Source organism: Algihabitans albus (genome assembly GCF_003572205.1).
Lineage (GTDB): Bacteria > Pseudomonadota > Alphaproteobacteria > Kiloniellales > DSM-21159 > Algihabitans > Algihabitans albus.
The window spans coordinates 280689-508673 of record NZ_QXNY01000002.1 but is presented as its reverse complement, the minus strand read 5'-3'; the positions used below and the strand labels follow the sequence as shown (position 1 = coordinate 508673).

At 64.9% G+C, this 227985-nt stretch carries 209 protein-coding genes, 10 tRNA genes, 2 pseudogenes and 1 riboswitch (2 of these 222 running past the window's edge); of the genes and pseudogenes, 139 read left to right on the top strand and 82 right to left on the bottom strand.

What is annotated here, in order from left to right:
* On the bottom strand, positions 1-177 hold the 5' portion of the coding sequence (locus tag DBZ32_RS03985; protein WP_162906546.1) for an adenylate/guanylate cyclase domain-containing protein. It extends 1008 nt beyond the left edge of the window; only the first 177 of its 1185 coding nucleotides appear in the window; the start codon lies at positions 175-177; the stop codon falls past the left edge of the window.
* Positions 178-239: 62 nt separating this feature from the next.
* The gene (uvrA, locus tag DBZ32_RS03980; protein ID WP_119165797.1) at positions 240-3143 is read right to left on the bottom strand and encodes an excinuclease ABC subunit UvrA; all 2904 of its coding nucleotides are present in this window, start codon (positions 3141-3143) and stop codon (positions 240-242) included.
* Between the two features lie 213 nt (positions 3144-3356).
* Between uvrA and ssb the strand changes: the two genes are divergently transcribed.
* Positions 3357-3881, top strand: a complete 525-nt coding sequence (ssb, locus tag DBZ32_RS03975; RefSeq protein ID WP_119165796.1) for a single-stranded DNA-binding protein — start codon at positions 3357-3359, stop codon at positions 3879-3881.
* A gap of 428 nt (positions 3882-4309) precedes the next feature.
* Here the strand turns inward: ssb and DBZ32_RS03970 are convergent, their stop codons facing one another.
* Positions 4310-5284 carry a hypothetical protein gene (locus DBZ32_RS03970; protein WP_119165795.1) on the bottom strand — a complete coding sequence of 325 codons (975 nt, stop codon included), beginning with the start codon at positions 5282-5284 and terminating at the stop codon, positions 4310-4312.
* Between the two features lie 471 nt (positions 5285-5755).
* Between DBZ32_RS03970 and gyrA the strand changes: the two genes are divergently transcribed.
* The 4 genes from gyrA to DBZ32_RS03950 all read left to right on the top strand — a co-directional run bounded on the left by gyrA (position 5756) and on the right by DBZ32_RS03950 (position 9824).
* Positions 5756-8656 (top strand): DNA gyrase subunit A, encoded by a 2901-nt coding sequence (gene gyrA, locus DBZ32_RS03965; RefSeq protein WP_119165794.1) that lies wholly within the window; start codon positions 5756-5758, stop codon positions 8654-8656.
* A gap of 50 nt (positions 8657-8706) precedes the next feature.
* On the top strand, positions 8707-9273 hold the full coding sequence (gene coaD / locus DBZ32_RS03960) for a pantetheine-phosphate adenylyltransferase (RefSeq protein WP_119165793.1): 567 nt from the start codon (positions 8707-8709) through the stop codon (positions 9271-9273).
* A 133-nt stretch (positions 9274-9406) separates the two neighbouring features.
* Positions 9407-9482: transfer RNA gene (locus tag DBZ32_RS03955), tRNA-Lys, on the top strand.
* Positions 9483-9644: 162 nt separating this feature from the next.
* Positions 9645-9824, top strand: a complete 180-nt coding sequence (locus DBZ32_RS03950) for a PLDc N-terminal domain-containing protein (protein WP_119165792.1) — start codon at positions 9645-9647, stop codon at positions 9822-9824.
* A 101-nt stretch (positions 9825-9925) separates the two neighbouring features.
* Here DBZ32_RS03950 and DBZ32_RS03945 read toward each other — a convergent pair whose 3' ends face one another.
* The 3 genes from DBZ32_RS03945 to DBZ32_RS03935 form a co-directional block, all read right to left on the bottom strand.
* The gene (locus DBZ32_RS03945; RefSeq protein WP_119165791.1) at positions 9926-10126 is read right to left on the bottom strand and encodes a hypothetical protein; all 201 of its coding nucleotides are present in this window, start codon (positions 10124-10126) and stop codon (positions 9926-9928) included.
* A gap of 91 nt (positions 10127-10217) precedes the next feature.
* Positions 10218-11288, bottom strand: a complete 1071-nt coding sequence (locus DBZ32_RS03940) for a glycosyltransferase (protein WP_235830039.1) — start codon at positions 11286-11288, stop codon at positions 10218-10220.
* Positions 11285-11620: a hypothetical protein gene (locus DBZ32_RS03935; RefSeq protein WP_119165790.1), complete on the bottom strand. Its 336-nt coding sequence runs from the start codon at positions 11618-11620 to the stop codon at positions 11285-11287. The genes DBZ32_RS03940 and DBZ32_RS03935 overlap by 4 nt, the downstream gene beginning before the upstream one ends.
* Before the next feature lie 283 nt (positions 11621-11903).
* Between DBZ32_RS03935 and DBZ32_RS03930 the strand changes: the two genes are divergently transcribed.
* The 4 genes from DBZ32_RS03930 to DBZ32_RS22390 all read left to right on the top strand — a co-directional run bounded on the left by DBZ32_RS03930 (position 11904) and on the right by DBZ32_RS22390 (position 14746).
* Positions 11904-11990: transfer RNA gene (locus tag DBZ32_RS03930), tRNA-Leu, on the top strand.
* Between the two features lie 62 nt (positions 11991-12052).
* Positions 12053-12139: transfer RNA gene (locus DBZ32_RS03925), tRNA-Leu, on the top strand.
* A 236-nt stretch (positions 12140-12375) separates the two neighbouring features.
* The gene (locus DBZ32_RS03920; protein ID WP_235830038.1) at positions 12376-13254 is read left to right on the top strand and encodes an alpha/beta fold hydrolase; all 879 of its coding nucleotides are present in this window, start codon (positions 12376-12378) and stop codon (positions 13252-13254) included.
* 49 nt (positions 13255-13303) lie between these two features.
* Positions 13304-14746 carry a DUF502 domain-containing protein gene (locus DBZ32_RS22390; protein WP_235830037.1) on the top strand — a complete coding sequence of 481 codons (1443 nt, stop codon included), beginning with the start codon at positions 13304-13306 and terminating at the stop codon, positions 14744-14746.
* Here the strand turns inward: DBZ32_RS22390 and DBZ32_RS03910 are convergent.
* Both DBZ32_RS03910 and DBZ32_RS03905 read right to left on the bottom strand, forming a co-directional pair.
* Positions 14732-15376 (bottom strand): DUF1353 domain-containing protein, encoded by a 645-nt coding sequence (locus DBZ32_RS03910; protein WP_119165788.1) that lies wholly within the window; start codon positions 15374-15376, stop codon positions 14732-14734. The genes DBZ32_RS22390 and DBZ32_RS03910 overlap by 15 nt on opposite strands.
* Before the next feature lie 120 nt (positions 15377-15496).
* A complete protein-coding gene (locus tag DBZ32_RS03905) occupies positions 15497-16333 on the bottom strand; it encodes a helix-turn-helix domain-containing protein (RefSeq protein WP_119165787.1) in 837 nt (278 codons plus the stop codon).
* Positions 16334-16428: 95 nt separating this feature from the next.
* Here DBZ32_RS03905 and DBZ32_RS03900 point away from each other — a divergent pair, with 95 nt between their 5' ends.
* The 3 genes from DBZ32_RS03900 to DBZ32_RS03890 all read left to right on the top strand — a co-directional run bounded on the left by DBZ32_RS03900 (position 16429) and on the right by DBZ32_RS03890 (position 21025).
* The gene (locus tag DBZ32_RS03900; protein WP_162906545.1) at positions 16429-18288 is read left to right on the top strand and encodes a TRAP transporter permease; all 1860 of its coding nucleotides are present in this window, start codon (positions 16429-16431) and stop codon (positions 18286-18288) included.
* On the top strand, positions 18285-19304 hold the full coding sequence (locus tag DBZ32_RS03895; RefSeq protein WP_119165785.1) for a TAXI family TRAP transporter solute-binding subunit: 1020 nt from the start codon (positions 18285-18287) through the stop codon (positions 19302-19304). The genes DBZ32_RS03900 and DBZ32_RS03895 overlap by 4 nt, the downstream gene beginning before the upstream one ends.
* Positions 19305-19378: 74 nt before the next feature.
* Positions 19379-21025, top strand: coding sequence for an alkaline phosphatase family protein (locus tag DBZ32_RS03890; protein WP_119165784.1), 1647 nt, complete (start codon positions 19379-19381; stop codon positions 21023-21025).
* A gap of 42 nt (positions 21026-21067) precedes the next feature.
* Here DBZ32_RS03890 and recG read toward each other — a convergent pair whose 3' ends face one another.
* On the bottom strand, positions 21068-23149 hold the full coding sequence (gene recG / locus DBZ32_RS03885; protein WP_119165783.1) for an ATP-dependent DNA helicase RecG: 2082 nt from the start codon (positions 23147-23149) through the stop codon (positions 21068-21070).
* A gap of 114 nt (positions 23150-23263) precedes the next feature.
* Here recG and DBZ32_RS03880 point away from each other — a divergent pair, with 114 nt between their 5' ends.
* Positions 23264-23554 (top strand): FAD assembly factor SdhE, encoded by a 291-nt coding sequence (locus tag DBZ32_RS03880; protein WP_119165782.1) that lies wholly within the window; start codon positions 23264-23266, stop codon positions 23552-23554.
* 174 nt (positions 23555-23728) lie between these two features.
* Positions 23729-27085 carry a transcription-repair coupling factor gene (gene mfd, locus DBZ32_RS03875; RefSeq protein ID WP_235830081.1) on the top strand — a complete coding sequence of 1119 codons (3357 nt, stop codon included), beginning with the start codon at positions 23729-23731 and terminating at the stop codon, positions 27083-27085.
* Between the two features lie 28 nt (positions 27086-27113).
* Here mfd and DBZ32_RS03870 read toward each other — a convergent pair whose 3' ends face one another.
* The 4 genes from DBZ32_RS03870 to DBZ32_RS03855 all read right to left on the bottom strand — a co-directional run bounded on the left by DBZ32_RS03870 (position 27114) and on the right by DBZ32_RS03855 (position 30877).
* Positions 27114-27602, bottom strand: a complete 489-nt coding sequence (locus DBZ32_RS03870) for an NfeD family protein (protein WP_119165781.1) — start codon at positions 27600-27602, stop codon at positions 27114-27116.
* 90 nt (positions 27603-27692) lie between these two features.
* Positions 27693-28652 carry an SPFH domain-containing protein gene (locus DBZ32_RS03865; protein WP_208539091.1) on the bottom strand — a complete coding sequence of 320 codons (960 nt, stop codon included), beginning with the start codon at positions 28650-28652 and terminating at the stop codon, positions 27693-27695.
* Between the two features lie 239 nt (positions 28653-28891).
* Positions 28892-29134, bottom strand: a complete 243-nt coding sequence (locus DBZ32_RS03860; RefSeq protein WP_119165780.1) for an Lrp/AsnC ligand binding domain-containing protein — start codon at positions 29132-29134, stop codon at positions 28892-28894.
* Between the two features lie 102 nt (positions 29135-29236).
* Entirely contained in the window at positions 29237-30877 is a 1641-nt protein-coding gene (locus DBZ32_RS03855) for a DEAD/DEAH box helicase (protein ID WP_119165779.1), read from the bottom strand.
* Between the two features lie 284 nt (positions 30878-31161).
* On the opposite strand from DBZ32_RS03855, the gene DBZ32_RS03850 reads away from it, so the two are divergent.
* Positions 31162-31761 carry a hydrolase gene (locus tag DBZ32_RS03850; protein WP_162906544.1) on the top strand — a complete coding sequence of 200 codons (600 nt, stop codon included), beginning with the start codon at positions 31162-31164 and terminating at the stop codon, positions 31759-31761.
* 67 nt (positions 31762-31828) lie between these two features.
* Positions 31829-32530 (top strand): alpha/beta fold hydrolase, encoded by a 702-nt coding sequence (locus DBZ32_RS03845; protein WP_119165777.1) that lies wholly within the window; start codon positions 31829-31831, stop codon positions 32528-32530.
* A 58-nt stretch (positions 32531-32588) separates the two neighbouring features.
* Here the strand turns inward: DBZ32_RS03845 and DBZ32_RS03840 are convergent, their stop codons facing one another.
* On the bottom strand, positions 32589-33191 hold the full coding sequence (locus tag DBZ32_RS03840) for a hypothetical protein (RefSeq protein ID WP_119165776.1): 603 nt from the start codon (positions 33189-33191) through the stop codon (positions 32589-32591).
* A 121-nt stretch (positions 33192-33312) separates the two neighbouring features.
* The gene (gene parE, locus DBZ32_RS03835) at positions 33313-35304 is read right to left on the bottom strand and encodes a DNA topoisomerase IV subunit B (RefSeq protein ID WP_119165775.1); all 1992 of its coding nucleotides are present in this window, start codon (positions 35302-35304) and stop codon (positions 33313-33315) included.
* Positions 35305-35401: 97 nt separating this feature from the next.
* On the opposite strand from parE, the gene DBZ32_RS03830 reads away from it, so the two are divergent.
* The 4 genes from DBZ32_RS03830 (at position 35402) to DBZ32_RS03815 (ending at position 38127) form a co-directional block, all read left to right on the top strand.
* Entirely contained in the window at positions 35402-35797 is a 396-nt protein-coding gene (locus DBZ32_RS03830) for an acyl-CoA thioesterase (protein WP_119165774.1), read from the top strand.
* 229 nt (positions 35798-36026) lie between these two features.
* Positions 36027-36899 (top strand): flagellar motor stator protein MotA, encoded by an 873-nt coding sequence (gene motA, locus DBZ32_RS03825; RefSeq protein ID WP_119165773.1) that lies wholly within the window; start codon positions 36027-36029, stop codon positions 36897-36899.
* 90 nt (positions 36900-36989) lie between these two features.
* Positions 36990-37373 carry a hypothetical protein gene (locus tag DBZ32_RS03820; protein WP_119165772.1) on the top strand — a complete coding sequence of 128 codons (384 nt, stop codon included), beginning with the start codon at positions 36990-36992 and terminating at the stop codon, positions 37371-37373.
* A gap of 133 nt (positions 37374-37506) precedes the next feature.
* Complete coding sequence (locus DBZ32_RS03815) at positions 37507-38127, top strand: PAS domain-containing protein (protein WP_119165771.1); 621 nt, start codon at positions 37507-37509, stop codon at positions 38125-38127.
* Positions 38128-38197: 70 nt separating this feature from the next.
* Here the strand turns inward: DBZ32_RS03815 and DBZ32_RS03810 are convergent, their stop codons facing one another.
* The 7 genes from DBZ32_RS03810 to DBZ32_RS03780 all read right to left on the bottom strand — a co-directional run bounded on the left by DBZ32_RS03810 (position 38198) and on the right by DBZ32_RS03780 (position 44568).
* Positions 38198-38866 (bottom strand): thiamine phosphate synthase, encoded by a 669-nt coding sequence (locus DBZ32_RS03810; protein WP_119165770.1) that lies wholly within the window; start codon positions 38864-38866, stop codon positions 38198-38200.
* A complete protein-coding gene (locus DBZ32_RS03805; RefSeq protein ID WP_119165769.1) occupies positions 38863-39636 on the bottom strand; it encodes a thiazole synthase in 774 nt (257 codons plus the stop codon). Before DBZ32_RS03805 ends, DBZ32_RS03810 begins: the two co-directional genes overlap by 4 nt.
* A gap of 3 nt (positions 39637-39639) precedes the next feature.
* Positions 39640-39837, bottom strand: coding sequence for a sulfur carrier protein ThiS (gene thiS / locus DBZ32_RS03800; RefSeq protein WP_119165768.1), 198 nt, complete (start codon positions 39835-39837; stop codon positions 39640-39642).
* Complete coding sequence (gene thiO, locus DBZ32_RS03795) at positions 39821-40816, bottom strand: glycine oxidase ThiO (RefSeq protein WP_119165767.1); 996 nt, start codon at positions 40814-40816, stop codon at positions 39821-39823. The genes thiS and thiO overlap by 17 nt, the downstream gene beginning before the upstream one ends.
* 81 nt (positions 40817-40897) lie before the next feature.
* Positions 40898-40999, bottom strand: a riboswitch (TPP riboswitch).
* Positions 41000-41149: 150 nt separating this feature from the next.
* Positions 41150-42559 (bottom strand): type I glutamate--ammonia ligase, encoded by a 1410-nt coding sequence (glnA, locus tag DBZ32_RS03790; RefSeq protein ID WP_119165766.1) that lies wholly within the window; start codon positions 42557-42559, stop codon positions 41150-41152.
* Positions 42560-42758: 199 nt separating this feature from the next.
* Positions 42759-43097: a P-II family nitrogen regulator gene (locus DBZ32_RS03785; RefSeq protein WP_119165765.1), complete on the bottom strand. Its 339-nt coding sequence runs from the start codon at positions 43095-43097 to the stop codon at positions 42759-42761.
* A gap of 229 nt (positions 43098-43326) precedes the next feature.
* The gene (locus DBZ32_RS03780) at positions 43327-44568 is read right to left on the bottom strand and encodes a pyridoxal phosphate-dependent aminotransferase (protein WP_119165764.1); all 1242 of its coding nucleotides are present in this window, start codon (positions 44566-44568) and stop codon (positions 43327-43329) included.
* Positions 44569-44813: 245 nt separating this feature from the next.
* Between DBZ32_RS03780 and DBZ32_RS03775 the strand changes: the two genes are divergently transcribed.
* Positions 44814-44890 (top strand) — tRNA-His (locus DBZ32_RS03775).
* A 16-nt stretch (positions 44891-44906) separates the two neighbouring features.
* Here the strand turns inward: DBZ32_RS03775 and DBZ32_RS03770 are convergent.
* Positions 44907-45749 carry a hypothetical protein gene (locus DBZ32_RS03770; protein WP_119165763.1) on the bottom strand — a complete coding sequence of 281 codons (843 nt, stop codon included), beginning with the start codon at positions 45747-45749 and terminating at the stop codon, positions 44907-44909.
* Between the two features lie 325 nt (positions 45750-46074).
* Between DBZ32_RS03770 and DBZ32_RS22625 the strand changes: the two genes are divergently transcribed.
* Together DBZ32_RS22625 and DBZ32_RS03760 are read left to right on the top strand one after the other, a co-directional pair.
* Positions 46075-47241: an SPOR domain-containing protein gene (locus tag DBZ32_RS22625; RefSeq protein ID WP_162906543.1), complete on the top strand. Its 1167-nt coding sequence runs from the start codon at positions 46075-46077 to the stop codon at positions 47239-47241.
* 9 nt (positions 47242-47250) lie between these two features.
* A complete protein-coding gene (locus DBZ32_RS03760) occupies positions 47251-48036 on the top strand; it encodes an HpcH/HpaI aldolase family protein (RefSeq protein WP_119165761.1) in 786 nt (261 codons plus the stop codon).
* A 109-nt stretch (positions 48037-48145) separates the two neighbouring features.
* Here DBZ32_RS03760 and DBZ32_RS03755 read toward each other — a convergent pair whose 3' ends face one another.
* A complete protein-coding gene (locus DBZ32_RS03755; protein WP_119165760.1) occupies positions 48146-48460 on the bottom strand; it encodes an aldehyde dehydrogenase in 315 nt (104 codons plus the stop codon).
* 8 nt (positions 48461-48468) lie between these two features.
* Entirely contained in the window at positions 48469-49788 is a 1320-nt protein-coding gene (locus DBZ32_RS03750) for a sulfite oxidase (RefSeq protein WP_119165759.1), read from the bottom strand.
* 227 nt (positions 49789-50015) lie between these two features.
* On the opposite strand from DBZ32_RS03750, the gene DBZ32_RS03745 reads away from it, so the two are divergent.
* Together DBZ32_RS03745 and DBZ32_RS03740 are read left to right on the top strand one after the other, a co-directional pair.
* Complete coding sequence (locus tag DBZ32_RS03745) at positions 50016-51518, top strand: NAD(P)H-hydrate dehydratase (RefSeq protein WP_119165758.1); 1503 nt, start codon at positions 50016-50018, stop codon at positions 51516-51518.
* Positions 51519-51654: 136 nt separating this feature from the next.
* Positions 51655-51894, top strand: a complete 240-nt coding sequence (locus tag DBZ32_RS03740) for a hypothetical protein (protein WP_119165757.1) — start codon at positions 51655-51657, stop codon at positions 51892-51894.
* Between the two features lie 64 nt (positions 51895-51958).
* On the opposite strand, the gene DBZ32_RS03735 is transcribed toward DBZ32_RS03740, so the two are convergent.
* Positions 51959-52825: a LysR substrate-binding domain-containing protein gene (locus tag DBZ32_RS03735; RefSeq protein WP_119165756.1), complete on the bottom strand. Its 867-nt coding sequence runs from the start codon at positions 52823-52825 to the stop codon at positions 51959-51961.
* Positions 52826-53081: 256 nt separating this feature from the next.
* Here DBZ32_RS03735 and DBZ32_RS03730 point away from each other — a divergent pair, with 256 nt between their 5' ends.
* The 8 genes from DBZ32_RS03730 to DBZ32_RS03695 all read left to right on the top strand — a co-directional run bounded on the left by DBZ32_RS03730 (position 53082) and on the right by DBZ32_RS03695 (position 63258).
* Positions 53082-55574 carry a transketolase family protein gene (locus DBZ32_RS03730; protein ID WP_119165755.1) on the top strand — a complete coding sequence of 831 codons (2493 nt, stop codon included), beginning with the start codon at positions 53082-53084 and terminating at the stop codon, positions 55572-55574.
* Between the two features lie 138 nt (positions 55575-55712).
* Positions 55713-55797, top strand: a tRNA-Leu gene (locus DBZ32_RS03725).
* Positions 55798-55911: 114 nt separating this feature from the next.
* Positions 55912-57384: a trigger factor gene (tig, locus tag DBZ32_RS03720; protein WP_119165754.1), complete on the top strand. Its 1473-nt coding sequence runs from the start codon at positions 55912-55914 to the stop codon at positions 57382-57384.
* Positions 57385-57551: 167 nt separating this feature from the next.
* On the top strand, positions 57552-58217 hold the full coding sequence (locus tag DBZ32_RS03715) for an ATP-dependent Clp protease proteolytic subunit (protein ID WP_119165753.1): 666 nt from the start codon (positions 57552-57554) through the stop codon (positions 58215-58217).
* 230 nt (positions 58218-58447) lie between these two features.
* Entirely contained in the window at positions 58448-59716 is a 1269-nt protein-coding gene (gene clpX, locus DBZ32_RS03710) for an ATP-dependent Clp protease ATP-binding subunit ClpX (RefSeq protein ID WP_119165752.1), read from the top strand.
* Between the two features lie 247 nt (positions 59717-59963).
* Positions 59964-62372: an endopeptidase La gene (gene lon / locus DBZ32_RS03705; RefSeq protein ID WP_119165751.1), complete on the top strand. Its 2409-nt coding sequence runs from the start codon at positions 59964-59966 to the stop codon at positions 62370-62372.
* Positions 62373-62662: 290 nt separating this feature from the next.
* A complete protein-coding gene (locus DBZ32_RS03700) occupies positions 62663-62935 on the top strand; it encodes an HU family DNA-binding protein (protein WP_119165750.1) in 273 nt (90 codons plus the stop codon).
* Between the two features lie 247 nt (positions 62936-63182).
* A tRNA-Val gene (locus tag DBZ32_RS03695) sits at positions 63183-63258 on the top strand.
* Between the two features lie 36 nt (positions 63259-63294).
* On the opposite strand, the gene DBZ32_RS03690 is transcribed toward DBZ32_RS03695, so the two are convergent.
* The gene (locus DBZ32_RS03690) at positions 63295-63930 is read right to left on the bottom strand and encodes a flavin reductase family protein (RefSeq protein ID WP_119165749.1); all 636 of its coding nucleotides are present in this window, start codon (positions 63928-63930) and stop codon (positions 63295-63297) included.
* A gap of 149 nt (positions 63931-64079) precedes the next feature.
* Between DBZ32_RS03690 and DBZ32_RS03685 the strand changes: the two genes are divergently transcribed.
* From DBZ32_RS03685 to DBZ32_RS03585, 21 genes are all read left to right on the top strand, one after another.
* Complete coding sequence (locus tag DBZ32_RS03685) at positions 64080-64958, top strand: AEC family transporter (RefSeq protein WP_119165748.1); 879 nt, start codon at positions 64080-64082, stop codon at positions 64956-64958.
* A 64-nt stretch (positions 64959-65022) separates the two neighbouring features.
* A tRNA-Asp gene (locus DBZ32_RS03680) sits at positions 65023-65099 on the top strand.
* Between the two features lie 384 nt (positions 65100-65483).
* A complete protein-coding gene (locus DBZ32_RS03675) occupies positions 65484-65849 on the top strand; it encodes an NADH-quinone oxidoreductase subunit A (RefSeq protein ID WP_119165747.1) in 366 nt (121 codons plus the stop codon).
* Positions 65840-66379: a NuoB/complex I 20 kDa subunit family protein gene (locus tag DBZ32_RS03670; protein ID WP_119165746.1), complete on the top strand. Its 540-nt coding sequence runs from the start codon at positions 65840-65842 to the stop codon at positions 66377-66379. Before DBZ32_RS03675 ends, DBZ32_RS03670 begins: the two co-directional genes overlap by 10 nt.
* 40 nt (positions 66380-66419) lie before the next feature.
* Positions 66420-67067: an NADH-quinone oxidoreductase subunit C gene (locus DBZ32_RS03665; protein WP_119165745.1), complete on the top strand. Its 648-nt coding sequence runs from the start codon at positions 66420-66422 to the stop codon at positions 67065-67067.
* Positions 67064-68248: an NADH-quinone oxidoreductase subunit D gene (locus tag DBZ32_RS03660; protein WP_119165744.1), complete on the top strand. Its 1185-nt coding sequence runs from the start codon at positions 67064-67066 to the stop codon at positions 68246-68248. The genes DBZ32_RS03665 and DBZ32_RS03660 overlap by 4 nt, the downstream gene beginning before the upstream one ends.
* On the top strand, positions 68245-68859 hold the full coding sequence (locus tag DBZ32_RS03655) for an NADH-quinone oxidoreductase subunit NuoE family protein (protein WP_119165743.1): 615 nt from the start codon (positions 68245-68247) through the stop codon (positions 68857-68859). Before DBZ32_RS03660 ends, DBZ32_RS03655 begins: the two co-directional genes overlap by 4 nt.
* Positions 68860-68868: 9 nt before the next feature.
* Complete coding sequence (gene nuoF / locus DBZ32_RS03650) at positions 68869-70164, top strand: NADH-quinone oxidoreductase subunit NuoF (RefSeq protein ID WP_119165742.1); 1296 nt, start codon at positions 68869-68871, stop codon at positions 70162-70164.
* A gap of 34 nt (positions 70165-70198) precedes the next feature.
* The gene (gene nuoG, locus DBZ32_RS03645) at positions 70199-72265 is read left to right on the top strand and encodes an NADH-quinone oxidoreductase subunit NuoG (RefSeq protein ID WP_119165741.1); all 2067 of its coding nucleotides are present in this window, start codon (positions 70199-70201) and stop codon (positions 72263-72265) included.
* 53 nt (positions 72266-72318) lie between these two features.
* Positions 72319-73329 carry an NADH-quinone oxidoreductase subunit NuoH gene (gene nuoH, locus DBZ32_RS03640; RefSeq protein WP_119165740.1) on the top strand — a complete coding sequence of 337 codons (1011 nt, stop codon included), beginning with the start codon at positions 72319-72321 and terminating at the stop codon, positions 73327-73329.
* Between the two features lie 34 nt (positions 73330-73363).
* Positions 73364-73852, top strand: a complete 489-nt coding sequence (gene nuoI, locus DBZ32_RS03635; RefSeq protein WP_119165739.1) for an NADH-quinone oxidoreductase subunit NuoI — start codon at positions 73364-73366, stop codon at positions 73850-73852.
* Between the two features lie 157 nt (positions 73853-74009).
* Complete coding sequence (locus tag DBZ32_RS03630) at positions 74010-74627, top strand: NADH-quinone oxidoreductase subunit J (RefSeq protein ID WP_119165738.1); 618 nt, start codon at positions 74010-74012, stop codon at positions 74625-74627.
* Positions 74628-74630: 3 nt separating this feature from the next.
* Positions 74631-74942, top strand: coding sequence for an NADH-quinone oxidoreductase subunit NuoK (nuoK, locus tag DBZ32_RS03625; RefSeq protein ID WP_119165737.1), 312 nt, complete (start codon positions 74631-74633; stop codon positions 74940-74942).
* 7 nt (positions 74943-74949) lie between these two features.
* Positions 74950-76896, top strand: a complete 1947-nt coding sequence (gene nuoL / locus DBZ32_RS03620; protein ID WP_119165736.1) for an NADH-quinone oxidoreductase subunit L — start codon at positions 74950-74952, stop codon at positions 76894-76896.
* 4 nt (positions 76897-76900) lie between these two features.
* The gene (locus tag DBZ32_RS03615; RefSeq protein WP_119165735.1) at positions 76901-78427 is read left to right on the top strand and encodes an NADH-quinone oxidoreductase subunit M; all 1527 of its coding nucleotides are present in this window, start codon (positions 76901-76903) and stop codon (positions 78425-78427) included.
* A gap of 11 nt (positions 78428-78438) precedes the next feature.
* Positions 78439-79911 carry an NADH-quinone oxidoreductase subunit NuoN gene (gene nuoN, locus DBZ32_RS03610; RefSeq protein WP_119165734.1) on the top strand — a complete coding sequence of 491 codons (1473 nt, stop codon included), beginning with the start codon at positions 78439-78441 and terminating at the stop codon, positions 79909-79911.
* Positions 79908-80687 carry a biotin--[acetyl-CoA-carboxylase] ligase gene (locus tag DBZ32_RS03605; protein WP_119165733.1) on the top strand — a complete coding sequence of 260 codons (780 nt, stop codon included), beginning with the start codon at positions 79908-79910 and terminating at the stop codon, positions 80685-80687. The genes nuoN and DBZ32_RS03605 overlap by 4 nt, the downstream gene beginning before the upstream one ends.
* Before the next feature lie 5 nt (positions 80688-80692).
* Positions 80693-81469 carry a type III pantothenate kinase gene (locus DBZ32_RS03600; RefSeq protein WP_119165732.1) on the top strand — a complete coding sequence of 259 codons (777 nt, stop codon included), beginning with the start codon at positions 80693-80695 and terminating at the stop codon, positions 81467-81469.
* Positions 81466-83139: a ribonuclease J gene (locus DBZ32_RS03595; protein ID WP_119165731.1), complete on the top strand. Its 1674-nt coding sequence runs from the start codon at positions 81466-81468 to the stop codon at positions 83137-83139. Before DBZ32_RS03600 ends, DBZ32_RS03595 begins: the two co-directional genes overlap by 4 nt.
* A 57-nt stretch (positions 83140-83196) precedes the next feature.
* The gene (gene mce / locus DBZ32_RS03590) at positions 83197-83601 is read left to right on the top strand and encodes a methylmalonyl-CoA epimerase (protein WP_119165730.1); all 405 of its coding nucleotides are present in this window, start codon (positions 83197-83199) and stop codon (positions 83599-83601) included.
* A 180-nt stretch (positions 83602-83781) separates the two neighbouring features.
* Positions 83782-84054 (top strand): DUF1467 family protein, encoded by a 273-nt coding sequence (locus DBZ32_RS03585; protein ID WP_119165729.1) that lies wholly within the window; start codon positions 83782-83784, stop codon positions 84052-84054.
* A gap of 8 nt (positions 84055-84062) precedes the next feature.
* Here the strand turns inward: DBZ32_RS03585 and DBZ32_RS03580 are convergent, their stop codons facing one another.
* From DBZ32_RS03580 to DBZ32_RS03570, 3 genes are all read right to left on the bottom strand, one after another.
* Positions 84063-84704, bottom strand: coding sequence for a DUF7002 family protein (locus DBZ32_RS03580; protein WP_119165728.1), 642 nt, complete (start codon positions 84702-84704; stop codon positions 84063-84065).
* Between the two features lie 16 nt (positions 84705-84720).
* Positions 84721-85341, bottom strand: coding sequence for a glutathione S-transferase family protein (locus tag DBZ32_RS03575; protein ID WP_119165727.1), 621 nt, complete (start codon positions 85339-85341; stop codon positions 84721-84723).
* Positions 85342-85681: 340 nt separating this feature from the next.
* Complete coding sequence (locus tag DBZ32_RS03570; protein WP_119165726.1) at positions 85682-86971, bottom strand: NCS2 family permease; 1290 nt, start codon at positions 86969-86971, stop codon at positions 85682-85684.
* A 165-nt stretch (positions 86972-87136) separates the two neighbouring features.
* Here DBZ32_RS03570 and DBZ32_RS03565 point away from each other — a divergent pair, with 165 nt between their 5' ends.
* The 19 genes from DBZ32_RS03565 (at position 87137) to lpxB (ending at position 109527) form a co-directional block, all read left to right on the top strand.
* Complete coding sequence (locus DBZ32_RS03565; RefSeq protein ID WP_119165725.1) at positions 87137-87676, top strand: hypothetical protein; 540 nt, start codon at positions 87137-87139, stop codon at positions 87674-87676.
* A gap of 173 nt (positions 87677-87849) precedes the next feature.
* The gene (gene proS, locus DBZ32_RS03560; RefSeq protein ID WP_119165724.1) at positions 87850-89178 is read left to right on the top strand and encodes a proline--tRNA ligase; all 1329 of its coding nucleotides are present in this window, start codon (positions 87850-87852) and stop codon (positions 89176-89178) included.
* 18 nt (positions 89179-89196) lie between these two features.
* A complete protein-coding gene (locus DBZ32_RS03555; RefSeq protein WP_119165723.1) occupies positions 89197-90447 on the top strand; it encodes a lipoprotein-releasing ABC transporter permease subunit in 1251 nt (416 codons plus the stop codon).
* Positions 90440-91132, top strand: coding sequence for an ABC transporter ATP-binding protein (locus DBZ32_RS03550; protein WP_119165722.1), 693 nt, complete (start codon positions 90440-90442; stop codon positions 91130-91132). Before DBZ32_RS03555 ends, DBZ32_RS03550 begins: the two co-directional genes overlap by 8 nt.
* Before the next feature lie 61 nt (positions 91133-91193).
* Positions 91194-94688: a DNA polymerase III subunit alpha gene (gene dnaE / locus DBZ32_RS03545; protein WP_119165721.1), complete on the top strand. Its 3495-nt coding sequence runs from the start codon at positions 91194-91196 to the stop codon at positions 94686-94688.
* A 361-nt stretch (positions 94689-95049) separates the two neighbouring features.
* Positions 95050-95943 carry a 30S ribosomal protein S2 gene (gene rpsB, locus DBZ32_RS03540; RefSeq protein WP_119165720.1) on the top strand — a complete coding sequence of 298 codons (894 nt, stop codon included), beginning with the start codon at positions 95050-95052 and terminating at the stop codon, positions 95941-95943.
* A 143-nt stretch (positions 95944-96086) separates the two neighbouring features.
* Positions 96087-97013 carry a translation elongation factor Ts gene (gene tsf, locus DBZ32_RS03535; RefSeq protein ID WP_119165719.1) on the top strand — a complete coding sequence of 309 codons (927 nt, stop codon included), beginning with the start codon at positions 96087-96089 and terminating at the stop codon, positions 97011-97013.
* 91 nt (positions 97014-97104) lie between these two features.
* Positions 97105-97830 (top strand): UMP kinase, encoded by a 726-nt coding sequence (pyrH, locus tag DBZ32_RS03530; protein ID WP_119165718.1) that lies wholly within the window; start codon positions 97105-97107, stop codon positions 97828-97830.
* Positions 97831-97876: 46 nt separating this feature from the next.
* Positions 97877-98434, top strand: coding sequence for a ribosome recycling factor (gene frr / locus DBZ32_RS03525; protein WP_119165717.1), 558 nt, complete (start codon positions 97877-97879; stop codon positions 98432-98434).
* A gap of 128 nt (positions 98435-98562) precedes the next feature.
* Positions 98563-99243, top strand: coding sequence for an isoprenyl transferase (locus DBZ32_RS03520; RefSeq protein WP_235830079.1), 681 nt, complete (start codon positions 98563-98565; stop codon positions 99241-99243).
* Positions 99188-100054, top strand: a complete 867-nt coding sequence (locus DBZ32_RS03515) for a phosphatidate cytidylyltransferase (protein WP_119165716.1) — start codon at positions 99188-99190, stop codon at positions 100052-100054. Before DBZ32_RS03520 ends, DBZ32_RS03515 begins: the two co-directional genes overlap by 56 nt.
* Complete coding sequence (locus tag DBZ32_RS03510) at positions 100051-101214, top strand: 1-deoxy-D-xylulose-5-phosphate reductoisomerase (RefSeq protein ID WP_119165715.1); 1164 nt, start codon at positions 100051-100053, stop codon at positions 101212-101214. The genes DBZ32_RS03515 and DBZ32_RS03510 overlap by 4 nt, the downstream gene beginning before the upstream one ends.
* 119 nt (positions 101215-101333) lie before the next feature.
* Positions 101334-102503 carry an RIP metalloprotease RseP gene (gene rseP, locus DBZ32_RS03505; RefSeq protein WP_119165714.1) on the top strand — a complete coding sequence of 390 codons (1170 nt, stop codon included), beginning with the start codon at positions 101334-101336 and terminating at the stop codon, positions 102501-102503.
* Between the two features lie 128 nt (positions 102504-102631).
* Positions 102632-104926, top strand: a complete 2295-nt coding sequence (gene bamA, locus DBZ32_RS03500; RefSeq protein WP_235830034.1) for an outer membrane protein assembly factor BamA — start codon at positions 102632-102634, stop codon at positions 104924-104926.
* 213 nt (positions 104927-105139) lie between these two features.
* Positions 105140-106165 carry a UDP-3-O-(3-hydroxymyristoyl)glucosamine N-acyltransferase gene (gene lpxD / locus DBZ32_RS03495; RefSeq protein WP_119165713.1) on the top strand — a complete coding sequence of 342 codons (1026 nt, stop codon included), beginning with the start codon at positions 105140-105142 and terminating at the stop codon, positions 106163-106165.
* Positions 106166-106167: 2 nt separating this feature from the next.
* A complete protein-coding gene (gene fabZ, locus DBZ32_RS03490) occupies positions 106168-106641 on the top strand; it encodes a 3-hydroxyacyl-ACP dehydratase FabZ (protein ID WP_119165712.1) in 474 nt (157 codons plus the stop codon).
* Positions 106641-107456 carry an acyl-ACP--UDP-N-acetylglucosamine O-acyltransferase gene (gene lpxA, locus DBZ32_RS03485; protein ID WP_119165711.1) on the top strand — a complete coding sequence of 272 codons (816 nt, stop codon included), beginning with the start codon at positions 106641-106643 and terminating at the stop codon, positions 107454-107456. Before fabZ ends, lpxA begins: the two co-directional genes overlap by 1 nt.
* Positions 107446-108321: an LpxI family protein gene (locus tag DBZ32_RS03480; protein WP_119165710.1), complete on the top strand. Its 876-nt coding sequence runs from the start codon at positions 107446-107448 to the stop codon at positions 108319-108321. The genes lpxA and DBZ32_RS03480 overlap by 11 nt, the downstream gene beginning before the upstream one ends.
* A gap of 12 nt (positions 108322-108333) precedes the next feature.
* Positions 108334-109527 (top strand): lipid-A-disaccharide synthase, encoded by a 1194-nt coding sequence (gene lpxB / locus DBZ32_RS03475; protein WP_119165709.1) that lies wholly within the window; start codon positions 108334-108336, stop codon positions 109525-109527.
* On the opposite strand, the gene DBZ32_RS03470 is transcribed toward lpxB, so the two are convergent.
* The 3 genes from DBZ32_RS03470 to gltX all read right to left on the bottom strand — a co-directional run bounded on the left by DBZ32_RS03470 (position 109524) and on the right by gltX (position 112857).
* Entirely contained in the window at positions 109524-109871 is a 348-nt protein-coding gene (locus DBZ32_RS03470; RefSeq protein ID WP_119165708.1) for a TraR/DksA family transcriptional regulator, read from the bottom strand. The two genes, lpxB and DBZ32_RS03470, sit on opposite strands and share 4 nt — an antisense overlap.
* Positions 109872-110001: 130 nt before the next feature.
* Positions 110002-111330 (bottom strand): citrate synthase, encoded by a 1329-nt coding sequence (gene gltA / locus DBZ32_RS03465; protein WP_119165707.1) that lies wholly within the window; start codon positions 111328-111330, stop codon positions 110002-110004.
* A 141-nt stretch (positions 111331-111471) separates the two neighbouring features.
* A complete protein-coding gene (gene gltX, locus DBZ32_RS03460) occupies positions 111472-112857 on the bottom strand; it encodes a glutamate--tRNA ligase (protein WP_119165706.1) in 1386 nt (461 codons plus the stop codon).
* Between the two features lie 239 nt (positions 112858-113096).
* On the opposite strand from gltX, the gene DBZ32_RS03455 reads away from it, so the two are divergent.
* Positions 113097-115274, top strand: a complete 2178-nt coding sequence (locus DBZ32_RS03455; RefSeq protein ID WP_119165705.1) for a ComEC/Rec2 family competence protein — start codon at positions 113097-113099, stop codon at positions 115272-115274.
* A gap of 33 nt (positions 115275-115307) precedes the next feature.
* On the opposite strand, the gene lexA is transcribed toward DBZ32_RS03455, so the two are convergent.
* The 6 genes from lexA to DBZ32_RS03425 all read right to left on the bottom strand — a co-directional run bounded on the left by lexA (position 115308) and on the right by DBZ32_RS03425 (position 120330).
* Complete coding sequence (gene lexA, locus DBZ32_RS03450; protein ID WP_119165704.1) at positions 115308-115994, bottom strand: transcriptional repressor LexA; 687 nt, start codon at positions 115992-115994, stop codon at positions 115308-115310.
* 194 nt (positions 115995-116188) lie between these two features.
* On the bottom strand, positions 116189-117403 hold the full coding sequence (locus tag DBZ32_RS03445; protein WP_119165703.1) for a molybdopterin molybdotransferase MoeA: 1215 nt from the start codon (positions 117401-117403) through the stop codon (positions 116189-116191).
* A gap of 10 nt (positions 117404-117413) precedes the next feature.
* Entirely contained in the window at positions 117414-117890 is a 477-nt protein-coding gene (moaC, locus tag DBZ32_RS03440) for a cyclic pyranopterin monophosphate synthase MoaC (RefSeq protein WP_119165702.1), read from the bottom strand.
* Positions 117887-118696, bottom strand: a complete 810-nt coding sequence (gene trpC, locus DBZ32_RS03435; RefSeq protein ID WP_119165701.1) for an indole-3-glycerol phosphate synthase TrpC — start codon at positions 118694-118696, stop codon at positions 117887-117889. Before trpC ends, moaC begins: the two co-directional genes overlap by 4 nt.
* On the bottom strand, positions 118693-119742 hold the full coding sequence (trpD, locus tag DBZ32_RS03430) for an anthranilate phosphoribosyltransferase (protein ID WP_119165700.1): 1050 nt from the start codon (positions 119740-119742) through the stop codon (positions 118693-118695). The genes trpC and trpD overlap by 4 nt, the downstream gene beginning before the upstream one ends.
* A gap of 9 nt (positions 119743-119751) precedes the next feature.
* Positions 119752-120330 (bottom strand): anthranilate synthase component II, encoded by a 579-nt coding sequence (locus DBZ32_RS03425; protein WP_119165699.1) that lies wholly within the window; start codon positions 120328-120330, stop codon positions 119752-119754.
* 140 nt (positions 120331-120470) lie between these two features.
* On the opposite strand from DBZ32_RS03425, the gene DBZ32_RS03420 reads away from it, so the two are divergent.
* The 3 genes from DBZ32_RS03420 (at position 120471) to DBZ32_RS03410 (ending at position 124810) form a co-directional block, all read left to right on the top strand.
* Positions 120471-122996, top strand: coding sequence for a heavy metal translocating P-type ATPase (locus tag DBZ32_RS03420; RefSeq protein ID WP_119165698.1), 2526 nt, complete (start codon positions 120471-120473; stop codon positions 122994-122996).
* A 24-nt stretch (positions 122997-123020) separates the two neighbouring features.
* Positions 123021-123428 (top strand): Cu(I)-responsive transcriptional regulator, encoded by a 408-nt coding sequence (gene cueR, locus DBZ32_RS03415; RefSeq protein ID WP_119165697.1) that lies wholly within the window; start codon positions 123021-123023, stop codon positions 123426-123428.
* A gap of 116 nt (positions 123429-123544) precedes the next feature.
* Positions 123545-124810: a divergent polysaccharide deacetylase family protein gene (locus DBZ32_RS03410; protein ID WP_162906541.1), complete on the top strand. Its 1266-nt coding sequence runs from the start codon at positions 123545-123547 to the stop codon at positions 124808-124810.
* 140 nt (positions 124811-124950) lie between these two features.
* Here DBZ32_RS03410 and DBZ32_RS03405 read toward each other — a convergent pair whose 3' ends face one another.
* The 5 genes from DBZ32_RS03405 to DBZ32_RS03385 all read right to left on the bottom strand — a co-directional run bounded on the left by DBZ32_RS03405 (position 124951) and on the right by DBZ32_RS03385 (position 129357).
* Positions 124951-125964 (bottom strand): GNAT family N-acetyltransferase, encoded by a 1014-nt coding sequence (locus tag DBZ32_RS03405; RefSeq protein ID WP_162906540.1) that lies wholly within the window; start codon positions 125962-125964, stop codon positions 124951-124953.
* Positions 125961-126848, bottom strand: coding sequence for a 3-mercaptopyruvate sulfurtransferase (gene sseA, locus DBZ32_RS03400; RefSeq protein WP_119165694.1), 888 nt, complete (start codon positions 126846-126848; stop codon positions 125961-125963). The genes DBZ32_RS03405 and sseA overlap by 4 nt, the downstream gene beginning before the upstream one ends.
* Positions 126849-126904: 56 nt before the next feature.
* Complete coding sequence (locus DBZ32_RS03395; RefSeq protein WP_119165693.1) at positions 126905-127612, bottom strand: alanyl-tRNA editing protein; 708 nt, start codon at positions 127610-127612, stop codon at positions 126905-126907.
* Positions 127613-127635: 23 nt separating this feature from the next.
* The gene (locus tag DBZ32_RS03390; RefSeq protein WP_119165692.1) at positions 127636-128640 is read right to left on the bottom strand and encodes a cysteine synthase A; all 1005 of its coding nucleotides are present in this window, start codon (positions 128638-128640) and stop codon (positions 127636-127638) included.
* Positions 128641-128739: 99 nt separating this feature from the next.
* A complete protein-coding gene (locus DBZ32_RS03385; protein WP_119165691.1) occupies positions 128740-129357 on the bottom strand; it encodes an NUDIX domain-containing protein in 618 nt (205 codons plus the stop codon).
* Between the two features lie 170 nt (positions 129358-129527).
* Here DBZ32_RS03385 and DBZ32_RS03380 point away from each other — a divergent pair, with 170 nt between their 5' ends.
* The 7 genes from DBZ32_RS03380 to pyrC all read left to right on the top strand — a co-directional run bounded on the left by DBZ32_RS03380 (position 129528) and on the right by pyrC (position 139178).
* The gene (locus DBZ32_RS03380; RefSeq protein ID WP_119165690.1) at positions 129528-130778 is read left to right on the top strand and encodes a bifunctional alpha/beta hydrolase/OsmC family protein; all 1251 of its coding nucleotides are present in this window, start codon (positions 129528-129530) and stop codon (positions 130776-130778) included.
* A gap of 419 nt (positions 130779-131197) precedes the next feature.
* A complete protein-coding gene (locus DBZ32_RS03375; protein ID WP_119165689.1) occupies positions 131198-132883 on the top strand; it encodes an ABC transporter substrate-binding protein in 1686 nt (561 codons plus the stop codon).
* Between the two features lie 76 nt (positions 132884-132959).
* Positions 132960-133892, top strand: coding sequence for an ABC transporter permease (locus DBZ32_RS03370; protein ID WP_119165688.1), 933 nt, complete (start codon positions 132960-132962; stop codon positions 133890-133892).
* 18 nt (positions 133893-133910) lie between these two features.
* Entirely contained in the window at positions 133911-134936 is a 1026-nt protein-coding gene (locus DBZ32_RS03365; RefSeq protein WP_235830028.1) for an ABC transporter permease, read from the top strand.
* Positions 134937-134964: 28 nt separating this feature from the next.
* Positions 134965-137076, top strand: a complete 2112-nt coding sequence (locus DBZ32_RS03360) for a dipeptide ABC transporter ATP-binding protein (protein WP_235830020.1) — start codon at positions 134965-134967, stop codon at positions 137074-137076.
* A 149-nt stretch (positions 137077-137225) separates the two neighbouring features.
* A complete protein-coding gene (locus DBZ32_RS03355; RefSeq protein ID WP_119165687.1) occupies positions 137226-137750 on the top strand; it encodes a PAS domain-containing protein in 525 nt (174 codons plus the stop codon).
* Positions 137751-138086: 336 nt separating this feature from the next.
* The gene (pyrC, locus tag DBZ32_RS03350) at positions 138087-139178 is read left to right on the top strand and encodes a dihydroorotase (protein WP_268877932.1); all 1092 of its coding nucleotides are present in this window, start codon (positions 138087-138089) and stop codon (positions 139176-139178) included.
* A 194-nt stretch (positions 139179-139372) separates the two neighbouring features.
* Here the strand turns inward: pyrC and DBZ32_RS03345 are convergent, their stop codons facing one another.
* From DBZ32_RS03345 to DBZ32_RS03335, 3 genes are all read right to left on the bottom strand, one after another.
* Positions 139373-140149 (bottom strand): isocitrate lyase/PEP mutase family protein, encoded by a 777-nt coding sequence (locus DBZ32_RS03345; protein WP_119165686.1) that lies wholly within the window; start codon positions 140147-140149, stop codon positions 139373-139375.
* The gene (locus tag DBZ32_RS03340) at positions 140146-140847 is read right to left on the bottom strand and encodes a bifunctional transcriptional activator/DNA repair enzyme AdaA (RefSeq protein ID WP_119165685.1); all 702 of its coding nucleotides are present in this window, start codon (positions 140845-140847) and stop codon (positions 140146-140148) included. Before DBZ32_RS03340 ends, DBZ32_RS03345 begins: the two co-directional genes overlap by 4 nt.
* A gap of 357 nt (positions 140848-141204) precedes the next feature.
* Positions 141205-141280 (bottom strand) — tRNA-Asn (locus tag DBZ32_RS03335).
* Between the two features lie 240 nt (positions 141281-141520).
* On the opposite strand from DBZ32_RS03335, the gene DBZ32_RS03330 reads away from it, so the two are divergent.
* Positions 141521-142015: a PAS domain-containing protein gene (locus DBZ32_RS03330; RefSeq protein ID WP_162906539.1), complete on the top strand. Its 495-nt coding sequence runs from the start codon at positions 141521-141523 to the stop codon at positions 142013-142015.
* 48 nt (positions 142016-142063) lie between these two features.
* Here the strand turns inward: DBZ32_RS03330 and DBZ32_RS03325 are convergent, their stop codons facing one another.
* Both DBZ32_RS03325 and DBZ32_RS03320 read right to left on the bottom strand, forming a co-directional pair.
* On the bottom strand, positions 142064-142279 hold the full coding sequence (locus tag DBZ32_RS03325) for a hypothetical protein (RefSeq protein WP_119165683.1): 216 nt from the start codon (positions 142277-142279) through the stop codon (positions 142064-142066).
* A 100-nt stretch (positions 142280-142379) separates the two neighbouring features.
* Positions 142380-142453: transfer RNA gene (locus DBZ32_RS03320), tRNA-Cys, on the bottom strand.
* 156 nt (positions 142454-142609) lie between these two features.
* Here DBZ32_RS03320 and DBZ32_RS03315 point away from each other — a divergent pair.
* The 5 genes from DBZ32_RS03315 (at position 142610) to ilvD (ending at position 150802) form a co-directional block, all read left to right on the top strand.
* Entirely contained in the window at positions 142610-143266 is a 657-nt protein-coding gene (locus tag DBZ32_RS03315) for a protein-L-isoaspartate O-methyltransferase family protein (protein WP_119165682.1), read from the top strand.
* A 176-nt stretch (positions 143267-143442) separates the two neighbouring features.
* The gene (locus tag DBZ32_RS03310; RefSeq protein WP_119165681.1) at positions 143443-144873 is read left to right on the top strand and encodes a TolC family outer membrane protein; all 1431 of its coding nucleotides are present in this window, start codon (positions 143443-143445) and stop codon (positions 144871-144873) included.
* A 43-nt stretch (positions 144874-144916) separates the two neighbouring features.
* On the top strand, positions 144917-145891 hold the full coding sequence (locus tag DBZ32_RS03305) for a DUF2497 domain-containing protein (protein ID WP_119165680.1): 975 nt from the start codon (positions 144917-144919) through the stop codon (positions 145889-145891).
* Positions 145892-146182: 291 nt separating this feature from the next.
* Positions 146183-148834 carry a valine--tRNA ligase gene (locus DBZ32_RS03300; protein WP_119165679.1) on the top strand — a complete coding sequence of 884 codons (2652 nt, stop codon included), beginning with the start codon at positions 146183-146185 and terminating at the stop codon, positions 148832-148834.
* 231 nt (positions 148835-149065) lie between these two features.
* A complete protein-coding gene (gene ilvD / locus DBZ32_RS03295) occupies positions 149066-150802 on the top strand; it encodes a dihydroxy-acid dehydratase (RefSeq protein WP_119165678.1) in 1737 nt (578 codons plus the stop codon).
* Positions 150803-150874: 72 nt separating this feature from the next.
* On the opposite strand, the gene DBZ32_RS03290 is transcribed toward ilvD, so the two are convergent.
* Positions 150875-151441 carry a TetR/AcrR family transcriptional regulator gene (locus tag DBZ32_RS03290; protein WP_162906538.1) on the bottom strand — a complete coding sequence of 189 codons (567 nt, stop codon included), beginning with the start codon at positions 151439-151441 and terminating at the stop codon, positions 150875-150877.
* 186 nt (positions 151442-151627) lie between these two features.
* Here DBZ32_RS03290 and DBZ32_RS22250 point away from each other — a divergent pair, with 186 nt between their 5' ends.
* From DBZ32_RS22250 to DBZ32_RS03270, 4 genes are all read left to right on the top strand, one after another.
* A complete protein-coding gene (locus DBZ32_RS22250; RefSeq protein ID WP_208539090.1) occupies positions 151628-152233 on the top strand; it encodes a hypothetical protein in 606 nt (201 codons plus the stop codon).
* 426 nt (positions 152234-152659) lie between these two features.
* Positions 152660-153451 (top strand): glycosyltransferase family 2 protein, encoded by a 792-nt coding sequence (locus DBZ32_RS03280; RefSeq protein ID WP_119165676.1) that lies wholly within the window; start codon positions 152660-152662, stop codon positions 153449-153451.
* A 64-nt stretch (positions 153452-153515) separates the two neighbouring features.
* Positions 153516-153890 carry a lipid-A-disaccharide synthase N-terminal domain-containing protein gene (locus DBZ32_RS03275; protein ID WP_235830013.1) on the top strand — a complete coding sequence of 125 codons (375 nt, stop codon included), beginning with the start codon at positions 153516-153518 and terminating at the stop codon, positions 153888-153890.
* Positions 153891-154005: 115 nt separating this feature from the next.
* Positions 154006-155520, top strand: a complete 1515-nt coding sequence (locus DBZ32_RS03270; RefSeq protein WP_119165675.1) for a M81 family metallopeptidase — start codon at positions 154006-154008, stop codon at positions 155518-155520.
* A gap of 13 nt (positions 155521-155533) precedes the next feature.
* On the opposite strand, the gene DBZ32_RS03265 is transcribed toward DBZ32_RS03270, so the two are convergent.
* The 3 genes from DBZ32_RS03265 to erpA form a co-directional block, all read right to left on the bottom strand.
* Positions 155534-156424 (bottom strand): rhomboid family intramembrane serine protease, encoded by an 891-nt coding sequence (locus DBZ32_RS03265; protein WP_119165674.1) that lies wholly within the window; start codon positions 156422-156424, stop codon positions 155534-155536.
* A gap of 10 nt (positions 156425-156434) precedes the next feature.
* A complete protein-coding gene (gene xth / locus DBZ32_RS03260; protein WP_119165673.1) occupies positions 156435-157211 on the bottom strand; it encodes an exodeoxyribonuclease III in 777 nt (258 codons plus the stop codon).
* Positions 157212-157330: 119 nt separating this feature from the next.
* Complete coding sequence (gene erpA / locus DBZ32_RS03255) at positions 157331-157681, bottom strand: iron-sulfur cluster insertion protein ErpA (RefSeq protein WP_119165672.1); 351 nt, start codon at positions 157679-157681, stop codon at positions 157331-157333.
* Positions 157682-157866: 185 nt separating this feature from the next.
* Here erpA and DBZ32_RS03250 point away from each other — a divergent pair, with 185 nt between their 5' ends.
* The 14 genes from DBZ32_RS03250 to DBZ32_RS03185 all read left to right on the top strand — a co-directional run bounded on the left by DBZ32_RS03250 (position 157867) and on the right by DBZ32_RS03185 (position 172225).
* Positions 157867-159036: a deoxyguanosinetriphosphate triphosphohydrolase gene (locus tag DBZ32_RS03250; protein WP_119165671.1), complete on the top strand. Its 1170-nt coding sequence runs from the start codon at positions 157867-157869 to the stop codon at positions 159034-159036.
* A gap of 19 nt (positions 159037-159055) precedes the next feature.
* On the top strand, positions 159056-160810 hold the full coding sequence (gene argS, locus DBZ32_RS03245) for an arginine--tRNA ligase (RefSeq protein ID WP_119165670.1): 1755 nt from the start codon (positions 159056-159058) through the stop codon (positions 160808-160810).
* 290 nt (positions 160811-161100) lie between these two features.
* A complete protein-coding gene (locus tag DBZ32_RS03240) occupies positions 161101-162261 on the top strand; it encodes an SPOR domain-containing protein (protein WP_119165669.1) in 1161 nt (386 codons plus the stop codon).
* Between the two features lie 33 nt (positions 162262-162294).
* Complete coding sequence (gene nagZ / locus DBZ32_RS03235) at positions 162295-163320, top strand: beta-N-acetylhexosaminidase (protein ID WP_119165668.1); 1026 nt, start codon at positions 162295-162297, stop codon at positions 163318-163320.
* A 109-nt stretch (positions 163321-163429) separates the two neighbouring features.
* Positions 163430-164302, top strand: a complete 873-nt coding sequence (locus tag DBZ32_RS03230) for a segregation and condensation protein A (protein ID WP_235830006.1) — start codon at positions 163430-163432, stop codon at positions 164300-164302.
* The gene (gene scpB / locus DBZ32_RS22715) at positions 164299-165162 is read left to right on the top strand and encodes an SMC-Scp complex subunit ScpB (protein ID WP_119165667.1); all 864 of its coding nucleotides are present in this window, start codon (positions 164299-164301) and stop codon (positions 165160-165162) included. The genes DBZ32_RS03230 and scpB overlap by 4 nt, the downstream gene beginning before the upstream one ends.
* Positions 165143-166255 carry an ABC transporter ATP-binding protein gene (locus DBZ32_RS03220; RefSeq protein WP_119165666.1) on the top strand — a complete coding sequence of 371 codons (1113 nt, stop codon included), beginning with the start codon at positions 165143-165145 and terminating at the stop codon, positions 166253-166255. Before scpB ends, DBZ32_RS03220 begins: the two co-directional genes overlap by 20 nt.
* A gap of 127 nt (positions 166256-166382) precedes the next feature.
* On the top strand, positions 166383-166652 hold the full coding sequence (locus DBZ32_RS03215; protein WP_119165665.1) for a Sec-independent protein translocase subunit TatA/TatB: 270 nt from the start codon (positions 166383-166385) through the stop codon (positions 166650-166652).
* A gap of 81 nt (positions 166653-166733) precedes the next feature.
* Entirely contained in the window at positions 166734-167324 is a 591-nt protein-coding gene (gene tatB, locus DBZ32_RS03210; protein WP_119165664.1) for a Sec-independent protein translocase protein TatB, read from the top strand.
* Between the two features lie 33 nt (positions 167325-167357).
* Positions 167358-168173, top strand: coding sequence for a twin-arginine translocase subunit TatC (gene tatC, locus DBZ32_RS03205; protein WP_119165663.1), 816 nt, complete (start codon positions 167358-167360; stop codon positions 168171-168173).
* 143 nt (positions 168174-168316) lie between these two features.
* Positions 168317-169591 (top strand): serine--tRNA ligase, encoded by a 1275-nt coding sequence (gene serS, locus DBZ32_RS03200; protein WP_119165662.1) that lies wholly within the window; start codon positions 168317-168319, stop codon positions 169589-169591.
* Entirely contained in the window at positions 169588-170358 is a 771-nt protein-coding gene (gene surE, locus DBZ32_RS03195) for a 5'/3'-nucleotidase SurE (protein ID WP_119165661.1), read from the top strand. The genes serS and surE overlap by 4 nt, the downstream gene beginning before the upstream one ends.
* Positions 170355-171011 carry a protein-L-isoaspartate(D-aspartate) O-methyltransferase gene (locus tag DBZ32_RS03190; protein WP_119165660.1) on the top strand — a complete coding sequence of 219 codons (657 nt, stop codon included), beginning with the start codon at positions 170355-170357 and terminating at the stop codon, positions 171009-171011. Before surE ends, DBZ32_RS03190 begins: the two co-directional genes overlap by 4 nt.
* A gap of 23 nt (positions 171012-171034) precedes the next feature.
* Entirely contained in the window at positions 171035-172225 is a 1191-nt protein-coding gene (locus DBZ32_RS03185) for a LysM peptidoglycan-binding domain-containing M23 family metallopeptidase (protein ID WP_119165659.1), read from the top strand.
* Between the two features lie 35 nt (positions 172226-172260).
* On the opposite strand, the gene DBZ32_RS03180 is transcribed toward DBZ32_RS03185, so the two are convergent.
* Positions 172261-173037, bottom strand: coding sequence for an SDR family oxidoreductase (locus DBZ32_RS03180; protein ID WP_162906537.1), 777 nt, complete (start codon positions 173035-173037; stop codon positions 172261-172263).
* Entirely contained in the window at positions 173034-173912 is an 879-nt protein-coding gene (mazG, locus tag DBZ32_RS03175) for a nucleoside triphosphate pyrophosphohydrolase (RefSeq protein WP_208539089.1), read from the bottom strand. Before mazG ends, DBZ32_RS03180 begins: the two co-directional genes overlap by 4 nt.
* Before the next feature lie 181 nt (positions 173913-174093).
* Here mazG and DBZ32_RS03170 point away from each other — a divergent pair, with 181 nt between their 5' ends.
* A complete protein-coding gene (locus DBZ32_RS03170; RefSeq protein ID WP_119165657.1) occupies positions 174094-175803 on the top strand; it encodes an FAD-dependent oxidoreductase in 1710 nt (569 codons plus the stop codon).
* Between the two features lie 40 nt (positions 175804-175843).
* Here the strand turns inward: DBZ32_RS03170 and DBZ32_RS03165 are convergent, their stop codons facing one another.
* A complete protein-coding gene (locus DBZ32_RS03165; protein ID WP_208539088.1) occupies positions 175844-176716 on the bottom strand; it encodes a CmcJ/NvfI family oxidoreductase in 873 nt (290 codons plus the stop codon).
* 276 nt (positions 176717-176992) lie between these two features.
* Between DBZ32_RS03165 and DBZ32_RS03160 the strand changes: the two genes are divergently transcribed.
* Genes DBZ32_RS03160 through DBZ32_RS03150 form a run of 3 tightly spaced genes read left to right on the top strand, consistent with a single transcriptional unit; the run spans position 176993 to position 180449 of the window.
* The gene (locus DBZ32_RS03160) at positions 176993-177952 is read left to right on the top strand and encodes a TAXI family TRAP transporter solute-binding subunit (RefSeq protein WP_208539087.1); all 960 of its coding nucleotides are present in this window, start codon (positions 176993-176995) and stop codon (positions 177950-177952) included.
* Positions 177949-178437: a DUF1850 domain-containing protein gene (locus DBZ32_RS03155; RefSeq protein WP_208539086.1), complete on the top strand. Its 489-nt coding sequence runs from the start codon at positions 177949-177951 to the stop codon at positions 178435-178437. The genes DBZ32_RS03160 and DBZ32_RS03155 overlap by 4 nt, the downstream gene beginning before the upstream one ends.
* A gap of 11 nt (positions 178438-178448) precedes the next feature.
* Positions 178449-180449 carry a TRAP transporter permease gene (locus DBZ32_RS03150; protein WP_119165656.1) on the top strand — a complete coding sequence of 667 codons (2001 nt, stop codon included), beginning with the start codon at positions 178449-178451 and terminating at the stop codon, positions 180447-180449.
* A 372-nt stretch (positions 180450-180821) separates the two neighbouring features.
* Here DBZ32_RS03150 and DBZ32_RS03145 read toward each other — a convergent pair whose 3' ends face one another.
* On the bottom strand, positions 180822-181160 hold the full coding sequence (locus DBZ32_RS03145) for a hypothetical protein (RefSeq protein ID WP_162906536.1): 339 nt from the start codon (positions 181158-181160) through the stop codon (positions 180822-180824).
* Between the two features lie 31 nt (positions 181161-181191).
* On the opposite strand from DBZ32_RS03145, the gene DBZ32_RS03140 reads away from it, so the two are divergent.
* Positions 181192-182412, top strand: coding sequence for an MBL fold metallo-hydrolase RNA specificity domain-containing protein (locus DBZ32_RS03140; RefSeq protein ID WP_162906535.1), 1221 nt, complete (start codon positions 181192-181194; stop codon positions 182410-182412).
* A gap of 117 nt (positions 182413-182529) precedes the next feature.
* On the opposite strand, the gene DBZ32_RS03135 is transcribed toward DBZ32_RS03140, so the two are convergent.
* The gene (locus tag DBZ32_RS03135; protein ID WP_119165653.1) at positions 182530-183708 is read right to left on the bottom strand and encodes a PQQ-dependent sugar dehydrogenase; all 1179 of its coding nucleotides are present in this window, start codon (positions 183706-183708) and stop codon (positions 182530-182532) included.
* Between the two features lie 160 nt (positions 183709-183868).
* Positions 183869-184525 (bottom strand): 5,6-dimethylbenzimidazole synthase, encoded by a 657-nt coding sequence (bluB, locus tag DBZ32_RS03130; RefSeq protein ID WP_328587473.1) that lies wholly within the window; start codon positions 184523-184525, stop codon positions 183869-183871.
* A 312-nt stretch (positions 184526-184837) separates the two neighbouring features.
* On the opposite strand from bluB, the gene DBZ32_RS03120 reads away from it, so the two are divergent.
* The 3 genes from DBZ32_RS03120 (at position 184838) to DBZ32_RS03110 (ending at position 188280) form a co-directional block, all read left to right on the top strand.
* On the top strand, positions 184838-185704 hold the full coding sequence (locus tag DBZ32_RS03120) for an O-methyltransferase (RefSeq protein ID WP_119165650.1): 867 nt from the start codon (positions 184838-184840) through the stop codon (positions 185702-185704).
* A gap of 69 nt (positions 185705-185773) precedes the next feature.
* A complete protein-coding gene (locus tag DBZ32_RS03115) occupies positions 185774-187750 on the top strand; it encodes an ABC transporter substrate-binding protein (protein ID WP_119165649.1) in 1977 nt (658 codons plus the stop codon).
* A complete protein-coding gene (locus tag DBZ32_RS03110; RefSeq protein WP_162906534.1) occupies positions 187747-188280 on the top strand; it encodes a GNAT family N-acetyltransferase in 534 nt (177 codons plus the stop codon). Before DBZ32_RS03115 ends, DBZ32_RS03110 begins: the two co-directional genes overlap by 4 nt.
* A gap of 91 nt (positions 188281-188371) precedes the next feature.
* Here DBZ32_RS03110 and DBZ32_RS22800 read toward each other — a convergent pair whose 3' ends face one another.
* The 16 genes from DBZ32_RS22800 to DBZ32_RS03030 form a co-directional block, all read right to left on the bottom strand.
* Positions 188372-188578 (bottom strand): DUF6434 domain-containing protein, encoded by a 207-nt coding sequence (locus DBZ32_RS22800; protein ID WP_119165647.1) that lies wholly within the window; start codon positions 188576-188578, stop codon positions 188372-188374.
* 117 nt (positions 188579-188695) lie between these two features.
* Positions 188696-189082, bottom strand: a complete 387-nt coding sequence (locus tag DBZ32_RS03100) for a DoxX family protein (protein ID WP_119165646.1) — start codon at positions 189080-189082, stop codon at positions 188696-188698.
* Positions 189083-189446: 364 nt separating this feature from the next.
* Complete coding sequence (locus DBZ32_RS03095; protein ID WP_162906533.1) at positions 189447-189833, bottom strand: DUF1499 domain-containing protein; 387 nt, start codon at positions 189831-189833, stop codon at positions 189447-189449.
* Between the two features lie 17 nt (positions 189834-189850).
* Positions 189851-190642: an MBL fold metallo-hydrolase gene (locus tag DBZ32_RS03090; protein WP_119165644.1), complete on the bottom strand. Its 792-nt coding sequence runs from the start codon at positions 190640-190642 to the stop codon at positions 189851-189853.
* Positions 190639-191430, bottom strand: coding sequence for a TatD family hydrolase (locus DBZ32_RS03085; RefSeq protein WP_119165643.1), 792 nt, complete (start codon positions 191428-191430; stop codon positions 190639-190641). Before DBZ32_RS03085 ends, DBZ32_RS03090 begins: the two co-directional genes overlap by 4 nt.
* Positions 191430-192998: a methionine--tRNA ligase gene (gene metG, locus DBZ32_RS03080; protein ID WP_119165642.1), complete on the bottom strand. Its 1569-nt coding sequence runs from the start codon at positions 192996-192998 to the stop codon at positions 191430-191432. Before metG ends, DBZ32_RS03085 begins: the two co-directional genes overlap by 1 nt.
* A gap of 39 nt (positions 192999-193037) precedes the next feature.
* Complete coding sequence (locus DBZ32_RS03075; protein WP_119165641.1) at positions 193038-194180, bottom strand: DNA polymerase III subunit delta'; 1143 nt, start codon at positions 194178-194180, stop codon at positions 193038-193040.
* Positions 194177-194848 carry a dTMP kinase gene (tmk, locus tag DBZ32_RS03070; protein WP_119165640.1) on the bottom strand — a complete coding sequence of 224 codons (672 nt, stop codon included), beginning with the start codon at positions 194846-194848 and terminating at the stop codon, positions 194177-194179. Before tmk ends, DBZ32_RS03075 begins: the two co-directional genes overlap by 4 nt.
* A gap of 14 nt (positions 194849-194862) precedes the next feature.
* Positions 194863-195984 (bottom strand): D-alanyl-D-alanine carboxypeptidase family protein, encoded by a 1122-nt coding sequence (locus DBZ32_RS03065; RefSeq protein ID WP_119165639.1) that lies wholly within the window; start codon positions 195982-195984, stop codon positions 194863-194865.
* Positions 195985-196252: 268 nt separating this feature from the next.
* Positions 196253-197209, bottom strand: coding sequence for a septal ring lytic transglycosylase RlpA family protein (locus DBZ32_RS03060; RefSeq protein ID WP_119165638.1), 957 nt, complete (start codon positions 197207-197209; stop codon positions 196253-196255).
* A 114-nt stretch (positions 197210-197323) separates the two neighbouring features.
* Complete coding sequence (locus DBZ32_RS03055) at positions 197324-198538, bottom strand: lytic murein transglycosylase (protein ID WP_119165637.1); 1215 nt, start codon at positions 198536-198538, stop codon at positions 197324-197326.
* Positions 198539-198613: 75 nt separating this feature from the next.
* Complete coding sequence (locus DBZ32_RS03050; RefSeq protein WP_119165636.1) at positions 198614-199417, bottom strand: YdcF family protein; 804 nt, start codon at positions 199415-199417, stop codon at positions 198614-198616.
* A 136-nt stretch (positions 199418-199553) separates the two neighbouring features.
* Complete coding sequence (locus DBZ32_RS03045; RefSeq protein WP_119165635.1) at positions 199554-200636, bottom strand: isocitrate/isopropylmalate dehydrogenase family protein; 1083 nt, start codon at positions 200634-200636, stop codon at positions 199554-199556.
* Positions 200637-200648: 12 nt separating this feature from the next.
* Entirely contained in the window at positions 200649-201923 is a 1275-nt protein-coding gene (locus DBZ32_RS03040; RefSeq protein ID WP_119165634.1) for a TRAP transporter large permease, read from the bottom strand.
* Entirely contained in the window at positions 201923-202438 is a 516-nt protein-coding gene (locus DBZ32_RS03035) for a TRAP transporter small permease (protein WP_119165633.1), read from the bottom strand. Before DBZ32_RS03035 ends, DBZ32_RS03040 begins: the two co-directional genes overlap by 1 nt.
* 51 nt (positions 202439-202489) lie before the next feature.
* A complete protein-coding gene (locus DBZ32_RS03030; protein ID WP_119165632.1) occupies positions 202490-203476 on the bottom strand; it encodes a TRAP transporter substrate-binding protein in 987 nt (328 codons plus the stop codon).
* 300 nt (positions 203477-203776) lie between these two features.
* On the opposite strand from DBZ32_RS03030, the gene DBZ32_RS03025 reads away from it, so the two are divergent.
* Positions 203777-203866 (top strand) — tRNA-Ser (locus tag DBZ32_RS03025).
* A 141-nt stretch (positions 203867-204007) separates the two neighbouring features.
* Positions 204008-204244: a hypothetical protein gene (locus DBZ32_RS22370; protein ID WP_235829988.1), complete on the top strand. Its 237-nt coding sequence runs from the start codon at positions 204008-204010 to the stop codon at positions 204242-204244.
* Positions 204245-204439: 195 nt separating this feature from the next.
* Here the strand turns inward: DBZ32_RS22370 and DBZ32_RS03020 are convergent.
* From DBZ32_RS03020 to DBZ32_RS03005, 4 genes and pseudogenes are all read right to left on the bottom strand, one after another.
* Positions 204440-205483: pseudogene (locus tag DBZ32_RS03020) on the bottom strand (recombinase family protein); the annotation flags it as partial.
* Positions 205480-205875: an HVO_A0114 family putative DNA-binding protein gene (locus tag DBZ32_RS03015; protein ID WP_119165631.1), complete on the bottom strand. Its 396-nt coding sequence runs from the start codon at positions 205873-205875 to the stop codon at positions 205480-205482. The gene DBZ32_RS03015 and the pseudogene DBZ32_RS03020, both read right to left, overlap by 4 nt.
* Entirely contained in the window at positions 205872-206231 is a 360-nt protein-coding gene (locus tag DBZ32_RS03010; protein ID WP_119165630.1) for a toxin-antitoxin system TumE family protein, read from the bottom strand. Before DBZ32_RS03010 ends, DBZ32_RS03015 begins: the two co-directional genes overlap by 4 nt.
* Positions 206232-206259: 28 nt before the next feature.
* Entirely contained in the window at positions 206260-206598 is a 339-nt protein-coding gene (locus tag DBZ32_RS03005) for a hypothetical protein (protein WP_235829986.1), read from the bottom strand.
* 134 nt (positions 206599-206732) lie between these two features.
* Here DBZ32_RS03005 and DBZ32_RS03000 point away from each other — a divergent pair, with 134 nt between their 5' ends.
* The 5 genes from DBZ32_RS03000 to DBZ32_RS02980 all read left to right on the top strand — a co-directional run bounded on the left by DBZ32_RS03000 (position 206733) and on the right by DBZ32_RS02980 (position 213180).
* Complete coding sequence (locus DBZ32_RS03000) at positions 206733-207929, top strand: DUF932 domain-containing protein (RefSeq protein ID WP_119165629.1); 1197 nt, start codon at positions 206733-206735, stop codon at positions 207927-207929.
* Between the two features lie 135 nt (positions 207930-208064).
* On the top strand, positions 208065-210170 hold the full coding sequence (locus tag DBZ32_RS02995; RefSeq protein ID WP_119165628.1) for a ParB/RepB/Spo0J family partition protein: 2106 nt from the start codon (positions 208065-208067) through the stop codon (positions 210168-210170).
* An 84-nt stretch (positions 210171-210254) separates the two neighbouring features.
* Positions 210255-211340 (top strand): DUF7146 domain-containing protein, encoded by a 1086-nt coding sequence (locus DBZ32_RS02990; protein WP_119165627.1) that lies wholly within the window; start codon positions 210255-210257, stop codon positions 211338-211340.
* 297 nt (positions 211341-211637) lie between these two features.
* Positions 211638-212579, top strand: a complete 942-nt coding sequence (locus DBZ32_RS02985) for a DUF2493 domain-containing protein (RefSeq protein WP_119165626.1) — start codon at positions 211638-211640, stop codon at positions 212577-212579.
* Positions 212580-212706: 127 nt separating this feature from the next.
* On the top strand, positions 212707-213180 hold the full coding sequence (locus tag DBZ32_RS02980) for a hypothetical protein (RefSeq protein ID WP_208539085.1): 474 nt from the start codon (positions 212707-212709) through the stop codon (positions 213178-213180).
* A 35-nt stretch (positions 213181-213215) separates the two neighbouring features.
* Here DBZ32_RS02980 and DBZ32_RS02975 read toward each other — a convergent pair whose 3' ends face one another.
* Entirely contained in the window at positions 213216-214163 is a 948-nt protein-coding gene (locus DBZ32_RS02975; RefSeq protein ID WP_119165625.1) for an AraC family transcriptional regulator, read from the bottom strand.
* Positions 214164-214366: 203 nt separating this feature from the next.
* On the opposite strand from DBZ32_RS02975, the gene DBZ32_RS02970 reads away from it, so the two are divergent.
* The 4 genes from DBZ32_RS02970 (at position 214367) to DBZ32_RS02955 (ending at position 216752) form a co-directional block, all read left to right on the top strand.
* Positions 214367-215221: an oxidoreductase gene (locus DBZ32_RS02970; protein WP_119165624.1), complete on the top strand. Its 855-nt coding sequence runs from the start codon at positions 214367-214369 to the stop codon at positions 215219-215221.
* Between the two features lie 76 nt (positions 215222-215297).
* Positions 215298-215795: a carboxymuconolactone decarboxylase family protein gene (locus DBZ32_RS02965; protein ID WP_208539084.1), complete on the top strand. Its 498-nt coding sequence runs from the start codon at positions 215298-215300 to the stop codon at positions 215793-215795.
* A 56-nt stretch (positions 215796-215851) separates the two neighbouring features.
* Positions 215852-216169, top strand: coding sequence for an Atu4866 domain-containing protein (locus DBZ32_RS02960; protein WP_119165623.1), 318 nt, complete (start codon positions 215852-215854; stop codon positions 216167-216169).
* Positions 216170-216221: 52 nt separating this feature from the next.
* The gene (locus tag DBZ32_RS02955; protein ID WP_162906531.1) at positions 216222-216752 is read left to right on the top strand and encodes a nuclear transport factor 2 family protein; all 531 of its coding nucleotides are present in this window, start codon (positions 216222-216224) and stop codon (positions 216750-216752) included.
* A gap of 157 nt (positions 216753-216909) precedes the next feature.
* Here DBZ32_RS02955 and DBZ32_RS02950 read toward each other — a convergent pair whose 3' ends face one another.
* Positions 216910-217365, bottom strand: a complete 456-nt coding sequence (locus DBZ32_RS02950; RefSeq protein ID WP_119165621.1) for an RrF2 family transcriptional regulator — start codon at positions 217363-217365, stop codon at positions 216910-216912.
* 81 nt (positions 217366-217446) lie between these two features.
* Here DBZ32_RS02950 and DBZ32_RS02945 point away from each other — a divergent pair, with 81 nt between their 5' ends.
* From DBZ32_RS02945 to DBZ32_RS02935, 3 genes are all read left to right on the top strand, one after another.
* Positions 217447-218910: an MFS transporter gene (locus DBZ32_RS02945; protein WP_119165620.1), complete on the top strand. Its 1464-nt coding sequence runs from the start codon at positions 217447-217449 to the stop codon at positions 218908-218910.
* Entirely contained in the window at positions 218907-219539 is a 633-nt protein-coding gene (locus DBZ32_RS02940; protein ID WP_119165619.1) for a class I SAM-dependent methyltransferase, read from the top strand. Before DBZ32_RS02945 ends, DBZ32_RS02940 begins: the two co-directional genes overlap by 4 nt.
* Before the next feature lie 601 nt (positions 219540-220140).
* On the top strand, positions 220141-220464 hold the full coding sequence (locus DBZ32_RS02935; RefSeq protein ID WP_119165618.1) for a DUF736 domain-containing protein: 324 nt from the start codon (positions 220141-220143) through the stop codon (positions 220462-220464).
* Between the two features lie 81 nt (positions 220465-220545).
* Here DBZ32_RS02935 and DBZ32_RS02930 read toward each other — a convergent pair whose 3' ends face one another.
* Positions 220546-220818, bottom strand: a complete 273-nt coding sequence (locus tag DBZ32_RS02930; RefSeq protein ID WP_328587472.1) for a helix-turn-helix domain-containing protein — start codon at positions 220816-220818, stop codon at positions 220546-220548.
* A 156-nt stretch (positions 220819-220974) separates the two neighbouring features.
* Here DBZ32_RS02930 and DBZ32_RS02925 point away from each other — a divergent pair, with 156 nt between their 5' ends.
* The 9 genes and pseudogenes from DBZ32_RS02925 to DBZ32_RS02890 form a co-directional block, all read left to right on the top strand.
* Positions 220975-221244 (top strand): DNA -binding domain-containing protein, encoded by a 270-nt coding sequence (locus DBZ32_RS02925; protein ID WP_119165617.1) that lies wholly within the window; start codon positions 220975-220977, stop codon positions 221242-221244.
* 134 nt (positions 221245-221378) lie between these two features.
* Positions 221379-221513: pseudogene (locus DBZ32_RS22795) on the top strand (transcriptional regulator domain-containing protein); the annotation flags it as partial.
* A gap of 19 nt (positions 221514-221532) precedes the next feature.
* The gene (locus DBZ32_RS02920; RefSeq protein WP_119165616.1) at positions 221533-222153 is read left to right on the top strand and encodes a DUF2285 domain-containing protein; all 621 of its coding nucleotides are present in this window, start codon (positions 221533-221535) and stop codon (positions 222151-222153) included.
* A gap of 176 nt (positions 222154-222329) precedes the next feature.
* Positions 222330-222614: a helix-turn-helix transcriptional regulator gene (locus DBZ32_RS02915; RefSeq protein WP_119165615.1), complete on the top strand. Its 285-nt coding sequence runs from the start codon at positions 222330-222332 to the stop codon at positions 222612-222614.
* Positions 222611-223075 carry a DUF2840 domain-containing protein gene (locus tag DBZ32_RS02910; protein WP_119165614.1) on the top strand — a complete coding sequence of 155 codons (465 nt, stop codon included), beginning with the start codon at positions 222611-222613 and terminating at the stop codon, positions 223073-223075. The genes DBZ32_RS02915 and DBZ32_RS02910 overlap by 4 nt, the downstream gene beginning before the upstream one ends.
* Positions 223045-223584: a S26 family signal peptidase gene (locus DBZ32_RS02905; protein WP_235829984.1), complete on the top strand. Its 540-nt coding sequence runs from the start codon at positions 223045-223047 to the stop codon at positions 223582-223584. The genes DBZ32_RS02910 and DBZ32_RS02905 overlap by 31 nt, the downstream gene beginning before the upstream one ends.
* 4 nt (positions 223585-223588) lie before the next feature.
* Positions 223589-224347: a lytic transglycosylase domain-containing protein gene (locus tag DBZ32_RS02900; RefSeq protein WP_235829982.1), complete on the top strand. Its 759-nt coding sequence runs from the start codon at positions 223589-223591 to the stop codon at positions 224345-224347.
* A gap of 247 nt (positions 224348-224594) precedes the next feature.
* Complete coding sequence (locus DBZ32_RS02895; protein ID WP_119165612.1) at positions 224595-226355, top strand: relaxase/mobilization nuclease domain-containing protein; 1761 nt, start codon at positions 224595-224597, stop codon at positions 226353-226355.
* A gap of 22 nt (positions 226356-226377) precedes the next feature.
* Positions 226378-227985: the 5' portion of a conjugal transfer protein TraG gene (locus tag DBZ32_RS02890; RefSeq protein WP_119165611.1), read on the top strand. Its footprint extends 399 nt past the window's final position; 1608 of the gene's 2007 nt are visible here — the first part of the coding sequence; the start codon lies at positions 226378-226380; its stop codon lies beyond the right edge, outside the window.

Genomic DNA, 227985 nt, shown 5'->3' with positions numbered 1-227985 from the left:
CTGAAGAATATGCAGGCTGGCGCGGTCGATCGGCAGACCGCCTTCGCGGAGCCGCTGGCAGGTCCCGGCCAGCAGGAAGCTGGCGCGCCGTACCTCCTGCATGGCCCGTGTGGTCAGCCACTCGAGGGTTTCCCGCAGATCCGGGCGCGGAGCCGTCATGGATAGGTTGTCAGGCATTGTCATTCGTCTTTCCGGGCCAGATCGCGGTGGCCTGCGGTGCTACGGTCCGGCTGTCACGTCTAGGCGCGCTTGCGGCCGCCGGAGCGTGCGGGCTTCGGCAGGTAGGGTGCGAGGAAGGCGCCGGTATAGCTGCCGTCGCTGCGGGCCACCTCTTCGGGCGTTCCCTGGGCCACGATCCGGCCTCCGCCGTCGCCGCCCTCGGGCCCGAGATCGAGAATCCAGTCGGCGACCTTGATGACCTCCAGATTGTGTTCGATCACAACGACGGTGTTCCCGGCCTCTACCAGAGCCTGCAGCACTTCCAGCAGCCGCCGCACATCCTCGAAGTGCAAGCCGGTCGTCGGTTCGTCCAGAATGTAGATGGTCTTGCCGGTCGAACGTTTCGAGAGCTCCTTGGCCAGTTTGACGCGTTGCGCCTCGCCGCCCGACAGGGTGGTGGCGGGCTGCCCGAGCTTCACGTAGTCGAGGCCGACCCGCTGCAGCGTCTCCATCTTGTTGCGGATCACCGGAACGGCTTTGAAGAAGTCTTGTGCTTCCTCAATCGTCATATCAAGAACGTCGGCGATAGACTTGCCACGGAACGTAACTTCCAGAGTTTCCCGGTTGTAGCGCTTCCCCTTGCAGACGTCGCAGGTGACATAGACATCGGGCAGGAAGTGCATCTCGATCTTGATGACGCCGTCGCCCTGGCAGGCCTCGCAGCGCCCGCCCTTGACGTTGAAGGAGAAGCGTCCGGGGGCGTAGCCGCGGGCGTTGGCCTCCGGCAGGCCGGCGAACCAGTCGCGGATCGGCGTGAAGGCGCCGGTATAGGTCGCCGGGTTCGAGCGTGGGGTGCGGCCGATCGGCGACTGGTCGATGTCGATGATCTTGTCGAGGAACTCCAGCCCCTCGACCGCCTCGTGCGGTGCCGGCACCTCGCGCGCGCCGTTCAGCTTGCGGGCCAGCGCCTTGTAGAGGGTTTCGATCGTCAGGGTCGATTTGCCGGAGCCGGAAACGCCCGTGACGCAGGTTAGCGTTCCGAGCGGGATCTCGGCGCTGATGCCTTGTAGATTGTGGCCGGTCGCGCCGATCACCTTGATCCTCTGCCCCCTGTGTCCCTTACGCCGCAGTTCGGGTATCGGGATCTGTCGCAGACCTGTCAGATATTGGCCGGTCAGGCTCTCCGGAGATTGCTCGATTTTCGCCGGCACGCCTTCGGCCACCACCTGGCCGCCGTGCTGGCCGGCGCCGGGGCCCATGTCGACCACCCAGTCGGCGGTCCGGATCGCGTCCTCGTCGTGTTCGACGACGATCACGGTGTTGCCGAGGTCGCGCAGCCGCCGCAAGGTCTCCAGCAGCCGGGCGTTGTCGCGCTGATGCAGTCCGATCGAGGGTTCGTCCAGGACGTAGAGCACGCCGGTCAGGCCCGAGCCGATCTGCGAGGCCAAGCGGATGCGCTGGCTTTCGCCGCCGGACAGAGTGGCCGAGGCGCGGCCGAGTGTCAGGTAGGTCAGTCCGACGTCGTTCAGGAAGCCGAGCCGCTCGTTGATCTCCTTCAGGATGCGGCGGGCGATTTCGCGGTGCTGCGGGCGCAGCCGCGCTTCCAACTCGGCGAACCAGTCGGCCGCCTCGGCCACGGACTTGGCGGAGACCTGGCCGACATGCAGTCCGTCCACCTTGACCGCCAAGGCCTCCGGCTTCAGCCGGTGCCCATCGCAGGCGCCGCAGGGTTTGGCGGCCTGGTACTTGCCGATCTCGTCGCGCACCCAGTCGCTGTCCGTCTCGCGCCAGCGCCGTTCCAGGTTGGGGATGACGCCCTCGAAAGCCTTCTCGGTCTGGTAGCTGCGCAGACCGTCATCGTACTGCATGGCGACGGCCTCGCCGTCGGTGCCGTAGAGGATCGCGCTGCGCGCCGCTTCCGGGAGGTCTTCCCAGGCATCGCGCAGGGACACGCCGTAGTGCTTCGCCAGGCTCTCGAGCGTCTGTGCGTAGTAGGGCGAGGAGGAGTTGGCCCAGGGCGCGATGGCACCCTTGAGCAGGCTGCGGTTCGGTTCGGGCACCACCAGATCGGGATCGACGTAGGTGGTCTGCCCCAGGCCGTCGCAAGAGGGACAGGCGCCGAAGGGATTGTTGAAGGAGAACAGCCGCGGTTCGATCTCGTCGATGGTGAAGCCGGAGACCGGGCAGGCGAAGCGGGCGGAAAAGGTGCTGCGGGCGCCGCCGTCGGCCTCCTCCGTGAAGGCCAGGCCGTCGGCCAGCGCCAGGGCCGTCTCGAAGGAATCGGCCAGTCGGCTTTCCAGCCCGGACCGCACCACCACCCGGTCCACCACCACCTCGATGTCGTGCTTGCGCTTTTTGTCGAGCTTCGGCGACTCGTCGATTTCATAGAGTTCGCCATCGATCTTGACCCGCTGGAAGCCGCGCTTCTGCAGTTCCGCCAACTCCTTGCGGTACTCTCCTTTTCGGCCGCGCACGACAGGCGCCAGCAGGTAGAGCCGCGTGCCCTCGGACATCTCCATGACCTTGTCGACCATCTGGCTGATGGTCTGGCTTTCGATCGGCAGGCCGGTTGCCGGCGAGTAGGGGATGCCGACTCGGGCATAGAGCAGACGCAGGTAATCGTAGATCTCGGTGACGGTGCCGACGGTCGAGCGCGGATTCTTTGAGGTGGTCTTCTGCTCGATGGAAATGGCCGGCGACAGACCCTCGATGGAGTCCACGTCGGGTTTCTGCATCAGCTCCAGGAACTGCCGCGCGTAGGCCGACAGGCTCTCCACGTAGCGACGCTGGCCCTCGGCGTAGATGGTGTCGAAGGCGAGGGACGACTTGCCGGAGCCGGACAGGCCGGTCAGCACCACGAGGCGGTTGCGCGGCAGGACCACATCGACGTTTTTGAGATTGTGTTCGCGCGCGCCGCGCACCTCGATCACGGGCGCATCGACCGCGGATGCCTTCGCGGCACGCTTTGCCTTTCGCTCGGCCATGGCCTCTCGTCTACTCGCGGTTTTGGGGCAGGGCGAGTCGGACTGTCGGGGACTCGCCAGACGCCAATATGGACGCCGCCGGGGCGTTTGGCGACTCCCCGGCGGTGCCTTTTCCACAAGGCAGCGTTGCTTGCTTGTTTCCCTTGGGCAAGCTGTTCGTTAGGCTCCCGCGCCGGTGGCACGTCGCGTGAGATCAAGAAGGGGTTTCGTTTCATGTCCGGTAGCGTCAACAAGGTCATTCTGGTCGGCAACCTGGGGCGGGATCCCGAGATTCGCTCGATGCAGAATGGCGGCAAGGTCGCCAATCTCTCGGTCGCCACCAGCGAGAACTGGCGCGACCGTCAGACCGGCGAGCGGCGCGAAAAGACCGAATGGCATCGAGTCGTCGTCTTCGACGACAAGCTGATCGACGTCATCGAGCGCTTTTTGAAGAAGGGCGCCAAGCTCTATCTGGAAGGTCAGCTCCAGACCCGCAAATGGACCGACCAAGGCGGTCAGGAGCGCTACTCCACCGAAGTGGTGCTGCAGCGCTATCGCGGTGAGATGACCATGCTCGACGGCCGGAGTGGCGGTGGCGGCGAGGACTTCGCCGGCGGCGGTGGCGGCTACGAGCGCGACTATGGTGCGGCGCCCTCAGGTGGCGGTTCGCCGGGTGGCGGGTCCTCGAGTGGCGGTGGTTACGGCGGCGGCGCTCCAGCCCCGGGCCCCGGCGACCTGGACGACGATATTCCCTTCTAGAGCATGATGTGATCGTACGGGACCGCTTCGCGGTTCCGCAGATCAACAACATGCTCTAACACTCTGAATCGAGACTGGATTTAACGGAATCGCCGGACCTAATACGTGGGTCCGACTGATCACTATCTGGTCTCGCGCGGGGCCTGGGTCGCCGGCCGGCATGGGTCCGCCCCTGCCAAGAACGAAGCGGACACTATGGCCGCCGAGATCCGCCGCAGAGTTCCGGATTCCATAAGCTGGAGCAAGCCAGCCTGCTGCCGTCGCCATCTAGGTCGAGGGGCTGCTGCTGCTGGCGTTTCGCAAGAACTCGATCCATCGCCTGACACTCCCGTCACGGTTGTCGACTGCGAGCAGGTATAGAGGAAAGAGTGTTGCGGCGAGGTTAGCGGCCGGGGCCATCTCCGGCGGTCCGTTGGCGACACCGCAGCTCAGCGTGTCACGTTCAGGGCAAGCAGATGCAGAATGAAGACCAGGCCCAGAATAAGCGCAGCCGTCTTGCCCAGGTCGTCCGCTGGCCGAATGGAGGGAAGGGCGTCCAAGGCGCGGGCCAGAAGCACACCGAAGGCGACGGCCAGAAGCGGCAGCAGCGGAAGGTAGAGAGCCTGAGCTGACTCCAGCCGCAGCGGGCTCAGGGGTGCGCTCCAGAGGGTCATTCCGGCGAAGATCAACAGCGGGACGAATAGCAGCGCCGCCGGGCGCCAGGCGCGCTTGCCGAGCAGGGCCAGGGCCGACAGTCCGGCCGTTGCGGCAACGGCGTTGACCTGCAGAAAATGGGCCAACGGAGCAAGGGTGCCCGGCTGCCAGAGGCTGTCCAGGCCGAAAACCAGCCAGCGCAAAGCCAGCCCGGCGGCCGTTGAGAGAACTGCGGCCACGACGAACAAGGCGAGGCTGGACCCGGGGCGGAGCGTTTCGCCGGCCAGCCAGAGCGCCAAAGCCGCCAGCGGCAGCGTCAGAGCCGGCAGGTCGGGGCGCACGAGCGCCGACAGGCCGACCAGGAATCCCAGGAAGACCGAGGCGCGCCAGTCCTGCCGGCGTCGCTCCCCCGCGACGCCGAGCGCAATCCACAGGGTCAAAGCCACGACGGCGACGGCCAGTGCGGTCAGGGGGCGGCGCGTCGCTTCCTCGGCCAGCCAGGGATGCAGGCCCAAATGGGCGCAGACCGTGGCGCCCACCCAGCGCCACCCCTTCGGCGCCCCGGCCAGCACCGCCAGGCCCGTGAAGAGGAGCGCGGCGGCAGCGGCGGCAAGACCCGGCCAGTCCGCTCGCGTCGCGCCGAATTCCGCCGCTGCCAGGGCGATCAGGGCGGTCGCGGCCGCGACCGCCGAGCCCAGGACGATGGCCGTCTCGGGAAGGTTGGGCGTTCCTGGAACCTTGGGGGCGGCGGAGGACTCGGGGCCCGCCATCGATCAGGCCGGTGTCCGGTCCGGCGCGGCCTGAATCGTGGTTCCGGATCCGAACGCTCCGAAGTCCGTCAAGACCGACGCCAAAGGTCGCGGCCGTCGGTGCTCCGGTGGCCTCTTATCAAGTGACCCGACAGAGAGAATTTTCTTGCTCCTGCAACGAATTAGAGAAGCTGTATAGTGCATTGATTTGGAAAAGATTATTTTCTTTAAAACCAATCCGCGATCCTCAGTGGTTTTCCGGCCTGCCGTTCTTTCCCCCAGTTCGCTGCCTGCAAGGCTGTTACGCGGGTTCGCCGGTTTGTTCGCGGGTGCGGTATCTGCTAGATTTCGGACATCTCACGAGGCGACTCGCGAGGGCGCGATGGCCCACCCCAGGAGCTTAGCGCAGGTTCTGGTCGCCTCCAGCCTCTCGATACAAAAGATCGACAACATCAGGGAAGACACTTGAGCGACTTTGACAGCCCGCAAGGCATGGGCGACGCCGATCTTTCGGACGACGAGATTCAGAACGGCGGCGGGAGCGATCTGCCGCCAAGCGGCGGTGGTCCGACCGACGACGGGGAGCGCGGCTTCACCTCGGTGACGATCGAGGAGGAGATGAAGCGCTCCTACCTCGACTACGCCATGTCGGTGATCGTCAGCCGTGCGCTGCCTGACGTGCGCGACGGCTTGAAGCCGGTCCATCGGCGCATCCTCTACGCGGCCAAGACCGAGGGCTACGACTGGAACCGTGCCTACCGCAAGTCGGCGCGCATCGTCGGTGACGTCATGGGGCAGTATCACCCGCACGGCGACCAGGCGATCTATGACGCCATGGTTCGTATGGCGCAGGACTTCTCCATGCGGGAGGAGCTGATCGACGGCCAGGGCAACTTCGGCTCGATGGACGGCGATCCCGCGGCGGCCATGCGCTACACCGAGGCGCGGCTGACCCGTTTGGCCAGCGATGCCCTGCTGGAGGACATCGACAAGGATACCGTCGATTTCCAGCCGAACTACGACGAGAGCACCAGCGAGCCGACGGTTCTTCCCGCGCGCTTTCCCAATCTGCTCGTCAACGGCGCCGGCGGCATCGCAGTCGGCATGGCGACCAACATTCCGCCGCACAACCTCGGCGATGTGCTGGAGGCCTGCTGCGCCTATGTCGACAACCCCGAAATCTCGCTGACCGAGCTGATCGAGATCGTCAAGGCGCCGGACTTTCCGACCGGAGGCCTGATCGTCGGGCGCAGCGGCATCCTGAAGGCCTATACCGAGGGGCGCGGCTCGATCCTGATGCGCGGGCGCACCTCGATGGAGCCGAGCGATGAGGACCCGCAGCGCATCGTCATCGAGGACGTGCCTTATCAGGTCAACAAGGCGCGCATGATCGAACGCATCGCCGAGGTGGTGCGGGAGAAGCAGGTCGAAGGCATCTCGGCCCTGCGCGACGAGTCGGACCGCCACGGTCTGCGCGTGGTGGTCGAGCTGAAGCGCGACGCCGATGCGCCGGTGGTGCTCAACCAGCTCTATCGCTTCACCTCGCTGCAGACCTCCTTCGGCGTGAACATGCTGGCGATCCAGGGCGGCCGCCCGCGCCAGATGACCCTGAAGGACGTGATCTCGGCCTTCGTCGAGTTCCGCGAGGAGGTGATCCGCCGACGCACCGCCTACGAGCTGGGCAAGGCGCGCGAGCGCATGATCGTTCTGGCCGGTCTGATCGTGGCCGTCGACAATATCGACGAGATGATCGTCCTGATCCGGGCCGCCCCCGACCCGGTCACCGCACGCACGCAGATGATGGCGCGCGATTGGCCGGCCCAGCGGGCCGAACCTTACATCCGGCTGATCGAGGACCCGCGGATCAGCATCCCGCAGGAGGGCGAGCGGGCCGGAACCACCCGCCTGACCGAGGAACAGGCCAGGGCGATTCTGGAGCTGCGCCTGCAGCGCCTGACGGCCCTGGAGCGCGACAAGATCGGCGAAGAGCTGGAAGCTCTCGCCGGCAAGGTGCGCGAGTACCTGCAGATCCTGGAATCCCGTCCGCACCTGCTGGAGCTGCTGCGCGGCGAGCTGGTCGACATCAAGGAGCGCTTCGGCCAGGAGGCGAGACGCACCGGGATCGTCGACTCCGAGTTCGAACACGATATCGAGGACCTGATCCCGCGCGAGGAGATGGTCGTGACCGTCACCCACGCCGGCTACGTCAAGCGCGTCCGGCTCTCGACCTATCGGGCGCAGAAGCGCGGCGGCAAGGGCCGCGCCGGCATGGCGACGCGGGAGGAGGATTTCGTCTCCCGTCTCTTCGTCTGCGACACCCATACGCCCGTGCTGTTCTTCTCCTCGCGCGGCATGGCCTACAAGCAGAAGGTTTATCGTCTGCCGCTCGGCACGCCCCAGGCGCGCGGCAAGCCCTTCGTCAACCTGCTGCCGTTGGAGGAGGGCGAAACCATCAGCGCCTACCTGCCGCTGCCGGAGGACGAGGAGACCTGGGATCAGCTCTTCGCGGTCTTCGTCACCTCGGCCGGCACGGTGCGGCGTAATCGCCTGTCAGACTTCACCAGCGTCAAGGCCAACGGCAAGATCGCCATGAAGCTCGACGAGGGAACCCGGCTGATCGGCGTGCAGGTCTGCAGCGAGGACGACGACGTGTTGCTGGCGACCGCCGCCGGCAAGGCGATCCGCTTCCCGGTGACCGACGTGCGGGTCTTCGCCGGACGCGATTCCGTCGGCGTGCGCGGGATCAGGCTGCTCGGCGGCGACGAGGTGATCTCCCTCTCCATTCTCCGCCATCAGGAGATCGCGATGGAGGAGCGTGTCGCCTACCTGCGCTGGGCGGCGGCGCAGCGCCGTGCGGTGGACGAGGGGACCGACGAGGAAACTGTGTCCGAGGGCGAGCCCGAAACCGACGGCGAGGTTGCGGTGGAGCTCAACGAGGCACGTCTGGCCGAACTGGCCGAGGGCGAAGAGTTCGTCCTGACCACGGCGACCGACGGCTTCGGCAAGCGGACCAGCGCCTACGAGTACCGGATCGCCGGGCGCGGCGGGCAGGGCATCGCCAACATCGATCTTGCGCGGCCGAAAGGCAGCGAGCCGGCGCGCGTTGTCGCCACTTTCCCGGTGGAGCCGGACGACCAGATCATGTTGGTCACGGACGCCGGACAGCTGATCCGCTCGCCGATCCACGATGTCCGCATTGCCAGCCGCTCGACCCGTGGCGTGCGGCTGTTCCGTGTCGCCGAAGACGAGCACGTCGTGTCGGTCGCGCGGGTGGCGGATCTGGAAAACGGCGAGGATGCCGACGCCATCGAAGAGGACCAGGAGGGTCAGCAGGACCAGGACGGTCAAGACGAAGCACGAGGCCAGGGCGGCGAGGCCTCGGACGAGACCTAGGATGCCAGGAGGCGGATGAGACCGCTTCGTTCGGGGGAAGGGCTGAGCAGATGGTTGAACAGGGACACAAGCCGCGGATCGCGGTCTATCCCGGCACCTTCGATCCCATCACCCTGGGCCATCTGGACATCATCCGGCGCGGGGCGCGGCTGGTCGACCGGCTGATCGTCGCCGTGGCCCGCAACGCGGGCAAGGGGCCGCTGTTCGATATCGACGAACGGCTGGCCATGGTGCGCGCGGAAATCGCCACGCTCGACACCAACTCGACCGTGATCGAAGCGCAGGCCTTCGACAACCTCCTGATGCACTTCTGCGAGGAGGTCGGCGCCGGCGCCATTCTCCGCGGCCTCCGCGCCGTCTCGGATTTCGAGTACGAGTTCCAGATGGCCGGCATGAATTCCCGTCTGAACGGCCGGATCGAAACGATCTTCCTGATGGCCAGCGAGCGCCAGCAGTTCATCTCTTCGCGCTTCGTCAAGGAAATCGGTCGTCTCGGCGGCGATGTTTCCAGCTTCGTGCCGCCCAAGGTGACGGAGCGTCTGGCCGAGCGTTTCCATCTCGAGTCGCGCAGCGGCGACGGCGACGGCAAAAAGATCCAGACCCTGCGCGAGACCTAAGATCGCAGAGCGCAAGCCGAGCCGTCGGATAACATCCGGAACGGCTTGACCCTCGGCGCGCCGTCACTATGGTGGCGTCGGTCGATGCCAGAGCAGCGCCGAAACGCGCTGCAGCCCCGACCGTCGTGCTCGGGGGCCCGTAGCTCAGCTGGTAGAGCAACTGACTTTTAATCAGTAGGTCGCTGGTTCGAACCCAGCCGGGCTCACCAATCTCCAAGAGGCCTCGAGATTCTGCCGCCTGGACCGGACTCCTGCATCCACGTCTTGCTGCGCTTTGGAGGATTTCGATGACTCCCCCTTCAACTTCTGGCCGCAGCAGGGCGACTCTGCGATAGTCGCAATTCGTCGAACCACATAGGGGAACTGCGGAAATGGGAATCGAAGTCGCCGGAATTCTCGGGCTGATCGGCCTGATCTTGATCGTCTACGCCATCGTCAAGACGGTGCAGAGCGGCGCTTCGACAGGAGCGAAGGTGGTCTGGGTCGTCGTGCTTCTGATTTTCCCCTTCGTCGGCTTCATCGCTTGGCTGCTGTTCGGGCCCAAGGGCTGAACCACAGGAAGTCCGAGCTGCAGGTAACTGCGAGATTGAATGAGAAAAGCGATCTAGTGCATTGTTTTAATGCACTAAGATCGTTTTTTGCGGTGCCAGATTCAGGTTCCGCTGAAGCTCTTGATGAAGAGAACGATGCCGAGCGCCGTTAGGCCGACCATGGAAATCACCAAGCCATTGGCGAGGACCAATGACGTTGGCCAGACCCCGGTGGCGGCCTTCTTGCGGCCGATGACGAATACCAGAATCAAGCCGGCGAGCAGCAGCGTTCCACCAGACTCGAGAAAATAGATCAGATCCACGGACGCAGCCCCCGAACGGTTTCTTTTTTGTGCCGCCGGATGATGCGGCCTCGAGGCCGGCTGTGCAACGCCTCAGCTTCGTCCCGTGGCTTCAGGCGGGATGTTCCAGAAGGTCCCGGAAAAGGCGAAGGCAGCGACTCACCACGGCTTGTTCGGTAAAGTCCGCTTCGTAGCGTACCTGCCCGGCGGCCACCAGGCGGGCGGCCAGCGCCGGGTCCGTGACGACCCGTTCGATGGCTTCCGCCAGTTCGTCCACCGAATCGATTGCGACGAGCAAGCCGTCCTCACCGGACCGGACGAAACCGGCCGGGCCGTCTGCGGCCGCGGCGACCAGCGGTTTGCCGTGGGCCCAGGCCTCCAGCGTTACGCTGCCGAAGGGCTCCTGCCTGGAGGGAAAGACGACGATGTCGCAGGCCGCCAACAGGGCGCTGCGATCCTGACGCCAGCCCAGAAAGCGTACACGCTCGCTCAGACCGGCGGTTGCGGCTTGTGCCTCCAGCACGGCACGCTCCGGGCCTTCTCCAGCCAGCCAAAGATAGGCGCCGGGCAGGCGCGCCAGCGCACGGAGCAGGACATCCAAGGCCTTGTTGGTATGAAGGCGGGAAAGGGCGAGCAGCAGCGGGACGTCCTCGGGCGTGTCGAAATCGGCGCGCGAGACCGGCGGCAGTGGCTCCACCTTGGAGAAGTTGGGCAGAAAGTGTACCCGTTCGGCTGGCCAGTTCTGCCCGATCATCCGTTCGACCAGCTTCGGCGTGATGCAGGCCAGGTGATCGCAGCGCGTGAAGTACTTGGCTTTGTAGTAGCCACCGATCCGCCCGATCGTCAGATAACGGCCTCGGGGCATCCTGGCGCTCGCCCGTTCCATCCAGGTCATGCAGATATCGGGCCGAAAACGCGCGGTCAGGGCCTTCAGCCGCCAGGGCGAAACCAGGTCGAGCGGACCGCCCAAGCGCAGTTCGGTGACGGGAACACCGGCATCGCTCAAAGCTGCGCGGCGCTCGCCGTGCCGTCGGATCGCCGCGGCCTGTGTCACGCCGGCGCGCTGCAGGGCCAAGGTCAGCGTCATGAAGTAGGTCTCGGCGCCACCCTGGGCCGCCCCGGCCATGACCTGCAGGACCCGCAGCGGCCGGTCTTCATGGGGGTGGGCGACCAGATCCGTCACGCGTCGTCGTTCTTTCGGCGGTTATCTCGCCCGCGCTCGGATTTCGGGTCCGAGATCGGGTCCGGATCGGGCTCGGGTTCGTTTTCGACGGAACTGAGCCGAAAGACCCCCTGATCGTGGTGGGCGTCGTCGTGGCCGCGGCGTGCCGAGTAAAAGACCAGCGCCATCAGGCCCCCGCCGAGGCCGAGGGCCATCAGGGATCCCACGATCATGGTCAGCCAACCGAACCATCCCAGCGAAACCTCGCCCAGGTCGATCCAGGTAACCACGGCGAAGTAGAGGGACAGAGCGAGGATCCCGAACAGACCGCCGCCGATCAGAAAGTATCTCATGGCGTGCGGACTATAGGCAGCGTCGAGGGCGCGCTCCAGGGTCCTTGCGCGGCCTGCGTCACAAAAGACCGGATCGGAGGCGTAAAATCTCCGTTCAGGCTCGATGGGCCGGGTCGAGCCGCGCAGGGGCGGTTTACCTGCCCTTCGAAAAACGCTCTAGGCCTCTTGTGTGGTCGGGGTGAACGCGCTAGATACGCCGTCTCGTTCGGCTGGGGCCAGGTCTTGACCTTGGTTTTGCCGGACGCCTCGGCAGTCCGTGGTTGGGGCTGTTCGCGGGACCCGCGCGGCTGTGGCGGAATCGGTAGACGCGCAGCGTTGAGGGCGCTGTGGGGGAAACCCCGTGGAGGTTCAAGTCCTCTCAGCCGCACCACCGCCTTGTCGGAACGGGTCTTGCTTTCGGGCTCCAAACGGGGGCTGCCGACGCGACGTGATGCGGCTGTGGCGGAATTGGTAGACGCGCAGGTTTCAGGTATCTGTGGCCGCGAGGCCGTGGTGGTTCGAGTCCACTCAGCCGCACCATTCCCGTCTCCCGGCTTCGGGACGACGGGCTCGAGACTGCGAAAGACGGCGTCCCGCGGGGCGCCGTTTCGCGTTTCGGTGCGGCGCGCTTCCGAGTTTCACGTTTCTGGGGGCATGGTCTTGCCGCCGCGTCGAAGCCGTCTTATTCGCCTTCCCCTGGACGCCGGATGCTCTAGGCTAGGCCGCAAGGTGGCGGGCGACCCCACCGAATGGGTTTCAGTCGGGGGAAGGTCGGGGTGTCAGCAGGCTTCTTCGAAGGCTTCGAACAGCGCCGCGTGGCGACACGCGATGCTGAGATCAATCTGCGCATCGGCGGCAGCGGCGACCCCCTCGTGCTTCTGCACGGTTATCCCCAAACCCATGCGATGTGGCACGACTTGGCGCCGAAGTTGGCCGAGCGCCATACCGTGATCTGCCCGGATCTGCGCGGCTACGGCGACAGTGCCAAGCCGCCCGGCGGCGGCAACCACGCGCTCTATTCCAAGCGGGCCATGGCGGCAGACGTCGTTCAGGTAATGGACGACCTGGGTTTTCGGCGATTCGGCCTCGTCGGTCACGACCGCGGTGCGCGTGTCACCCACCGGCTCTGCCTGGATCATCCGGAGCGTGTGCGGCGGGCCTGCGTGATCGATATCGCGCCGACGCTCACCATGTACCGTCAAACAGACATGGCCTTCGCGGCCGCCTACTTCCATTGGTTTTATCTGATCCAGCCCTATGACCTGCCGGAGCGCATGATCGCCGCCGATCCATCGGCCTGGCTGCGTCACTGCCTGGGCGCCTGGGGGAAGAGCGGCCTGAAGGTCTTCGCATCCGAGGCCTTGGCGGAATACGAGCGCTGCTTCGATCCGGCTGGCATCCACGCCACCTGCGAGGACTACCGGGCGTCCGCCACCATCGATCTGGAGCATGACGAGGCCGACGCCGGTGAGCGGATCGACTGCCCGTTGCTGGTGCTTTGGGGCGAAAAAGGGGTCGTTCAGCGCACTTACGACGTGCTGGCCGTCTGGCGCGCCAAGGCGGAGAAGGTGGAAGGGCAGGCGTTGCCCTGCGGCCACTTCGTGCCAGAGGAAGCGCCGGCGGAAACGCTGGCTGCGCTCGAGGCCTTCTTCTAGCCCTCTCGCCGGCCTATTTATCGCCGTCGATTTCCCTTTCAGAGTTCGTATGACCGCTTTCCGTAAATCGCCAAAGCCCGACAGCTCCGGTCGGCGTCCGCCACGGCCCCGGCCTGCCGCGCGTCCCGGCCTGGCTGTTCGTCTGCGCAACTACTTCTTCGCCGGCGTGCTGATCGCCGCACCGCTGGGGATCACGATCTGGCTCACCTGGGGGGTGGTCTCCTTCGTCGATGCGCGCGTGACACCGCTGGTTCCGGCCCGCTGGAACCCGGAGACCTATCTGCCCTTCGGACTGCCCGGCTTGGGGCTGATCGTCGTTCTGATCTTTCTGGTTCTGGTCGGGATGCTCTTTACCGGGATTGCCGGACGCATGGTCATGCGTCAGTTCGAACGGCTGCTCGACCAGGTGCCGGTGGTCCGCTCTATATACGGGGCGGTCAAGCAGATCTTCGAGACGGTGCTGGCGCAGCGCAGCCAGGCCTTCCGCGAGGTCGCGCTGGTGCAGTATCCGCAGGAAGGCTGCTGGGCCATCGGCTTCGTCACTGGCGTCACGAAGGGAGAGGTGCAACGCCTGACCGACGAGACCCTGGTCAGCGTCTTCGTTCCCGCCACGCCCAACCCGACGACCGGCTTCCTGCTGTTTCTGCCGAGCGACGAGGTCAATATCCTCGACATGACGGTGGAGCAGGGGCTGAAGCTGGTCGTCTCCGGCGGAATCGTCGTGCCGCCGGCCGACGCGCGGCCAAGTCAGAACGATGCGATTCAACGCCTGCTGGACGAGCAAGCCGAAGCGAAGTCGATCCGTCCCGGCCTGCCGCAGCGCCTGCGCAACTACCTGCTGGCCGGCATTCTGGTCACGGCTCCGGCGGCCATCACCTTCTGGTTGGCGTGGCAGTTCATCGCCTTCGTGGATGCGCGCGTCACGCCGTGGCTGCCGGCTCAATGGCGGCCGGACGACGTGTTGCCTTTCGGCCTGCCCGGACTTGGGTTGCTGATCGTCTTCGTCGGTCTGACGGTGATCGGCATGTTCGCCGCCGGGATCGTCGGCCGCTGGCTCATGCGCACCAGCGAGTGGATCTTGGGCCGGGTCCCGGTCGTGCGCAGCCTCTACAGCGCGGTCAAACAGATCTTCGAGACGGTGCTGGCGGCGCGCTCCGACGCCTTCCGCGACTGCGTGCTGATCCAGTATCCGCGCCCCGGAAGCTGGGCGATCGGCTTCATCACGGGCAAGACCGAAGGCCACATCCAGGAAATCACCGACGAGGAAGTGGTCAATGTTTTCCTGCCGACCACGCCCAATCCGACCTCCGGCTTCCTGCTGTTCCTGCCGCGCGACGAGATTACCGATCTGGTCATGAGCGTGGAGGAGGGGCTGAAGATGGTGGTATCGGCCGGCATCGTCACGCCGCCGGATCGCACCAACGGCGAGAAGGGTAAGATGCTGGGCGACGATCTGTCCGATCCGTTGGAGACGGTGTCAGGAAACCGCTGACGACAAAGCCGGCCGCGGCACGAGCCCCGCGGTCAGTAGGCTTCTGGGCGGGCCGGTAGCGTCGTCGTCGGCGACCGTCCGGTTGATCTGCCTGAAGAGACAGTCCCGCTCTGGATCGAGAAACAGCCTCTCCCGGTCGGGCTCGGCTTCGCGGAAGACGCGCCAGGAAAAGCCGTTGAGCGCGCGGCGGACCGCCCACTGCTTCCAGGCGGCCATCGCCGTTTGCCGGAGCGCCGCATACATCACCTCGTTGGCGAAGCGCCAGTCGCTCGGCCGGGCGACCCCGGTTGGAAGCAGTTGCCAAGCCACGAAGAGGAAGTCGTGAACGATCGAGGCTTCCAGATGCGGTCCGACGCGGCCGATGGCGGGGCGCGCGAAGGCGGGGACCGAGGCCAGGTCGGTCATCATTCCTGCCGGCACGGTCAGTCGCTGTCTTCGGCCGTCGACCGTGAAGGTCACGCTGTAATCGCGGAGAACCACATAGCTGACCTCGGACTCCCGGTATCGGACGATTTTCTTGTTTTTGCGGCCGATCCGCAGGTGAGAGCTGTATTCGAAATTCTCGATCAACTCGAAGGTCTTGGGGTAGGGGGACACTATCTCGGGAGTATAGAAGCGATCGCTCGTCATGGTCTTGTCCGCGCCCGGTTATCAAGACCCCTGTCATGAACGAAATCATACCTCACCTGCCCGGACTTGGCGCGCGCAAGACGGCGAAGAGGGCGCCGACTGGGAGTCGCCCGAACCCGACTAGCGGACCTCCTCCCGCGGCTCTTCAAGCCAATGCCTGTCGATCCGCCGGCTGGTGTCCAAGGCCCGATTGATCGCCTCCGCGGCGGCCCGCAGCGCCGGCAGGTGTTCCGACGCGAAGAGCTCGGTCGAGCTGAAGGCGCGCGGCCAGACCAAGGTGAGCGCCCCGAGACCCAGTCCCCGTGGCCCGATCGTCACCGCAATGGCCGCAAGGGATCCGTCGAGCGGCCGTTCCCCGTGATAGCTCGGAAGCCGTGTGCCGAAGCCGCGCCGTCGCGCCTCGTCCAAAATCGGAAGGTAATCGTCGAGGTCCATGCCGAAGCGGGCGAGACCCCAGGTCCGATCTCCTTTGGTGGCTTCGTGCAGGGCAGCGACCTGGGCTTCGTTTCGCAGCGAGAGGCAGGCCATTCCGCTGGCCGCACCGAAAATGTTGACCCGCCGGTCGATTTGCTCGCGATTGAATTGAAACGGGCTGAACACGCGGGTCGAATCGATGATCTGCATCGCCGTGCCGTCGAGAATATGCAGATCTGAGGGCCAGCCCACTGCGCGGGTCAGCGCCAGCGTATCCGGCAGGGCGACGTCCGCGAGCAGACTGAGCCCTCGCGGAATCGGCTCGGGCGAAATACTGGGCAAGGTCACGTTCAGTCTGTAGCGGCCGTCCGCGAGCGACCGCCGGGCAATGGAGCGCGCCACGAGCGTCGCCATGAGGCGGCGGATCGTGGACTTTGGGAGACCCGTCGTCTTGTGAAGCTCGGCCAAGGACATGGAGTCGCGCCGGGCCAGCGCCTCCATCAAGGAAATACCTCGGTCCAGCGAACGGCTCTCTTTGAGCATGACGCGAAACGTGCCACTCAGTGGCACGTTTTGGAATAGCGTTTTGCGGCACGGGCAGGCCGACGCATCCTACGGATACAAAATGGGGTGGAGACGTGAGGGACCTGATCGCGCGTGGGTCCGCAGGGCTGACCGCGGGCCTTTCCCTGATACTGTCGGGATTGGCGGTTCACGCCGCGGGCTTCGGCGTGTTCGACACCACGCTCTACTCCGGCCTGACGGTCGGCCTGGGGCTTTCGATCCTGCTCCTGTCCCAGCCCGGCGGGATCCGGCGTCTCTCGTTCCATGGCGGCCTCGCGGTCGGCTTTGCAGGTATGATCTGGCTCTGGGTCTCGATCATGCATGCGCAGGAGACCTTCTTCATCGACATCTCGGATGGGGAACTCGCGCTGGCCTGGGGGGCGCTGGCGCTGATCTTCTACGCTACTTACCGTGGCTTCGGCTGGCCGATGCTGCTCGTCTGTCTCGCCTTGGCGGTCTACGTCCTGGCACCCTTCGGGGCCGACGAGCGCTGGAGCCGTGTCGCCGAGAATCTCTGGTACTCCACAGACGGCGTTTTCGGCCGCCCCGTCGAGGTGGTCGGACGCGTCGTCCTGGTATTCATCGTTTTCGGGGCGGTCTTGCAAACCTCCGGAGCGGGACGCGTTCTGCTCAAGATGGCACTGGCCGCCACGGCCCGGGTTACCGGCGGTCCCGCGCATGCGGCCATCGTGGCCTCCGGCGCCTTCGGCACGCTCTCCGGGTCGCCCATCGCCAATGTGGTTTCCACCGGCGTCTTCACCATTCCGATCATCAAGCGGGCGGGCTTTCGCCCGACCTTCGCTGGGGCCGTGGAGGCGGCCGCCTCCACCGGAGGTCAGATCATGCCGCCCGTCATGGGCGTGGTGGCCTTTCTGATGGCCGACGTGACCGGAATCCCGTACCTGCAGATCGTCATTGCCGCCTTGATTCCGGCGCTGTTCTACTACCTCTCCCTCTTCGCCATGGTTTTGATCGAGGCGCGCAAGCAAGGCCTCGCGCCACGGCCGGCGCCCGAAGTCGAATCGGTCACCTCGCGCGATTGGCTCCAAAGCCTGTCCTTCTTTCTGCCACTCGGCATGATCGTCTTCGTTCTTCTCCAGGGTCGGACGGCGCAATACGCGGGCTTCACCGCGCTGATCGCGGCGACCCTGCTTTGTCTCCTCCTATTCCCCGCGTTCCGTCATCCGAAGGCTTGGATCTCGGCCTTGATCGCGGCCGGGCATACGGCGGCGACGCTGATGGTCATCGTCGCCGCCATCGGTTTCGTCATCGGCGTGATCAACATGTCCGGCGTCGGCCTGCAGTTCGCGCAGGCCATCCTGTCGGTGTCCGGCACCTCTCTCTTCCTGGCGCTGCTTCTCGTCATGCTCGGATCTCTGGTCATGGGCATGGGGGTTCCCTCGGCGCCCGCCTATCTGATCGTCGCCATCGTGATGGGGCCGGCTCTGGAACAGTTGGGTCTGCCGACGATCGCCGCGCATCTCTTCATGCTTTACTTCGCCGTCCTGTCCGTCGTGACACCGCCCGTGGCGCTCGCCGCCTTCGCCGCCGCGCCGATCGCGGGCGCCCGGCCAATGGCGACGGGTCTCGAGGCGTTTCGGCTGGCGCTCGCGGGATTCGTCATACCCTTTCTCTTCGTCTGGCATCCGGACATCCTTTTGATCGAGGGCGTCAGCCCGCTCGGTCTCGCCTGGGCCTTCGCGATCTTCGGCTGTTCGACCTGGATGGTTGCGACGGCGCTGCCGCGCTTCGACCTGCGGCGTCTCTCGCGGGGCGAATCCGGCTTGCGCTTGCTGGCGGGGCTTCTGGCCCTGGTTCCCTACCTGCCGGTCAGCCTCGCCGGTCTCGCTCTGTCAGCCGCGCTGATCGCGTTTCACCGGCGCTCCGCCTTCAAAATCAAAACCGCGAAAATCGAAATGGGAGGAAAGACATGAGACACTGGAAAGCCTGCTTCACCGCCTTCGCGATCCTGGGAACCGCCGCGACAGCGGTGGCGGAGGATCTCAAGATGGCCACCATCGCGCCCGGCTCGTCGGCCTATCTGACCATGTCCACGATGGCGACCATCGTGAACCGCGGTCAGGATGAGCACGACATCACCGTCGATGCCACCGGCGCGGCTACGCGTCATATGATCAGTCTCGCCGAAGGCGACCTGGATTTCGCGATGACGTCGCCCACGATCTACCGCTTCCTGTCCGAGGGGACGCGGATGTACCAACAGTTGGAACGCGCCCCCGAACTGGCCGAGGAACTTCGCCTGGTCTTCTGGTTTCCCTACGGCGCCTACCACGTGCTGACCTACGCCGATTCCGGCATCGCCTCCCTGGAGGATCTGCGCGGCAAGACCGTCTTTCTCGGCCCGCCGGGCGGCGGTGCCTGGGCGACCGCGCAGAAGTGGGTCGAGGCCCAGACCGGGATGAAGCCCGACGAGGATTTCGAGAGCTTCAACGGCTCCTGGTCTTCCGCCTTTCAGGCGTTTCAGGACCGGCAGATCGACGTCTACATCAACGGCGGGATCGCGCCCTTTCCGCAAGTGGAGCAGCTGACCGCGACCGCGCAGCTCACCCTCCTCGGACCGACCAAAGCGGAGGTCGAGACGATGGACGAGGCGAAGCTCGCGCCCGCGCGCGTCCCGGGCCGCAAGCTCGATCCGATCCCGGTCGCGGTCTATGGCGAGGGCGTGACCAACAGCGAGGATGTCTACACGATCAACTCGATCGTCGGCGTGGCGACGCGCGCGTCCCTCGATGAGGAGACCGTCTATCGTGTGACCAAGGCCTTCTGGGAGGGAACCGCCGCCATGCGGGACAGCGCGCCCTGGCTGGAGGACATCACGCTCGACTACGCCGTGCAGGACGGCGGGCTCGGGCTGCACCCCGGGGCCGAGCGATACTATCGCGAGATCGGCGTGACCATCCCGGAAGGCAGTGCGGCGCCCGCGCAGTAGACCGCTTTCCCGCCCCGAAACTGCCGGCCGGTTCCCCGGAGCCGGCCGGCCTCGCGATGGACCGAACGCCTGCCATGAACATTCTCTTCATCATGTTCGACCAGCTTCGTTTCGACTACCTGAGCTGCGCCGGACATCCCCACCTTCATACGCCCAATATCGACGCGCTCGCGGCCAAGGGCGTTCGCTTCACACGCGCCTATGCCCAATCGCCGATCTGCGGCGCGTCCCGCATGAGCTTCTACACCGGGCGCTATACCTCCTCCCACGGCGCGCAGTGGAACGGCTTTCCGCTCAGGGTCGGAGAGGTCACCTTGGGCGATCATCTGCGCAGGCTCGGCATGGACTGCTGGCTTGTCGGCAAGACCCACATGAAGGCCGATGCGGAGGGGATGGAGCGGCTCGGGCTGTCGCCCGACAGTCTGATCGGCGCCCGTCAGGCGGAATGCGGCTTCGATGCCTGGGTGCGCGACGACGGGCTTTGGGCGGAAGGTCCGGACGGCTTCTACGACGCGAAACGCAGCCCCTACAACGAGTACCTCAAGGCCCGGGGCTACGACGGAGAGAATCCCTGGGCCGACTACGCAAATGCCGGGGTCGAAGGCGAGGAGATCGCGACCGGCTGGTTCTTCGAAAACGCCGACAAGCCGGCCAACGTCCGCGAGGAGGACAGCGAGACGCCCTGGCTGACCGGCGAAGCGCTGCGGTTTCTGGAACAGGCCGCGACGCCCTTCTGCTGCCATCTCAGCTACATCAAACCGCATTGGCCCTACATCGTGCCGGCGCCTTACCACGCGCTCTATGGCGCGAACCACGTGCCGGCGGCCGTCCGCAGCGAGATCGAACGGGAGTCGCCCCACCCCATCTATGCCGCCTTCATGGGCAACCGGATCGGCCAGGCCTTCCAGAGAGACGAGGTGCGGCGAAAGGTGATCCCCGCCTACATGGGGCTCGTCAAGCAGGCCGACGATCAAATGGGCCGTCTCTTCGCCTATCTCGAGGCGGCCGGGCGGATGCGGGACACCATGATCGTCCTGACCTCCGATCATGGCGATTACCTGGGCGATCACTGGCTCGGCGAGAAGGATCTGTTCCACGATCCTTCCGTGAAGATCCCCCTGATCGTCTACGACCCCCGGCCGGAGGCGGATGCGACCCGCGGTACGACCTGCGACGCGCTGGTGGAGAGCATCGACCTGGCCGCGACTTTCGTCGAGGTCGCCGGCGGAGAGGTCCCCGACCACATCATCGAGGGGCGCTCGCTGATGCCCTTCCTGCGCGGAGAAGCTCCATCGGTTTGGCGCGATTTCGTGATCAGTGAATACGACTACTCCGTCACGCCGATGCGCGAGACGCTCGGGGTCAGCGCGCGGGACGCGCGGCTCTTCATGGTTGCCGACCGCCGCTGGAAGCTGATCCATGCCGAGGGCGGTTTCCGCCCGATGCTGTTCGATCTGGAACGCGATCCGGAGGAGTTCCGCGATCTCGGCGACAGTCCGGATCACGCCGAGGTGCGGGTGAAGCTCTATGACGATCTCGCGCTCTGGGGACGGCGGATGGCGCAGCGCGTCACGCGCTCCGAGGCCGATATCGACGCGATGCGCGGCCGCTCGCTCAGGCGCGGCATCCTGCCGTTCCTCCAGGATGGAACCGAGGTCCCGGAAGACCTCACTTCGAAGTACAGGGGGCCGGTTCGCCAAAGGCATCTGGCCGAGGACTAGAGGGCGATCCTGCCCTCGGACAGCGCGCCCTCTGCGCTTCCGTCAACCGGAGCGCAGATAGCGGATGCCCTCGTCCCGTTCGAAGAGGTAGAGCAGCACCCGCAGGGCCTGGCCGCGCGGGTTTTGTAGCTCGGGATCGCGCTCCAGGATCAGGCGGGCGTCGTCGCGGGCGACGGCCAGCAGGTCGGCTTGCCGGTCCAGATCGGCGAGGCGAAACTGAGGCAGGCCGGACTGCCGGGTTCCCAGAAGCTCGCCGGCGCCGCGCAGCTCCAGGTCGGTTTCGGCGATGCGGAAGCCGTCGTCGGTCTCGCGCAGCACCTTCAGGCGTTCGCGCGCGACCTGCCCGAGGGGCGAGGCGTAGAGCAGCAGGCAGATGGATTTCTCGGACCCGCGTCCGATGCGGCCGCGCAGTTGATGTAGTTGGGCGAGGCCGAAGCGCTCGGCCTGCTCGACCACCATGACCGTCGCGCTGGGCACGTTGACTCCGACTTCGATCACGGTGGTGGCGACCAGCAACTGCAGCGGTCCTCCGGCGAAGCCGGCCATGACGGCATCCTTGTCGGCTGCCTTCATGCGCCCGTGCAGCAGGCCGGCCTTGCCGGGGAAGCGCTCGGCCAGCAGCGCGTAGCGTTCCTCGGCCGCGGCGAGATCGCCGGTCTCGCTCTCCTCGACCAGAGGACAGACCCAGTAGACCTTGCCGCCCTCGGCGATCTTGCGGCCGACGGCCTCCACCACCTCTTCCAGACGCTCCAGCGGCAGAGTACGCGTGTCGACCGGCTGGCGGCCCGGCGGCTTGCCGGTGATCCGCGAGGACTCCATGTCGCCGTAGGCCGTCAGCACCAGGGTGCGCGGGATCGGCGTCGCCGTCATGACCAGCACGTCGACGGCCCGCCCCTTGGCCGCCAGCGAGAGGCGCTGATGGACGCCGAAGCGGTGCTGTTCGTCGATCACGGCAAGCCCCAGGTCGGCAAAGGCGACCTCCTGCTGAAACAGCGCGTGGGTCCCGATCGCCAGTTTGGCGGATCCGTCGGCCAGCCGCGCCAAGGCCGCCTGGCGGGTCTTGCCCTTGTCGCGGCCGGTCAGCACCAGCACCTCGATGCCGGCGGCCTCGGCCAGCGGCGCGATCGTTTCGTAGTGTTGGCGCGCCAACAGTTCGGTCGGCGCCATCAAGGCCGCCTGATGCCCGGCCTCCACGGCGGTCAGCATAGCCAGCAGCGCGACTACGGTCTTTCCGCTGCCGACGTCGCCTTGCAGCAGCCGGAGCATGCGGGTCTCGGTCGCCAGATCGGCTGCGATCTCCGTCCAGGCCTCCTGTTGCGCCGCCGTCAACGCGAAGGGCAGGGCGGCCAGCGCCTTGGCGGTCAGACCACCATCGCCGCGCAGCGCGCGCCCGCGCGCCTTGCGTTGGTTGAGGCGCACGATCGCGAGCGCCAACTGGTTCGCCAGCAGCTCGTCGTAGGCCAGGCGTTGACGTGCCGTCGCGGCGGGCTCGAGGTCGCCCGCGCCCTCCGGGTGGTGAACCGCCCGCAGGGCCGCCTGCCAGCCGGGCCAGCCGCGCTGACGTTGCAGCGCCGGGTCCAGCCACTCGGGCAGCTCCGGAGCCCGCGCCACGGCGGCGCGCACGGCCTTCGCCACGGTCTTCGGCGTCAGTCCGGCGGTCAAGGGATAGACGGGCTCGACGCCGGCGAGGCTGTCCTTTTCCTCGGGCGAAGCAATGTAGTCCGGATGGACCATCTGCAGATGACTGCCGAAGGCCTCGACCTTGCCGCTCACGACCCGCGTGGCGCCGAGCGGGAGCTGTTTGGCGATCCAGTCGGACTTTGCGTGAAAGAAGACGAGATCGAGCGTCGAGGTCGCGTCCTCGCAGCGGACCCGCAGCGGCTGCCGCGTCGTGCGTCCCGGCTCGATGGCGATCACGGTGACCGTGACGGTGGCCACCCGCCCGATTTCGGCCTCGGCCAGCCGCGGCTGATAGGAGCGGTCGATCAAGCCCGTCGGCAGATGCCAACAGAGGTCCACGGCGCGCGCCCCCGCCAGCTTGGCGAAGAGTTTGGCAAACCGGGGCCCGACGCCCGGCAGGGCGGTGATCTCGGCGAAGAGAGGATTGAGGATCGTCGGCCGCACGAGCGTTTCTTGACGGAACAAAGCCTGGAAGGAAAGGGCGCTGCCGCGACACCGGCCCGGCTGACAGGCGGCGCGCGACGGTCTATATCCTAGCGCCAGGAGAACGGAGACGACATGCAGGACGAATCGCCAGGCGGCGAATCACTGGAAACACGGCGGAAACGCTTGCGGTTTCGCGCGTGGCATCGGGGAACCCGGGAGATGGATCTGCTGGTCGGCAGCTTCGCCGACGCCTATCTCGCGGGCTTCGAGTCGCAGCAGCTCGACAGGTTCGAGGGGCTGCTGCTGGAGTCGGATCCCGATCTTTACGCCTGGATGATCGGGCGTAGCGATCCTCCGACCGACCTCGACCACGATGTGATGCGTTTGATGCGCGCCTTCGAGTACAAGCCCGTTACCAGCTGACCTCAACCATCTAAGCTTTCCGGTACAAAACACGTGTTGCACCAGGTTTTGAGTGCTCCCGGGCGACGACGGATCGTCAACGCGCCCGAGGGATTGGATGCGCTGCTGATTGCGCAGGCGCTGGCCGTCGCGCCGGTACAGGCCCACCTGCATGTCGCCCGCGACGACCAGCGGATGACCCGTCTGGCCGAGGCGGTGGCCTTTTTCGCGCCGAAGGCCGAGGTCCTGCTTTTCCCGGCGTGGGACTGTCTGCCCTACGACCGGGTCAGTCCGCACCGGGATATCGTGGCCCGCCGGCTGGCGACCTTGACCCGTTTGCGCAGCGACCAGGCGGGTCCCGGCGGGCTGCTCGTCGTGACGACCGTCAGCGCGCTGATGCAGCGGGTCCTGCCGCGCGAGGCCCTGGCCGGACGCTCGCTGGATGCGAAGCCGGGCGACCGGCTCGCGGTCGAAAGCCTGACGGCCTTCTTCGCGGATAACGGATACCTGCGCGTCGAGACGGTGGGGGAGCCGGGCGAATACGCCTTGCGCGGCGGCCTGCTCGACGTGTTTCCGCCGGGGGCGGAGCAGCCGCTGCGTCTGGACTTTTTCGGCGACGAGCTGGAATCGATCCGCAGTTTCGACCCGTTGACGCAGATCTCCAGCGGCAAGGCCGAACGCCTAAGCCTGAAACCGGTCAGTGAAGTGTTGCTGGAGTCGGAAAGTATCGAGCGGTTCCGCAGCGGCTACCGCAAGGCTTTCGGGGCGCAGACGGGCGGCGATCCGCTCTATGAATCCGTAAGTGCGGCCCGGCCGCATCCCGGCATGGAGCATTGGCTGCCTCTGTTCTACGAGCGGCTCGATACGCTCTTCGACTATCTGCCGGCGGCGCGGATCACGCTCGATCATCAGGCGGAGGAAATCAAGGACACGCGGCTGGAGACCGTCGCCGACTTCTACGATGCGCGTCAGACACTGGGCCGGGCCGAAGCGGCCACCGCCGGTGTCTACAATCCCTTGCGGCCCGAGGCGCTCTACCTCACCGCGCAGGAATGGAAGGAGCGGCTGGAGGCACGGGCGACGGGGGACCTCTCGCCCTTTGCCGGACCCGACGACATGGCCGGGATCGTCGATGCCGGCGGCAGGCGTGGGCCCGACTTCGCGGCGGAGCGCCTGGCCGGGGAGTCTCAGCTCTACGACGCGGTCAAGGACTACGTCGCCGCCGAGCAAGCGGCCGGACGCAGAGTCCTGCTGGTCGGCTACTCGCGCGGCAGCCGCGACCGTCTGGCCCATGTTCTGGCCGACCACGGCCTGACGCCGCAGACGTCCGTCGAGAGCTGGGGGGCCGCGCAGCAGTTGCCGGCCGGGACCCTGGGGGTGGTCGCGCTGAGCCTGGAGCGCGGTTTCGGAACCGCCGACCTGACGGTGCTGACCGAAACCGACGTTCTGGGCGAGCGCATCGCCCGCGCACAGGTACGGCGCCGGCGGCCGGAGAACTTCCTGACCGAAGTCTCGACTCTGGCCGAAGGCGATCACGTGGTGCATGTCGAATTCGGCATCGGCCGATACGACAGCCTGGAAACGCTCGACATCGGCGGAGCCGCGCACGATTGCCTGCGCGTCATCTACCACGGCGGCGACAAGCTCTACGTCCCGGTGGAAAACATCGAGGTGCTGTCCCGCTTCGGCGGCGAGGAGGCCTCGGTCGAGCTGGACCGGCTGGGGCAGGGCGGATGGCAGGCCCGCAAGGCCAAGGTCAAGGAGCGCATCCGCGAAATCGCCAACGAGTTGATCAAGATCGCGGCCGAACGGGAACTCCGCCAGGCCGAGGCGGTGCCGCGGCCCGAGGGCCTCTACGACGAGTTCGCCGCGCGGTTCCCCTATCCGGAAACGGACGACCAGTTGCGCGCGATTGAGGAGACCCTGACCGATCTCAACTCCGGCAAGCCGATGGACCGTCTGGTCTGCGGCGATGTCGGTTTCGGAAAGACCGAGATTGCGCTGCGCGCCGCCTTCGTCTCCGCCTTGAACGGCCACCAGGTCGCCATTGCCGTGCCGACCACCCTCTTGGCGCGGCAACACTACGCGACCGTGAAGGACCGCTTCGCCGGCTTGCCCGTGCGCGTCGGGCAACTCAGTCGCCTGGTGACGGCCAAGGATACGGCCAAGGTGAAGAAGGAGCTGGAGGCCGGCACGATCGACATTGTCGTCGGCACTCACGCGCTGCTGTCCAACTCGGTGAAATTCAAAGACCTCGGTCTGATGATCGTCGACGAAGAACAGCACTTCGGCGTCAAGCAGAAGGAGCGCCTGAAACAGCTCCGCGCCGAGGTGCACGTGCTGACGCTGACGGCGACGCCCATCCCGCGAACGCTGCAGTTGGCCTTGTCCGGCGTGAAGGAGATGAGTCTGATCGCCACGCCGCCGGTGGACCGCCTGGCGGTGCGGACCTTCGTGCTGCCCTACGACCCGGTGGTGGTGCGCGAGGCCATCTTGCGCGAGTACCATCGCGGCGGCCAGACCTTCTACGTCTGCCCGCGGATCGAGGATCTGGAGGAGTTGCGCGAGCGGCTGACGAAGCTGGTGCCGGAGGTCAAGGTCGCGGTGGCGCACGGCCGTATGGCGCCGAGCCGCCTGGAAGAGACCATGACGGACTTCGTCGACCGCAAGTTCGACGTGCTGCTTTCGACCAACATCGTCGAATCCGGTCTCGACATTCCGACCGCCAACACCATGGTCATCCACCGGGCCGACATGTTCGGTCTATCGCAGCTCTATCAGCTTCGCGGACGTATCGGTCGCGGCAAGCAGCGCGGCTACGCCTACCTCACCTTGCCGCCGGGACGCATTCTCTCAAGCGCCGCCGAGAAGCGCCTGCACGTCATGCAGACCCTCGACACGCTGGGCGCCGGCTTCACGCTGGCCAGCCACGATCTCGACATTCGCGGCGCCGGCAACCTCTTGGGGGAGGAGCAATCGGGCCACATCCGGGAAGTCGGCATCGAGCTTTACCAACAGATGCTCGAGGAGGCCGTGGCGGCGGTCCGGGAGCGTGGGGGCGAAGCCCAGGGCCCGGCCGGCGGGACAGGGGAGACCTGGGCGCCGCAGATCAACCTCGGGACGGCCGTGCTGATCCCCGAAGTCTACGTCCCCGACCTGCATGTGCGACTGGGCCTCTATCGGCGGCTCTCGCAACTGGTCGACAAGATCGAGATCGACGCCTTCGCAGCCGAACTTGTGGATCGGTTCGGACCGCTGCCCGACGAGGTGCAGAACCTGCTCGACGTCATCGCGATCAAGCGGCTTTGCCGCGATGCCGGTGTCGAGAAGGTCGATGCCGGGCCGAAAGGTGCGGTGATCGCTTTCCGCGGCGATCTCTTCGCCAATCCGCAAGGCCTCGTGCAGTTCATTCAGGCTCAGGCCGGCACGGTGAAGCTGCGGCCCGATCACAAGCTCGTCTACAAGCGGGACTGGGACGGGCCGAACCAGCGCATGCGCGGTGTCCGCCGTTTGTTGGAGCAGCTTGGAAAGGCGGCGGCGCTAGCGGCGTAAAGCCGCCACGGCGGGGTTTGCAAAGGGGCTAAGGCGTCCCGTCGGATAGGCCGGTCTTGGATTGCGTCGGCGTCTCCGTCACGGCCGGCTCAACCGTCAAAGCCGCCGCCACCTTGTCCCAAGCGACGACACGGACCTTCTTGCCGGCCGGTAGATCGGGCCCGACAATTCGCCAGCGGACATCGCCGATCCAAAGGTGGCCGGAGCCGAACTCGATCGGGGCGTCCAGCCGGAACACGCGTCCGGCCAAGCCTTCGTCGGGCCGATTCAGGCTTGGCGCTCCGCCGCTGCCGCCGAAGCGGCGCAACCAGAGGCGCGAGAGCAAAGTCGCCAGAACCGAGGTCGCCGCGAAGATCGCGATCTGCCAGCTCAGAGCCAGTTCGGGAGCGAGCGTCAAGAGCACGCCGACGAGCAGAGCGCCGATACCGAACCAGAGCAGGACCAACCCGGGCAGTGCCAGTTCGGCACCGATCAAGATCACTCCGAGCGCCACCCAATGCCACCAGACGAAGGTCATGCTGTCACCTCCTTTGCGAGGAGCCTGCGAAATCGTCTGGCAAGAGCCGTGGGGCCGTTACAGACGGACCGGGCGGACGCGGAGCGGCGCTCAAGCCTGGCCGGAAGGGTCGCCGGAGGTCGGAAGAGCGCTGCGGCCGCGGCGGCGCGGCGCTCCCGACTCGTCCGCCGTCAGGCTGTCGCGCAGCAACTCGGCGACACCGGCCAAGCTGCCGAGCACACCGGTGGTCTCGAGCGGCATGAGCAGAACCTTCTGGTTCGGCGAGCCGGCGAAGGCCTTCAGGGCCTCGACGTACTGCTGGCCGACAAAGTACTGCAAAGCCTGGGCATCGCCGGCCTGGATCGCATCCGAGACCAACTGCGTCGACTTCGCCTCGGCTTCGGCTGAACGCTCGCGCGCCTCGGCGTCGCGGAAGGCCGCTTCCCGCCGGCCTTCGGCCTCCAGAATGGCCGCAGCCTTCTTGCCCTCGGCGAGCGTGACCTCCGCACGGCGGTGACGCTCCGCCTCCATCTGTCGCGACATCGCGGCAACGAGGTTCTGGGGCGGCGAGATGTCCCGGATCTCGACCCGGCGCACCTGTACGCCCCAGGTGCTCGTCGCTTCGTCGATAACGGACAGCAGCTTGCGGTTCATCGCCTCCCGCTCCGACAGCGCCTGGTCCATCTCCAGGGAGCCGAGCACGGTGCGAATGTTGGTCATGGCCAGGTTCTCGATCGCCGCTTCCAACTTGTCGACCTGATAGGCGGCCTTAGCCGAATCCACGACCCGGTAGAAGACCACGGCATCGACTTCGACCTCGGCGTTGTCGCGTGTGATCACGGACTGAGACGGAATATTCAAAACAGTCTCCATCACACTGATATTGCGACCGATCGTATCGACGACAGGGACGATGAAATGAAGGCCTGGCTGCAGGGTGCCGCGCCAGCGGCCGAAGCGCTCGACGGTGTACTCGAACCCCTGGGGAACGACCCGGGCACTGAGCAGAACCAGACCGACCACCAGGATCGTGGCGACGATGACGAAGATCAAGAAACCGTCGATGACCATTCTTCCTCCTGCAGTCGCAAACGCGGCGCTTGCTCTGCCGCGCTGCCGTAAAGGGATTCACTATCCTACCAGAAACCCTTGAGTCCTAAGGATTTTAGAACAAACGCCAAACGGTTATGGAGGAAGCCTCCTGCCAACACAAGTTAAGAGTGCGCTCGATGAAGGCACTCACAGGCCATGCGGGCAGGGGGCTCCGCAGGCCGCAGTCGCGCTCACTATGAGAGTGCCGGAGTGACGCTTCAGGCGAAGGCTTTGAAGGCGATCAGGGTGAAGGTGTCTTTGATGCCGGGCAGGCGCTGAACCGACTCATTGACGAAATGACCGATGTCCAGATCGCTGGGCAGGTAGCATTTGACCAGCAGGTCGTATTGGCCGGAGGTCGAGTGAACCTCGGAGACCTGCTCGACGCCCTGCACCAGGGCGTCCGCGACTTCGTACGCGCGCCCGAGCTCGCATTTGATTTGAATGAAGATCGTCTGCATCGCGGCAGCCTAAAGCAGGATGTGAGCGTGTGGAATCGCGATTGCACGTCTGTGCTCGGCTCCAGGGCCGCCATGGCCGAGGAACGGAGCCGCCGTCCGTTCTCAGCTGCTGGCGGTCAGCGGAACGCGCTTGAGCAGGAAGGCCGGTATGTCGGCACCAAAGGCCGTGTCTCTGGCCTCGGGCGGTAAAGTTCGTGTTTCCGGACGTGCCGTCTCGGCCCTGTTCTCCGTCGCCGGCTCGGGCCGGCGGGGAGACTCGCCTTGGCGTCCCTGACCTGCTTCGTCGCTAGGGGCGGCGTCGCCGCGACGGCGGCGTGCCCGTTGAGCGCCGGCTTCGGCCGAGCGCTGAGCGGCGGCATTGAGCGCGCCGGAATTGGCCTGATCCCCGGACGCTGCCTCCACGGCCTCAATGGTCTCCGCCGCTACGCTTGGCGCATCGGCGCTGCCGGTCTTACGGCGTCCGCGTCCGCCGCGGCGGCGTCCGCTCCGGCGGCTGCTGCGTTCTTCGGCGGGAGCGGCATCGACCGTCGTTTCCTCGGCGGCGCCCGTCTCGGCCGGGCCTGTTTCCGCAACAGGCGTCTCGCTTTCGCGCGCGGCTACTTGGCCAGGTTCTGCCTCGCCCGCCTCTTCATCCAAAATCTTGCTCCCGATCAGTTTTTCGATCGCGGATAGAAGTTTGAAGTCAAGACGGGTTACGAGGGTAAAGGCTTCGCCGCTGCGGCCTGCGCGGCCCGTGCGGCCGATCCGGTGAACGTAGTCCTCCGCATTGCTGGGCACGTCGAAGTTGAAGACATGGCTGACCTTGGGAATGTCCAGGCCGCGCGCCGCCACGTCGGAGCAGACCAGCAAGCGAATTTCGCCCTTCTTGAAGCGATCCAGGGTCTCCATGCGCGCCGGCTGCGCCATGTCGCCGTGAAGCTCGGCCGCGTCGTAGCCGTGGCGCTGAAGCGAACGGTAGACGATACCGACGTCGCGCTTGCGGTTGCAGAAGATCAGACCGCTACCCAAGCCGTCGCCGGCCCGGTCGATCAGATCGCGCAGGGCGGCCCGCTTGTGCTTGGGCTCTGAACCGCATCGCACCAGGCGTTGCGTCACGTTGGCTGCCGGCGAAGCCGGCGGAGCCACCCTGATCTCCTTCGGGTTCATCAGGAAGGCTTCGGTCAGCTTGCGGATCTCGGGCGCCATGGTGGCGGAGAAGAAGAGCGTCTGCCGGAGCGGCGGCAAGAGCTTCACGATGCGCTCGACGTCCGGGATGAAGCCCATATCGAGCATCCGGTCCGCTTCGTCGATCACCAGCGTCTTGGTGTCGGCCAGCAGGATGTTGCCGCGCTCGAAGAGGTCGAGCAGGCGGCCGGGCGTGGCGATCAGAACATCAACGCCGCGCTCCAGCAGAGCCTGTTGATCCTTGAAAGATCCGCCGCCGATCAGCAAGGCGTGAGTCAGGCGCGTGTACTTTCCGTACTTCTCGAAATTCTCGCCCACCTGGGCGGCCAGCTCACGTGTCGGCTCCAGGATGAGCGAGCGCGGCATCCGCGCCTTGGCACGGCCGCTCGCCAGGATATCGATCATCGGTAAGGTGAAGGAGGCGGTCTTGCCGGTTCCGGTCTGCGCGACGCCCATGACGTCACGGCCCATCAGCACGTAAGGAATCGCGGTTTCTTGAATAGGCGTAGGCGTCTCGTAGCCGGCCTCGGCAACGGCGCGCAACACCTCTGGGCTCAGTCCGAGCTCTTCGAAGGTCATGCGTGAAATCGTTTCTTCTTCGTAAGATGTAAGGGAGCTGTGGATCGGCGTCTGGCCTAGGCCAAGTTTTCCGCGATCTCAGAACCAAAGCGGCTCTTTGACCCCCAGATGGCCACCGTTGTCTCGGATTCAATGACAAAAGTCAACATAACCTGCATGAAACCGCCCCAACGATGGCTCACTCTTACCGCTCTTCGACATAGTGTTGCGCGTCTTGGCCGCTGCTGGAACGATCGTTATTGTCGCGGTTACTCGTAGCCTTACGCTGTAATACATTGATCAGCATGCCCTCATCGAGACCCGCCGCTCAGCCGTCGTCCCCGTCAACTTCGCTTCTGGCTGCCGAGTCCTCGGCGCTGCTGGTGGTCGACGTGCAGGAAAAGCTTGCTCCCGCCATCGCCGGAGGCGCGGCCGCACTCGAGCGCATCGGTTTGGTTCTGGAGGCCGCCCTGGCGCTGCAGGTGCCCGTTCTCGCCAGCGAGCAATATCCCCAGGGTCTTGGGCCCACGGTTCCGGACCTGTCGGCACGGCTGCCCGAGAGCTTGCGCATCGCAAAGACTCATTTCTCCTGCCTGCGCGAAGCGCGTTTTGCCGAGCGCTGGTTCGCACTGGGCCGCCGCCAGGTGCTGATCTGCGGCATGGAAGCTCATGTCTGTGTCCTACAGACCGCCCTCGACTTCGCCGCAGCCGGAATTGAAACCTTTATCCTGGCAGATGGCATCGGCAGCCGACGGGACGCCAATCGCCAGCTTGCGCTCCAGCGCCTGGCCATGGCGGGCGTCATGCCCCTGCCGGCGGAATCGGCGGTCTTCGAGTGGCTGGGGGACTCCGACAACTCAGCCTTCCGGTCCTTGATCGCCCGTATCAGGGATAGCGGCCACTAAGGCAGCACCTGCTTGAACCCAGCGTACTCCAACTCCTCGTAAGGTCATCCGGAGGAAAACCAACGACGTGAGCGACAGGCCCGTTCTCGCACTGCTGCCCGGATTGCTTTGCGACGCCGCACTCTGGAGACCGCAAATCGAAGGTTTGGCCGATTTCGCCGAACCCAGGGTCGCGGACCTGACCCGAGACGACTCTATTGCGGCCATGGCCCGACGTTGCCTCGCTGACCTGCCGGAGCGCTTCGCTCTGGCCGGCCTCTCGATGGGCGGCTACGTGGCGCTTGAGATGTTCCGGACCGCACCCGAGCGGGTGACTCGCCTGGCGCTGCTGAACACGCGGGCGACCGCCGATACGGCGGAGGACCGGCAGCGTCGCGGGGATCTCCTGGCGTTGGCCGACCGCGGCCAGTTCAAGGGCGTGACACGACAGCTTTTGCCACGCCTGATCCACCAGGACAGGCTGCAAGACGAGGCCCTGACCTCCGTCATCTACGCGATGGCCGAAACCGTCGGCCGTGCCGGCTTCATCCGCCAGCAAAGGGCGATCATGCGGCGCGACGACATGCGGCCGCTTCTGCCAACGATCCGCGTGCCGACGCTCGTGGCGGTCGGCCGGCAAGACGCGCTGACGCCTCCGGCCATGGCCATGGAATTGGCCGCGGGTATTCCGGACGCGCGTCTGGATGTCCTGGAGCACTGCGGTCATCTCACGACCCTGGAGCGACCGGACGAAACCACCGCCGCCCTGCGCCGTTGGCTCGGGAGCTAGAGCAGATCCAACGTAATCGTCGGATTCTTAAGGCAAGTCCGACCGATCCCACTCCGGTCTAGCCGCCCGGCCGGGAATCGCCGCTGCGGCGCAGTTCGTCGTTGGCCCCGGCGGGCGGGAAAAGGGCAAGCCCCAGGGCGCGGATCGTGGCGGTGAAGGCGGGATCGTCCACCCCCGTTACGGGACCGACGTTGGCGACGGCGGAGGTCACGCGGTCGCTGCCGACGCAATAGGCGGCCATGATCCGCAGCCCATCGGCACCGTTTGCCTCTACGGCCGGCGGTTCGCCGCTGCGGCAGAGCTGCGGCGCCGAGGTCGCGCCGGGCGCGTCGAACACGGTCACCACGCGGTAGGAGCTCCGGAAATCCTCGGGCGGTGCGACGATGAAATCCACCGGCGGTCCGAAGTGGCTCCCTTCGAAGAGCGTGCCGACCTGCTCGGCGAACTCGGTCCTGTCTCCCGCAAAAGGCTGACCGCCGAGTTGCAACAGGACACCGCCGCGGCTCTGGGCAAACCCGAGGTCGGAGGGGTCGTAGCTCGATCCCACGTACTGTTGGTTGATAACGACACCGCCGGGACCGATCGCACCGCCTGGCGCGCAGGCCGCCAAGAGCCCTCCGAGCGATGCCGCCAAAAGGCTGCCGAGTGCTGTTTTCTTCATCGACTTTCTCCGACTCCTGCGGCGTTCACGCCAAGTAGTACGCAGCTATCGTCGGATCTTAACCACGCTCAGGCTATGAGCGTCGTCACATCGATGGGCGAACGCTCTGCGGCGTTGCAGGTCAGACGTCCAATTCGTCCGCCGTCACGAAGCGCGCGTTCTCCTGAATGAAGGCGAAACGCAGTTCCGGCTTGCGGCCCATCAAATGGTCGACCCGCTCGCGCGCCAGTCGTTCTTCGCCAAGCGGATCGGGGTCGGTGGCGTCGTTCACCACCACGCGCAGCAGCGTGCGGGTTTTGGGGCTCATCGTCGTCTCGCGCAACTGCACCGCCGGCATTTCGCCGAGGCCCTTGAAGCGACTGACCTCCACCTTCGACTTGCCCTTGAAGTCGCTGGCCAGCAGTTCCTCCCGATGGGCGTCGTCGCGGGCGTAGCGGGTCACTCCGCCGGCTGTCAGACGGTAGAGCGGCGGCTGTGCCAGGTAGAGCCGTCCGGCCGCGACCAGGTCCGGCATTTCCTGAAAGAAGAAGGTGATGAGCAGGCTTGCGATATGGGCGCCGTCGACATCGGCGTCGGTCATGATAACGACCCGCTCGTAGCGCAGCTTGTCGAGATCGAAGTGGGCGCGCGTGCCGCAACCGAGCGCCAACTGAATGTCGTTGATTTCCTGATTGGCTTTCAACTTGTCGGCCGAGGCGCTGGCGACGTTGAGAATCTTACCGCGCAAAGGCAGCACGGCTTGAGTCTCGCGCGCACGCGCCTGCTTGGCCGATCCCCCGGCCGAATCGCCCTCCACCAGGAAGACTTCGGTGCCTTCCGCCGTGGTGCGGCTGCAGTCCGTCAACTTACCGGGCAGGCGCAGTTTGCGGGTCGCCGTCTGGCGCTTCAGCTCGCGTTCCTGCCGTCGGCGCAGACGCTCCTCGGCGCGCTCGACGAAACGCTCGAGCAGCCGCCGCGCTTCGTCCGGCCGGGCCGAGAGCCAATGCTCGAAATGATCCTTAACCACGTTCTCGACCAGGCGTGTGGCCTCGGCCGTGGCGAGCTTCTCCTTGGTCTGACCTTGGAACTGCGGCTCGCGGATGAAGAGCGAGAGCAGTTGGAAGGCGCCGCCCAAGACGTCCTCGGCGGTGAGTTGGCCGGTTTTCTTTATGCCGATCAGCTCGCCGTAAGCCTTGGCGCCGCGCAGCAGAGCGGATCGCAGCCCCTGTTCGTGGGTGCCGCCTTCCGGCGTCGGGACGGTGTTGCAGTAGCTGGAAGCGAAACCCTCTTCGTCGGCCGGCCAGGCGACGGCCCATTCGACTCGTCCCTGACCGTCCGGGAACTGCGCTTCGCCTGCGAAGGGCTCCGGAACGAAAGTCTTGCGCTTACCGAGACTGGCGGTCAGGAAATCCTTTAGACCGTCCGGAAAGTGAAGGGTGGCCTCCGTCGGTGTGCTGTCGCCCTCGGCGATCAGGTCCGCTGCGCATTTCCAGCGGATTTCCACACCGCGGTAGAGGTAGGCCTTGGACCGCGCCATTTTGTAGAGGCGTGCCGGCGAGAACTGCGCGTTCGCCCCGAAGATCGTCGGATCCGGCAGAAAGCTGATGGTCGTGCCTCGACGATTCGGCGCGCCGCCGACGTTCTCGAGCCGGGTCTGCGGGGTGCCCTTCCGGAAGACCTGGCGCCAGAGCTTTCGGTCGCGGGCGACCTCGACCTGCAACTCCTCGGCCAGAGCATTGACGACCGACAGGCCGACGCCGTGCAGTCCGCCCGAAGTCTCGTAGGCCTTCTGGCTGAACTTGGCGCCAGAATGCAGAGTCGTGAGAATGACCTCCAACGCCGACTTGTCTTTGAACTTCGGATGCGGGTCGATCGGAATGCCACGGCCGTTGTCGCTCACCGTGACCTGGTTGCCGCCCCCCAGTTCGAGTTCGATGCGGCTGGCATGCCCGGCGACGGCCTCGTCCATCGAATTGTCGAGCAGTTCGGCCACCAGGTGATGCAGCGCGCGCTCGTCGGTGCCGCCCACGTACATGCCGGGCCGGCGGCGTACCGGTTCCAGACCCTCCAGGACCTCGATATCGGCGGCGGTGTAGCTGTCTTGCGTCTGGGCGGTTTGGAAGAGATCGGCCATGGCTTGCAGTATAGGAATCGGAGGGCGACGCATTCAAGCAGATGCGGTAGCTTCCAGCCCGAGAGCCACGATATCTTGTGGATGATTGAGGAGCGAGATGAAGAACAGAGGCGATGGTGGCCCGCCCGATGGCGAGCCGGCGCTGAAAACCGTCGCCATGCCGGGCGATGCCAATCCGAACGGTGACATCTTCGGCGGATGGGTGATGGCGCAGATGGACCTGGCCGGCGCCGTGCCGGCGGTGCGCCGCGCTCAGGGTCGCGTCGCGACCGTGGCCGTGGAAGCCATGCGGTTCCACAAGCCGGTGTTCGTGGGCGACCTGGTCAGCTGCTATGCCGACTTGGTCACGGTCGGACGCACCTCCATGACGGTGCGCGTTGAGACCTGGGCCGAGCGTCGGATCGTGCAGGAGCGGGTCAAGGTTACGGAAGGGATCTTCGTCTATGTCGCGATCGACGAAACGGGCGGAAAGCGGTCGATTCCGGAGGTCTAGCCGGCGCTGCCGGTCTTCTTTTCACCCGCCACAGCCGTTCTGTGAAAGCACGCTGCCCGGATAGGCGGTATGAGAAGCAGACCGCTGATTTCACTAGACAATCCCAGGTTGTTCGGGACGTCGATTAAGCCCTCTTTAAACCCAGTGCCGCATTCTGACACGCGCTGTGCAGGTTTTGCGGAAGCCGCAATACCCTGACGGTGTCGGCTATCTACTGGGTGAGGCATCCATGCTTTCGATTGGCGGTGTGGCCATAGTTTTCATCATGGTGTTCGGCGGCTACACGCTCGCCGGCGGCAAGATGGGCATCATTATCTACGCCTTGCCCTTCGAGATGATGATGATCGGCGGCGCCGCGGTCGGCGCTTTCCTGATCGCCAACTCCGCCGAAACCCTGAAGAAGTCGCTCGGCGGCTTGGGGCGCGTCTTCAAGGGACCGCGCTGGTCTCGCGACGACTACCGCGATCTTCTGTGCCTGATGTACGGCTTGATCAAGGTGATAAAAACCAAGGGCGCTGTCGGTCTGGAGCCACATATCGAGGCGCCGAACGAGAGCCCCATTTTCTCGTCCTATCCCAAGATTGTGGCCGACAAGATCACCTGTGCCATGATCTGCGATACGCTACGTATGGTCACCATGAACCTCGACGATCCGCATCAGATCGAAGAGTACATGGAGAAGCAGATCGAGAAGCTTCATCACGAAGCCGGCAAACCTGCCCATGCGCTGCAGACCATGGCAGACGGCCTGCCTGCGCTCGGGATCGTCGCGGCCGTTCTCGGCGTCATCAAGACCATGGCCTCGATCGACCAGCCGGTGGAGGTTCTCGGTAAGATGATCGGCGGCGCACTGGTCGGCACCTTCCTGGGCGTCTTCCTGTCCTACGGCCTGGTCGCACCGATGGCCGGACGACTGCAGCAGATCATCGACGAGGATATGCAGTTCTACATGATCATTCGCGACACCATTACGGCCAACCTACATGGTCATGCCGCCCAGGTTGCAGTCGAAATCGGTCGCGGCAACGTGCCGACAAAGATCCAGCCGAGCTTCTACGATCTGGAAGAGGCACTCAACAACGCGCCGGCCGAAGCGGCTTAGGCAGAATCTCGTCAGGTCCGATCGCGTTATAGTCGGCAAGCCATCTTTTACACTCTAGCCTGGAGCGGCGATCTTCGGCACTCTCAGGCCATGGCTATCAAAGCTTCGGCGATTGTTGCGACACTTACGGTTTTGCTTGGCACAGGCGGTCTTTCGCCCGTTTGGGCGGGGGAAGCCGATGTCGTTGCCGCTCGGCTGTCGCTTCAGGGCGATGGCCGTTATACGGCCGAAGTCACCGTCCGCCACGCCGATACCGGATGGGATCACTACGCCGACCTCTGGGAGGTCCTGAGCCCCAATGGCGACTTGCTGGGCGCGCGTACGCTGCACCACCCTCACGTTGAAGAGCAGCCCTTCACCCGATCTCTCCGAGATTTGGAGATCCCGGTCGGGATCGATCGGGTCATCGTTCGGGCACGGGATTCCGAGCACGGGTTTGGGGGTGCGGAACTGACCATCGATGTGCCGCGCTGACCGTCGTGTCGCTGTTTGGCGTTTACGAATCTCTTGGTGCCGGCACCGGAGGCCAGCAGGTGCCGATGTTTAAGAGCGGGCCGGGTCGCTCGTTTTCGCAGGGTGGCTTGTTTCCAATGCAGGTCCCGACCAGGTGAGTTCAACAGGCTGGACCCGGCGGTACGGCTTGGAAACCGGCCGCTCGACCCTGCTTCGGGTCGGGCAGGTGCCGAGTCCGCCGGTCCAACGCCTCTACGGCTACTGGTCGCATCAAACCGGAAAGGACGGTCTGATGCCGCGTCACGCCTTCGATCCCGCCGATCTCGGGGCGCTCCTGGCCAACGTTCTCTTCATCGAGGTGCTTTCGAACCCCTGCGATTTGAAGATCCGCGTCGCGGGACAGGAAATCGAAGAACGCTACGGCCGGTCCCTGCGCGGTCTGTCGATCTTCGAGACCTTTCCGCTCGTACGCCGCAAGGACACGTCGCACCAGTGGTCCGAAATCTTGATCGATCGCCAGCCGAAGTATCGGCGTGGTGCGATGGTCTTTCCCAACGACCGGGTTTTCGAGGCCGAGCGGATCATGCTGCCGCTATCGGCCACCGCCAGCGGTTCGCCGGTCGACGGTTCATCCGCCACACGTTCTTCAGCCACGTCTTCTCCGGCCGGCGAACCGCCCTGCGGGGTCGCTTACATTCTGGCAGCCGTCTTCTATCAGCCCCTCAGCCTTGAAGACCTCGAGATGACGGCGATCTCCGCGACCTTGATCCCCTAGGCTCCGGACCTGTTGGTCCGGAAGGGTATCGCGGCCACTTCCAGGATCAGTTTGTCCAGGGTGAGATCGGTCACCGCCTGGTGCGGACGGGGGCGTCCGCCCGACCCGGGTTCGGGCACGGCGAACTGACGGGCATGGCGGCTCGTCGCGTCGCCGCCAACCAGGCGCGCATCCGGGCGTCGGGGTCGTCGTGCAGGGTGATGTCCGTGACGGCCGAAACGATGTCGGCACCCGCCGCGAAGGCACCGGCCGCGCGCTCGACACTCATCCCGCCGATCGCAACGAGCGGGATATCGCCGACCAGCCGTTTCCATTCCGTCACTCGGTCCAGCCCTTGCCGGTCCCATTTCATCTTCTTCAGGATCGTCGGGTAGATAGGCCCGAGCGCCACATAGTCCGGCGTGAAGGACAGCGCGCGTTGGAGTTCGGCGTGGTCATGCGTGCTGATCCCCAGCTTGAGGCCCGATCGGCGGATCGCTGACACATCCGCGTCGTCCAAGTCCTCCTGACCGAGATGCACCCAGTCGCAGCCCGCATCGATCGCCGTGCGCCAGTGGTCGTTGACCACCAGAATCGCGCCATGTGCCCGAGCGAGTGCTTGGGCTTTGGTCACGACCCCGCGCAGTGCCGTTTCCTGCATGTCCTTGATACGCAACTGAACGAGCTTTACGCCCAGCGGCAGCGCCCGCTGCAACCAGTTCAGGCCATCGAAGACGGGGTAGAATCGGTCGAGCGTCATGCGAGGAAAGCCTTGCCGATGACCGGTGTCGAGGGTGTCGCCATGTCGCGGGGCTCCATCGGATCGGCGAGATAGGCGAGCCGGCCCGCTTCGACCCCACGCGCGAAGCCTTCGGCCATTGCAGCCGGATCGCCTGCCTTCGCCACGGCGGTGTTCAGGAGCACCGCATCGACCCCCATCTCCATCGCCATTGCGGCCTGGCTAGGCAGGCCCAGGCCCGCATCTACGATCATCGGCACCTCGGGAAACTGCGCCCGCAGGGTGCGGAGGCCGTAGACGTTGGTCAGTCCGAGGCCCGTGCCGATGGGCGCCCCCCAGGGCATCAGCACCTCGCAACCCGCTTGGAGCAGCCGGTCGGCCAGTACTGCGTCCTCCGTGGTGTAGGGAAACACCTGGAAGCCGTCGTCGCTCAAAATGCGCGCCGCCTCCAGGAGGCCGAAGGGGTCGGGTTGGAGGGTATCGGCATGGCCGATGACTTCGAGCTTGATCCACGGCGTGTCGAAGAGTTCGCGAGCCATCTCGGCGGTCGTCACCGCCTCGCACACCGAATGGCATCCAGCGGTGTTGGGCAATACGCGAACCCCGAGTTGCCGCACGAGCGCCCAGAAGTCCGCACCCGCCTGGCCGCCGTCCGCTTCGCGCCGCAGCGAGACGGTCGCGATACCGGCACCGGAGCGACGGAAGGCGTCGGCAAGGATCGCGGGGGAGGGATAGTGTGCCGTGCCCAGCATCAGACGCGAAGGAACCTCGACGCCGTAGAAGCGTGGCATGGCTCAGCCCCCCTGGCGCGGCGTGACGATCTCAAGCCGATCACCAGGTTGCAGCGTGACGCGGTCACGCGCGGCAGCCGGCACGAAATCCTCGTTCACGGCCGTCGCAACCTTCTTGTCGGCATAGCCGAGATCCTCCAGCACCGCCGGTAGCGCGTCGTTCCGTATCTCAACGGCAACGCCGTTAACCGTGATCTTCATCCATCACCTCCGGAAGCCTGCCATCACAGACCAAGTCCGCCGCCATTCGCGCTAGCGCCGGCGCGAGCAGGAATCCATGACGGAACAAGCCGTTGACATGGATTGTCTTACCCCGTCGTCGCAGGCGCGGCAGGTTGTCGGGAAAGGCCGGTCGGGCATCGACGCCGATCTCGATCAGTTCGGCCTCCCCGAAGGCCGGATGCAGAGCGTAGGCGGCGCTCAACAGTTCCAGCACGGAGCGGACGGTGGCACGCCGGCCTTCGCCGCTTTCGATCTGCGTCGCACCCAGCATGAACACACCGTCCCCGCGCGGCACGATGTAGAGTGGGTAGCGCGGATGCAGCAGACGCACGGGTCGGGTCAGGGTGACGTCGGGCGCGCGCAGCAAAGCCATTTCGCCCTTTACCCCGCGCAGGTCGGGGAGACTGTCGCGAGCCGACAGCCCCCGACAGTCGAAGGTCAACCTCTGCGGCTCTTCGCCGGCCCGCCCTTCGGCCTCGACGAAGGTGACACCGCCAATCGCCAGACGTGCACGGAGATGCTCGAGCGCCATGCGCGGATCGAGATGCGCCTCGTCGGCAAAATGCAAGGCGCGGTCGAAGCGATCTTCCAACTGCGGTTCCAGCGCGGCCAATTCGGACCGATCGATTGTCCGATGGCCGCGCGTGCGGCGCGCGAAGCGGTCGAGTTCACGCCTGTCGCGCCCTAGCGCTACGACAAGTGATCCGCGGCGCTGCACCGCTACGCCCTGGCGCAGCCACCAGCAGGCCGCCTCCTGCCCAAGCCGGACGACGGGTTCCTCGGCTGTCTCGCCTTCGCAGAACGGGGCCAGCATACCACCCGCCCACCAGGAGCAGGCATGCGGGCCAGGGCGGGAGCTGCGGTCGATGACGGTGACAGCCAATCCACGCCTGGCCAGTTCGGCGGCGACGCAAAGCCCGGCTACGCCGGATCCGATGACCGTCGCGTCACCCGTCATGTACGGGCCTCGCGGATGCGCCGCGCGCAGTCGTTTTCCGCTCCCGTAGGACAGCAGAACGGCGGAGGGTGAGGAGATGCTGTCTATTCATGCTCCGTTTCCTACGCCGGTATTACCCGGATCAGGTGTGATGGGTTGGCATGAAGCCTCTCAGCCCCTCGCGGAGCACCCCAACGGATTCAACCTATGCTTAACCGTGTCGAGACATGAGAGCAAGGGCGAGCGGTGGCGGTCCGAGAGGTTTGCCCGGAACGAAAACGGCGCGAAAGCGGATGTCCGCCTTCGCGCCAAGTCTTCAATCCGGCCCGCCCTCAACCGAGCGCGCTGGTCGGATCAGGCCGAGTAGTACATCGAGAATTCGACCGGGTGCGGTGTGTGCTCGAAGGTGTAGACCTCCTCCCACTTCAGTTCGAGATAGCCTTCGATCTGATCCTTGTCGAAGACGTCGCCCTGACAGAGGAAGTCCATGTCGTTGGCCAAGGCGTTGAGCGATTCGCGCAGGGAGCCGCAAACGGTCGGAATGTCCTTCAGCTCCTCGGGCGGCAGGTCGTAGAGGTTCTTGTCCATCGGGTCGCCCGGATGGATCTTGTTCTTGATCCCGTCCAGCCCGGCCATCAGCATTGCCGAGAAAGCCAGGTAGGGATTGGAGAGAGCGTCGGGGAAGCGCACTTCCACGCGCTTGGCCTTCTCGCCGGCTCCGAAGGGAATGCGGCAGGAGGCAGAGCGGTTGCGCGAGGAATAGGCCAGCAGAACCGGCGCCTCGAAGCCCGGGATCAGGCGCTTGTAGCTGTTGGTCGTGGAGTTGGTGAAGGCGTTGATCGCCCGCGCGTGCTTGATGATGCCGCCGATGTAGTAGAGCGCCGTTTCCGACAGGCCCGCATAGCCGTCGCCCGCGAACAGCGGCTTGCCATCCTTCCAGATCGACTGGTGGCAATGCATGCCGGACCCATTGTCGCCCATGACCGGCTTCGGCATGAAGGTCGCCGACTTGCCATAGGTATGGGCCACCATGTGAACCACGTACTTGTAGATCTGCATGGCATCGGCCTGGCGCAGCAGCGTATCGAACTTGATGCCCAACTCGTGCTGCGACGGCGCCACCTCATGGTGATGCTTCTCGACCTCCAGGCCCATCTCCTTCATCACCGAGACCATCTCGGCGCGTAGGTCGGTGCCGCTGTCGATCGGAGGAACCGGGAAGTAGCCGCCCTTGATGCCCGGGCGGTGGCCGAGGTTGCCTTCCTCGAGCGCCTCACCGGACATGTAAGGTCCTTCCTCGCTCTCGAAGCGGAAGAAGGTGTGGTTCATGTTGACGCCGAAGCGCACGTCGTCGAACACGAAGAACTCTGCCTCGGGCCCGAAGAAGGCGGTATCTCCGATGCCGCTTGCCTCCATGTAGGCGAGAGCCTTGCGCGCGGTCGAACGCGGGTCGCGGTTGTAGGGTTGGCCGGTCGTGGGGTCGGTCACGTCGCAAACCAGAACGAGCTGCGGCTGTGCCGTGAAGGGATCCATGACGGCTGAGCCGAGATCCGGCTTCAGGTTCATGTCGGACTCGTTGATCGCCTTCCAGCCGGCGATCGACGACCCGTCGAACATAATGCCGTCGTTCAGCATGTCCTCGTCGACGGTGTCGACGTGCTGCGCGACGTGCTGCCACTTGCCGCGCGGGTCGGTAAAGCGGAAATCGACGTACTGAACGCCGTTCTCCTCGATCATCTTCAAAACACTCTCGACGTCGGACATTGCTCTCAAGCCTTTCCTTGTTGTCCTCTCGTGGATCCTGAAGGGCATTGGTTTCTTGCTTCGTTTATCCGAACCGGGGCGCCCTCAACCCGAAGTTCGGATCCTGACTGTTTCTGGAAACACGTCTCGCCAGTCGCCTGTCCCAGGCCGGTTTCTTGGTCAAACCGTGTCCTTGGCCAGGTCGGTTCCGGGAGAAGCGTCAGACCGCTTCCACGCCGCGCTCGCCGGTCCGGATCCGGATCGCTTCGTCGACGCTGGACACGAAGATCTTGCCGTCGCCGATACGGCCGGTGTGGGCGGCCTGTTGAATGGCCTCCACGGCACGTTCCACCAAGCTGTCGTCGAGCACGACCTCGACCTTCACCTTGGGCAGGAAATCGACGACGTATTCGGCGCCGCGGTAGAGTTCGGTATGGCCTTTCTGCCTGCCGAATCCTTTGGCTTCGATCACTGTGATGCCCTTGATGCCCACCTCATGGAGGGATTCCTTCACCTCGTCGAGCTTGAAGGGCTTAATGATGGCTTCGATTTTTTTCATGGCCTCTTTTGGATCGTTCGTTGTGCCGCGGGGACTGGTGCTTTGGAAGGACGCCCGCCAAGCTGCGGCGGCGCGATGGAATGACCGCACGCAAAGTTGCATTAAGCACGGATCGTGCCAACTGATACCTTGAGCCGAAGGGGCCTGATTTGCCTGCGAAAAGGGCAGGAACCGACCAGGCGCGTTGCCTAAAAAGCGTGCAACCTGCCGCCGGCCTAATCACGCGGCGTCAAGCGACACCGCGGTCGGCCAGGAAAGCCCCGATCCGTTGGAGGCCCTCTTTGAGGTTCTCGGAAGAGTTGGCATAGGAAATGCGGAGATACCCCTCGCCGAACAGTCCGAAGGAGGTGCCCGCGATGGTCGCGACGCCGGCTGTCTCCAGCAGTGCCGTCTCGAGCTGTTTCGCCGTCAGCCCGGTGCCGGTGACGTTGGGAAAGGCGTAGAAAGCGCCGCCCGGCTCCACGCAACCGACACCCGGCAGATCGTTCAGGCCGTCGACGACCTGCCGGCGGCGGGCGTCGAAAGCCGCATGCATCTCGACCACCGCGTCTTGCGGGCCGGTCAGGGCGGCCAGCCCGGCGAACTGCGCCGCCGCGTTGACGCAGGAAAAGGAGTTGATCGCCATTCGAACCGCCGGTTCGACGAGGCTCTGCGGCCAGTAGGAGTAACCCAGCCGCCACCCCGTCATGGCGAAGGTCTTCGACCAGCCGTCCAGCAAGATCAGCCGCTCGTCCAGGCTCTCGTAAGCCAGCAGGCTCGCATGCTTGCGGCCGTCGTAGAGCAGCCGGGCATAGATTTCATCGGACAGCACGGCCACATGCGGATGATCGGCCAGCCCCGCGACCAGTCGCGCCACCTCGGCCTCCGGCGTGACGCCGCCGGTCGGATTGGCGGGGCTGTTCAGAATGATCAGCCGGGTCTGTGGTCCGATCAAGGACAGCGCTTCCTCCGCGGAAAAGGCGAAGCCCTTCGCCTCGCGCAGCGGCAGAGGAACCGGTGTCGCCCCGCTGTAGTCGATCAGCGAGCGATAGATCGGGAAGCCGGGATCGGGATAGACGATCTCCACGCCGGGTTGGCCGAACATCAGAATCGCCAGAAACATGGTGACCTTGCCGCCGGGAACGATCAGCACGCGGCCGGGATCGAGTCTCCGGCCCGCCCGCGGTTCAAGCTCCGCCGCCACGGCCTCGCGGAGCTCCGGCAGTCCGGCCGCCGGCGTGTAGCCGTGATGACCTTCGTGCAGGGCCTTGATCGCAGCTTCGACGATATGCGGCGCAGGGGCGAAGTCGGGCTGGCCGATTCCCAGATTGACGATGCTGCGACCGTCGGCCTCCAGGGCCTTTGCGCGGGCCAGCACCTCGAAGGCGCTTTCCGTTCCCAGCCGCGCGAGAGCGGGAGTCGGCTGCAGACCCTTCGGTGGGTCGAAGGCCGAGGTCGAAGTCGGGAAGGGGGAAGGTCGCGGCGCAGTCATAACGCAAAGAGCTCGCTCTCGGTCGCTTGCAAGGAAGCGCGAGCCTAGAGCAGGAGAGCTTTCGGTGGAAACGCTCAGTCGAACTGCGCCCGGTCGAAACGCGCCCCGTGGCCGTCCAGTGAGAGCGCGGGCGACGGCCGCGCTTGACGCCCGGCAGTCGGCCCGCTTATTTACCGCGCCTGCGTCGATGGACCTTTGTCCTGGGCATTTGCCTGGGTCCGGTCTGTCGCGACGCCGTCTCGGTGGTGGCTGTAGTTCAGTTGGTTAGAACGCCTGGTTGTGATCCAGGAGGTCGCCGGTTCAAGTCCGGTCAGCCACCCCATTTCCCCAGATCGCCCCTAAAACTTCATGCTCCATTCGGCGCGGGCCGCGTAAGTCGCGACCTCCGGGGTGGTTTCGCTGCGCAGGAGCAATCGCCCAGGGCCGAGAGGGGCTGCGTACCCGAACGACAAGCGTTCCACGCCCTCCGGGTTGCGGGTCAGCCGCGCGCGGAGGCGATCGCCGGAGGTGAACGCGCCGTCGCCGCCTAGGGCCAGTTCGGAAGTGAGGCGGGTGTGCCGGTCGGCGGCGGCCATGTTGGTTTCCACCTTGCCGCCCAGTTCGAAACGCAGCCATGGCCGCAGGGCAAAGCTGGAGCTCGCCCCCAGAACACGCTGTCCGGCCGCGCTGGCGCCGAGCTGCAGGACGAGATCGGCAAACGCCTCCGTTACCTGCAGTTCACCGGCGAAAATTTCCCCGGCGTCCTGATCGGTACCGGCGGCGAGTGCCAGACGCGCGGCGCCCAAAGCCGTACTCAGTCCGAGAGAGCGGCTCTCCGCAAAGAGGTTGACCAGGGCATCCCTTGCGGATGCGGTCATGGCGCCGGGTGCGCCGAACAGTCCGGAAAGCTGGCCGTCGTAGGCCGCCTTGAGAGCGAAGGACCCGAAATCGAAGCCGGTAGAGACCCCCATCAAGTCCGCGTTTTCCGCTTCCGTCAGCCTAAGCCGCGCTTCGAGCGGTCCCACTGCGGACGACAGCGCGGCCCCGTGATCCAGCGGCTGCAGGATCAGCGGTGCGACCTTGGGGTCGGCGGAAGCCGCGGAGCTTGTGGCGATGGTCGTGGCAGTCGCTGTGGCCAGCAGCAGAGCGTTTACGCCGAAGATCAGGCGCAAGGCACCGCTGATAAACGTGCGGATAAACACGGCCTGACTCCGGGCGAGATGAAAATTACATCGCTTCCTAAGTTATATGAAAATGGTTAATGCTTGATTGATACAAGTCACAGCTTGGCCTCAAAATTACCCTAACTCTCTAGAAATCGTATTCGCTCGGCCTGTGGTTCTCGGCGTCAGGTCGAAAGAGAGGGGGAACCGCAAACCGGGGCCGTGCTCATGGCCGTGTTGGGGCTGGCTTGCCGCGACGCGTGGCGTAAGGCTAGCTTTGAGCAGGGAGAGGGATTACGAGGCGGCGGACCGGGATATGAGGAGACGCGAAGGGCGTCGGATTTGGCGACCGAGATTGGCGAAGGTGCTTCTTGTGCTCTTCGCCGGGCTTGCCGCGTGGCCGTCCGGATCTTGGGCGCAGACTCTGGATCCGAATGAAGCTCCGGTGTTCCGCGACGGCTTGGCGGCCTTCGAAGCGGGAGACCCGCAGGCGGCCTACGATATCTGGGCGCCGGCCGCCGAGGCGGGCGAGCCCTTGGCGCAATACGGTCTCGGCAAGCTTTACGAGACCGGCGGCCCCGGTTTCGAGCCCGATCTCGAGCAATCCGTAAGCTGGTACGAGAAATCGGCCGGGCAGGGCGTTCCGGCTGCACTCAACAATCTCGCGCGGTTCTACGCGGAAGGTCGCGGGGTGAGACGGGATACGGATCAGGCAGTGCTGCTTTGGTCCCAGGCGGCTCGGCTCGGCCACCCCCACGCGCAGTACAATCTCGGCTTGGCCCTGTTCCGCGGCGAATGGGTCGAACAGGATCAGGCGGGCGCCGTCGAATGGTTCCTGCAATCGGCGGCCGCCGGCTTGCCGGAAGCGCAGTTCGCCGCCGGACAGATCTTCGAACGTGGAATCTACCGGGAGACTGATCTGCCGCGTGCCGCCCAGTGGTACGGGCGGGCCGCGGACCAGGGGCACGTGGCGTCGCAGCAGAGTGCCGAACGCCTGGCTCCGGTTATCGGTGCCGAAGCCGCCCCTCGGGCCGGTCCGCCCCCACCCCTGTCATCGCCTGCCGTGGCACCGCCGCCGCCGAGTGCCGCCGAAAGCCCGGCGCCAGCAGCCGTCCCCTCGACCGTTTTCGAAGTTTCACCGCCGGTTCCGCCCCGGCGCCCGCTTACCGGCTCACCTCCAGCGCCCGCTGCGGAAGCCCCTGCAGAGGCTCCCGCTCGGACCGCGCCACCGTCAACGGCCCAAACCGCCGAACGGCCGGCGCCGAGCGCCTCCGAGGGGGGCGCGACTGGAGGCGGTCGTTGGCGGGTTTGGCTTGGATCGGCAGCCGATGAGGCGGAAGCCGAACGGCTGGCCGCGCAGCTTGTCGACGCGGGTCCGGCCCTGACCGCGGGACAGATCGAGACGGCGTCCGGAGACGGGCGCTTGCGCCTGCTGGCCGGAGGATTCGCGGATCGCGACGCGGCTCAGACGCTTTGCGACCGTTTGCGCGGTCAAGTTCCCGCGGCTTTCTGCATTCCCGTCGAGGAGTAGGCGATCAGCATGCCTCCCTACGGCGATCTCAAGGCCCGCTTGATCGCTGGCGAGCCCTGTTTCGGTGTCTGGTGCGAGCTTTACGCCTCCATGGCGACCGAGATTTTGGCGGAGGCCGGCTTCGACTGCCTGCTGGTCGATCTGGAGCATGGGTCCGGTTCCTACCGCGATGCCGTTTCTCAGCTTCAGGCGATCAAGGGGACCGGCTGCACGCCTTTGATTCGTGTGCCCTGGAACGACCCGGTCGCGATCAAACGCACTTTGGACATCGGTGCGGCCGGGGTCATGATTCCGGCGATCTCCAGTCCCGAGGAGGCCGAAGCCGCCGTGGCCGCCTGCAAGTACCCGCCGGAGGGTTTCCGTGGGGCCGCGCCCGGTATCGTGCGCGCCACGGCCTTCGGGCTGAAGGCGGACGACTACCTGGCCGGCATCAACGACAAGCTACTGATCGTCGCGCAGATCGAAACGCAGCGCGGCGTCGAGGCGGTAGAGGAAATCGCGTCGGTCGAGGGCCTCGATCTCCTGTTCATCGGCCCGATGGATCTCTCGGCCGATATCGGATTGTTGGGCCAGACGGAGCATCCCAAGGTGCAGGCTCTGATCGAGCGCGTCGAGACCGCGACCCTGGAGGCGGGGCGGGCGCTCGGTTCGATCGTCTTTCCCGGACGCTCGGCAAGCGATCTGCTTGCGCGTGGCCATCGGCTGATCGTCGGACAGAGCGATGTCGACTTTATCCGTAACGGCGCTCTGGCCGCGCTTGCGGAAGCGCGCAAGCTATCGTCCGGCCTGCCGTAGGGGCGACGCATAAACGGAGCCCCAGGGCGGCTCATCACCATCCTGGGGCTCGAAAGCTTCGGTTTCCAGAGTTCGATCCCGCCAGCTGCTTTGGGCTAACGGCTCTGGGCTAGTTGTTTGTGCGGTCCTCATCGTAGTGGTCTGCGAGGTAGTCCAGGATTTCGTTTCGCGTGGCCTCGTCCAGTTCGGCCATGCCCTGGTCCTCGACCATCCAGTCCAGAACATCGTCCCAACGCTTTCGCGACAGGCCTTGCTGCGTGACGATCGCCATCGAGTGGCAGGCCGAGCACATGTAGAAAACGGTTTCGCGGCCTTCGCCCGGCGGCATGTCCTCCGGGTCGTTGACGATGGCAGCCATGCTGCTGCCGGCCGCCAGGAAAATCCCGGCGGCCAGGGACGTGCGGATGAGTTTCGACAGGGTCATCTGACCTCTCAGCTCGGGACGCGCAGGGACACGCGGTGCATGGCGTTGTTGCCGTAGCCGCGCGGGTTCCAGCCGACCGTGAAGGGTTGTTGGGTCCCGGCTTCGTCGGTCGCCCGGGACCAGACCTCGTAGTAGCCCTGGGATGGCAGGCGGATCACCTGACGCCAGGTTTGCCAGGCGTACTTGTTGGCCGGCGGCGCGAGTTCCGTCGAGATCCAGGTCGCCCCGAAATCGATCGAGAGCTCGACCTGCGCGACGGAACGCTCGCCGGCCCAGGCATGTCCGCGGACCTCGACGCTGCGGTTGTCCAGGGGCAGGGTCGAGTCGCTGCGCGGCGAGGTGATGATGGACTTTACCGGCATGGATTCCATGATCCGCATGTCTTCGTTCTCCACCTCGTCGCCCGGGGCGACGGGGAAGGCCGGCATGCGATAGCTCTGGCCGCCCATTTTCGGGCCGTCGTGCACGTCGGCCCGGACCTGGATGCGGTTGAGCCACTTCTGGGAGGCCGACCCCGGCCAACCCGAGCAGACCGTGCGAACCGGAAAGCCGTGCAGGGCCGGAATGGCTTCGCCGTTCATCTCGAAGGCGATCAGGCTATGCGGCTCCATCGCCTTCCAGAGCGGCACTCCACGCGAGAGCGGCAGTTTCTCCGGATCTCCCGAGAGGTGCGGGTCGAGGCCGTAGTGGCCGGTGTAGATGGCCGTGTCCTTCACGCCGGCGGCGCGCAACACATCGGCGTAGCGCACGCCGGTCCAGACCGCGTTGCCGATCGCGCCGACCGTCCACTGGTTGCCGCGCGCCGGGGGATTGAAGGCGCTGCGTCCGTTTCCTCCGCACTCGAGCTGAAGCTCATAACTAACTGTTTCAAAATTATTTTTAAGATCGTCGAGGGACATCTCGAGAGGATTGTCGACCTCTCCGTCGACGGTGAGTGTCCAACCGCTGGCGTCGCCATCGATGGCAAACTGCGGCACCAAGCCGTTGTTGCGGACGAAGAAGCGGTGGTTCGGGGTGATGGCATCGTCGAGCAGGTGGGCCGGGGTCTCGGCATTGATCGGCCGGTCGTTCAGAAGCGTCAGGCCGTCCTTCGTCTCGAACAGCATAGTTTCATCGCTCTGCGCCAAGGCTTCGGGGATCAGGCCGAGCGGCATGTTGCGATGGAAGGGGATGGCGGCACCCAGAACGGCCCCCATGGTGGCAAGACCGGCCCCCTTGAGAAAGCCGCGACGGTCGCTGTGCGCGACGCGGCCGAAGACCAAGCGGTCGGCACGTTCAGGGTCCTGCTGATAGAGCTCGAACAGCCCGCGTTCTTTCTTGCCGGTCATGTCGTCACTTCTCCTCCCGTTTATCTCCCGGTCCGTCGGTTTGCCAATCGGCGCCCGATAGCCGGCTTTTCATATACGTAAAAAGTGATGGGTCGCTGCCGCCTTGGCAAGCCCAATTCTTCACCCTAAGCCTTTGGAATGGTGTGATTTTGGAAGCTACGCTGTTGCTGCGGCGCACAACGGCGGCAACCTGCTAGGGTCGCACCGAACGCCAGGGGAGCGACAGGATGAAGGCGCACGAGCAGGCACTCTTGACCAGCGAGCAGATGGGGCAGGCGGACCAAGCCGCGATGACCGGCGGTGTCCCCGGTGCCGAACTTATGGCGGCCGCCGGCCTGGCCGTGGCGCGCTGCCTTGAACGTCGGTGGAAACCCTGCCGGACGCTGGTGCTCTGCGGGCCTGGCAACAACGGGGGAGACGGCTTCGTTGCGGCTCGGTTGCTGGCGGCGGCCGGCTGGCCCGTGCGCTTGATGCTGCTCGGCGACAAGGAGCGGCTGCGCGGCGATGCGGCCCATCACGCGGCCCTCTGGGAGGGCGAGGTCGAACCGCTGACCGAGGCCGCGGGCTTGACCGCCGTCGGAGACTGGGCCGAGCTCGCGGTGGACGCCTTGTTCGGCGCCGGCCTTTGCCGTCCGCTCGAGGGTATCGCCGCATCGGTGGTCCAGGCGATCAACCGGAGAGGTTTGCCGAGTGTCGCCGTCGACATGCCCAGCGGGCTGTCGGGCAACAGCGGCTTGCCGCTCGGCGAGGTCTGTCTCCAGGCGACGGCCACGGTCACCTTCTTCCGCAAGAAACCCGGACACCTGTTGCTGCCGGGCCGACGGCTCTGCGGTGCCTTGGAACTGGCTCAGATCGGCATAGCGGCCGAGGTGTTGCAGGAAATCTCGCCAGCCGTCTGGGAAAATGCGCCGTCGCTTTGGCAGGAGCGCCTGCGTTGGCGCGAGCCCCAGTCGCACAAATACGACTTCGGGCACCTTTTGATCGCCGGCGGCTCGATGATGACAGGCGCCAGCCGGCTGGCGGCCCGCGCCGCGCTGCGCTGCGGAGCCGGGCTGGTTTCACTGGCCGTGCCGGAGGCCACACGCGCGATCTATCAGCAAGGTCTCGACAGCCTGATCGTTTTGCCCGTCGACACCGCCGAAGCCTTTGCGGATCTGCTCGCCGACCGGCGCAAGACCGCCCTGCTGCTGGGACCGGGGCTAGGCACGGACAGACAGGCGCGAGAGCGGGTGGAGGCGGCGCTCGACAGCGGCCGGCCGACGCTGCTGGACGCTGACGCGCTGACGTGTTTCGCCGCAGCCCCGCAAGACCTGGCGGCGCTGCGGCGTGGCCCTCTCGTCATCACGCCGCACGAGGGCGAGTTCGTCCGGCTGTTCGGGGAGCGCTCCGGCGACCGGTTGGAGCGGGCACGGCGCGCCTCCGCGGAAATCGGCGCTACAGTGGTGATAAAAGGCTACGACAGTGTGATCGCGACGCCGGACGGGCGTGCCGCGATCAACGCCAATGCCCCGCCGAACCTGGCAACAGCCGGGGCCGGCGATGTTTTGAGCGGCATCGTCTCGGCATTGCTTGCGCAGGGACTGCCCCCCTTCGAAGCCGCGGCTGCCGGCGTCTGGATGCATGGCGGTACGGCGGAGGGGTTCGGCCCGGGTTTGATCGCCGACGATCTGCCGGAGCGTCTCCCTGCTGTCCTTTCGATTTTACAGAACAACGACAAGGTGTGGGATTGAAAACCCTTGTCTGCCTTGTTAACCAATAATTTAGAAGCGCTTTCGTACAAACAGTATTGGTGGATTGGTGGGCTGAACGCAACCTGAGCAAGAAAGGGGAAAAAGCGTGAGCCTGATAGAATTTGTCGGAGGCCTTATGGGACGCGGAGCTCGTTGGCAGTACGAGGTCCGTGAAGGGGCGGTCTTTCGCCGACAGAGCTCCAGTGGGGTCGTCGAGACGGCACGCGTGATCGAAGTCGCGCCGGATACTCAGGGAATCGCCCATGTTCATTACGATTTCCTGGTGGCGAAGAACGATCATCGCTTCATCGACGAACGCCGGACGCTCAACCTGGTGACCTTCCAGCAGGCCTTCGGTCAGCCGGTCGAGAGTTGATGTCGCTGCTTCGCATCGACGCTCCCAAGGCAGTGGCCAGATCGGCGCAGCGAACGTCAGTTCGTCAACGCGGCACTTCGAGCGCTTGTACGATGTGGTCGGCAAGGCGCTGCGCGGCGGGCGACAGGCTGGACGCCCTGAGCAGGGCGATTTCGGTATCGGCCAGGTTCGGCAGGCCGCCTTCGCCGTCCAGCACCCGCAGGCCGCTCGAAACCATGTCTTTCGGTAGCACGGTCACGCCCAGTCCGGCTTCCACGACCGCGAGCGTTCCTGCCAAGGACGTGCTGGTGTAGGCAATCCGCCAGGGCCGTCCATTGGCGTCCAATGCGGACAGCGCACGTTTCCGATAGACGCAGGGCTGGGGCGACAACACCAGCGGGAGAGGGCTGCCGCTTTCGGCCGAGCCGTAATCGAAACCGGCTCCCCCGGTCCAGACCAGCGGTTCGCGCCAGACCCGTTCGCCGGCGCTCGGGCCCTCGAGATCGCGCTTCACCAGCACCAGATCGTAGTCCCCGCGCTCGAAGCCCTCGTTCAGCAAAACCGTAAGCTGACAGTGAACTTCCAGAGCGACGCGGGGGTGACCGCGTGCGAAATCGGCCAGCACGCGCGGCAGACGGTGCGTGGCGAAGTCCTCCGGCGTGCCGAGGCGGACGACGCCCTCGACCTCCGGCTCGCTGACCGCCTCGCGGGCCTCCTCGGTCAGTTGCAGGATCCGACGCGCGTAGCCGAGCAGACGTTCGCCCTCCGTGGTCAGGGCGATCTGGCGACTGTTGCGGTCGAGCAGTCGCTTGCCAAGAGTTTCCTCTAAGCGCTTGATCTGGAGGGAGATGGTCGACTGGGTGCGACCGAGCCGCTCGGCCGCGCGGGTGAAACCGCCCAGCTCGACGATGGCAACGAAGCTGCGCAGAATATCCAGGTCAAGCGGGGCCATATGATCTGTTCATGCAATCCTTGAGCGGTCATCCATTTAGGGCCCCAATGTTCCGAGGTGAAGGTGACTTATGAGGTGAAAGCGGTTTTTGCACGTTCCGCCGCGGCCAGCCCGGACCGGACCGTCGGCTCCGCGAGGAAGCTTCGGCCCTCGGGCCGAGCATAAATTCCGATCCCAAGTTGGCACTATCGCTTTCGGGGGCTCCATGGTGGCGGTATAACCGCAATTCCGACCTAGACATGCGAGACGCGCCGCCATGACGCCACCCCCCGCCGCACAGACCGCCGCGCAAACTGCCGCGCTCCTGGACCGGGCCGAGGCCGGGCGGCGGCTAAGCGGGCCGGTCGCCGACAGCGAAACCCTCGAGCTGTTGCGAGCCTTGGAGCAGAAGATCCTTTGGCTCTCGAGTTGGACGATCCACAACGCCAACCATCTGCGAGAGTCGCGCGACGGTCTGAAGGTTGGCGGCCATCAGGCCTCCTGCGCGTCGCTCGTCACCCTGATGACGGCGCTCTACTTCGAGATCCTGCGACCGGAAGATCGCGTCGCCGTGAAACCGCATGCCAGTCCGGTATTTCACGCGATTCAGTATCTGCTCGGCCATCAGGAGGTCGAGAAGCTCCAGCTGTTCCGTGCCTTCGGCGGGGCCCAGTCCTATCCCTCGCGAACCAAGGACTCCGACGACGTCGACTTTTCGACCGGTTCCGTCGGGCTGGGCGTCGCCATGACCTCCTTTGCCAGTCTGGTACAGGATTACGTCGCTCTGAAGGGACTGTTGCCCGCGAATAAGAAGCCGGGGCGCATGGTGGCTTTGGTCGGCGATGCCGAACTGGACGAGGGCAATATCTACGAGGCGCTTCTGGAAGGTTGGAAGCACGACGTTCGCAACGTTTGGTGGATCATCGACTACAACCGGCAGAGTCTGGACTCCGTCGTCACCGACAGGCTGTTCGGCCAGATCGATCAGCTTTTCCACACGATGGGCTGGCGGGTCGTCACGGTGAAGTACGGCAAGCGCTTGCAGAGCGCTTTCGAACGACCCGGCGGAGACGTTCTGCAGCGTTGGATCGACGACTGTCCGAACTCGCTCTATTCGGCGCTCGTCTATAAGGGCGGGGCGGCCTGGCGCGCGCACTTGCTGCGGGATTTGGGCGATGAGCCCGGCCTGCGCGCTCTGCTCGCCGACCATGACGACAGCGATCTCCAGGCCCTCATGACCAATCTCGGAGGTCACGACATGGTGGCCGTGCTCGAGGCTTTCCGAAACGTCGAGGCTGAAACGCTGGCCGGCGACGACCGACCGACCTGCTTCCTGGCCTACACCATCAAGGGCCGGGGACTTCCTTTCGCGGGGCACAAGGACAACCACGCCGGGCTGATGAATCCCGAACAGATGGCCGAGTTCCAGACCGCCAACGCGGTCCCGAAGGGTCAGGAGTGGGAGCGTTTCGCCGGCCTGGGCCTGCCGGCCGAGCGTCTGCAGGGTTTTCTCGATCGAACCCCGTTCAATGCCGAGGGCCGCCGCCGTCATGCCGCGCCTCTGATCGAGGTGCCCGCCTTGCCGGAGCCCAAGGCAGATCGCATGTCGACTCAGGAAGGGTTCGGTCGCATTCTCGCCGACCTCGCGCGCCAGGACAGTCAGCTGGCGGAGCGGCTGGTGACCACCTCGCCGGACGTGACCGTTTCGACCAATCTCGGGGGATGGGTCAACCGCCGTGGCATCTTCGACCGCCACCCGCGCGAGGACGTCTTCAAGTCGGAGAAGGTCGTCTCGGCCCAGCGCTGGGGCATGTCGCCCGAGGGTCAGCATCTGGAGCTCGGCATCGCCGAGAACAATCTCTTCATCCTCTTGGCCGCCCTAGGGCTCAGCCACTCCCTGTTCGGTACGCGGCTGCTGCCGATCGGGACGCTCTACGATCCCTTCATCGCCCGCGGTCTCGATGCGCTCAACTACGCCTGCTACCAGGATGCCCGCTTTATCGTCGTCGCCACGCCGTCGGGCATTACGCTGGCGCCGGAAGGCGGCGCGCATCAGTCGGTCGGCACCCCTCTGATCGGCATGGCGCAGGACGGATTGGCGAGCTTCGAGCCAGCCTACGTCGACGAACTGACGGCCTTGCTGCAGTGGTCCTTCGACTACCTGCAGCGCGACGCCGAGCACCCGGGCCAGGACGCTCTGCCGGGAACCGACTGGCTGCGCGACTCCAGCGGCGGTTCGGTCTATCTCCGTCTATCGACCCGCAGTCTGGTCCAGCCGGAGCGGGTCATGACGCCGGCTCTGGCGCGAGACGTCGTCACGGGCGGTTACTGGGTGAAGCCGCCGGCCGCGGGCGCGGAGCTGGCGATCGCCTACAGCGGGGCCCTTGCGCCGGAAGCCTTGGCGGCCTGGGAGCAGGTGAGCGACGAGGTACCGGGCGCCGGACTGCTGGCCGTGACCTCCGCCGACCGTCTGAATGCCGAGTGGTCGGCGGCGGAGCAGGCACGCCAGCAAGGCCTGCAGACGGCTTCGAGTCATGTCGAGGAGTTGCTGCGACCCTTGGCCTCCGACGCGGCCCTGGTGACGGTGCTCGACGGACATCCGGGGACGCTCGGTTGGCTCGGCTCCGTGCGCGGTCACAAGGTCCAGGCGCTGGGAGTCGAGCACTTCGGCCAATCGGGCGATATTCCCGACCTCTATGCCAAATACCGCATCGACAGCGATGCGATCCTCGATGCTTGTGCCGCCGGCCTGGTCGCTCGCTTCCGTTAGCCGCTTCGACGGTTGCGGCCTCGCTTGTCGCGCGGAAAGAGCGCGTGCTATAGGTCCGCGCCCTTTCGTGAGGAGGGGTGCGAGACTAACTTTCGAGGCGGCAGGCGGCGACGGTCGCGGAGCCGCTGCCGGCGCGGCGCGGGCGTGGCGGAATTGGTAGACGCGCCAGGTTTAGGTCCTGGTGGCTTCGGCCGTGGGAGTTCAAGTCTCTCCGCCCGCACCATCGCCGGATACCCACCCCGGTCTTGCAGCAGGATACGACCCGACGTCAGCGCGACCGTGCGTTGCCGAACGAGACCCATAGCAGAGTTCGCCAGACGAGAAGGCCGAAGAGCAGATGCAGGTTACCGAGACGAGCAGCGAGGGGCTGAAGCGCGAGTTCACCATCACGCTCAGCGCTCAAGATATCGACGGCAAGGTCGACGACCGCCTTGCCGAGCTGGCGAAGACCGCGCGCATTCCGGGTTTTCGCCCCGGCAAGGTACCCGCGGCGCTCATGAAGCAGCGCTACGGCCAGGCTGTTCTGGGCGAGGTGCTGGAAAAGGCACTGCAGGACTCCAGCCAGCAGGCGCTGACCGAGCGCAACATCACGCCGGCGCTGCAGCCGAAGGTCGAGGTGACCAAGTACGAGCAGGGCGAAGACCTCGAGTACAAGATCGAGGTCGAGGTCATGCCCGAGGTCGAGCCGATGGACTTCTCCGGCATCGAGGTCGAGCGGATCGAAGTCGCGGTGCCCGATCAGGAAGTTGCGGAAACGCTGGAGCGGCTGGCCGGTCAGCAGAAGAAGACCGAGCCGCTGACGGAGCCTCGGGCGTCCCAATCGGGCGATGTCGTGGTGATCGACTTCAAGGGCTCCGTCGACGGCGAGACCAAGCCGGGCATGGAAGGCGAGGATCACCATCTGGAGCTTGGGTCGAATTCCTTCATCGCCGGCTTCGAGGATCAACTGATCGGGCTCAACAAGGATGACGAGACGACCGTCGAAGTCACCTTCCCGCAGGAGTACGTGAACGACGAGCTGGCTGGCCGGGAGGCCAAATTCGAAGTCAAGGTGAAGGACATTCTCGCGGCGCAGCCGATCGCGATCGATGACGAGATGGCGAAGGCCTACGGTTCAGACAGTCTGGAGGAGTTGAAGGCCAAGGTTCGCGACAGCCTCGGCCAACAGTACCAGGAACTGACGCGCAACCGCGTGAAGCGCCTGCTGCTCGATCAACTGGCGGACGGACATGACTTCACCGTACCGGCAGGTATGGTCGATCTGGAGTTCGAGCAGATCTGGAAGCAGGTCGAGCAGGATCGCGAACAGGGCAAGGAAGACCCCGACGACGACGGCAAGGACGAGGACACGCTGAAGCAGGAGTACCGCGAAATCGCCGAGCGCCGCGTGCGCCTCGGACTGCTTTTGAGCGAGGTCGGTCGCCGCAACGAGATCGACGTTAGCCAGGAAGACCTCAACCGGGCCTTGATCCAGGAGGCGCAACGCCACCCCGGTCAGGAGCGCGAGGTGATCGAGTTCTTTCAGAACAATCCGCAGGCCCTGGCCAACCTTCGCGCGCCTCTCTTCGAGGACAAGGTGGTCGACTTCATCCTCGACCTGGCGCAGGTGACTGTCCGCAGCCTCTCCCCGGAAGAGTTGAAGACGGAACTTGAGGCGGAAAGCGGCGAGGGCGAGTCAGCCGAGGAGAAGCCGAAAAAGAAGGCCGCACCCAAGAAAAAGGCGGCGCCGAAGAAGGCGGCTCCCAAGAAAGCGGCCTCCAAGACCAAGGCCGCCAAAGAGGCCGAAGACCCGGACGCCACGGAGAAGTGAGGCTGAACTGGGACCGTCGGCTTGAGCGGTCCCGCCGACTGGCCTATATCGCGGGTTCCGAAGCGGGGCGGGGCAGTGGAGTCGCCGTCGCCCCGCATCTCCCGAAGCGAAGACATCACGCGCCTGATCGGGCCTAAACGGCCGGTAGGGGCGAGGCAGGAGCGACCATGGGCGAACGCGATCCTCTCGATCTCTATATGAATACCCTGGTGCCGATGGTGGTCGAGCAGACCAACCGCGGTGAGCGCGCGTACGACATCTACTCGCGGCTGTTGAAGGAGCGGATCATCTTCGTCACCGGTCCGATTCACGACGTGGTGGCCAGCTTGGTTTGCGCTCAGCTCCTGCATCTGGAGTCCGAGAATCCGAAGAAGGATGTGGCCATTTACGTCAATTCGCCCGGCGGCGTGGTCACCTCCGGTCTGGCGATGTACGACACCATGCAATATATCCGCCCGGAAGTTTCGACTGTCTGCATGGGGCAGGCGGCATCGGCCGGCTCTCTGCTGCTTTGCGCCGGCACGGCGGGCAAGCGTTTCGCCCTGCCCAACTCGAAGATCATGGTTCATCAGCCCTCCGGCGGCTTCCAGGGGCAGGCCACGGATATCGAGATCCATGCCCGCGAGATTCTGGCGACGCGCCAGCGGTTGAACGAGATCTACGTTCACCACACCGGTCAGGAGATCAGCGTGATCGAGGATGCCATGGAGCGCGACCGCTTCATGACGCCGCAGGAAGCCAAGGACTTCGGACTGATTGACGAGGTTGTGAACAAGCGCCCCTCAGCCCTGGAAAACCTGGCGAAGGACAACAACGGCAACGGCGATGGCTGAGCAATCGCCTGACCACGACGGTCCTGCGGCGATTTTAACCCTTGCGCAAGGCCATGGCGTCAAACTGCAGCTTCTGTTTCAGTGAGACCCTTGGCTGGTCGGAACTTATGCCCCACGTCAGTTGGAGACTGTCATCGTCTTGCCATTGAGGCGGCAGTTTGACGTTGTGCCCCCACGGCGCGTCTGTCTAACATGATCGACGCGGAACCAAGGACGCGTAAGCGAGCATCATGAGCAAGTCGAGCGGCTCCGATTCGAAGAACACCCTGTACTGCTCCTTCTGCGGCAAGAGCCAGCATGAGGTGCGGAAGCTCATTGCCGGGCCAACCGTGTTCATCTGCGATGAATGCGTCGAACTCTGCATGGACATCATCCGCGAGGAGCACAAGACGACGCTTGTGAAGTCGCGCGAAGGCGTGCCGACGCCACGCGACATCTGCGGGGTGCTGGATGACTACGTGATCGGCCAGCAGCATGCCAAGCGCGTGCTCTCGGTCGCGGTCCACAATCACTACAAGCGACTTGGGCACGGCTCGAAGGGCAACGAAGTCGAGCTGGCGAAGTCGAATATTTTGCTGGTGGGCCCGACGGGCTGCGGCAAGACCCTGCTGGCGCAGACCCTTGCCCGCATTCTCGACGTACCCTTCACGATGGCCGACGCGACCACGCTGACCGAGGCTGGCTATGTCGGCGAGGACGTGGAAAATATCATCCTGAAGCTGCTGCAGTCTGCCGACTACAATGTCGAGCGTGCACAGCGCGGGATCGTCTATATCGACGAAGTCGACAAGATCAGCCGGAAGTCCGACAACCCCTCGATCACGCGCGACGTCTCGGGCGAGGGTGTGCAGCAGGCTCTGTTGAAGATCATGGAGGGCACGGTCGCCTCGGTTCCTCCTCAGGGCGGGCGCAAGCATCCCCAGCAAGAGTTCCTGCAGGTCGATACCACCAACATCCTGTTCATCTGCGGCGGCGCCTTCGCCGGTTTGGATCGGATCATCGCACAGCGCGGCAAGGGCTCCGCGATCGGCTTCGGTGCCGACGTGCGCGGTCCGGACGAGCGCTCCACCGGCGCGATCCTCCGTGAGGTGGAGCCCGAGGATCTGTTGAAGTTCGGTCTGATTCCTGAGTTCGTCGGCCGTTTGCCGGTCGTCGCTACCTTGGAAGACCTGGACGAGGACGCTCTCGTCGAGATCCTCACCACGCCGAAGAACGCCTTGGTCAAGCAGTACGAGCGCTTGTTCGAGATGGAGAATGTCCATCTCAAGTTCACGGACGACGCGTTGCGCGCCGTGGCCAACAAGGCGATCGCTCGCAAGACCGGCGCACGCGGTCTGCGCTCGATCATGGAGGGCATCCTGCTCGACTCCATGTTCGATCTGCCCGGATATGAAGGGGTCGAAGAAGTGGTGATCAACCGCGACGTGGCGGAAGGCCGCGCGTCGCCGCTTCAGATCTATGCCGACCGGCGCGAGGACGCCAGCGGCACCGGCGCCTAGGTCTGCGGCTGGCTTCGCTTCGCAAAACGGCGGCGAAGCCTACAAGGTATTGGGGCACGCGGCCTTTATCGCACTATCAATAGGGTCGTCTTGTCGGATTGGGACTGAGCGCGGTCTTGAAACGGCGCCTTTCCGCGGACACTTTATCGAGTGAACCGATCGGCCGGCATCGCCGCTCGCTAACTGGGAGCCGGTCGCCACCAGACGGTGCCCGAATTGGGGCCGTCCGCAACATTCGCGAGGTCACATGCTCGAGCTTGCCCAAGGCAACCTCTATCCCGTCCTGCCCCTGCGCGACATCGTCGTCTTCCCGCACATGATCGTGCCGCTCTTCGTCGGGCGCGAGAAGTCGGTCAAGGCGCTCGAAGACGTGATGAAGGACGACAAGCAGATCCTGCTCGTCACTCAGAAGAACGCTGCGCAGGACGACCCCAGTCCGTCCGACATCTATCAGGTCGGAACGGTGGGCACCGTGCTGCAGCTTTTGAAACTCCCCGACGGCACCGTCAAGGTGTTGGTCGAGGGTGGGCAGCGCGCCCGTATCGCCCGCTTCGGCGACAACGAGGAGTTCTTTCAGGCTTACGCGGAGGTTCTGGAAGACGACCGTGGCGACGAGCGCGAACTCGATGCGCTGGGACGGACGGTGGTGTCCCAGTTCGAGCAGTACATCAAGCTGAACAAGAAGATTCCGCCCGAGGTGCTGGTTTCGATCAATCAGATCGACGAACCCAGCAAGCTGGCCGACACCATCGCGAGCCATCTCACCCTGAAGATCCCCGAGAAGCAGGAGCTTCTGGAGGCCGGGACGGTCACCGAGCGTCTGGAGAAGGTCTACGGCTTCATGGAGTCGGAGATCGGCGTTCTGCAGGTGGAGAAGCGAATCCGCAACCGCGTTAAGCGCCAGATGGAGAAGACGCAGCGCGAATACTACCTGAATGAGCAATTGAAGGCGATTCAGAAAGAACTCGGCGAGAGCGAGGACGGCAAGGACGAGATCGCCGAGATCGAAGAGAAGATCGGCAAGACCAAACTGACGAAAGAAGCGCGCGAGAAGGCGCTGGCCGAGATCAAGAAGCTCCGTTCCATGAGCCCCATGTCGGCCGAAGCGACGGTGGTGCGAAACTACCTCGACTGGATGCTGTCGATTCCCTGGAAGAAGCGCAGCAAGGTCAAGAAGGACCTGCGCCTGGCGCAGGAGATTCTGGACCGGGATCACTACGGTCTGGAAAAGGTGAAGGACCGCATCGTCGAGTATCTCGCCGTTCAGCAGCGCATGGCGAAGGTGAAGGGCCCGATCCTCTGTCTCGTCGGACCGCCGGGTGTCGGCAAGACATCGCTCGGAAAGTCGATCGCCAAGTCGACCGGCCGCAACTTCGTCCGCATGTCCTTGGGCGGCGTGCGCGACGAGGCGGAAGTCCGCGGGCACCGGCGCACCTATATCGGTTCGATGCCGGGCAAGGTGATCCAGGGGATGAAGAAGGCCAAGACCTCCAATCCTCTCTTCCTGCTCGACGAGATCGACAAGCTCGGCGCCGACTGGCGGGGCGATCCGTCTTCGGCCTTGCTCGAAGTGCTGGATCCTGAACAGAACGGGACGTTCCAGGATCACTATCTGGAAGTCGATTACGACCTTTCGGACGTGATGTTCGTCACGACGGCCAACACGCTGCGCATGCCGCAGCCGCTGCTGGACCGGATGGAGGTGATTCGAATCCCCGGTTATACCGAGGATGAGAAGGTGGAGATCGCCAAGCGGCATCTGTTGCCGAAGGTGGTCGAAAGCCACGGCCTCAAGGACGGCGAATGGTCGATCACCGACGACGCCCTCCGGGATGTCATCCGCTACTACACCCGGGAAGCCGGGGTGCGAAATCTGGAGCGCGAACTTACGGGACTGATCCGGAAGGCCGTGAAGGAAATCGCGATGGAGGCGGAGGTGAGTTCGGTCGAGGTCACGCCGGAAACGCTCGACAAGTACGCCGGCGTTCGGCGCTACCGGTACGGCGAGGCCGAGACGGAAAATGCGGTCGGTGTCTCCACCGGTCTCGCCTGGACGGAAGTTGGCGGCGAACTGCTGTCGATCGAGGCGGTCACCGTACGCGGCAAGGGTCGTGTCGTGACGACCGGCACCTTGGGCGATGTCATGAAGGAGTCGATTCAGGCCGCCGAGTCTCTCGTGAAGAGCCGGGCGCCCGAGTACGGCATCAAGCCGACGATCTTCGAGCGCAAGGACATCCACGTTCACGTACCGGAGGGAGCGACGCCGAAGGACGGTCCATCGGCCGGTGTGGCCATGGTCACGGCCATCGTCTCTGTCCTCTCCGGTATTCCGGTCCGCTCGGACTTGGCCATGACGGGCGAGATCACCTTGCGGGGCCGGGTCTTGCCGATCGGCGGTCTCAAGGAGAAACTCCTTGCGGCCCTGCGCGGCAATATCAAGACGGTCCTGATACCGGGCGAGAACGAGAAGGACCTGGCTGACATCCCCGATAATGTGAAGACGAAACTCGAAATCATTCCCTGTACCGTGATCGATCAAGTCCTCGAAGCGGCTTTGACCGAAAAGCCGGCTCCGATCGAATGGGACGAGAAAGACGAGGAGCCCTTGCGCAAGCAAGGCGACGGCGATGATCGCGATGCGGTGCTCACCCATTAGTCGTGCTGTCAGGTAACTGATTGTTTTGCAAGGGGCTGCTTCGGCAGCCTCTTGCGGTTTTGGCGCCGATTCGCTGCGTCGCCCGAGTCGCGGGCGATTTATGGTCCTCTACGGCGCCAAGACCTCCACAGGCGAATTTTTGCCCTCCAAAACACCCGAAAAACCGCTCGATTCCTAGTATTCTGGGGCCTTTCCACATTGACGCCCGAAACAGCCCGTGTTTATTGTCGCTGCCTCACGAACGACCCGTTCGAGAAGAGAGCTTTCCAGAACACTGAGGGGGGTTCAGCGTGAACAAGAACGAACTCATTGCTGCTGTTGCTGACGATGCCGGTCTGTCCAAGGCCGATAGCGAGAAGGCGGTGAACGCCGTTTTCGATTCCATTACCGGTGCTCTTAAAACAGGCGACGAAGTCCGCCTGATGGGCTTCGGCAACTTTTCTGTTGCGCAGCGCGCGGCCAGCGAGGGTCGCAACCCCCGCACCGGCGAGAAGATCAAAATTCCTGCGTCGAAGCAGGTGAAGTTCAAGGCCGGCAAAGGCCTCAAAGACTCCGTGAACTAAAGCGAGACTCGGTCCGTTCGGCGCGCGGCTTCGTGGACGGGTCGCCCAGGGTTTGCAGCGCCGAAGTAGACGGGACGACAGCGGCGAGTTTCGCATCAGGCGGCTCGCCGCTTTTTTTTGGTTTTCTCTCTGTTTGGCTGTCTCTCTGGGCGGCGAGCCGAGGCTGACGTGACCCGAGACTGATGGCTTCGGCGATCAGGTTTCAGTCGCGCCTCCATCTCTCGCGGCTATAGTAGACGCGATCGGCGGGCGGTTAGCTCAGCTGGAAGAGCATCCGGTTTACACCCGGAAGGTCGGCAGTTCGAACCTGTCACCGCCCACCAGATCGCGCCGCCGCACCCGACGTCGGCTACCGGCATCTAGGGCTTCTGTGCGTCCTTCGGTCGTTCGATCGAGAAGAGCCGTTCCACGACCGTGTAGTCCATGTAGCCGAGGCGCGCGATCGGTTTGTAGCGCGTCGGATCGACGAGGCCATCTTCGGTGATCGCCCAGTCGGGAAGATGAATGCCGACAACCTGCCCGAAGACGACGAAGTTGCCTCGCATGGCTCCTTCAGCCGGAAACTCGACCGTCTGCAGATAGCGACACTCCAGAGAGACAGGGGCGTCGGCCAAGCGTGGCGGCTTTACCCGTTCGCAGGGAGCCATCTTCAGTCCGGCCACCTCGGCCTCGCTGATGTCGGCGGGCAGAGGGGCCGAGGTCTCGTTCATCTTGTCGCGAAGATCCCAGGTCGGAACGTTGACGACGAATTCTCCCGTTTCCTCCGCGTTGCGTTGGGAGTCTTTGACGCCGTCCTCCCGGCTGGGACCTGTCGGCGCAAAGAATACGATCGGCGGCTGGTCGGCGACGGCGTTGTAGAAGCTGTAGGGCGCGACGTTCACGACCCCCTCGGCCGAAAGGCTGCTCACCCAGGCGATCGGCCGCGGCGCGACCAAGGCCTTGAAGGGGTTGTAGGGCAGCCCGTGGGCCTTGTGCTGGTTCGGCTCGATGAACACGGGCGTGTCTCTCCTCAGACGACAGGAACAACGGATGGTGAGGCTGGATTGAACCCCCGCAACCGGCACGGCCACAAGCGTAGCGGACGCAACAGATCTGTGCCGCCTGCGCTGGTCACGGTTCCACGCTTCGCCTAAGAGACTCTCCCATGATCCTGGTGCAACTCCTCGATATCGTTCTGCCCGTCTTCCTCTGCATCGCGGCCGGCTTTGCCTGGGCGCGTTCACGTCTGGCCTTCGACAACGCCTTCGTCACCCAGTTGGTCATGTACATCGGTACGCCCTGCCTGCTGGTCGCGACCTTCGACAAGGTGCGTCCCGAACCGGAGGCCTTCGCTCAGATCGCGCTGGCGAGTCTTACGGCCTTCGTCGCGATGGGACTTCTCGCTTGGGCGGCGTTGCGCCTCCTGCGTCTGGATCCACGCGATTTTCTGCCGGCGCTCACCTTTCCCAATACGGGAAACATGGGTCTGCCCCTGGTGCTGTTCGCCTTCGGGCCCGAGGGTCTGGCCTTCGCCATCGTGGTCTTCGCTTTCTCGGCGGTCGGACACTTCACGGTCGGCATCAGCGTGTCGCGCGGCGCCTTCAAGCCGCGCGAGTTGCTGACCTTGCCGATTCTGCCGGCCCTCGCGGTGGGTATTCTCCTGGTCGTGCTCGATCTGCGGTTGCCGCTCGTCGTAGGGCGCGCGGTAGAGCTTCTGGGCAACCTGACGATTCCGCTGATGCTGCTGGCCCTCGGGGTTTCCCTGGCGCGCCTGCCGCTGCGCCGACTCGGCCGGGCGACTCTCTTGAGCGTGCTTCGCATCTCTATCGGCGCGGCGAGCGGCGGTGCGGTTGCCTGGGCCTTCGAGCTCGGGCCGGTGGCGAGCGGTGCGCTGGTGCTGCAATGCGCCATGCCGATCGCGGTTTACAGCTATCTCTTCGCCGAGCGCTTCGGGCGGGCGTCGGGAGATGTGGCCGGCGGCGTGATCGTCTCGACGCTCATGACCTTAGCCATGGCACCGACCTTGCTGCTGGTTCTGCAGTAAACCTCGGACAGGACCGCCTTGACAGCCTTGGGGGCGCAGCGTAAATACCCGGCCTCCAACGCCTGGGGGTGTAGCTCAGTTGGTTAGAGCGCTGGCCTGTCACGCCAGAGGCCGCGGGTTCAAGTCCCGTCACTCCCGCCACGTTGGTTCGAGCAAGACCTGAGAGCGAAAAAGGCCGCGATTCCAGCGGTCTTTTTTCTGGCCGGCGGCCGACCGGGCCAAGGTCGGCCGACGACGGCTCGACGCAGTCCTTCGCCGCCTTGCGCGGACCGCTTTATCGAGTCTTTAACGGCAGCGTGATCAACTCCTCCGTCGAGTCGGGAAGAATCCTTCTATCAAAGGCACTTGCTCTGATGCCGCGCTGCGACATTGCGTCCTTTTCCTAAGCCTGCGGCGTCTCTATATTGCGCCCTCAAACAAGATCGCTTCTCCAGGGCTGCCGGCCGCCGGCCACTAGCAGCGGAATACAGGTGCAAAGCGATCCCAACAGGCTCGACGACGAGCGTCGTCAGCGGTGAGAGATCAATGGAAGACCTGCTGATCGAATATCTGCCGATCCTGCTGTTTATCGGGATTGCGCTGGGTTTGGCCGCGATCATGGTCCTGGCCTCCTACATCGTGGCGCGCCAGAGGCCGGACAGCGAGAAGGTCTCCGCCTACGAATGCGGATTCGAGGCCTTCGACGATGCGCGCAGCAAGTTCGATGTGCGCTTCTACCTCGTCGCCATCCTCTTCATCATTTTCGACCTCGAAGTCGCCTTCCTGTTTCCCTGGGCTATCTCTCTTGGGGAGATCGGACTGTTCGGCTTCTGGTCGATGGTTGTGTTCCTGGGCCTGCTGACCGTCGGATTTCTCTACGAATGGAAAAAGGGAGCGTTGGAATGGGAGTGATCGGTGTCGACCAACCGCTTCCGCGCGGCTTCGAGCAGGATCTGGTTCTGAAGCAGGCGACCGACGACCTGCAGGACAAAGGCTTTCTCGTCGCCAATCTGGACAAGCTCGCCGCCTGGGCTCAGTCCGGATCGCTCTGGCCAATGAGTTTCGGTTTGGCCTGTTGCGCCGTCGAGATGATGCACACGGCCTGCAGCCGCTACGATCTGGATCGCTTCGGCGCGGTTTTCCGGCCGAGTCCGCGCCAGTCGGACGTGATGATCGTCGCCGGCACGCTCTGCAACAAGATGGCCCCCGCCTTGCGTAAGGTGTACGACCAGATGCCGGAGCCGCGCTGGGTCATCTCCATGGGCTCCTGCGCCAACGGCGGCGGCTACTACCACTACAGCTACTCGGTGGTGCGGGGCTGCGACCGCATCGTGCCGGTGGATGTTTACGTCCCTGGCTGTCCGCCGACCGCCGAAGCGCTGCTTTACGGCGTCCTGCAGTTGCAGAAGAAGATCAAGCGTGAGGCGGCGATCGCCCGATAGGCGGGCACGCAAACGGCCTCCGAAGGTCAAAGGAGAGATAATGACCGCAGCGCTCCCGCCGGCGCTTCAGGATGTCGCCGACTACGTCTCCATGGCTGTCGGTGAGAGCGTCACGGATACAGAGTCCATTCGTGGCGAGCTGATCGTCTGGACCCAGCCGGAACGGTTGCTGGACCTGCTGATGCAGTTGCGCGACGACCAGAATCTTCTGTTCAAGCAGCTATTGGACGTCACCGCCGTCGACTATCCCGACCGGCAACAGCGCTTCGAGGTCGTCTACAACCTGCTTTCGCTCAAGCACAACCAGCGCATCCGCGTGAAGCTGGCCGCCGACGAGGAAACCACCATTCCGTCCGCGGCTCGTGTCTTCAACTCCGCGATTTGGCTGGAACGCGAGGTCTGGGACCTCTTCGGGATCTTCTTCGGCGACCATCCGGATCTGCGCCGGATCCTGACCGACTACGGCTTCGAGGGGCATCCTCTGCGCAAGGACTTCCCGCTGACCGGCTACGTCGAGGTTCGCTACGACGAAGACCAGAAGCGGGTCGTCTACGAGCCCGTGAAGCTGACCCAGGAATTCCGCACCTTCGACTTCGCGTCACCCTGGGAAGGCATGCAGGGAATTCTTCCGGGCGACGAGAAGGCGGCGGCCGAAACGGACACCGCAGCCGAGGAGAGCAAGGCATGACCGCGACGGATGTCCAGATCAAGCCGATGACCCTCAACTTCGGCCCACAGCATCCGGCGGCGCACGGTGTGCTGCGTCTGGTGTTGGAGATGGACGGCGAGGTGGTCGAACGCGCGGACCCGCATGTCGGCCTGCTCCATCGCGGCACCGAGAAGCTGATTGAGTACAAGACCTACCTGCAGGCGATTCCCTACTTCGACCGTCTCGATTACGTCAGCCCGATGAATCAGGAGCACGCCTTCGCCCTGGCGACGGAGAAGCTCCTCGGGATCGAGGCACCCCGGCGCGGGCAGTACGTCCGTGTGATGTTCTGCGAGCTTACCCGGATCGCCAATCATCTTCTCAACATCGCCACTTTCGCCCTCGACGTCGGCGCAATGACTCCCATCCTCTGGGCCTTCGAAGAGCGCGAACGAGTGATGGAGTTCTACGAACGGGTCTGCGGCGCCCGACTGCATGCGGCCTACTTCCGGCCGGGCGGGGTACACCAGGATCTACCCGCCGGCCTGACCGGAGACATCAAGGCCTTCTGTGAGCGCTTCCCGAAGCACATCGACCACCTGGAAGAGCTGCTGACCGATAATCGGATCTTCCGTCAGCGGACGGTCGATATCGGCATCGTTTCGGCGGAACAGGCCCTGGACTGGGGCTTTTCCGGCGCCATGCTGCGCGGTTCCGGTGTCGCCTGGGATCTGCGCAAGGCGCAGCCCTACGACGTCTACGACGAGTTGGATTTTCAGATCCCGGTAGGTAAGACCGGCGACTGCTTCGCGCGCTACCTCGTGCGCGTCGAGGAGATGCGTCAGTCGATCGCAATCATCGAGCAGTGCCTGGAGAAGATGCCGGCGGGTCCGGTGATGATCGAAAGCACCAAGGTCAGTCCCCCCAACCGCGCCGATATGAAGCGCTCCATGGAGGCTCTGATCCATCACTTCAAGCTCTATACCGAGGGCTATCACGTCCCGCCTGGCGAGACCTACACCGCGGTGGAAGCCCCCAAGGGCGAGTTCGCGGTCTTCCTGGTGTCGGACGGGACCAACAAGCCTTACCGCTGTAAGATCCGGGCGCCCGGCTTCTCTCATCTCGCCGCCATGGACGAGCTCTGCCGTGGCCATATGCTCGCGGACTCGGTGGCCATCCTCGGCTCCATGGATATCGTTTTCGGCGAGGTCGATCGATGAAGGTAACCAGCTACCGCAAGCCGGACAGCGGCGGATTCGCGTTCACGGCCGAGAACGAGGCGCAGGCCGACGCCTACATCGCGCGCTATCCCGAAGGACGCCAGGCCTCGGCCGTGCTCTGGCTGCTCTACCTGGCGCAGGATCAGAACGGCGGTTCGATCGGGCAGGAGCAGATCGACTACGTCGCCGCCTACCTCGGGATGGCGCCGATCCGCGTCCATGAGGTCGCCAGCTTCTTTACGATGATCAACGAGCGGGCGCTCGGCCGGCACCACATCCAGGTCTGCCGCACGACCTCCTGCTGGTTGCGGGGCTCCGATGAGATCGGCAAGGCCTGTCTGGAGGAAGCCGGGATCGAGACGTTCGGCGGGACCAGCGGAGACGGGCTGTTCACCGTCAGCGAGGTCGAGTGTCTCGGCGCTTGCGCCAATGCACCGATGTTTCAGGTGAACGACCGGGACTACCACGAAGACCTGACGCCGGAGACGGCGCGCGCCGTGATCCGCGCCCTCCGCGAAGGCGGGACGGTCGAATCGGGCTCCAAGAGCGGTCGGGTTTCCAGCGAGCCGCCGGCAGACAGCCGCCGCACGCTGCTGGCCGACGCGGGGTAGGGACAGGTCATGCTGCAAGACAAGGACCGTATTTTCCTCAATCTCTACGGCGAGTTGGACTGGGGCCTGAAGGGCGCTCAGGCCCGCGGTATCTGGGACAACACCAAGGCCCTGATCGAACGCGGCCGCGAGAAGATCGTGGAGCAGGTCAAGGAATCGGACTTGCGCGGCCGTGGCGGCGCAGGTTTCCCGACCGGCCTCAAGTGGTCCTTCATGCCGAAGGAAAACGACGGACGGCCCCATTACCTGGTGGTCAACGCCGACGAGTCGGAGCCGGGAAGCTGCAAGGATCGCGAGATTCTGCGCAGCGATCCGCACCTGCTTCTCGAGGGCTGTCTGATCGCCGGCGTCGCGATGGGGGCCAATGCTGCCTATATCTACATCCGAGGCGAGTATTGGGAGCCTCTGCAGAGACTCGAGGCTGCAGTTCTGCAGGCACGCGAAGCCGGTCTGCTGGGGAAGAACGCTTGCGGCGCCGGCTGGGATTTCGACGTCTTCGTGACCCGTGGCGCCGGCGCCTACATCTGCGGTGAAGAGACCGCGATGCTGGAGTCGCTCGAGGGCAAGAAGGGTCAGCCGCGCCTGAAACCGCCCTTTCCGGCCGCCGTCGGCCTCTACGGCTGTCCGACCACTGTCAACAACGTCGAGACCATTGCCGTCGTCCCGACGATCCTGCGGCGCGGGCCGGCCTGGTTCGCCGGTCTCGGTCGACCGAAAAACGCCGGCACCAAGATCTTCTCGCTCTCAGGGCATGTGAACACGCCTTGCAACGTCGAAGAGGAGATGGGCATTCCGCTGAAGGACCTGATCGAAAAGCACGGCGGTGGGGTGCATGGCGGTTGGGACAACCTGCAGGCCGTCGTGCCGGGCGGATCCTCGGTTCCCTGCCTGCCGAAATCGATCTGCGACGATATCCTGATGGACTTCGACTCGCTGCGGGAGGCCAAGTCGGGTCTCGGTACGGCGGCCGTCATCGTAATGGACAAGTCGACGGATATCGTCGAGGCGATTGCCCGCTTCAGCCACTTCTACATGCATGAGTCCTGCGGCCAGTGTACGCCCTGCCGCGAGGGGACCGGCTGGATGTTCCGGGTTATGACGCGCATGGTGCGCGGCCAGGCCGAGTTGGAAGAGATCGACCTGCTGCTCGACGTGTCCTATCAGGTCGAGGGGCACACGATCTGCGCGCTCGGCGACGCGGCGGCTTGGCCGATTCAAGGGCTGATCCGCCACTTCCGGCCCGAGCTGGAGCGCCGGATCGCGGACTACAAGGCCAGCAGGCAACCCGCAGCAGCGGCCGAGTGAACAGCCGAAAGCAGAGGTTTAGGAGCTTTTCTTCATGCCAACGCTGACCATCAACGGCAAGGAAATCGAGGTTCCGGCCGGCCTTACCGTGCTGCAGGCCTGCGAGCTTGCCGGCTTCGAGATTCCGCGGTTCTGCTATCACGAGCGCCTCTCGGTCGCCGGCAACTGCCGCATGTGCCTGGTCGAGATGGAGCGCGCACCGAAGCCGATTGCGAGCTGCGCGATGCCGGTCGGCGACGGGATGGTGATCCGCACAGACACCGAGACGGTGAAGAAAGCGCGCAACGGCGTGATGGAGTTTCTGCTGATCAACCATCCGCTCGATTGCCCGATCTGCGATCAGGGCGGCGAGTGCGATCTGCAGGACCAGGCGATGGCCTACGGCTACGATTCGAGCCGTTATGACGAGAACAAGCGCGCGGTGTCCGAGAAGTACATGGGCCCGCTGATCAAAACGATCATGACGCGCTGCATCCATTGCACCCGCTGCGTCCGTTTTGCGACGGAAATCGGCGGTGTCGAGGAGATCGGGCTGGTCGGGCGCGGCGAGCACGCCGAGATCACGACCTTGGAGAAGGCGATCGACTCCGAACTCTCCGGCAATCTGGTCGACGTCTGTCCGGTCGGTGCGCTGACCAACGCGCCCTACGCCTTCTCGGCCCGACCCTGGGAGCTGCGCAAGACGCTGTCGGTCGACGTCCTGGATGCCGTCGGCTCCAACATCCGGGTGGATGCGCGCGGGCGCGAGGTGATGCGCGTGCTGCCGCGTCTGCATGAAGACGTGAACGAAGAGTGGATCAACGACAAGACGCGCCAGGCCGTCGACGGTTTGCATTACCGGCGGCTGGACAAGCCCTTCGTCCGGGCGGCGGACGGCAAGCTGAAGCCGGCGAGTTGGACGGAGGCTTTCGAGGCCATCGCCGCGCGGTTCAAGGGGCTTGCCGGGGAGAAGATCGCGGCCATCGCCGGCGATCTCTGCGATGCCGAATCGATGCTGGCCCTGAAGGACCTGATGACCGCGCTGGGTTCGCCCAACCTGGAGTGCCGCCAGGACGGCGCCAAACTGGGCGGCGGGCCGCGCGCCGAGTATCTCTTCAACACGGGTATCGCCGGGATCGAGCAAGCCGATGCCATCCTGCTGATCGGCAGCAATCCCCGTTGGGAAGCGGCGATGGTCAACGCCCGCATCCGCAAGCGCTTTCTTCAGACCGGCCTGCCGATCGCTCTGATCGGTCCGCGCGTGGAACTGACCTACGACTACGACCATCTGGGCGAGGGGCCTGACGTCCTGGAGGCGCTGACCAGGGGCGAGGGCGACTTTTTCCGGACTCTCGAGGCGGCCGAACGGCCCCTGATCGTGCTCGGCTCCGGCGCGGTGGCGCGACCGGACGGGGCGGCCATCGTGGCGCTTGCACGCCAACTTGCGGACTCCGTCGGTGCCGCCGGCGCGAAGGCACCCGACCGTTGGAACGGCTACAATGTTCTTCAGCGTGCCGCCTCGCGGGTCGGCGGCCTCGATCTCGGGTTTCTGCCGGGCGAGGGCGGCCGCGATCTCGAAGGCATCCTGGCCGGCGCCGGCTCCGGGGAGATCGAGGCGGTCTGGTTGCTGGGCGCAGACGAGATCGATACGCAGCGGCTCGGCAAAGCCTTCGTCATCTATCAGGGGCATCACGGCGACCGCGGCGCGCACCGCGCCGACGTCATTCTGCCGGGCGCCGCCTACACCGAGAAGAACGGGACCTACGTCAACACCGAGGGCCGCGTTCAACTCGGACGCCTGGCCGCCTTCCCGCCGGGCGAGGCACGCGAAGACTGGACCATTCTGCGCGCTCTTTCCGAGCGACTCGGCGTGAAGCTGCCTTATGACAGCCTGGGCGATTTGCGTGCGCGCCTGGTGCAACTGCACCCGGTCTTCGCGGCGATCGACACCTTGGAGCCGGCAGCCTGGGAGGCCTTCGGAGCCAAGACGGATCTGCAGGCGACGCCGTTTGACCTGCCGGTCGAGAACTTTTACATGACCTGCCCGATCAGCCGCGCCTCCAAAACCATGGCCGCCTGTACGGAGGCCTTCGTCGCAGCGCCGTCCCAGGCGGCGGAGTAGGGGCGGACAGTGACGGCGGCGAGGTTTGCAGCAGGGTTTAAGGACGGGACAGCGTGAACGGTTTCTTCGACAGCTACCTTCTGCCGACGGCCATCATCGTGGCGCAGATCGTTGCCGTGCTGGTGCCGCTGCTGGTGGCGGTCGCCTACCTGACTTACGCCGAGCGCAAGGTCATCGCGGCGATGCAGCTTCGCCGGGGTCCCAATGTGGTCGGCCCCTTCGGCTTGCTGCAGCCCGTCGCGGACGGCGTAAAGCTGCTGTTCAAGGAGACGATCCTGCCGGCCGGCGCCAACCGGATCGTCTTCATCCTGGCCCCGATGATTACCTTTTCCCTGGCGATGATGGCCTGGGCGGTGATCCCGGTGGCGGAGGGCTGGGCGATCGCCGACATCAACGTCGGCGTGCTGTTCCTTTTTGCCGTGTCCTCGCTCGGCGTCTACGGCGTGATCATGGCCGGCTGGGCCTCCAACTCCAAATATCCTTTCCTCGGCGCTCTGCGCTCGGCGGCGCAGATGGTCTCCTACGAAGTCTCGATGGGCTTCGTGCTGATAACCGTCGTGCTCTGCGCCGGTTCGTTGAACCTCACCGACATCGTCAATGCTCAGCAGGGTCTCTGGTACGCGATCCCGCTGCTGCCGATGTTCGTGATCTTCTTCATCTCGGTTTTGGCCGAGACCAACCGTGCGCCCTTCGATCTGCCGGAAGGCGAGTCGGAGCTGGTGGCCGGGTACTTCGTCGAATACTCCTCGATGACCTTCGCGCTCTTCTTCCTCGGCGAATACGCCAACATGATTCTGATGAGCGCGATGGTGACGATCTTCTTCCTCGGCGGCTGGCTGCCGATCATGGATATCGCGCCTTTCACCTGGATTCCCGGACCGGTCTGGTTCGCGGCGAAGGTGGCGCTGGTGCTTTTCTTCTTCCTGTGGATACGCGCGACCTTTCCGCGCTACCGCTACGACCAACTGATGCGCCTGGGCTGGAAAGTCTTTCTGCCGATTTCCCTGGCCTGGGTGATTTTGACGGCTGGCGTACTGATCTACTTCGACTGGCTGCCGGCCTGATCGGAACCCGGGCTCAAAGGAGGCCGAAATCGCCATGGCGATGCTGGACCGAACCGCGCGTAGCCTGCTGCTCAGCGAACTGCTGGGCGGTATGGCCCTTACCTTTCGCTACATGTTCCGCCCCAAGGTCACGCTGAACTATCCCTACGAGAAGGGGGCGCTCAGTCCCCGTTTTCGCGGCGAGCACGCCCTGCGGCGCTATCCCAACGGGGAGGAGCGTTGCATCGCCTGCAAGCTGTGCGAGGCGATCTGCCCGGCCCTGGCCATCACCATCGAAGCCGAACCGCGGGCCGACGGCAGCCGCCGGACGACGCGCTACGACATCGATATGACCAAGTGCATCTACTGCGGCCTCTGTCAGGAGGCCTGCCCGGTCGACGCCATCGTCGAGGGGCCGAACTTCGAGTTTGCGGCCGAGACGCGCGAGGAGCTGTTCTACAACAAGGACAAGCTGCTCGAGAATGGCGACCGCTGGGAGCAGGAGATCGCACAGAACATCGCCCTCGACGCACCCTATCGCTAGGGCGTATGAGAGGGCGCCGTTGCCGCGGCGCAACAAAAGTGACGCTCGCCGCTTGGGGACCTAGGGCTGCGGTTCGGGCGGCGAGGGGAGGCCGCCGGTTTATGATTGCGGCAGGCGCGCGGCGAAGCGCGGAAGATCGGGTGTCGGGGAAGATCGAATGATCGTGCAGGTTCTCTGCTTCTATCTGTTCAGCGCCATCATGGTCGCCTCGGCCGTGATGGTGATTTCGTCGCGCAACCCGGTCCATTCGGTGCTGTTCTTGATTCTCGCCTTCTTCAATGCGGCGGGCCTCTTCGTGCTGATCGGTGCCGAGTTCCTGGCGATGATCCTGGTGGTCGTCTATGTCGGCGCGGTCGCCGTGCTGTTCCTCTTCGTCGTGATGATGCTCGACGTGAACATTGCCGAGCTGCGCCAGGGCTTCCTGCAGTACCTGCCGATCGGCGCCCTGATCGGTCTGATCCTGATGGTCGAACTGGTGATGGTCGCCGGCTTCTACTTCGGCGCCCCGGAAGCGGCCGGGACGGTGGCGCGCGTTCCGATCCCGCCCAGCGAGCAGGTGACCAATACGGAGGCCTTGGGCCGCGTTCTCTATACCGACTACGTCTACCTGTTTCAGGCCTCCGGTCTGATCCTCCTGGTCGCGATGATCGGGGCGATCGTGCTCACCCTGCGCCAGCGCGAGGGTGTCAAGCGCCAGTCGATCGCGCGTCAGATCGCGCTCCAGCGCAGCGAGGCGGTCGAGGTCAAGGACGTGCCGAGCGGAAGCGGGATCTGAGCGATGTGGGAACTGACGCTCGGACACTACCTGACGGTCGCGGCCATCCTCTTCACGCTCGGCATGTTCGGGATCTTCCTGAACCGCAAGAACGTGATCATCATCCTGATGTCGATCGAGCTGATGCTGTTGGCCGTCAACATCAACCTGGTCGCCTTCTCCTGGCATCTCGGCGATTTGGTCGGCCAGGTTTTCGCCATGCTGATTCTGACTGTGGCGGCAGCCGAGGCCGCCATCGGTCTCGCCATCCTCGTGGTGTACTTCCGCAACCGCGGTTCGATCGCGGTGGAAGACATCAACATGATGAAGGGCTGAGGCCGATATGATCGACGCCATTATCGTCTTCCTGCCGCTGATCGGCGCGCTTCTGGCCGGCCTGTTCGGACGTGCGCTCGGCGACCGCGGCGCACAGGTGGTGACCTGCAGCCTGCTGATTCTCGCCGCCCTGCTGTCGATCACGGTCTTTATCGACGTCGCCCTGGGCGGCAACACCCGCACCACGGAACTCTTCACCTGGATCGACTCCGGCCGGTTCGAGCTGAGTTGGGCTCTCAGGGTCGATACCCTGACCGCCATCATGTTCTGCGTGGTGACCATCGTCTCCGCGATCGTCCATCTCTACTCGGTCGGCTACATGGCCGAGGACAAGTCGATCCCGCGTTTCATGGCCTATCTGTCGCTCTTCACCTTCTTCATGCTGATGCTGGTGAGCGCCGACAATCTGGTGCAGATGTTCTTCGGGTGGGAAGGGGTCGGTCTTGCGTCCTACCTGCTGATCGGCTTCTGGTACGACCGGCCCAGCGCCAATGCCGCCGCCATGAAGGCCTTTCTGGTCAATCGCGTCGGCGACATCGCCTATGCCCTCGGCATCGCCGCGATCTTCCTGCTGTTCGGATCGGTCGAGTTCGATCAGATCTTCGGCCGCGCCGCCGAATATCAGGATGTGGTGGTCACGGCCTTCGGCATCGAATGGCATGCCCTGACGGTGATCTGCCTGCTGCTGTTCATCGGCGCGATGGGCAAGTCGGCGCAGCTCGGACTGCACACCTGGCTGCCGGATGCCATGGAGGGGCCGACCCCGGTTTCGGCGCTGATCCACGCGGCCACCATGGTCACGGCCGGCGTGTTCCTGGTCTGCCGCATGTCGCCTGTCTTTGAGTTCGCCCCCGACGCGCTCACGGTGGTGACCATCGTCGGCGGCGCGACCGCCTTCTTCGCGGCGACCGTCGGCCTGACCCAGACCGACATCAAGCGGGTGATCGCCTATTCGACTTGCTCGCAGCTCGGCTACATGTTCTTCGCCGCCGGCGTGTCGGCCTACGGCGCGGCCATGTTCCACCTGATGACCCATGCCTTCTTCAAGGCGCTGCTGTTCCTGGGCGCCGGCGCGGTCATCCATGCCATGCATCATGAACAGGACATGTTCAAGATGGGCGGGCTCTATAAGAAGATCCCGGTGACCTACGGTCTGATGTGGGTCGGCACCTTGGCCCTGGTCGGCTTCGGCATTCCCGGGCTGGGAATCGGCTTCGCCGGTTTTTATTCCAAGGACATCGTTCTGGAGGCGGCCTACGCGGCGCACAGCGGTGCCGGCGGCTTCGCCTTCTGGCTCGGCATCGCGGCGGCGCTGATGACGGCCTTCTACTCCTTCCGCTTGCTGTTCCTGACCTTCCACGGCGAGACACGGGCCGACGCTCATACCTACGAGCATGCCCACGAGGCACCGCGGGTGATGATCTGGCCGCTCTACGTCCTTGCGGCCGGGGCGCTCGGCGCCGGCGCGCTGTTCTACGGACCCTTCGTCGGCGACGGGCGGGAGGCGTTCTGGAACGGCGCCATCTTCGCCCTGAACGACATCATCGAGGAGGCGCATCACGTCCCCTTCTGGGTGAAGGCCTTGCCGATGGTCATGACCCTTGCCGGTATTGCGCTGGCCTGGGTGATGTACGTGCGGCGGCCGGACTTGCCGGGCCTCGTCGCGCAGCGGTTCAGGCCGCTCTACCTCTTCTCACTGCGCAAGTGGTACTTCGACGAACTCTACGACGCCGCCTTCGTGCGTCCCGCCTGGTATCTGGGCAACGGTCTCTGGAAGGCTGGAGACGGCGCCTTGATCGACGGGGTGGGGCCGGACGGCGTCGCCGCGCTGACGCGCGATCTGGCGCGACGCGCCAGCCGTCTGCAGAGCGGCTACGTCTACCACTATGCCTTTGCCATGCTGATCGGGGTCGTCGCGCTGATCACCTGGTACATCGTGACGACGGCTGGGTGAACCGATGGGCGAGTGGCCGCTTCTTTCTCTGGTAACGTTTCTGCCGCTGCTGGGTGCGGCTTTCATTCTCTTCATCCGTGGCGAGGAAGAGGTGGTGGCGCGCAACGCCCGCTACGTGGCGCTCTGGACCAGCCTGATCACCTTCGCGCTCAGCCTGCTGATCTGGTTCGGCTTCGAGCGCGGGACGGCGGAGTTCCAGTTCGTCGAGCGGGTCGACTGGCTGCCCGACTTCAACATCAGCTATCACATGGGCGTGGACGGCATTTCGATGCCCTTCGTGCTGCTCTCGACCCTGCTGACGCCGCTCTGCGTGCTGGCGAGCTGGGATGCCATCAAGACCCGCGTCAAGGAGTACATGATCGCCTTCCTGGTCCTCGAGACCCTGATGGTCGGCATGTTCTGCGCTCTCGATTTCGTTCTCTTCTACATGTTCTTCGAGGGCGTGCTGATTCCGATGTTCCTGATCATCGGGATCTGGGGCGGGGCGCGGCGCGTCTACGCGGCCTTCAAGTTCTTCCTCTACACCCTGGCCGGCTCGGTGCTGATGCTGCTGGCCATGCTGACCATGTACTTCGACGCCGGGACTACCGACATCCCGACGCTGATGACGCAGAACTTCCCCTTCCAGATGCAGATCTGGCTCTGGTTGGCCTTCTTCGCCTCCTTCGCCGTCAAGGTGCCGATGTGGCCGGTCCATACCTGGTTGCCCGACGCCCACGTCGAGGCGCCGACCGCCGGCTCCGTGATCCTGGCCGGCGTGTTGCTGAAGATGGGGGCCTACGGCTTCCTGCGCTTCTCGCTGCCGATGCTGCCCGAGGCGTCCGAGTTCTTCACGCCCCTGGTCTTCACCCTTTCGGTGGTGGCGATCATCTACACCTCGCTGGTCGCCCTGGCGCAGAAGGACATGAAGAAGCTGATCGCCTACAGCTCAGTGGCGCACATGGGTTTCGTGACGATCGGTATCTTCACGGTCAATCAGCAGGGCTTGGAGGGCGCGATCTTCCAGATGCTGAGTCACGGCGTGGTCTCGGCCGCTCTCTTCCTGTGTGTCGGAGTCATCTACGACCGGCTGCATACGCGCGAAATCGCGCGCTACGGCGGTCTCGCCGAGAACATGCCAAGCTACGCCCTGGTCTTCATGGTCTTCATGCTGGCGAGCGTCGGTCTGCCGGGCACCAGTGGTTTCGTCGGCGAATTCCTGGTCATCATGGGCGCGTTCCAGGCGAACACCTGGGTCGCCCTGCTGACCGCCAGCGGCATGGTTCTGGGCGCCGCCTACATGCTCTGGCTCTACCGCAGCGTCATCTTCGGGGCTCTGACCAAGAAGGACCTGCTGTCGCTACAGGACATGTCCTGGCGGGAGAAGGCGGTCTTCGCACCACTGCTGGCGGCCGCGCTGATCTTCGGCGTCTATCCGCTGCCTCTGCTCGAAGTCATGGATGCCTCCGTCGCCAACCTCATCGAGAACTACGAGTTGGCACTGGCAACGTCCGAAGGGACGTCTCTCGCCCGCCTCTGGCCTCTGAATTGAGTCGTTAACCCATGGACGTCGCAAGCCTGACCCTCTCCCTGATCGCCGCGCTGCCGGAAGTGTTTCTGGCCTGCGCCGGCATCGCCATTCTTCTGGTCGGCGTCTACTCGCGGGCGCAGGCGACGCAGACAGCGATGATCCTAGCCGTGGCGGCTCTGATCGGAACCCTGGCATTGCTGCTGTTGGGGCCGGAGCGGGCGACCTTCGCCTTCAACGACCTTTTCATCAACGACGGTTTCGGCGACTTCATGAAGGTGCTGATCCTCGTCGCGGCCGCGCTAACCCTGGTCATTTCCTTCGGCTACATCCGCCGCGAGCAGATGGACCATTTCGAGTATCCGGTCCTGATCGTCTTTGCCGTCGTCGGCATGCTGATGATGGTTTCGGCCAACGACCTGATCTCGCTCTACATCGGTCTCGAATTGCAATCCCTGGCACTCTACGTGATCGCCGCCTTCCGGCGCGACACGCTGCGGTCCAGCGAGGCGGGGCTGAAGTACTTCGTTCTCGGTGCGCTATCCTCCGGCATGTTGCTCTACGGCATGTCGATGGTCTACGGCTTCACCGGAACCACGTCCTTCACCACTCTGGCGGATATCTTTACCGCGCAGGCCGCGGCGGGCGAGGGGGTGACGCTCGGCGCCCTGATCGGCATCGTCTTCGTCACGGCCGGCTTGGCCTTCAAGATCTCGGCGGTGCCGTTCCATATGTGGACGCCCGACGTCTACGAGGGTTCGCCCACCGCGGTCACCGCCTTCTTCGCCGCCGCGCCCAAGGTCGCCGCCATGGCACTGATCGTGCGGGTCCTGATGGGCCCCTTCGGGGAACTGGCGGACCAGTGGCAGCAGATCGTAGTGTTCATCGCCATTGCCTCGATGATCCTGGGGGCGCTGGCCGCAATTCAGCAGACCAATATCAAGCGGCTGATGGCCTACTCCTCGATCGGGCACATGGGCTACGCGCTGGTCGGACTCTCGGCGGGCACGCCCGAGGGCATTCGCGGCGTCGCCATCTACATGGCCATCTACGTCCTGATGAACATCGGAACCTTCGCCTGCATCCTCTGTATGCGCCAGAAGGAGCGGATGGTCGAAGACATCGAGGACCTGAAGGGACTATCCAAGACCCATCCCCTGATGGCCTTGGCGCTCGCCATCTTCATGTTCTCGATGGCAGGGATGCCGCCGCTCGCCGGCTTCTTCGGCAAGCTCTACGTCTTCCTCGCGGCCATCGAGGCCGGACTCTACGTGCTGGCCGTGATCGGCGTCCTGACCTCGGTGATCGGCGCCTACTACTACCTGCGCATCGTCAAGCTGATGTATTTCGACGAGCCGGTGGAAGGCTTCGACCGGCCGATCGGCCGCGAACTCAGCCTGGTGATCGGCGGTACGGCGGTGGCGGTTCTCTTCTTCTTCGTCGTGCCGGGTCCCGTGGTCGACAGCGCGGCGTCAGCGGCACGCGCCTTCTTCGCGGTTTCGGGATGATTCCTCCCAAAGACGCCTCCCGCAGTCCCAAGCTTCCGACCGCCTATCGACTGGTGTCCCTGGACAGCGTCGCCTCCACGATGGAGGAGGCCCGCCGTTTGGCTGAGGCGGGAGCCGAAGACGGTACCCTGGTCTGGGCCCGCGAACAGACCGCCGGACGCGGGCGCCAGAGCCGGGAGTGGGACAGTCCCAGGGGCAACCTCTATCTGACCCTGATCCTGCGGCCCGAATGCAGTCCGGCCGATGCGGCACAGCTCGGATTTACGGCCGCCGTCGGCATGGGCGACGCGATCGGCAGCGTCTGTCCGCCGCTGGATGTTACCTATAAGTGGCCGAACGACGTCCTGCTTAACGGTCGCAAGGTGACGGGTATCTTGTTGGAATCGAAGTCGCTGGCCGACGGTACGCTGGACTGGCTTCTGCTCGGTCTCGGCACCAATGTCGCGTCCTTTCCGAAGGATACCGCCTATCCGGCCACGTCGCTCCGGTTCGAGGGGACGCCCCCGGAGATCACCGAGGTGGATTTGCTGGAGGCTTTCGGCCGCCATTTGCTGGGTTGGGTCAACCGCTGGCTGGACGAAGGCTTCGCACCCGTGCGCGCTGCGTGGCTGCGCCATGCCGCGAGTAAGGGCGAGGAGATCCAGGTTCGCTTACCGCAGGAGACGCTCGGCGGGGTCTTTCGCGACCTCGATCCGGACGGCCGTCTGCTGCTGGAGCTGGCCGACGGCGGCGTCCGGACCATCGCCGCCGGCGATGTCTTTCCGGCCGAGAGGTAGGAACCGTGCTGCTCACCATTGACAGCGGCAATACGAACTGCGTCGCAGGGCTTTACGAAGGCAGCGAGCTGCGCGCCAAGTGGCGGATCGCCACCGACCCACGCCGCACCTCCGACGAGTATGTCGTTTGGCTCACCTCCCTGATGACCTTGGAGGGGATCGAACGTTCCGCGATTCAGGGTGCCATCGTGTCCAACGTGGTGCCGGCGGCTCAACGCGCCTTCGACCGGCTCTGCCGGCATCATCTCGGGATCGAACCGCTTGCGGTGGAGGAGGCGATCCGGAGCAGCGACGTGCCTCTGCGTGTGGCGCGGCCGGAGCAGGTCGGTGCCGACCGCATCGCCAATGCGGTGGCCGCCCATGCGACCTACGAGGGCGCCCTGGTCGTCATCGACTTCGGCACGGCCACGACCTTCGACGTGATCGATCCGGACGGCGGCCTGGAGGGCGTGATCATCGCCCCCGGCATCAACCTTTCGATGGAAGCGCTCTATCAGGCAGCGGCGCGCCTGCCGCGCGTGCCCTTGGCCAAACCGGACCGGATCGTCGGCACGGACACGGTTTCGGCCATGCAGTCGGGCGTGTATTGGGGTTACGTCGGACTGATCGAAGGTCTGATCGCGCGCATCAAGGCTGAACGAGGACAAGATTTGACCACTGTCGCAACGGGCGGACTGGCGCCGCTGTTCGAACAGTCGAGCGCGGAGATCCAACACGACGATCCGGATCTGACCCTGCGCGGCTTGCGGTTGCTCTATGAGGCCGATCGGATGCGCCGATGAGCGATATTCCCGCACCGGGGTCCGACGAACTTCTGTTCCTGCCGCTCGGCGGAACGGGCGAGATCGGCATGAACCTCAACCTCTACGGCCACGCTGGCAAATGGCTGATGATCGATTGCGGCGTTGCGTTCGGCGAGCATGATCTGCCGGGGATCGAGGTGGTGATGCCCGACCCCGACTTCATCGTGGAGCGGGCGGAAGAGCTGGCCGGCCTGGTGCTGACCCATGCGCACGAGGATCACCTGGGCGCCGTGCCCTGGCTTTGGTCGGAGCTGCGTTGCCCGATCTACGCGACGCCCTTCACCGCGGCGCTCCTGCGTCGCAAGCTGGCGGACGAGGGCCTCGAGGAAACGCCGGAGATCACCGAAATTCCCCTCGGGAGCCGTCTCGACATCGGGCCTTTCGACATCGAGCTCGTGACGCTGACCCATTCGATCCCGGAACCGAATGCGGTGGTTCTGCGCACGGGTGCCGGCATGGTGGTTCACACCGGGGACTGGAAGCTCGATCCCGATCCGCTGATCGGCGACGACTACGACGACAAGCGTCTGCGCGAGGTGGCGGAGGAGGGCGTGCTGGCCCTGGTCTGCGACTCGACCAACGCCCTGGTGCCCGGTCAGTCGGGCTCCGAGCTGGAGGTTCGCAGCGAGCTGGAGGAGCTGATCGGGCGCTTCGAAAACAAGGTCGCGGTCGCCTGTTTCGCCAGCAACGTCGCGCGGTTGGAAACGGTGATCAGGGCGGCGGAGAAGAACGGCCGCAAGGTCGCGCTGGTCGGCCGCTCGATGCACCGCATCTGGGCGGCTGCGCGCGAAACCGGCTACCTCGACGACTTGCCGCCGCTCCTCGACGTGCGCGACATCGGTTACCTGCCGGACTCCGAGATTCTGCTGCTGGTGACCGGCAGCCAGGGCGAGCCGCGCGCTGCCCTATGGCGCATCGCCAACGACGATCATCCGCAGATTTCGCTCGGCAAGGGCGATGCCGTCGTCTTCTCCTCCAGGGTCATTCCCGGAAACGAGAAGTCGATCCACGGGCTCTACAATCTCCTGACGGCCAGAGGCATCGAGATCGTCGGCGCGGACGAGCGGCCGGTTCATGTCTCGGGACATCCCTGCCGGGACGAGCTGGCCCAGATGTACCAGTGGACGCGCCCGCGGATTGCCGTGCCGGTGCATGGCGAGCGACGCCATCTGGAGGCTCACGCCAAGCTCGCCGGCGAATGTCAGGTGCCGGAAAGCATCGTCGGCGCGAACGGAGCGCTCGTGCGCCTCGCACCCGGCCCGGCACAGATCGTCGATCACGTTCATTCCGGGCGCCTGGCGCTCGACGGCGACATTCTGCGGCCGGTCGACAGTCCGGTGATTCGCACGCGCCGGCGGATGGTGATCAATGGATCCGCCGTGGTTACATTGGTGCTGGACGGCAAGGGCGCGCCGGTCGTCTCGCCGCGGATCGCCGCCGGCGGTCTCTACGACCTCAAGGAAGAGGCCGAGGTAACGGAAGCGCTCGAGCAGGCGATCGCCACCGCGCTGCATACCCTGAGCCGCCACGACCGCCACGACGACCGGGCCACCGCAGAAGCCGTGCGGATTGCGGTGCGCCGCACGTTGCAAAGGGAACTGGGCAAGAAGCCGGTGGTCGAGGTACAGGTCATCCGGGTCCAATGCTAGGCCGGATAGATAGTTAGAGTATATTTCCTGTGATCGGCGGGAGAGGAGAGAGGTGCGATGATCGGACGCTTGAATCATGTGGCGATCGCGGTGCCGGACCTGCAGACGGCCGTCGCCAGCTACGCCGGCACCCTGGGGGCGAAAGTCTCGGACCCGCAAGACGAACCCGATCACGGGGTGACGGTCGTCTTCGTCGAACTGCCCAACACGAAGATCGAGCTGCTCCATCCGCTCGGCGAGAACTCCCCCATCGCCGGATTTCTGGCCAAGAACCCCTCCGGCGGCATTCATCATGTCTGCTACGAGGTGGACGACATCCTGGCCGCGCGCGACAAGCTGAAGACGGAGGGGGCAAGGGTGCTGGGCGACGGCGAGCCGAAGATCGGGGCGCATGGAAAGCCGGTGCTCTTCCTGCACCCGAAGGACTTTTCCGGAACCCTGGTCGAGCTCGAGCAGGTCTAGACCGGACAGTGATCAGTCGGACCCACGTATTGGGTCCGGCGATTACATTAAATCTGGTCTAGATTCAAAGTGTTAGAGTATGTTTCTTGTGATCGGCGGAACCGCGAAGCGAGTCCATACGATCACAACAGGCTCTAGTCACGCCCCTTTCGCATTGATCGTCAGGAAAAACGGCCCACCATGAGCTGGTTCACCGGCATCATCGTCTTCGTCATCGTCTGGTGGGTGGTGATCTTCATGGTCTTGCCTTGGGGCGCCCGCCCGCCGGAAACGCCGGAGCCGGGCCATGCGCCCAGTGCCCCCGAGCACCCGCGGCTGCTCCGCAAGGTCATCGTCACCACAGTCATTTCAAGTGTCGTCTGGCTCGCGATCTACGCCGCCGTCGAGAGCGAACTGGTCTCGTTCCGAGAGTTTGTCGGCGGCGATCCCTTCCAGGTCGAAACCGAGCGGTAAATCGCCGCTCATCCAGACGGCGCGGTCTGCCGACGCTCGACGAGATGATCTGCGATATCCCGGGCGCCGCCCTTGAGCGTGACCTCCAGGATTCGATCCCGCCCTCCGCGTCTTCGCGACCAGTCCCGGTAAGACATCTCGTCGATTGGCGTGAAAGTGCCGAGACCCCGGCGGGCAGGGCGCCGGATAGTGGCGCCGGAATTGATCGGGCAGACTTCCATAGCCGGGCCGTGGACACGCGCCAGGCTGAGCGTGTCGAAGACGAGAACATCGCGCGGGCGTCCCCGGTTCATGCGGGCGCCGAGCATGCGCGCAAGCCCATCCTCGTCGGACCAGAAGAAGACCCGGGCATTCAACATCGCCAGCCAATCCGCTGGAGTGAGGTCGTCGTCCAGGCAAGCTTCCAGCGCCGTTTCGCGAAGCGGCATCTGGTCGTTAAGGACCACGCTCCCCCATCGAGGATGCGTCAGCGGAACCGCCTCCGGTCGCCGACGGCGCTCCAAGCGCACTCGCTCTGGGCCCTCGATCTCGAAGAGGTCGAGGATCCGGCTCGTGCTGAGAAGGCCGAGATCGCGGATCCGCGTCCAGGCACCCGGTTCGGTGACGTGGTAGAGGCGTGGGTGGCGCGAGCCGAGCTCCTCGGGTGTCACGTTAGCCGACCCGGATCTAGCTGAGCGGAAGCATGACCCGCGACGGGTAGGCCGGGCGATCGCGCAGACGCGCGTACCAAGCCTCCAGATGCGGCAGACTCTGGCGCGGCACCTCCAGGGCATGCCAGCGATAGACGGCACAGCCAAGGGGAATGTCCGCCATCGTAAGGGTTTCACCGAGCAGGTAGTCGCGCCCCTCCAGCTTTGCGTCCAGCAAGCCGAAGGCCGCCTGACAGGCTGCGATCCCCTTGTCGATGGCGGCCGTATCGCGCTGTTCCGGCGGTGTCCGGACCAGCCCCCAGAAGACGGGGGTCATGGCCGCCACGACCGTCGTGGTGGCCCAGTCCATCCACTGCCTGGCCTCGGCGCGCTGTCGCTCGTCGCTAGGGCAAAGTCGGCCTTTGCCGTACTGTGCGGCGAGATAGCCAACGATCGCATTGGACTCCCAGAGCACGAAACCATCGTCGTCGATCACGGGGACAAGGCGGTTCGGATTGAGGTCTGCGAACCAGGCTTCGTCGAGCTTGCCGTGTTCGCGCCCGGCGGGAGTATGCGCATAGTCGAGACCGAGCTCGTCGAGGGTCCAGAGGACCTTCTGCACGTTGATCGAGTTGGTGCGCCCCCAAATCCGCAGCATGCATTCCCTATCAGCCGTTCGGCATGGTCGGTCAGAAATTCAGGATTTGTCAAAAATTAAGGCAAGCCTCCGTTCGGAAGGCTTGCCTCAATTAACCCGTTCGGATCCACCTTTGTGTGCCGGTTTCGAAAACCTGCCTGGCGGTTTCTCGAACGACGTTCCTCCGTAAACTTGGGCCGTGATCAGGCCTTTTCCGGTGTTGAGTCACCGATAAACTTTTCTTGTTGTGTTGATAGCCGATCCGACTCAGAGAGTCACCAATTTTTTGCCACTTTTTTGCGCAACCTGCCTCGCGCCTGAAATATTCCTTCTGTGATTGCCCGTCCGCTTTCCACTTTGCTCACAGAAAAGCAAACTTGAGCACGAAAGCTGCGGCAATAATCAATACGGCAACCGAACACTCGGAAATACGGCCGGTCAGGATCTTCACTAAGGCGTAGGCGATGAAGCCCAAACCGATCCCATGAGCGATCGAAAAGGTGAGCGGCATGGCCAGGGCCGTTAGCACCGCCGGCGCGTACTCCGTGACGTCTTCCCAGTCGATCTCCGCCAAACCCCGGGTCATCAGGCAGGCGACGAACAGAAGTGCCGGTGCCGTCGCGAAGGCCGGAACCGTTCCTGCCAGCGGTGCGAAGAAAAGCGTCAACAGGAAGAGCAGGGCGACCACCACCGCCGTCAGGCCCGTCCGCCCGCCGGCCTTTATGCCCGCGGCGGACTCGATGTAACTCGTGGTTGTGGACGTGCCGACTACAGAGCCGATCACCGACGACGAGGAATCGGCCATTAGAGCCTGCCGCAGCCGCGGCAGCTTGCCTTCGGCGTCGAGCAGCCCGGCCCGGTGAGCGACGCCGATCAGCGTCCCGGCCGTGTCGAACAGATCGACGAAGAGAAAGGTGAAGACGACCGACAGCAGCGCGATCTTGAAGGCCCCGGCAAGGTCGAGTTGCAGGAAGGTCGGGGAGGGGTCGGGCGGCAGGGCGACGACGCCCTTGAACTCGCTGACGCCCAAGAGAACGCCGATGGCCGTAATGGCCAGGATGCCGATGATGACCGCGCCGGGCACGCGCAGACGGTCGAGGGCGACCATGATCGTGAAGCCGAACAGCGCGAGCAGCGCCGGCCAGGCCGTCAGGTCGCCGATGGTCACCAAGGTCGCCGGATGATCGACGACGATCCCGGCGTTCTTGAGCGCGATGATACCGAGAAACAAGCCGATTCCGGCGGAGATCGCCATCTTCAGGCCCTTGGGGATGGCGTTGATGATCCACTCGCGCACCGGCAGGATCGACAGGATGACGAAAAGGATACCCGAGAGGAACACGGCCCCCAGTGCCACCTGCCAGGTGTGCCCCATGCCGAGCACGACGCCGTAGGTGAAGAAGGCGTTGAGGCCCATGCCCGGCGCCAGCGCGATCGGGTAGTTCGCGTAGAGCCCCATGATCAGGGTACCGACGGCCGCCGCGATACAGGTCGCCACGAAGACCGCCCCGAAATCCATCCCCGCATCGGAGAGGATGGCCGGGTTGACGAAGGCGATATAGGCCATCGTCAGGAAGGTTGTGATCCCGGCGATCACCTCGGTTTTCACCGTGGTCCCGTGACCGCGCAGATCGAAGAATTTCTCCAACATGTCTATCCGACCCCCCAACAACATCGTCCTGGAGCGGCGCGCCTGCCGCCGCCCGCGTTGGTCCGAACGCCTCCTGGAATTTGCTTCCCCCGTTGCCCTCGCGCGTGCAGCCTGTTCCAGACCTGCTTAGTCTTTTGGCAACTTCACCGAGATTACCCTCAGCCGATGCGTGAAAGCTACGGTTTGATTGCAGCCTTCTGCGCCTTCTGCTCCATCTCGGCAGCCGCTCAGCCGCTCGAGGTGACGATCACGCGCGCCGACTGCTCGCAGCTCGTGCGTCATCTGCCCGATGCCGATGTGTCCGCCGATTATCAGCCCGGTGTCGACGCGCGGGGCAAGCCCGTCGCGCCGGCCGACCTCTATGGCGCCAACCCGATCGAATTGCCGGAGACCTTCACGTTCCTTATTGAGGTGAATCCGCTGAGCACGTCCGAACGCCGGACCTTGGAGAGCGAACGACGGATCCTGGCCGCGCGGGTTGCCGCCGCGCCGGACAACGCGGACCTGCGGGCGCAGCTGGATGCGCTCGATGCGGAAGCGGCACGCCTGGACGGCCGGCCCGAGTCGGCGACGACTCTGGCCGTCGGCGAGGTCACCGTCAATCGGGACGGCCGGGTCACCTTCAATGGTCAACCTCTCCAGAACGACAAGGCCTGGGAGCTGTCCGAGCGCTGTCGCGAGATCCTGGCCGCCCCAACCCAGTGACACAGCCCAGTAACGACCTCCAATAAAGCTCGCGGTGACGCCTCAATCGCGCCCATTTTTCGCCGCGGCGCCGGGCGAGGGTGACGTAATGGACAAGTCCAAGGCCATTGCGTAGGGTCCCGGCGCCTTTTGCCGGGACTGTCCGGCGCCCCATCACCTAAAAGAGCTCTGGAATGCGCCGCTCCCGTTTCTTTCTGCCGACCCTGCGCGAGACCCCCAAGGAAGCCGAGATCGTCTCTCACCGTCTGATGCTGCGGGCCGGTATGGTGCGCCAGGCCTCGGCTGGCATCTACTCCTGGCTGCCGCTCGGTTTCCGGGTGCTGAAGAAGATCGAGCAGATCGTGCGGGAGGAGGAGAACCGGGCCGGCGCTCAGGAAGTGCTGATGCCGACGATCCAGTCGGCCGACCTCTGGCGCCAGTCGGGCCGCTACGAGGCTTACGGGCCGGAGATGCTCCGCATCAAGGACAGGCACGAGCGCGACATGCTCTATGGCCCCACCAACGAAGAGCTGATCACCGACATCTTCGCCAACTCGGTGAAGAGCTATCGCGACCTGCCGCAGCTGCTCTATCACATCCAATGGAAATTCCGCGACGAGGTGCGGCCTCGCTTCGGCGTGATGCGCGGGCGCGAGTTCCTGATGAAGGACGCCTACTCCTTCGACATCGACTACGAAAGTGCCCGCCGGTCCTATTACAAGTTCTTCGTGGCCTACCTGCGGACCTTCGCGCGCATGGGCCTGAAGGCGATCCCGATGGAGGCCGACAGCGGTCCGATCGGCGGCAATCTAAGCCACGAGTTCATTATCCTGGCGGAGACCGGCGAGAGCGACGTCTTCTGCGACCGCGAGTTCCTGGAGGCCGACGTTCTGGCCAGCGACGTGGACTACGGCGATGACGCGGCGGTCGCCGGCGTGGTCGAGCGTTTCACCAGTCTCTATGCCCGGACCGATGAGAAGCACGAGCCCGAGGCCTTCACCGCGCAGGTGCCGGAGGATCGGCGCTATGAGGGACGCGGGATCGAAGTCGGGCATATCTTCTACTTCGGAACCAAGTACTCGGGACCGCTGGGCGCCAAGGTGGCGCTGCCGGAGGGCGGCGAAACGGACGTCCATATGGGCTCCTACGGGGTCGGGGTCTCGCGGCTCGCCGGTGCGGTCATCGAGGCCAGTCACGACGAGGCCGGCATCGTCTGGCCGGACGCGGTGGCCCCCTTCGACGTCGCGCTCATCAATCTGAAGGCGTCGGACGCCGCCTGTACCTCAGCCTGCGACGAGGCCTATGCCAAGTTCCAGTCGGCAGGGCTCGATCCGCTCTACGAAGACAGGGACGAGCGGGCCGGCGCCAAGTTCGCCGAGATGGATCTGATCGGCCTGCCCTGGCAGGTGATCGTCGGTCCTCGCGGGTTAGAACGCGGCATTGTCGAGCTGAAGCGCCGTGCGACCGGCGAGCGCGAGGAGGTGTCCTTGGACTCGGCGCTGTCGCGCCTCACCGGGGCTTAGGAGGGAGTAAAGGGCGGCATGCTGTTCGGAGCCGTCGAACGCCTGATGGCGCTGCGCTACCTGCGCTCGCGCCGGCAGGAAGGTTTCATCTCGGTGATCGCCGTCTTCTCGCTGCTGGGCATCGCGCTGGGCGTCGCGACCCTGATCATCGTCATGGCCGTGATGAACGGCTTTCGGGTCGAATTGCTGGATCGCATCCTTGGGGTGAACGGTCATCTGACGCTCCATTCGACCGGCGATCAAAGCATCACCGACTATCCGAGCCTCGCGGAGCGACTGCGCCAACTCCCCCACGTTCAAGCGGTCACGCCGCAGGTCCAGGGTCAGGTCATGGTGATGTCCGACGGCCGCGCCAATGGCGCTTTGGTTCGTGGTGTCTCGGGCGAGGCCCTGGCCGACAGGCCGAAGATGATCGGCGATCTGAGGCAAACCTCGCTCGAGGAGTTCGCCGAAGGCGAGGGCGTGCTGATCGGAATCGGCATGTCGCGGTCGCTGGGTCTGAACAAGGGTGACCGCATCACCCTGGTCAGCCCGCAGATGAGCCGAACGGCCGTCGGGTCGATCCCGCGCATGAAAGCCTATCCGATCCTCGGTTTCTTCGAGGTCGGGATGCACGAGTACGATAACTCCTTCATCTACATGCCGCTGACGCAGGCGCAGGTCTTCTTCCGCCATCCGGAAGGGGTCAATGCGATTGAGATCATGGTCGACAATCCGGACCAGGTCGCCGGAGTCCGCGGGGCGCTGAACGAGCAGGTGACCCAGGCCCTGCGCATCACGGACTGGCAAAGCGCCAACTCCAGCTTCTTCAATGCGGTGCAGGTCGAGCGGAACGTCATGTTCCTGATCCTCTCGCTGATCATCCTGGTGGCTGCCTTCAACATCCTGTCCGGCCAGTACATGCTGGTGAAGGGCAAGGGACGCGACATCGCGATCCTGCGCACCATGGGCGCGCCGCGTGGCCTGATCCTTCGGGTCTTCTTCATGTCGGGCGCGGCGATCGGACTGTTCGGTACGCTTGCCGGGCTGGGGCTCGGCCTGCTGTTCATCGAGAACATCCAGACCCTGCAGGGCTGGGTCGAAAGGCTGTCCGGCACCCAGGTCTTCAACCCTCAGGTCTATTTTCTGACCCGGCTGCCCGCCGTCGTCGACTGGAACGAAGTCTGGCAGGTCATCGCGATGGCCTTGGGGATCTCCTTCCTCGCGCCCTTGCTGCCGGCCTGGCAGGCGGCCCGCCTCGATCCCGTGGAAGCCCTCCGCTATGAGTAGCGCGGCCCTGCAGCTCGACGGCATCGGCAAGACGTTCCGCCAGGCGGGACGGGAACTGCCGGTGCTGCGCGGGCTGGATCTCGATCTGCAGCCGGGCGAGATGGTGGCGCTGCTCGGGCCCTCGGGATCCGGTAAATCGACCTTGTTGCACATCTGCGGCTTGCTGGAGCGCCCGGACCAGGGCGTCATCAGAATCGCCGGAACGGAGGCTCAGCGCCTGGGCGACCGCGAACGGACGCGGCTGCGACGTGAGCAGATCGGCTTCGTCTACCAGTACCATCATCTCCTGCCGGAGTTCTCCGCCCTGGAGAACCTGGTGGTGCCGCAGATGATCGCCGGGCTGTCCCGGCGTGAGGCGACCACTCGCGCGCTCGAGCTGCTGGAGATGGTCGGACTGACCGAACGGACGACGCATCGCCCCGCCAGCCTCTCGGGTGGCGAACAGCAACGTGTCGCCATCGCACGCGCCCTGGTCAACGCGCCCAAGCTGCTGCTGGCGGACGAGCCGACCGGCAACCTGGATCCCCATACGGCGGACACCGTCTTCGCCCTACTGGTCAAGCTGGTGCGCGGCGCCGGTCTGGCGGCCCTGCTGGCGACCCACAACTACGAGCTGGCCGCCCGCATGGACCGCATCGTTCGCCTGGAGGAAGGGCATCTGGTCGGAGGGCTGCCGGCTGAGTAATCCACAGATTACGAAGGCCCGCCGGTTCCGCTGAGACCACGAATCGCGGCACCATGGGGCCATGCCCGACGTGAATTTCATCCATCTCCGGACCCATTCCGCCTATTCGCTCTCCGAAGGGGCGATCAAGGTCAAGGAATTGGTCAAGCTCTGCGTAGAGCAGGGCATGCCGGCGGTCGGTCTGACCGACAGCGACAACCTGTTCGGCGCCATGGAGTTCTCGCTCGAAGCCGTGAATGCCGGGGTGCAGCCGATCATCGGGTGCCAACTGGGCGTGGCGCGGGTCGATGCGCAGGCCAACTCCAACGGCATGAGCGCAACCGCCCCGGCACCCGATCAGATCGTTCTGCTCGCCGCCACGGAGGAGGGCTACCGAAACCTCCTCAAGCTGGTCAGCAAGGCCTACCTCGAGACGGAAGCGGGCGGCGAACCTCACGTTCTTCTCGATGACCTGGAGCTGCGCGGTACGGGTCTCATCGCGCTGACCGGCGGTCCGAAAGGAACCGTCGGACGGCTGCTGGAGGAACAGCAGGACAAGTTGGCGGAAGAAGTCTTATCGCGCCTTTCCAAATGTTTTCCCGGCAATCTTTACGTTGAACTTCAGCGTCACGGGCTGACCGTCGAGACCGCGATCGAAGAGCGGTTGATTGCGCTGGCCTACGCGCACGATCTGCCGCTCGTCGCAACCAACGAACCCTTCTTCGCGACGGCCGATCTTTACGAGGCCCACGACGCGCTGCTCTGCATCGCCGAGGGCGTGACCGTGAACCATGAGCAGCGGCGCAGGGTGACGCCCGAGCATCGCTTCAAGTCTGCCGAGGAGATGGCTGCGCTCTTCGCCGATCTGCCGGAAGCCCTGCAGAACACGGTCGTGATCGCGCAGCGCTGCAGCTTCTATCCGAAAACGATTGCTCCAATCCTGCCGGCTTACGAGACCGCCGCCGGGCGCTCCGAAAGCGACGAGTTGCGCGCTCAAGCCGAGAGCGGCTTGGCGGAGTACCTGGAGACGCGGGTTCTCCCCCTCTTCGAGAGCGAGGACGAGAAGAGACGGGCCGAGATTCAGTACAAGGAACGGCTGGCACACGAACTGGGCACCATCACCCAGATGGGGTTCCCCGGATACTTCCTGATCGTGGCCGACTTCATCCAGTGGGCCAAGAACCGGGAGATCCCGGTCGGTCCGGGCCGCGGTTCCGGCGCCGGTTCGCTGGTCGCCTGGTCGCTGAAGATCACCGACCTCGACCCGATCCGCTGGAACCTGCTGTTCGAGCGCTTTCTCAATCCCGAGCGCGTGTCGATGCCGGACTTCGACATCGACTTCTGTCAGGACCGCCGGGACGAGGTCATCCAGTATGTGCAGGAGAAATACGGTCGGGACCGGGTCGCCCAGATCATCACTTTCGGAAAGCTTCAGGCACGCGCGGTCCTGAGAGACGTCGGGCGCGTCTTGCAGATGCCCTACGGCCAGGTCGACCGCATCTGCAAGCTGGTGCCCAACAATCCAGCCAACCCGGTGACGCTGGGACAGGCAATCGCGGGCGAACCGGAGTTGCAGTTCCAACGCGACAACGACCAGACCGTCGGCCGTCTGATCGACATCGCGCTCAAACTGGAGGGCCTCTACCGTCACGCCTCGACACACGCCGCCGGCGTGGTGATCGGCGATCGGCCCCTCGACGAACTGGTGCCGCTTTACCGCGACCCGCGCTCGGACATGCCGGTCACTCAGTTCAACATGAAGTACGTCGAGCAGGCCGGCCTGGTGAAGTTCGACTTCCTGGGGCTGAAGACTCTGACTGTTTTGACCCGCGCGGTTGCCTTGGTGCGCGAACGCGAAGCGGACTTCAATCTGGAGACCGTGCCGCTCGACGATGCGGAGGCCTACCGGGTGATGGCGCGCGGCGACACGGTGGGCGTGTTCCAGCTTGAAAGCTCGGGCATGCGCGATGCGCTGCGGAAGCTCAAGCCGGACCGCTTCGAGGATGTGGTCGCCATGGTGTCGCTCTATCGGCCGGGCCCGATGGAGAACATTCCCAGCTACATCAAACGCAAGGCCGGGGACGAGACGCCCGACTATCTCTATCCAACCCTGGAGCCGATCCTGGTCGAGACCTACGGGATCATGATCTATCAGGAGCAGGTGATGCAGATCGCCCAGGAGCTGGCCGGCTACAGCCTCGGCGGCGCCGATCTGCTGCGCCGGGCCATGGGTAAGAAGATCGCGTCCGAGATGGATGCCCAGCGCGAGATTTTCGTCTCCGGCGCCGGAGCCAAGGGCGTGCCCAAGGGAACGGCTTCGGCGATCTTCGACCTGGTCGCCAAGTTCGCCGGCTACGGCTTCAACAAGTCCCATGCCGCCGCCTATGCGCTGGTCGCTTATCAAACCGCCTACATGAAGGCGAACCACCCGGTCGAGTTCCTGGCCGCGTCGATGACCTACGACATGACCAACACGGACAAGCTCGGCGGCTACCGTCAGGAGCTGGACCGCCTGAGAATCCGCCTGCTGCCGCCTGACGTGAACCGGTCCGACCCGGACTTCGCCGTCGAGGAGGACGAGGAGGGCAAGGCCATCCGCTACGCTCTGGCAGCCCTCAAGAACGTCGGCCGTGGCGCCATGACGGAGCTGTCGGTCGAGCGGCGGGAGAGGGGCGTTTTCACCTCTCTGTCCGATTTCGCGCAGCGGCTCGATCCGCGTCAGATCAACAAGCGGACCATCGAAAATCTGGCGACCTCCGGAGCCTTCGATAGCCTCGAACCCAATCGCCATGCCGTCTTCCAGGCGGCCGAAACCGTCATGCGCCACGCGGCGACAGCGGCCGACGAACGCATCAGCGATCAGGTCAGCCTGTTCGGCGGCGGCGAGGACAGCCAGGCCGGCGAGCTGAAACTGCCGAAGGTGATCGACTGGTCCGGCATGGAGCGCCTGCAGCGCGAGTTCGACGCCATCGGCTTCTATCTCTCCGCCCATCCGCTCGATGGCTACGAGGCGCTGCTGGCTCGCAAGCAGGTGATCGCTTACGCCGATCTCAGAAAGACACCTTTCAAGGGCGAGCCGCGCAAGCGGCTGGCAGGTATCGTCGTCGGCAAGCAGGAGCGGACTTCGAAGAAGGGGAGCCGTTTCGCCTTCGTGCAGATGTCGGACAGTTCCGGACAGTTCGAAGTGATGGTCTTCGCCGAGGTCCTGGCTCAGAGCCGGGAGCTGCTGGACAGCGGGCGTCCGCTTCTGGTCGAGGCGGCCCTCGACGACCGCGGCGGCGGCGGCGGTGCGGAGGAGAGCGACCTGCGCCTGCTGGCTCAGCGGTTCGAGGACCTTGAAGCGTCCCTGGCCAAAACCGCCGCAGGCCTGCGGATCTATGCCGATACCCCGGAACCGCTGCCGCAGCTCCAGAAGCTTCTGGAGCGCGAGGGGCAGGGCCAGAGCCCGGTTTGCCTGGTCCTATCCTTGACCCGCGGGGAGGAGGCGGAGATCGACCTGCCGCAGACCTACAATCTGCCGCAAGCGGCCCGCCAGGCGATCAAAGCGATTCCCGGCCTGCATGTAACCGATCTCTAGAGCGCGATCCTCCCAGGTGGGACGTGAATCGCTTTCCAGATTTCTGAAAGTGTAGGATTCACGCCTCGGATGGACTCGCCTGAGCGATTCCATCCGAGGCGATCCTGTTCCCGAGGACGGGCGAAGCGATGCCCTACCCCTCTTGAAAGCGGTACGCGCGCTTGCAATTTGCGGCATTGGCGGGTATCACCCGCGCCATATCCAAACCCCACACGCGGGCTTCATCGGTCGTTCGGCGGTCCCTTGCACTTCCGTACGACCTCTCCGGTGTCCGAGTTCCGGTGGCTTTTGCCAGATGACCGGGATCGGATCGGCGGCTCGCGGAGGTACGAACCGGACAAAAGAAGGACACAGTCGAGCCATGGCTCTTCCCGATCTCTCTATGCGCCAGCTGCTTGAAGCCGGCGTTCACTTCGGACACACGACGCGCCGCTGGAACCCGAAGATGTCGCCCTACATCTTCGGGGTGCGCAACAACGTGCACATCCTCGATCTGCAGCAGACCGTTCCCCTGTTTCACCAGGCCCTGGTCTTTCTGCGTCAGGTGGCGGCCGGCGGCGGACGCGTCCTGTTCGTCGGCACCAAGCGCCAGGCCAGTGAAGTAGTGGCCGCCGCGGCTCAGCGCAGCGGTCAGTACTACGTCAATCACCGTTGGTTGGGCGGCATGCTGACCAACTGGAAGACGATCTCCCACTCGATCAGGCGCCTGAAGGAGCTCGACACGCGTCTGGCCGACGAAGACAGCGGCCTGACGAAAAAGGAGCTGCTGATCATGACGCGCGACCGCGACAAGCTCGAGCGCGCGCTGGGCGGGATCCGGGACATGGGCGGTCTGCCGGATGCGATCTTCGTAATCGACACCAACAAGGAGCACTTGGCGATCAACGAGGCCAACGTGCTCAACATCCCGGTGATCGCGGTGCTCGACTCCAACTCCGATCCGAGCGGGGTCGCCCATCCGATTCCGGGCAACGACGACGCGATCCGCGCCATCCAGACCTACTGCGATCTTGCGGTCGAGGCGATCCTCGACGGCCTGCAGCAGGAAGTCATGGCGTCGGGCGGCGATATCGGCGCCTCGGCGGACGTTCCGCATGAGCCGGCCGTTGTTGCCGAACCTCCCGCTGAGACCCCCGCCGAAACGCCGCAGGCGGACGTGCCGAATGAAAGCAGCAGCGCAGCGAGCGCTGCCGAGGTTAAGGGACCGGCAAGCGAAACGCCGGCCGCCGAAGAGACGAAGCCCGCCGAAGCCTGAGGCCGGGACGGGCGCCTGGGGAACGAGAAGCGGCGGCTCCGAACGGCCGCCGTTCTCACGTTGACGCCGGGTCATGACGAATTTCTATTGAGGCCTGCCGGCCGCCTGGCCGTAGCGCTGAGACGCAAGAGGGTAGAAAAAAGATGGCCGAGATCACTGCCGCCCTGGTGAAGGAGCTGCGCGACAAGACCGGCGCCGGCATGATGGACTGCAAGAAGGCGCTGACCGAATCGAACGGCGACTTGGAAGCCGGCGTCGACTGGTTGCGTAAAAAGGGCCTATCGGCGGCCGCGAAGAAAGCCGGCCGCACCGCGGCGGAAGGCTTGGTGTCGGTCGCTGTTTCCGGAACCGCCGGCGCCGTCGCCGAAGTCAACGCCGAGACCGACTTCGTGGCTCGGAACGAGCAGTTCCAAGCCTTCGCCGCCAAGGTCGCCGAGCTGGCGCTGCAGGCCAAGGGGGACCTGCAAGTGCTGCAAGGGCTCGACTACCCCGGCACTGGCCGCAGCGTTTCGGAAGAACTGACCAACCTGATCGCGACGATCGGCGAGAACATGAATCTGCGCCGCACCGCGCAGCTTCAGGTCGGCGACGGCGTCGTTTGCTCCTACATCCATGCGGGTGTGGCCGACGGGCTCGGCAAGATCGCGGTTTTGATCGCCCTAGAGTCGACGGCCGACAAAGACAAGCTGACGGAACTCGGCCGCCAGTTGGCCATGCACGTGGCGGCCGCCAGCCCCCAGGCGCTGGACGTCGGCGACGTCGATCAGACGGCCCTCGACCGCGAGCGCGAGATTCTGAGCGACCAGGCCCGCGCCTCCGGCAAGCCCGAAGACATCATCGCCAAGATGGTGGAGGGCCGGCTGCGCAAGTACTACGAAGAAGTGGTGCTGCTCGAGCAGGTCTACGTCATCGACCAGGAAAACAAGGTCAAGAAGGTGGTCGAGCAGGCAGCCAAGGATCTCGGCGCTCCGGTCACGCTCGCCGGATTCGCCCGGTTTCAGCTCGGCGAGGGAATCGAGAAGGAAGAATCGGACTTCGCCGCCGAAGTGGCCGCGGCGCGGGGAGCCTAATCCGGATCTTTACGTCCTGGGAGGCGTGGCGCGCGGGACTCGTCACCTTTGCTGCTAGGCTAGAACCAACAGCGAATCGGGCAACAACGGAATGAACGGTCAGCCGACCTACAAGCGGGTTCTTCTCAAGGTCTCCGGCGAGGCTCTGATGGGGCAACGCGACTACGGGCTGGAGCCCGAAACGGTCGACCGTCTGGCCGAGGAGATCGAAGCCGTTCATGGGATGGGCATTGAACTCTGCCTGGTGATCGGCGGCGGCAATATCTTTCGCGGTGTATCCGGGGCGGCCCGGGGCATGGATCGCGGGGCGGCCGATCACATGGGCATGCTCGCCACTGTGATGAATTCCCTGGCGGTTCAGAACGCTCTGGAGAAACGCCAGGTGCCGACCCGTGTACAGTCGGCGATCCCGATGGCGGCGGTCTGCGAACCCTACATCCGCCGCCGCGCCATTCGGCACATGGAAAAGGGGCGGGTGGTCATCTTGGCGGCCGGCACGGGCAACCCCTTCTTCACGACCGATACCGCCGCCGCCCTGCGCGCCTGCGAGATCCGCTGCGACGCCTTGCTGAAGGGCACCAAGGTGGACGGAGTCTATGACGCCGATCCGATGAAGTACCCCGATGCGAAGCGCTACGAACGCCTGAGCTATCACGAGGTCCTGTCGCGCGACCTCGGCGTCATGGACCATTCCGCCATTTCTCTAGCGCGGGAAAACCACATTCCGATACTAGTATTCTCCATCGCCCAGCCCGGCGCTTTCGCCAAGGTCGTCTGCGGCGACGGGCTGTTCACGATCGTCGAAGACGACGCCTGATCACGAAGAAGACCCGACGTAGTGTTTCTCCAAGGGGGCAACGACAATGGCCGCGGACGATATAAGCGATCTTAGCAAACGCATGGATGGCGCGCTGCAGGCCCTGAAGCGCGAATTCGCGGGGCTGCGCACCGGCCGCGCCTCCACGGGTCTGCTCGAGCCGATCATGGTCGAAGCCTACGGTCAGCAGATGCCGCTGAACCAAGTCGGAACCGTTTCCGTCCCGGAACCACGGATGCTGACGGTTCAGGTCTGGGACAAGGGGATGGTGTCGAAGGCCGAGAAGGCTATCCGGGAAGCCGGTCTCGGCCTCAACCCCTCCAACGACGGCAATATGGTCCGGATCCCGATTCCACCGCTGTCCGAAGAGCGCCGCCAGGAGTTGACGAAGGTCGCCGGCCGCTATGCCGAACAGGCGCGGGTTGCAGTTCGCAACGTACGCCGCGATGGCATGGAGGCTCTGAAGCATCAGCAGAAGGACGGTGAGATTTCCGAGGACGAGCAGCGGCGCATCTCCGACGACATCCAGAAGCTGACGGACGAGCACGTAAAGGCGATCGACGAGACTCTTTCCGCCAAAGAAGCCGAGATCATGCAGGTGTGAGCGCCGAGGCAATGCCCGAAGCCCCAATCAGCGCGCAACAGCCGATGCAGGACCGTCTTCCCGAACGTGCCGTTTCCCCCGGCACCGGAGGCGGCGATCCTGCGGTCCCTCGACACGTCGCCGTCATCATGGACGGCAACGGACGCTGGGCCGCGTCCCGCAGCCTTCCGCGCACCGCCGGTCACAGGCGCGGGGCCGATGCGGTCCGCCGCTGCATGGAGGCGGCTGGAGAGCTGGGTGTCGAATACCTGACGCTCTTCGGGTTTTCGTCGGAGAACTGGGGCAGGCCGGAGAACGAAGTCAGCGATCTCATGGGCTTGCTGCGCCGCTATCTGCGCAGCGAGATCGCGGAAATGCATGAAAAGGGCGTGCGCCTGCGCGTGATCGGCGACCGCAGCAAGCTCGACTCCGATATCGTGTCGCTGATCGAAGATGCCGAGCAGCGCACGGCCGGCAACGACCGTCTGCATATGACAGTGGCGCTGAGTTACAGCGGGCGTGAAGAGATCGCCCATGCCGCGCGCGAGATTGCGCGCGAGGCTGCCGCCGGTCGCCTGAATCCCGAGACCGTCGATACCCAAGCCGTTGCTGCGCGCTTGCTGACGGCGGATATCCCGGACCCCGATCTTCTGATCCGCACGAGCGGGGAGCAGCGGCTCAGCAACTTCCTGCTTTGGCAGCTCGCCTACGCCGAACTGGTATTCATCGACTGCCTTTGGCCGGACTTCGGGCACGCGGAACTGAAGACCGCCGTTGCGGAGTTCCAGCGCCGCGATCGGCGCTACGGTCTTGCGGTCGGCTCTCGGTGAGGCAGTGGCGCGCACCCTGACCGTGCGGGTGCTCTCGGCGCTTGTTCTTGCCCCCCCTGTTCTTGTCCTCCTTTGGCTGGGGCCGCCCTGGACGGACCTGCTGTTGTTCATGGCGGCAGGTATCATGGTCTGGGAATGGGCACGCATGTGCGGCGCTCGCTCGGTTGGCTGGCTCGAAGCCGTCTCGATCCTCGCCGTCACCGCCGCGGTGGCCGTGGGAGCAACTCTGGGCATCGCTTCTGCCTTCGCCGTGGTCGTCTTGGGTGCACTGGCTGCTGGCGCCGTCGCGGCTCTGCGGCGCAGGCGGGAGGCCGACGACGGCAGTTTCGGCTGGTTTGGCCTGGGGGTGGTCTATGTCGCCGTGCCCTTGCTCGCCTTTCAGTGGCTGCGCGGTCTCGAGACCGGACAGGCCCTGATCGTATGGCTCGTGCTGGTCGTCTGGGCCACGGACATCGGGGCCTTTGCCGTAGGCCGTACCGTGAGAGGCCCGAAACTCTGGCCGGCTGTCAGTCCGAGCAAGACCTGGGCCGGGGGGGTTGGAGGGGTGATCGCCGCAGGGGCGGTCGGCGCGGCTCTGGTCAGATTTTCGGGAGCGGAGCACTTGGTCGCGGCGACGCTTTTCGCGATTGTGACCTCGATCGCCGCGCAGATTGGCGACTTCTTCGAGTCCTTCGTAAAACGACGGTTCCATCGTAAGGACAGCTCGGGCCTAATCCCAGGTCACGGCGGACTGCTGGATCGGGTCGACGGGCTGATCGGCGGTACACTGGCGGTGGCGTCCGTCATCGCCCTCAAGGAGGTTGTGTTATGATCCAAGACGCGCCGCGCAGTCTGACGGTGTTGGGCGCGACCGGCTCGATCGGCGCGAGTACGCTGGACTTGGTCCGCCGCGCGCCCGAGAGCTTTCAGGTGGAAGCGCTGACGGCCCATCGCTCGGCGGAACAACTGGCCGAAGCGGCCAAAGCGGTTGGGGCCAAACTTGCCGTCGTTGCGGACCCCGCCGCATACGATACCCTCAAGCAGGCCCTGTCTGGCAGCGGTGTCGAAGCCGCCGCCGGCGTCGAGGCGGTCGTCGAGGCGGCCGAACGCCCGGCGGATTTCGTGATGTCCGCGATCGTGGGAGCCGCTGGGCTGGCACCGACGCTGGCGGCCGTTCGGCGAGGCGCGGTAATCGGCCTAGCCAACAAGGAGACTTTGGTTTGCGCCGGAGCCTTGTTCAAGCGCGAGGTGGAGCGCGCGGGCGCCACGCTCTTGCCGGTCGACTCCGAGCACAACGCGATTTTCCAGGTGCTGGACCGCGACCGTCCCGAGGGTGTGGAGAAGATCATCCTGACGGCCTCGGGAGGACCGTTCCGCAGTTGGGAGCGTGACGCCATGTCACGCGTCACCCCGGAACAGGCGGTTGCCCATCCCAACTGGTCCATGGGTGCGAAGATCTCCGTCGATTCCGCGACCATGATGAACAAGGGTCTCGAGGTCATCGAGGCGGCCTATCTGTTCGACCAACCCCGCGACAGGATCGAGGTTTTGGTCCATCCGCAATCGGTGGTTCACTCCATGGTCGCCTATGTCGACGGCTCGGTGTTGGCTCAGCTCGGCGCCCCCGACATGCGTACCCCGATCGCCTATAGTTTGGCGTGGCCGGCGCGGATGCACGCACCGGTCGAGCGCCTCGACCTTGGGAAGATCGGTCAGCTCACTTTCGAAGCCCCGGACGAAGTGCGCTTTCCGGCCTTGCGGCTGGCGCGCGAAGCGCTGGCGACGGGGGCGGGGGCTCCCTCCGTGCTCAATGCGGCGAACGAGATCGCGGTGGCGGCCTTCCTGAACCGGGAGCTCGATTTCCTCGGTATTGCCGACGTGGTCGAGTCGACCCTGGAGCGCCTGGCGGGACGCAGCATTCCCGATCTCGACAGCGTCCTGGCCCTGGACCACGAGGCGCGCCGTTTGGCGCAAGAGGCGCAGGCTCGATAGGCCGTCGGTCTCTAGAGCAAGTTTTATAGGGTTAGCTTGAAATTCACGGCGCGCGGCGACAGGTGCTATAACGTGCGCGCCGGATCTTGGCGTAGCAGCGCAGACGAGACGATACGATCATGGATATCATTGGTTTCATAACTAGTTACGCTATTCCTTTCATAGTGATTCTGAGCATTCTGGTCTTCGTGCACGAGCTGGGGCACTACTGGGTCGCACGGCGCTGCGGGGTGCGGGTCGAGGCTTTTGCCATCGGTTTCGGACCGGAGCTTTTCGGCTGGACGGCAAAGTCAGGCACGCGTTGGAAAGTCTGCGCTCTGCCGCTCGGCGGCTATGTGAAGATGTTCGGCGATGCCGATGTAACGTCGCGTCCGCCCAGCAGTGCTGCAGCGGGCGGCGAGCTGGAGACTGGTGAGGAAACCGGCGACTGGGCGAGCGGTCAGGCCAGACCCCTGACGCCCGAGGAGCGCGCCGTCTCCTTCCATCACAAGTCCTTGAGGCAGCGCACGGCGATCGTGGCGGCCGGCCCGGCCGCGAACTTCCTCTTCGCCATCGTCGCCCTGGCCCTGCTTTTCGCGACGGAAGGGCAACGCACCACGCCGCCGGTGGTTGGCGAAGTGGTGGAGAACAGCGCGGCGGCGGAGGCGGGAATCCAGCCCGGTGACCGCTTCCTGGCCATAAACGGCACCGGCATCGAGCGATTCGAGCAGATTCAGCGCGTGGTTCAGTTGAATCTGGCGGAACCGCTGCAGGTTACCTTGCAACGCGACGGCGCGGAGCAAGTGCTGACGGTTGCGCCGCGCATCGTCGAGACCACGGACAACTTCGGCAACACGATGGAACGCGCTCTGCTGGGGATCGCGGCGAGCGGAACGGAGATGGTGCGCCACGACCCGGTAACCGCGGTCTGGCGCGCGGCCGAGGAAACCGGCTCCCTGACCTGGGGTACCTTGCGTTACGTCGGTCAGATGATCACCGGCAATCGCAGTGCGGATGAACTCGGCGGCCCGATCATGATCGGGGAGATGTCGGGCCGAGTCGCCGAGTTCGGACTGGTCGCCGTGATCTCCTTCATGGCGGTGCTGTCCATCAATCTCGGCCTGATCAATCTCTTCCCGGTGCCGATGCTCGATGGCGGGCATCTGCTGTTTTACGCCATCGAAGGACTGCGTGGACGGCCACTTGGTGAGCGGGCTCAGGAATACGGTTTCCGCATCGGCCTGGCTCTGGTATTGACCCTGATGCTCTTCGTAACCTTTAACGATCTCAGCCGCTTAAACGTGTTCTGATTGATGGGGTGCGGGGATCGTGGCCCGAGCATGCCCGCGCGTTCGCCGTGCTCAAGCATGCCTGCCGAGCGAGCCAGGGACGCACAGTCGTGGAAACGCGCTGTCCGGGAAGAGTTAGGGGAGTTCTTTTGCGCGCTTTGAGACCGGTTTTTTGCGGCCTGTTCCTGGCAATCGCGGCCTTTTCGCTGAATCCCCTGGCGAGTTCACCGGCGATGGCCCAGTCGATCATGCAGGGCGGCTTGATCGAGGAGATCCGGATCGAGGGCGCACAGCGAATCGACCCGCAAACCGTGCGGTCCTACATGCTGGTCGACCCCGGCGATCAGTTTGATCCCTTGCGGCTCGACGAGTCGTTGAAAGCCATCTTCGACACGGGCCTGTTTGCCGACGTCACGCTGCGGCGCGAAGGCAATACCCTGGTTGTCGACGTCGTCGAGAATCCGATCATCAACCGGATCGCTTTCGAGGGGAACGACGCGATCGAAGACGGCGAACTGGAGGGCGAGGTCGAACTCCGCCCCCGCGTCGTCTACACGCGCACCCGCGTCCAGAACGATGTCCAACGCATGTTGGACCTCTATCGCAGGAACGGCCGCTTCGCCGCGCGGGTCGAACCGAAGATCATCGAGCTGCCGCAAAACCGCGTCGACCTGGTGTTCGAGATCAACGAAGGGGAGGTGACGGGCATCAAATCCGTCAACTTCATCGGCAACCGCGCCTTCTCCGACGGCAGCCTGCGCAGCGAGATCTCCACGACGGAGTCGGCCTGGTACCGGTTTCTCTCCACCGACGACACCTATGACCCGGATCGTCTGAACTTCGACCGGGAGCTGCTGCGCCGCTTCTATCTTTCGGAAGGCTACGCGGACTTCCGCGTCCTCTCAGTGGTCGCCGAACTGGACGACGACCGCAGCGGCTTCATCGTCACCTTCACCATGGACGAAGGCCCGCGTTACGACTTCGGCGAGGTCGACCTCACCACCACGCTGAAAGATCTGAATGTCGAGCAGCTTCGCGGCGAACTGCAGGCCGAACCGGGCGACGTCTATGACGCGACGGCGGTCGAGGCGGACGTCGACACTCTGACCGACGTCGTCGGCAACCTCGGCTATGCCTTCGTCGATATTCGCCCCCGTACCCGTCGGGACCGCGAGAACCTGACCATCGGAATCACCTACGATATTCAGGAAGGCCCAAAGGTCTTCGTTGAACGCATCGATATCCAGGGCAATACGCGCACCCTGGACAGGGTGATCCGGCGTGAGTTCCGTCTGGTCGAGGGCGACGCCTTCAATGCATCGAAGCTGCGCCGGTCCCGTCAGCGCATCGAGAACCTCGGTTTCTTCCGCTCGGTCAATGTCCAGCAGGAGCCCGGCAGCGCCCCCGACCGCAGCGTCATGAAGGTCGAGGTGGAGGAGCAGTCGACGGGTGAAATAACCATCGGTGCCGGTATCTCGACCTCTGCGGGGCCGCTCGGCAACATCCAGCTCCGCGAACGCAATCTGCTCGGGCGAGGCCAGGATCTTCGCCTGGGCTTCACCTTGTCCGGTTCCTCATCCCAGATCGATCTGAGCTTTACCGAACCGTACTTTCTCGATCGCCCGATCGCCGCCGGCTTCGACGTGTTTCGCGTCACTCGAGAGTTCGAAGAGAGCGATTTCGACCAGCAGCGAATCGGCTTCGGTCTGCGCGCGGGTTACGATCTGACCGAACACACGCGCCACGTCGTGCGCTACCGGCTGGAGCGCCAGGAAATCTCCGATGTGGACGATGATGCCTCGATCCTGATCCGGTCGGAGGAAGGCGATACCCTGCGCTCCATCGTCGGCCAGGACCTGACATGGGATCGGCGGGATAACCGCTTCGACACCCGCGAAGGCTACCGTCTCCGGCTGTCGAACGAGGTCGCGGGCCTCGGCGGCGACGTCTCCTTTCTGCGCAACACGCTTGAAGGCGATTACTACGTCCCGGTTCTGGAGAGCATGACACTCAGGTTCGGCGGCGAGTTCGGCTACATGTTCGGCATCGGCGAAGACACAAGGATCGCGGATCGCTTTTTCATTGGCGGCGAAACCTTCCGCGGGTTCGAGCCGGGCGGTGCCGGTCCGCGCGACGTCGAGGCCGACGACGCACTCGGCGGTAACACCTACTACAAGGGAACCGTCGAGCTTTCCTTCCCGCTGGGGCTGCCGGAGGAATTCGAAATCCGCGGACGCCTGTTCACCGATATCGGTGCCAGCTTCGACGCGGACAGCGACGAGGACTTCGTCGAAAACTCAGCCGCCCCGCGTGTCAGTGTCGGGCCAGGTATTTCTTGGCGCTCTCCTTTCGGGCCGCTGCGCCTCGATATCGGCTTTCCAATCGTCAAGGAAGACTTCGACGAGGAGCAGCTCCTGAGCTTCAGCTTCGGGACTCAGTTCTAACCCTGGCGGATTGGCTCGGGGGTGTTCCTTGGCTTCCTATACGCTTGGCTTCGTATTCTCTTTGGCTTGCGCGGCTGTCGGCGTGCCGAGGCGCCACAGTCCGCGGACCTCATGAGCCGCGCACCGATTCCCTTGAGCCAAGATCTGCTCTAGGCTCCATCTACCTCCGAAGTGCAGGCGAGTCGCCGCACCAACCTCACCGAGACATGATTTATGGCCGATCCGCGCTTTTTCACGAACGTCGGACCCTTTCGTATGGATCGTCTGGCCGAGATCGCGGACGCCGAGCTCGGCGGCGCAGCCGATCCAGCCCTCGAAGTCAGCGACGTGGCCCCACTCGATACGGCCGGGCCGGAGGACCTCTCTTTCCTCGACAACCGCCGCTACGTGAAGGTCTTCGAGGCGTCGCGGGCCGGCGCCTGCATCGTGCATCCCGATTTCGCTGCACGAGCGCCTCAAGGCATGGCTCTGCTTATCACGCCACAGCCCTACAAGGCTTACGCGCGGGTCGCCGGTGCCTTCTATCCCAGGCCCACGCGCGAAGGCGGAGTTCATTCCACGGCGATCGTCGATGACACGGCGACCCTCGGTGCCGATGTCCGGATCGGCCCCTATGCCATCGTCGGGCCGAATGTCGATCTCGGCGCCGGCGTCTGTCTGCATGCACAGGTCGTTGTCGACTCCGGCGTGTCCATCGGTGCCGGGACCGAGGTGATGCACGGCGCCAGCCTTTCGCACTGTTCGATTGGCCGGAACTGCCTGATCCATGCCGGCGCGCGGATCGGAAACCGCGGCTTCGGTTTCGCCATCGACCCGAACGGCTACGTAGACGTGCCTCAACTCGGCTGCGTACAGGTCGGGGACGGCGTGGAGATCGGGGCTAATGCCACGATCGACCGCGGCGCCGGGCCGGACACGGTCATTGGCGACGGCTGCAAGATTGATAATCTGGTGCAATTGGGGCACAACGTGCGCCTCGGTCGGGGCTGCGTTCTCGTTGCGCAGTCGGGGATCGCCGGCTCTTCGAAGCTGGATGATTTCGTCATGATCGCCGCGCAAGGCGGCGTGGGGGGGCATCTGACCCTTCACGCCAAGGCACAGTTGGCCGCCAAGTCCGGTTTGATGCACGACATTCCGCCGGGTGAGACTTACGGTGGCCTGCCGGCAATGCCGTTGAAGGATTTTTTCCGGCTGGTCACGCTTTGGAAGCGCCAATTGAAGAACATGGAAAAGAAATAGGGATGGCCGAAGACGCAGCGACCCTCGCCAGGGAGGCCGGTGCCGCCGATATCATGGCGGTGATGCAGATGATCCCGCATCGCTACCCCTTCCTGATGATCGACCGCGTGGTCGATATTCACCTCGATCACAGTGCAGTCGGTATCAAGAACGTCTCGATCAACGAGCCGCACTTTCAGGGCCATTTCCCACGGCAGCCGGTCATGCCCGGCGTTCTGATCGTCGAGTCCATGGCGCAGACCGCTGCCGTGCTGGTGGTCGAGACCCTGGAAGGGGCGGCTGCCGGGAAACTGGTCTATTTCATGACCGTCGACAGCGCTCGCTTCCGCAAGCCGGTCGTACCCGGGGACCAGCTGCTGGTACATGTGACCAAGCTGAAAAACCGGGGACCGGTCTGGAAGTTCTCCGGCGAAGCCAAGGTCGAGGGAACGCTGGTGGCCGAGGCGACCTTCACCGCCATGATCATGGACGATTGATGTCCTCGGTAGAGACGTCCGGCGTTCACGCGACTGCCATCGTCGATCCCTCCGCGCGGCTAGGGTCAGGGGTCCGCATCGGCCCCTACTGCGTGGTCGGCGGCGAAGTGACCCTGGACGACGAGGTCGTCCTACACAGTCATGTGGTTGTCGAGGGACGCACGACCGTCGGGCCGCGCACTCAGATCTTTCCCTTCGCCTCCATCGGCCACCGGCCGCAAGACCTGAAGTACGACGGCGAGACCTCCGCGCTCTCGATCGGCAGCGACTGCATGATCCGCGAACATGTCACCATGAACCCCGGCACCGAGGGTGGGGGCATGCTGACGCAAGTCGGGAGCGGCTGCCTCTTCATGGTCGGCGCGCACGTCGCCCACGACTGCAAGATCGGCGACAGGGTCATTCTGGCCAACAACGCGACACTGGCCGGGCACGTCCACGTCGGAGATCACGCCACCATCGGAGGACTTTCGGCGGTCCACCAGTTCGTGAGGATCGGCGCTCACGCGATGATCGGCGGCATGTCGGGCATCGAACACGACGTCATCCCCTACGGACTGGCGATGGGCGAGCGCGCGCGCCTGTCGGGAGTGAATATCATCGGGATGAGGCGCCGGGGCTTCGACAAAACTGCGATCCAGGGTTTGATGGCGGCTTATCAGCAGCTTTTTGCAAGCGAAGGAACTTTGGCAGAGCGGATCGGGCAGGTGGCCGAGGAACACGACACCAACGACGTGGTCCAGGCAATCGTCGAGTTCGTGCGCCAGGACTCGTCGCGGCCCCTTTGTCGACCGAAGCCGGGCCATGGGCATTGACGTTCGCAAGCTCGACGATGCAGCCGCGACTACCGAACTGCCGAAGCTTGGCGTGCTCGCCGGCGGAGGCGCGCTTCCGCGCCGCCTGATCGCAGCAGCCCGCGCCCAGGGCCGCGAAGTCTTCGTGATCGCCTTTCACGGTCAGACCGATACGGCGACGGCGGAGGCGGCGCCTTCGCTCTGGACACATCTCGGCCATGCCGGCGAAGCCCTCGAGCGATTGCGCGGCGAGAAGGTCGAGGAACTGGTTCTGGCGGGTCCCATTCGGCGCCCGAGCCTGCTCAAGCTGCGCCTCGATGCGCGCGCAGCGAAGTTCGTCGCGCAGGTCGGGCGTCGCGCCTTCGGTGACGATGGCCTGCTGGGCGCCGTCGTTCGCGCGCTGGAGGAAGAGGAGGGCTTTCGGGTGATCGCCGTGCAGGACATCCTCGGCGACCTGCTGATCGCGGCGGGCGTCTACGGACGACATCGACCCGATGCCCAAGCGGACGCCGATATCGCGCGAGGCCTGGAGATCGTCCAGGCGCTCGGCCGGCTGGACGTCGGCCAGGCGGCCGTGGTCCAGCAAGGCCTCGTTCTCGGAGTCGAAGCGATCGAAGGCACCGACGCGCTGCTGCGTAGAGCCGCAGAGCTGCGCCGCGACGGACCCGGCGGGGTCTTGATCAAGACTGCGAAGCCGGGCCAGGAAACGCGGGTCGATCTGCCCACCATCGGCCTCGAAACGGTCGAACGCGCCAAGTCCGCCGGTCTGCGGGGGCTTGCGGTTCAAGCCGGAGCTACCTTGGTGGTCGAACGACAAGGGGTTGTCGCGGCCTGCGACGAGGCGGCCCTCTTCCTGATCGGCCTCGACCTCGATCACAGGCAGTGAGAGGTATGGGCCGTGACGGAACTGGACGGTGACGGACCGCTGGTCTTTCTGATCGCCGGTGAGCCATCCGGCGACCAGCTTGGTGCGGGCCTGATGGCAGCCCTGAAAGCCGAAACGACCGCGCCGATTCGCTTCGCCGGTGTCGGCGGCCCCCGCATGGAATCCGAAGGCCTCACGAGCCTCTTTCCCATGAGCGACCTGGCTGTCATGGGACTGGTCGAGATCCTGCCGCATCTCTTCCGCATCCTGAGGCGCCTGTCCGAGACCGAGGCGGCCGCGCGCCGGCTCCGGCCAGACGTCCTGATCACCATTGACTCCCCGGCCTTTTCCCTGCGCGTCGCCAAACGCCTGAAGGAGGAGGGCTTTCCGCTGGTGCACTACGTCGCCCCCTCGGTCTGGGCCTGGAAACCCTGGCGCGCGCGACGGATCGCCGCCTTCCTCGATCATCTCCTGGCGTTACTGCCATTCGAACCGCCCTACTTCGAGCGCCATGGGCTGGCCACGACCGTGGTGGGACATCCGGCCGTCGAGGGCGCGGCTTCTCTGGCCGACGGACTCGCCTTTCGTGCGGCGCACGGTGTCGGGGTTGGTGGCGATACGCCCCTTCTGGCCGTATTGCCGGGAAGCCGTCAGAGCGAAGTCGGCCGCCTCTGCGGGATTTTCGGCGAGACCCTGGGCGGCCTGAAGCGCGACTTTCCGAACCTGCGCGCGGTCGTCCCGACCGTTCCCAACGTGGCCGACTTCGTCCGTTCGGCGATCGCGGACTGGCCGGTCGAAACGCTGCTGCTGGAACGTCCGGAGCAGAAGTATGGCGCCTTCGCGGCCGCCGACGCGGCCCTGGCAGCCTCGGGAACAGTGGCGGTCGAACTGGCGGCGGCCAGGGTGCCCACGGTGATTGCCTATCGGGTCAGTCCGGTTTCGGCGGCCATTGCGCGGCGCCTGCTGACAGTCCGCTATGCCTCGATCCCCAACCTGGTCCTCGATCGGCAGATCCAGCCGGAGTTCCTGCAGGAGAACTGCCGACCTGACCGCCTGGCCGCTGCCCTGTCGGAGTTGCTCGCCGACAAGGCCCTGCGAGACCGGCAGTCCGCCGAGCTAGACCTTGTCGTCCAGGCTCTCTCGGGCGCCGGCGAGGGGCGGCCAAGCCAGCAGGCGGCGCAAGCGGTTCTCAGGGTGATGGCGGGCCGGCACACGCCGCGAGACTAACCGGCCGCGCAGTCCACGCAGCTCGGCGTGGCTGGGTCCAACCCAAGGCGCTTCGGCGCGATTTCCTCCCCGCAGACTGTGCAGGCACCGTATTCGCCATCTGCAAGACGCTGCAGGGCCGCCTCCAGACGCCGGATCTCCTGCTGCCGTCTGGCCTCGGTGGCCTGCGCCATAGCCTGACCTTGCAAGGCGTCCATGCGGCTCAGCCGTCCGACCCGGGTCTGGTCCAACTCCACGGCCGCCCGCGACTCGCCGCTATCTTGGCTGAGACGTTCCAGTTCCCACAGGCGCGACCGGAGACGGCGCTCGATTTCGGTGTCGTCGGCAAGCCAATCCTGCGTCATGGAAGCAGCCTAAATCAGATCGCGATCTGGCTGAATCGCTTTGCGATCGGGCCTCGATCGATCCGCTCCCGAACGCGAAAGGGGCGCGTGGACAACCGCACGCCCCTTCAGAGCTAAAAACCGCTCGTCTCTAGCGCTGATCGCAGGGAACGAATTCCCGCTCCGTGTAGCCGGTGTAGAGCTGCCGCGGCCGGCTGATGCGATGGCCCGGGTCCTCGATCATCTCGGTCCATTGGGCAACCCACCCGACCGTGCGCGCCAGGGCGAACAGAACCGTGAACATGCTGGTCGGGAAGCCCATCGCCTGGAGAATGATGCCCGAATAGAAGTCGACGTTCGGGAAGAGTTTCTTCTCCGCGAAGTAGGGATCTTCCAGTGCGATCCGCTCCAGTTCCATGGCCAGAGCGAGCAACGGCTCGTCGCGTTTGCCCAGTTCGTCCAGCACTTCGTGGCAGGACTGCTGCATGACCTTCGCGCGAGGATCGTAGTTCTTGTAAACGCGATGGCCGAAGCCCATCAGGCGGAAAGGATCGTTTTTGTCCTTGGCGCGCGCGAGGAATTCGGGAATGCGGTCCTTGGTCCCGATCTCCTGCAGCATCTGCAAAACCGCCTCATTGGCGCCGCCGTGGGCCGGCCCCCAGAGACTGGCGATCCCGGCGGCGATGCAGGCGAAGGGATTGGCGCCCGAAGAGCCGGCAATACGGACCGTCGAGGTCGACGCATTCTGCTCGTGATCGGCATGCAGGATGAAGATGCGGTCCATGGCCCGAGCCAGAACCGGGTTGACCTTGTAGGGCTCCGCCGGAACCGCGAAGGCCATCTGAAGAAAATTCTCCGAGTACTTCAGATCGTTGCGCGGATAGACGAAGGGCTGCCCAATCGAATACTTGTAGGCCCAGGCCGCAATCGTCGGCATCTTCGCGATCAGCCGATGCTGCGCCACCATCCGCTGGTACGGATCGGTGATATCGGTCGAGTCGTGATAGAAGGCGGAAAGAGCGCCCACGACCCCGACCATGATCGCCATCGGGTGCGAATCCCGCCGGAAACCGCGATAGAAGTTGACCATCTGCTCGTGCAGCATGGTGTGATAGGTGATGTCGTGATCGAACTTGGCGAGCTGCTCCGCAGTCGGCAGTTCGCCGTGCAGCAGCAGATAGCAGACCTCCATAAAGGTACAGTTGGAGGCGAGATCCTCGATCCGGTAGCCGCGGTGCATCAGCACGCCTTCGTCACCGTCGATGAAGGTGATCGCCGAATCGCAGGAGGCCGTCGAGGTGAATCCCGGATCGTAGGTAAACATGCCCGTATCCGCGTAGTACTTGCGAATGTCGACGACATCGGGCCCCGTGGTGCCCTTGATCACTGGGAGCTCCCAGGACTTTCCGGTCGCATTGTCTGTGAGCGTTACCGTCTGGGTGTCGGCGCTCTTGGCAGCCGTCGCGGAGCCATTGGTCATTCGCTTGATCCTCGCGCTGAGGCCTGGCGGCACTTTAATGAGGCCGCGCCCGGCTCGTTCGTTGCGACGCAGCATAAGGGCAAGCCCCGAGCAAGGCAAACACGGTAAGCTTTTCTTTTTAATTAGGAGGTTAGCGCAGGTTTATGCGGCTCTATCGGCAATCCGATCGAGGCTTTCCTGACGGCCCAGAACCTGCATGACCTCGAAGACCGGCGGCGAAACATTCGATCCCGTCAGAGCGGCGCGAAGCGGCTGAGCCGCGGCACCGAGTTTCACGCCCTGAGCCTCCGCGAATTGCCGCACCAGGCTCTCCAGGGCCTCTGCCGTCCAGTCGTTGCAGCTCTGCAGCTCCGCATGCAGCTTCGACAGAATGGCCGGCGCATCCCCAGCAAGCAGCTTTGCCGCCTTGTCGTTCAGAGCCAAAGGGCGATCTCGCAGATAAAATTCAGCCATTTCAGAGAGCTCGGCAACTGTCTTCACGCGCGCTTTCAGGCCTTGCATGCCGGCGACCAGTCTGTGCCGCCCCGTTTCGGAGACCGCCTGGAATCGGGACGCGACCAGATCGGCCAGGCGTTCGTCGTCCGCCTCGCGAAGATAGTGGCCGTTGAGATGATCCAGCTTCTGCAGATCGAAGCGGGCGGGCGAGCGGCCGACGCCATCCAGGTCGAACCAATCGATGGCCTGTGCGGTCGGGATGATCTCGTCATCGCCATGTCCCCAACCGAGCCGCAGCAGATAGTTGCGCAGCGCCTCGGGCAGGTAGCCTAGCTCGCGATAGGCCTCGACGCCGAGGGCGCCGTGACGCTTCGACAGCTTGGCGCCGTCGGGACCGTGAATCAGCGGGATGTGGGCGAAAACGGGCGGCTCCCAGCCAAGCAGCCGATAGAGCTGGGTCTGCCGGAAGGCGTTGGTCAGGTGATCGTCGCCGCGGATCGCATGGGTCACGCCCATGTCGTGATCGTCGACGACCACCGAGAGCATGTAGGTCGGCGTGCCGTCCGCCCGAAGCAGTACCATATCGTCCAACTGACCGTTGGCGACCGTGACGGTCCCCTGGACGAGGTCGTCGATGCTGGTCTCGCCGGTCTGCGGCGCCTTCATGCGGACGGCCGGCGCGACACCCGCCGGGGCCTCGGCGGGATCGCGATCTCTCCAGGTGCCGTCGTAACGCATCGGCCGGCCTTCGGCCTTAGCGGCCTCGCGCATGGCTGTCAGTTCGTCCGGGCTGCAGTAGCAACGATAGGCCTTGCCCTCAGCCAGCAGGCGATGTGCCGCCGCCTGGTGTTGCTCGGCACGCTTCGACTGATAGACCTCGGGTTCATCCCACTGCAGCTCAAGCCAGCTCAGCCCGTCCAGAATGGCGTCGATCGCCTCCTGCGTGGAGCGCTTGCGGTCGGTGTCTTCGATGCGCAACAGGAACTTACCGCCGTGATGGCGGGCGAAGAGCCAGTTGAACAGGGCGGTGCGCGCGCCGCCGATGTGGAGGAAGCCGGTTGGCGACGGCGCGAAGCGGGTGACGACGGTCATCGGTTTTTGGCGCTGCTCTTTGATGGTGGCGGAAGCGAAAAGGCGGCGCTCCTCTAACACAGCCGGTCACGGCCTGCCCAGCACCCACGACCGCGGCACAGGCGTCAGGGCCTCGGCAAACGCGTGAACAGTTGGCATCGCAAGGCCGAAGGCTCGCAGCTAGGGCACAGCTTGCGGTAGTCTTCGCGAGAGACCTCGGCAATTAGGGTTTAGACCTTGCCACGGCGAGTCCAAGCATCATGACGGCGCAGCAGCGCGCGGCAGGTCCGGTCGGGGTCCGGGCCGATCCGCGCAAGGCCTTGCGTTCGCTGGGCCGGCTTCAAGAGACAGCGCTGGAAGAGCGTGATCGCTGGGCCCTCTGGCTCCCCGTGATCCTGGCATCGGGCATTGGCGTCTACTTCGCCCTACCGACCGAGCCGCCCGGTTGGCTCGGGGCGGCGGCTGCGACGCTGGCAGCTGTCATAGCCCTGCTCGGTCTGCGACGGCCGGCGCTGTTTCTTCTCGGAATCGGGGGACTGAGCCTCTCGGTCGGTTTCGCGGCCGCTCAGTGGCGGACAGCGGCCGTGGCGGCGCCGGTGCTGCAGCGAGACCTCGGACCGGTCGGACTGAGCGGTCGGGTCGTCAAGTTGGAGCGGGGCCAGGGCCGGGTGCGGCTGACCCTGGAGCAGCTCGATGTCGACCGGCTGGAAACCGCGGCGACCCCTGCACGGGTTCGGATCAGTTCTTCCGGCACCGCCGCCGCCGATCTCGCGCCCGGGGACTGGGTCCGTGGACTCGCGGTGTTGCAGCCGCCCCCGGAACCGGCCGCGCCCGGCGGATACGACTTCGCGCGGCGGGCCTGGTTCGAACGGCTCGGCGCGGTCGGCTACAGCTTGGGTGCGCCCCAACCTATCGCGCAGCCGCCGGACCAGCTGGCGGAGTCCCGCAGGTTCGAGGGCTGGCGCCTCTTCTGGGAAGGCCTGCGTCAAAGGATTGCCGAGCGGATCCTTGCTGTCCTGCCCCGGGAACGCGGCGCCCTGGCCGTCGCCCTGACGGTCGGCAAGCGCGACGCCATCGCGCCCGATTTGCTCGACGCCATGCGGGACTCGGGGCTCGCCCACCTGCTGGCGATCTCCGGACTGCATATCGGCCTGGTCGCCGGCAGCATGTATCTCGGCCTGCGCCGTTTGCTGGCCTGCTGGCCCTTCGTGGCCCTGCGCTATCCGATCAAGAAGTGGGCTGCTGTCGCGGGGTTGGCGACCGCTTTCGTCTATCTCTTCCTGGCCGGCGCCACCATCCCGACTCAGCGCGCCTTCCTGATGGTCGGTCTCATCTTCCTCGGCGTCCTGCTCGACCGCTCGGCCGTGTCGCTGCGGCTGGTGGCCTGGGCGGCGGCGGTGGTCTTGCTGATCGCTCCCGAGAGCCTGCTGTCGGCGTCGTTCCAGATGTCCTTCGCAGCCGTCGTCGCGCTGGTATCAGGCTACGAGGCCTATGCCGAGCGTCGCGCCCGCCGGGATGTCGCGCGCTTGCGCGAGGGCGCCGATCCCGTCTGGCGTAAGCCGGCAGCCTACTTCGGCAGTCTCCTTCTCTCCTCGGGGATCGCGGTCGCGGCCACCACGACCTACGCCTGGTATCACTTCAACCGCTTTGCCTGGGCCGGCCTCGCCGCCAATCTGGCCGCCGTTCCCCTGACCGCCTTCGTCGTGATGCCGGCGGCGCTACTGGCCTTTCTCGCGATGCCCTTCGGGCTGGAGGCCGCGCCGCTCTGGCTGATGGGGCAGGGGCTCGGGCTCCTGATCGTCATCGCGCGAGAGACCGCAAGCTGGCCGGGCGCCGTGCAGTTGCTGCCGGCCTTGCCGACCTGGGGTCTCGTCGCCGTGACGCTCGGCGGTCTGTGGCTCTGTCTGTGGCGCCGAGCCTGGCGCTACGCCGGCGTCGCCGTCATCGCCGTCGGCCTCAGCGGTGTTCTGCTGCGGACTCCGCCCGACCTGCTGATCAGCTCCGACGGCGGCCTGATCGCCGCCCGCGGTCCGGACGGCGATCTCGCGCTGTCGGAGAGCCGCCGCCAGACCTTCGTGCGTGAGCAGTGGCTGCGCCGCGCGGCGCAGGCGGCTGCGGCCAGCTGGCCGCCCGCAGGCAATTGGCTGCTCTGCGACGGAGCCGGTTGCATCTACCGCCGCCACGATTGGACCGTCGCGCTGGCACGCAGTCCCGCCGCCCTCCTGGAGGACTGCAAAGACGCGGACCTGATCGTCGCGCCCTTTCCGGTCCCAAGAGGCTGCTTCACCAGCGGATCCGACGGCCCGAGAGTGATCGACCGCTTCGACCTCTGGCGGGACGGCGGCCATAGCGTCAGGCTGTACGAAGAGGGGCTAAAGGTCGACACGGTACGGTCCACGCGCGGCACCCGCCCCTGGACACGTCATCCCTCGGACTAAATCCGATATCTCAATGCGATGAGAGGCGTAGCTCTAGTAGCGACGCAGCAGGCCGATCAAGCGGCCCTGCACCTTCACGCGATCCGGCGGGAACAACCGCGGCTCGTAATTGCGGTTGGCCGGCTCCAGCGCGATGGCGCCGCCGCGTCGGCGCAGGCGCTTGAGGGTGACTTCCCCGTCGTCGACCAGGGCAACGACGATGGCACCGTTCTCCGCCTGATCGCTGCGTTCGATCACGACCGTATCGCCGTCCAGGATCCCGGCTTCGACCATGGAGTCGCCCTCCACTTGGAGTGCGTAGTGTTCGCCGCGACCGAGCAGCTCCGTCGGGACGTCGACATAGGCGGAGTGGTCTCTCAGCGCCTCGATCGGGGTGCCGGCCGCGATCCGTCCATAGAGAGGTAGACTGACGGCTTCGCTGTCGTTCGCGACGCGTGCGCCGGACAGACCCGGGCGCCGACCGCCTTCGATCACGTTAGGGGCGAAGCCGGGCTTGCCGGCAAGGTTCTCCGGAAGACGGACCACCTCGATGGCGCGGGCCCGATGGGGCAGGCGGCGAATGAAGCCGCGCTCCTCCAGACCCGTGATTAGACGATGGATCCCGGACTTGGATTTCAGCCCGAGCGCTTCCTTCATCTCGTCGAAAGAGGGAGAGACTCCGTGGTCGCTCAAATGAGCATGGAGAAATAACAGAAGTTCGTGTTGTTTACGCGTCAGCATGGCCCGTGACTCTCCCCCTGCGGAGCCGTCTGGAACGAGGAACACTTCGCGCCTGGCACCGTCCGTCGCAACGTCGATTTATCATCCTTCGGATTGCCGGATCGCCCTTTAGAAGAGCCGGTAATTCGTTAAGATGAATCGCTTTTTGTTCTAATCGCGTTCCGTTCGTACGTCAAGCGTTCCCGGAATAGTTCCTATATTGACCTAAGGCTTCCAGGAAAACGGAGCAGATCCACAAGCTGTCCGGCGGGGAGCGGCGGCGCATGCGGAGCGCGTACGATCAAGGCATCGGCTCTCGCCAGAGTCGCAAGCATGGAGCTGTCTTGTTTGGGGAAGGGGCGGGCCAGCAAACGGCCATCTTTGCCGGCCTCGAGCGTGGCGCGCAGATAATCCTGCCGCCTGTCGTTGGCGCCCAGGTCCTCGGCCAAGACCGCCGTTTCGGTCGGGTGCGCCGGCCGCTCGAGCCCTTGCAGCCGATCCAGAATCGGGCGGACGAAGAGCAGACCGCAGACAAGACTGGAAACGGGATTGCCCGGAAGCCCCAGCATCGGCGTGCCTCGCAGGTTTCCGAACATGAGGGGCTTGCCCGGACGCATGGCGATTTTCCAGAAATCCAGCTCCAACCCCTCTTCGCCCAGTACGGACCGGATCAGATCGTGCTCGCCCACCGAAGCCCCTCCGGTGGTGACCAGCAGGTCGGCCCCGGCCGCTCCGGCCGACAGGCGGCGCAGCGAATCGGCCGAATCCGCGGCAATTCCCAGGTTGATGGCCTCGCCGCCGCAGGCTTCGACCAGCCCGCAAAGCGCCAAGCCGTTGGAAGAGACGATCTGGCTGGGTCCGATCGGATCGCCCGGCATCACCACCTCGTCGCCGGTCGCCAGAACCGCGACGCGGGGGCGCCGGTGCACCGAAACCCAAGGCCGGTTCATCGCCGCGATCAGCCCCAGATCGCGCACCGTGACGACCCGGCCCGCCGAAACGCCGACGTCGCCGGCGCGGAAGTCGAGTCCGGCCGGCCGGATATAGGTTCCGGCGGCGGCGGCTTCCTTGACGGTCACCGACTCACCGTCGCGCTCCGTGTCCTCCTGGATGACGATAGTATCGGCCCCATCGGGCAGGGGCGCGCCGGTGAAGATCCTGACCGCCTGACCGCACCCCAGGGCCGAGTCGTACCGGCCGCCGGCGGGCAGATGTCCGACCACCTGGAGTCGGGCCGGGACAGTCGCGACATCTTCCGCACGCACGGCATAGCCGTCCATGGCGCTGACGGCAGCCGGCGGCTGCGTCACGCGCGCGATCACGTCGGAGGCCAGCACGCGGCCGAGCGTCTGATTCACCGCCAGAGTCTCCGCCGGCAGAGCGTCGAAGGTCGAGAGGATACGGGTCAGCGCCTCGTCGACGGTGATCATGGCGCCCCTGTCACTCGGAGAGGTAGGTGCCGGACTTGCCACCCGACTTCTCGGTCAAACGAACGGCCTCGATACGCATGGCGCGATCGACGGCCTTGCACATGTCGTAGACCGTCAAGGCAGCCACGCTGACAGCGGTCAGCGCCTCCATCTCGACCCCGGTCCGCCCCTTCAGCTTACAAGTCGCCTCGATCTCGACCGCGTTTCGGTCCGGCAGCAGCCGCAGATCGACCTTGACCGAGGTGAGGGCCAGTGGATGGCAGAGCGGAATCAAGTCGGGTGTCCGTTTGGCGCCCATGATGCCGGCGAGGCGGGCGACGGACAGCACATCGCCTTTCTTGACGCCGCCGGACTGTATCATCCGCAGCGTGTCCGGCTGCATCACCACCTCGCCCTTGGCGGTGGCGCTGCGCTCGGTCTCGGCCTTGGCACCGACATCGACCATGACGGCCTTGCCTTCGGCGTCGAAGTGGGTGAAATCGCTCATGCCGGAGCGTCCGCCGGCGCGAGCAACGCGCGGGTCGCCGCTGCGACATCCATCTGGCGCATCAAGGATTCACCGATCAGAAAGGCCTTGGCGCCCCGCCGGGCCAGCCAGCGCAAGTCCTGGGCCGTGTGGATTCCGCTCTCGGCGACCAGGAAGCGCTCATCCGGTACTTCGGCCGCCAAGAGGGCGAAGGTCTCGAGCGAGACATCGAGCGTCTTGAGATTGCGGTTGTTGATTCCGATCAAAGGTGAGGCCAGGCGCAGCGCACGCCTAAGCTCTTCGGCGTCATGCACCTCCACGAGCACATCCATGCCCAGCGCCGTCGCGGTCGCTTCCAGTTCGGCCGCCTGATCATCGCCGAGCGCCGCCATGATCAGCAGGATGCAGTCCGCGCCCAGGGCCCTGGCCTCGAACACCTGGTAGGGATCGAGCATGAAGTCCTTGCGCAGGACCGGGAGCGGGACCGCCGTGCGCGCAGCCAGCAGATCGGCATCATCGCCCTGAAAGTAGGGGCCATCGGTCAGGACCGAGAGGCAGGCGGCGCCCCCCGCCAGGTAGGCCTCGGCCAGGATCGCGGGTTCGAAATCGGGGCGGATCAACCCTTTCGACGGCGAGGCTTTCTTGATTTCGCAAATCAAGGCCGGCACGTTCCCGGCGGCCTTCGCCAGGAGAGCGGCCAGGAAGCCGCGCGGCGGCTCGGCTTGGGCGGCAGCCGCCGCTTCCTGTGCGGACAGGGGGCGTACCGTCTTGCATCTTTCGATGTGAGCAAGCTTGTCGGCACAGATCCGGGCCAGAACATCGCTCATGGCTGCGCAAGCTCCTGGGTCGGCCTGTTGGTGATCTCGACCAGCTTCGACAGGACCGCACGGGCGTTGCCTCGGTCGATTGCCTCGGCGGCCAGGGCAACGCCGTCGGTCAGGGTCCCGGTCTTGTCCGCAACGATCAGGGCACCGGCAACGGTCAGCAGCACAGTATCCCTGAAGGGGCCGGGCTCGCCGTCCAGCAGGGCCGTGATGGCCTGCGCATTGGCCTTTGCGTCGCCGCCTCGAATATCCTCGACGCCGGCTCGCGGCAAACCCGCATCTTCCGGTGTCACCTCGAAGGTCGAGATCCGTCCCTCCTTCAGTTCGGCGACGTAGCTTCTGCCTGTCGTGGTCATTTCGTCGAAGCCGCCTTCGCCATGAACGACCCAGGCCTTCTCGTGACCGAGCTCGCGAAGGACCTCCGCAATCGGCTCCAGCCAGCGACGGTCGAAGACGCCGAGAAGCTGCCGCTTGACCAGGCAGGGATTAGACAGCGGGCCCAAGAGGTTGAAGATCGTGCGGGTGCCCAGTTCCACGCGCGCCGGCCCCACATGGCGCGTGGCGCTGTGGTGTCGTGGGGCCATCAGGAAGGTGATGCCGGCTTCGAAGAGAGCGGCCTGGACCAAAGCCATGTCGGCATCGATGTCCACACCGAGCGCCGTCAGCACGTCGGCGGCGCCGGACTTCGAGGAGAGCGCCCGGTTACCGTGCTTGGCGACGGGTACGCCGCAGGCCGCCAGCACCAGGGCGGCCGCCGTCGAGATGTTGAGGGTTCCCTTGGCATCGCCGCCGGTCCCGCAAGTGTCCAGGGCGCCAACCGGCGCCTCCAGGGTCAGCATGCGAGCGCGCATGGAGCGCGCCGCCCCCGTGATCTCCTCGACCGTTTCCCCGCGCACCCGCAGCGCCATCAAGAGGCCGCCCATCTGCGCCGGGGTGGCGTCGCCCGACATCATGATGTCGAACGCGCGCTCGGCCTCCGCCCGAGTCAGCGAGCGACCGCTCGCGGCGGCCGCGATCAGGGACTTCATATCTGTGAGATCGCCGGACATGCGGGCTGTTTACGCGTTGCGCCCGCTCAGACGCAAGAAGTTGGCGAGCAAGGTATGACCATGCTCGGAGGCGATGGATTCCGGATGGAACTGCACGCCGAAGATCGCCAGCTCGCGGTGACGCAATCCCATGATCACGCCGTCGTCCGTCTCCGCCGTCACCTCCAGACAGTCGGGCAGGTCCTCCCGCGCCACGATCAGGGAGTGGTAACGGGTCGCGGTAAAGGGGCTGGGCAGTCCGTCGAAAACGTCAGTGCCCTCGTGCCGCACCGGACTGGTCTTGCCGTGCATCGGAACGGGGCCGCGCGTCACGCTCCCGCCGAAGGCCTGCCCGATCGACTGATGGCCGAGACAGACGCCGAGAAGGGGCAGCTTTCCCGCCGCCAGGCGAATCACCTCGAGACAGATTCCGGCCCGATCCGGATCGCAGGGGCCGGGCGACAGGATGATGCCCTCCGGCGCCATCTCGACGGCCTCCTGCGCGCTCAAGGCATCGTTGCGGCGCACCTCCACCTCGGCTCCCAGGTCGCCGAGGAAGTGGTAGAGGTTGTAGGTAAAGCTGTCGTAGTTATCGATAAGCAAAAACATTTCAGTGGGTTAACTCACAATTCCGAGGCTGCGCGTCCGTCTGTTCGCAAAAAATAGCACCCTCGCTTCCGGCCGCACAGAGGGCGGCGGGAGATAGAGCCCTTGACCTTCCCATTGCTGGAAGGCCCAGCTTCCCCGTTATGTCCACGGCATCGTCGCACGCACATCCCGATCATACCGACTCCAAGACCCTGATCTTGCCGGTCGGAGGCATGCGCTGCGGTGACTGCGCTGAACGCGTCCGGAAGGCCTTGAGTGCCGTCCAGGGCGTTCGGGCGGCCGAAGTCGATGTCGGGCAGGCTCAGGCGAGGGTCGCCCTCGCCACCGCCGATCCCGACCGTTCGGCGCTGGCAGCCGCGATGATCGAAGCCGTCACCACGGCCGGCTACAGCGTGCCGGACGAGGCTCCTGTCTTAGGACCGCAGCAGCGGAGCGACGACTGCGACGGCCGACCGACTCTCGCGCCGCTCGTCGAAACCGGATCCGTCCGGCAAGTCGACCTGGCAATCGGCGGCATGACCTGTGCGTCTTGCGTGCGCACGGTCGAAAGCGCTCTAACGGCCGTCCCCGGCGTCATGGAGGCCCGGGTCAACTTCGCGACCGGGCGAGGCCGCATGGCCGTCGAGGCCGGCGTGACCCCATCGCAGCTTCTTCGGGCGGTCGAGGCCGCCGGCTACGGCGCGCAGCTCGCCGAAGACGTCTCGAAAGCCCCGGCGTCTCAGGCGCGCGACTGGCGGATCTTCATGCTCTGCGCCGTCCTGACGCTGCCTTTGGTGGGACAGATGGCGCTGCCGCTGATCGGGATCGACGCCATGATTCCGCCGCTGATCCAGTTGCTGCTCGCCACCCCGATCCAAGTCCTTGCGGGCGCCCGCTTCTATCACGGCTCCTTCGCCGCCCTGCGTCACGGACAGGCCAACATGGACCTCCTGGTGGCCATCGGCACCTCGGCCGCCTTCGGTCTCAGTCTCTGGCTCATGTTCGCGGCGCCGGACAGGCTGCTGAGTTTCCAGGGGCCGCATCTCTACTTCGAAGCCGCGGCGGCGATCCTGACGCTGGTTCTGCTTGGACGCCTGCTGGAGGAACGCGCCAAGCGCCACACCTCCGCCGCCCTGCGCGCCCTGCAGGACCTGCGTCCCGACCTGGCGAGGGTCGAACGCGACGGCGGCGTCATCGAGGTTCCGGCCGATCAACTGGCCGTCGGCGACATCGTCGTGGTGCGCCCCGGCGAGGGTATTCCGGCCGATGGTCGGGTGATCGAGGGCGAGAGCGAGACCGACGAGTCCATGCTGACCGGCGAAAGCCTGCCGGTCGAGAAGGAACCCGACAGCAAGGTGATCGGGGGCACGCTCAACGGGTCGGGTCTGTTGCGGATCGGCGTGACCGCCTCGGCTGCGCAGTCGGCGCTGGCACGGATCGTCGCCGCCATGGAATCCGCCCAGGCGGACAAGCCGGCGGTACAGCGACTCGTCGACCGCGTCTCCGCCGTCTTCGTGCCGGCGGTCGTCGCTCTGGCCGGCGTGACCTTCGCCGTTTGGCTATTGATCGGTGCCGACACCTCGAGCGCCGTGCTCGCGGCGGTCTCGGTTCTGGTCATCGCCTGCCCGTGTGCCCTGGGCCTCGCGACGCCCATCGCCATCGTCATGGGCACCGGCGTCGCGGCGCGGCGCGGCGTGCTGATCAAGGACGCGGAAACGCTCGAACGGGCGCGCGAGATCGATACGGTCGTCTTCGACAAGACGGGAACCTTGACGGAAGGACGTCCCGAGTTGGTGGGCTTGATCCCGGCAGCGGGGCAGGACCGCAGCGAGGTGCTGCGGCTCGCCGCGGCGGCGCAGCAGGGCAGCGAGCATCCCTTGGCCCATGCCCTGCGCCGCGCCGCCTCGCTGGACGGCCTCAGTCTGCCGCGACTTGCGGACTTTCGCGCCCTTCCCGGTCGCGGGCTGCGGGCCAGCGTGGAGGGGCGAGACCTGCTGATCGGGAGCCGCCGCCTCATGGCCGAACGGCAGGTCGATCTCGGCACGCTCGAGACCGCGGCGGAGACGCAGGAAGCGGCAGGACGTAGCTTGGCCTGGATTGCGGAACAAAGGGGCGAGACCGCGCGGCTCGTCGGCCTGGTGGCCTTCGGCGATGCCCCGCGCTCGACCGCGGCCGAGGCCGTCGCCGATCTCAAGAGCCTGGGTTTGCAGGTGGCTTTGCTTACCGGCGACAACCGACGGGCGGCCGATGCCATGGCCGCCCGTCTCGGGATCGAACGCGTGATTGCCGAGGTCCTGCCGGAGGAAAAGGCGGCGGAGATCGAGCGCCTGCGTGCGAGGGGTCATTCGGTCGCGATGGTCGGCGACGGCGTCAACGATGCGCCGGCCCTGGCGGCCGCCGATCTCGGGATCGCCATGGGGGAGGGGAGCGACGTCGCGCTGGAGGCGGCGGCCGTCGCCTTGCTCCGCTCCGACCCGCGTCTGGTCGCCGAGGCCGTCGTGCTGGCGCGCGCAACCCGCGCCAAGATCCGGCAGAACCTTTTCTGGGCCTTCGTCTACAATACCGCCGGCCTGCCCTTGGCCGCCTTCGGCTTGCTCTCGCCGATCGTGGCCGGCGCGGCCATGGCGGCCTCTTCCGTTTCCGTGGTCGGCAACACGCTTTTACTTGGCCGTCTGCGGCGCGGCTGACCTGCACAGCGATCTGGTTGAGACATGAATATTGGCGAAGCAGCCGTCCAATCCGGCGTGGCGGCAAAAACCATCCGATACTACGAGTCGATCGGGCTGATCGCTCCGGCGGAGCGGACGGCGGCCGGATACCGGATCTACGGAACGACCGACGTTCAAACCTTGCGCTTCGTCGCCCGGGCGCGCGGCCTCGGCTTTTCGGTCGCCGACTGCGCCAGCCTGCTGGCGCTCTGGCGCGACAAGTCGCGCGCCAGCGCCGACGTAAAGGCCCTGGCGCGCCATCAGGTGGAGACCATCGAGGCCAAGATCGCCGAACTTGAGACGATGCGGGCGACGCTCGAGCACCTGGTTGAGCGCTGTCATGGCGACGATCGGCCGGACTGTCCGATCATCAGCGACCTGGCCGGCGCTCTATCTCGAAGAGATACGTGATCCAGCTCGAGAAGACACTTGATCCGGCGCCACGTTAACGGTTCGACTCCGCCGCGATAGCCGCCCGTTAACCTTACGAAAGCTATACTCGCGCCGTGACCTCGGATCGTCATCAGATGCAGTTGCCACTCGACCGCTCCGCCCGGCGGCAGGGAGCGGCCGTTCGCCGTGGCCGAAGAGCGGCCGGGCTTCATCCCGAGCCCCTGGGCGCGAGGATCGCTGGCGCCTGTGGGAGGCTAGCCCGCAGCCAGGTCCTGCGCCTCGGTCTGCTCTGGTCGGCTGCGCTGACCATCGGCGTCGCGGGCGGTCTGTGGCTTGGGCAGGAGGGTTTGCCGGGCCGCGCAACCGAGATCGCTCGGACCCTGGAGCCGGGAACCGCTCAACAGCTTGCCGAGACCGATCTTTCTCGGTCCGGCCCCTTGCAAAGCGAATTTCCCCCAGGCGAACTGCCGTCTCCGGCACCTGAGGTGACCGCGATCCAGCCGCACGGCGAAGACGCCACTGCAGCTCCCGAGGTCGCGCTCGCCGCGCCTGCGCCGGCTGAGATGGCGGTTGCCCCCGAAGCGGGTGAGCCCGCGGCCGTCCCACTGGCCGCGCCGGTGCAGTCCGCCCTGATCGTCCCGCCCGGCCGGCCCGCTTGGCTAGCCAACGCCGTGTCCCAGGCGACCCTTCCGGATCGGCCGATGATCGCGGTGGTCATCGACGATCTCGGGCTGAAGCGCTCGGCCACGCGCGACACCGTCGCACTGCCGGGCCCCTTGTCACTCGCGTTTCTGGCCTACGCCGAGGATCTGGACGACCAGGCCCGCCTTGCACGGGCCGCCGGCCACGAGCTGCTGCTGCATCAGCCGATGGAACCCCAGGGCGCGCAGGATCCGGGGCCGGGTGCCTTGCTGACCAGCCTCAGCGCCGAAGAGAACGTGGCGCGCCTGACGGTGGCCCTGGACCGCCTGCCGCAGATCGTCGGCATCAACAACCATATGGGCAGCCGTTTCACCGCGTCGCCGGCGGCGTTGGAACCAGTGTTGGAAACCCTTCGGCAGCGCGGCCTGCTGTTCCTGGACTCCCGAACCACGGCCGAATCCGTCGGCGCTTCGCTGGCCCGTCAGATGGGTGTCCCAAGCATCGGGCGCGACGTCTTCCTGGACCACAAGGTCGGCGCCGGCCGGCCCTATGTCGAGCAGCAGCTTGCCGAGGTCGAGGCGATTGCCAGCGAGACCGGAGCCGCTGTCGCCATCGGCCACCCGCACAGCGGAACGCTGGAGGCGCTGCGCGCCTGGCTGCCGGAATTGGAGGCGCGCGGCTTTCAGTTGGTCTCCGTTTCGGCGGTCGTTCGGGCGCGCCAGAGCCAGCAGCTCGCCGAGTCCCGGCAACGCGACTAGAGCGTGTTGTGATCGTATGGACCGCTTCTCGGTTCCGCCGATCACAAGAAACAGACTCTCACACTTCGAATCGAGACTGGATTTAACGGAATCGCCGGACCCAATACGTGGGTCCAATCGATCACTGTCCGGTCTAGTCGCTACTCCGGCATCAATCCCGACAGACGCGGATCGTCGATGACCTTGCGTTCCTGGGCGTAGGGGACGAAGCCCATGCGCTGGTAGAGGGGCAGGGCCTTGGGGTGGTCCAAGGTGTTGGTGTTCACCCAGAGACGCAGGGGCTCGTAGGACCAGGCGATGTCGATGGCGCTGGAGAGCAGGTAGGGGCCCAGACGCTGGCCGACGAACTCCGGCATCAGGCCGAAATAGGCCAACTCGATCTCGTTCTTCTTGCGCCGGTCCAGTTCGGCATACCCCACCGGCTGACCGTCGACGTAGAGCACGTAGATTTCGACCTTGTCGTCCTGGACGATCTCGGCGAGGGTCGCATCATCCAGGGCGCGCCGTTCCCACCACAGCCAGGGCGCCCCGACGGTGTTGTAGAGGAATCGATAGAAGGCAACCGTCGGGCGCAGACAGCGGAGCAGGGCGGTTGCCCGTCCGGACGGGGCCTGCAAGGTCTGCAAGGGTGGGCGCTTCCGCATCTCCAGAAAGGTCACGGTGTTGACGAGCTTGCCCGGCTCGACGGCCTGCGGTGCCGGGGTCGCCGAGGGCGGTAAAGGCCGGCTTCGCCCCCCTTCGAGATGGCGGGAGAGGAGTGTCGCGCTGGCCGTCGCGTAGCCGAAAGCTTCACTGACCCGGCGCGCATCGACGTCGGCCGGCCCCAGAAGAACCTGAGCCTCGGTCGCACCGCGCTCTCGCAGCCAAGTTTCGCCCATCCGCATCAGCCGACGTGCGAGACCGCTGCCGCGAAGCTCGGGTTCGACCGCGAGTTTGATCAGCCACCCGTTGTCTCCCTCGATCCGCACGGCCACGCAGCCGGCGACGTCCGTCGCTTCTCCGAGCCGGCGCAGGGCCACCAGGAGACAGCCTTTCTCGCTATCGGAGGCCGGCAGGGCATCGGGCAGCCCACAGCGCCGCCAGAGCGCCTGGCAGCCCTCCAGATCGCCAGCGCCGGCTTCGGCAAGCTCGAACTCCGTCGGCCGACCGGTCACGCCTTGGCGCCCGCCTCGCCATCTCCCGCGCCGCTTGCCACGGGCGTCTCGGCGTCCGGCAGCCCCCATTCGGCCCAGGACCCGTCATAGACGGCAACGTCGCGATGTCCGACCAGCGCGAGGCCCAGTGCGAGAATACAGGCCGTGACCCCGGAACCGCAGGTCGTCACCACCGGCTTGCCGAGATCGAGACCGGCTTCGGCGAAACGCTCGCGCAACTGCGGTTCGGGCAGAAGCGTGCCGTCCGTCGGATCGATCAGGTCGGTGAAAGGCAGGTTGAGCGACTGGGGAATCCGTCCGAGCCGACGACCGGGCCAAATCTCGCCGGCGGCACCTTCGAAACGTTGCCGCGCGCGCGCGTCGACCACCTGCTCGCGCGCCGTTTCCAGATTGCGCAGAAGCTGATCCTTGCCACGCACCTGGGTACGGTCGAAGCGCGCCGTGAAGTGCCGCTCGGGAGGCTGCACCGGACGGTCGTCCAACGGACGCCCCTCCGCCTTCCATTTCGGCAGGCCGCCATCGAGAACCGCCACGTCCCGGTGTCCCATGATCCGGAAGCTCCACCAGACCCGCGGCGCCGACCGCAGACCGTGACGGTCGTAGACCACGATGCGGTTGCCGTCGCCGAGCCCCAGCTTGCGCACCCGCGAAGCGAACTTCTCGGGGCTCGGCAACATGTGGGGCAGGGGCGAGGTCTCGTCCTTGATCTCGTCGATATCGAAAAAGACCGCGCCCGGGATATGCTCGCCCTCGTAGTCGGCCCGGGCGTCGCCCTCTTCGCCTGGCAGGTAGTAGCTGGCGTCGACCAGGCGCACGTCCGGTGCGTCGAGATGCTCTGCAAGCCAAGCGGTCGAGACCAGGGCTGAGGAGTCGGGCCGGAGCATGGGGGCGTCCTTTTCTGTTGTTCGCTCAGGTGCTCGATCGGTTGCCGGAGCGCCGCTCAGACGGCGAAGCGGATGTTGATCCGGCGGTTCTGCTTGCCCTTGTTCTCGATCTTGCCGATCTCGACCGGGCCTATCTCTCCAGTTCGGGAGACATGGGTCCCGCCGCAAGGTTGCAGGTCGACGCCATCGATCTCCAGCAGGCGGACCCGGCCGGCGCCGCTCGGCGGCTTGACGGACATGGTGCGCACCAGGTCTGGCTGCGCAGCCAACTCGGCCTCCGTGATCCAAGTCGGCCGGACCGCGTGGTCTTCCTGAATCAATCGGTTCAACTCCGCCGTCAGCCATGTCTTGTCGGGGCTGCCGTCCGGCAGATTGAAGTCGAGCCGGCCCTTCTCGGCGCCGATCTGTCCGCCGGTCACGTCGCCCTGAACCAGACCACACAGCAAGTGCAGGCAGGTGTGCATGCGCATGTGCCTGTAGCGCCGGTCCCAATCCAGTTCGGCCGTCACTTCGCTCCCAGGCTGCGGTAGCGCGGCGCCTTCGGCCGGGATCGAGAGCGTTTCCTCATGGCTGCCGCCCTTGCGGGTGTCGAGGATGCGAATCTCGGTGCCGTCGGCCAGACGCAGCAGGCCGCTATCGCCCGGCTGACCGCCGCCTTCGGGATAGAAGACCGTGCGGTCGAGCCGGATCCCCTCCGGCCCCGCGGACACGACTTTGGCGGAACAGCTTTTTAGATAAGCGTCGTCGCGAAACAGCAGCTCCATGACCTGCGCTCCCTATCGCGGTGTCAGCGCTCCAGCCAGCCGGGGACAGGTAAGCCCTTGCTGCGCAGGAAGGCCGGGTTGAAGAGTTTGGATTGATAGCGCGTACCACCGTCGCAGAGAATGGTGACGATGGTCTTGCCCGGCCCCAGGTCGCGCGCCATGCGGATCGCGCCGGCCACGTTGATGCCGCTGGAGCCGCCGAGGACCAGTCCCTCATGCTCCAGCAGGTCGAAGACGATCGGCAAGGCCTCCTCGTCGGGGATGCGGTAGGCCAGATCGACCGGCGCATCCTCCAGGTTGCTGGTGATGCGGCCCTGGCCGATCCCTTCGGTGATGGAGGTGCCCTCCGCCTTCAGTTGGCCCTGGGCATAGTAGCCGTAGATGGCGGAGCCGCCGGGATCGGCGAGGCCGATTTTGACCTCGGCCTTGCGCTGCTTGAGCGCCATGCCGGTGCCGGCGAGCGTGCCTCCGGTTCCGACCGCGCAGACGAAGCCGTCGACAGCTCCCTCGGTCTGGTCCCAGATCTCCGGGCCGGTGGTCTCGAAGTGGCCTTGGCGGTTGGCGACATTGTCGAACTGATTGGCCCAGACGGCGCCATTCGGTTCCTTCTCCGCCAGCTCTTCCGCGAACCGGCGCGAGACATGAACGTAGTTGTTCTGGTCCTTGTAGGGCACGGCCGGTACTTCGTGCAGCTCGGCGCCGCAGAGCCGGAGCATATCCTTCTTTTCCTGGCTTTGCGTTTCGGGAATCACGATCACGGTGCGATAGCCGCGCGCGCAGCCCACCAGAGCAAGTCCGATGCCGGTGTTGCCTGCGGTCCCCTCGACGATGACGCCGCCGGGCTTGAGCTGACCTTTTTCCTCGGCGTCCTTGACGATGGCCCAGGCCGCCCGGTCCTTGACCGAACCTCCGGGGTTCAGAAACTCCGCCTTGCCGAGAATCGTGCAGCCGGTCGCCTCCGAGGCGGCACGCAGCTTGATCAGCGGCGTCTGTCCGATGGTACCGATAAAGCCGTCGCGCATATCCATGGCGCTGGGCTGCCCTCCGATTGAAAACAGTCGTGTCTGTACAACAGACGGGGCCGGGACTTTAGGCTGGCGCCCTAGGCCGTCGCAAGATGCCGGCGACTATCCGGTCCAGGCCGCCCGTACGGCCTCGCGATTCAGTTTCAGCCACATCAGCGCCATGATCGCAGGTGTGTTCTCGGTCTGCTTGCCTTCCACCAGAGCCCAGGCCTCCGCCAAGGGGGCCGCGACGGCTTCGATGTCCTCATGCTCATGATCGAGACCGTAGACACCGCCGGCGCCCGACAGATCGGATCGGCCGAGGTAGAGCTCGATCCGCTCGCTGCTGGCGCCGGCCGAGGTCATGAAGCGAAAGAGATGCCAGAGGTCGGTCACCTCGACCCCAGCCTCCTCGAGAGCCTCGCGCCGAGCCACGTCTTCCGCGGTTTGGCCCGGATCGATGATGCCGGCCACCGCTTCGATTTGCCAGGGTCGGCCCTCGCCGAGGAGCGCCGGCAGGCGCACCTGACGGATCAACAGCACTCTGTCCGTTACAGGGTCGTAGGGCAGAACGGCCACGGCATGGCCGCGGTCGAAGACTTCGCGCTGCACCGGCTCCGACCAGCCGCCGGCGAAGAGGCGGTGACGGAAGCGATAGCGGTCCATCTTGAAGTAGCCGTCGTAGACCCGCTCCTGCTGCTGAATCTCGATGTCGTCGGGGCCGAAGCCGCTGTCGAACATATGCGCTGCACCTCCCTGCTGGCAGCGCGCAAGCTAGAGCGCGAGTCGGTCCGGTGGAAGTGCTAACGCTTCGACCGAACCGGTCCGTCCGGCAAAGCGGTCCAGAGCGGTTGTGCTAAGCGGAACCGCATGGCTCACTGGCCGCAGCCGATAGAGCAGGGAGAGCAGGTGTGCGCAGCGAAAAGTTCAGTTTTCCAGGCAGCGACGGACAGGAACTTGCGGCAAGACTGGACCTGCCGGAAACGGCGCCCAAGGCCTACGCCCTCTTCGCGCACTGCTTCACCTGCAACAAGGATATCTTCTCGGCCCAGCGGATCGCCGTGGGCTTGGCGGAACGCGGGATCGCCGTGCTGCGCTTCGACTTCACGGGGCTGGGTCACAGCGACGGGGAGTTCGCCAACACCAACTTCTCGTCGAACGTTCAGGACCTGCTGGCCGCCGCCAACCACCTGCGGACGACTTACGAAGCGCCGCGCCTGCTTGTCGGACACAGTTTGGGCGGCGCCGCGGTCCTGGCCGCGGCTGGCGACATCCCCGAAGTTCAGGCGGTCGCCACCATCGGAGCTCCATCCGATCCCGCCCATGTGGCGCATCACTTCACCGAGCGACGCGACGAGATCGAACAGCGGGGCGAGGCGGAAGTGCAGCTTGCCGGGCGTCCCTTTCGAATCAAGAAGCAGTTCCTGGAAGACATCGCCGCCCAGCGCCTGGCCGAGCGCGTGGCCGGGTTGCGTCGTCCTCTGCTGATCTTTCACGCCCCCTTGGACGAGACCGTCGGGATCGAGAATGCGAGCGGAATCTTCCTGGCAGCGAAACACCCCAAGTCCTTCATCTCGCTGGACGATGCCGACCATCTGCTGAAACGCAAGGAAGACGCCGTCTACGTGGCCGAAGTTCTGGCGGCCTGGGCCGGCCGCTACCTGCAGACCGGCGATGCGACGTCGCACCCAGCACAGTCTGCGGTCGCGGGATCGACCGAGGGGACCGTGGTAGTGCGCGAAACGGGGGAGGGCTTTCTGAGCCAGCACATCTTCGTCGGACCGCATCGCCTGCGCGCCGACGAGCCGCGTGCGCTCGGCGGCGACGAGACCGGCCCCACGCCCTACGACCTTCTGCTGGCCGCGCTCGGAAGCTGCACCAGCATGACCATGCGCATGTACGCCCAGCGAAAGAAGTGGGCTCTCAAACGAGCGCAGGTCACGCTCAGCCATCAGAAAATCCACGCCGAGGACTGTGCGGACTGCGAGACGCGGGACGGAAAGGTCGATCGCATCGACCGACAAATCCGGCTTGAGGGGGACCTGGACGAGTCCCAACGCGAGAAGCTGCTCGAGATCGCCGACAAGTGTCCGGTCCACCGTACGTTGCATAGCGAAGTGAAGATTGTCACGCAGCGAGAAGCCATCGCGAGCGACGGTTAGACATGTCGCGAAATGGCGGATTTATTGGAGAGTCCGTCGCAACTTGGCAACTTGCACCTTGGGAGGGCGCCCAAACTCTGTTAGCGTTGGATAAGAAGCTCGCCCGGTCAAACGCGAGCAAACAAAGGAAGATCCGGTTCGGCGAGCCTGACCAACCGGAACCAGGGAAGGCGATGGCACAGAACGATAGTGGAAAGCTTTGCGGCGTCTTCGCATGGTGAGTGGCGACGCGCGAAGGGTCGCTTATGACGTTTTGCTACGTCCCTCCGCGCAACCGCGGAAAAGCCCCTACACGTCCCCAGAGTTGCCATCCTTCTTGACCGCTTCATGGCACGAACGACCATCGAGAGTCGCACAGGCCAAAGACTTTATCGACCGATGCGAAGGTGGCGTCGATCCGACAGTTCAGGGAGACAGAAATGGCGAAGAACGATATCCGGGACGAGAATGGCAAGCGCGTCCACCCCTACGTACCGGAGCTGTGCGAACAGCTTCGTAAGGGAGACTGCGATCGTCGCGAGTTCTTGCGAACCGCGACTCTGCTGGGTGTGTCTTCAGCCGCGGCCTACGCCATGGCCGGTAGCATTCTGGGCGAAGCGCCGGTTCGGAAGGCCGCCGCGCAGGAAACGCCGAAGATGGGCGGCACGCTGCGCTCCGCCATGCGCGTGCAACGGATGGACGATCCGGCCACCTACGACTGGGCGGAAATGTCCAACCAGACCCGTGCGATCTGCGAGTACATGACGGTCACCGGACCGGACAATGTGACGCGCCCCTACCTGGCCGAGAGCTGGGAGGCATCGGACGACCTCAAGACCTGGACCTTCAAGCTGCGCCAGGGAGTCCAGTGGTCGAACGGCGACGACTTCAACGCCGATGACGTGATTCACAACTTCAGCCGTTGGCTCGATCCGCAGGTCGGCTCCTCCAACGTCGGCCTGTTCGGCGGCATGGTCGAGCAGGACGCCGACGGCGGCACGAAGATGCGCGACGGCGCGATCGAGCGGGTGGACGATCATACCGTGCGCCTGCACCTCTCCGAGGCCGAGCTTGCGATCCCGGAAAACCTCTACAACTACCCGACGATCATCGTTCACCGCGGCTTCGGCGTCGACTACGAAGCCGATTTCGCGAGCAATCCCATCGGCACCGGCCCTTACGAACTAAGCGAATTCCGAGTCGGTGAAGTCTGCCGGCTGCGCAAGCGCGGCAGCTACTGGGGCGGCGAGGTCTTCCTCGACGAGATCCACTACATCGACACGGGCGACGACCCCAGCGCGCGGGTCGCCGCCCTGGCCTCCGGGCAGGTCGATCACGTCTACGAAGTCGACATCAGCGCGATCGACCTGATGGAGCGCCTTCCGAACGCGATCCTGCACGAGGCGGTGACGGCCCAGACCGGCGTGGCGCGCATGCGCGTGAGCGAGCCGCCGTTCGACAACCTGAAGGTCCGTCAGGCCTTCGTCGCCTGCATGAATCATCAGAAGGTGCTGGAAGTCGCCTACCGCGGGCGCGGCAAGGTCGCCGAGAACCATCACGTCTCGCCGATCCACCCGGAATACTTTCAACTTCCCGGCATGTCCCGCGACGTCGAGAAGGCCAAGGCGCTGCTGGCCGAGGCCGGCGTTCAGCTACCGCTACGCGTCAAGATCGATCTTGGCCAGGCAGAAGCCTGGCACCTGGGCGCCATGCAGGAGTACAAGCAGCAGCTTGAACCTGCCGGAATCATCCTGGATCTGAACCCCATGCCGGGTGCGTCCTATTGGGACGTCTGGGACAAGACGCCCTTCGGCTTCACCCAGTGGACCCACCGGCCGCTGGGCGTGATGGCGCTCAACCTGGGTTACAAATCGGGCGTGCCGTGGAACGAGTCGGGCTACTCGAACCCGGAGTTCGACAAGGCGCTGGCTGAAGCCTCCGCAACGCTCGATGTGACCGAGCGGCGGGCCAAGATGGAGCTGGTGCAAAAGATTCTGCAGGACGACGCCGTAATCGCTCAACCGCTCTGGCGCTCGGTTTTTTCAGCAACCACGGACAAGGTGAAGGGTTACGAGATCCATCCGACCTTCTACCATCAGTTCCATAAGGTCTGGTTGGATACCTGAGATTAGGTGGCCCGGCCCGGCGGCAGGCTGCCGCCGGGCCGGCCGATCTACCTAGGGCTCGGGGGAAGGTACATTCATGCTGATCTTCATGACACGGCGCGGCGCCACCATGGTCCTGACCATGATCGCCGTGTCCATGTTGCTCTTCGCGGCGCTCGAGGTGAACGTCGAGAACGTCGCGGTCAAGGTCCTCGGACCTTACTCGTCGCAAGAGCAACGCGAGATCTGGCTGGAAAACAACGGCTACTTCGAACCCATCTACGTGCGCTACGCGACCTGGCTCAGCAACTTCGTGGTCGGCGACTTCGGTGAATCGATTCGCTTCCGCACGGATGTGGCGGATGTGCTCTGGCCGAGGCTCGGCAATACGGCGATCCTCGCCGCCTGCGTCTTCGCCGTCGTGATACCGGTCTCCCTGCTGCTCGGCGTGCTGTCGGGCATGAACGAAGGCTCCAAGCTCGACCGAACGATCTCGATCACATCGATCGTGACCACCTCCGTGCCCGAGTTCGCCTCGGCACCGCTGCTATCCGCCATATTCGTATTTTATCTCGGGCTCTTACCGGGCACGAGCGGTATGGCGAGCGGCTTCGATCCGGTGCAGTTGATCCTGCCGGCACTGGTCCTGATCATCTACGATTTCGGCTACGTGGCCCGCATGACCCGCGCCTCCATGGCCGAGGTCATGACGACCAACTACATCCGAACGGCCGTGCTGAAGGGCATCCCCTACCGGCGGGTGATCATGCGCCATGCCTTGCGCAACGCGCTGATCGCGCCCTTCACCGTCATCATGCTGCAGATCAACTGGCTGCTCTCCGGCGTGATCGTCGTGGAGTTCTTCTTCGCCTACAAGGGCTTCGGCGCGTTGCTGCTTGAGGCCTCGCTCAATCAGGACATCTACCTGATCGAGGCCTGCGCCATGGTTTCGGTCTTCGTCGCGGTGATGACGCAGGCGCTGGCCGACATCGGCTACACCTACCTCAATCCACGAATCCGGTTCAGCTAGGGCAGGAGCCTAGATTCGATGAGCGACACCACACTCAATGGAGGCGCGAAGCAGGAGGCCCCGAGCCGCTCGCCTTCACGGATCGCCCGCTTCTTCGCCGGCGTTGCCCTGCTGCGCGAAAGTCGCGTGGGGATGTTCGGCGCGGCCCTCGTTCTGATCTGGGTCTTCATGGCCCTGCTGGCGACACTCAACTCGATACTGGTCGATGCCGGTCTGCTGCAACTCGGGCTCGTCTTCCCGCCGAACGCGACCTTCGCGCCCATCATGCCGCCCTTCTCAGACTTTATCGTAGGGTCCGGAAGCCTGGTGAACGAGGTTCCGGTCGAAGAGGTCTGCTCCCTGATCGAAAGCGGGGAGAACGAGGGCTCCTACAATTGCGGAACCTTCTGGCTCGGAACCGACCACCTGGGGCGGGACATCTGGGCGCGGATCTTCTACGGGTCGCAGACCGTGCTCACCTGGGCGCCGATCGCCACGATCTGCGCCTATGCCGTCGGCATCCCGATGGGCCTCGCCGCCGGCTACAAGGGCGGCTGGGTCGACGACCTTCTCTCCTTCGTCGCAAATATCATCCTGTCCTTTCCGGTCCTGGTGCTGTTCATCCTCTTCATCACCCTGGTCGGAGCGTCGGCGATCAACATCGTGGTGGCGATCACCTTCGCCTCGGCGCCCGGTATCATGCGCATCGTCCGCGGCCTGACCCTCGACCTGCGCACGCGGGAATACGTCTTCGCGGCACAGACTCGCGGCGAGCCGACCTGGTGGATTCTTTTCGTGGAGATTCTGCCGAACGCGCGCGGCCCGCTGATCGTCGATTCCATGTTGCGCCTGGGCTACGTGATCATCACGGTCGGCGTCCTCGGTTTTCTCGGCCTCGGGTTGCCGCCGCCAAACCCGGATTGGGGCGGCATGATCAACGAAACACGGCAGATGGCGATGTCCTTTCCTTGGATGACCGTCTTCCCATGCCTTGCCATCTCGTCGCTTGTGCTCGGCTTCAATCTTCTGGCCGACGGACTGCGCGAAGTCTCGATGCGGGACTGATGGCCGAACGATAAGGAGAGACCACCCGATGCGTCCGAAGGACATGCCGTTCGGGGACGTGGTCCTCGAGTGCAAGAACCTGTCGATCTCCTATTTCACCCGGGCCGGCGAGATCCCGGCGGTGATCGACTTCAACATGACGCTGCGTCAGGGCGAGTCGATCGGCCTGGTCGGAGAGTCCGGCTGCGGCAAGTCGACCGTGGCGATGGCCGTAATGCAGTACATGGGCAAGAACGGCGGCATTGTCGGCGGCGACATCCTCTACAAGGGCCGCAAGCTGGGGGATATGAGCAACGAGGAGTTGCGCCAACTCCGGGGCAACGAGATCTCGATGGTCTATCAGGAGCCGATGGCCTCCTTGAATCCCTCCATGGTGATCGGCGATCAGCTCATGGAGGTGCCGCTCTATCACGAGCAGGTCACTCAGGCTGAGGCTCGCGAACGCTCGCTGCAGATGCTGGCCGACGTCAACCTGCCCGATCCGGAACGCGTCATGCGCTCCTACCCGCATCAGATCTCCGGCGGCCAGCAGCAACGCGTCGTTATCGCGATGGCCTTACTGTCGAAGCCGTCGCTGCTGTTGCTTGACGAACCCACCACCGCGCTCGACGTGACGGTCGAGGCGGGGATCATCGAGCTGATCGGTCAGATCGCCGCCAAGTTCAACACCTCGATGATTTTCATCTCGCACAATCTGGGCCTGATCCTGGAGACCTGCGATCGGGTGAACGTGATGTACTCGGGGCAGGTGGTGGAGGAGGGGGCGGTCGATGATGTCTTCGACCGCATGCGCCATCCCTATACCCAGGGACTGTTCGGCTGCATTCCTCTCCCGGGTACGGACAAGACGGCGCGGCCTCTGGTTCCGATCCGCGGCCAACTGCCCCTGCCGCATCAGCGCCCGACCGGATGCTTCTTCGGACCACGCTGCGACCACTTTGTCGAGAACACCTGCGACGGCGGCTTGATCGCGATGGAGTCGATTTCCGAGGGGACCCGCCACCAGGTGCGCTGTCGCCGTTGGAACGACATCGACTGGTCGAGCTATACGCCGGAAGGGCTGTCCAGCGAGGCGATGGAGGCCGGCGACCGGGTCCTCAAGATCCGCGACATGCGGAAGTACTACGAAGTCCGGGACAACTCGCTCTCGGCCCTGATGAGCGGCAAGCGGATCCGCTACGTCAAAGCCAACGAGAAAATCGACTTCGACGCGCACGAATGCCAGACGGTCGCCATCGTCGGCGAGTCCGGCTGCGGCAAGTCGACCTTCGCCAAGGTGTTGATGGGGCTGGAGACGGCGACCGACGGCGAAGTGGTGTTTCAAGGCAACGATCTTGCGGACAAGCCGGTTCAGAGGCGCTCGCCGCAGGAAGTCGGCTCCGTGCAGATGGTGTTCCAGAATCCCTTCGACACCCTCAATCCGAGCCACACCGTCGGTGGGCAGTTGGCGCGCGTGATCCGCAAGTTCGGGGTTGAGAGCGATCCCGAGAAGGTCAAGCAACGCGTGCTCGAGCTGCTCGATCTGGTGAAACTGCCGCGCGACTTCGCCAAACGCCGTCCGCGCCAGCTTTCGGGCGGTCAGAAGCAACGGGTCGGAATCGCCCGGGCGTTTGCCGGAAACCCGCGCATGGTCGTGGCCGACGAGCCGGTATCGGCCCTGGACGTGTCGGTCGCGGCCGCCGTCACGGGCCTGCTCATGGACATTCAGCGGAGCTATCGCACGACGCTGCTCTTCATCAGCCACGATCTCAGTCTGGTGCGCTACCTCGCGGACCGCGTGGTCGTGATGTACCTGGGGCATATCGTCGAGCAAGGCTCGACCGACGAAGTCTTCGCACCGCCCTACCATCCCTACACCGAGGCTCTGCTGTCGGCCGTACCGATCGCCGATACCTCGATCGAAAAGCAGCGAATCATCCTGGAGGGCTCGCTGCCGTCGGTGCTGAACCCGCCGAAGGGCTGCCCCTTCAACACCCGATGCCATCGCAAGATCGGGCGGATCTGCGAGACGGAAGTGCCTCCCGTCCTGAAGGATGCGCCGGGACATCTGATCGCCTGTCACATCCCCCTGGAGGAGCTTCGGGAAGTCCCGCCGGTCTTCGAGGACGCCGAGGAAGACGGGAAGGACGCCGCCGAATAGACGCTGAGCGGCAAGCGTCCGGGGCGGCTGGTTGCGGCCGTCCCCGCCGCCAAGTCGGCTGTAAGATTTCTTCGCTTTTCGACTGAAAGCTTGCCGTTACGGTGCTGCCCCTCAAGACTCCCCTGCTTCGTCAGCGAGTCGGGGCCGATATGCCGAGGATCGAAGAGCAGCCTTTGAGCGAGCTCTATGCTTATTGGAGCAAGCGTAAACGGGCTGGAAATCTCCCCCGCCGTGAAGATATAGATCCGGTCGATATTCCGCGTCTGCTTGGCAATCTCATGCTGCTGGACGTTCATCGGGGGCGCGAAGACACGCATCGCTTCCGGTTTCGGCTGGTCGGCACGGCGATCTGCGATATCGCCGGGGCCGATCTGACGGGGCGGTGGCTTGACGAACTGTTCTACCCGGGCCCCTACCTTTCCTACCTCGGCGCTCTCAACAACGAAGTCGTGAACCTCGGGCGGGCTACCTACACCCGCACTCTCTTGATCTTCGGCAGCGGCACACACAAACGCATCACCGCAAGAGTCATCTGCCCGCTGGTCGACGATGGGCAGGAGGTCAAGATGATCATTGCCGGACAGGTCTTCGATTCGCGGCCGCGCTGGACCCCCTTGTCCGATCAGGGCGACAACTACGAGTTCGAGGAAGTGCTGCACTGCGTCCTCGACTGAACGGGAGCTTGCGGCAGGACCCCAAAAAAGCGGCCCCACCGAGGGCGACGGGGCCGAGAAGGAAGGGATGGAGGAGACAGGGATGTCTCTGACAGGACTAAGGTAGGCAGGGTATTCGCGTCCCGATGTGAAGCCCGTCACAAGGGGGCCAGGCCCTCACCGCTCTCCCGGCGTTCCCCGGCTTGGCCTCTCGCACCGAAAACGGCTTTGCGCCACTCGCTCCGAACATTGCGGCGGTTCCGTTCCGAGACCTCAATCTGTATGTCTTCCAGCAGACATTTTATCGAGGACGGCAAAGGGTCCTTCAAGACCTGGATGCCGACGTTAGGGGGACGCTTGACCGACCAGGACACGACTCTCCGGCCGCGGGCCGAAGCCGCCGGCGACACGCTTTCGCTGCGCCGGCCGGACGACTGGCACGTCCATCTCCGCGACGGCCCGATGCTGAGCCTCGCGGCCGACTTGACCGCCCGTCAGTTCGCGCGGGCAATCGTCATGCCGAATCTCGTTCCGCCGGTCACCACCGCAGCGGCCGCGGAGGCCTATCGGGAGCGCATTCTGGCAGCGCTGCCGCCTGGCCGGGATTTCACGCCTCTGATGACCGCCTACCTGACCGACCAGATCGATCCGGACGAACTGGAAAGCGGCTTCCAAGCGGGCGTCTTCACGGCCTGTAAGCTCTATCCGGCCAATGCCACCACCAATTCGGCCGCCGGCGTTACGGATGTCGGCAAGATCGGAAAGGTCCTGGAGCGCCTGCAAAACATCGGCATGCCGCTTTTGGTGCATGGCGAGGTGGTGTCGCCCGAGATCGACATCTTCGACCGCGAGGCAATCTTTCTCGAGACCATTCTCGCACCGGTCCTGCGCGACTTTCCCGGCCTCAAGGTGGTTCTGGAGCACATCACCACGGAGGATTCGGTTCGCTTCGTCGAGGCCGCAGGCCCCAACGTGGCCGCGACGATCACCGCGCATCACCTTCGCATCGACCGCAACGCCATGTTCGACGGCGGCCTGCGGCCTCACGCCTACTGCCTGCCGGTCGCCAAAAGGCGCCATCACCGGCAGGCGCTCCGCGAGGCCGCCGTGTCGGGCAGTCCGAAGTTCTTCCTCGGCACCGACTCGGCACCGCACAGCAAGCACGACAAGGAGAGCGCCTGCGGCTGCGCCGGCATTTTCAGCGCGCCTACCGCCCTGGAAAGCTATGCTCAGACCTTCGAAGAGGAGGGATCCCTGGACCGCTTGGAGGCCTTCGCCTCCGAATTCGGCCCGCGCTTCTACCGCCTCCCGCTCAACACGTCCAGAATCAGGCTCCACCGCAAGTCTCAACGGGTGCCTGACGTACTCGAACAAGGCGACCTGAGAGTCGTCCCCTTCCACGCCGGCGAAGACCTCGCGTGGCAGTTCCAGGACGAGGGGTTCGACTAGAGCCTGTTGTGATCGTATGGACTCGCTTCGCGGTTCCGCCGATCACAAGAAACAGACTCTAACGCTTGGAATCGAGATTAGGTTTAACGTAACCGTCGGACCCAATACGTGGGTCAGACCGATCACTATCTGGTCTAGGGCGCGTCCGTTGGAAATATCAGCGAACCCGCTCCGCCGATGACGCGCGTCCTGCTCTAGCCTGCCTTGCTGCCGGAGATCTGTTGAAACCGCTCCGTCAGGGCGGCGATGGCCTCGAAGTAAGGGGCCGGCCCATAGCTCACGCGGGCGACGCCGAGCGAAGCCAGCTCTTCGGTCGCAGGGGCACCGCCCATGGCCATGATGTTCACGGGCAGATCGGCCGCGTCGCAGATAGCGCCGATCAGATCCGGCGTGACCAGGCCCGGCACGAAGAAGCCGTTCGCCCCAGCCTGGGCGTAGGCGGCCGCTCTCTCCTTCGCGTCGGCCATGAGGTCCGCATGTTTGCTGCGCTCCTTCTCCTTCAGGAAAAGGTCCGTCCGCGCGTTTATGAACAGCGGCAGGTCCGCAACTTGCGCCGCCTTTCGCACCGCAGCGATCTTGGCGCACTGGGCATCCACCGGGTAAAGGCCGCTGCCGCCGATCGTCTGGTCTTCGAAATTGATCCCGATTGCGCCCGCAGCGATAAGACGCGCGACGTTCGCCGCAACTTCGTCGGGCGCTTCGGCGTAGCCACCTTCGAAATCGATCGTTACCGGCAGATCCACCGTGGCGGTGATGCGCGCGGCGATCTGCAGCACCAGGTCTAGGGGAATCGCTTGTCCGTCGGCATAGCCGTGAGCCGCCGCGACCGACCAGCTTCCCGTCGCGATTGCCGTTGCGCCCGCTTTGGCGATGGCCTTGGCGCCGCCAGCGTCCCAAATGTTGTAGAGCACCAGCGGGCGTCCCGGCACGTGCAGTTCGGCGAAGCTGCGGGCTTTGTCAGCTTGGGTCATGGCCCAGTCTCCCTATCTTGATCGCGTAGCGTCTCTCTGTATCGCCAGCCGTTCGCTGGCCGGCCTCCGTCCTGACCGTCCGAAGCTTGTTTTGCCGTCTCCGGATCACTGCGCGGCACGGCCCTGAGCCTTTCCGCCGCTCTCGGTCGTTTGCGCAGCGCGGAGGGCGGGCGGTCGTAGAGCTCGGAAAAGGCCGCATTGAAACGTCTGACGCTGTGAAAACCGGACTGAAAGGCGATTTCACCGATGGAAAGCGAGCTGTTGTCCAGCAGCCGCTTGGCCCGCTGGATACGCAGCGTTTTCGCCGTCTGCTGGGGCGATGCCCCGAGATGTTGCCTGAAAAGCCGCGAGAGGTGGCGGGGTCCGACGCCGAGTTTTTCGGCCAGCTCCTCGACGGTGCCGCGGTCCAGAGCGCCATCTTGGAGCAGTGCCAAGGCTCGTTCGACGGTCGTTCTCGTGCCCTTCCAGGCCGGACAGAAGGGAGCGGTTTCAGGTCTGCAGCGAAGGCAGGGGCGATAGCCCGCCTGCTCGGCAGCGGCGGCGCTGGCATAGAAACTGACGTTTTTCGTGAGAGGCTGCTTCACGGAGCAAACCGGCCGGCAATAGATGCTCGTGGTTTTCACGGCGACGAAAAACCGCCCGTCGAAGGCAGCATCGCGTCGCAGACGCGCCTGATTGCAGGTCTCGAAATCCAACATGAGCGCAAGCTAACAAGCCAGGTCGTCAATCGCGAGACACGGAAAGATGATCGCGTCCGAAACCGGCCAGTCAGGCGAAGCGGATCCCTCCTTTACCGTCGCTCGCAACCCTGCGGGCGACGGAGGAAGATCGCCGAAAGCGATTCCGCCCGGAACGCTCCGGCGTCAGGGCCTAGCAGGGGCGCCGCGGGCTTCGGCGCAACAGCCCCCGGAGCCGAACGGGCGACCGTCCTCGACTCATTGAGCCTGCGCGCATCGATCTGTACTGCAAGCAAGGGCGCAGCGCCATCCGGAGATGGATGTTTTGGCCCCGTCATTTCAGGCCACAGCTTGTGTCGTCGCTGATTTCGAAGGGTGTGGCTCCGCGGGCAGGACTCGAACCTGCGACCCGGTGGTTAACAGCCACCTGCTCTACCAACTGAGCTACCGCGGAATACCTCGCTTCACGCCGCTCGCCTCGGCGCGAGGCGGGGCTTATAGCAAAGCCCCCTTTACCGTGCAAATGCTTTGAGATGCAACGCCCCCCGCAATACGCGAGCTACCGCGGACTGTTGCAATCCATTTACACTCGAAATCCGAACCGTTTACGGACCTGCCTTATCCTATCGTTATGAGGCACTCGCCCTGGGCAGACTGCTTCGCACGTACGCACAGTGATGCCGAGGTTCCGATCATGATCTTGCCGAACGCTCAAATTGTCGAAACCGAACATCGGGAGCTTCGGCTGGACGAGATCTCGAACTATCCAACTCTCCGCAGCATCTATCAGCTCTGGGCCGCGAAGTCTCCGGATCTGCCGTCGCAACTCGACCCGACGGAGTTGCCGCCGGCGGCGCTACCCTATGTCATGCTTCTCGACGTCGAGCACGACCCAGATGAGCTTCGTGTCCGCCTTGCCGGAACCCGCGTCTGTGAACTCCACGGCGGCGAACTGCGCGGCCATACGACCCGCAGTTTCTTTGGAGCAGCCGATGCACAGAACGTTCTCGATGCCGCGCGCATCCTCGCCGAAACGCGCCAGGCGTCCTTGGCGCATCGGCGCTACGTGAGCCTGAGCGATCGCATTTGGACCTACACCCGCTTGCTGCTGCCGCTGAGCAGCAACGGCGTGGATATCGATCGCTTCTTCAAGGTCGTCGAGCCCATCTCCTTCACATCGCTCAGATAAACGAGGATCTGCGGACAGGCGGGGCCGGCACGCGACCATCGACGTCGCTCAAACGCCGAACACCGCCTTCAAAAGACACTCGGCCACAGGCAGGTAATCGGAGTTGGGCATATGAAACCACCGGAGGAACTCGTGTGTCGGAAGGTCCCCAAGCAGCCAGGCATCCAGAAACTGCCGGCTTACGGGGTGAAGCCGATCCGGCAGACAAGCCTGTACTTCGGTGGCGAGAACCACGGTATCGAGGGGCGCCTGCGCTTGCTTCATCGATCGAGCCTAAGCCCGAGCCTCAAGCGGCCGCAACGACAAAGCCCGGGCGACCTGGCAGGCGCCGGAGCGTTTCACGCAGACGAAAATGGAGGGGTCTTGGAGGCCCGGGCCGGAATCGAACCGGCGTTTACGGATTTGCAGTCCGCTGGATCACCACTCTCCCACCGGGCCACCGGTCAGGCGACGCTACATACGGCCCGCCCGGTGGCCGGTCAAGCGCCGGGTCGGACCTGTTAACGCCGCCGCCATTGATGCCTTGCATCGGGGGCCGTATAACGCGCCGCAGATCACTCCCGTTCCTTCCTGCAGTTACGGACTTGTCTGTCGATGGTCGATTACACTGCCGCACGCACCAACATGGTCGATAGCCAGCTCCGCACCAACCGGGTCTGGGACCAACGGCTGCTGGCGGCTTTCGAGACCCTGCCGCGCGAAATCTTCGTACCGGATAAGGCTCGGGGTTTCGCCTACATCGATGAAGACCTCCCGATCGGGCAGGGGCGCCACTTGATGGAACCGATGGTGTTCGCGCGGCTGATTCAGGCGGCGGCCATCGAAGAGAGCGATATGGTGCTCGATCTCGGCTGCGGCCTGGGCTATTCGACGGCCGTGCTGGCGCGCTTGGCAGCGACCGTCGTGGCGGTCGAAGAACTGGCTGCCTTCGCGGACTCGGCGACGGCGTCGCTGGAGGCGTTGGAGGTCACCAATGCCGTTGTGGTGCAAGGCCGGTTGACGCAAGGCTATGCCAAGCAAGCGCCCTACGACGTGATCCTGTTGGGGGGCGCAGTCGCAGAAGTTCCGCAAGAGATCGAAGCGCAGCTGGCCGAGGGCGGGCGGCTCGTCGGCGTTCTGCTCGACGAAGACGGACTCGGCCGCGCGATGCTAATGCGCAAGGACGAGGGCGTGGTCTCCGGCCGAGTCCTTTTCGACGCCTCCACGCCTGTCTTGCCCGGCTTCGAGCGAAAGGATGGATTCGTTTTCTGACCCGACCACCGGAGCCGGCCCCGACTGGCCGCTCCCGATGAGCAGCCCATATGGGGATAAATCCCTGACGTGACTGTTCGTTTTCCGATCGTTAACCAAACCTAAAATCTTCTTGCGTTTCTTCGACCTATCGCCACAGTGCGAGTGGGGCAAATGCGGCAAGAGAGCAAAATTTCATGAACAAACGGCGACAGCGATCCCAGGATCGAGTCGGGATCTGCCGCGTGTTGCGCGGCACGGCGATAGCGCTTGCGGCCACGAGCTTGCTCGCGGCATCGAACCCCGCAGAGGCGCAGACACCCCAGTCCCTGATCGAGGCCCTGGCCCAGGCCTACCGAACCAACCCAACCCTGGACGGAGCGCGCGCTCAACTGCGCGCAACGAACGAGGGCGTACCTCAGGCCCTGTCCAACTGGCGTCCCACCGTCACGCTCTCCGGTTCGGTCGGCCAGCGTTGGCAGGAAGTCGAGCCCGCTGACGATGACGGCAGCTTCGACACGCAGCCGCGCGATGTGGAGCTCTCGGTGAACCAGCCGCTTTACCGTGGCGGCCGCACGGTGGCGCAGACGAATCGCGCCGAGAGCGAGGTCTTGGCCGAACGCTCGCGGCTCCTGGCGGTAGAGCAGGACGTTCTCTTCTCGACGGTAGCGGCCTACATGGACGTCTGGCGCGACCGCTCGGTGCTGCAGCTCAACATCAACAACGAGCAGGTGCTCGCGCGACAGCTCGAGGCCAGCGAGGACCGCTTCGAGGTCGGAGAGATTACGCGCACCGATGTGGCGCAGTCGGAATCCCGCCTGGACGGCGCCACCGCCGACCGAATCCAAGCGGAGGGGAACTTGACGGCGAGCGCGGCGGTCTACGAGGAACTGGTCGGCGAGTTGCCGGGCGAGCTGCGGCCGCCGCCGCCGCTGGAGGGCCTGCCGGTCTCTCTGGAAGAAACGGTCGATCAGGCGCTCGAGCAGAACCCGGCCGTGCTTCAGGCCGACTTTCTGGAAGAAGCGGCCAGCTTCCAGGTCCGCGAATCCTTCGGCGAACTCTTGCCGCAAGCGTCGCTGACCGGGCGCTTGCGCTACAACGAAGAACAGTCATCCCCCGACAGCGAACGCGAAGAAGCCGAGATTCTTGCGCAGGTGACGGTGCCGATCTATCAGGCTGGTTTCGTGTCCAGCCAGGTTCGTCAGGCCAAGCAACTCGCAAGCCAGCGCCTGCTTGAGATCGACGAGGCGCGCCGGGATAGCCAGCAGCAGGCCGTCAGCGCCTGGGAAGCCCTGATGACCGCCCGCGCGCAGATCGTATCCTTCCAGTCGCAGGTGGAGGCTTCGTCGATCGCCCTGGAGGGCGTTCGCCAGGAAAACGCCGTTGGCACGCGTACGACCCTGGACGTTCTCGATGCCGAGCAGGAGCTGCTCGACGCTCAAGTGAATCTCGTTTCGGCGCAGCGCGATGAAGTTGTCGCAAGTTTTCAACTTCTCACGGCGGTCGGCCGGATGAATGCTTCCGAGCTTGGATTGCCGGTGGATATCTATGACCCGACGCGGGACTATGAAGAAGTTCGCGACTCCTGGTTCGGTCTCAACGCACCCGGAGCAGGCTCGAACAACTGAGGATGGCGCCGCCGTCCACTGACGGCGGCCCGAGGAGGTAGAGATGAGCGAGGCAACCAAACAGGACCAACAGGAACCTTCCATGGAGGAGATTCTTGCCTCGATTCGTCGGATCATCTCGGACGACGGCAACGAACAGCAGGGGCAGGGAGCTGCCGCAGAGACCTCCGACTCGGATGCTTCCGAGACTGGCGCTCCCGAGGCCAGCGCCGCCGAAACTGGCGCCTCCGCATCCCCAGACACGATGGCCGGCTCCGACGTGCCCGAGGCGGAGGGCACGCCCGCTCCCGCGGCGCCGGCAACGGACACCGGCGAGAAGAGTGGCGGTGCCATCGATCTTCGTGCAGAAACGGACCCGACCAACATGAACTCAGCAACTGCGGATTCGGAGGCAGACGCCTTCTCCTCCGAGGTCAGCCAAGAGGTGGAGACTCCCGATGAGGAGCCGCTCGATCTGACACAAGCTGTCCAAGGCGACGGTACGGTCATCGATCTGGCCGCGGAACGCGCCGCACAGGCGCGGGCGAACGCTCCTGAGATGGACTCCACTATGGATGCCACTGCCGAGGCACCGGTCGAGCCGGCGGCTGTGATCGACGCGGAACCGGACGAGCAACCTGAGGCGGACCAGATACCCGCCGGCGCCGGACTGGAATTAAGCGCCACGGATGAGGAGGCAGACTCGCCGCAAGCCGAGGCCGATCCGTTTGAACTCGCCCCTGAGTCGGCAGAGGAAGACATGAGTGACACTCCCAAGAGCGACACCGCCGATCATGAGCGCCTCGTCTCCGAAGCGACAGAGGCGGCCACTCTCGCGGCCTTGTCGAGCGTGGCCACCCCGCCGCAGGCGGCACAGCCCGTGGCCCTGTCCGGGGGCGAGCGGACGTTGGAGCAGGTGGTTCGAGACGCCATCGCCGAACACCTGAAGGTCTGGCTGGACACCAATCTGCCGGATCTGGTCGAGCGCGTGGTCCGCGAAGAGGTCCGCCGCTTGGCGCGGCGGGCAGAGGACAGCTAAAAAAAGCGACCTGACAGATCGCGAGGCCTGAGATCCAGCCTGCAGCGTCCGCGCTGCGGGCTCTCGTCGTTTGACTTCTTCCGACCGGACGTTCGCCGCGCCCGGATTGCCACGAACCTTGCCTTCGGAACCCTCTGCTGTTGCAGACTCGAGCCCGCTTTACGTCACAAGCGGCGGCCAACCCGCATCGGCTTATGACGATCGCGCTCTGGCGCAACGGCGTCCGCGCAGGTATGGGAATGCCGCGGGCCGGCCGAGCCGGTACCGCTTGGGCAGCAGGAGACGGCAGAGATGGCCGAATTGGATAAGATCTTTCGCGCGAACGACGTGGAAGCCAAACAGTACGAACGCTGGGAGCGTTCGGGCGCCTTCGCGAGCAACGTCGCGTCCAATGCCCAGCCCTATACCGTCATGATGCCGCCGCCGAACGTGACCGGTAGCCTGCACATGGGTCACGCGCTGACTTTTACGATTCAAGACGTCCTCGTCCGCTGGCACCGGATGTCGGGACGCGACGCGCTCTGGCAACCGGGCACGGACCACGCGGGCATCGCCACGCAGATGGTCGTCGAGCGTCAGTTGGCCGAACAGGGCATCACCCGCCACGACCTGGGGCGAGAGCGCTTCCTGGAGAAAGTCTGGGACTGGAAGGCACAGTCGGGTGGCACGATCACCCGCCAACTGCGTCGCCTCGGCGCCTCGGCCGATTGGCCGCGTGAGCGCTTCACCATGGACGAGGGCCTCTCGGCAGCCGTTCGTAAGGTCTTCGTCCAACTCCATAGGGAAGGCCTGATCTACCGAGACAAGCGGCTGGTCAACTGGGACCCGAAACTGCACACCGCGATCTCCGACCTGGAAGTGCAGCAACAGGAAGTCCACGGCAAACTTTGGCACTTCCGCTATCCGGTCGAGGGCGAGGGCGAAAGCTATATCGTGGTCGCGACCACGCGGCCGGAAACCATGCTCGGCGACAGCGGCGTGGCGATCCATCCGGAGGACGAGCGCTACCGCCACCTCATCGGAAAATCCGTCCTGCTGCCGCTGGTGGGCCGGCGCATTCCGATCGTCGCCGACGACTATGCGGACCCGGAGGCCGGCTCGGGCGCCGTCAAGATGACGCCGGCCCACGATTTCAACGACTTCGAGGTCGGCAAACGCCACGGCCTGGAGATGATCAACATCTTCGACCGCGACGCCCGCATCAACGAGAACGCGCCGGAAGCCTATCGCGGACTCGACCGCTATGCCGCCCGCGCCAAGATCGTCGCGGACCTGGAGGCCCTAGGCCTGGTCGAGACGATCGAGGACCACCTGCACAACGTGCCGCACGGCGACCGCTCCGGCGTCGCCGTCGAGCCCTGGATGACCGACCAGTGGTTCTGCGACGCCAAGACCTTGGCGCAGCCCTGCATCGAAGCCGTGGAGCAGGGCAAGACGGTCTTCGTGCCGAAACAGTGGGAAAACGTCTACTTCGAGTGGATGCGCAACATTCAGCCCTGGTGCATCTCCCGGCAGATCTGGTGGGGCCATCAAATTCCGGCCTGGTACGGCCCGGACGGCAGGATCTTCGTCGAAGAGAGCGAAGCCGAGGCTTCGGCCGCGGCGCAGGCTCACTACGGCGAGGAGGTCGAGCTGACGCGCGACACCGACGTGCTGGATACCTGGTTCTCCTCAGCCCTCTGGCCCTTCTCGACCCTTGGCTGGCCGGAAGAGACCCCGGAGCTGGCCCGCTACTACCCCGGCGAAGTGCTGGTCACCGGCTTCGACATCATCTTCTTCTGGGTTGCCCGCATGATGATGATGGGCCTTCACTTCATGGGCGACGTGCCGTTCCGCCACGTCTACATCCACGCCCTGGTGCGCGATCAGCACGGGCAGAAGATGAGCAAGTCCAAGGGCAACATCATCGACCCCCTGGAACTGATTGAAACCTACGGTTCCGATGCCCTCCGCTTTACCCTGTCGTCGCTCGCGGTGCCGGGGCGCGACGTGAAACTGTCGCCGGAGCGGGTCGAGGGCTACAGGAACTTCGCGACCAAACTCTGGAACGCCGCGCGTTTCGCCCAGATCCAGGGCGCCAACCTGCCGCCGGACTTCGATCCGGGACGGCTCGAGCAGCCCGTCAACCGCTGGATCGTCAGCCGGCTTCTGGTAACCCGCGGAAAGTTGGACGAGGCCATCGCGGGCTATCGGCTCAACGACGCCTCGAACCTGCTTTACCACTTCGCCTGGCACGAGGTCTGCGACTGGTATCTGGAGTTCGCCAAGCCGATCCTCGGCGGTGGCGACGAGAGAGCCGTTGCCGAGACGCGGGCGACCGTCGGCTGGACCATGAACCAGCTGCTGCGTCTGCTGCATCCCTTCATGCCCTACGTGACTGAGGAGCTTTGGGAGCATTTCGGCGGCGGTGACGCGCTGATCTCCACGGGGTTGCCGGAGTTGGACGAGAGTCTGCGCGCACCCGAGGCCGAGGCCGAGATCGATTGGTTGATCCGGTTGATCGGCGAAGTGCGGGCCGTCCGCAGCGAGATGAACGTTCCGGCGGGCGCAAAGGTCGATCTTCTGGTCAAGGACGCCAATGCCACGACCCAGGCGCGCCTCGCGCGCTACGCCGACCTGCTCGAACGCCTGGCGCGCGCCTCGGGCGTCGAGCTTGCGCTCGGCGACTTGCCGAAGGGTGCCGTTCAGATCGTCATCGATGAAGCGGTGGTCGCCCTGCCACTCGCGGAGGTCGTCGACCTGCAGGCGGAGCGCGCCCGCCTGGCCAAGGAGATCGACAAGGTCTCGGGCGAGTTGGGCAAGATCGAGCGTAAGCTCGGTAACCCCCAGTTCCTCCAGAAGGCACCGGCCGAGGTGGTCGAGGAGCAGAAGCAACGGCAGGACGACTATGTCCAGGCCCGCGAGAAGCTCGAAGGAGCCCTGAAACGGCTGGAAGCGATCTAGCTGCGGGCTCGGCGCTGGTCGTCGCGCTTCCGGTCGTCGGTTGGGGGCTGGCGTGCAACCCTTCCATCCGCAAAAAGCGGTGGAGCCTCGCCCACCCGCTCGACTAGCTTCGCAAGCGACAAAAAAACTCCGCAGTCTCATGCGGAAATTCGACCGCGAAGAACCAGCGCGAAGAACCAGCGCGAAAGACCGGCGCGAAGTACTGGCTGCAAGACTTTAAGGGAGGGCGTCATGCCACTGGACAAGGTCGAAAAGCGTTTCGACAAGAGCAAGCTGCCGAGCCGTCACACCACGGTGGGGCCGGACCGGGCTCCGCACCGCTCCTACCTCTACGCCATGGGGCTGACGGAGGAGGAGATCAATCAGCCTCTGGTCGGCGTCGCCACCTGCTGGAACGAGGCCGCGCCCTGCAACATCTCGCTGTCGCGTCAGGCCCAGTCGGTGAAGCTGGGCGTCAAGTCCGCCGGCGGCACCCCCCGCGAGTTCTGCACCATCACGGTGACCGACGGCATCGCCATGGGCCACCAGGGCATGAAGTCGTCGCTCGTCAGCCGCGAGGTGATCGCAGATTCCGTCGAGCTGACCATGCGCGGTCATTGCTACGATGCGCTGGTCGGGCTCGCCGGCTGCGACAAGTCGCTGCCGGGCATGATGATGGCCATGGTGCGCCTCAACGTACCGAGCGTCTTCATGTACGGCGGCTCGATCCTGCCGGGGCGCTGGAAGGGCAGGGACGTCACCGTGCAGGACCTCTTCGAAGCCGTCGGCCAGCATGCCGCTGGCGAGATCGGGCCGGAGGAACTGCACGAGCTGGAATGCGTGGCTTGCCCTTCGGCCGGCTCCTGCGGCGGGCAGTTCACCGCCAACACCATGGCCTGCGTTTCCGAAGCCATGGGCCTGGCGGTGCCGGGCTCGGCCGGCGCGCCGGCCCCCTACGAAAGCCGCGATGCCTACGCCGAGGCCTCCGGCCGCATGGTCATGGATCTGATCGCGGCCAATCTGCGCCCGCGCGACATCGTCACCCGCAAAGCCCTCGAGAACGCAGCCACGGTCGTAGCCGCCTCCGGCGGCTCGACCAATGCCGCCTTGCATCTGCCGGCGATCGCCCATGAGTGCGGAATCGACTTCGACCTGCACGACGTCGCCGAAGTTTTCCGACGCACGCCCTACATCTGCGACCTGAAACCGGGCGGCCGCTACGTGGCCAAGGACATGTACGAGATCGGCGGCATGCCGGTGCTGCTGCGCGAGCTGCTGGACGGCGGCTACCTGCACGGCGACTGCATCACGGTCACCGGCAAGACCCTTGCGGAGAACCTCGACGGCGTGGTCTTCCCCGAAGATCAGGACGTTATTCGACGCCTGTCCAACCCGCTGTCGAGCTGGGGCGGGGTCGTCGGCCTCAAGGGCAGTCTGGCGCCCGAGGGAGCCATCGTGAAGGTGGCCGGCATGAGCAACCTGAAGTTCCGCGGGCCGGCCCGCTGCTTCGACTGCGAGGAGGACGCCTTCGAAGCCGTGCAAGCCAAGCAGTACGCCGAGGGCGATGTCTTCGTGATCCGCTACGAGGGGCCGAAGGGCGGCCCCGGCATGCGCGAGATGCTGTCCACCACGGCCGCCATCTACGGCCAGGGCATGGGCGACAAGGTCGCCCTGATCACCGACGGCCGCTTTTCCGGCGCGACCCGAGGTTTCTGCATCGGCCATGTCGGCCCCGAAGCGGCGATCGGCGGGCCGATCGGACTGCTCAAGGACGGCGACATGATCAGCATCGATGCCGAGGCAGGCGTTCTGGACGTCGAGCTCTCGGAGGCCGAACTGGCCGAGCGCCGCAAGGCCTGGCGGCCGCGCGGCCACGACTACAACGCCGGGACCATCTGGAAATACGCCCAAACCGTCGGTGCGGCCGAGAAGGGCGCGGTCACTCATCCCGGCGGAAAAGCGGAAACTCACGTTTACGCCGATATTTAACGGCAAATTCTCAGCTAAGAAGTTAAGAAATGGCAGTGCGAGAGCACTGCCATTTCTGACGTAGAAACGCGGCTAGTCGACCTTGCCGACCGGGTCGTCGAGACGGCGCAGGGCCTCTCGCGCCATGTCGCGCACCGCGTCCAGATCTCCATAGACCCGATGCAGGACCGCCATGCCGCGCGAAACACCGAGGTAGAAACGCGCCACGGCCGAGACGTCGGTGTCATCGGGCAACAGACCCCTATCGCGGCCCCGTTGCAAAACGTCGCGCAACGCGGCTTCGGTCCGCAGAAAGTGCCGTCGAACCTGGACTGACGGAGCCGGGTCGCGGCCGCCGCATTCCAATGCCGTCTGACACATCAGACAGCCGGCCGGGTTTTCCGGACGGGCCATGCGCTCGATATGAGTTTCGAGGAACCCCGCAATCGCGCGGCGCGGGTCGGGAGCGGCGAGGGCGGAGAGGACGGCGCCGCCTTGCTGTTCCGAATAGCGGTCGAGTGCACGCAGCAGCAGCTCCTCCTTGCCGCCGTAGGCATTGTAGAGGCTACCGCGCTGAACACCGGCGGCGGCGGCCAAATCGGCCATTGCCGTCGCACCGTAGCCCTGCTGCCAGAAGACGCGGAGCACCGCGTCGATCACGGCCTTTTCGTCGAACTTCCGAACCCCTGCGATGGCTGCTTGTCCTTCCTGGCGAGACTTCACGCGAAGGTGAGACAGAGTTCATAGATTCGAGCAGAAACCATGTTTGACAATAATGTCAAGCACCCCAACCTGTGAGACGGAAGAAGCCGTTGGTCGGCTTCACATACGGCAGGGAGCGTCGTCATGACCGATAGAGTTGACCGTCCACTCGTCTGGAGCCTTGCAATCCTCCGCTTTTCGACCGGAGCCTTCTTCCTGGTTTGGGCCTTGGAGAAGATCTTCGCGCCTGAGATCGCCCGCCGGGTCTTCGAAGCCTTCTATTTCTCCTCGCCCTCCGACACCGTGCTGCTGCTTACAGGCCTGCTGCAGCTTCTCTTCGTCCTGGCCTTTATGGCCGGTCTTTTCCGCTTCTGGACCTACGGCGCGCTGCTGGCGATGCACGCGGTCTCCGTTTTCTCGAGCTTCCCGCGCCTGCTCGATCCCTTCACACCGCCGAATCACCTCTTCTGGGCCGGCGTTCCCGTGCTGGGCCTCCTGGTTGCCCTGTTCCTGCTGCGCGACCGCGACACGCTTTTCACTCTCTCGGGCCTCAAGACCGGTTCGGCAGTGGTACAGCGCAGCATCGCAGCCGCGACGATCGGCGGGTTTGCGGTGCTGGCGGCTCAGCAACCGGCACACGCACAAGAGGGCATCACGGTCCATAGCTATGCGGCGCAACCGAAGCTGGTCGACACCACCAACACGCACTGGATCGAGACGCCGTCAGGCGTGATCGCGGTGGACGCGTAACGGATCTTCCCGGAGGCGGAGCGGGCCATGCGTCATATTCAGGCACCGAACAAGCCGGTCCCGGGCATTTTCATCACCCACCCTCACACGGGCCCCTAGAGCAGGATCGCCCTAGGTGGACTCGCCCTGGCGATCCCACCTAGGGCGTGACTCCTATTCTCACCATCAGGTTAGTGGGCGATTCACGTCTCAGGCGGCCTCTCAGTCTTCAAGGCCGCTTTCCGCTGAAAACTTGGGCTGGCGGCCTATCCGCCGATGCGGCGCGAGCCGCGCGAGACAGGCCGCTCCTGACGGGAGCCGCCTGTCCTTTTCGAGTCACTGGGCCGCGTCCCGCAGACGGACAGCGGCTCGCCGAAAGACAGCCTTGCTTGACCGCCCGCCGGGCGGAGAGCTAGTACCAAGCCGGCATTCAAACAGGCGGCCGGAATGGGCCTAACTTTGCCAAGGCAAACCCAAGCAATCGACGAAGACAAGGCCGACAGCGTCACAATAGCGGGCGAGATCGGTTTTGCCGTCGTGGTTCCGGCTTTCAACGAAGCGCCAAATCTCAAGACCCTCGTTCCTGAGATCTTCACGGCGGTGGAGGGATTGGGCCCCTGCCAGGTCTGCGTGGTGGACGATGCCAGCACGGACGAGACGGAGGCGGTCTTGGCGCGGCTGCAGGCCCGCTATGCCAACCTGCTGGTAACGACTCACGGGGAGCGAAGCGGGCAATCGCGCGGAATCTGGAGTGGGCTGCGGGCCAGCGAAGGGCGCTGGGTGGTCACCCTGGACGGCGACGGGCAGAACGACCCGGCGGACATTCCCCGGCTGCTCGAGGTGGCGCGCGCCGACGAAAGCGGACGGCTGGGTCTGGTTCAGGGACTGCGCACCAAGCGCCGCGACCCGCTGTCGAAACGGCTGGCCTCGCGCTTCGCCAACGGGCTCCGGGCCTGGTTGCTGAAGGACGGCTGCCCCGATAGCGGCTGCGGACTGAAGGTGGTGCGGCGCGATCTCTACGAAGCGCTGCCCTACTTCGACTCGCGACATCGCTATATTCCTGCGCTGATACGCGGATGGGGCTGGGAAGCTATCTACCTTCCGGTCAATCATCGGGAACGTCTGGCTGGAGTTTCGAAGTACACCAACTGGCGGCGGGGGCTGGTCGGCGTCGTCGATCTGGCCGGTGTCATCTGGCTGCTTCGGCGAACGAAACAGCCGCTGGTTCGGCCCAGATGATCGGTCTCACCTATCGGCTGGAGCGATCTGCATCCGCCGGTTTTGACAGAGGGATGACTGCACAGTGGACGGACTAGCGGCTTGGTGGAGCCAGCTGACCAGCATCGAGGCAACCTGGCTGGCGATCGGCCTGACCGGGCAGTCGATGTTCTTCATGCGGTTCCTGATGCAATGGATCGCCACCGAACGCGCCCGCCGCAGCGTCGTGCCGGAGGTCTTCTGGTACTTCTCCATTGCCGGGGGCGCGATCGTTCTGGCCTATGGCATTCATCGCGCCGACCCCGTCATCATCCTCGGTCAGTGTGCCGGCGTGACGATCTACAGCCGCAACCTCTACTTCATCTGGAAAGAGAAGCTGGACCTGCGGCGGGTCAGACGGGACGGTCGCGAGCGCGGCCTCGAGGAATTGGAAACGCCGGAAAGCCAGGTAGGGCGATGACGACCGCATCGGCGCTGTCCCGCAGGATTCCGCTCCGACACCTCCCCGAATATTCCGAAGCGGCGCTGTACGACGACCTTCCCAGGCGCCCCCTAAGCCCATTGAGGAGAGCGACATGAAGATCGCCATCGCCGGCTTCCAGCACGAGACCAACACTTTCGCGCCCGCCAAGGCCGATTACGATGCCTTTGCCTCGGGCGGCGCCTGGCCGCCGTTGTCGCGCGGAGCGGCCATGCTGCAAGCGCTCTCCGGCATGAACCTGCCGGCGGCGGGCGCCATCGAGGAAGCCCGCAGCCTGGGGCATCAGGTCGAACCGCTATCCTGGGCTGCGGCAACTCCATCGGACCGCGTCACGCGCGACGCCTATGAGCGGATCGCCAGTCAGATCTTCGAAGACCTGGAGGCGCAGCGCGGCCTTGACGGCATCTATCTGGATCTTCATGGCGCCATGGTCACCGAAGCCCACCAGGACGGGGAAGGTGAGTTGCTGCGCCGCCTACGCGACCGGGTCGGCCCGGAGCTGCCGATCGTCGTCAGCCTCGACCTGCATGCCAACGTTACGCCGGAAATGGTTGATCTCTCTGACGGTCTGGTAATCTACCGGACCTACCCTCACGTCGATATGGCAGAGACCGGCGCACGGGCGCTGCGCCTGCTGCATCGCCTGATGGATGCCGGGCCGGGGCGGGGGCCACGCTACAAGGCCTACCGGCAGCTTCCCTTCCTGATCCCGCTGACCAGCGGCTGTACGCTGATCGAACCGGCCGACAGCCTTTACGGGCAGATTCCGGAGCTGGAGGGCGGCGGCGTCGCCACGCTCTCCTTTGCCTGCGGCTTCTCGCCAGCGGACATTCACCATGCCGGCCCGAGCGTCGTGGCCTATGGCGAGAGCGCGGAGGCGGCGGGGCAGGCCGCCGATACCCTTTACGAGAGCGTCGCCGGCCAGGAAACCGCCTTCGCCGGACGTATTCTCCCGGCAGACCAAGCCGTGACCTATGCCGTGGAACGCTCGGCTAAGGGCGACGGGCCAGTGGTCATTGCGGACACTCAGGACAACCCCGGCGCCGGCGGCAACGGCGATACCGTTGGACTGCTGGCGGAGTTGGTCCGCCAGCGCGTGCCTGACGCCGTGATCGGCGTGCTGTTCGACCCGGCCAATGCGAAACGGGCCGCCGAAGCCGGCGAGGGGGCCGAACTGCAGCTGGAACTGGGGTCGCATTCGGGCCTGCCAGGCCATCGGCCGCTCAGCGGCACCTACAGGGTCAAGCGAGTCGGAGACGGGGTCTTCACCTGCACCGGCCCCTTCTATCGCGGCGCGCGCATGCGGCTCGGTCCCATGGCCCTGTTGGAGATCGGCGGCGTGGAGGTGGTGGTCGGTTGCAAGAAGGCACAGGCCGCCGACCGCGACATGTTCCGCCATGTCGGTGTGGAACCGGAGGCCAAGCGGATCCTGGCGCTCAAGTCCTCGGTTCACTTCAGGGCGGACTTCCAGCCGATCGCCAGCGAGGTGATCGTGGCGGCGGCACCGGGCCCCAATCCGGTCGACCATCTGGCGCTGACCTACGGCAACCTGCGGCCCGATATCCGTCTGATGCCGATGGGGCCGACTCAAGCCGCCCATCGCGGCTGAAAGCGCAGTACGGCTACCCCCAGGGGCCTTTTCGTCCGGAGGGGGGCGGCTTGCCCGCCTTTCGGTTCCACGGCCCCTTGCCGGCCCAGGGGTCCCGATCCGACGTCTCCCGAGAGCCGGGCGCGTTCTGCGAATCAGGCGCGTCTTGGTTTCGGGCGGGCTCCGGCCGGCGCCGACGACGGGCGGCTGCACTGTCGACCCGCAGGCTCTTCGGCGGCCGATGCCCGCCGAAGAGCGGTACCATCGGCCGCTTCATGGGCCCGACCAAAGCCAGGCCGACGACGAATCCGCCGATATGAGCCCACCAGGCGACATTGCTTGAAGCGTCGCCTTCGAAGACGTTCAGGAGTTGCATGCCGAACCAGAAGAGCAGCATCAGGCCGGCCGGCAACATCAGCGGCATGAAAGCCACCGGCGTCAGGACCCAGGCGCGCGGATAGAGCAGCAGATAGGCGCCCAGCACACCGGAAATCGCGCCCGACGCGCCGATCACCGGCACCTCCGACCCGAGGTTGAAGCCGAAGTGCGCGAGGGCCGCGACGACACCGCTGAGCAGATAGAAGACGAGAAACTTCCCGTGTCCCAGCGCATCCTCGATGTTGTCGCCGAAGACCCAAAGGAAAAGCATGTTGAAGACGAGGTGGAAGAGGTCGCCATGCAGGAACTGACTGCTGACCAGGGTCAGCAGCGAGGGGGCCGCGCCGAACGAGGCCGGCAGTTCGGCGCCGCCACCGAAAACCGCCGGAATGAAGCCATAGCGATAGACGACGGTCTGAAACCCGCTGTCGCCGCCGGATATCTGCCAAACGAAGCCCAGGACGTTGAGCGCGATGAGGCTCCAGACGACGTAGGGGCGCGAGATATGGATCCTGGGATTGTTGTCGTAGATCGGCAGGAAGGGCATCGCCGGACCGTCACTCTGTGAGACTGCACCAGATCGGGGTATGGTCGCTCGGCCGCTCCCTGCCGCGGGGCGTGCGGTCGATATCGCAGGCCTCCAGCCGGTCGGCCGCCTGCGCGCTGAGCAGCAGGTGATCGATCCGGATCCCTTCGTCGGCCTGCCAGGCGCCACCCTGATAGTCCCAGAAGGTATAGGCACCGGCCCGCGCACCCTGCAGGACGCGATAGGCCTCGAAATAGCCGAGATGCAGCAGCCCCCGGAAGGCGGCGCGGCTTTCCGGCTGAAACAGCGCGTCGCCGCGCCAGGCCGCGGGGTCGTGGCAGTCGAGCGGCTCGGGGATTACGTTGTAGTCGCCTCCCAGAACGACCGGCCGGTCTTCGAGCAGCAGACTGCGCGCATGGGTCGTCAGGCGCTGCATCCAATCGAGCTTGTAACCGAATTTCTCCGTTCCCAACGGATTGCCGTTCGGCAGGTAGATCGAGGCGACGCGCAGCCCGCAGGTCGTGACTTCCAGATAGCGTGCCTGTTCGTCCTTCGGATCGCCGGGCAAAGCCTCCAGCGGATCCTCGATCGCATCGCGGGAGAGGATCGCGACGCCGTTGTAGCTCTTCTGCCCGACGGCCAGCGCCTTATAGCCGCGCGCCGTGAACTCCATCTCCGGAAAATCGCCGGTCTGGCACTTCAGTTCCTGCAGCAGCAGCACATCGGGGGCGGCGCTATCCAGCCAGTCCAGCACGTTCGGTAGGCGCGTCTTGATGGAATTCACGTTCCAACTGGCGATCTTGACCATGAGTCCGGGTTTTCTCCTGCGGCTGTCCGGCGGGTTGGAAGGCAAAGAAAAACGGCCCCGAAAGCTGCCGGAGCCGTTCTAGCAGGCTTGCTGACCCGCCGTGAGCGCGATCTGAGTCGCTAGAGAGCGATCGAGAAGGAAGAACCGCAGCCGCAAGCCGATTCGGCCTGCGGATTTTCGATCTTGAAGTAGCTGCCCATGAGATCCTCGACGAAATCGATCTGGCTCCCGGTCAGCAGTTCCAGGGAGGTTTCGTCGATCACCACCCGGGCGCCGTCCCGCTCGAACACCTTGTCGTCTTCCTCGACCTGCGTATCGAAATCGAAGCCGTACTGAAAGCCAGAGCAACCGCCACCGGAGACCGACACGCGCAGCATGGTCCCGCTCTGCTCGTGCTCGGCCAGAGCGATGATTCGCTTTGCGGCGTTCTCGCTCAGCGAAAAGGCTCGAAGAGGCGCGCTATCAGGCATGATTCGGTCTCCGACGAAAGTGGATGCCTACATGTAGTCCATCTTCGGCGCCCTGTTAAGACGTACCGGTCAGTCGGCCAGGGAACCGGACCTGGAACCGGCTATCGGGGGCCAGGCATCGGAGCCGGCCTCCGAGGCACAGCGGCGATTGCCGCGGCACGGCGGGTGGGGTAGGGCTTGCGGCCATGACCCACCCGGAGCCGCGTCCCCCCGCACCCTATGCCTGCGACCCGGCCAAGACGCGCGGCCGGCGTCTGGCGGAACCGGAGAGTCCGACCCGCACGGCCTTCCAGCGCGACCGGGACCGCATCGTGCATTCCGGCGCCTTCCGGAAGCTTCAGTACAAGACCCAAGTTTTCGTCTATCACGAGGGCGACTACTACCGAACCCGACTGACCCACTCGCTGGAGGTCGCCCAGATCGCCCGCTCGATCTCCCGCCAGCTGGGCCTGAACGAGGACCTCGCCGAGGCGGTCGCGCTGGCCCACGACCTCGGTCATACGCCCTTCGGTCACGCCGGCGAGGACGCGCTGGACGGCGCCATGCAGATCCATGGCGGCTTCGATCACAACGAACAGACCTTCCGCATTCTGACCGAACTGGAGGCTCGCTATGCCGACTTCGACGGGCTCAACCTGACCTGGGAAACCCTCGAAGGCGCGGTGAAGCACAATGGCCCCTTGGCCGAGCCGCGGCCCCATCTCGCGACCTTCTGCGAGGACTGGGATCTGGAGCTGAACGGCTGGCCAAGCGCCGAGGCGCAGGTGGCGGCCCTGGCGGACGACATCGCCTACAACAACCACGATATCGACGACGGCCTGCGCGCCGGCCTCTTCACCATCGACGACTTGATGGAACTGCCGCTGGTCGGACCGGTCTTCGAGGAGGTCCAGGCCCTCTATCCGCGGCTGGAGCTGCCGCGCTGGATCCACGAGACGATTCGGCGCTTGATTAACCTGATGGTCGAGGACCTGCTGGGCGAGACTCGGCTGCGGCTGACGGAAAACGCGCCGAAGACAGCCGACGACATCCGGACCGCCGACCGCGCGATGGTTGCCTTTTCCGAGACCATGCGCCAGAACGACCGCGTCCTGCGGGACTTCCTGTTCACCCGGATGTATCGGCACTACCTGGTCAACCGCCAGACCTTGAAGGCGCGGCGGGTCGTCTCGGAACTGTTCGAGCTTTACATGGACCAGCCCAACACACTGCCGGCGGAATGGCGGCAGCGTGCCGAGACGGCGGAGGGACCGGCCCCGCGCGCGCGGATCGTCGCCGACTACATCGCGGGCATGACCGACCGCTACGCCTTGGAGGCCCATCGGAAGGTCTTCGACCCCTATGTTCGATTCTAAGCAACAAGCACATCGAAATATGAACATTTTCAACCACTTCTTCGGCATTGTCGAGATAAAACTTAAATCTTTGGCGGCGGCGGGAACGCTACCCGGCGGGTTAGATGCCTCGCGGGTCACCGTCGAGCCGCCGCGCGATCCCAGCCACGGCGATCTTTCGACCAATGCCGCCATGGTCCTGGCCAAACAAACCGGCGTGAAACCCCGGGATCTCGCCGAACAGCTCGCCGAGCAGCTGCGTGGCGCCGAAGCCGTTGAGGCCGTTGCGGTGGCCGGACCCGGCTTCATCAATCTGCGCCTGACCAATGCCTTCTGGTATGACCATCTCGGCGACATTCTAAGGGCGGGCAGGGACTACGGCCGCTCCGACCTCGGCGCTGGCCGCAAGGTCAACGTCGAGTACGTCTCCGCAAATCCCACAGGTCCCCTGACGGTCGGGCACGCGAGGGGCGCCGTGGTTGGCGACGCCCTGGCCGGCTTGCTGGAGAAGGCAGGCTTCGACGTCACCCGCGAATACTACATCAACGATGCGGGCGGTCAGGTGGATACCCTGGCCCGGACGGCGCATCTGCGCTACCGCGAAGCCCTGGGCGAGACGATCGGCGAAATCCCCGCAGGCCTCTATCCGGGCGCCTACATGCGTGACGTCGGCCGCGCGCTCGCCGAACGCGACGGCAATACGTGGCTGAACCAGCCGGAAACAGCCTGGCTGCCCGAGGTACGCCGCTTCGCCATCGAGGTCCTGATGCGCGTCATCAAGGATGATCTGCATGCTCTGGGGGTCGACCAGTCGGTCTTCACTTCCGAGAGGAGTCTGGTCGAAGCCGGCGCGGTGGAGCGGGTCTTCGCCAGCCTGGAAGGGCGCGACCTCCTCTACGTCGGCGTTCTGGAGCCGCCCAAAGGCAAGACGCCGGAAGACTGGGAACCACGCCCGCAGACTCTCTTCAAAGCGACCTCGTTCGGCGACGACGTCGACCGGCCGCTGAAGAAGTCGGACGGCAGTTGGACCTACTTCGCGAACGACATGGCGAACCACTTCGACAAGTACCGGCGCGGCTTCACCCGCCAGATCGACGTCTGGGGCGCCGATCACGGTGGCTACGTCAAACGCATGCAAGCCGCCGTCAAGGCCCTGACGGAGGAGCGGGCGACACTGGAAATCGTGCTCTGTCAGCTGGTCAAGCTCTCGAAGGGCGGCGTCGAAGTGAAGATGTCGAAGCGCTCCGGCAGCTTCGTCACCCTCCGCGAGTTGATCGACGACGTCGGAAAGGATGTGGTTCGCTTCATCATGCTGACTCGGAAATCGGACGCGCAGCTCGATTTCGACCTGGAAAAAGTGCTGGAGCAGTCACGCGACAATCCGGTCTTCTATGTCCAATATGCCCATGCGCGGGCTCATTCCGTGCTGCGTCATGCGGCTGCCGAGTTTCCCGATCTCCCGACCGCGCCCGAGGCCCTGGCAACCAGTTCCTTAGCGCGTTTGACCGACTCCGCCGAGCTCGCGTTAATCAGGCAGATGGCCAACTGGCCGCGCGTTGTGGAGCAAGCGGCTACTGCCTCGGAACCGCACAGGGTTGCGTTTTACCTGCAAGACTTGGCTGCCGCATTCCACACGCTCTGGACGAAGGGCAACGACGACGCCCGCCTGCGGTTTCTGATTGCGGACGATTTGGCGGTGACCACGGCTCGCTTGGCCTTGGTCAAGGCGTTAGCCGAAACCATCGCCTCGGGCTTGGCCGTGATGGGGGTTGAGCCCGTTACGGAGATGCGCTGAGGGAGACAGCTCGAATGGCGAGCGACGACCAAAACCCCTATACGAGGCCGCCCGGATCCGGACCGATTGGCTCCCGGCCGACTCAACCTGGGCCAACTCAACCCGGACCGGCGCAACCGGCGTCTGGACAGCCGGCATCCGGACAGCCGGTGCCTGGGCAAGGGGGGCCAGCGCGGCCGGGACCGGCTTATCCCGGGCAGGGGTCGCCTGCCGACGGGGGGCAACGGCCCTATTCCGCCGGGACTCCCGCTTCGAATCCTCCGCCGAGAGCGCCATCGTCTCCGGGGGCCGTGCCACCGCCTGCGCCCGGTGTCCGTCTTGGTCCCGCTGTCGCGCCACCGGGCGCCCAAACCTCCTACATACCCGACGAGACTGACGACGGCGCGGCGCCTCCTGCGCGCCGAAAAGGACGGGTCCTGCCGCTGCTGGTCGCGGTCCTCGCGCTTGGCGGCTTCGCGGCCATCGTCTGGTATGCCTATAGCTGGGGCACGGGCGACGTACCGCCCGGCGAACTGCCGGTCGTGACGGCCGAGCAGGATCTGAACGACGTCAAGGAGCGGCCGGAGGAGCCAGGCGGCATGGAAGTGCCGCATCAGGATGCCCAGGTTCTGAACGACCGTGGCAGCGACACGCACTCGACGGACACGCAAGAGGGGCAGTTGGAACGCCTGCTGCCGCCGCCCGAAAGCCCGCAGCCGCCCGAACCAGTGGAAGAGCCGCTGGCGGAAACCCCACCGGTTGCGGCCAGCCCGCAGAGTCCTGCAACCGACCCACAGAGCCCCGCGACCGACGAGGGCGGCACGGCGGTCGGCGACCTGCCCACCGAACCGCCCGCGGCCCCGCAAGTCGGCGAGGCCGTCGACCCGTCAGTTGCAGAGGCGCCGGCCGAAGCGCCGCCGGTTCCCGCCGCCGATCAGCCCGCTAGCGCAGCACCCGGCAGCGACGATACCGTCGAAGTGGCCGAACAACCCGTTGTTCCGCCTCAGCCGGAAACCTCGGACTCCACTGCACCTGCGGCACCTGTAGACCCTGCGGCGCCTGGAACCGCGTCGACCGATCTTACGCCGCCTGCGCCGCCCGTACCCGAACCCTCGACGGCCGAGGAGGCTGCACCAGACCCGACCGTCGCGTCTCCGGAACCGGCCGCAGCACCGGCCACCGAACCGGCGACGGCTGCGTCAGGACCGGCCAGCGTTCAGAGCGGCGACTGGGTACTTCAAATGGCGGCGCTGCGGGACCGGGGGGCGGTCGATGCGGAATGGGCGCGGCTTCAGGCGAAACATCCGGACCTGCTGAGCAACCTGAGCCTGGCCGTTCAGACGGTCAATGTGGAAGGCCAGGGTGCCTTCCATCGTCTGCAGGCCGGACCGCTGCCCAACCGAGCCACGGCGACGGATCTCTGCGGCCTGCTTCAAGGTTCGGGAACCGACTGCTTGGCCAAGCAGCACTGACCCGTGGCGGACCCTCCGATCCCGGCTCCGGCGATGCCTCCAGTTTCCTCGGCGATCTACGGCTGTGCAGGCCTCGAACTCAGCGTATGGGAGTCCGAATTCTTTGCCGAAACCAACCCTCTGGGCCTGATTCTCTTCGCGCGTAACGTCGAGACGCCCGATCAGGTGCGTGCGCTGACCGAAGCCTTTCGAACAATCGTCGACCGGTCCGACGCGCCGGTGCTGATCGACCAGGAAGGGGGCCGCGTTCAACGCTTGAAGCCACCGACCTGGCGTCAGGCGCCGCCGCCTCGCATCTTCGGCCGCCTGGCCGAGCGCGATCCACAAGCGGCCGTGGCGGCTGTGGAGCTGAACGCGCGGCTTCTCGCGCAGGAGCTCCTTTCTCTCGGCATAACAGTCGATTGCGCGCCCTTGCTCGATCTTTCCATGAAAGATACGCACAAGGTGATCGGGGATCGCGCCTTCTCGGGCGATACGGCACGTGTGGCGACTCTGGGACGCGCGGCCTGTCAGGGTTTTCTGGCCGGTGGCGTGGTGCCCGTGATCAAGCATATCCCCGGACACGGACGAGCCAATGTCGACAGCCATTTCGAGCTGCCGCAGGTCGACGCGACGCGACGCGAGTTGGAGGCGACGGACTTTGCGCCCTTCCGCGCGCTGGCCGACGCGCCCTGGGCCATGACCGCGCATGTGATCTACAGTGCGATCGATCCCGACCGGGCGGCCACGGTTTCGCCGACGGTGATCGCGGAGGTGATTCGGGGCGACATCGGCTTCGAGGGCCTCCTGGTCTCCGACGACCTCTCGATGCAGGCTTTGAGCGGCGATCTGTCGGAGCGGACCGCGGCGGCGCTGACGGCCGGCTGCGATATCGCCCTGCATTGCAACGGGGACCCATCCGAAATGCGGCAGGTCGCCGAAGCCGCGACGCCGCTTTCCGATGCGGCGCGCCGGCGCCTCACCCGTGGCGAAGCCCAGCGGCGCGCGCCCAGCCTGTTCGACTCGCTGGAAGCCGCGGAAGCGCTCGAACACCTTCTGTCGACGGTCGCTCTCAGGTGAGCCGCGCGCAGCAGACCCGGTTGGCAAGCCGCCGGCCTTGGTCTAAGCCTGTCGGGCTTGCCTCTTATCCGATCAACAGGTTCGATCTCAGCCGGAGAGCCGCGTAACCGTGAGCGCCGAAGACACGCCACTGGACAGCTTCGAGGAAGACGATCCGGCCGACCACCCCGTCGTCGGCGACCAGCTCGTGCTCGACCTGGAGGGCTTCGAAGGGCCGATCGATCTGCTGCTGCAGCTGGCGCGGGACCAGAAGGTCGACATCACCAAGATCTCGATCCTCGCGCTTGCAGAGCAATATCTGGTCTTCGTGCATCACGCCCGGCGCGTGCGCCTGGAACTCGCGGCCGACTACCTCGTGATGGCGGCCTGGCTGGCCTACCTGAAGTCGCGCCTGTTGCTGCCCGAACCGGAAGGCGAGGCGGAGCCGTCCGGCGCCGAGATGGCAGCGGCACTGAAGTTCAAGCTGCAACGCCTGGAGGCCATGCAGGAAGCCGGGCGCAAGCTGATGGCCGGCCCCCAGCTCGGCACCGATGTCTTCACGCGTGGAATGCCGGAATCCCTGGAGCGGGTGAATCGCGTGACGTGGGAGGTCAGTCTCTACGAACTTCTGAGCGCTTACGGAAAAGCCCGTCGCGATCGCGGCGAGCAGTCGTTGCGGATCCTCGCGCTTGACCTCCATTCGGTCGAAGACGCCGTCGAGCGTTTGGCCCGGTTGCTGGGGCAGGGGATGCCCGGCTGGCGCCGGTTGCAGGCCTTTTTGCCGCCCGAACTGCAGGCTGCCATCAGTCCGTTGCGCCGACGGTCGGCGCTCGCCAGTACCTTCGTCGCGAGCCTGCAACTGGCCAAAAGCGGTCAGGTCGAGATTCGTCAGGACGGAACCTACGGATCCATCTTCTTGCGTCCCGGTCGTGGCGAGAGCGATATGCCAGGCGACGACCGGGGCGGCGAAGACGAGCATGCAGGCGGTAAGTCGGGCGCATGAGCGAGGTTCGTTTCCAGCAGATCCGCCTGCTCGAGGCTCTGCTATTCGCAGCAGCGGAGCCGCTCGGCGAAAAAGAGCTGGCCCGCCATTTCGCCGATGACGTCGATCTTGCGCGCATGCTGGAGGAGCTAGCCGGGCTCTACGAAGCGCGCGGCGTCAACCTTCGTCAGATCGGCGACAAGTGGGCCTTCCGGACGGCGGCGGATCTGGCGCCCAGAATGCGCATCGAAAGCGAAACCCGCCGCAAGCTGTCCCGGGCGGCCATCGAAACATTGGCCGTCGTGGCCTATCATCAGCCGGTCACCCGAGCCGAAATCGAAGAAATCCGCAGCGTCGCTCTGTCCAAGGGCACGCTCGACACGCTCTTGGAGGCCGGCTGGATCAAGCCTCGGGGCCGGCGGCGCACGCCCGGTAAGCCGGTTACCTGGGGTACTACCGACGCTTTTCTGGACCATTTCGGACTGGACGCGGTCACCTCCCTGCCGGGCCTGGAGGAGCTGAAGGCCGCCGGTCTGCTCGACGCGCGCCCGGCGATGACGGCGCTGGGCGCCCGCGGCGAGCTCCCACCCGCGGGCCCAGGGCTGGATGACGAGCGGGACGACGACGCAGAAAACGAGGACGAGCTTCTGGAAGACCAGGACCTCGGGACGGATGAAGCCTTGGTTGCCGAGTTCGGTGACTTGCCCCCGTCCGAAGCGGACCGACCGGAGGCAGACGACAGCGACGACGAAGCCGAAAGCGAAGACGCGGATGCCGGCGACCCGGCAGACCTCGACGAACAAGCCGCAGCCGATGAAGACGCCGCGGTCCACGAAGACATCGATGATGAGGAGAATGCGGATGCCGGCCGCTCCGGCTGACGCCGCCCTGCGGTCCGACCTGCCGCCCGCCTTGGCGCTCGAGGCCGTCTCTCATCGTTTCGGCGCGGTTTTGGCTGTCGACGACCTTTCGCTTGACCTGGAGCCGGGAGAACTTGTCTGCCTTCTCGGGCCCTCGGGCTGCGGCAAGACCACCGCGTTGCGGCTGGCCGCCGGTCTGGAGGAGCTGCAGCAGGGTCGCATCGCCATGGACGGGCACGCCGTCGCGGAACCGGGCCGCGGCGTGCCGCCGGAAAACCGCTCCGTCGGTCTGGTTTTTCAGGACTATGCGCTCTTTCCGCATCTGAGCGTCGGCGACAATGTGGCCTTCGGACTTCGCCATCTCGCAGCGCGCGACCGGCAAGCCGCGATCGGGCGGACGCTCAAGCAGGTCGGACTGGCCGGTTTCGAGGACAGCTATCCGCACGAACTGTCGGGCGGGCAACAGCAGCGGGTCGCGCTTGCCCGGGCCCTGGCGCCGCAGCCACGGGTGATGCTGCTCGACGAACCCTTCTCCGGCCTCGATCAGCGTCTGCGCCACGACGTTCGCGACGAAACGCTGCATGTGCTGGAGGCGGCCGGGACGGCCACGCTGATGGTGACGCACGATCCCGAGGAGGCAATGTTCATGGCCGACCGGATCGCTCTGATGGACCAGGGTCGGCTGATTCAGGTCGGCGCGCCGGATCGGCTCTATTTCCACCCGGTGAACGCCTTTGCCGCCGAATTCTTCGGCGAGATCAACAGACTGCCGGGTCGTGTCGAAGCCGAACGCGTCCTGACTCCGCTGGGTCCTCTGCCGGCGGAGGGGCTTCGCGACGGACAGCCGGTGGAGGTCCTGGTCCGGCCAGAGGCGATCCGCCTGCTGCCGCCGGGTGAGACGGCGGGGCCCGGTTATGCAGGGGCGCAAGTCATCGCGGCGCGTCTGCTGGGCCGGACGTCGCTGGTGCACCTCTCCGTCGAACAGGCGGAAGGCGCGCCGCTCCACCTACACGCGCGTATCCCAGGCCGTTTTCTGCCTGCGAACGAAGATGCCTTCAGTCTGGACCTGGATCCCGCTTTGGCCTTCGTTTTTCCGCTAGCCGAGGCTACATAAGAGAAATCCGCCTTGCTCCAACGGCATGACTTCGCCGTATCCGAGGGCAAGATTGCGGTTGTGAAGGCTTTTTGCGATAGTCCGGATTCAATCCGGGCTGACGGGACGTCCCAATAAGGAGACCTTTATGGGTATCAGCTTTTGGCAGATCGCGATCGTCGTCTTGATCGTCGTTCTGCTGTTCGGCGCTGGTAAGATTCCGAGGCTGATGAAGGACGTCGGCTCAGGCATCAACCAGTTCAAGCGCGGCCTGAAGGAAGAAAGCAACTCCGACGAGAATTCGGAGGAGGCCTCCTCGGCCAAGTTGGAGCAGGACAAGGAGACGGCGACCACAGCAACGGCCGCACGGTCCGCCGAGACCGAGTCCAAGGACGACAAGAAAGTCGCCAACGGTTAAGTGTGCCAGCGATGCACAAGTGATGCAGGCAAACGCGATGCTCTGCATCACGTCCTTTTTCCGCCAGCGCCGGGCTAGGCCATGTTTGACATAGGCTGGACCGAGATGTTGGTGATCGCCATGTTGGCGCTCATCATCATCGGTCCGAAGGATCTTCCGGGAACCCTGCGTACCGTCGGACAGTGGGTGCGTAAAGCCCGCTCGCTTGCCCGCGAGTTCCAGTCGGGCGTCGACGAGATGGTCCGCGAGGCCGAGCTCGACGACGCGCGCAAGGCGCTGGAGGCCACCAAGCGCGGTAACTTGACCAAGCGCATCGCCGAAGCTGTCGATCCGGATGGCGAACTGGACGCCGAAGCCAAGGCGTTGCGGTCGGCCACGAGGATCGAAGAGCCCGGCAGGACCACGGCCAAGGCCGACGCTGAGGCCGAGCGGTCGAGCAAGCCGACTTCGGGCGGATCGGAGGCCGACGAGACGCCGGGCGCCAAGGTGGTCAAGCACCCGGCGAAGATAGCGCCCGGCAACTCAGTCCGCCCGCCCGAGGAACAGACGCAGGAAGCGCCAGCCGAGCTCGCGCCGAAAACACCACCCAAGCCAGGTGAAACGGGTGCCGAGACCGGAACGGCGGCCACGACCGAAAACACGGCGAGCAAGGCCGGCGGCTCCATTGGCTGACCGCGTCGATAGTGAGACCGCAACGGACATCAGATGACCGACGCGACCAAGGAAGACCTGCAGAAGATGCCGCTACTCGATCACCTGATCGAGCTGCGCACCCGTCTGCTCTATTCGGTCGGAGCCTTGGTTGTCGCCTTCATCGGCGCCTGGTTCCTGGCGGACGAGATCTACCGCTTCCTGGTCAAGCCGCTGGCAGACATCCTGCTGGAGATCGGGCTGGAGCAGGGCGAAGCGCGGCGCATGATCTTCACAAACCTGACGGAGGTCTTTTTCACCTACGTCAAGGTTGCCTTCTTCGCCGCCGCCTTCGTGACCTGTCCGGTTTTTCTCGGGCAGATCTACAGGTTTGTCGCGCCGGGGCTCTACAAGCACGAGAAGATGGCGTTTCTGCCCTTCCTCGTGGCCTCGCCGATCCTCTTCTTCATCGGCGGCGCGCTGGTCTACTTCGCGATCCTGCCGCTCGCCTGGGACTTTTTCATCCAGTTCGAGGCACCGGGCGGGGCCGACACTCTGGCGATTCAGCTTGAGCCCAAGGTCAACGAGTACCTTTCGCTGACCATGAAGCTGATTTTCGCCTTCGGCCTCTGTTTTCAGCTTCCGGTCATCATGACGTTGCTGGCGCGGGTCGGGATCGCCTCGTCGGAAGGCATGGCGAAAAAGCGCAAGTACGCCATCGTCGCCACTTTCGTCGTCGCGGCCCTGCTCACGCCGCCGGACCCGATCTCGCAGATCAGTCTCGCGGTGCCGATCGTGCTGCTCTACGAAATCTCCATCTACATGGCGAAGCTGGTCGAGCGTCGGCGCCGCCAACGGCAGGAAGAACTCGACCGTGAGCTTGAGAGCTGACGGCCCGTTCGGGCGGTTTTTCCGCCGCTCTGTGACAGCCTTGCGACCCTAGACGCGACGCGGCGACGCAGCCTATAAGCCGGACGTCACCAGTGGCTTTTGCAAGGCCCGCGCTCTTTCCCCAAATACCGGATTTCCGTTCGATGCACGATCTCCGCTGGATCCGCGAAGCGCCTGACGACTTCGACGCCGCCATGGCACGCCGCGCTCTGCCGCCGCAGTCGCCCCGGATCCTGGACCTCGACGGCCGCCGCCGCCGCGCGCAGACGGCGCTGCAGGAGATGCAGGCGCGACGCAACGAGGCCTCGAAAGAAATCGGCCGGAAGAAGCGGACGGGCGAGCCGGCCGAGGACCTGATGGCCGAAGTTGCTGACCTCAAGAACAAGATGGCCGCCGCCGAGGAGGACGAGCGCGGCCTGGGCGAGGACCTGGACACCCTGCTGGCCGGCCTGCCGAACGCGCTCGCTCCCGAGGTGCCTGAGGGTGCCGACGAGAGCGCCAACAAGACGCTGCGGATTCACGGCGAGAAGGCCCGGTTCGACTTCGCGCCCAAGGAGCACTTCGACATCGGAGAAGGCCTCGAAGGCCTCGACTTCGAGGCCGCGGCCAAGCTGTCCGGCGCGCGTTTCGTCGTGCTCAAGGGCCAGGTCGCGCGGCTGCATCGGGCCCTGGCCCAGTTCATGCTGGACCTGCACACCCAGGAACATGGTTACCTCGAAGTCCAGCCGCCGCTTCTGGTGCGCGACCACGTACTGTTCGGAACCGGACAACTTCCGAAGTTCGGCGAAGATCAGTTCCGCACCGAAGAGGGCTACTGGCTGATTCCGACGGCAGAGGTGCCTTTGACCAATCTGGCGGCCGAGGCGATTCTGAACGAAGCGGAGCTGCCGTTGCGCTTCGCGGCGCACACGCCCTGTTTCCGCTCGGAGGCCGGCGCGGCCGGACGCGACACGCGCGGCATGCTGCGCCAGCATCAGTTCGAGAAGGTCGAACTGGTCTCGATCACGCTGCCGGAGCGGTCGGAGGAAGAACACGAGCGCATGACGGCCTGTGCGGAGGAGGTCCTGAAGCGCCTGGGGCTGCATTACCGCGTGGTCGTCCTCGCGAGCGGCGACACCGGCTTCGGCGCGCGCAAGACCTACGATCTGGAAGTCTGGCTGCCGGGGCAGGAGGCCTATCGGGAGATTTCCAGCTGCTCCAACACGGGAGACTTCCAGGCCCGCCGGATGCGGGCCCGCTTTCGGCCCGAAGGCGAGAAGGGGACCCGTTTCCTGCACAGCTTGAACGGCTCTGGCGTGGCCGTCGGCCGCGCCCTGATCGCCGTCCTGGAGACCTACCAGCAGGCGGACGGATCGGTAGGGGTCCCCGAAGCCCTGCAGCCCTACCTCGGCGGACAGGAGCGCATCGCCCTCGCATGACGGAACTCAAGCAAGCCCGCATTCTGGTCACCAACGACGACGGTATCCATGCACCCGGCCTGCAGGTGCTGGAGGCTGCGGCGCGCAGTCTGAGCGACGACGTTTGGGTGGTGGCGCCCGAGGTCGAGCAGTCGGCGACCAGTCACTCGCTGACGACGCGGCGCCCCCTGCGGGTGCGGCGCTTTGGCGAGCGGCGTCTGGCGGTCGACGGCACGCCGACCGACTGCGTGCTGGTTGCCGTCAACAAGCTGCTCGAGGACCGGCGCCCGGACCTGGTGCTCTCGGGCGTCAACCACGGCGCCAATCTGGCGGAGGACGTCGGCTACTCCGGCACGGTGGCGGCAGCCATGGAAGCCGCTTTCCTGGACCTGCGCGCGATTGCCTTCAGCCAGGTCGGGGTTCCGGGCCAACCGGTGGACTTTGCTCCGGCGGAAGCCTGGATCCCCCGGCTGGTCGAGCAGCTTCACGGTTTCGACTGGCAGCGCGACCAGCTGATCAACGTCAACTTTCCCCCGCGCCCGGCCGCCGAGGTGACGGAGGTCCGCGTGACCCACACCGGCCGGCGCGACGCCTCGGTCGGTTTGGTCGAAGGCGAAGATCCGGGCGGCCGGCCCTACGTCTGGATCGGCGACTGGGCGGCCGACACGACCAGCGACCGCGAGAGCGATCTGGCTGCGGTCGAAGAGGGGGCTATCGCCCTCACGCCGCTGTACCTGGACCTGACCCATCACAGCGCCCTGACCGCCTTGAAGGCGCGCTTCGGGTGACGCTGGAGGCCCGCAAGATCCGGCTGCTGATGCAGTTGCGGCGTGCGGGTATCGCCAGCACCGAGGTGTTGGCCGCGCTCGAGCGCGTGCCGCGCGAACTCTTCGTGCCTCATGCTTTCCGCGACCAAGCTTACGAAAACCTGGCGTTGCCGATCGGGCAGGGGCAGACTCTCAGCCAACCCGAAGTGGTGGCGCAGATGACCGCGGAACTGGCCGTCGACAAGACCATGACCGTACTCGAGATCGGCACGGGCTCCGGCTATCAGGCCGCCGTGCTGGCGCGTCTCGCTCGCCGGGTCTACAGCATCGAACGGCACAAACCCTTGCTGGACGAGGCGGAAGCGCGCTTCGCGGAGCTGCGGTTGCACAATGTCACCACGCGCCTGGGCGACGGCAGCCACGGCTGGCCGGAACCGCGTAGCTTTCCCCGCATCATCGTGACCTGTGCCGCGGCGCTGCCGCCGGAACCTCTGCTGGCGCAGCTCCGTCCCGGTGGAATCATGCTGCTGCCGGTCGGCGAGACGGGACGGTCGCAAGAGTTGATCAAGTTGGAGAAGACCGACCACGGGGTCCGCGAGACGCGGCTCGGCATGGTTCGCTTCGTTCCTCTGGTGGGCGATCCGCCGGCCTTCGCCGGCGGCAAATCGGCGTGAGACGGGCCAAACAGAGAGGGGCCGTGTCGCGGCCGCTCCTGCTGGCCCTGGCCGTAACGCTGGGGCTTTCCGGCTGTCTGCAGACGGCCTCTCTGCCCGAGCCGGGCGTGACCCCGATGGAGCCGCCGCCGCTGCCGCCCCGTCGTCCGGCAACCCCCGTCGGCTTTGCCGTTCAACAGCAGGAGCTGCCGATTCCGGGCGGGCTCTACCGCGTGCAGGCGGGCGATACGGTGTATGGCGTCGCCCGGCGTGCCGGCTTACCGCTGCGGGCTTTGATCGATACCAACCGATTGGCGCCGCCCTATGAGCTGGAGGTCGGACGGGACCTGATCGTGCCGCGTGCCGAGGTCCATCTGGTCAAGCCGGGCGAGACCGTCTACGGCATCTCGCGGATGCACAGCGTCGACATGAGCCAGTTGACCCGCATCAACGGTGTCGGTCCACCCTACGAAATTCGCGTGGGTCAAAGACTGGTGTTGCCCGAACCGGGCCTCAGGACCGAGGTCGCGGTGCTCCCGGAGCCTCTGCCCGAGCCTCCGACACCACCGACGCCGCTCTCTCGGCAGCAGGTCCCGCAGCAACTGGCCCCCCAGCAACAAGCTCCTCTGCCGCAGCCGCCTCTCGCCCAATCCTCTCCGCCCGCCGAAACCACGCCGAGGGTGGAGCCAGGCGCCGAAGGCCGCGCAGGCGGACCGCCGCTACCGCCGCGCCGTCCCGGCACGGCGGCGGAACCGCCCTCCGCGCAGCCCGCAAACCAAACGCCGGCACCGGTCGTTCAGGCTCCACGCCAAACCCAGACCGCGGCCATCCCGCAACCGCCGCCACGGTCCGGCGGGCGCTTCGGCTGGCCTCTGCGCGGCCGCATCCTCTCGCCCTACGGCCCACAGGACGGTGGGCGTCACAACGACGGCATCAATATCGCCGCACCGCGGGGCGCGCCAATCCAGGCGGCCGAGAACGGTGTGGTCGCCTATGTCGGATCGGAGTTGAGAGGCTATGGTCAGCTCGTGCTGGTCAAGCACGCCGACGGTTGGGTCACCGCCTATGCCCATGCCGACAGCGTCACGGTGCGGCTCGGCGAAACGGTGCGGCGCGGCCAGGCCATCGCACGGGTCGGCTCCACCGGCGCCGTCGACCAGCCGCAACTGCACTTCGAGATCCGCAAGGGCACCAACGCCGTCGATCCGCTGCAGATGCTGGATGGCGCGGCTTAGTTTTTTCAGCCGCCGCTGCGATGCACGTAGATGCTCTAGCTGCCGCTGCGATGCACGGCGAGGGGCGCAAAGGCCTGCACCACCGGCATCATCTCCAGGCGGTTGACGTTGACGTGCCGGGGCAGGGTGGCGGCGAAGAAAATGCACTCCGCGATGTCCTCGCTCGCCATGGGCTTGAGGCCTTCATAAATCGTCTGGGCCTTCTCGGCGTCTCCCTTAAAGCGAACTTCGGAGAATTCGGTCTCCGACAGACCGGGCTCGATGCAGGTCACCCGCACCTTCTTGCCCAAGAGATCGGCCCGAAGGTTGAGCGAGAACTGCGTCACGAAGGCCTTTGTCGCACCGTAGACGTTGCCGCCAGGGTAGGGGTAGCTGCCGGCTACCGACGAGACGTTGATCACATGTCCCTCACCGCGCGCGACCATGCCCGGCAGGATGGCGCGGGTGCAGTAGAGCAGACCCTTGATGTTGGTATCGACCATCGTCTCCCAGTCGGCCAGATTCGCGTCCTGGGCCGCTTCCAGCCCGAGAGCCAGGCCGGCGTTGTTGATCAGCAGCGTGATCTCGGCGAAGTCGGCGGGCAGACTGGCGACGGCCGCCTCCACCGCCGCCCGGTCCTGAACGTCGAGCGGCAGCGGATGGACGCGCTCGCCGAGTTCGTCGGCCAGCGCCTGAAGCCGCTCGGCCCGACGGCCCGTCACGATCACCTTCGCCCCGGCAGAGGCGAAACGGCGGGCGCAGGCGGCGCCGAAGCCGGCCGTGGCACCGGTCACGAAAACGGTCATGCTTCTGGGGTCGACGCCGGCGATCATGAGGCCTCCTCATCTTGCTTCTTGGTTTCTGCGGCCTTGGCACGTTGCCAGGCAGCCTCCATCGCCTCCAGCCCGGCCTGGGCCAGGTCGGCGCCTCCAGCCGTCAACTCGGCTTCGAGAGCGCGGAAGCGACGTTCGAACTTGTTGTTGGTATGCCGGAGAGCCGCTTCCGGATCGATCTTCAAATGCCGCGCCAGGTTGACCACGGCGAAGAGCAAATCGCCCAGTTCGTCCTGCAGCCGTTCAGGGTGGGGCTGCTCTCGCGCCATTTCGACCTTCAGCTCTTCCAGTTCTTCTTCGATCTTGGCGATGACCGGCGCGACCGCGCCCCAATCGAAGGAGACGCGCGCGGCACGCTTCTGAAGCTTCACCGCGCGCAGGAGGGCCGGCAGTCCCCGGGCCACGCCGTCGAGGGCCGATACGCTTCCGTCCTGCGCCTTGGCGGCCCGCTCGGCCGCCTTGATCGTCTCCCAATTGACCATCACGGTCTCGGCTGCTTCGGCGTCGGCCGTCCCGAAGACATGCGGGTGGCGGCGGATCATCTTCTCCGCAACGGCCTCGGCCACCGCCGCGAAGTCGAAGGCGTTCTCCTCGGCGGCCATCTGTGCATGGAAGACCACCTGCAGCAGCAGATCGCCCAACTCGTCCTTCAGGTCGCTCAAGTCGCCGCGCTCGATGGCATCGGCGACCTCGTAGGCCTCTTCGATGGTGTAGGGCGCGATGGTCGCGTAACTCTGTTCCAGGTCCCAAGGGCAGCCGCCGTCGGGGTCGCGAAGACGCGCCATCACGGCGAGCAGCCGCTCGATCGGCGCCAGGCTTTCCAAGGCCTGAATCGAGGACGTCGATCTCGGAGAGGGTGGTCTGGAATCGGGCATCTGAGCTGCAGTCTAGCAATTGCCGGCGCGCCGGCAAGATGGGGGAGGCGGCATAACCGGTATGACCAACCGGCACCATGACCCAAACGGCGACGTCACCCGGCCGGCGTCCGACCGCGGGCATTGACGGTGCCTGTCCGGCACACGATCTTCGGGCTTATTCAACCAAAGGAGCGAAAACATGGCAGATCTGTCCGCCGCCGAGCCTGCCGCGAACACGAGCGACCCCTACAAGCGCGAGGCACAGATCTTTCCGAAGCTCACGCAGGACCAGATCGCCCGAGCCGAGCCCTTCGGCACGCGACAGACTCTCGCCAAGGGCGACGCCGTCTTTACGCGCGGCGAGCGGGGGGTCGACTGCTTCGTCATCCTCAAGGGCTGCATCGAGATCGTCGATCCTGCCCACGGTGACGAGCAGGTGATCACGATTCACGGGGAGCGGAACTTCACCGGCGAACTCGACCTCTTCAACGACCGCAAGATCCTGGTCAGCGGACGCATGGGGGAGGACGGGGAAGTCCTGAGGCTGAACCGCGCCCAGTTGAAGCGTCTGCTGACGGCAGAGCCCGAGATCGGTGAAATCGTGACACGGGCTCTCATCCTGCGGCGCATGGGCCTGATCCAGGAAACCCAAGGCGGCGTCGTTTTGGTCGGGCCGCGGCGCAGTCGTGATACCCAGCGCCTGGAACGCTTCTTGCGGCGGAACGGCTATCCGGTCCGCAGCCTCGATACCGAGGGCGATGGGGAAGCCGCCAACTTCATGAAGGAGCGGGGTTGGGATGAGACCCGCCTGCCGGCCGTCTTCGGCGTCCTGACCGAAGGCCTCGAGAATCCCTCAACGCTGGATCTGGCGAAACAGCTGGGGCTGTTCGAGGAACCCGACGGGTCGGAAGCCTGCGACGTCGTGGTGGTGGGTGGGGGACCCTCGGGTCTCGCCGCCGCGGTCTACGCAGCGTCCGAGGGCCTCAGCACCCTGGTACTGGAGGCCGAAGCGCCGGGCGGACAAGCCGCCACGAGCTCGAAGATCGAGAACTATCTTGGGTTCCCCACCGGGATTTCGGGCCAGGCCCTGGCCGGCCGCGCTCAAGTCCAGGCGCAGAAGTTCGGAGCCGTGATCTCGGTCCCGCGCCGGGCGGTCTCGCTCGACTGCGGCAGCTACCCCTATGCAATCAATACCGAGGACGGCGGGCGTTTCAACGCCCGCTCCGTCGTCATCGCCTCCGGCGCCACCTACCGCTCGCTCGATCTCGACAACCTGAGCGACTACGAGGGCTTCGGCATCCACTATGCGGCCACGGCGCTGGAGGCCGATCTCTGCGGCGGCGAAGAGGTCGTCGTCGTGGGCGGCGGCAACTCCGCCGGTCAGGCCGCCGTTTTCCTGTCGCGTCATGCGGCTCATGTGCACATGCTGATCCGCAGCGGCGATCTTGCCGCCAGTATGTCGGACTATCTGGTCGGCCGGATCGATTCTTCGCCGCGCATCACCCTGCACCGCCACACCGAAATCACCGCCTTGAGCGGCAGCCGCTACCTGGAGACCATCGCCTGGCGGAACCGCCAGAGCGGCGAAGCGCAGAGCCACAAGATCTCGAACCTCTTCCTGATGATCGGCGCCGTCCCAAACACGGCCTGGCTCGGCGACTGCGTCTTGCTCGACGAGAAGGGATTCGTCTGCACGGGTCCCGCCGTCACGAAAGACTGGCCGCTGGAGCGTGGACCCGAACTTCTCGAAACCAGCCAGCCGGGCGTTTTCGCGGTCGGCGATGTCCGCGCCAACTCGGTCAAACGGGTCGCCTCCGCGGTGGGGGAAGGGTCGATCGCCGTACAGTTCCTGCACCGCGTGCTGGCGGAGATGGCGAGTTCGTCCGAAGCGGCCAAGGGCAGAGTCTGACGTCACCCGGTCCAGAATAGGTTTCGAGGGCGATCCTGCTCTAGTCGAACACCACCAGCGTGCGCACCTCGATGCTCTCGCGCGGCGGAGCATCCTTCGGCACGTCCTGGAGCACCACGGCACTGTGAGGTGTGAAGCGGGCACGCCCATCATCCAGGCTGTCCCAGCCCTTGATCAGCAACAGCTCGTCGGGCGTCATCTCGGGCGCGTAGTACCAGCGCTGCGCCGGATGGTAGGCGAGATGGTAGATTTCGCCCGTCCGCTCGGGGAAGACTTGGTCTGTGGCGATCAGATCCTCGGCCCGGATCGTCGCGGCGTCGGCAAGGGCGAGGGGAGAGCGCCGCACGGGGCCGCGGATCGGGCGCCAAACGTTGACTTGGGCAACCCTTACGTCGCTGCCGAGCAGACGTTGAGCTTCCGCCTCCCCGAGCAGATCGCGCAGCCGCTGCGGGCCGCTCGTGATGGTGTAATCGACATGAACCCTGGTTGCCGGACCGCGCCGGCCGTCGGGGTTTGCGGCGCCGAGCTGGCTGTCGGAGCGCCGCGTGCTGTCGAAGACGATCACCCGGCCGGCGCCCAGTTCATTCCGCAGCAAAGCCTCGATCTCCGGGATGTAGACCTCCGCAATCGCCGCATCGTCGTAGAAGTCCGTCACGGCGGTCGGGCGGCGCTGGAGCGTGAAGCCTTGGCGATCCAGAGACAGTGTCCGAGCGAGCGGCCGCATGTCCGCCAGAGACACCGAACGTTCTTCGGTCCCGAAGAAGAAGCGCGGTACATCGCCGGTCAGCGCGGCGCTGTGAATGACCGGCTTGCTGTCCTGACGCCGAATGAAATTGAGAGAGCCGACGACAGCTCCCGAAGCCTCGATGGAAGCGGTCTCGAGCTGCGTGGAGGAAAGGGGCTGATTGATCACGTCTATCTCTCCTGGAAGACCCGTCTACCCCGGCCGGAGTCATATCGGCCTCGGTCGTTAAACCCTGTCTGAACGGAAATGGATTTTTCCCCATAAAGATTAATAGCGACTCCTATGCAATGATTTGTGAATTTTAAGAACAGATAATTCCGCGACCCTCCGATCCCGGCAGACCGCAACAGCGGCCCGGCGACATGGCCTTGCCGCGCCGCTTGGCAGCGACCGGGCCAGTTGATAGGTTCCGGCGCAACAACAAGCTTTTGGGAGGCTACGAGAGTGAAGTACGCAAAGATTTTGGCCGCGACCGTCCTGCTTGCAGGTACGCCCGCGATGGCACAACAGCAGCTTTCGATCGCAACCGGCGGCACCGGCGGTGTCTACTTCCCGATGGGCGGCGGTCTGGCGGAGGTGATCAACAATCATGTGGACGGCTATGCCGCCGTGGCGGAAGTCACCGGCGCTTCGGCCGAAAACATGGGTCTCATCGCAACGGGTGATAGCGACTACGCGCTTGCGCTCGCCGACGTGGTCTTCCAGGGCTATAGCGGGACCGGCCGCTTCGAGGGCAGCCAGCTTCCCATGACCCGGGCGCTGGCCTCGATGTATGCCAACATGATTCAGATCGTGACGCTGGAGGACAGCGGCATCACCTCGCTGGCCGATCTGGCCGGCAAGCGCGTCTCGGTCGGCGCGCCAGGGTCAGGCACCGAGATCAACGCCCAGACGATCCTCAATGCCAACGGCATCACCTACGACGATATCGAAGAGCAGCGGCTGAACTTCAACGAGACGGCCGACGCGCTGCGGAACGGCGACATCGACGCCGGTTTCTGGTCGGTCGGCGCTCCCACCAGCTCGATCCTGAACCTGGCGACCACCAATGCGATCCGCATTCTCCCGCTCAGCGATGCCGAGCGCGAGGCGGCGCAGGCGGAGTCGGCGGTGATGGCCTCGGTCGATCTGCCAGGCGGCACCTACGAGGGCTTGGCCGACGCCGTGCCGACACTGGGTATCCCCAACGTGCTCGTGGTATCCGCCGAGATGTCGGACGATCTGGCCTATGCCACGACCAAGGCGATGTTCGAGAACATCGAGCAGCTGCAAGCCGTACATCCGGCCGCGAACCAGACCACGGTCGAGTTCACCATTTCGGCGACGCCGGTCCCACTGCATCCCGGCGCGATCCGCTACTACGAGGAGATCGGCACCGAGATTCCGGACCGGCTGCGTCCGTGACACGGCTTGGGGCGGCGGCAGGAGCTGCCGCCCTAGCCGCTACCCTCGGCCTGACCGGCACACTCGCCCTGACGGAACGTGCAAGGGCCGACGTCTTGACGGCACGCTTGCAAGACGGGACGGAGATCGCCCGGCTGGAGATGCCCGAGGGCAGCGGCTGGTGCGTGGTCTGGCGCCACTCGGTCGACGGCTTCGAAGTTCAGGACTGCTATGAAAATCGGGGCGGCGCGATGGTGCTCGTAAAAAGCCTCCAGCCCGATTTCGCCGCCGGTCTGGGCCATATCCCGGGCCGGGGCGTTCAGCGCTCCGACGGGCAGGGGGGCTATCTGATCGAAGAGCTGGACGAACCGGTCCCCGGCAATGCCTATATCCTGCGGCCCGGGGGACCCGCGGTCGACCACCGGCTCCGTACGGCGCGCGCCGAGGTCTCGCTCAGCCGTGCCGCGCCCCGCGCGCGTGTCACCCTCGCGCTGACCTCCGAGTAGCCGAGGCCCCGATGACCGACGCAGGCTCCGAAGGACTCCGCCCCACGGCGGCGCAGCCGCGGTTCATCTTGCGGATCGTCGCGGTGGTCGGCATCGCGCTGTCGCTGTTCCAACTCTATAGCGCCGGCATTCAGCCCATCGGCCTGTTCTACCTCCGCCCAATTCACCTGGGCTTCATCCTGGTGCTCTGTTTCCTGATGTTCCCGGTCACCGGGCTCTACCGCGCGCGCGGCTTGGGGGGCTGGCTGATCGACGGCCCGTTGATCGTCTGTGGGATCCTGGTGGGGCTATGGGTGCCACTCAACATCGACATCATCGCCACCGCCATCGTGCCCCGCCAGATCGACGTGATCATCGGGATCGTCACGACGCTGGTCGTGCTCGAGGCTGCGCGCCGCGCCGTCGGGCTGGTGATGACCCTGATCGGGGCCACGGCGCTGTTCTATGCCATGGCCGGCCAGCGCGGAGCGCTGCCCGGGTTCGGCGAGTGGCTGCCCGGCATCCTGGCCCATCGCGGTTATTCCATCGATCGGCTGTCGAGCCAGATGACCCTGGGGGCGGAGGGGATCTTCGGCCTGCCGCTGGGCGTCGCCGCGACCTTTGTCTTCGTGTTCGTGCTGTTCGGTGCCTTCCTGGAGGTCACCGGCGCGGGGCGCTTCTTCATCGACCTCGCCTATGCCGCCACCGGCCGCCAGCGCGGCGGCCCCGCCAAGGCCGCCGTCATCGCTTCGGCCGGTATGGGCTCGATTTCGGGTTCGGCCATCGCCAACGTGGTGACGACCGGCGCCTTCACCATCCCGCTGATGAAGCGTCTGGGCTATCGCCCGGCGCAGGCCGGCGGTGTCGAGGCCGCGGCTTCGACGGGCGGACAGATCATGCCGCCGCTCATGGGGGCCGGCGCGTTTCTCATGAGCGAGTTCACCCAGATTCCCTATCTCCAGATCGTTCTCGTCTCGATCTTTCCCGCCTTCCTCTATTTCGGCACGGTCTATCTGCTGGTGCACCTCGCGGCCGTGAAGCAAGGGATGCGCGGCCTGCCTGCCTCGGAGCTGATGCGAGTGCGCGAGGTCCTGGCGGGCGGCTGGCACTTCCTGGTGCCGCTCCTAGCCCTGATCGGCCTGCTGATCTCCGGCTATTCGCCGCTGCGCGTCGGCTTCTACGCCATCATCGCAGTGATCGCGGCGGCGGCGGGCAGGGCGCTCTGGGACTTCCTCGTCACGCGTCCGCGAGACGGAGAGGCGGCCAGTCTGGCGGGCTTGCAGGCGCTGCTGGGGTCAGGCGTCCGGCTGACGCTGCAAGCGCTCGAACTGGGCGCGCGCAACGCGGTGGCCGTGTCGCTGGCCTGCGCGGTCGCGGGCATCATCGTCGGCGTCGTCGGCCTGACCGGGCTGGGCCTCAAGTTCTCGGCCATGATGATCGCCTTCTCGGGCGGCAATCTGCTGCTGGCTCTGGTGCTGGTGGCGATCGCCAGCCTGATCCTCGGCATGGGGTTGCCGGTGACGGCGGCCTACATCGTGCTGGTGATCCTGGTCGGGCCCGCGCTGTCCGAAGAGTTCGGCATGGCGATCCTGATCGCGCATCTGGTTGTCTTCTGGTACAGCCAGGACTCGAACGTCACGCCACCCGTGGCGCTAGCGGGTTTCGCCGGCGCGGCCATCGCCGGATCGAAACCCATGGCGACGGCCTTTCAGGCCTGGAAGTTCGCCAAGGGCCTCTACCTGATTCCGCTTTTCATGGTCTACAACGAGGCCATCATCCTCGGCGGCCCGCTGCCGCTGTTGCTTTGGACCGGGCTGGTCGCGATTCTGGCGCTCGTCGCCTTCGCCGCCGCGCTCGAGAGCTATCTCTTCGCGCCGCTGCAGCTTTGGCAACGCCTTCTGCTCGCGGGCGCTGCAATAGCGTTGTTCTGGCCGGACCTGACAGCCGAGATCGCGGGCGTGGCCGTCACTGCGGCGATCCTGGGCTTGAACTTCTTGGCGGCGCGGCGTCTGCCCAACGAACAGCCTCTTTAGCCTCTTTGCCTAAGCCGGCTTGGGTATGTGAACCCCAAGGGGGATAGACCGAATCCCACGTAGTATTTATCGCATAATATATATTATGGAGAATAATGCTCTATCAGAACGTCAATGGTTTCAGCGTGTTCGATGGCTGGACTGCGCCCGTACAGCGCCGTGACCCTGCCGAACACCCCTTGCCGACGCGCCTCCGCGCGAGAGCATCGAGGTGCGCACCCTGGCGGTGTGCGAACTGGCCGCGCTTAGCTGTCGCGCAGTTCGCCCAGCCGATCCGCCGCGGCCATCAAGTCGGATGTGTCCCTGTCTCATCGTCGTCGACATGGTAGTACTGGTCGATATCAAGCGACGCGCCGACGTCCGCGAAGAGCTTCACTGTCTCGGTCGGCAGTAGGACACCAGCACAGCACTGATCGTAAGATCGTCGCTGCGGATCTCCAGCAGCGCCGGGCGAAGCTGAGAGAACAAATCATGAAGTTTCGCAATTGCGTCTTTGTGGTCGGATGCCTCGATGCGGGGGGAATTCCAGTGCTCTTTGAACCACTCAACGCCGCTCTTCCGCACCCGTTTGTGGAACTTGGTGATTCCGCGCAACGGTTCGGGGAGCTGGCTTTGAAAGGCCTTCGGTGAGAACTCTTCACCTCGAACTCTGCTGACGTACATGTTGCCCGACAGCGGCCATATCCAGGAGACCGAGGTCGCGCGTCTCAATCGCCGAAATGCCCAGCGGGGGCGTCCCTCCGTGACACCCATCTACGGCCGCGGCGATGCCGAGACTTGCCTCACGCAGATCCGCACCGTCGATTACGATCAGTGGGAAGATGTCGGCGGGGGCGTGCGGGCGCGCTACTGGAATGCGGGACATATCCTCGGATCGGCCTCGATCGAACTGGAGATTTCAACCGGCAACCGCGAACAACGCCTGCTGCGCCTGCTGTTTTCCGGCGACATCGGACCTGACCACAAGCTGTTTCTCCCGCAGCCCGAAGCCCCCGAGAACCTGGATTACGTGTTCTGCGAAGCCACCTACGGCGACCGGGCGCGACCGCAGGTGACCGTACAGCAGCGCCGCAAGGTCCTGGCCGAAGAGGTCAATTCAGCGCTCCGGCGCGGCGGCAATCTGCTGATCCCGTCTTTTGCCATCGAAAGGACTCAGGAGCTGCTGCTGGACCTTTCGGCGCTTATGCGCAAGGGCAAGGTTCCGGAGGTGCCGATCTTTCTGGACTCGCCTCTAGCGATCCGTGCCACGAACGTCTTTACGGCGCATCTGAGGGACCTGGAGGACGTGCCGGACGACGGCAATCCCTTCCAGAGCCGCAACATCCGCTTCACCGCGACCGTTGAGGAAAGCAAGGCGATCGCCCGTTTCAATTCCGGCACCATCATCATGGCCGCAAGCGGGATGTGCGATGCCGGACGCATCCGCCATCATCTCAAACGCCATCTCTGGCGACGCGATTCGACCCTGCTTTTCACCGGATATCAGGCGCCGGGAACCCTGGGCAACTTGCTCCTACAAGGGAAAGGGACGGTCAGAATCCATGGTGAGGGAGTGGCCGTACGTGCCGATATCCGGAAGATCGACGTTTATTCGGGACATGCGGACCAAGGTGAACTCGTAGCCTGGGCCAAGCGTCGACTGCCGTTGCGCAGGGGGCTGTTCCTCACCCATGGCGAAGACGGAGCGCGCGCCGCGCTTCGAGAGCTCCTGGTCGACAACGGCCTGTCGCGGCGACGTATCTACCTGCCTCAGTTGGACGACGCCGGCGATCTTCTCGGCGACCGGGGACCGCGCAAACGACCGGGTCCACACCGCCTTCCTCCGAAGGTCGTTGGACGAACCGACTGGCACAACGACTATGCCCAGTTCCTGCTCGATCTGCGCGGGGCGCTGAGCAAGGCGGGCGACGACAAGACACGCGCCGCCACGCTGCGGCGCTTGCGGACGTCACTAAAGACCTAGAACAGGTCGCGTCTTCACCTTCGCGGAAACAGACGGTTTCTGACGATCTCCGTTCGACCGTCACCACCGAAGCTGTGCTACAGCCAATCTCGCTGCGACTTCTAGTTTCTTCGAGCCTCAGCTCGCCGGCTCGATGCGTAGCAATGCGCCCTCCTCCTCGTCGGTCAGGACGTAGAGATGGCCGTCGGGGCCTTGGCGGACATCGCGGACCCGCGCACCGATCGGGATCGACATTTCTTCGCGCACGGCATTGGTGTCATCGAGGCTGATCTTACGGATCTCCCCGACGGCGAGGCTGCCGGAGAGAAGGTGGCCCTGCCAGTCCGGAAAGACATCGCCGCTGTAGACGACGAGGCCGGAGGGCGCCTGCGTGTCCATCCAGACAAGCACCGGATCGGCCATATCGGGAAGGCTGGTGTGGGGAGAGATTTCCGTCGCGCCGGCGTAGTCCTTACTATAGGTCGCCGCCGGCCAGCCGTAGTTTGCGCCGCGCACGATGCTGTTGAGCTCGTCCCCGGCCAGCGCGCCGTGTTCGTTGACCCAGACGGCACCGGTTTCAGGGTCGATCGCCATGCCCTGGACGTTGCGATGGCCATAGCTCCAGACGAAGGGGGCAACGCCCTCGCCGTCGAGGAAGGGATTGTCTTCGGGAGCCGACCCGTCGTCGTTGAGGCGAAGGATCTTGCCGAACGCGCTGGAAACCTCCTGCGCCCGCAGTCGGATCAGTTCGCCTTCGATCTCGACCGGCGGATTGCCGCCGTCGCCGATGCTGGCGAGCAGTGTGCCGTCCGGCAGCCAGAGCAGCCGTGCGCCGAAATGCTGCGTGTCGGGCTTTTGCTCCTCCACTTCGAAGATGACTTCGAGGTCGAGCAGCGCCTCGTCGTCCAGCACGGCCCGGGCGATCAGGGTGCGGTTGTCGTCCGGCGTTCCCTGCGCATAGGTCAGATAGATCAGACGGTTCTCCGAGAAATCGGGGTGCACGGCGACGTCGAGCAAACCGCCCTGCCCTTCTGCGAAGACCTCGGGAACGCCGGAGATTTCCGCTTCCACCAAGGCACCGTCACGGATCATGCGCAGCCGGCCCGGCCGTTCGGTGACGAGAATCGTCCCGTCCGGCAGCCAGGCCATACCCCACGGATGCTCCAAGTCGGACACCACGGTCGAGGTGCGAAGATCATCAATCTGCGGCACCTCCCCTTCGGAAACCACCACCGTCGCCTGTGCGGTCGCGGCCAGGATCGGGGCTGAAAGCGCAATCGCGGCCGCAGTACCAAAAAGGCTCCCTGTCATCTTCATCTCGGACCTCCTCGTTCGGCAATGAGTCTCAACGGCGATATCGTCCGATCAATATGGTGACGGCTCGGGCAACTGCACCCACTTTGCGTCGTCGCAAGGAACGGCGCGTCGCGAAGCTGCAGCGCCGCCGCCTCGGAAAATCGGCAGCGGTTCGAATCTCTCAACGCCTCTGCCAGCTTGAAGGCTTGGAGGATTGCCAGCCCACGCGCTGCAACAAAGGCGTATCGTCGTCGAAGGCGGCGTAACCGATGCAAAGGTAGGCGGCGAATTCCCAGTGCGGCGGTGCCTCGAACAGTCTTTCCATCTCCTGCGGATCGAGGATCGAGACCATGCCCAGGCCGATGTTCTCCGCCCGCGCCGCGAGCCAGAGGGTGTGCACCGCCATGGCGGTGGACTGCCGAAGCGTCTGAGGGATCGTCCGCCGCCCCAGACCGTGACCCTCCGGCGGGTCGATGTCGGTAAAGACCGCAAGCTGGATCGGCGCCGCCTCGAGCCCGGCCAGCTTCAGACTTGCATAGGCGGCCCTGCGGGCCTCGTCGTAAGCTTCGGCCGCCTCGGCATTGCAGCGGGCGAATTCGCTGCGGACAGCCGCGCGCAGTGCGGCATCCTCCACGCGGATCACGCGCCAAGGCCTGGCGTTACCGACCGAGGGCGCAGAGTCCATCGCCTGGCGCAAGCGATCGAGAACGGGCTCCTCGACCGGGTCCCGCGAGAAATGACGCACGTCGCGCCGCCAGATCAGGATGCGCCGAAGCGCCTCCGCGTCGTCGGGACCGAAGGGCATCTCGAAGCTGGAACGATCCGATTTCGCTGACACGGGACGCCTTTGGGTCCGCTTCTACCGACCGATGGACGTGAGAAGGGCGAAAAACGCCAAACCCAGGGTCACGCCCCCCAAAAGCATCAGGCGGTCGCGACGGCGGCGGGCCCGAGAGACAGGTTTTGGCCGCCCGAACTGGGCCGGGGTGCCGTCATCGCCGTCGCCCGTCTCACCGCTCGCTTGAGCTCCCCTGCCATCGTCCTTCATCGGTCTCTTGCTCCCGCTTGCACTCTAGCGACTTAGGTCACAGGTGATCGCCGAGCAGCCCCCTATCTGCTTGATAAAGCTTCACTTAGGATCACATGACAGATGCCTAGCGATTCCCGTATTCATATCACGTCGGCAGAGCCCGACCCACGCCCACGCGAAGACCGTCCCCGGACCGGGCGGGAGGATCGGACCGACCTCTGCACGCCGAAGCTTCGGGCGAAGCTGGCGGGCCATCTCGCGGAAGCCCTGGCCCCCGCAATCGCCGCCATCCGGGATCTCGAGGTCGAAGCGGTCGCGGAACCGCTGCGGGCTGCCGTCGGGGACTTCCAAAGCCTCTACGACGAACGGCCGCTGACCAGCAACAAGGGGGGTATGCAGTTCAACGATTCGCTCTGCTTCTACTTGGTGGCGCGCGCTCTGGCGCCCCGCTTCGTGCTGGAGAGCGGCAGCTTTCAAGGCCATTCGGCCTGGCTGCTTCGGCAGGCACTGCCCGAGGCCGAGATTCTGTCCTGCGATATCGACCACAGCCAACTGCGCCACCGCGCCGAGGGCGTCATGTTCCATGAGGGCGACTGGATCGGCGCCGAACTCCCGACGATCGATCCGGCGAGATCGCTCGCTTGGTTCGACGACCATACGGACCACTGCCGCCGACTGGCCGAGGCGCAGGCGCGCGGGTTCCGTCACGTTCTGCTCGACGACAACTTTCCGGCCGAAAACCTTTATGCCACGGGCGGCCCCCCGATCCCGACCTTGGCCATGGCATTGGATCCGGATCTCGCCGACGGCGAGGACCTCGTCTGGAGACGTCGCGGTAAGGTCTACCGCTATCGATTTGAAACAAAACATACACTGGACGTAGCCTCACGGATCGAGAAGCTCGTGGTCTTGCCAGACGTGACTTGCATCACGCGCTATAATCCCCCCTCGGGGATGACCTACGTCCGCCTCAAGCCCCTCGCGTAAGGGGGCGCAACACGGCCTGATGCCGCCTGTCCACCCGCTCCTCCGGAGCGGATCTTGTTGGGAGCCGAGATGACGATCTGCTTGCCCCACCTCCGATGCCTGCCGATCTGCAGCCTGCTCGTTCCATTGCTTTTCGTCACGGTCTCCGTTTTTTCGGCGGCCGCGGCCGAGGTCGAAACGCTCGAGCGCAGCGATTCCCCGCTGCCCGGCACCTTCGCCGAACCGCCGCTGCTGGCCGAACGGGTGGCCGCCGGAGATCTGCCACCCATCGGCGAGCGCCTGCCGGAGCTGCCCCTGGTGGCCGACTTCGACGGCAAGACCCTGGGCCAACCCGGCGGCAAACTGCTGATGCTGGTCGGGCGCAACAAGGACGTCCGCCTCTTCACCGTCTACGGCTACGCCCGCCTGGTCGGCTTCGACGAGACCTTCGAGCTGGTCCCGGATCTGCTGCAAAAGGTGGAGGTCGAAGAGGGCCGCATCTTTACGTTGCATCTGCGACCCGGCCACAGGTGGTCCGACGGCCACCCCTTCACGGCAGCGGACTTTCGCTACTGGTGGGAGGATATGGCCAACAACGACAAGCGCTTTCCCGCCGGCCCGCCGATCACCCTGCTCGTAAACGGAGAAGCGCCGGTCTTCGAGGTGCTCGACGAGACCACCGTGCGCTATAGCTGGTCGGCGCCCAACCCCTTCTTCCTGCCGGCGCTGGCCGGAGCGCGGCCGCTCTTCATCTATGCCCCGGCTCACTACCTGAAACAGTTCCACCCAGCCCACAGCGATCCGGCGGCCCTGCAGGCGAAGGCCGAGGACCTGGGGCTGCGGAACTGGGCGCAGCTGCACAACCGCATGGATAGTCTCTACGGCTTCGACAATCCGGACCTGCCGGTGCTGCAACCCTGGCGGCTGATCACGAAGCCGCCGAGCCAGCGCTTCGTGGCCGAGCGCAACCCCTACTTCCATCGGATCGATCCGGAGGGGCTGCAGCTTCCCTACCTGGATCACTTCGTGCTCGACGTGGTCGGCGGCTCGCTATTGCCGATCAAGACAGGCGCCGGGGATTCCGACCTTCAATCGCGCGGCCTCAACTTCTCGGACTATACCTTCCTCAAGGAAGGTGAGGAACGCGGCGGCTACAACGTGCGGCTCTGGGAAACCGTGCGACCCTCCGAACTGGCGCTTTACCCCAACCTGAACGCCAAGGATGCGGTTTGGCGCGACCTGTTCCGGGATGTCAGGGTTCGCCGCGCGCTCTCGCTCGCCATCGACCGGGAGCTGATCAATCAGGTCATCTATTTCGGTCTCGGGCTTACGGGCAACCAAGCCGTGCTCCCCGCCTCCCCGCTGCATGACGAGACACATCGTCAGGCCTGGGCGCAGTTCGACAGCACCGCAGCCAACGCCCTGCTGGACGAGGTCGGGCTGGGCAAGCGCAACAGCCGCGGCGTTCGCCTGCTGCCCGACGGGCGGCCGATGGAAATCGTCGTGGAGACCGCCGGCGAGAACCTTCAGGAAACCGATATCCTCGAGTTGGCGAAGGAGGCCTGGGCCGGACTCGGCATCAAGCTGTTCATCAAGCCGTTGCAGCGCGAAGTGCTGCGCAACCGGATCTTCGCCGGCGACACCCTGATGACCATGTCCTTCGGCCTGGAAAACGGCATTCCGACCGCGGATCTTCCGCCCAACGAATTCGTGCCGGTTCAGCAGCACAGCTATCAATGGCCGAAGTGGGGTCAGTACTTCGAGACGAAGGGTCAGTCGGGCGAGGCGCCCGACCTGCCAGTCGCGCTTGAGCTGATGGAGCTCTACCAGGATTGGCAGACCGCTCCCGACAGGGCGGGACGCCTGGCCGCCTGGCAGCGGATCCTTGAGATCAATGCGGAGCAGGTCTTTTCCTTCGGCCTTGTGGCCCAGATTCCGCAGCCCGTGGTGGCGCGCGAGGGTCTGCACAATCTGCCCGAGACGGCGATCTACAACTGGAACCCAGGCGCGCAGTTCGGGGTCTACCGAACCGAAACTCTCTGGATCGAGGAGCCCGCACGGCGGTGACGGAGATCGACCTCGTCGCGCTGCGCGACGGCGCGCCCTCAGACTGCGAAGCCGTAGCCGCTCTGCACCTGGCCTCCTGGCGGGACAGCTACCGCGGGCTGCTGCCCGACGCCTATCTCGACGGAGCCCTTGCCGAAGACCTCGCCGCCAAATGGCAAGAACGGCTGGCCCCCACGCCGGGGCGAGGCGGTCTGTTGCTGTTGGCCGAGTCCGACGCGCGGCTCGGCGGTTTCATCTATGCCTGCCAAGAGGCGAACAGGCCCGACAGCGCCTACATCGACAACCTGCATGTCGCCGCGGACAGCCGCGGGCGCGGTCTCGGTGCGCGGCTGATGAGAGATGCCGCCAGACGGCTCGGCCAGGACGGCTACTACGGCGCCCATCTTCGGGTTTTCGCGGCGAACGAAGCAGCCGTTCGCTTCTACCTGCGCCTCGGCGCTCATGTCGCCCACCGCGGACCGGAAGACCTCATGGGGCATACGGTCGAGACTTACCGCATGGAATGGCCGGATCTTTCTGTTCTGATCTAAGGCTCGGGACTCGGCGATCGAAGCAGGAAGATAGCGGCAGCGGTATGTCTTGCCGGGAGGAAGATCTGGCCGGAGCTGGCATCCGGCTGAGCTAAGAATTCCGTTTCGTCCATTCGTCGGCCACGTCGCCCATGGTCTTTTCGGTGCCGTCTCTTGTCCAGAGCATCAAAGACCGGTCGAACTTGAAGCTCGCGCCACAGTGAGACTTCAGGAATCGGCGCACGTTCTGCGTGCTCCTATAATTCGCCGTCACTGGCGTTTCACGGACGATCGTATCTCTGTGCCAGTCGAATTCCATTGAACTCGGTTTCCATGATCTGCCGGCTTCGAAACCCTAGCAAGAATCGACCTGCCGGCGAACAAGCAGGCGCATCGTTTGGCAGCAAAGAAAGCGATTGGGTCGAAGCACAGCGACTCACCGTTTCCGAGCGGCATCGATGCTCCAGGGACCCGGGCCGGCGAAGACGAGATAGAGGAACAGGAAGCAGTAGAGGATCGCCGCGTCGCCGCCGTTGTTCGCCGGAAAGACGTCGCGCGGGGCGTGCGCGATCCAGTAGGCCGAGGCCATCAGTCCCGAGGCCAGAAAAGCCGCTGGGCGAGTCAGGAGTCCGATGACGAGCAGTGCGCCGCAGACCAGTTCGATGACGCCGGCCGTCCATAACATTGAGAAGGCTTCAGGCATGCGCTCGGTCGCGGGGAAACCGAGAAGCTTCTGAGTGCCGTGGGCCATGAAGATGAGGCCCGCAACGCAACGCGTGATACTCAGGACCTGGGGTGCCCAGGACGTCAGGGTGGTCTGCATGGTTAAATCGTTATCCTCTCGTTAAACGGGATCACCTCCGACTTTACCATTCGGAAGGCGGGTAGGACTATCGACACGGAGGCTCTGCGATGCAACCCGATCTCCGCCTGTCGCTCGGTCCGCATCGATCCAAGGAGATGTTGAACAGCCGGTCCCGCCAAGGCAAAGGACCCCGTCGCGCATTATACCGGCGTCGGACTGGCCCTTGGCCTTACCTTCGGGTCGGCTTTCGGTGCGGCTTTAGGCGTATGGGGACGGGTCTGGGGCTCGGACTGGCCCTTGGACTGACCATAGGAGCCGCTGTCGGAAAGGGCGTCAAAAGGAAACGGGGCCCGCGACGTGTTCTGACCGATCGCGATCCGGTCTAGGCCGCAACCAGATGTGCGACCTGGGACGGCAGTGCGGCAAGCCAGCGTTCCAGGCGCTTCCGGTTGACGCCCAGGTCCCAATAGCCCTTGAGCGAGTAGGAGTAGAGGGCGAGTGTCGAGGCGCCGTTGCCCAAGGCCACGAATTCCACGACGATACGGTCGGCAAAACCGAAGAGGCGGCTCTTCTGCTCGAACTCCGCCTGCCGGGCCTCCTGGTCCAGCGCAAGCAGATGACAGCGCGGCTCCTGCGCCGCGACGGCAACCAAGGCCTCGCGCAGCAGGTCCAGAGGAACATCGAAGCGCGGCGCGCGACCGAGGGCATGGGTATGCGCCCAGCCGTTGGGGACGACCAAATGCCAGTTCGGGCTTTTGGGTGGGGTCAACTTCTGTAAATCCAAAATCACGGGGTCCCCGCCAGTTCAATGACCAGACCATCGTAGCCCGGTTCGACGCCCTCGGGGCAGCGGGCGGCGACGGTGGCGTAGTCCATAGTATGGTTGAGATGGGTCAGAACGGCGCGTTTCGGCTTGACGCGCGCGATCCACTCAAGCGTTCGGTCGAAATGAGTATGGGTCGGATGCGGTTCGAAGCGCAGACAATCGACAATCCACACCTCAATCCCTTCCAAAGCGGCGAAGGCCGCTTCATCCAACGTAACGCAGTCCGTGGAGTAGGCGAAGGGGCCGATGCGAAATCCGCTCGAGACGACATTGCCGTGGTCTTGATCGAAAATCACAGCCGGAACGCCGGCCGCTTCGAAAGCCCCCTCCACCGCATGATCCGCCATGATGGCGGGGTAGAGCTTCGCCTGGGGGTGACTTGAGGTGAAGACGTAGTCGAACTTGCCGATGAGATCGCTGCGGGTCTGCGGACTCATGTAAGCCGCAATCGGACCCTTCTGAGTGTAGGAGAGCGTGCGGAGCTCGTCCAAACCATGGCAATGATCGGCGTGGGCATGGGTGAAAAGCACGGCGTCGACCCGGGTGATTCGGTTGTCGAGCAACTGCAGACGCAGGTCCGGGGAGCAGTCGATCAAGATGGTCTTGTCCCGAGTCTCAACTAGAGCTGAGACGCGCCGCCGCCAGTTCTTGGGCTCCTCGGGATCGACCCCTTCACCGAAAGTTCCGCCCGGCCTGCCGCCGGCGAGCGGAACGCCGTTGGACCCGCCACTGCCTAGCACGGTGATCTTCATGCTACCGCCGGCCGCTCGACCCTGTTGAACAGACGGAAAAAGTTCTCGCTGGTCGCCGCGGCCAGCTCCTCGGCCGAGACCCCCTTGATCTCAGCCAGCTTGGCGGCGGTGTGCACGACGAAGGCCGGCTCGTTGCGCTTGCCGCGATTGGGCATCGGCGCGAGGTAGGGCGAGTCCGTCTCGACGAGCAATCGCTCCAAGGGCACCTCGGAGACGGTCCGGCGCAGATCCTCGGCCTTCTTGAAGGTGACGATACCGGCGAGCGAGATGTAGAGACCGAGCTCCAGAGCCGCCCGCGCCAAGTCCGGTCCCGCCGTGAAGCAGTGGATGACACCGGGAAAGGGTCCACCCGCAGCCTGCTCCTCGCGCAGCAACGTAACGGTGTCGTCGTCGGCATCTCGGGCATGGACGATGAGCGGCAGCCCGGTAATGCGCGCCGCCCGAATATGGGCGCGGAAGGACACCGCCTGAGCCGCCCGTGGGCTGTGCTCGTAGAAGTAGTCCAGCCCCGTTTCCCCGATGCCGACCACCAAAGGGTCTTCCGCCCGTTCGACCAGCGGTTCGGGTCCCTCGACCCCTTCGGTACCGGCCTCATGCGGGTGAACGCCGACGCTGCAGGTCACATCCTCGTAGCGGGCCGCGATCGCCTTCACCTGCTCGAACTCGCTGAGCTTGGTGCAGATCGTCACCATCCGGCCGACGCCGGCACGGCGGGCGCGGGCGACTACGTCCTCCAGGTCGCCATCCTTGTCCAGGTAGTCGAGATGACAGTGGGAATCGACCAGCATCAGGCCTTCGTTGCCTCCCGCGTCTCTTCGCTTTCCAAAAGACGCGGAAAGACCGGCTCCGGCTTAGGCAAGGGCGTACCCGGCTCGAGCTTGCGGCCGAGGTCGGCGAAGGTCCGGTGCTCTTCCGGAACCGAGAGTTGCCCAAGCATCCTGTCCATGGCCTGAGGCATCACCGGCTGGCAGTAAATCGCCAGACGCCGGATGACCTCGCAGAGCACGTAGAGCACCGTTTCCATCCGCGGCGGATCGCTCTTGCGCAGCGCCCAGGGCGCCTGCTCGTCGACATAGCGATTGGCCGCCCCGACCACCTGCCAGGTCCGCTCCAGAGCCCGATGAAAGGCTTGGGTGTCGTAAAGATCGCGCAAGGTCGGCAGCAGAGCGTCGGCGGCATCGAGCAACGCGCGGTCGGCATCGCAGAAATCTCCAGGCTGCGGCACCACGGCGTTGCAGTTCTTGGCCACCATCGACAGCACCCGCTGAGACAGATTGCCGAAGTCGTTGGCCAGGTCGCTGTTGATCCGGCCCATCAGCGTCTCGTGGCTGATGTAGCCGTCCTGACCGAAGGGCACCTCACGCAGCAGATAGTAGCGAAGCGGGTCCAGGCCATAGCGCGCGACCAGCTCGTCCGGCCGCAGGACATTGCCGACCGACTTGGACATCTTCTCGCCGCTGTTCAGCAGCCAGCCGTGGGCGAAGATCCGGCGCGGCGGCTCCAGCCCCGCGGCCATCAGGAAGGCCGGCCAGTAGACGGCGTGAAACCGCAGGATATCCTTGCCGACCATATGCACATCGGCCGGCCAGAAAGCCTCGAAGCTCTCGGTGTCGGTATCCGGATAGCCGACCGCCGTGATGTAGTTGGTCAGGGCATCCAGCCAGACGTACATGATGTGCTTGTCGTCCCCCGGCACCGGTACGCCCCAGGAGAAGGTCGTGCGGCTGACCGATAGATCGCGCAGCCCGCCTTTGACGAAGGATACGACCTCGTTACGCCGGCTCTCGGGCAGGATGAAGTCCGGCCGCGTCTCGTAGAGCTCGAGCAGCCGTTCCTGCCAGGCCGACAAGCGGAAGAAGTAGCTCGGCTCCTCGACCCACTCGACCTCGGCCCCGGAGGGAGCGACCAGCTTGCCAGTCTCGGTCCTGGTCAGTTCGTCCTCGCCGTAGAAGGCCTCGTCGCGCACGGCATACCAGCCGGCGTAGCTGTCGAGATAGAGGTCGCCCGACTCCACCAGCTTCGACCAGATCGCCTGCGAGGCGCGCAGATGCCGCTGTTCGGTCGTACGGATGAAGTCGTCGTTGGAGTAATTCATGTCCGCCGCCAACTGGCGGAAATTCTGGCTGACCTCGTCGGTGAAGGTCTTGGGATCCTTACCCGCCTTCTGCGCCGATTTCTCCACCTTTTGCCCATGCTCGTCCGTGCCGGTCAGAAACATCACGCGGCGGCCATCCAGACGCATGAAGCGCGCCAGCGCATCGCAGGCCAGCGTGGTGTAGGCGTGCCCCAGGTGAGGCACGTCGTTGACGTAGTAAATCGGCGTTGTGACGTAGTAGCGCTTACGCTGATCGGACATCTGCCGGCGAACTCCAGACGCTCAGGTGAGCCGCCACGCTCAGGACGCCAGGGCCTCGATCTCAAGGAAGGCGGCGATCAGCGCCTGCTTGCGGTCGAGCGCGGCGCCGTCGGCCTGGGCGAAACGGCGGCGCAGGTTGTCCCACAGGTCCAACCAGGAGGCAAGACTGCGCCCGGCACCGAGCCGGCCTATCAAGCGCGCTTCCCCCGGCAGGATCTCCAAAGGGGTATCGCCCTGGGCCCGCGCCAAAACCAATCGCCCGATCCAGGCGGACAGCAGCTCGCCGACGGTTCGGAACAGGGCTCCGGAGCTATCGCGCGCCAGCTTATCGCCGAAGCCGTGCAGCTCCGCCACGTCCAGGCGCGGCAAACTCTCCAGCAAACCGACCAGCTGCCGGTAGAGGCCCAGGCCGCCGTCGCCCGCCAGCGCGAGGGCGCGTCCGATCGAGCCCTCCGAAAGCCGCGCCAAGGCGGTCGCGTCTTCCGGCGAAAGCTCCGGCGCGAAATCGGCCAGCAACTGCAGAACCGTCGTCTCGGACAAAGGCGGCAGGACAAGCTGGCGGCAGCGCGAGCGGATGGTCGGCAGCAGACGGCCCGGCGCGTGGGCCAGAAGCAGCAGAATCGCCTGCTCCGGGGGTTCCTCCAGAACCTTCAGAAGCGCGTTGGCGGCATTGGGGTTCATCTCGTCGGCCGCATCGACGATGCAGATGCGCCAACCGCCTTCCGCCGAGGTGTGGCGCAGAAACCCGGTGGCCGCCCGGACGTCGTCGACCACGATTTCCCCACGCAGCTTCTTGCTGGCTGGATTGACGGTGCGTGCGACCGTGACCAGGTCCGGATGACCGCTCGCCGCCACCCGCCGGAAGACCGGATCGTCGGGGTCGAGTGCCAGGTTCGTCGGCTGGTCTGATTGCGGTAGCGCGAGTTCGCCGAACAGACCGCCGCCCGGCTCGGTTTGCGTCTTCCGGGCAAGCAGAAAGCGTGCGAAGCGAAAAGCCAGGGTCGCCTTCCCGACGCCGCGCGGACCGGTCAGGAGCCAGGCATGCGGCAGGCGTTCGGTGCGATACGCGGCCAGCAAGGCGTCCTCCGCCGCCGCTTGACCCAACAGGCGTGGATTCGCCCGTGGGTCCGGCCAGGCCTGAGGATCCTCTTCCGCTGCGGCCGCGGCGGCCTTACGGCTCACGATACCGCCTGCCGGTGTTCGGCGAGGGCGGACCAGACCGCCGCGGCAACGGCGTCTTCCGCCGCCGTGGCGTCGATCACCCGGCAGCGCTGCGGCTCGCGCCGGGCGATCTCCAGAAAGCCCTGACGCAGCCTTTCATGGAAAGTCCGGTCCATCCCTTCGTAACGCTCCCCACCCTCGTTGCGCGCGGCCGCCCTGGCGAGCCCGGTTTCCACAGGCAGGTCGAGAATGAAAGTCATACAGGGCGCGAAAGCTCCGACCACTTGGCGGTAGAGATCTTCGATCAGAACCGCGTCGCCGCCTTGCCCCGCTCCCTGGTAAGCGCGCGTGGAGTCGGCAAAGCGGTCGCAAACGACCCAGGCCTGGCGCTCCAAGGCCGGCCAAACGGTCTTGGTCAAGTGGTCGCGCCGCGCGGCGAAATGCAACAGCGTCTCCGTCACCGGGTCCCAGCGCGCGGCCTCGCCGTGGACCAGCAGGTCGCGGATCTCCTCCGCACCCGGGCTTCCCCCCGGTTCGCGCGTCGTCACGACCTCGGCCCCCGCCGCGCGCAGACGCTCTGCCAGACGTTTGACCTGGGTCGACTTGCCGGCGCCTTCGCCGCCCTCGAAGGTGATGAAACGACCTGTCGGGGCGGCGGCGGAACGCTTCGTCGTGGGCCGCTGATCCATGGCCTGGAGGGTCCCTAGAGCTTGCCGAAGATCAGGTGCCTGACGCCTGCCATCAGCCGGCCGATCGGCCCGAGCTTCTCGACGTCGCCACCCGCCAGCAGCGGAAACTCACGGGCCGGCATGTCCGGCACCTGCACGGTCAGGGTCGCGAGCCGGTCCCCGGCCGCAACGGGAGCCGGAATCGGCCCGTCGTAGCTGACCGTCACAACCACGTCGTCCCGTGCGTCGCGGCGTACCGCCATGACCGCGTCCTCGGCCACCACCAGAGGCACCGTCGCGTCTTCGCCGAGCCAGACCTCGGCCTCCTCGACGACTTCCCCGATCTCGAAGAGGCGTTCAGCGGAGAACTCGCGAAACCCCCACTCCAGCAGACGCTCCGACTCCTCGGCACGCTGACGGGCGCTCTCCAAGCCCGCGACCACCATCACCAGACGCCGGTCGCCGCGCAGGGCCGACGCGGTCAAGCAGTACCCCGCCTCCTCCGTATGTCCGGTCTTGAGTCCGTCGGCATCGATGTTGCGGTAGAGCAAGGGATTGCGGTTGGACTGACGGATCTCGTGCCAGGTGAACTCCGTCTCCGAATAGAGCCCGTAGTACTCCGGATAGTCTTGCACCAGAACGCTGGCGACCTTCGCCAAGTCCCGCACCGACATGCGATGGTTCGGGTCCGGCCAGCCGGTCGCGTTCGCGAAGCTCGAGTTCGTCAGGCCAAGCTCTTCCGCCTCCCGGTTCATCAGCTCGGCAAAGGCCGCCTCGGAACCGGCGATCCCCTCCGCCAAGACGATCGAGGCGTCGTTGCCCGACTGGACGATAACGCCACGCAGCAAGTCCTCCACCGCGACGCGATCCCCTACCTCGACGAACATCTTGGAGCCGCCCTTGCGCCAGGCCTTCTCCGAGACAAGGAAGGTATCCTCCATGCTGAGATCGCCGGCCTTCAGGCGTTTGAAGACCATGTAGGCCGTCATGATCTTGCTCATCGAGGCCGGTGGGATCTGGGTATCCGCATCCTTTTCGAACAGGACGGTACCGGCGGTCAGGTCGATCAGAATGGCTTCTTCCGCCGCCGTCTCGAAGGCGGCGGCCGGTGGGACGAACAAGCCAAACAACAGACATGCGACAAGCAAGCGGGGCATCTGCAACGTCTCCCTAGAGCGGCATCGTCCCGAGTGAAATCGTGATAACGGCTTCACTCAGGGCGATCCCGCCGGCTCCATATGATTCAATAAGGTTTCATCCGCCGGTCGGACGCAAGACGACGTCCAGTCGATCCGAGCGATTCGATCTTTGTCGAACATGCGTTAGGATCCAAATACGACGCAACTGTGGCTGTTCTCGAGGTGGGCGCTCAAAAATCCGCGAGAGCAGCTTGCAGTCCGGCACCCGCTGTCGAAGGCAGACGATCTAGTCCACCACCACGCGAGACTGTTGAAACCCGTCGTAGATCAGGGCCGTCAGCACGGCATCCGCTTCGGCGACATCGCGCAACGGACCCAGGCGCACCCGCCAGAAAAGCTGGCCGTTGACGTCGGTCTGACTGACCGAGGGGCTGCCGTAGGTCGTCAGCCGCTGGGCCAGATCGAGCGCATTGCTCTGCTGGGAAAAGGCGCCGGCCTGGATAAAGAGGCTCGAGGGCGCCACCGCGACCTGGGTGACCTCGCCGCTTGGCCGCGGATAGACGGGAGCAGGACTGCCCGTGGTTCCCAAGTCCTGCGATCCGCTTCGCACAACCGGCGGAGCGGGAGTCGCCGGCTCGATCGGCGCCGCCGCCACGGTGTCGACAGGCGCAGCCGTCACCTGGTCCACCTGGCTCGGCGCGGCATTGGCCAAGTCGCCGGCTTGAGCAATCCGACCGCCCTGGGCGATCGCGGCCATCTGCCGGCTTTCCTCCTCCATGACCTGGACGCGCACCTTCGCAATGCCTTGGCCTAGAAAACCCAGAAGTTCGGCGCCACGGCGCGAAACGTCGATGATCCGCCCATTCTTGAAGGGTCCGCGATCATTGATCCGCAGTTCGATCGTCCTGCCGTTCTCCAGATTGGTGACGCGCACCATCGTCGGCATCGGGAGCGTCGGATGAGCCGCCGTCATGTCGTGCTGGTCGTAGATTTCGCCGTTCGCGGTCTGGCGTCCGTGAAAGCCCGGCCCATACCAGGAGGCGATCCCGGTCTCGTCGTAGTCGTAGTCGACGGCCGGGGTATAGCGGACGCCGCTCACGACATAAGGGCGCCCGACCTTGTAGTAGCCCTGGGTGGGGACGCCGGCCCCCTGCCCTCCAGACTCCCGATCACTGCTGCCGCAGGCAGCCAAGCCGACGGCCAACAGACCGACCACGGCAGCACGCGCAAGACCGCTCAACATGGTGCGACTCGTTCCCCTCGTCAGTCCTGACTGGTGATTGTACCAACTGCCGCCGCGCCGGCAAAAGATCTATAATCGGCACGGCCGGTCGCCGCCCTTGCCGCGCCCGACCGCTCAGCCCTGGGAGCGCCGGCGCAGTTCCTCCAGCAAGGCCGGCGACGCGAAGGCGTCGGCAGGCAGACCAGCGGAGCTTTGGAAGTCGCGAATGGCGTTCCGCGTTTGCGGACCGACCCGTCCATCTGGCTCGCCGACGTCGAATCCCAAGTCCGCCAGCCGCTGCTGGATCTCCTTTACCTCCTCGACCGCCAGGCGCCGCTGATCCGCCGGCGGCTGGGACCTCATCTCCGGCAGTCCGATCAGGCGGTCCGCCAGATGACCGATGGCGACGGCATAGAGGATCGAGCGATTCCAGGAGAGGATATGCCGGTAGTTTTCGTAGACCAGGAAAGCCGGCCCCTCCGCCCCCGCCGGCAGGATCAGACCGCCGGAAACGTCGGCGCGCGGCAAGGCCGTACCATCGGCGCTGCGGACCCCCAATGCGGTCCAGTCGGTCAGACTCTTGACCGTTTCCGGCAGAGTCGCGATCGAAACGAGGTCGTAGTCGAAGTCATCGGGCAACAGGACTTCGCGCCCCCAGGTCTCCTCGCCGTTCCAGCCGAGCGTGGAGAGGTAGTTGGCGGCCGAGGCGAAGACATCGGGCAGCGACCCCCAGATGTCACGGCGACCGTCACCGTCGCCGTCGATAGCATGGCCCGTGAAGGTCGAGGGAATGAACTGCAGATGCCCCATGGCACCGGCCCAGGAGCCCTCCATGCGCGCGGGGTCGATGTCGCCGGCCTGGAGAATCCGCAGGGCATCCAGCAACTGTGCCTCGAAGAAGGCGCGCCGGCGCCCGTCCCAAGCCAAGGTCGAGAGCGCGCCGATCACCGGGAAGCTGCCGAAGGTGGCGCCGTAGTTGGTCTCCAGACCCCAGAAGGCGACCAGAAAGCGCGCCTGCACCCCGTAGGTGCGCTCCACCTGAGTCAGGAGGACCTCGTGCTCTCGCAGCAACGCCTGCCCCTGGGCGATCCGCTCCGGCGTGACGGCATTGCCGAGATAGCGCCAGAAGCTCAGCACGAACTCCGGCTGACGCCGGTCCAGTTCGATGATCCGGGGGATCGGCTGCACGCCGGCGAAAGCCCTGCCCAGGGTTGCGGCCTCGATGCCTTCAGCTTGCGCACGGGCTTGGAAATCGGCCAGCCAAACCTCGAAGGGCTGTTCCGCCGCCGCGGCGGGCAATGCCAGGACGGAGATGACGAGGACCGGCAGAAGGTGCCGCAGGCGGCGCATGGGCTCACTCCAATCTTAGGCTATTCCCAGTTTCTCTGCCACGAACGGCGAGTCGCGACAACGGCGACTTGGGTTTTAAGGCTGTGGCCTCGGAAAGACTTCTTCGGTCCAACCGGCCAGGCGATAGGCCAAAAGACCGACATACTCCTTCACCGCCGTCGTCATCAGGCCGAAGCCGCCCCCACCCGGTCCGAACCAGCCCGCAGGCTGCCCCGGCCGGGGCGGCGCGAGCCTGCGGTCCACGGGATAGGGCAGCGTTGTCCAGCCCACGGCACGGAAGCAGGCGACGGCCCGGGGCATATGAAAGGCGCTGGTCACCAGCAGCCAAGTCTCGCCGGGCTGCGGGTCGGCCATCTCCAGCGCATAGAGAGCGTTTTCACGCGTATTGCGGGAGCGGTCTTCGCGGCGGATCCGCTCGGGCGCCACGCCCAAGTCCTCCAGCAGATCGGCGGCGTAGTCGGCCTCGGACAGCGGCGCATCCGCCGGCCAGCGCGCACCGCTGCTGTAGAGGATTTCGGCCTCCGGATAGCGGTTGGCCAAGCGCGCCGCCGCCGTCACGCGATCCGCGCCCCCGCCGATCGCGTGGTCGAGACCGATCGCCGCCGTCGCGACCGAGAGCCCACCGCCCAGCACCACGATCCCATCGATCCGTTCCGGCAGGTCCGGCGTGGGAAAACGCGTTTCCAGGGAACTCATGAGCCAACGTTCGACCGGCGTGAAGGCCGGTAGCGCGACCAGCAGGCTGGCCGCCCCGACGGCGACGAGACCCATCTGCCGCCAGCGCAGCAGCAGGAAGCCGAACCCCGCCAGCAGCAGGATCAGCAACAGCGTCGCCGGATTGGCGAGCATCCAGAAGATCTTGCCGAGTTCGAAGAGCATTGTCGGCCTGAGCGTGCCCCGTTCGGGTGAAAGCGGACAAGATGCTCCAACTTCTTGGGCGCGATCAACTTTTCACGGCTGGTGTCCTGGACCGCATCAGATCATCCGAAGGCAATGTAGCGAAGCGTCGGGCGTCCTATCCGATCGCCTCCAGCACGGCGCGCGTGACCTCCCGAACGCCGCTGGTGCCGCCCAGTTCGCGCGGCAGGATCGTCCCGCCGGCATAGGCCTGCCAGACGGCCTCGTCGAGACTGGCGGCAGCCGCGACCAGCCGCGCATCGCCTCTTCGTTCGCCGAGCCAGTCGAGCATCATGGCGGTGGAAACGAGCATCGCGGTGGGGTTGGCGATGCCCTGTCCCGCGATGTCCGGCGCCGAGCCGTGTGCGGGCTGAAAAAGTCCGTGTTCGAGCCCGATCTCCGCGCAGGGCGCCATCCCCATGCCGCCGACGAGCCCGCCGCAGAGGTCCGAGAGGATATCGCCGAACATGTTCTCCATGACCATGACGTCGAAATCCCAGGGCTTTCGCACCAGGTCCAAGGCCACCGCATCGACGTAGGCGCGGTCGCTCGTGACGTCGGACGCCTGCGCGGCGCGCTCGTCGAAGATCGCGCGGAAGAAGGCCATGGACACGAAGACGTTGGACTTGTCGACGCAGGTCACCCGGCGCGCGCCGCGGCCGCTGTCGGAACGGCGGCGGGCGAGCTTGAAGGCGAAGTCGAACAGCTTCTCCGAGGTCGCCCGGGTGATCTCCATCGTATCGCGTGCGACGCGGTCGTCCTCGACGGTGCCGCGGCCGCGGGAGGCGAAGAGCCCCTCTGTGGACTCGCGCAGCACGATGAGGTCGATTGTCTCGGCCCGCGGGTCGGCCAGCGTCTGCGGCGTGTTGGGGTACTTGCGGGCCGGCCGCACCCCGGCGAAAAGACCGAACGCGCGGCGCATTTCCAAGTGCGGTGCGATTTCGGTGCCGTCGGGCAGGCGCACGTCTGGCAGGCCCATCGCGCCGAACAGAATCGCATCGGCCCGCCGTGCCGCCTCGAAAGCCCCCTCGGCAAGCTCGCGCCCGGTCTCCCGGTAATAGGCCGCGCCGCCATCCCACCGCGTACAGTGAAGCCGGATCTCGAAGCGGCTCTGGAGTGCCTTCAGCACGGTTTCGGCGGCGTCCATCACCTCCGTGCCGATGCCGTCGCCAGGGAAGACGGCGATTTCAAACTGGTGCATCGAAAAGACCTTCTAGTTCGCGAAGCCGAAGAGCCTGGGCACGAAGAGCACAAGCCCCGGAAACAGGGTGATGAGAAGCAGTGAAGCGAGCAGCGGGACGAAGAACGGCAGCAGCGCCCGAATGAGTCGCAGCGGCGAGATGGAGGCGACCTCCGCGACCGCGAAGAGGCAAAGCCCGACAGGCGGTGTGATGAGGCCGATCATAAGGTTCAGCACCATGACGACGCCCAGGTGGATCGGGTCGAGTCCCATGGCGACCGCCGCCGGCAGGATGATCGGCGTCACCATGATGATGACCGGCGCCGCCGCCATGAAACAGCCGAGCACCAGAAGCAACAGGTTGAGGAACAGCAGGAAGACGTAGGGGTTCGGCGAAAGATCGAGGATCACGGCCGCGAAGTGGAGCGGCACCTGCCCCATGGTGAGCAGCCAGGCGATCAGGGCGGAGGCGGCGATGATGAAGAGAATGTTGGCGGAGGCGAGCGCGCTCTCGAACAGCGTCGAGACGATATCGCCCCACTTCAGGGTCCCGTAGGCGAGACCCAGGGCCAGCGCGTAGAGCACCGCGCAGGCGCCGGCCTCGGTCGGGGTGAAGATGCCCGTCCAGATGCCGCCCACGATGATGACCGGCATCATCAGCGGCCAGAAGGCGCCGGCCGCCGCGCAGAGGATCTCGCGGCCGGGGATCTTGGGACCGGGCGGATAGTTCCGCCGCCGGACATGCAGGTAGATCACCACCATCAGCGCGAGGCCCATCAGGAGGCCCGGCAGGATTCCGCCGAGAAACAGTCCGCCGATGGAGGCGCCGGAGGTGACGCCGAAGATGATCAGCGAGATGGAGGGTGGCAGGATCGGCGCGATGGTGGTGGAGGCCGCCGTTACGGCGGCGGAGAAATCGCGGTCGTAGCCCGCCTGGGTCATCGCCCGGATCTCGATCCGCCCGAGCCCCACCGCGTCGGCCACGGCGGAGCCGGACATGGAGGCGAAGAGCATGCTGGCGCCGACGTTGACGTAGCCCAGCCCGCCCGGAACGCGGCCAAGCAGGCAATTGGCGAGATGAAAGATGCGGTCGGTGATCCCGGTGCGGTTCATCAACTCGGCCGCAAGCAGGAAAAAGGGAATCGCCGTCAGCGCGAAGTTGTCGATTCCCGTAGCGACGCGCTGGGCGGCGATCAGTTGATCGATCCGGCCGTCGAAGGTGAGAAAGCCGAGGCCGATGGCGATGAGACCCACCGCGATCGGCACGGACAGCCCGAAGAGGATGAGGAGGCCGGCGAACCAGGTCATCAGGTGTCGGAGCGCTCGAGCGCGGACACGGGGTGAGGCGCCTCGGCCGCGCAGGCGTGGCGCAGGTGCACGGCAGCGCGAACCCCGAAACCGAGGGTCGCCAAGGCCAGTCCGACCGGCAGGCTCGCGTAGACGTAGGCATAGGGAATGTCGAGCGCCGGCGTGATCTGACTGCCGGCCAAGCCGACCAGCCGGACGCCGAGCCAGGCCAGCCAGCCGATGAAGATCAGCGACACCAGCTGGGCAAAGGCCAGGATCAGATGCGCCCGGCGCGCCGAGACGGCGAGCAGCAGCGCGTCGATGGCGAGCAGCCGGCCGCGGAAGGCCAGCACCGCGACGGCCAGGAAGGTCCACCAGACCATCAGGAGCTTCACCAGCTCCTCGGTCCAGCCGAGCGGACTACCGAAGAGATAGCGACTCGCCACCTGAACGATGGCGGCGACGACCATCGTTCCGAAGGCTCCGGCAATCGCCAACTTCGCGGCGGCGCCGAGCACCTGGCCCGTTCTTTCCATCACGTGACTCGGATCTCCAAGGCCGCTCGGCGCCGCGTCCGCTCCCCTCCCCTAGTTCGCCAGCTTCACCGCCGCGTCGTAGGCATCGCGGCCGAACTGGTCCATGTAGAGTTCGTGCACCGGCGCGGCGCGTTCGCGAAAGCTCCCGATGTCGATATCCCGCACGATGGTCATGCCGGCCTCTTCGAGCTTGCCGTAGAGGTTCGCCGCACCTTCGGCGTTCTTCTCGGCCATCATCGCCTGCGCGGCCGCGGCGGCTTCGCGGACGACGCCGCGATGCTCATCGGACAGCCCGTCCATGAAACGCTTGCTCGCGATCAGGTAGAAGCCCGAGCGCATGTGCTCGGTCAGCATCAGGTACTCGGACACCTCGTGGATCTTCCAGTGGTACATGACCTCCACGGGGTTCTCCATGCCCTCGATGGTGCCGAGCCGCAGGGCGAGATAGAAGTCCGAGGCCGGCATCGGCACGGGCTCCACGCCGAAGGCGCGCCAGGTATCGGTGTAGACGTTGATATTCGGCACGCGCACCTTCGTCCCCTCCAGGTCCGCCACGGAGCGCACCGGCTTCTTGGTCGAGGTGAGAATGCGCGGATTGCGCTCCAGGAAGGCCAGCATGTCGACACTGAACTGCGCGGCCATGTCGGCCGACCAGTCCTTGGCGAAGTCGCTGTTCACGAAGGCGACCAAATGCTCCCGGTCGCGCCAGAGGAAGGGCATGTCGATGATCGACCAGGCCGGATAGAAATTCGCGACCACGGAGCCCACCAGCGCGAATTCGGTGATGCCGGCCTGCACCTGCTCGAAAAGCTCCCGCTCCTTGCCCAGGGTGGAGTCGGGGAAGACGTCGATGGCGACGGCGCCGCCGGTGCCCGTTTCGACCGCTTCGGCGAAGGTGGTGAGCACTTCGTGACGCGGATCGCCGGTTGGTGCCAGGTGACCGAGCTTGGCCTCCTGCGCCTGGGCCGGCAGGCTTGCGGCGGACAGAGCCGTGACGGACAGCACCGTGACGGCGGCGAGCGCCAGAGCGCGTTTCATGACGTTTCCTCCAAGGTTTTGCTTTTTTGTATTCCGACATCATGATCGGCCTCGATGAATACGTCAATGTATGCGTTAAACGTATCCAATCGACAGCCGTGCGGCCCCCAGCCAGGCCTGCGAAGGCCACCCCGCCCGGCTGCGCGCGGCACGACGCACCACCTCGGCAGTCCTTGGAGGGTGTCCGTGGAGAGCGTCGCCGCGTGCGCCCTCAGGGGCCGCGAAGGAGACCGGCCACGCAGCGGGCTTTGCGACCCGCGACAGCTTTGCTACAGGACAGGGATACGGCGATCACGCAGCGGAGGGGTGGCAGAGTGGTCGAATGCACCGGTCTTGAAAACCGGCAGGGGTGCAAGCCCCTCGTGGGTTCGAATCCCACCCCCTCCGCCACTCTGGAACATAAATGCGAACGTCGTTCGCCGCCGTTCCTACGCCATTTGAAGCAGACAGAACCCGTAGCAAGGTGTTTTTCGATCCCATGATCCTGACTTCGCGGTCGGAGACCTCGACGCGCTGCGCAAGCGCACGCAGATGATCCCGCCGAAAACCGCCGTCGCTGCCCCGCATTCGGCGTCGTGCGACCCTGGCGAATTTGCCGAGTTGCGCAGGCGTGATGATCTGCCCCGCATTTTCAACGGCCGCTTTGGTCCGTTCAGCGTCGAGGCGCGCCTGATCGCGCGTCGCCTTCAATTCTTCGATCCGCTCCCTAAGCGAAGGATCATCCAGATCGGCGACGCCGCTTTCGATAGCAGCATAGAGACGCTTTAGCCTCGCTTCAGCTTCCGTCCCGCGCCGGTTCAGCTCCGCCGCCTGCTTACGGCGGCGATCGTCTCGCTCTTCGCGACGGTCCAGGTGCGTCGCCAGCATGTCGGTCAGCCTATCGGGATCGAGCAGCCGCGTCTCCAGATGCTCCGCAACGAGATGATCGAGTCTGTCCATCTGGATCGTCCGGCCCTTGCAGCCCGTCTTGCCCTGGCGCGCCGCGATCGAGCAGGTGTAATAGCGATAGTGCTTGCCCTTTCCGGAAGTGCGCAGGGTCATGGCGCCACCGCAGTCGGCGCAGAAACAAATCCCGGTCAACAGAGTCGGCCCGCTGACAGTCCGACCTGGCGTCACCATCGGCGCACGTTTCTTCAAAAGCTTCTGAACGGCGTCAAAGATTTCGCGCCCTATGAGCGGCGGCACCGCGACGGTAATGACCTCCGAGTCCGGTTTCACCTCGCCGCGCTTGCTCCGCCTGTTGAATTCGTGCTCGCCAACATAGGTCCGGCGCGTCAGGATGCGATGCACCGTGCCGACGCCCCAGCGTCCGCCGGTCCTCGTGTACATCTTGCGTTCGTTGAGATACTTGGCGATCGCTTTGACGCCCATGCGCCCCGAATCGCCGTCGCCGTTGAGCGCCAACTCAAACATCAACCGAATGGTGTTGGCATGGAGTGGATCGATCTCCAGTACCTTCTTGACCTTGGCGCCGCGCTTTTCCGCCTCGACGACGCGATAGCCGACCGGCGGCAGCGACCCGTTCCAAAAGCCCTGGCGGGCGTTTTCCTTCAACGCCCGAAGCGTATGCTTGGCGTTCTCCTTCGATTGATACTCGTCGAAGAGCGCCATGATCTGGCGCATCATGACGTGCATCGGATCGTCGCCGAGCTCCTGCGTCATGGAGATGAGCTTGACGCCGTTCTTCGCCAGCTTGCGGACGTAGAATTCGAGCTCGAAATGGTCGCGGAAGAAGCGGCTGAAGGAATGCACGACGACGATGTCGAATGCAGCCGGCTTCGTAGTCCCGGCCTCCATCATCCGCTGAAACTCGGGCCGGCGGTCATTGGTCGCCGATGCGCCCGGTTCGACGTAGGTCTCGACGAGTTCATAGCCGCGCGCCTCGCAATAGGCCTCGCCCTGCCGCCGCTGATCGGGGATCGAGACGTCATGCTCGGCCTGCCGCGCCGTCGAGACGCGCAGATAAAGGGCCGCGCGCAGCTTCACGCCATTTTGCCGAGCGCTCATGATCGTCCACCCGCAGCCTTGCGGCGCTTGGTCTCGATCAATGGCAGATCGAGCGACACGCGGTCATAAACCACTTTCGGCTTCAGCCGCCGCCCTTCGCCAGGCTCCATCTCGATGAGGCCGTAATTGGCCATCTTCTTCAAGGTGCGCGACAGATTGGATTTGGCCCGGCCCGTCATCTGCGCCAACTCGTCGAGCGATGCCGGCGAGCGCTCGGCAATCGTGCGGAGGAGTTCGCGGTTGCCGGCCGAAAGGACCTGAGCAAAAGACTCTGTCGAGGTGAACCAGACCTTCGGATCGTTCGGACCCGGACGTTCCTCGCCGCGTGCGATCCGGAGCGTCCGCGCCTTCATGCTGTCATAGTCGGCGATCCCGACTTTCAATGTCGTCATGTCGGTACTCCGCGCTCCTTCAACACCGCGTCCACTTGCTCCCAGAAATCGGCGAGCAAAGTCGCCGCATCCTGATAGTCATAGGGGCGCACGGTCCGGAACCGATGCCGATGGTCCTGCGGCTCGCCGCGCTTTCGACCGCCCACCGGATGGGCGTTGTCGAAGCCGACCAGCCGCGCGCCGTCAGGGCCGTGAAGCGTCAGCGCATAATCAAGCCCATGGGGCTTCTCCGCGCTGACCGGCACTTGCGTGACGACGAACTTTACCCAATGCCCGCCTTGCGGATCGACGACCAGCACTTCGCCGTCGAGATCGAGCAAGGCGTCAAGGCTCGGATCGCGCGCCTCTTCTGTCATAAGATGTTATCTTGAGATGATAACAATGTCAAGCGCGATCCGGGTCTTTTGGACCGAAAAGCTCGTCCAGAATGTCGCCGAACCAGCGCTCGAAAACGTCGACCTCCTCGGGCGTGACGGGCACGTCCTCCGGCCAGTCGTCGACCACTCCCCAGTCAGACAGATCGTCTTTGACCGGACGGTTCGGGCGCGCGGGTTCCGGCGTCATTTGCGCATAGTCGTAGAGATCGATCTTTTCAGATCGGTCCGTCCGGGCGCGTCTGCGGTTTGATCGCGAAGCAGGCATCCGCAGACCTTGAAATACGCGAACGCAGAATTGAACCGACTGCGCGTCGTAGTAGCGCTCCGGGGCGTAAAGACCGGCCATCGGCGGCGGCCGTTCCGAAGTCCTTCGTCAGTTTCGCAGCAGCACGCCTTTTAGAGTGAGAGGGTCGCGGCTTCGCCGTGACGGGTTTGGAGGTCGAGAGAGAGGCTTTCGGCCGCCCGTCATGGAGATGACCCATGACCAATGTTGAGATTCTGGACGGCCGGCGCGACGCGAGCGGCGGCTACAAGGTGGATGTGTCCCGAGGCGGCCATAATGGCCGCGTGTCCTCGGAGTGGTTTTCGCGGCCCGACGACGAGAAGTATCTGTCGCTCTCGGAGCTCTACGCCTCGGTGAAGGGCCGCGCCGAGCGGAGCCGAACGCGGACCGTAGAGAGCGCGGCGATCCGCGTCGAAGCCCATCACGACGATCCCGAAAAGCTGGCGCTCGTCCTGCCGGACGCCGAGGCGCCGGTCGCCCCGACCCATTGGAGCTTCGGACAGCTTGCGAGCCTCGTCAGCGCGCCGGCGGCCTATCTGCGCCAGCTTCCAGCGCCGCTTGCCGGCATCAACCTGCAATACGGCCTCACCAACCACCGTGCCGAGCAGGTCAAGACGCTGGAAACCGATGACGGCCGCACGGAACTCCGCGCCGTCACCGGCCCTGACTATGGCCGCATCTACGACCACGAGCTCGTCTCTGCCGTTCAGCGCATCGCCGGCGACGGCGTCGGCGACACCCGCTGGAAGGTGCCGGGCGTGCTCGACTGGTCGACCGGCGTCTACAACCCCCGCGTGGACGTGACCAAGGACACGACCACGCTCTACGCCTCGGATCGTGACGTCTTCCTCTTCCTGGTCGACGATCTCAACCCGATTGAGGCGGGAACGCTGCCGGACGGCTCGCCCGATCTCTATTTCCGCGGCTTCTACTGCTGGAACTCCGAGGTTGGCGCGAAGACGCTCGGCATCGCCAGCTTCTATCTCCGCGCCGTCTGCCAGAACCGGAATCTCTGGGGTGTCGAAGACTTCCAGGAGATCAGCATCCGGCACTCGAAATACGCCGCCAACCGTTTCGCGCACGAGGCGGCGCCGGCGCTCGCGCGCTTCGCCGAGTCCTCGCCCGCGCCGTTCGTGCAGGGCATTCGCACCGCGCGCGAACGCATCGTCGCCCGCAGTGACGAGGACCGCACCGACTTCCTCCGCAAGCGCGGCTTCTCAAAGGCGGAGACGGCGAAGATCGTCGAGACGGTGCTGGCCGAGGAAGGCCGTCCGCCCGAAAGCGTGTTCGACTTCGTTCAAGGCATCACCGCCGTCGCGCGGTCCAAGCCGCAGCAGGACGCGCGCCTCGCCATGGAGACCCGCGCCAAGACGCTGCTAGAGCGCGCCGCGTAGCTCCGCCGTTCCGCTTCTCGTCGAATCCTCCATCCACGGTCCATCGCTCCCTAGAGGAAGAGGTGGGCCGTGGATTTCGTGACGGGTTTGGAGGTCGAGAGAGTGTCTCTTGATCGCCCGTCGCGGAGAAGACTCATGACGAAGTCCAAGAAAATCACCCTCAGCGCCTCGCGCGACATCCCCTTCAACAAGCTGGTGCTCAGCCAGGCGAACGTCCGTCACATCAAGGCCGGCGTCTCGATCGAGGAGCTTGCCGAGGACATCGCACGACGCACGCTGCTCGCTAGCCTCACCGTCCGCCCTGTGTTCGACGAGGATGGCGCGGAGACCGGTATGTTCGAGGTTCCGGCCGGCGGCCGCCGCTACCGGGCGCTGGAACTGCTCGTGAAGAAGCGGCGGCTCAACCGCACCGCCCCGGTGCCCTGCATCGTGCGCACCGAAGGCCTCGCCGAGGAGGACAGCCTCGCTGAGAACATCCAGCGCGCGCCGCTCCACCCTCTCGACCAGTTCCGCGCCTTTCAGGCCATGCGCGGGAAAGGCAAGAGTGAGGAAGAGATCGCCGCAGCCTTCTTCGTCTCGGTGGGCGTCGTCAAGCAGCGGCTGAAACTCGCTGCCGTCTCCGAAACGCTGCTTGAGGCGTATGCGGAGGAAGAGATGACCCTCGACCAGCTCATGGCCTTCACGGTCAATCCCGACCATGAGCGCCAGGAACAGGTCTGGGAAGCGCTCAAGCAGCACTACAACAAGCAGCCTTATGAAATCCGCCGCATGCTGACCGAAGGCGCTGTCCGTGCCTCGGATCGGCGCGCGCAATTCGTCGGTCTCGACGCCTATGTCGAAGCCGGCGGCGAAATCCTGCGGGATCTCTTCCAGCGGGACGACGGCGGCTGGCTGCAAGATGCCGCGCTGCTCGAAACCATGGTCGGCGAGAAGCTGGAGAAAGAGGCCGAAGCCATCCGCCGCGAAGGCTGGAAATGGGTCGAGGTCGGAACCGACTTTCCCTATGGCCACACCTACGGCATGCGGAGGATCGTCGGCGAAGCCGAACTCATGAGCGACGAAGAGCAGGAGAGCTACGCAGCGCTCAAGGCCGAGTACGAAAAACTTGAGGACGACTACGCCGAGGCCGATGAACTTCCCGAAGAGGTGGACGAACGGCTTGGCGAGATCGAGACGGCGATGGAAGCCTTGCAGGATCGGCCGGTGCGGTTCGAGACGGAAGAACACGCTATCGCCGGCGCGTTTGTCAGCATCGACGGCTCGGGGCGTCTTCGCGTCGAGCGCGGCTATGTCCGGCCCGAGGACGAGCCGGTCGCCGAGACCGAGGAGCCCTCAGACGGAAGCCCGGTCGATCCTGTCACGGATGATGTCGATGACGATACGTCCGACAGCATCGCCGAATCGGACGAGGAAGACGGGGAAGATGGACTCACACCGCTCTCCGACCGTCTCGTCTGCGAACTGACCGCCCATCGCACGGTCGCCCTGCGCGACGCTCTGGCGAACGATCCGCAGGTCGCTTTCCTCGCAGCCTTGCACGCCATGACGCTGCGTCTCTTCTACCACTATGGCCAGGAAAGCTGTGTCGAGATCGAACCGCGTTCAGCGACCTTCGGTGCCCAGGCGCCCGGTCTTGGCGACACGCCTTATGCGCAGTCGATCGACCTCGGCATGGACAACTGGGCCAAGGCAATGCCCAAGCAAGCCGAGGGCCTTTGGGATGCGCTCGTGGAGTGGGATGCTGACAGCCGCGACGCACTGTTCGCCCACTGTGTGGCGATGACCGTCAACGCCGTGCATGAGCCGCATTATCGCAAGCCGCGCCAGATCGCGCATGCGGACGTGCTTGCCGCGACGCTTGGCCTCGACATGGCGAAAGCCGGTTGGACGCCGACGGGCGAGACGTATCTCGGCCGGGTCACCAAGGCCCGCATCGTCGAGGCCGTGCGCGAGGCCAAGGGCGACGAGGCCGCCGACCGCATCGCCGGGTTCAAGAAGCCCGCGATGGTCGAAGCGGCTGAAGAGTTGCTGAACGGCACGGACTGGCTGCCCGAGCCGCTCCGCACGCTCTCCCTCGCGAAGAACGCCGATGAGCCGACGTTCGACATCGTCGACGATGAAAACGTGGAGGGCGAAGCGCAATCGGCGGCGGACGGCGGCGAAACGGCTATGGCCGAAACCGAGCCGTCCCGCGAGGATGACTCCGCCGCGGCATCGACCGCGCTCGTCGCGGCCGAGTAACGGGCAGCTCCCCCCAAGCACCCGTCACCCTGGGGCTCGCCGGCAACGGCGAGCCCCATTTTCGTGAATGCTGAGGAGCCGTCAATGGAAAGCGCAGCAGCAGAAATCGCACGGCGCCTCGGCCGTGAGGCGGAAGCCGTGTGCCGTCATTATCTTTCGAACGGTCGCAAACAGGGCCGCTACTGGATCGTCGGGGATGTAGAGAACACGCCGGGTCGCAGCCTCTATGTCCGCCTTGTCGGATCCGCCTACGGCCCCGGCGCGGCGGGAAAATGGACCGATGCGGCCACCGGCGAGCATGGCGACTTGCTCGATCTCATCGCCGCCAATCAGAACTTGCGCAGCTTGCGCGAGACGCTTGACGAAGCGCGGCGGTTTCTCGCTTCGCCTCGCTCAGACCCTCCGCCTCGACGGCGACCGGCGCCCACTGGATCACCCGAAGCGGCACGGAGATTATTCGCCATGGGCCGCCCCATCGCGGGCACCGTCGCGGAAACCTATTTGCGGGGTCGCGGCATCACGAATGCCAGAAACAATTCGGCGCTGCGTTTCCATCCGCGCTGTTACTATCGCGGTGAAGATCAAGCGCCGGATATGCCCGAGGGCTTGCCGGCGCTGCTCGCGGCGGTCACGGACCTTGAGGGCAACATCACTGGCGTCCATCGCACCTGGCTAGATCCGGCCCAGCCCGAGAAAGCGCCCGTGGATCGGCCGAGAAAGGCGATGGGGCGCCTGCTGGGGCATGGCGTACGATTCGGAAAACCGCGCGACGTGCTGACAGCCGGCGAAGGCCTCGAAACCATGCTCTCGATACGGATGGCACTGCCGCACATGCCGGCGGTCGCCGCGCTGTCGGCCAATCATCTGCAAGCACTCATCCTGCCGAGTAGCGTCAAGCGCCTTTATATCGCCGAGGACGCAGACGACGCCGGTCGCGCAGCGGCCGAGGCATTGGCGGTCCGTGCACGAACCGAAGGTCTCGACGCGTTGCGGCTTGCTCCGAGTGGCGGAGACTTCAACGAAGACCTCCAAGCGTATGACGCCGCCGCTCTGGCAGAACTGCTCGCGGTCCAACTCGCGCCGGAAGACGCCGCACGCTTCATCCTTTCGAATGGTCGCCAGAAGGCAAGCACGCACGCCGCGATGGCTGTCTCCGGCAAGACGTCATGACATCCCCGGTCTCTGAGTGCCGCGCCTTCGGCCTTTGAGAGCCGGGCGATCGGAGCGAAGCCGGCCCGGTCCGGCAACGGCTGCGGCCGCGCGATTTTCCGCCGCGTCCGGCTATCGCCGCCCGCTTTGCAGCGCGAAGCAAAATCGCGCGCCCTCCGCCGTCCTCCGCTGACGCTCCGGCCGCCGCCCCATTTTCTTAAGAAAACGCGGCGGCGGTGCAGGCCCGGTCCGCCCCCGCTCTTTGGCGCCCGTAAAGGCCGCGAGAGGCGCGGTCTCACGAACCGGAGACGATCCGTCATGACGACCACCGACCTGAACACCCATGAACCGCACGGCGCATCGCCGACCGCCGCGCTCCTCGACGAATTGCAGATCTACGGGCATCGTCCTTTCACGGATGAACTCGACCATCGACCACTGCCCGAAGCAAATACGCTTCAGGCTGCCCTCAGCGATATCTTCGACGCCCTCGTCGTCGCCCTCGCCGACACGCGGCTCGAACCCGATCTCGAAGACCTGCTCTGGTCGACGGTCAATATCTTCCATCGCGCGACAGGCCGCATCGAACGCGAACTCGACTACAATGAGCAAGCCCAGAAACGCTCCCAGCGCGAACAGGACGGTTCCGAGATCCGCTCGGTCGAACTTGAACGCCTCACGGCTGAAGGCCTTACCCTGATCGAACGCCGTAACGCCCACGAGCACATGCGCGATCTCGCCGCCGACTTCTTCGAGGCGCATCTCGGGCAGACCTGGCGCCCGCACTCAGGCTCGCTCGCCAGCCGGCGCACGCTCACCAGCGCGGTCATCGACAGCCGCGACTTCCTCGCCGCGCGACGGCGCGCCGAGAATGAAACGCTCCTGCCGGCAGGACCGAAGATCGCCTTCGCCGGCGGCGCAGACTCCAACGACACCCAAGCCATCTGGGCGGCGCTCGACCGGGTGCGTGCCAAGCATCCCGACATGGTCTTGCTTCACGGCGGCAGCCCCAAGGGCGCGGAGAAAATCGCCGCCTGCTGGGCCGACAACCGCAAGGTTCCGCAGATCGCCTTCAAGCCGGACTGGAACCGCCACGGCAAGGCCGCGCCGTTCAAGCGCAACGACCAGCTTCTCGATGTTCTGCCGATCGGGCTCATCGTCTTTCCCGGTTCAGGCATCACCGACAACCTCGCCGACAAGGCGAAAAAGCTCGGAATCCCGCTTTACGACTTCCGCACGCGGAAGCCGCAGGCAGCGTGACCCGTGATGCTCAAATCGCATCGCCCTTTCCCGCGCCGGAGCATTCCGGCGCGGGACGACTTTCGCTATACTTCGATTGCGCCGTGGCGGTTGGTGGAGGCGCGTCGACCGGACAAGGAGACCGCCCATGTTTGTATCGGCCGTATTGAGCATTATTGGTCTCGGGATCATCTGCTGGGTCCTGTTCACGCTCGCCGTCTATGCGCTTCCATTCTTTGTCGCCGTCACCGTCGGGCACTACGCCTATAACGCCGATATCGGCCTCATCGGCGCGATCGCGGCGGCCTTCTTCGCCGGCGCCGCTACGCTCATCTTGGGCCAGATCGCCTTCGCAACCATCCGCTCGACGCCGATCCGTCTCACGCTCGGCGCGTTCTATGCGCTCCCAGCCGGAATCGCCGGCTTTCACGCCATCAAGGGACTGTCCGGGATGGGCGGCGCGGGAGAGACCTGGACGCTCGTCTTCGCCAGCGTCGGCGCTGTCGTCGTCGGCGTCACGGCCTGGGCGCGGGTTGCGTCGCTCGTCGGACCGGAAGAAGACGCCCCGGCGGCGTCACGCGCCTTCAGCGCCAACGCCAGCCGCGCGGCCAATGACGGCTAAGAGCCCAATATGTCAAATGCTGCAGAGCTTGGCCTTCAGCGCGCCGGCACTGACAAAGGAACGCTCCCGCCGCTGCCCGCACTCTGAGGTTCGGTTGCCAGGATCGAACCAGCCAAGGCCTCGATATCTTTCATCGGTGGCAGCCCGAACTGCCTGCGATATTCGCGGCTGAACTGCGACGGGCTCTCATAGCCAACGGAAAATGCCGCCTGCGCCGCCGATTGTTCCTCAAAGAGCATTAGGCGTCGCGCTTCCTGAAGACGAAGTCGCTTGTGATACTGCAAGGGCGACATCAAGGTCACGGACCTGAAGTGATGGTGTAGAGCAGACGGCTGCAAGCACACCTCCTCCGCCAGTCGCGACATCTCGAATGGCTCTCGGTAGCTTTTTTTGATCATTGCGATGGCGCGTGCGATTTGCCGCCCTTGCCCTGGACCGTACACACTTCGCAGGACAGCCTGTCCGCCCGGCGCTCTGATGACCCTATACAGAAGTTCGCGCTCGTAGAGCTTTGCCAATGCAGGAATGTCGTCCGGTCTATCCACCAGTTGCACAAGGCGCGTCGCCGCATCCACAATGTCCGGTGTCGTCTCTCCCAGAAAGAGCCCCGGACCCTTCGCTGGTGTCTCTTGGTCCCACGGCATATCGACAGCGAGATCTGATAAAGCCGCAGCGTCAATGCCAAAGCGGATGCAAAGGTATGGTTTCGCCGGATCGGCTTTCGTGATCTGCCCAATGATTGGAAGGTCGAAGGATACGACGAGGTATTTGGCCGCGTCATAGTCATAGATGCGATCTGCGACCATGACCCGTTTCGCGCCCTGCACCACGATACAAAGCGCCGGTTCATGAACCGCATGAAGATCCTGGGTTTGCCGCGTACTGCGGATAAGGTCCAGCCGGGGCACAGCCGTTGCGTGGATGCCGTCCTTTTCGACAAATCGGGCAACCAGTTTCGCGAGGCTGTCAACTGAGCCTGTCATGTTTTGTCCCCTTTACGCTTGCGCCTATTAGATCGCTTCGATGGAGCATCATCTAGGAACAGGTCGACGGTTTTCCCAGTCCCGTGGAGAATTAGGCAATGATCCCGTTGGATCGTTCTACCGCCCGTAACGTCGACATCCATATATCAGCTGCAGCAGGGGCACCCCGGGTCGGGGGACTGGCAGATTTCAGGAGGCTGACAATGACGGACGATCGTAAAGTGTGGTTCATAACTGGCGCGTCACGCGGCATTGGACTGGAGATCGCCAAGGCGGCGCTGGCCGCCGGCGACCGTGTCGTGGCCACGGGGCGCAATGCCGGAGCAGTCAAAAGCGCCTTGCCGGACACGAGCGACGCTCTTGCGCTGCAACTGGATGTGACCGATCCCAGGCAAGCTAGTGCCGCCGTAGCTGATACCGTCGTGCATTTCGGCCGGATCGACGTTTTGGTGAACAATGCCGGGTACGGACAGCTTGGCGTGTTCGAGGAGATCGAACATGACGCCATCGTTCGGCAGTTCGACACGAACGTGCACGGCACGTTTCACACCACCCGCGCCGTACTGCCAGTCATGCGCGGACAGAAATCGGGTCATATCTTCAACCTCTCGTCTATCGGAGGTGCGCTTGGGTTCGACATCGCGTCGATCTACTGTGCGACCAAGTTTGCGGTCGAGGGGTTCTCGGAATGCCTGGCGCTAGAGGTGAAGCCCTTCAATATCGGTGTCACTATCGTGGAGCCAGGCTTCTTCCGAACTGATTTTCTTGATGAAAGCTCGATCCGGTTCTCGGACACGCCGATTGCGGATTACGCCGACTACGCCAAGACGACACAGGGCTTCTATACCTCGCAGAACCACGCTCAGGCAGGAGACCCGGCAAAGCTTGGTGCCGCGCTTGTGCGTCTCTCCCGCGAAGACAAGCCACCCCTGCGCTACGCCGCCGGGTCGGACGCCGTCGAGTACCTGGGCGGCGCTTATGACGCGCGAAAGGCTGAGCTGTCGCAATGGCGGGAGTTGTCCACGTCAACGGATGGCGCGGCTGCATCTGCCGCCTGATCGCGAAAATCACCACGCTGAGAACGCGCTGCAAACCGGGCGCATTCTCTCTGACCGAACTCAGTAAGGACCGACCATGACCATTCAGAAAATCACGTTTTTGGCTGTCGCTCTCACGATCGGCATGACGATGTCCACCGCGAGCGCCCAGACTGTCGAAGGAAGTACCATGGCTGGAACCACCCAAGAGCGCCTTCAGCAGGGTGCCGATGTCATCCTGAAGCTCAACAACGGCGTTCCTCAGACGACGCTGGAAAACATGCGTGAAGAGTTCCCCTTCCTGGCTGATGCAACCCAAGCCTACGCGCTTGGCGACGTCTGGAGCCGGCCCGGGCTTGATGACCGCACAAGGCAGATCGCTGCTGTCGCCGCCTTCGCGGCGATGGGTGAACGGGGCCTCATGAAGATCCACGCCGGCTACGCCCTGAACGTCGGCGTGACCGAGGATGAGCTGAAGGAAGTGGTTTACATGATCACTGTGCCGGCCGGCTTTCCGAAAGCAATTCTAGCCTCCCAAACCATGGCAGAGCTGTTTGTAGAGCGCCGCACGGCCGACGACGGGTCAGGCCAGTGAGGAGGCCTGGACATGGACCATACGCAAGAAGTCTTGCCGTTGCTTTTGGCGTCGTGATGAGCAGCACAACCGCGCAGGGACAACTCGTCACCACCGATTTTCCACGCTCTCCGCGTCCGGAAGCCCCGACCGAACCTCAAATCCATGAGTTTGTCGGTATGTGGGTGACGGAAGACGGGCGTATTCGCCACGACCTTCTCCCGAATGGGCGCTACGACGAAGCACGGGGTAACCGGGAAAGCGCCTATCAGGGTCGTTATCACGTCACGGGCTACATCATCCAGTACTGGGACGATACCGGGTTCTATGCCGACGGGCGGTTCCGGGACGGGGTCCTCTACCACGGTGGATACATCTTCTACCGGGAGGAATGATGGTTCGACCGGGTTCACCACAACGTCACTGAAGCAGTTTAAGGAGTTGACCATGCCCCTAAACGTGATCCGCGGTGTCACACTGAGCCTGGGCATCGCTGTTTGCCTGACAGCCGCGCCTGTTCGCCCAGCCAACGCCGCAGACCAAGCTTTGATCGAGGAGACAAACCGCCAGCTCGTCCGTGACGCCTTCGAAGGCTGGGAGGCGGGTACGTTCAACGTGTTCGACTTACTTGATGAGGACGTCGTATGGACCATTACCGGCTTTGATCCGGTCGTCTCGGGAATATATCGCGGGAAAGAAGAGCTTCTCTCCCGCACTGTCGAGCCTTTCAGCGAACGCATGAGTGAACGACTAAGTCCCACTCTGCGTGAACTCTGGGCAGACGGAGACGACGTCCTCATACACTTCGATGGCGAAGGGCGAACGGCAGCAGGCGACGTTTATAGGAACAGCTATCTGTGGATCTTCACAATGGAGGGGGACGCAGTCACCGAAGTGACTGCATTTCTCGACACTGCCGCCTTTGCTGCGCTCCTCGCACGTGATCCGGCAAATGCGCCAGATGAAAGGACCGATTGATGGCGATGCCTGCTTCCGGCTTCGCATCACCTCTGTGAGATTGAAGCATCCTTCCCGCAGGTAGCAGAGGAACTATGACACGCATCCGAGGTGTGACTTCGCCGCCGCCTTCAATCGCGAAGTGGCGCCAAACGTCAAGGCGGCCATATCACGTCGGCTAGGATCGCGGATGCGGTGGAAGGGGTCGTTTGCGGCTGGGGGCAGAATGAAACCCTTCCGCGAGCTGCGCGACAGTGATCCTGCCCAACGATTGCTCGAATTGCCGTCGCGCCGATGCTAACGCTTCGTTCGTGGCGGCATAGGCCGATTTCGCCAGTAGACAGCTTGGATTATCATCGTCGTTACCAATTGCGAACAGCTGCGGCGAGCCGAGTGCCTCATAGATGCCCAGGAGGGTGATCTGGTCCAGCGGCCTCGCCAAAGACCAGCCTCCCCCGTGACCTTTAGTCGATGTGACGATCCCGGCTTCCCGTAAACCTGACATCGTGCGCCTCACCACGGCAGCATTTGTCTGAAGCATCTGGGCGATTTGTTGGGAGGTGGCAGGCCCGTCCATCTCATCAAGATGCAAGAGCGCGTGGAGCACGCGGGAGAGCCGGTTGTCCTGTCTCATTTGGGGCCTTTTCTCAATTCACGTAACATTTGAACACACGAAAGATTGACATCCGGCGTTTCATGATACATATGATGTTACATGACTATCATACCAAAAGCCAGTCACAGCCGCGTCACTGCTGCCACCAACCGATGGGCAGCGCTGTCCGTCCTGTTCCTCGCCAGCTTCATGAACCTGATCGATGTCAGCATCGTGAACGTGGCTCTCCCGCAAATTCAGGCAGACACTGGGGCGACCTCGACGCAACTTGAATGGGTTGCGGCAATCTACGTGCTGGCGCTTGCGGTCGGCCTTCTGCCGTGCGGACGCTTCGGAGATGTTTTCGGGCGACGGCGGATGTTCATCTGGGGGCTGATCGGGTTCACCCTGTCCTCCGCCGTCTGTGGTTTCGCGCCAGATGTCGTCAGCCTGATTGTGGCCCGCGCGGTGAAAGGCATCGCCGCAGCCATGATGGTACCCCAGGTCCTCGCCATCACGCATGTGATCTTCCGGCCGGAGGAAAAGTCCCGCGTCTTCGGTCTTTTCGGCACCGTGTCCAGTCTGGCCGTTGTGGCCGGTCCCATCATCGGCGGGGCGCTGATCTCTGCAGATATTGGCGATCTCGGCTGGCGCTTGGCGTTCCTGATCAATGTTCCGTTTGGTATCGCGGCACTGTTCGGTGCGCGGGTATTTGTTCCGGCGCTGGATGCCGACGCCGATACCCAGCCCGACTGGATCGGCACGGGCCTGTTCACCATCGCCGCCGTCCTGCTTGTCTTGCCGCTGATTGAAGGCCGCGCCCTTGGCTGGCCGTGGTGGTGTTTTGCCGCGATTGCCGCGTCGGTTCCCGTGGCGCTTGGCTTCATGGCTTATGAAAGAAAGTGCAGCGCGGCGGGCCTCTCGGCCCTGATGCCGCCCGGTCTTCTTGCGAACGCGCCCTACCTGCGGCGGCTCGGTCTTGTGACGCTGTTCTTCAGTGGCGTCCCCGGACTTTTTCTCGTCCTCGCGGTCTTCCTGCAATCGGGCTTCGGTCTGACCGCCTTGCAAAGCGGCCTCGTGACCACACCCTTCCCGGTGGGCGTCATGCTCGCCTCGATGACGACAGAACGGTTTGGAAACCGCCATCTGTCTCTACGCATCGCGATTGGAGCGGCCCTGCTCGTCTTCGGCATGATCGGTCTGCAATTCGTCATCAAGTCGGCCGGTGCGGAGCTAAACCCCTACGCATTCGCCCCACCCCTTCTAATCTGCGGCTTCGGCATGGGCACCGCGATCATGTCGCTGTTCCAGGTCACCATGTCGAGCGTCGAGACGCAGGACGCCGGTGCAGGTTCAGGGGCCATGCAGGCATTCCAGCAGATCGGCGCGACCCTTGGCATCGCCATTGCAGGTTCAATCTTCTTCGAGCTGCTCGGTCAAGGCGGAATGGAGGCCGGGGCCGACATCGCGCCGCGCTTCGTTGACGCCGCCGCCGCAGCAACAACCTACTCCATCGCTGTATTTGCGACCCTCACACTGCTCGTTGGCGCATCGGCATGGAATGCAAGGAGGGCCGCGACATGACAGTCCCCCAACTTCACGATGATCCAGCCGACTTCTGGGAAGGCCACTACACGAAGATGAGCAAGCTCTCGGGCGGTCGTCCTTCGGCTATCCTTGTCCGCTTTGCGGAAGGCCGTGCAATCGGACGCGCGCTGGACCTTGGCTGTGCACGGGGCGATGACGCGATCTGGCTTACCAAACAAGGCTGGACCGTCACCGGCGTCGATGTGGCAGAGTCCGCCCTCAATGCCGCAAGGCAGGCGGCGCGAGAGGCGGAAGTTGCTGAACGCGCGCAATTCGAACGGCACGATCTGGGCGTGTCCATTCCAGAAGGAAAATTCGATCTTGTGACTGCCATGTTCCTGCACTCGCCGGGGAAGTTTGACCGGGTATCGGCACTGCGTCGCGCTGCGAACGCTGTTGTGCCGGGCGGCTTGCTGCTGATCGGAGCCCACGGGTCTTGCCCACCCTGGTCATGGGCCGACCCGGATACGGTCTACCCCACCGCCGAAGACGAAATGGCCGCTCTCGATCTCAGCCCCTCGGAATGGCGCAATGTGTTCGTTGGCCCGGTCGAACGGGTCGCGATTGGACCGGACGGTCAGACCGCCACTGTCATCGACACTGTGATTGCCGTCGAGCGGCGGTAAAACAGCCTTCACGCCGGATAGGACCGTTTTCGACACCTCCACGAAAGCCAACACTCAAGCTCAAAGCCCAAAGATCGGCTTTGTCCGCATTCCTGCCGCCCATACTGCCTAAAGTCCGGAGTCTGAGAGCCCGTCGCGTTGCACCCTTCGATACGATCAGACGTTTTAGAGACTCCGCGACTCGGCCGGACTGAAGCGCCAAGCATGAATGTCGCGCAATCGCGCCAGTCTCCCGAGAACGATTCCCCCAGCCCATTTGCACGCCAACGCCTGTCATTGCGCGACACGCATTGCCGAACTCTTGCCGGTTCTGACTGGTAGCTGTCAGCTCTCTCCCATGCCTGTTGCCTGCGCTCGTCGCGGCCTCTCGTGGCTCGATCTGGCCGGGGCCGGCTTCGCCTCGATCGCCTAAGCCGCAACGGCAGCGTTGAACTTTCTTCCCCTGGGCTACGCCCATTCCTCGCGGATCAAGAAAGCCCAGCGCCGCCGTCCTCCGCTTCGCTTCGGGCCGCAAGGGCTGCGGCGGCCATCTTCCCCGGCCGTCCGACAAGCCATCGAGGCCGCGATGGGCGCGGGCTCGAAAGCCAAAAGGAGAATTGAAATGGCCACCATCGGAACCTTCAAGAAGAGCGGCAGCGAGTATGTCGGCGAGATCGTCACCCTCAGCGTCCAGGCGCAGAACGTCCGCATCGTCCCCGAAGAGGGCTCGACCAATGACAACGCCCCAAGCCACCGCGTCTTCGTCGGCCGCGCCGAGATCGGCGCCGCCTGGTCCAAGCGCTCGAACGAGGGCCGCGACTATCTGAGCCTCAAGCTCGACGATCCGAGCTTTACCGCTCCGATCTACGCCAATCTCTTCGACGACGAAGACGGCGAAACGTCCAGCCTCATCTGGTCCCGCAACCGCCGCAAGAACGGCGACTGAGACCCAAGCGCCCCGTCCGGTTCGCCGGACGGGGCTTTTTTCTGCCCAGCTATTGAATCCAGGATTCGGCGGCGACAGCGCCTACGCGCCGGTCTCATCCGTGGCGGCGTTGTCGTCACCGCCCCCGTCGCCGTCTTCGAGCAGCGCCGCCGGCTTGATGTCGAGCGCCCGCGCCGCATGCCACAGGGTAATGATCGTCACATTCTGCTGGCCGCGCTCCATGGCGCTCACATGCGCTCGGTCGACCCCGATTCGCTCGGCCAACGCCTCCTGGCTGAGCGCGGCCTCAAGCCGGTGCGTTCGCAAATTGCGTCCAAATACCCTGCGGATGTCCATCGGCAGGATAAGGGCCAATTGTGTATTTTAATGCTACGCATTATAATACGCGGCCAGGATCGGGACTTGTTGCGGGCGCTTCCGCCGCATAGCCAAAATTCAACCACGCAGCGGTTGCAGGCGTCATGGTTTCCAGTTCATTAATGGTGCGCGGCCATGAGCCAAGGATCTGACATGACCCGTTCTCCAGACGCCACGATTGCAGAAGCGCCGCCAACCGGCGAAGCGCTGACGCCCTATGATCGCGAGCATATCAAGCTCTACATGCGGCTGCTCGACGCCGAGCGAGCGGGCGCGTCTTGGCCCGAAGTTGCGCGATTGCTGCTCGGCATCGACCCCGAGGCGGAGCCCGAGCGCGCGCAGCAGGTGCATCAAAGTCATCTCGGCCGCGCCCGCTGGATGACCGAACACGGCTATCGCGAGTTGCTGTCCTCCGCCGGTTAGCGGTGCGTCGAGTGGCAAATACTGCGAACCGCACAATCAGGGGTGTTGCGCTGCTCGCATCAGGCGATGCCGCACCCAGCTCTATGCAAAAGCGGTGATGAAGCAAATCTCAAGAACAATACGCGCAAAATCCGATGCGCGTCCGCGAGTGGAGTTCGGTCATGCCGCTGCCAGATTGGCGCAACGATCGCGTCTACGACAACTTCGACGATCTCGACGTTTCGGGCCTCGCCTGGGAATGCTTGAGGCGCAATGAGCGGTATGAAGCGACATATCCGCTGATGCTGCATGGCCGCGCAACTCCGGCAGACTGGGGGTTGCGATTTCCCCGTCGATCCGAACATCGCCGCACCCACCGCGCCCGTCTTCTGGCGCCCCGATATAGCACCCGCAGCCGTCAGTCTGATCGCGCCGCTGCCTGACGTCGGCATCCAATCAGCACCGCTGAGTGACATGCCCATCGCCGATACGCGACGCGACTCTCAGACGACCTATCTCAAGCTCGAAAGCGGCTCACTCCTCGTCGGAAACCTGTCGTCCGACGACAAACCAATCGGCGTCCTCCTGCCGTTTGACGAACAATGGTGCGTGCGCCTGGCTGCGGCCGAGCGACTGCGCCACCTGCTTTTGTACGGCCGCGCGAGCGCTCCTCCGCTTACGGAGCAACAACGCAAGCGCATCAAATATGCGCTGCGGGTGACAGACGGTTTGCGCCAAAACGCCAGCTATCGAACCATCGCCGTACGCTTCTTCGGCCGAGCGCGTGTCGACGCCGAGCACTGGAAAACCAGCGCGCTTAAAGCCCAGGTCGCGCGCCTCGCGACGCACGGCGCGATGCTCACCCACGACGGATACCGCGCCTTGCTTGCCGGCAAACGCCCAACTGCTCGCAGCCAAAACCGCCGGTGAGCACGAATCTCGTGCGCAATCTACAGCACGGTTGACGCTGCAAACGGTCCGTTTTCGGGGTGACGTTTTTCTTCTCAGCCTTTCATCATCCCTCCCGGCCGCACTTCTCCGCTTCTCTCGCCTCCGACACGCCGCCGCAGTTCGCGGCGGTGCGCAACCTACCGGAGGCGTTATCCATGCCAGACCCCAATGCCGGTTTGCCGCCGCGCTACCTCAGAACTCCCGAAGCCGCCCGCTTCCTGGGCCTTTCCGGCCGCACACTCGAAAAGCATCGGACCTACGGCACCGGACCGCGTTACTCGAAGATCGGCGGGCGCGTCGTCTACGCCGTCGAGGATCTGCAAGCCTGGGTCGGCCGCGGCGAGAAGACATCCACCTCCGACGACACCGGCGACGAGGTTCTGCCCGCCAAGCGCCATGCAGCGGTCTCGCCGGCCTATGCTGACAAGAAACGCGCATGACCGGCCGAACGACTGTCGATCTTCTGTGGATCGAAGGCCGCGTCGAACGCTGGATTCGTTTCGGCCGCACCATGCAGGAAACGGTTCACAGTCGGCGCCGGCGCACGGTCGGTTTCAATCCAGGCGCCGTCTTCGCCTTCGTTCGCTGGTCGGCGAACGACTATGGCACGGTCGAAAGCCGGCTCGATATCCTGCGCGCCGTCAGACCCGACGAAGGCTGTTCAACCGTTCCGCATGTGACGCCCGGTGGGGAGATTCTGCTACGCCTTACCGGCTGGCCGACGGTCGAAGCCGCGCTCATCGCCATCGACCAGATCGAAGCGCTCGGGCTCGCGCCCGAAGACGTGTGTCCCGACCATTGGCGGCACGTTCACAACCGCCTGACGACCGGCCTTGATGCTCGTCCTTACACCGATCTTCGGCACACCGCATGGCTGAAACGCAGCCAGGTGAGCGCATGACCCCGGCGCGTCGAACCCTCATCCTTTCCGGCGCGGCGCTCGGTCTGATCGGCGCTTCGACCGTCATCGAGGCTGATCCGGTTCTGCTCTGGAACGCGTCGCCGAGCGTGCCCGTCGGCTTCTACGCGGTGACGCCGATCGACACGCCGCATGTCGGCGATCTAGTCGCCGTTCGCCCACCGCCGCCGCTTGGCCAATGGTTGTTCGAGAACGGGTATCTCGGCCGTGATACGCCGCTGTTGAAGCGCGTCGTCGCGCTGCCGGGCGCTGAAATCTGTCGCCGCGGAACGACAATTACCATCGCCGGTCACGCGGTCGCCGAAGCGCGCGAGCGCGACCGGCTCGGCCGCCGACTACCGGTCTGGCAGGGCTGCCAACTGCTCCGCGAAGATCAGGTCTTTCTACTTAATCCGGAGGAGCCAGCGAGCCTCGACGGCCGATATTTCGGCCCGCTTGGCGCAGACACAATCATCGTCCGGGCGACGCCGGTCTGGACGCGGGAGGGCTGACGCTGTGCAGCGCCTCCCTCTTTCCGGCCGCACTTTTCGCACTCTCTTGGCCGCACTGACGCTGTTCACGCTCCCGGTCGCAGCGGCGCTTCCCGCACGCGCCGAGCTAACGGTGCAAGCGGCGAGCACCCCGACAGGCGCGGTCCATGCGTCCTCAATCGACCGTTTCATCGCCGAGGCCGCAAGGCGGTTTGACATCCCTGTGCAGCGGATTCGCGCCGTGATGCAGGCCGAAAGCGCAGGCAATCGATATGCCGTGAGCAGCGCCGGCGCGATGGGCCTCATGCAGATCATGCCCGAGACCTGGCGCGAGCTGAGAACGCTGCATGGTCTCGGAGTCGATCCATTCGACCCACGCGATAACATCCTGGCGGGCGCCGCCTATCTGCGTGCGATGTATGATCGCTTCGGCGCGCCCGGCTTCCTGGCCGCCTACAATGCGGGACCGGGACGCTATGCCGAACATCTTGCCACCGGTCGTCCGTTGCCGCGTGAGACTCGGGCCTATCTGGCGACCCTGGCTCCCCTGATCGACGGTTCGGGTGCAGATCGTCAGCAGGAAGACGGCGCGGCCATCGTCGTCGATTGGCGCGCCGCTCCGCTGTTCGTCATGCACATCGACGGCAATCGCGGCGCGAGTTCGGTGGCAGGAATTGGGCCTTCCGGTGCGACGTCGAATGCGCCTCACAATGACGACCGTGCGCATGCGCCCCGTCCGCCAAACGGCCTGTTCGTCAGGTCGGCAACGGAGCGAGGTCAATGAGGCCTCCATTCGCAGATAGCCGCGCTCTGTCGTGCCCTGTCGCGCTTTTGGAAGGAGCGCAGAGGTCGGAGAGTGGAACAACGGCAGGACGGCGAGATAAAAGGCCGCGCCCCAACAGGCGCTACGGCGTTGTTGTTGTTGATGTTTTTGCCCGCCACACTGATCGCCGCAGTGCCGCGCACACCGCTTACTCCCTGTTTTTACTGCGTTTTTGCCGTGCCATCCGTTTTCACCGGGGGCGAACGGCATGAGCAATCGCGACAACGATGTCCGTATCAGAGCGGGGCGCATTCGCGATCGCGGCGCGCGCAGCCAGAAGGCTAAGAGCTTCGTCGGCCAGGTCATGCGCGCGGCTAAGAAGGCAGGGCATACCGGCTATCGATTCAACGGGGCGAGACGTCACGGACTGAGCAATTCACGTTTCGGCCGCGGCCGCTTTGTCAACGCGGCCCGAGGACTTTCCCGCACGCAACGGCGTGTCGTCATCAAGGCGCGGATCGTCCGCCATCGCGGCGCCCGCTATCGCTCCGCGCCGCTCGCCAAACACATTGATTATCTGAAGCGCGACGGTGTCACCCGGAATGGCCGCGATGCGGCGATGTTCGACCGCGACGGCGACAGTGCCGACGAGCGGGCTTTCGCTTCAGCCTGCGAAGACGACCGCCACCATTTCCGCTTCATCGTTTCACCTGAGGACGCCGGGTCGATGGAGGATGTCCGCGCCTTCACGCGCGATCTCATGGACCAGGCCGAGCGCGATCTTGGAACGCAGCTCGATTGGATCGCTGTCGACCATTGGAACACCGATAATCCGCACATCCACGTTCAGGTGCGCGGTAAGGCCGACGACGGCAAGGACCTTGTCATCTCACGGGATTACATCAGCCGCGGCTTCCGCGCTCGCGCCGAAGAACTGGTCACGCTGGAGCTCGGGCCGCGCAGCGCGCGCGAGATCGCATCCGGACTCGACGCCGAGGTAACGGCCGAACGCTGGACCGGCCTCGACAAGACGCTGCGCGGTCTCGCCGACGACAATGTCGGCGTCGCCGATCTGCGGCCAGGATCGCCGCAACCGACAGACCCCGATTTGCGCCGACGCCTGATCGGCCGCGCGCAAACGCTGGAACGGCTCGGCGTCGCTGAAAAACTCGCCCCGGCTGTCTGGACATTGAAGCCGGGCGCGGAGGACACGCTCCGCGATCTCGCCATGGGCGGCGACATCATCAAGACCATGCACCGCGCCATGGGTGGCAGGGCCGAGCGGCCAATATCCGATTTCGCCATCGATGCGGAACCCTCCGCGCCAATCCTCGGGCGGCTCGTCGATCGCGGCCTCCATGATGAACTCAGGGGCGAAGCCTATGCGGTCATCGATGGCGTCGATGGCCGCGTTCATCATCTGCGCTTTTCCGATCTCGACATGACCGGAGACACGCCGGTCGGCGGCATCGTCGAGTCGCGGAGCTGGACTCCGAAGGGCGGCGGCCGTCCGCGTCTGTCGCTGGTCGGGCGATCCGACGTCTCACTGGAAGCGCAGGTGACTGCGGACGGCGCCACCTGGCTCGATCGACTTCAACTCGCCCGCGAGCGCGCACCGCTGAGCGCAGGCGGCTTCGGCGCCGAGGTTTCGGCCGCGCTCGAACGGCGGATCGATCATCTTGAGGCAGACGGCCTCGCGGCCCGACGCGGCGGCCGCGTCAGCTTCTCACGCGATCTTCTCAAGACGCTGCGCGAGCGAGACCTCGCGGCTGCCGCCGCGAAGCTCGAAGCCGAGACGGGATTGAAGCGCCAGAAGAGCAGCGACGGCGAGACGGTCGCCGGCGTCTATCGCCAGCGCCTCGATCTCGCGTCGGGCCGCTTCGCGATGCTCGACAACGGATTGGGCTTCGAGCTCGTGCCCTGGAAGCCGCAGCTCGAAAAACATCTCGGCCAGAGCGTGACGGGCGCGGTCACGCCGGGCGGCGGCGTCGACTGGTCGTTCGGCCGCAAGCGCGGCCTGACACTTTGAGCCGCGAAGGAAAGAGTCCCCTATGACGAAACGCGACCCCCAATCCCCCGCCACCAAGATCCTCTGGGGTCAGATCTTGATCGTCAGCTTGGTCGCACTGCTCTTCGTCTGGACCGCGACCCAGTGGACGGCGTGGCGGCTCGGCTTTCAGCCGGAACTCGGCGAGCCCTGGTTCTCACTCTTCGGCTGGCCGGTCTATGTGCCGCCCGCCTTCTTCTGGTGGTGGTATTGGTACGACGCTTATGCGCCGAGGGTCTTCGTCGAAGGCGCCATCATCGCCGGCGCAGGCGGCATCATGTCGATCGTCGTCGCCATCTTCCTTTCCGTCCTGCGCGCCCGTGAGGCCTCGGACGTCACCACCTACGGCTCGGCGCGCTGGGCCGAGACGAAGGACGTTGCGGCGGCCGGGCTGCTCGATCCCGACGGCGTGGTCCTCGGCCGGTTCGAGCGCAGCTATCTCCGGCATGACGGCCCCGAGCATGTGCTCTGCTTCGCCCCTACACGGTCGGGCAAGGGCGTCGGGCTGGTCGTCCCGTCGCTCCTGACCTGGCCGGGCTCGGCGATCGTCCACGACATCAAGGGCGAGAACTGGCAGCTCACTGCCGGCTGGCGGTCCCGCTTCAGCCGGGTGCTGCTGTTCGATCCCACCAATCCGGCGAGCGCCGCCTACAATCCGCTGCTCGAAGTTCGGCGCGGCGACAGCGAAGTGCGCGACGTCCAGAACGTCGCCGACATTCTGGTCGATCCGGAAGGGCTGTTGGAGAGACGGAACCATTGGGAGAAGACCAGCCACGCGCTGCTCGTCGGCGCGATCCTCCACGTCCTCTACGCCGAGGCGGACAAGACGCTCGCCGGCGTCGCCGCCTTCCTCTCCGATCCGCGTCGGCCCATCGAGGCGACCCTGACCGCGATGATGAAGACGCCGCATCTTGGCGACCGACCGCACCCTGTGGTTGCTCAGGCCGCGCGGGAATTGTTGAACAAGTCGGACAACGAACGCTCGGGTGTGCTCTCGACCGCCATGAGCTTCCTCGGGCTCTATCGCGATCCCGTCGTCGCCAGGGTGACCAACCGCTGCGACTGGCGCATCCATGACCTGATCGAAGGAGACAGACCCGCGACGCTCTATCTCGTCGTGCCGCCGTCCGACATCAGCCGGACCAAGCCACTCGTGCGCCTCGTCCTCAATCAGATCGGCCGCAGGCTGACGGAAGACCTACACGCGAAACGCCGGCATCGCCTGCTCTTGATGCTCGACGAGTTTCCCGCGCTTGGCCGGCTCGACTTCTTCGAGAGCCAGCTCGCTTTCATGGCCGGGTACGGACTGAAAGCCTTCCTGATCGCCCAGTCGCTCAATCAGATCGAAAAAGCCTACGGCCAAAACAACGCGATCCTCGACAACTGCCATGTGCGCGTGGCCTTCGCCACCAATGACGAACGCACCGCCAAGCGCGTCTCGGACGCCCTCGGCACGGCGACCGAGATGCGCGCGATGAAGAACTATGCCGGCCACCGGCTCAGCCCCTGGCTCGGTCATCTCATGGTCTCACGTCAGGAGACGGCGCGGCCGCTTCTGACGCCCGGCGAGATCATGCAGCTCCCGCCCCACGAGGAGTTGGTGCTCGTCTCC

Coding starts and splice junctions, on each gene's coding strand:
- DBZ32_RS03880 (WP_119165782.1), top strand. CDS start 23,264: ATGCAGGACGAATCGCCAGGCGGCGAATCACTGGAAACACGGCGGAAA.
- DBZ32_RS22370 (WP_235829988.1), top strand. CDS start 204,008: ATGATCCCGCCGAAAACCGCCGTCGCTGCCCCGCATTCGGCGTCGTGC.
- DBZ32_RS03660 (WP_119165744.1), top strand. CDS start 67,064: ATGACCGCGACGGATGTCCAGATCAAGCCGATGACCCTCAACTTCGGC.
- dnaE (WP_119165721.1), top strand. CDS start 91,194: ATGCCCGACGTGAATTTCATCCATCTCCGGACCCATTCCGCCTATTCG.
- DBZ32_RS03055 (WP_119165637.1), bottom strand. CDS start 198,538: ATGCGCCGCCTGCGGCACCTTCTGCCGGTCCTCGTCATCTCCGTCCTG.
- DBZ32_RS03040 (WP_119165634.1), bottom strand. CDS start 201,923: ATGACCTGGTTCGCCGGCCTCCTCATCCTCTTCGGGCTGTCCGTGCCG.
- DBZ32_RS03855 (WP_119165779.1), bottom strand. CDS start 30,877: ATGACCTTCGAAGAGCTCGGACTGAGCCCAGAGGTGTTGCGCGCCGTT.
- lpxA (WP_119165711.1), top strand. CDS start 106,641: ATGTCCTCGGTAGAGACGTCCGGCGTTCACGCGACTGCCATCGTCGAT.
- DBZ32_RS03180 (WP_162906537.1), bottom strand. CDS start 173,037: ATGATCGCCGGCGTCGACCCCAGAAGCATGACCGTTTTCGTGACCGGT.
- ssb (WP_119165796.1), top strand. CDS start 3,357: ATGTCCGGTAGCGTCAACAAGGTCATTCTGGTCGGCAACCTGGGGCGG.
- glnA (WP_119165766.1), bottom strand. CDS start 42,559: ATGTCCGACGTCGAGAGTGTTTTGAAGATGATCGAGGAGAACGGCGTT.
- DBZ32_RS03685 (WP_119165748.1), top strand. CDS start 64,080: ATGATCCTGGTGCAACTCCTCGATATCGTTCTGCCCGTCTTCCTCTGC.
- DBZ32_RS22250 (WP_208539090.1), top strand. CDS start 151,628: ATGACCGATAGAGTTGACCGTCCACTCGTCTGGAGCCTTGCAATCCTC.
- serS (WP_119165662.1), top strand. CDS start 168,317: ATGCACGATCTCCGCTGGATCCGCGAAGCGCCTGACGACTTCGACGCC.
- DBZ32_RS03595 (WP_119165731.1), top strand. CDS start 81,466: ATGAGCGATATTCCCGCACCGGGGTCCGACGAACTTCTGTTCCTGCCG.
- DBZ32_RS02925 (WP_119165617.1), top strand. CDS start 220,975: ATGACCCGTTCTCCAGACGCCACGATTGCAGAAGCGCCGCCAACCGGC.
- mce (WP_119165730.1), top strand. CDS start 83,197: ATGATCGGACGCTTGAATCATGTGGCGATCGCGGTGCCGGACCTGCAG.
- DBZ32_RS03755 (WP_119165760.1), bottom strand. CDS start 48,460: ATGACCCTGTCGAAACTCATCCGCACGTCCCTGGCCGCCGGGATTTTC.
- DBZ32_RS03670 (WP_119165746.1), top strand. CDS start 65,840: ATGGGAGTGATCGGTGTCGACCAACCGCTTCCGCGCGGCTTCGAGCAG.
- DBZ32_RS03115 (WP_119165649.1), top strand. CDS start 185,774: ATGACGATCTGCTTGCCCCACCTCCGATGCCTGCCGATCTGCAGCCTG.
- DBZ32_RS02960 (WP_119165623.1), top strand. CDS start 215,852: ATGAGCAGCACAACCGCGCAGGGACAACTCGTCACCACCGATTTTCCA.
- DBZ32_RS02895 (WP_119165612.1), top strand. CDS start 224,595: ATGAGCAATCGCGACAACGATGTCCGTATCAGAGCGGGGCGCATTCGC.
- motA (WP_119165773.1), top strand. CDS start 36,027: ATGCTTTCGATTGGCGGTGTGGCCATAGTTTTCATCATGGTGTTCGGC.
- xth (WP_119165673.1), bottom strand. CDS start 157,211: ATGGTCAAGATCGCCAGTTGGAACGTGAATTCCATCAAGACGCGCCTA.
- DBZ32_RS22800 (WP_119165647.1), bottom strand. CDS start 188,578: ATGGAATTCGACTGGCACAGAGATACGATCGTCCGTGAAACGCCAGTG.
- tmk (WP_119165640.1), bottom strand. CDS start 194,848: ATGGATCAGCGGCCCACGACGAAGCGTTCCGCCGCCGCCCCGACAGGT.
- DBZ32_RS03300 (WP_119165679.1), top strand. CDS start 146,183: ATGGCCGAATTGGATAAGATCTTTCGCGCGAACGACGTGGAAGCCAAA.
- gyrA (WP_119165794.1), top strand. CDS start 5,756: ATGGGCGACGCCGATCTTTCGGACGACGAGATTCAGAACGGCGGCGGG.
- DBZ32_RS03615 (WP_119165735.1), top strand. CDS start 76,901: ATGGGCGAGTGGCCGCTTCTTTCTCTGGTAACGTTTCTGCCGCTGCTG.
- DBZ32_RS03035 (WP_119165633.1), bottom strand. CDS start 202,438: ATGGAAAGAACGGGCCAGGTGCTCGGCGCCGCCGCGAAGTTGGCGATT.
- DBZ32_RS03785 (WP_119165765.1), bottom strand. CDS start 43,097: ATGAAAAAAATCGAAGCCATCATTAAGCCCTTCAAGCTCGACGAGGTG.
- DBZ32_RS03030 (WP_119165632.1), bottom strand. CDS start 203,476: ATGAAACGCGCTCTGGCGCTCGCCGCCGTCACGGTGCTGTCCGTCACG.
- DBZ32_RS02955 (WP_162906531.1), top strand. CDS start 216,222: ATGCCCCTAAACGTGATCCGCGGTGTCACACTGAGCCTGGGCATCGCT.
- DBZ32_RS03050 (WP_119165636.1), bottom strand. CDS start 199,417: ATGCTCTTCGAACTCGGCAAGATCTTCTGGATGCTCGCCAATCCGGCG.
- DBZ32_RS03370 (WP_119165688.1), top strand. CDS start 132,960: ATGCTGATCTTCATGACACGGCGCGGCGCCACCATGGTCCTGACCATG.
- DBZ32_RS03570 (WP_119165726.1), bottom strand. CDS start 86,971: ATGTTGGAGAAATTCTTCGATCTGCGCGGTCACGGGACCACGGTGAAA.
- tig (WP_119165754.1), top strand. CDS start 55,912: ATGCAGGTTACCGAGACGAGCAGCGAGGGGCTGAAGCGCGAGTTCACC.
- DBZ32_RS03395 (WP_119165693.1), bottom strand. CDS start 127,612: ATGGAGCTGCTGTTTCGCGACGACGCTTATCTAAAAAGCTGTTCCGCC.
- DBZ32_RS03410 (WP_162906541.1), top strand. CDS start 123,545: ATGCAGTTGCCACTCGACCGCTCCGCCCGGCGGCAGGGAGCGGCCGTT.
- DBZ32_RS03310 (WP_119165681.1), top strand. CDS start 143,443: ATGAACAAACGGCGACAGCGATCCCAGGATCGAGTCGGGATCTGCCGC.
- DBZ32_RS03010 (WP_119165630.1), bottom strand. CDS start 206,231: ATGACAGAAGAGGCGCGCGATCCGAGCCTTGACGCCTTGCTCGATCTC.
- scpB (WP_119165667.1), top strand. CDS start 164,299: ATGAGCGAGGTTCGTTTCCAGCAGATCCGCCTGCTCGAGGCTCTGCTA.
- DBZ32_RS03830 (WP_119165774.1), top strand. CDS start 35,402: ATGAAGAACAGAGGCGATGGTGGCCCGCCCGATGGCGAGCCGGCGCTG.
- DBZ32_RS03810 (WP_119165770.1), bottom strand. CDS start 38,866: ATGACGCTCGACCGATTCTACCCCGTCTTCGATGGCCTGAACTGGTTG.
- nuoN (WP_119165734.1), top strand. CDS start 78,439: ATGGACGTCGCAAGCCTGACCCTCTCCCTGATCGCCGCGCTGCCGGAA.
- DBZ32_RS03345 (WP_119165686.1), bottom strand. CDS start 140,149: ATGACCCAAGCTGACAAAGCCCGCAGCTTCGCCGAACTGCACGTGCCG.
- DBZ32_RS03655 (WP_119165743.1), top strand. CDS start 68,245: ATGAAGGTAACCAGCTACCGCAAGCCGGACAGCGGCGGATTCGCGTTC.
- DBZ32_RS03045 (WP_119165635.1), bottom strand. CDS start 200,636: ATGCACCAGTTTGAAATCGCCGTCTTCCCTGGCGACGGCATCGGCACG.
- DBZ32_RS22390 (WP_235830037.1), top strand. CDS start 13,304: ATGACCGCTTTCCGTAAATCGCCAAAGCCCGACAGCTCCGGTCGGCGT.
- DBZ32_RS03360 (WP_235830020.1), top strand. CDS start 134,965: ATGCGTCCGAAGGACATGCCGTTCGGGGACGTGGTCCTCGAGTGCAAG.
- DBZ32_RS03970 (WP_119165795.1), bottom strand. CDS start 5,284: ATGGCGGGCCCCGAGTCCTCCGCCGCCCCCAAGGTTCCAGGAACGCCC.
- DBZ32_RS03015 (WP_119165631.1), bottom strand. CDS start 205,875: ATGACGACATTGAAAGTCGGGATCGCCGACTATGACAGCATGAAGGCG.
- gltA (WP_119165707.1), bottom strand. CDS start 111,330: ATGACCAATGGCTCCGCGACGGCTGCCAAGAGCGCCGACACCCAGACG.
- moaC (WP_119165702.1), bottom strand. CDS start 117,890: ATGAGCGATTTCACCCACTTCGACGCCGAAGGCAAGGCCGTCATGGTC.
- lon (WP_119165751.1), top strand. CDS start 59,964: ATGCTCGAGCTTGCCCAAGGCAACCTCTATCCCGTCCTGCCCCTGCGC.
- ilvD (WP_119165678.1), top strand. CDS start 149,066: ATGCCACTGGACAAGGTCGAAAAGCGTTTCGACAAGAGCAAGCTGCCG.
- DBZ32_RS03385 (WP_119165691.1), bottom strand. CDS start 129,357: ATGTTCGACAGCGGCTTCGGCCCCGACGACATCGAGATTCAGCAGCAG.
- surE (WP_119165661.1), top strand. CDS start 169,588: ATGACGGAACTCAAGCAAGCCCGCATTCTGGTCACCAACGACGACGGT.
- DBZ32_RS03480 (WP_119165710.1), top strand. CDS start 107,446: ATGGGCATTGACGTTCGCAAGCTCGACGATGCAGCCGCGACTACCGAA.
- DBZ32_RS03905 (WP_119165787.1), bottom strand. CDS start 16,333: ATGCTCAAAGAGAGCCGTTCGCTGGACCGAGGTATTTCCTTGATGGAG.
- DBZ32_RS03215 (WP_119165665.1), top strand. CDS start 166,383: ATGGGTATCAGCTTTTGGCAGATCGCGATCGTCGTCTTGATCGTCGTT.
- DBZ32_RS03575 (WP_119165727.1), bottom strand. CDS start 85,341: ATGCTGCGGATTTGGGGGCGCACCAACTCGATCAACGTGCAGAAGGTC.
- DBZ32_RS02945 (WP_119165620.1), top strand. CDS start 217,447: ATGACTATCATACCAAAAGCCAGTCACAGCCGCGTCACTGCTGCCACC.
- DBZ32_RS02915 (WP_119165615.1), top strand. CDS start 222,330: ATGCCAGACCCCAATGCCGGTTTGCCGCCGCGCTACCTCAGAACTCCC.
- DBZ32_RS03315 (WP_119165682.1), top strand. CDS start 142,610: ATGGTCGATTACACTGCCGCACGCACCAACATGGTCGATAGCCAGCTC.
- DBZ32_RS03935 (WP_119165790.1), bottom strand. CDS start 11,620: ATGAGATACTTTCTGATCGGCGGCGGTCTGTTCGGGATCCTCGCTCTG.
- DBZ32_RS03270 (WP_119165675.1), top strand. CDS start 154,006: ATGAAGATCGCCATCGCCGGCTTCCAGCACGAGACCAACACTTTCGCG.
- DBZ32_RS03605 (WP_119165733.1), top strand. CDS start 79,908: ATGATTCCTCCCAAAGACGCCTCCCGCAGTCCCAAGCTTCCGACCGCC.
- DBZ32_RS02910 (WP_119165614.1), top strand. CDS start 222,611: ATGACCGGCCGAACGACTGTCGATCTTCTGTGGATCGAAGGCCGCGTC.
- clpX (WP_119165752.1), top strand. CDS start 58,448: ATGAGCAAGTCGAGCGGCTCCGATTCGAAGAACACCCTGTACTGCTCC.
- nuoK (WP_119165737.1), top strand. CDS start 74,631: ATGTGGGAACTGACGCTCGGACACTACCTGACGGTCGCGGCCATCCTC.
- DBZ32_RS03750 (WP_119165759.1), bottom strand. CDS start 49,788: ATGACCGGCAAGAAAGAACGCGGGCTGTTCGAGCTCTATCAGCAGGAC.
- DBZ32_RS03280 (WP_119165676.1), top strand. CDS start 152,660: ATGGGCCTAACTTTGCCAAGGCAAACCCAAGCAATCGACGAAGACAAG.
- nuoG (WP_119165741.1), top strand. CDS start 70,199: ATGCCAACGCTGACCATCAACGGCAAGGAAATCGAGGTTCCGGCCGGC.
- DBZ32_RS03760 (WP_119165761.1), top strand. CDS start 47,251: ATGCCTCCCTACGGCGATCTCAAGGCCCGCTTGATCGCTGGCGAGCCC.
- DBZ32_RS03365 (WP_235830028.1), top strand. CDS start 133,911: ATGAGCGACACCACACTCAATGGAGGCGCGAAGCAGGAGGCCCCGAGC.
- DBZ32_RS03420 (WP_119165698.1), top strand. CDS start 120,471: ATGTCCACGGCATCGTCGCACGCACATCCCGATCATACCGACTCCAAG.
- DBZ32_RS03665 (WP_119165745.1), top strand. CDS start 66,420: ATGACCGCAGCGCTCCCGCCGGCGCTTCAGGATGTCGCCGACTACGTC.
- gltX (WP_119165706.1), bottom strand. CDS start 112,857: ATGACCGTCGTCACCCGCTTCGCGCCGTCGCCAACCGGCTTCCTCCAC.
- DBZ32_RS02920 (WP_119165616.1), top strand. CDS start 221,533: ATGGCCGCGCAACTCCGGCAGACTGGGGGTTGCGATTTCCCCGTCGAT.
- DBZ32_RS03745 (WP_119165758.1), top strand. CDS start 50,016: ATGAAGGCGCACGAGCAGGCACTCTTGACCAGCGAGCAGATGGGGCAG.
- DBZ32_RS02935 (WP_119165618.1), top strand. CDS start 220,141: ATGGCCACCATCGGAACCTTCAAGAAGAGCGGCAGCGAGTATGTCGGC.
- DBZ32_RS03250 (WP_119165671.1), top strand. CDS start 157,867: ATGACCCACCCGGAGCCGCGTCCCCCCGCACCCTATGCCTGCGACCCG.
- thiO (WP_119165767.1), bottom strand. CDS start 40,816: ATGACGGGTGACGCGACGGTCATCGGATCCGGCGTAGCCGGGCTTTGC.
- fabZ (WP_119165712.1), top strand. CDS start 106,168: ATGGCCGAAGACGCAGCGACCCTCGCCAGGGAGGCCGGTGCCGCCGAT.
- mazG (WP_208539089.1), bottom strand. CDS start 173,912: ATGCCCGATTCCAGACCACCCTCTCCGAGATCGACGTCCTCGATTCAG.
- DBZ32_RS03305 (WP_119165680.1), top strand. CDS start 144,917: ATGAGCGAGGCAACCAAACAGGACCAACAGGAACCTTCCATGGAGGAG.
- DBZ32_RS03780 (WP_119165764.1), bottom strand. CDS start 44,568: ATGACTGCGCCGCGACCTTCCCCCTTCCCGACTTCGACCTCGGCCTTC.
- DBZ32_RS03005 (WP_235829986.1), bottom strand. CDS start 206,598: ATGGCCGGTCTTTACGCCCCGGAGCGCTACTACGACGCGCAGTCGGTT.
- DBZ32_RS03730 (WP_119165755.1), top strand. CDS start 53,082: ATGACGCCACCCCCCGCCGCACAGACCGCCGCGCAAACTGCCGCGCTC.
- DBZ32_RS03865 (WP_208539091.1), bottom strand. CDS start 28,652: ATGGTCATCGACGGTTTCTTGATCTTCGTCATCGTCGCCACGATCCTG.
- DBZ32_RS03325 (WP_119165683.1), bottom strand. CDS start 142,279: ATGAAGCAAGCGCAGGCGCCCCTCGATACCGTGGTTCTCGCCACCGAA.
- DBZ32_RS03585 (WP_119165729.1), top strand. CDS start 83,782: ATGAGCTGGTTCACCGGCATCATCGTCTTCGTCATCGTCTGGTGGGTG.
- DBZ32_RS02990 (WP_119165627.1), top strand. CDS start 210,255: ATGGAAAGCGCAGCAGCAGAAATCGCACGGCGCCTCGGCCGTGAGGCG.
- DBZ32_RS02980 (WP_208539085.1), top strand. CDS start 212,707: ATGTTTGTATCGGCCGTATTGAGCATTATTGGTCTCGGGATCATCTGC.
- DBZ32_RS03000 (WP_119165629.1), top strand. CDS start 206,733: ATGACCAATGTTGAGATTCTGGACGGCCGGCGCGACGCGAGCGGCGGC.
- DBZ32_RS03425 (WP_119165699.1), bottom strand. CDS start 120,330: ATGTTTTTGCTTATCGATAACTACGACAGCTTTACCTACAACCTCTAC.
- lpxD (WP_119165713.1), top strand. CDS start 105,140: ATGGCCGATCCGCGCTTTTTCACGAACGTCGGACCCTTTCGTATGGAT.
- DBZ32_RS03390 (WP_119165692.1), bottom strand. CDS start 128,640: ATGGATATGCGCGACGGCTTTATCGGTACCATCGGACAGACGCCGCTG.
- parE (WP_119165775.1), bottom strand. CDS start 35,304: ATGGCCGATCTCTTCCAAACCGCCCAGACGCAAGACAGCTACACCGCC.
- tatC (WP_119165663.1), top strand. CDS start 167,358: ATGACCGACGCGACCAAGGAAGACCTGCAGAAGATGCCGCTACTCGAT.
- DBZ32_RS03820 (WP_119165772.1), top strand. CDS start 36,990: ATGGCTATCAAAGCTTCGGCGATTGTTGCGACACTTACGGTTTTGCTT.
- DBZ32_RS03170 (WP_119165657.1), top strand. CDS start 174,094: ATGGCAGATCTGTCCGCCGCCGAGCCTGCCGCGAACACGAGCGACCCC.
- metG (WP_119165642.1), bottom strand. CDS start 192,998: ATGTCCGATCAGCGTAAGCGCTACTACGTCACAACGCCGATTTACTAC.
- nuoF (WP_119165742.1), top strand. CDS start 68,869: ATGCTGCAAGACAAGGACCGTATTTTCCTCAATCTCTACGGCGAGTTG.
- DBZ32_RS03630 (WP_119165738.1), top strand. CDS start 74,010: ATGATCGTGCAGGTTCTCTGCTTCTATCTGTTCAGCGCCATCATGGTC.
- DBZ32_RS03910 (WP_119165788.1), bottom strand. CDS start 15,376: ATGACGAGCGATCGCTTCTATACTCCCGAGATAGTGTCCCCCTACCCC.
- trpD (WP_119165700.1), bottom strand. CDS start 119,742: ATGTCCGGCGATCTCACAGATATGAAGTCCCTGATCGCGGCCGCCGCG.
- DBZ32_RS03355 (WP_119165687.1), top strand. CDS start 137,226: ATGCCGAGGATCGAAGAGCAGCCTTTGAGCGAGCTCTATGCTTATTGG.
- DBZ32_RS03850 (WP_162906544.1), top strand. CDS start 31,162: ATGCCCTCATCGAGACCCGCCGCTCAGCCGTCGTCCCCGTCAACTTCG.
- tatB (WP_119165664.1), top strand. CDS start 166,734: ATGTTTGACATAGGCTGGACCGAGATGTTGGTGATCGCCATGTTGGCG.
- nuoL (WP_119165736.1), top strand. CDS start 74,950: ATGATCGACGCCATTATCGTCTTCCTGCCGCTGATCGGCGCGCTTCTG.
- DBZ32_RS03375 (WP_119165689.1), top strand. CDS start 131,198: ATGGCGAAGAACGATATCCGGGACGAGAATGGCAAGCGCGTCCACCCC.
- DBZ32_RS03840 (WP_119165776.1), bottom strand. CDS start 33,191: ATGAAGAAAACAGCACTCGGCAGCCTTTTGGCGGCATCGCTCGGAGGG.
- DBZ32_RS03510 (WP_119165715.1), top strand. CDS start 100,051: ATGATCCAAGACGCGCCGCGCAGTCTGACGGTGTTGGGCGCGACCGGC.
- DBZ32_RS03740 (WP_119165757.1), top strand. CDS start 51,655: ATGGGACGCGGAGCTCGTTGGCAGTACGAGGTCCGTGAAGGGGCGGTC.
- DBZ32_RS03550 (WP_119165722.1), top strand. CDS start 90,440: ATGAGTAGCGCGGCCCTGCAGCTCGACGGCATCGGCAAGACGTTCCGC.
- DBZ32_RS02950 (WP_119165621.1), bottom strand. CDS start 217,365: ATGAGACAGGACAACCGGCTCTCCCGCGTGCTCCACGCGCTCTTGCAT.
- DBZ32_RS02905 (WP_235829984.1), top strand. CDS start 223,045: ATGGCTGAAACGCAGCCAGGTGAGCGCATGACCCCGGCGCGTCGAACC.
- DBZ32_RS03890 (WP_119165784.1), top strand. CDS start 19,379: ATGAACATTCTCTTCATCATGTTCGACCAGCTTCGTTTCGACTACCTG.
- DBZ32_RS02940 (WP_119165619.1), top strand. CDS start 218,907: ATGACAGTCCCCCAACTTCACGATGATCCAGCCGACTTCTGGGAAGGC.
- argS (WP_119165670.1), top strand. CDS start 159,056: ATGAACATTTTCAACCACTTCTTCGGCATTGTCGAGATAAAACTTAAA.
- DBZ32_RS03455 (WP_119165705.1), top strand. CDS start 113,097: ATGACGGCGCAGCAGCGCGCGGCAGGTCCGGTCGGGGTCCGGGCCGAT.
- DBZ32_RS03065 (WP_119165639.1), bottom strand. CDS start 195,984: ATGCCCCGCTTGCTTGTCGCATGTCTGTTGTTTGGCTTGTTCGTCCCA.
- DBZ32_RS03470 (WP_119165708.1), bottom strand. CDS start 109,871: ATGACGCAGGATTGGCTTGCCGACGACACCGAAATCGAGCGCCGTCTC.
- DBZ32_RS02965 (WP_208539084.1), top strand. CDS start 215,298: ATGACCATTCAGAAAATCACGTTTTTGGCTGTCGCTCTCACGATCGGC.
- DBZ32_RS03340 (WP_119165685.1), bottom strand. CDS start 140,847: ATGTTGGATTTCGAGACCTGCAATCAGGCGCGTCTGCGACGCGATGCT.
- cueR (WP_119165697.1), top strand. CDS start 123,021: ATGAATATTGGCGAAGCAGCCGTCCAATCCGGCGTGGCGGCAAAAACC.
- DBZ32_RS03150 (WP_119165656.1), top strand. CDS start 178,449: ATGACCGACGCAGGCTCCGAAGGACTCCGCCCCACGGCGGCGCAGCCG.
- rpsB (WP_119165720.1), top strand. CDS start 95,050: ATGGCTCTTCCCGATCTCTCTATGCGCCAGCTGCTTGAAGCCGGCGTT.
- erpA (WP_119165672.1), bottom strand. CDS start 157,681: ATGCCTGATAGCGCGCCTCTTCGAGCCTTTTCGCTGAGCGAGAACGCC.
- DBZ32_RS03090 (WP_119165644.1), bottom strand. CDS start 190,642: ATGAAGATCACCGTGCTAGGCAGTGGCGGGTCCAACGGCGTTCCGCTC.
- frr (WP_119165717.1), top strand. CDS start 97,877: ATGGCCGCGGACGATATAAGCGATCTTAGCAAACGCATGGATGGCGCG.
- DBZ32_RS03445 (WP_119165703.1), bottom strand. CDS start 117,403: ATGATCACCGTCGACGAGGCGCTGACCCGTATCCTCTCGACCTTCGAC.
- DBZ32_RS03870 (WP_119165781.1), bottom strand. CDS start 27,602: ATGACCTTCGTCTGGTGGCATTGGGTGGCGCTCGGAGTGATCTTGATC.
- DBZ32_RS03135 (WP_119165653.1), bottom strand. CDS start 183,708: ATGAAGATGACAGGGAGCCTTTTTGGTACTGCGGCCGCGATTGCGCTT.
- uvrA (WP_119165797.1), bottom strand. CDS start 3,143: ATGGCCGAGCGAAAGGCAAAGCGTGCCGCGAAGGCATCCGCGGTCGAT.
- trpC (WP_119165701.1), bottom strand. CDS start 118,696: ATGAGCGATGTTCTGGCCCGGATCTGTGCCGACAAGCTTGCTCACATC.
- DBZ32_RS03060 (WP_119165638.1), bottom strand. CDS start 197,209: ATGTTGAGCGGTCTTGCGCGTGCTGCCGTGGTCGGTCTGTTGGCCGTC.
- DBZ32_RS03220 (WP_119165666.1), top strand. CDS start 165,143: ATGCCGGCCGCTCCGGCTGACGCCGCCCTGCGGTCCGACCTGCCGCCC.
- DBZ32_RS03735 (WP_119165756.1), bottom strand. CDS start 52,825: ATGGCCCCGCTTGACCTGGATATTCTGCGCAGCTTCGTTGCCATCGTC.
- coaD (WP_119165793.1), top strand. CDS start 8,707: ATGGTTGAACAGGGACACAAGCCGCGGATCGCGGTCTATCCCGGCACC.
- tsf (WP_119165719.1), top strand. CDS start 96,087: ATGGCCGAGATCACTGCCGCCCTGGTGAAGGAGCTGCGCGACAAGACC.
- pyrH (WP_119165718.1), top strand. CDS start 97,105: ATGAACGGTCAGCCGACCTACAAGCGGGTTCTTCTCAAGGTCTCCGGC.
- rseP (WP_119165714.1), top strand. CDS start 101,334: ATGGATATCATTGGTTTCATAACTAGTTACGCTATTCCTTTCATAGTG.
- DBZ32_RS03895 (WP_119165785.1), top strand. CDS start 18,285: ATGAGACACTGGAAAGCCTGCTTCACCGCCTTCGCGATCCTGGGAACC.
- DBZ32_RS03085 (WP_119165643.1), bottom strand. CDS start 191,430: ATGCTGGTCGATTCCCACTGTCATCTCGACTACCTGGACAAGGATGGC.
- DBZ32_RS03950 (WP_119165792.1), top strand. CDS start 9,645: ATGGGAATCGAAGTCGCCGGAATTCTCGGGCTGATCGGCCTGATCTTG.
- DBZ32_RS03565 (WP_119165725.1), top strand. CDS start 87,137: ATGCGTGAAAGCTACGGTTTGATTGCAGCCTTCTGCGCCTTCTGCTCC.
- DBZ32_RS02975 (WP_119165625.1), bottom strand. CDS start 214,163: ATGACAGGCTCAGTTGACAGCCTCGCGAAACTGGTTGCCCGATTTGTC.
- DBZ32_RS03120 (WP_119165650.1), top strand. CDS start 184,838: ATGCCTAGCGATTCCCGTATTCATATCACGTCGGCAGAGCCCGACCCA.
- DBZ32_RS02970 (WP_119165624.1), top strand. CDS start 214,367: ATGACGGACGATCGTAAAGTGTGGTTCATAACTGGCGCGTCACGCGGC.
- DBZ32_RS03555 (WP_119165723.1), top strand. CDS start 89,197: ATGCTGTTCGGAGCCGTCGAACGCCTGATGGCGCTGCGCTACCTGCGC.
- DBZ32_RS02985 (WP_119165626.1), top strand. CDS start 211,638: ATGACGACCACCGACCTGAACACCCATGAACCGCACGGCGCATCGCCG.
- DBZ32_RS03715 (WP_119165753.1), top strand. CDS start 57,552: ATGGGCGAACGCGATCCTCTCGATCTCTATATGAATACCCTGGTGCCG.
- DBZ32_RS02995 (WP_119165628.1), top strand. CDS start 208,065: ATGACGAAGTCCAAGAAAATCACCCTCAGCGCCTCGCGCGACATCCCC.
- thiS (WP_119165768.1), bottom strand. CDS start 39,837: ATGAAGATCACGGTTAACGGCGTTGCCGTTGAGATACGGAACGACGCG.
- mfd (WP_235830081.1), top strand. CDS start 23,729: ATGACCCGTCTGGCCGAGGCGGTGGCCTTTTTCGCGCCGAAGGCCGAG.
- lexA (WP_119165704.1), bottom strand. CDS start 115,994: ATGCTGACGCGTAAACAACACGAACTTCTGTTATTTCTCCATGCTCAT.
- DBZ32_RS03100 (WP_119165646.1), bottom strand. CDS start 189,082: ATGCAGACCACCCTGACGTCCTGGGCACCCCAGGTCCTGAGTATCACG.
- DBZ32_RS03860 (WP_119165780.1), bottom strand. CDS start 29,134: ATGCAGACGATCTTCATTCAAATCAAATGCGAGCTCGGGCGCGCGTAC.
- DBZ32_RS03520 (WP_235830079.1), top strand. CDS start 98,563: ATGGACGGCAACGGACGCTGGGCCGCGTCCCGCAGCCTTCCGCGCACC.
- nuoI (WP_119165739.1), top strand. CDS start 73,364: ATGGCGATGCTGGACCGAACCGCGCGTAGCCTGCTGCTCAGCGAACTG.
- nagZ (WP_119165668.1), top strand. CDS start 162,295: ATGCCTCCAGTTTCCTCGGCGATCTACGGCTGTGCAGGCCTCGAACTC.
- DBZ32_RS03805 (WP_119165769.1), bottom strand. CDS start 39,636: ATGCCACGCTTCTACGGCGTCGAGGTTCCTTCGCGTCTGATGCTGGGC.
- proS (WP_119165724.1), top strand. CDS start 87,850: ATGCGCCGCTCCCGTTTCTTTCTGCCGACCCTGCGCGAGACCCCCAAG.
- DBZ32_RS03265 (WP_119165674.1), bottom strand. CDS start 156,424: ATGCCCTTCCTGCCGATCTACGACAACAATCCCAGGATCCATATCTCG.
- DBZ32_RS03330 (WP_162906539.1), top strand. CDS start 141,521: ATGATCTTGCCGAACGCTCAAATTGTCGAAACCGAACATCGGGAGCTT.
- DBZ32_RS03675 (WP_119165747.1), top strand. CDS start 65,484: ATGGAAGACCTGCTGATCGAATATCTGCCGATCCTGCTGTTTATCGGG.
- sseA (WP_119165694.1), bottom strand. CDS start 126,848: ATGCTCCGGCCCGACTCCTCAGCCCTGGTCTCGACCGCTTGGCTTGCA.